Source organism: Chitinophaga niastensis (assembly GCF_003014755.1).
Classification (GTDB): Bacteria; Bacteroidota; Bacteroidia; order Chitinophagales; family Chitinophagaceae; genus Chitinophaga; species Chitinophaga niastensis.
Genome location: NZ_PYAW01000001.1, coordinates 634387 through 865072, shown reverse-complemented (window position 1 = coordinate 865072; position 230686 = coordinate 634387). Strand labels below are relative to the sequence as shown.

At 43.3% G+C, this 230686-nt stretch carries 200 protein-coding genes and 2 tRNA genes (2 of these 202 running past the window's edge); 128 read left to right on the top strand and 74 right to left on the bottom strand.

Annotated elements, in window-relative coordinates:
- A protein-coding gene (gene thiH / locus CLV51_RS03700) for a 2-iminoacetate synthase ThiH (RefSeq protein WP_106526649.1) crosses the window boundary here: on the top strand, positions 1 to 638 show its 3' portion. The gene continues 469 nt to the left of window position 1, outside the view; only the last 638 of its 1107 coding nucleotides appear in the window; its start codon lies off the left edge, out of view; the stop codon is at positions 636 to 638.
- A gap of 424 nt (positions 639 to 1062) precedes the next feature.
- On the opposite strand, the gene CLV51_RS03695 is transcribed toward thiH, so the two are convergent.
- Entirely contained in the window at positions 1063 to 1530 is a 468-nt protein-coding gene (locus CLV51_RS03695) for a ferritin-like domain-containing protein (protein WP_106526648.1), read from the bottom strand.
- Positions 1531 to 1790: 260 nt separating this feature from the next.
- Between CLV51_RS03695 and CLV51_RS03690 the strand changes: the two genes are divergently transcribed.
- The 7 genes from CLV51_RS03690 (at position 1791) to CLV51_RS03660 (ending at position 13054) form a co-directional block, all read left to right on the top strand.
- Entirely contained in the window at positions 1791 to 1943 is a 153-nt protein-coding gene (locus CLV51_RS03690) for a lmo0937 family membrane protein (RefSeq protein WP_106526647.1), read from the top strand.
- A gap of 192 nt (positions 1944 to 2135) precedes the next feature.
- On the top strand, positions 2136 to 3284 hold the full coding sequence (locus tag CLV51_RS03685; protein ID WP_106526646.1) for an esterase-like activity of phytase family protein: 1149 nt from the start codon (positions 2136 to 2138) through the stop codon (positions 3282 to 3284).
- 47 nt (positions 3285 to 3331) lie between these two features.
- Positions 3332 to 3799, top strand: a complete 468-nt coding sequence (locus CLV51_RS03680; RefSeq protein WP_106526645.1) for a copper resistance protein NlpE — start codon at positions 3332 to 3334, stop codon at positions 3797 to 3799.
- A gap of 127 nt (positions 3800 to 3926) precedes the next feature.
- Positions 3927 to 5531 (top strand): DUF6377 domain-containing protein, encoded by a 1605-nt coding sequence (locus tag CLV51_RS03675; RefSeq protein ID WP_106526644.1) that lies wholly within the window; start codon positions 3927 to 3929, stop codon positions 5529 to 5531.
- A 375-nt stretch (positions 5532 to 5906) separates the two neighbouring features.
- Positions 5907 to 8861 carry a SusC/RagA family TonB-linked outer membrane protein gene (locus CLV51_RS03670; RefSeq protein ID WP_106526643.1) on the top strand — a complete coding sequence of 985 codons (2955 nt, stop codon included), beginning with the start codon at positions 5907 to 5909 and terminating at the stop codon, positions 8859 to 8861.
- Between the two features lie 27 nt (positions 8862 to 8888).
- Complete coding sequence (locus tag CLV51_RS03665; protein ID WP_106526642.1) at positions 8889 to 10448, top strand: RagB/SusD family nutrient uptake outer membrane protein; 1560 nt, start codon at positions 8889 to 8891, stop codon at positions 10446 to 10448.
- Between the two features lie 146 nt (positions 10449 to 10594).
- Positions 10595 to 13054: a glycoside hydrolase family 31 protein gene (locus CLV51_RS03660; protein WP_106526641.1), complete on the top strand. Its 2460-nt coding sequence runs from the start codon at positions 10595 to 10597 to the stop codon at positions 13052 to 13054.
- 128 nt (positions 13055 to 13182) lie between these two features.
- On the opposite strand, the gene CLV51_RS03655 is transcribed toward CLV51_RS03660, so the two are convergent.
- Positions 13183 to 14316 carry a hypothetical protein gene (locus tag CLV51_RS03655; protein WP_106526640.1) on the bottom strand — a complete coding sequence of 378 codons (1134 nt, stop codon included), beginning with the start codon at positions 14314 to 14316 and terminating at the stop codon, positions 13183 to 13185.
- Positions 14317 to 15236: 920 nt separating this feature from the next.
- On the opposite strand from CLV51_RS03655, the gene CLV51_RS03650 reads away from it, so the two are divergent.
- The 4 genes from CLV51_RS03650 to CLV51_RS03635 all read left to right on the top strand — a co-directional run bounded on the left by CLV51_RS03650 (position 15237) and on the right by CLV51_RS03635 (position 20931).
- Positions 15237 to 16247, top strand: coding sequence for a sensor histidine kinase (locus tag CLV51_RS03650; protein WP_158266923.1), 1011 nt, complete (start codon positions 15237 to 15239; stop codon positions 16245 to 16247).
- Position 16248: 1 nt separating this feature from the next.
- Positions 16249 to 16980 carry a LytR/AlgR family response regulator transcription factor gene (locus CLV51_RS03645; RefSeq protein WP_106526638.1) on the top strand — a complete coding sequence of 244 codons (732 nt, stop codon included), beginning with the start codon at positions 16249 to 16251 and terminating at the stop codon, positions 16978 to 16980.
- 427 nt (positions 16981 to 17407) lie between these two features.
- Positions 17408 to 17773 (top strand): LytR/AlgR family response regulator transcription factor, encoded by a 366-nt coding sequence (locus CLV51_RS03640; RefSeq protein ID WP_106526637.1) that lies wholly within the window; start codon positions 17408 to 17410, stop codon positions 17771 to 17773.
- The gene (locus CLV51_RS03635) at positions 17773 to 20931 is read left to right on the top strand and encodes a lantibiotic dehydratase (RefSeq protein ID WP_106526636.1); all 3159 of its coding nucleotides are present in this window, start codon (positions 17773 to 17775) and stop codon (positions 20929 to 20931) included. The genes CLV51_RS03640 and CLV51_RS03635 overlap by 1 nt, the downstream gene beginning before the upstream one ends.
- Before the next feature lie 156 nt (positions 20932 to 21087).
- Here the strand turns inward: CLV51_RS03635 and CLV51_RS03630 are convergent, their stop codons facing one another.
- Positions 21088 to 21810, bottom strand: coding sequence for a hypothetical protein (locus CLV51_RS03630; RefSeq protein ID WP_106526635.1), 723 nt, complete (start codon positions 21808 to 21810; stop codon positions 21088 to 21090).
- A gap of 202 nt (positions 21811 to 22012) precedes the next feature.
- Between CLV51_RS03630 and CLV51_RS03625 the strand changes: the two genes are divergently transcribed.
- Positions 22013 to 22086 (top strand) — tRNA-Ile (locus CLV51_RS03625).
- A gap of 163 nt (positions 22087 to 22249) precedes the next feature.
- Here CLV51_RS03625 and CLV51_RS03620 read toward each other — a convergent pair.
- Positions 22250 to 23467: an erythromycin esterase family protein gene (locus tag CLV51_RS03620; protein WP_106526634.1), complete on the bottom strand. Its 1218-nt coding sequence runs from the start codon at positions 23465 to 23467 to the stop codon at positions 22250 to 22252.
- A gap of 426 nt (positions 23468 to 23893) precedes the next feature.
- Between CLV51_RS03620 and CLV51_RS03615 the strand changes: the two genes are divergently transcribed.
- Positions 23894 to 24523, top strand: a complete 630-nt coding sequence (locus CLV51_RS03615) for an HAD family hydrolase (protein ID WP_106526633.1) — start codon at positions 23894 to 23896, stop codon at positions 24521 to 24523.
- Between the two features lie 29 nt (positions 24524 to 24552).
- Here the strand turns inward: CLV51_RS03615 and CLV51_RS03610 are convergent, their stop codons facing one another.
- Positions 24553 to 24801, bottom strand: coding sequence for a hypothetical protein (locus CLV51_RS03610; RefSeq protein WP_106526632.1), 249 nt, complete (start codon positions 24799 to 24801; stop codon positions 24553 to 24555).
- A 307-nt stretch (positions 24802 to 25108) separates the two neighbouring features.
- Here CLV51_RS03610 and CLV51_RS03605 point away from each other — a divergent pair, with 307 nt between their 5' ends.
- From CLV51_RS03605 to CLV51_RS03580, 6 genes are all read left to right on the top strand, one after another.
- Entirely contained in the window at positions 25109 to 25573 is a 465-nt protein-coding gene (locus tag CLV51_RS03605) for a ribosome maturation factor RimP (RefSeq protein WP_245898611.1), read from the top strand.
- Positions 25574 to 25589: 16 nt separating this feature from the next.
- Complete coding sequence (gene nusA, locus CLV51_RS03600; protein WP_079471571.1) at positions 25590 to 26837, top strand: transcription termination factor NusA; 1248 nt, start codon at positions 25590 to 25592, stop codon at positions 26835 to 26837.
- On the top strand, positions 26824 to 30654 hold the full coding sequence (gene infB, locus CLV51_RS03595) for a translation initiation factor IF-2 (RefSeq protein ID WP_245898610.1): 3831 nt from the start codon (positions 26824 to 26826) through the stop codon (positions 30652 to 30654). The genes nusA and infB overlap by 14 nt, the downstream gene beginning before the upstream one ends.
- Positions 30655 to 30875: 221 nt before the next feature.
- The gene (locus tag CLV51_RS03590; protein ID WP_106526630.1) at positions 30876 to 32261 is read left to right on the top strand and encodes a peptidylprolyl isomerase; all 1386 of its coding nucleotides are present in this window, start codon (positions 30876 to 30878) and stop codon (positions 32259 to 32261) included.
- Between the two features lie 153 nt (positions 32262 to 32414).
- The gene (locus tag CLV51_RS03585; protein ID WP_106526629.1) at positions 32415 to 34262 is read left to right on the top strand and encodes an amidophosphoribosyltransferase; all 1848 of its coding nucleotides are present in this window, start codon (positions 32415 to 32417) and stop codon (positions 34260 to 34262) included.
- A gap of 215 nt (positions 34263 to 34477) precedes the next feature.
- Positions 34478 to 34972, top strand: coding sequence for a SixA phosphatase family protein (locus CLV51_RS03580; RefSeq protein ID WP_106526628.1), 495 nt, complete (start codon positions 34478 to 34480; stop codon positions 34970 to 34972).
- On the opposite strand, the gene proC is transcribed toward CLV51_RS03580, so the two are convergent.
- Positions 34969 to 35766, bottom strand: a complete 798-nt coding sequence (proC, locus tag CLV51_RS03575; protein ID WP_106526627.1) for a pyrroline-5-carboxylate reductase — start codon at positions 35764 to 35766, stop codon at positions 34969 to 34971. The genes CLV51_RS03580 and proC overlap by 4 nt on opposite strands.
- 89 nt (positions 35767 to 35855) lie before the next feature.
- On the opposite strand from proC, the gene CLV51_RS03570 reads away from it, so the two are divergent.
- Positions 35856 to 39146, top strand: a complete 3291-nt coding sequence (locus CLV51_RS03570) for an AAA domain-containing protein (protein WP_106526626.1) — start codon at positions 35856 to 35858, stop codon at positions 39144 to 39146.
- A 73-nt stretch (positions 39147 to 39219) separates the two neighbouring features.
- Here CLV51_RS03570 and CLV51_RS03565 read toward each other — a convergent pair whose 3' ends face one another.
- Together CLV51_RS03565 and dusB are read right to left on the bottom strand one after the other, a co-directional pair.
- Positions 39220 to 39789, bottom strand: a complete 570-nt coding sequence (locus tag CLV51_RS03565; protein WP_106526625.1) for an NUMOD4 domain-containing protein — start codon at positions 39787 to 39789, stop codon at positions 39220 to 39222.
- Positions 39790 to 39834: 45 nt separating this feature from the next.
- Positions 39835 to 40902 carry a tRNA dihydrouridine synthase DusB gene (gene dusB, locus CLV51_RS03560; protein ID WP_106526624.1) on the bottom strand — a complete coding sequence of 356 codons (1068 nt, stop codon included), beginning with the start codon at positions 40900 to 40902 and terminating at the stop codon, positions 39835 to 39837.
- A gap of 205 nt (positions 40903 to 41107) precedes the next feature.
- Here dusB and CLV51_RS03555 point away from each other — a divergent pair, with 205 nt between their 5' ends.
- The 5 genes from CLV51_RS03555 to CLV51_RS03535 all read left to right on the top strand — a co-directional run bounded on the left by CLV51_RS03555 (position 41108) and on the right by CLV51_RS03535 (position 44270).
- On the top strand, positions 41108 to 42046 hold the full coding sequence (locus tag CLV51_RS03555; protein WP_106526623.1) for a CPBP family intramembrane glutamic endopeptidase: 939 nt from the start codon (positions 41108 to 41110) through the stop codon (positions 42044 to 42046).
- Positions 42047 to 42071: 25 nt separating this feature from the next.
- A complete protein-coding gene (locus CLV51_RS03550; protein ID WP_106526622.1) occupies positions 42072 to 42320 on the top strand; it encodes a putative signal transducing protein in 249 nt (82 codons plus the stop codon).
- Positions 42321 to 42393: 73 nt separating this feature from the next.
- Complete coding sequence (locus tag CLV51_RS03545) at positions 42394 to 43278, top strand: phosphatidate cytidylyltransferase (RefSeq protein WP_106526621.1); 885 nt, start codon at positions 42394 to 42396, stop codon at positions 43276 to 43278.
- 84 nt (positions 43279 to 43362) lie between these two features.
- Positions 43363 to 44016, top strand: a complete 654-nt coding sequence (locus CLV51_RS03540) for a phosphatidylserine decarboxylase family protein (RefSeq protein WP_106526620.1) — start codon at positions 43363 to 43365, stop codon at positions 44014 to 44016.
- A 26-nt stretch (positions 44017 to 44042) separates the two neighbouring features.
- Entirely contained in the window at positions 44043 to 44270 is a 228-nt protein-coding gene (locus CLV51_RS03535) for a hypothetical protein (RefSeq protein ID WP_106526619.1), read from the top strand.
- Positions 44271 to 44343: 73 nt separating this feature from the next.
- Here CLV51_RS03535 and CLV51_RS03530 read toward each other — a convergent pair whose 3' ends face one another.
- Positions 44344 to 45039: a YjjG family noncanonical pyrimidine nucleotidase gene (locus CLV51_RS03530; RefSeq protein WP_106527572.1), complete on the bottom strand. Its 696-nt coding sequence runs from the start codon at positions 45037 to 45039 to the stop codon at positions 44344 to 44346.
- A 96-nt stretch (positions 45040 to 45135) separates the two neighbouring features.
- Between CLV51_RS03530 and CLV51_RS03525 the strand changes: the two genes are divergently transcribed.
- The 3 genes from CLV51_RS03525 (at position 45136) to CLV51_RS03515 (ending at position 48744) form a co-directional block, all read left to right on the top strand.
- The gene (locus CLV51_RS03525; protein ID WP_106526618.1) at positions 45136 to 45837 is read left to right on the top strand and encodes an SDR family oxidoreductase; all 702 of its coding nucleotides are present in this window, start codon (positions 45136 to 45138) and stop codon (positions 45835 to 45837) included.
- 145 nt (positions 45838 to 45982) lie between these two features.
- Entirely contained in the window at positions 45983 to 47938 is a 1956-nt protein-coding gene (locus CLV51_RS03520) for a BatD family protein (RefSeq protein WP_106526617.1), read from the top strand.
- Positions 47939 to 47958: 20 nt separating this feature from the next.
- Complete coding sequence (locus CLV51_RS03515; RefSeq protein WP_106526616.1) at positions 47959 to 48744, top strand: tetratricopeptide repeat protein; 786 nt, start codon at positions 47959 to 47961, stop codon at positions 48742 to 48744.
- Positions 48745 to 48748: 4 nt separating this feature from the next.
- Here CLV51_RS03515 and CLV51_RS03510 read toward each other — a convergent pair whose 3' ends face one another.
- The 7 genes from CLV51_RS03510 to CLV51_RS03480 form a co-directional block, all read right to left on the bottom strand.
- The gene (locus CLV51_RS03510) at positions 48749 to 49495 is read right to left on the bottom strand and encodes a LytR/AlgR family response regulator transcription factor (RefSeq protein ID WP_106526615.1); all 747 of its coding nucleotides are present in this window, start codon (positions 49493 to 49495) and stop codon (positions 48749 to 48751) included.
- Positions 49496 to 49625: 130 nt separating this feature from the next.
- A complete protein-coding gene (locus CLV51_RS03505) occupies positions 49626 to 50435 on the bottom strand; it encodes a sensor histidine kinase (protein WP_106526614.1) in 810 nt (269 codons plus the stop codon).
- Positions 50436 to 50655: 220 nt separating this feature from the next.
- Positions 50656 to 51366 (bottom strand): response regulator transcription factor, encoded by a 711-nt coding sequence (locus tag CLV51_RS03500; protein ID WP_106526613.1) that lies wholly within the window; start codon positions 51364 to 51366, stop codon positions 50656 to 50658.
- Between the two features lie 58 nt (positions 51367 to 51424).
- Positions 51425 to 52444, bottom strand: a complete 1020-nt coding sequence (locus CLV51_RS03495; protein ID WP_106526612.1) for a sensor histidine kinase — start codon at positions 52442 to 52444, stop codon at positions 51425 to 51427.
- The gene (locus tag CLV51_RS03490; RefSeq protein ID WP_106526611.1) at positions 52441 to 52929 is read right to left on the bottom strand and encodes a gliding motility lipoprotein GldH; all 489 of its coding nucleotides are present in this window, start codon (positions 52927 to 52929) and stop codon (positions 52441 to 52443) included. The genes CLV51_RS03495 and CLV51_RS03490 overlap by 4 nt, the downstream gene beginning before the upstream one ends.
- 15 nt (positions 52930 to 52944) lie before the next feature.
- Entirely contained in the window at positions 52945 to 53820 is an 876-nt protein-coding gene (locus tag CLV51_RS03485) for a YicC/YloC family endoribonuclease (RefSeq protein ID WP_106526610.1), read from the bottom strand.
- 149 nt (positions 53821 to 53969) lie between these two features.
- Complete coding sequence (locus CLV51_RS03480) at positions 53970 to 54617, bottom strand: pseudouridine synthase (protein WP_106526609.1); 648 nt, start codon at positions 54615 to 54617, stop codon at positions 53970 to 53972.
- Position 54618: 1 nt separating this feature from the next.
- Between CLV51_RS03480 and CLV51_RS03475 the strand changes: the two genes are divergently transcribed.
- The 10 genes from CLV51_RS03475 to CLV51_RS03435 all read left to right on the top strand — a co-directional run bounded on the left by CLV51_RS03475 (position 54619) and on the right by CLV51_RS03435 (position 64266).
- Complete coding sequence (locus CLV51_RS03475; protein ID WP_106526608.1) at positions 54619 to 55329, top strand: Crp/Fnr family transcriptional regulator; 711 nt, start codon at positions 54619 to 54621, stop codon at positions 55327 to 55329.
- Positions 55330 to 55554: 225 nt separating this feature from the next.
- Positions 55555 to 56484: a heavy metal translocating P-type ATPase metal-binding domain-containing protein gene (locus CLV51_RS03470; RefSeq protein ID WP_245898609.1), complete on the top strand. Its 930-nt coding sequence runs from the start codon at positions 55555 to 55557 to the stop codon at positions 56482 to 56484.
- Entirely contained in the window at positions 56451 to 56843 is a 393-nt protein-coding gene (locus CLV51_RS29575; RefSeq protein WP_342748457.1) for a hypothetical protein, read from the top strand. Before CLV51_RS03470 ends, CLV51_RS29575 begins: the two co-directional genes overlap by 34 nt.
- A gap of 2 nt (positions 56844 to 56845) precedes the next feature.
- Complete coding sequence (locus CLV51_RS03465; protein WP_106526607.1) at positions 56846 to 57805, top strand: cbb3-type cytochrome c oxidase N-terminal domain-containing protein; 960 nt, start codon at positions 56846 to 56848, stop codon at positions 57803 to 57805.
- Positions 57806 to 57808: 3 nt separating this feature from the next.
- On the top strand, positions 57809 to 59197 hold the full coding sequence (gene ccoG, locus CLV51_RS03460; RefSeq protein ID WP_106526606.1) for a cytochrome c oxidase accessory protein CcoG: 1389 nt from the start codon (positions 57809 to 57811) through the stop codon (positions 59195 to 59197).
- 36 nt (positions 59198 to 59233) lie between these two features.
- Positions 59234 to 59671: a FixH family protein gene (locus tag CLV51_RS03455; protein WP_106526605.1), complete on the top strand. Its 438-nt coding sequence runs from the start codon at positions 59234 to 59236 to the stop codon at positions 59669 to 59671.
- A 49-nt stretch (positions 59672 to 59720) separates the two neighbouring features.
- Positions 59721 to 60434 carry a sulfite exporter TauE/SafE family protein gene (locus CLV51_RS03450; protein WP_211301934.1) on the top strand — a complete coding sequence of 238 codons (714 nt, stop codon included), beginning with the start codon at positions 59721 to 59723 and terminating at the stop codon, positions 60432 to 60434.
- A gap of 6 nt (positions 60435 to 60440) precedes the next feature.
- The gene (gene hemN / locus CLV51_RS03445; protein WP_106526603.1) at positions 60441 to 61799 is read left to right on the top strand and encodes an oxygen-independent coproporphyrinogen III oxidase; all 1359 of its coding nucleotides are present in this window, start codon (positions 60441 to 60443) and stop codon (positions 61797 to 61799) included.
- A gap of 626 nt (positions 61800 to 62425) precedes the next feature.
- Positions 62426 to 63370: a UDP-3-O-(3-hydroxymyristoyl)glucosamine N-acyltransferase gene (locus CLV51_RS03440; RefSeq protein WP_106526602.1), complete on the top strand. Its 945-nt coding sequence runs from the start codon at positions 62426 to 62428 to the stop codon at positions 63368 to 63370.
- A 221-nt stretch (positions 63371 to 63591) separates the two neighbouring features.
- Positions 63592 to 64266 (top strand): hypothetical protein, encoded by a 675-nt coding sequence (locus CLV51_RS03435; RefSeq protein ID WP_106526601.1) that lies wholly within the window; start codon positions 63592 to 63594, stop codon positions 64264 to 64266.
- Here the strand turns inward: CLV51_RS03435 and CLV51_RS03430 are convergent.
- Genes CLV51_RS03430 through pheS form a run of 3 tightly spaced genes read right to left on the bottom strand, consistent with a single transcriptional unit; the run spans position 64252 to position 67190 of the window.
- Positions 64252 to 65238, bottom strand: a complete 987-nt coding sequence (locus tag CLV51_RS03430; RefSeq protein ID WP_106526600.1) for an NAD-dependent epimerase/dehydratase family protein — start codon at positions 65236 to 65238, stop codon at positions 64252 to 64254. The genes CLV51_RS03435 and CLV51_RS03430 overlap by 15 nt on opposite strands.
- Before the next feature lie 50 nt (positions 65239 to 65288).
- On the bottom strand, positions 65289 to 66143 hold the full coding sequence (locus CLV51_RS03425; RefSeq protein WP_106526599.1) for a 3-hydroxyacyl-CoA dehydrogenase NAD-binding domain-containing protein: 855 nt from the start codon (positions 66141 to 66143) through the stop codon (positions 65289 to 65291).
- 18 nt (positions 66144 to 66161) lie between these two features.
- A complete protein-coding gene (pheS, locus tag CLV51_RS03420) occupies positions 66162 to 67190 on the bottom strand; it encodes a phenylalanine--tRNA ligase subunit alpha (RefSeq protein WP_106526598.1) in 1029 nt (342 codons plus the stop codon).
- Positions 67191 to 67289: 99 nt separating this feature from the next.
- On the opposite strand from pheS, the gene CLV51_RS03415 reads away from it, so the two are divergent.
- On the top strand, positions 67290 to 68120 hold the full coding sequence (locus tag CLV51_RS03415; RefSeq protein WP_106526597.1) for a sensor histidine kinase: 831 nt from the start codon (positions 67290 to 67292) through the stop codon (positions 68118 to 68120).
- Between the two features lie 7 nt (positions 68121 to 68127).
- On the opposite strand, the gene CLV51_RS03410 is transcribed toward CLV51_RS03415, so the two are convergent.
- Both CLV51_RS03410 and CLV51_RS03405 read right to left on the bottom strand, forming a co-directional pair.
- Positions 68128 to 68814, bottom strand: coding sequence for a response regulator transcription factor (locus CLV51_RS03410; protein WP_106526596.1), 687 nt, complete (start codon positions 68812 to 68814; stop codon positions 68128 to 68130).
- Positions 68815 to 68834: 20 nt separating this feature from the next.
- A complete protein-coding gene (locus tag CLV51_RS03405; protein WP_158266922.1) occupies positions 68835 to 70277 on the bottom strand; it encodes a sensor histidine kinase in 1443 nt (480 codons plus the stop codon).
- A 192-nt stretch (positions 70278 to 70469) separates the two neighbouring features.
- Between CLV51_RS03405 and CLV51_RS03400 the strand changes: the two genes are divergently transcribed.
- Together CLV51_RS03400 and CLV51_RS03395 are read left to right on the top strand one after the other, a co-directional pair.
- Positions 70470 to 71225, top strand: coding sequence for a GLPGLI family protein (locus CLV51_RS03400; protein ID WP_106527571.1), 756 nt, complete (start codon positions 70470 to 70472; stop codon positions 71223 to 71225).
- A 45-nt stretch (positions 71226 to 71270) separates the two neighbouring features.
- Positions 71271 to 74120 carry a TonB-dependent receptor gene (locus tag CLV51_RS03395; RefSeq protein WP_106526594.1) on the top strand — a complete coding sequence of 950 codons (2850 nt, stop codon included), beginning with the start codon at positions 71271 to 71273 and terminating at the stop codon, positions 74118 to 74120.
- Positions 74121 to 74174: 54 nt separating this feature from the next.
- On the opposite strand, the gene CLV51_RS03390 is transcribed toward CLV51_RS03395, so the two are convergent.
- Entirely contained in the window at positions 74175 to 74456 is a 282-nt protein-coding gene (locus CLV51_RS03390; RefSeq protein ID WP_106526593.1) for a hypothetical protein, read from the bottom strand.
- Between the two features lie 209 nt (positions 74457 to 74665).
- On the opposite strand from CLV51_RS03390, the gene CLV51_RS03385 reads away from it, so the two are divergent.
- On the top strand, positions 74666 to 75559 hold the full coding sequence (locus CLV51_RS03385) for a hydroxypyruvate isomerase family protein (RefSeq protein ID WP_106526592.1): 894 nt from the start codon (positions 74666 to 74668) through the stop codon (positions 75557 to 75559).
- Between the two features lie 269 nt (positions 75560 to 75828).
- Entirely contained in the window at positions 75829 to 77292 is a 1464-nt protein-coding gene (locus CLV51_RS03380; protein WP_106526591.1) for an amino acid permease, read from the top strand.
- Here CLV51_RS03380 and CLV51_RS03375 read toward each other — a convergent pair.
- The 3 genes from CLV51_RS03375 to mqnC all read right to left on the bottom strand — a co-directional run bounded on the left by CLV51_RS03375 (position 77289) and on the right by mqnC (position 79905).
- Entirely contained in the window at positions 77289 to 77831 is a 543-nt protein-coding gene (locus CLV51_RS03375) for a GNAT family N-acetyltransferase (protein WP_106526590.1), read from the bottom strand. The genes CLV51_RS03380 and CLV51_RS03375 overlap by 4 nt on opposite strands.
- Before the next feature lie 144 nt (positions 77832 to 77975).
- Entirely contained in the window at positions 77976 to 78599 is a 624-nt protein-coding gene (locus CLV51_RS03370; RefSeq protein WP_106526589.1) for a hypothetical protein, read from the bottom strand.
- A 181-nt stretch (positions 78600 to 78780) separates the two neighbouring features.
- Positions 78781 to 79905 carry a cyclic dehypoxanthinyl futalosine synthase gene (mqnC, locus tag CLV51_RS03365; protein WP_106526588.1) on the bottom strand — a complete coding sequence of 375 codons (1125 nt, stop codon included), beginning with the start codon at positions 79903 to 79905 and terminating at the stop codon, positions 78781 to 78783.
- Positions 79906 to 80040: 135 nt separating this feature from the next.
- On the opposite strand from mqnC, the gene CLV51_RS03360 reads away from it, so the two are divergent.
- From CLV51_RS03360 to CLV51_RS03320, 10 genes are all read left to right on the top strand, one after another.
- The gene (locus CLV51_RS03360) at positions 80041 to 81273 is read left to right on the top strand and encodes an aspartyl protease family protein (RefSeq protein WP_245898608.1); all 1233 of its coding nucleotides are present in this window, start codon (positions 80041 to 80043) and stop codon (positions 81271 to 81273) included.
- A 13-nt stretch (positions 81274 to 81286) separates the two neighbouring features.
- Complete coding sequence (locus tag CLV51_RS03355; RefSeq protein WP_106526586.1) at positions 81287 to 82204, top strand: retropepsin-like aspartic protease; 918 nt, start codon at positions 81287 to 81289, stop codon at positions 82202 to 82204.
- 81 nt (positions 82205 to 82285) lie between these two features.
- Complete coding sequence (locus CLV51_RS03350) at positions 82286 to 83524, top strand: M16 family metallopeptidase (protein ID WP_106526585.1); 1239 nt, start codon at positions 82286 to 82288, stop codon at positions 83522 to 83524.
- 43 nt (positions 83525 to 83567) lie between these two features.
- Complete coding sequence (locus CLV51_RS03345; protein WP_106526584.1) at positions 83568 to 84848, top strand: M16 family metallopeptidase; 1281 nt, start codon at positions 83568 to 83570, stop codon at positions 84846 to 84848.
- A gap of 77 nt (positions 84849 to 84925) precedes the next feature.
- Positions 84926 to 85267, top strand: a complete 342-nt coding sequence (locus CLV51_RS03340) for a type II toxin-antitoxin system RelE/ParE family toxin (protein WP_106526583.1) — start codon at positions 84926 to 84928, stop codon at positions 85265 to 85267.
- A gap of 14 nt (positions 85268 to 85281) precedes the next feature.
- The gene (locus tag CLV51_RS03335) at positions 85282 to 85608 is read left to right on the top strand and encodes a helix-turn-helix domain-containing protein (RefSeq protein WP_106526582.1); all 327 of its coding nucleotides are present in this window, start codon (positions 85282 to 85284) and stop codon (positions 85606 to 85608) included.
- Positions 85609 to 85623: 15 nt separating this feature from the next.
- Positions 85624 to 85785 (top strand): hypothetical protein, encoded by a 162-nt coding sequence (locus CLV51_RS29415; RefSeq protein ID WP_211301933.1) that lies wholly within the window; start codon positions 85624 to 85626, stop codon positions 85783 to 85785.
- 6 nt (positions 85786 to 85791) lie between these two features.
- Entirely contained in the window at positions 85792 to 86430 is a 639-nt protein-coding gene (locus CLV51_RS03330) for a class I SAM-dependent methyltransferase (RefSeq protein ID WP_342748456.1), read from the top strand.
- 1 nt (position 86431) lies between these two features.
- Positions 86432 to 86827: a lysozyme inhibitor LprI family protein gene (locus CLV51_RS03325; RefSeq protein WP_106526581.1), complete on the top strand. Its 396-nt coding sequence runs from the start codon at positions 86432 to 86434 to the stop codon at positions 86825 to 86827.
- A 54-nt stretch (positions 86828 to 86881) separates the two neighbouring features.
- Entirely contained in the window at positions 86882 to 87289 is a 408-nt protein-coding gene (locus tag CLV51_RS03320; RefSeq protein ID WP_106526580.1) for a lysozyme inhibitor LprI family protein, read from the top strand.
- A 69-nt stretch (positions 87290 to 87358) separates the two neighbouring features.
- On the opposite strand, the gene CLV51_RS03315 is transcribed toward CLV51_RS03320, so the two are convergent.
- Together CLV51_RS03315 and CLV51_RS03310 are read right to left on the bottom strand one after the other, a co-directional pair.
- Positions 87359 to 88498, bottom strand: a complete 1140-nt coding sequence (locus CLV51_RS03315; protein ID WP_106526579.1) for a formimidoylglutamase — start codon at positions 88496 to 88498, stop codon at positions 87359 to 87361.
- 120 nt (positions 88499 to 88618) lie between these two features.
- On the bottom strand, positions 88619 to 88867 hold the full coding sequence (locus CLV51_RS03310; RefSeq protein ID WP_146151217.1) for a hypothetical protein: 249 nt from the start codon (positions 88865 to 88867) through the stop codon (positions 88619 to 88621).
- Between the two features lie 347 nt (positions 88868 to 89214).
- Between CLV51_RS03310 and CLV51_RS03305 the strand changes: the two genes are divergently transcribed.
- Positions 89215 to 90312, top strand: a complete 1098-nt coding sequence (locus CLV51_RS03305; protein ID WP_106526577.1) for a glycosyltransferase — start codon at positions 89215 to 89217, stop codon at positions 90310 to 90312.
- 92 nt (positions 90313 to 90404) lie between these two features.
- Here CLV51_RS03305 and CLV51_RS03300 read toward each other — a convergent pair whose 3' ends face one another.
- Entirely contained in the window at positions 90405 to 90734 is a 330-nt protein-coding gene (locus tag CLV51_RS03300; protein WP_106526576.1) for an arsenate reductase family protein, read from the bottom strand.
- A gap of 96 nt (positions 90735 to 90830) precedes the next feature.
- On the opposite strand from CLV51_RS03300, the gene polA reads away from it, so the two are divergent.
- The 3 genes from polA (at position 90831) to CLV51_RS03285 (ending at position 95541) form a co-directional block, all read left to right on the top strand.
- Positions 90831 to 93644: a DNA polymerase I gene (gene polA / locus CLV51_RS03295; protein ID WP_106526575.1), complete on the top strand. Its 2814-nt coding sequence runs from the start codon at positions 90831 to 90833 to the stop codon at positions 93642 to 93644.
- 116 nt (positions 93645 to 93760) lie between these two features.
- Positions 93761 to 94285 (top strand): GNAT family N-acetyltransferase, encoded by a 525-nt coding sequence (locus CLV51_RS03290; RefSeq protein ID WP_106526574.1) that lies wholly within the window; start codon positions 93761 to 93763, stop codon positions 94283 to 94285.
- A 110-nt stretch (positions 94286 to 94395) separates the two neighbouring features.
- Positions 94396 to 95541: a C1 family peptidase gene (locus CLV51_RS03285; protein WP_106526573.1), complete on the top strand. Its 1146-nt coding sequence runs from the start codon at positions 94396 to 94398 to the stop codon at positions 95539 to 95541.
- A 151-nt stretch (positions 95542 to 95692) separates the two neighbouring features.
- On the opposite strand, the gene CLV51_RS03280 is transcribed toward CLV51_RS03285, so the two are convergent.
- Both CLV51_RS03280 and CLV51_RS03275 read right to left on the bottom strand, forming a co-directional pair.
- Complete coding sequence (locus CLV51_RS03280) at positions 95693 to 95983, bottom strand: hypothetical protein (protein ID WP_146151216.1); 291 nt, start codon at positions 95981 to 95983, stop codon at positions 95693 to 95695.
- Positions 95984 to 95995: 12 nt separating this feature from the next.
- On the bottom strand, positions 95996 to 96613 hold the full coding sequence (locus CLV51_RS03275) for an L-threonylcarbamoyladenylate synthase (protein WP_106526571.1): 618 nt from the start codon (positions 96611 to 96613) through the stop codon (positions 95996 to 95998).
- A 98-nt stretch (positions 96614 to 96711) separates the two neighbouring features.
- On the opposite strand from CLV51_RS03275, the gene mtgA reads away from it, so the two are divergent.
- A complete protein-coding gene (gene mtgA, locus CLV51_RS03270; RefSeq protein WP_106526570.1) occupies positions 96712 to 97428 on the top strand; it encodes a monofunctional biosynthetic peptidoglycan transglycosylase in 717 nt (238 codons plus the stop codon).
- On the opposite strand, the gene CLV51_RS03265 is transcribed toward mtgA, so the two are convergent.
- The 4 genes from CLV51_RS03265 to CLV51_RS03250 form a co-directional block, all read right to left on the bottom strand.
- Positions 97429 to 97953 carry an AAA family ATPase gene (locus CLV51_RS03265; protein WP_106526569.1) on the bottom strand — a complete coding sequence of 175 codons (525 nt, stop codon included), beginning with the start codon at positions 97951 to 97953 and terminating at the stop codon, positions 97429 to 97431. It lies immediately after the preceding gene.
- Complete coding sequence (gene pnuC, locus CLV51_RS03260; RefSeq protein ID WP_106526568.1) at positions 97950 to 98573, bottom strand: nicotinamide riboside transporter PnuC; 624 nt, start codon at positions 98571 to 98573, stop codon at positions 97950 to 97952. The genes CLV51_RS03265 and pnuC overlap by 4 nt, the downstream gene beginning before the upstream one ends.
- A 98-nt stretch (positions 98574 to 98671) precedes the next feature.
- Positions 98672 to 100369: a PNGase F N-terminal domain-containing protein gene (locus CLV51_RS03255; RefSeq protein ID WP_106526567.1), complete on the bottom strand. Its 1698-nt coding sequence runs from the start codon at positions 100367 to 100369 to the stop codon at positions 98672 to 98674.
- Between the two features lie 160 nt (positions 100370 to 100529).
- The gene (locus CLV51_RS03250; RefSeq protein ID WP_106526566.1) at positions 100530 to 101126 is read right to left on the bottom strand and encodes a NifU family protein; all 597 of its coding nucleotides are present in this window, start codon (positions 101124 to 101126) and stop codon (positions 100530 to 100532) included.
- A gap of 156 nt (positions 101127 to 101282) precedes the next feature.
- Here CLV51_RS03250 and CLV51_RS03245 point away from each other — a divergent pair, with 156 nt between their 5' ends.
- From CLV51_RS03245 to corA, 16 genes are all read left to right on the top strand, one after another.
- On the top strand, positions 101283 to 101807 hold the full coding sequence (locus CLV51_RS03245) for a ferritin (RefSeq protein ID WP_106526565.1): 525 nt from the start codon (positions 101283 to 101285) through the stop codon (positions 101805 to 101807).
- A 51-nt stretch (positions 101808 to 101858) separates the two neighbouring features.
- A complete protein-coding gene (locus tag CLV51_RS03240) occupies positions 101859 to 102311 on the top strand; it encodes a methylglyoxal synthase (RefSeq protein ID WP_106527570.1) in 453 nt (150 codons plus the stop codon).
- 100 nt (positions 102312 to 102411) lie between these two features.
- Positions 102412 to 104280: a mechanosensitive ion channel family protein gene (locus tag CLV51_RS03235; RefSeq protein ID WP_106526564.1), complete on the top strand. Its 1869-nt coding sequence runs from the start codon at positions 102412 to 102414 to the stop codon at positions 104278 to 104280.
- A 39-nt stretch (positions 104281 to 104319) separates the two neighbouring features.
- Complete coding sequence (locus CLV51_RS03230; protein ID WP_106526563.1) at positions 104320 to 104565, top strand: hypothetical protein; 246 nt, start codon at positions 104320 to 104322, stop codon at positions 104563 to 104565.
- Entirely contained in the window at positions 104555 to 105313 is a 759-nt protein-coding gene (locus CLV51_RS03225) for an ATPase (RefSeq protein WP_106526562.1), read from the top strand. Before CLV51_RS03230 ends, CLV51_RS03225 begins: the two co-directional genes overlap by 11 nt.
- 107 nt (positions 105314 to 105420) lie before the next feature.
- A complete protein-coding gene (locus tag CLV51_RS03220) occupies positions 105421 to 106962 on the top strand; it encodes a glycoside hydrolase family 10-like protein (protein ID WP_106526561.1) in 1542 nt (513 codons plus the stop codon).
- 159 nt (positions 106963 to 107121) lie between these two features.
- Positions 107122 to 108768, top strand: coding sequence for a M57 family metalloprotease (locus tag CLV51_RS03215; protein ID WP_106526560.1), 1647 nt, complete (start codon positions 107122 to 107124; stop codon positions 108766 to 108768).
- 774 nt (positions 108769 to 109542) lie between these two features.
- Positions 109543 to 114072: a glutamate synthase large subunit gene (gene gltB / locus CLV51_RS03210; protein ID WP_106526559.1), complete on the top strand. Its 4530-nt coding sequence runs from the start codon at positions 109543 to 109545 to the stop codon at positions 114070 to 114072.
- Between the two features lie 66 nt (positions 114073 to 114138).
- A complete protein-coding gene (locus CLV51_RS03205; protein WP_106526558.1) occupies positions 114139 to 115614 on the top strand; it encodes a glutamate synthase subunit beta in 1476 nt (491 codons plus the stop codon).
- 214 nt (positions 115615 to 115828) lie between these two features.
- Positions 115829 to 116452 (top strand): hypothetical protein, encoded by a 624-nt coding sequence (locus tag CLV51_RS03200; protein ID WP_106526557.1) that lies wholly within the window; start codon positions 115829 to 115831, stop codon positions 116450 to 116452.
- 111 nt (positions 116453 to 116563) lie between these two features.
- Complete coding sequence (gene dinD, locus CLV51_RS03195; protein ID WP_106526556.1) at positions 116564 to 117409, top strand: DNA damage-inducible protein D; 846 nt, start codon at positions 116564 to 116566, stop codon at positions 117407 to 117409.
- A gap of 265 nt (positions 117410 to 117674) precedes the next feature.
- A complete protein-coding gene (locus tag CLV51_RS03190; protein ID WP_106526555.1) occupies positions 117675 to 122765 on the top strand; it encodes a translocation/assembly module TamB domain-containing protein in 5091 nt (1696 codons plus the stop codon).
- Entirely contained in the window at positions 122749 to 125214 is a 2466-nt protein-coding gene (gene tamL, locus CLV51_RS03185; RefSeq protein WP_158266921.1) for a translocation and assembly module lipoprotein TamL, read from the top strand. Before CLV51_RS03190 ends, tamL begins: the two co-directional genes overlap by 17 nt.
- 262 nt (positions 125215 to 125476) lie before the next feature.
- Positions 125477 to 125872, top strand: coding sequence for a septal ring lytic transglycosylase RlpA family protein (locus CLV51_RS03180; protein WP_106527569.1), 396 nt, complete (start codon positions 125477 to 125479; stop codon positions 125870 to 125872).
- 129 nt (positions 125873 to 126001) lie between these two features.
- Positions 126002 to 127261, top strand: a complete 1260-nt coding sequence (locus CLV51_RS03175) for a DUF3472 domain-containing protein (protein WP_106526553.1) — start codon at positions 126002 to 126004, stop codon at positions 127259 to 127261.
- Positions 127262 to 127607: 346 nt separating this feature from the next.
- Complete coding sequence (gene corA / locus CLV51_RS03170) at positions 127608 to 128714, top strand: magnesium/cobalt transporter CorA (RefSeq protein ID WP_106526552.1); 1107 nt, start codon at positions 127608 to 127610, stop codon at positions 128712 to 128714.
- Here corA and CLV51_RS03165 read toward each other — a convergent pair.
- Together CLV51_RS03165 and CLV51_RS03160 are read right to left on the bottom strand one after the other, a co-directional pair.
- On the bottom strand, positions 128711 to 129217 hold the full coding sequence (locus tag CLV51_RS03165; RefSeq protein ID WP_106527568.1) for a DUF2480 family protein: 507 nt from the start codon (positions 129215 to 129217) through the stop codon (positions 128711 to 128713). The two genes, corA and CLV51_RS03165, sit on opposite strands and share 4 nt — an antisense overlap.
- 143 nt (positions 129218 to 129360) lie before the next feature.
- Entirely contained in the window at positions 129361 to 131454 is a 2094-nt protein-coding gene (locus tag CLV51_RS03160) for a peptidylprolyl isomerase (RefSeq protein ID WP_106526551.1), read from the bottom strand.
- A gap of 772 nt (positions 131455 to 132226) precedes the next feature.
- Between CLV51_RS03160 and nadA the strand changes: the two genes are divergently transcribed.
- Entirely contained in the window at positions 132227 to 133228 is a 1002-nt protein-coding gene (gene nadA, locus CLV51_RS03150; RefSeq protein WP_106527567.1) for a quinolinate synthase NadA, read from the top strand.
- A gap of 987 nt (positions 133229 to 134215) precedes the next feature.
- Here the strand turns inward: nadA and CLV51_RS03145 are convergent.
- Positions 134216 to 134443: a hypothetical protein gene (locus CLV51_RS03145; RefSeq protein WP_106526549.1), complete on the bottom strand. Its 228-nt coding sequence runs from the start codon at positions 134441 to 134443 to the stop codon at positions 134216 to 134218.
- Between the two features lie 398 nt (positions 134444 to 134841).
- The gene (locus CLV51_RS03140) at positions 134842 to 135078 is read right to left on the bottom strand and encodes a FeoA family protein (protein WP_106526548.1); all 237 of its coding nucleotides are present in this window, start codon (positions 135076 to 135078) and stop codon (positions 134842 to 134844) included.
- 159 nt (positions 135079 to 135237) lie between these two features.
- On the opposite strand from CLV51_RS03140, the gene ybeY reads away from it, so the two are divergent.
- The 5 genes from ybeY to CLV51_RS03115 all read left to right on the top strand — a co-directional run bounded on the left by ybeY (position 135238) and on the right by CLV51_RS03115 (position 140788).
- Complete coding sequence (gene ybeY / locus CLV51_RS03135; protein WP_106526547.1) at positions 135238 to 135657, top strand: rRNA maturation RNase YbeY; 420 nt, start codon at positions 135238 to 135240, stop codon at positions 135655 to 135657.
- Between the two features lie 534 nt (positions 135658 to 136191).
- Positions 136192 to 138060, top strand: coding sequence for a tRNA uridine-5-carboxymethylaminomethyl(34) synthesis enzyme MnmG (gene mnmG / locus CLV51_RS03130; RefSeq protein WP_106526546.1), 1869 nt, complete (start codon positions 136192 to 136194; stop codon positions 138058 to 138060).
- Between the two features lie 363 nt (positions 138061 to 138423).
- Positions 138424 to 139014 carry an RNA polymerase sigma factor gene (locus tag CLV51_RS03125; RefSeq protein ID WP_106527566.1) on the top strand — a complete coding sequence of 197 codons (591 nt, stop codon included), beginning with the start codon at positions 138424 to 138426 and terminating at the stop codon, positions 139012 to 139014.
- Entirely contained in the window at positions 139007 to 140227 is a 1221-nt protein-coding gene (locus tag CLV51_RS03120; protein ID WP_158266920.1) for an outer membrane beta-barrel protein, read from the top strand. Before CLV51_RS03125 ends, CLV51_RS03120 begins: the two co-directional genes overlap by 8 nt.
- 135 nt (positions 140228 to 140362) lie before the next feature.
- Entirely contained in the window at positions 140363 to 140788 is a 426-nt protein-coding gene (locus CLV51_RS03115) for a hypothetical protein (protein ID WP_106526544.1), read from the top strand.
- 5 nt (positions 140789 to 140793) lie between these two features.
- On the opposite strand, the gene cls is transcribed toward CLV51_RS03115, so the two are convergent.
- From cls to CLV51_RS03100, 3 genes are all read right to left on the bottom strand, one after another.
- On the bottom strand, positions 140794 to 142272 hold the full coding sequence (cls, locus tag CLV51_RS03110) for a cardiolipin synthase (protein WP_158266919.1): 1479 nt from the start codon (positions 142270 to 142272) through the stop codon (positions 140794 to 140796).
- Between the two features lie 37 nt (positions 142273 to 142309).
- Positions 142310 to 143263, bottom strand: a complete 954-nt coding sequence (locus CLV51_RS03105) for a carotenoid biosynthesis protein (protein WP_106526542.1) — start codon at positions 143261 to 143263, stop codon at positions 142310 to 142312.
- Positions 143264 to 143410: 147 nt separating this feature from the next.
- Entirely contained in the window at positions 143411 to 145558 is a 2148-nt protein-coding gene (locus CLV51_RS03100) for an alpha-galactosidase (RefSeq protein ID WP_106526541.1), read from the bottom strand.
- A gap of 36 nt (positions 145559 to 145594) precedes the next feature.
- Between CLV51_RS03100 and CLV51_RS03095 the strand changes: the two genes are divergently transcribed.
- The 6 genes from CLV51_RS03095 to CLV51_RS03070 all read left to right on the top strand — a co-directional run bounded on the left by CLV51_RS03095 (position 145595) and on the right by CLV51_RS03070 (position 149951).
- Positions 145595 to 145909 (top strand): lipid II flippase family protein, encoded by a 315-nt coding sequence (locus tag CLV51_RS03095; RefSeq protein ID WP_106526540.1) that lies wholly within the window; start codon positions 145595 to 145597, stop codon positions 145907 to 145909.
- 80 nt (positions 145910 to 145989) lie between these two features.
- Positions 145990 to 146517, top strand: a complete 528-nt coding sequence (locus tag CLV51_RS03090; RefSeq protein WP_106526539.1) for a hypothetical protein — start codon at positions 145990 to 145992, stop codon at positions 146515 to 146517.
- Between the two features lie 195 nt (positions 146518 to 146712).
- Entirely contained in the window at positions 146713 to 147525 is an 813-nt protein-coding gene (locus tag CLV51_RS03085) for a helix-turn-helix domain-containing protein (protein ID WP_106526538.1), read from the top strand.
- A gap of 268 nt (positions 147526 to 147793) precedes the next feature.
- Positions 147794 to 148495: a hypothetical protein gene (locus tag CLV51_RS03080; protein WP_106526537.1), complete on the top strand. Its 702-nt coding sequence runs from the start codon at positions 147794 to 147796 to the stop codon at positions 148493 to 148495.
- Positions 148492 to 149487, top strand: coding sequence for a c-type cytochrome (locus CLV51_RS03075; protein ID WP_245898606.1), 996 nt, complete (start codon positions 148492 to 148494; stop codon positions 149485 to 149487). Before CLV51_RS03080 ends, CLV51_RS03075 begins: the two co-directional genes overlap by 4 nt.
- A 53-nt stretch (positions 149488 to 149540) precedes the next feature.
- Positions 149541 to 149951 (top strand): DsrE family protein, encoded by a 411-nt coding sequence (locus CLV51_RS03070; RefSeq protein ID WP_106526536.1) that lies wholly within the window; start codon positions 149541 to 149543, stop codon positions 149949 to 149951.
- Positions 149952 to 150061: 110 nt separating this feature from the next.
- Here CLV51_RS03070 and CLV51_RS03065 read toward each other — a convergent pair.
- The 3 genes from CLV51_RS03065 to recQ form a co-directional block, all read right to left on the bottom strand.
- Positions 150062 to 150134: transfer RNA gene (locus CLV51_RS03065), tRNA-Phe, on the bottom strand.
- A gap of 83 nt (positions 150135 to 150217) precedes the next feature.
- On the bottom strand, positions 150218 to 150985 hold the full coding sequence (locus CLV51_RS03060; protein WP_106526535.1) for a DUF3050 domain-containing protein: 768 nt from the start codon (positions 150983 to 150985) through the stop codon (positions 150218 to 150220).
- A gap of 31 nt (positions 150986 to 151016) precedes the next feature.
- A complete protein-coding gene (gene recQ, locus CLV51_RS03055) occupies positions 151017 to 153221 on the bottom strand; it encodes a DNA helicase RecQ (protein ID WP_106526534.1) in 2205 nt (734 codons plus the stop codon).
- 157 nt (positions 153222 to 153378) lie between these two features.
- Between recQ and CLV51_RS03050 the strand changes: the two genes are divergently transcribed.
- The 3 genes from CLV51_RS03050 (at position 153379) to CLV51_RS03040 (ending at position 156677) form a co-directional block, all read left to right on the top strand.
- Positions 153379 to 154353, top strand: coding sequence for a KpsF/GutQ family sugar-phosphate isomerase (locus CLV51_RS03050; protein ID WP_106526533.1), 975 nt, complete (start codon positions 153379 to 153381; stop codon positions 154351 to 154353).
- A gap of 2 nt (positions 154354 to 154355) precedes the next feature.
- Complete coding sequence (locus tag CLV51_RS03045; protein ID WP_106526532.1) at positions 154356 to 155447, top strand: mannose-1-phosphate guanylyltransferase; 1092 nt, start codon at positions 154356 to 154358, stop codon at positions 155445 to 155447.
- 93 nt (positions 155448 to 155540) lie between these two features.
- Positions 155541 to 156677, top strand: a complete 1137-nt coding sequence (locus CLV51_RS03040) for a methionine aminotransferase (protein WP_106526531.1) — start codon at positions 155541 to 155543, stop codon at positions 156675 to 156677.
- Between the two features lie 121 nt (positions 156678 to 156798).
- Here CLV51_RS03040 and CLV51_RS03035 read toward each other — a convergent pair whose 3' ends face one another.
- The 3 genes from CLV51_RS03035 to CLV51_RS03025 all read right to left on the bottom strand — a co-directional run bounded on the left by CLV51_RS03035 (position 156799) and on the right by CLV51_RS03025 (position 159720).
- Entirely contained in the window at positions 156799 to 157473 is a 675-nt protein-coding gene (locus tag CLV51_RS03035; RefSeq protein WP_106526530.1) for a carbonic anhydrase family protein, read from the bottom strand.
- Between the two features lie 94 nt (positions 157474 to 157567).
- Complete coding sequence (locus CLV51_RS03030; protein WP_106526529.1) at positions 157568 to 159217, bottom strand: SulP family inorganic anion transporter; 1650 nt, start codon at positions 159215 to 159217, stop codon at positions 157568 to 157570.
- Positions 159218 to 159423: 206 nt separating this feature from the next.
- Positions 159424 to 159720: a hypothetical protein gene (locus tag CLV51_RS03025; protein ID WP_106526528.1), complete on the bottom strand. Its 297-nt coding sequence runs from the start codon at positions 159718 to 159720 to the stop codon at positions 159424 to 159426.
- A gap of 376 nt (positions 159721 to 160096) precedes the next feature.
- On the opposite strand from CLV51_RS03025, the gene CLV51_RS03015 reads away from it, so the two are divergent.
- The 4 genes from CLV51_RS03015 (at position 160097) to CLV51_RS03000 (ending at position 165509) form a co-directional block, all read left to right on the top strand.
- A complete protein-coding gene (locus CLV51_RS03015; protein ID WP_106526526.1) occupies positions 160097 to 160435 on the top strand; it encodes a PadR family transcriptional regulator in 339 nt (112 codons plus the stop codon).
- A 36-nt stretch (positions 160436 to 160471) separates the two neighbouring features.
- Positions 160472 to 162238 carry a PspC domain-containing protein gene (locus tag CLV51_RS03010; RefSeq protein WP_106526525.1) on the top strand — a complete coding sequence of 589 codons (1767 nt, stop codon included), beginning with the start codon at positions 160472 to 160474 and terminating at the stop codon, positions 162236 to 162238.
- Between the two features lie 157 nt (positions 162239 to 162395).
- Positions 162396 to 164528, top strand: coding sequence for a ferrous iron transport protein B (gene feoB, locus CLV51_RS03005; protein ID WP_106526524.1), 2133 nt, complete (start codon positions 162396 to 162398; stop codon positions 164526 to 164528).
- Positions 164529 to 164573: 45 nt separating this feature from the next.
- The gene (locus CLV51_RS03000) at positions 164574 to 165509 is read left to right on the top strand and encodes a M28 family peptidase (protein WP_106526523.1); all 936 of its coding nucleotides are present in this window, start codon (positions 164574 to 164576) and stop codon (positions 165507 to 165509) included.
- A gap of 78 nt (positions 165510 to 165587) precedes the next feature.
- Here CLV51_RS03000 and CLV51_RS02995 read toward each other — a convergent pair whose 3' ends face one another.
- Both CLV51_RS02995 and CLV51_RS02990 read right to left on the bottom strand, forming a co-directional pair.
- The gene (locus CLV51_RS02995; RefSeq protein WP_106526522.1) at positions 165588 to 167018 is read right to left on the bottom strand and encodes a S41 family peptidase; all 1431 of its coding nucleotides are present in this window, start codon (positions 167016 to 167018) and stop codon (positions 165588 to 165590) included.
- A gap of 73 nt (positions 167019 to 167091) precedes the next feature.
- A complete protein-coding gene (locus tag CLV51_RS02990; protein WP_146151215.1) occupies positions 167092 to 167772 on the bottom strand; it encodes a hypothetical protein in 681 nt (226 codons plus the stop codon).
- A 135-nt stretch (positions 167773 to 167907) separates the two neighbouring features.
- Here CLV51_RS02990 and paaA point away from each other — a divergent pair, with 135 nt between their 5' ends.
- From paaA to nadD, 5 genes are all read left to right on the top strand, one after another.
- Positions 167908 to 168906 (top strand): 1,2-phenylacetyl-CoA epoxidase subunit PaaA, encoded by a 999-nt coding sequence (gene paaA / locus CLV51_RS02985; protein WP_106526520.1) that lies wholly within the window; start codon positions 167908 to 167910, stop codon positions 168904 to 168906.
- 111 nt (positions 168907 to 169017) lie between these two features.
- Positions 169018 to 169386: a 1,2-phenylacetyl-CoA epoxidase subunit B gene (locus CLV51_RS02980; protein WP_106526519.1), complete on the top strand. Its 369-nt coding sequence runs from the start codon at positions 169018 to 169020 to the stop codon at positions 169384 to 169386.
- Positions 169383 to 170147 (top strand): 1,2-phenylacetyl-CoA epoxidase subunit PaaC, encoded by a 765-nt coding sequence (paaC, locus tag CLV51_RS02975; protein WP_106526518.1) that lies wholly within the window; start codon positions 169383 to 169385, stop codon positions 170145 to 170147. The genes CLV51_RS02980 and paaC overlap by 4 nt, the downstream gene beginning before the upstream one ends.
- Positions 170148 to 170150: 3 nt before the next feature.
- Positions 170151 to 170642, top strand: coding sequence for a 1,2-phenylacetyl-CoA epoxidase subunit PaaD (gene paaD / locus CLV51_RS02970; protein WP_106526517.1), 492 nt, complete (start codon positions 170151 to 170153; stop codon positions 170640 to 170642).
- Positions 170643 to 170724: 82 nt separating this feature from the next.
- The gene (gene nadD, locus CLV51_RS02965; protein ID WP_106526516.1) at positions 170725 to 171294 is read left to right on the top strand and encodes a nicotinate (nicotinamide) nucleotide adenylyltransferase; all 570 of its coding nucleotides are present in this window, start codon (positions 170725 to 170727) and stop codon (positions 171292 to 171294) included.
- On the opposite strand, the gene CLV51_RS02960 is transcribed toward nadD, so the two are convergent.
- A complete protein-coding gene (locus tag CLV51_RS02960) occupies positions 171285 to 171473 on the bottom strand; it encodes a hypothetical protein (RefSeq protein WP_106526515.1) in 189 nt (62 codons plus the stop codon). The genes nadD and CLV51_RS02960 overlap by 10 nt on opposite strands.
- Positions 171474 to 171497: 24 nt before the next feature.
- Complete coding sequence (locus CLV51_RS02955) at positions 171498 to 171725, bottom strand: hypothetical protein (RefSeq protein ID WP_106526514.1); 228 nt, start codon at positions 171723 to 171725, stop codon at positions 171498 to 171500.
- Between the two features lie 216 nt (positions 171726 to 171941).
- On the opposite strand from CLV51_RS02955, the gene CLV51_RS02950 reads away from it, so the two are divergent.
- From CLV51_RS02950 to CLV51_RS02940, 3 genes are read left to right on the top strand one after another with little or no spacing between them, the layout of a single operon-like run.
- Positions 171942 to 172136 carry a YtxH domain-containing protein gene (locus CLV51_RS02950; RefSeq protein WP_106526513.1) on the top strand — a complete coding sequence of 65 codons (195 nt, stop codon included), beginning with the start codon at positions 171942 to 171944 and terminating at the stop codon, positions 172134 to 172136.
- Positions 172137 to 172163: 27 nt separating this feature from the next.
- A complete protein-coding gene (locus CLV51_RS02945) occupies positions 172164 to 172622 on the top strand; it encodes a hypothetical protein (RefSeq protein ID WP_106526512.1) in 459 nt (152 codons plus the stop codon).
- A 20-nt stretch (positions 172623 to 172642) separates the two neighbouring features.
- Positions 172643 to 172993 (top strand): hypothetical protein, encoded by a 351-nt coding sequence (locus CLV51_RS02940; protein ID WP_106526511.1) that lies wholly within the window; start codon positions 172643 to 172645, stop codon positions 172991 to 172993.
- On the opposite strand, the gene CLV51_RS02935 is transcribed toward CLV51_RS02940, so the two are convergent.
- From CLV51_RS02935 to CLV51_RS02925, 3 genes are all read right to left on the bottom strand, one after another.
- A complete protein-coding gene (locus tag CLV51_RS02935; protein WP_106526510.1) occupies positions 172994 to 174652 on the bottom strand; it encodes a M56 family metallopeptidase in 1659 nt (552 codons plus the stop codon). It abuts the gene before it with no gap.
- A gap of 5 nt (positions 174653 to 174657) precedes the next feature.
- A complete protein-coding gene (locus tag CLV51_RS02930) occupies positions 174658 to 175020 on the bottom strand; it encodes a BlaI/MecI/CopY family transcriptional regulator (RefSeq protein WP_106526509.1) in 363 nt (120 codons plus the stop codon).
- 109 nt (positions 175021 to 175129) lie between these two features.
- On the bottom strand, positions 175130 to 176155 hold the full coding sequence (locus CLV51_RS02925; protein WP_106526508.1) for an SPASM domain-containing protein: 1026 nt from the start codon (positions 176153 to 176155) through the stop codon (positions 175130 to 175132).
- Positions 176156 to 176275: 120 nt separating this feature from the next.
- On the opposite strand from CLV51_RS02925, the gene CLV51_RS02920 reads away from it, so the two are divergent.
- Positions 176276 to 177016, top strand: coding sequence for a glycoside hydrolase family 25 protein (locus tag CLV51_RS02920; RefSeq protein WP_106526507.1), 741 nt, complete (start codon positions 176276 to 176278; stop codon positions 177014 to 177016).
- A gap of 20 nt (positions 177017 to 177036) precedes the next feature.
- Entirely contained in the window at positions 177037 to 177306 is a 270-nt protein-coding gene (locus tag CLV51_RS02915; RefSeq protein ID WP_106526506.1) for a hypothetical protein, read from the top strand.
- On the opposite strand, the gene CLV51_RS02910 is transcribed toward CLV51_RS02915, so the two are convergent.
- The gene (locus CLV51_RS02910; protein WP_106526505.1) at positions 177307 to 177852 is read right to left on the bottom strand and encodes a CAP domain-containing protein; all 546 of its coding nucleotides are present in this window, start codon (positions 177850 to 177852) and stop codon (positions 177307 to 177309) included. It lies immediately after the preceding gene.
- A 269-nt stretch (positions 177853 to 178121) separates the two neighbouring features.
- Positions 178122 to 178559, bottom strand: coding sequence for a YybH family protein (locus tag CLV51_RS02905; RefSeq protein WP_106526504.1), 438 nt, complete (start codon positions 178557 to 178559; stop codon positions 178122 to 178124).
- Between the two features lie 118 nt (positions 178560 to 178677).
- Between CLV51_RS02905 and CLV51_RS02900 the strand changes: the two genes are divergently transcribed.
- The 4 genes from CLV51_RS02900 to CLV51_RS02885 all read left to right on the top strand — a co-directional run bounded on the left by CLV51_RS02900 (position 178678) and on the right by CLV51_RS02885 (position 183466).
- Complete coding sequence (locus tag CLV51_RS02900) at positions 178678 to 179868, top strand: DegT/DnrJ/EryC1/StrS family aminotransferase (RefSeq protein WP_106526503.1); 1191 nt, start codon at positions 178678 to 178680, stop codon at positions 179866 to 179868.
- A 53-nt stretch (positions 179869 to 179921) separates the two neighbouring features.
- Positions 179922 to 180647: a 3-deoxy-manno-octulosonate cytidylyltransferase gene (gene kdsB / locus CLV51_RS02895; protein ID WP_106526502.1), complete on the top strand. Its 726-nt coding sequence runs from the start codon at positions 179922 to 179924 to the stop codon at positions 180645 to 180647.
- A 20-nt stretch (positions 180648 to 180667) separates the two neighbouring features.
- Positions 180668 to 181744: an iron-containing alcohol dehydrogenase family protein gene (locus tag CLV51_RS02890; RefSeq protein WP_106526501.1), complete on the top strand. Its 1077-nt coding sequence runs from the start codon at positions 180668 to 180670 to the stop codon at positions 181742 to 181744.
- Between the two features lie 255 nt (positions 181745 to 181999).
- On the top strand, positions 182000 to 183466 hold the full coding sequence (locus CLV51_RS02885) for a DNA recombination protein RmuC (protein ID WP_106526500.1): 1467 nt from the start codon (positions 182000 to 182002) through the stop codon (positions 183464 to 183466).
- Here the strand turns inward: CLV51_RS02885 and CLV51_RS02880 are convergent.
- Positions 183463 to 184653, bottom strand: coding sequence for an MFS transporter (locus tag CLV51_RS02880; RefSeq protein WP_106526499.1), 1191 nt, complete (start codon positions 184651 to 184653; stop codon positions 183463 to 183465). The two genes, CLV51_RS02885 and CLV51_RS02880, sit on opposite strands and share 4 nt — an antisense overlap.
- A 176-nt stretch (positions 184654 to 184829) precedes the next feature.
- Here CLV51_RS02880 and CLV51_RS02875 point away from each other — a divergent pair, with 176 nt between their 5' ends.
- The 4 genes from CLV51_RS02875 (at position 184830) to CLV51_RS02860 (ending at position 188234) form a co-directional block, all read left to right on the top strand.
- Positions 184830 to 185300, top strand: a complete 471-nt coding sequence (locus tag CLV51_RS02875; RefSeq protein ID WP_106526498.1) for a Dps family protein — start codon at positions 184830 to 184832, stop codon at positions 185298 to 185300.
- 121 nt (positions 185301 to 185421) lie between these two features.
- Positions 185422 to 186171 (top strand): NYN domain-containing protein, encoded by a 750-nt coding sequence (locus CLV51_RS02870; protein ID WP_106526497.1) that lies wholly within the window; start codon positions 185422 to 185424, stop codon positions 186169 to 186171.
- A 3-nt stretch (positions 186172 to 186174) separates the two neighbouring features.
- The gene (locus CLV51_RS02865) at positions 186175 to 186714 is read left to right on the top strand and encodes an O-acetyl-ADP-ribose deacetylase (RefSeq protein ID WP_106526496.1); all 540 of its coding nucleotides are present in this window, start codon (positions 186175 to 186177) and stop codon (positions 186712 to 186714) included.
- A gap of 134 nt (positions 186715 to 186848) precedes the next feature.
- A complete protein-coding gene (locus CLV51_RS02860) occupies positions 186849 to 188234 on the top strand; it encodes a TlpA family protein disulfide reductase (RefSeq protein WP_106526495.1) in 1386 nt (461 codons plus the stop codon).
- 298 nt (positions 188235 to 188532) lie between these two features.
- Here CLV51_RS02860 and CLV51_RS02855 read toward each other — a convergent pair whose 3' ends face one another.
- The 3 genes from CLV51_RS02855 to CLV51_RS02845 form a co-directional block, all read right to left on the bottom strand.
- Positions 188533 to 190506: an alpha-ketoacid dehydrogenase subunit alpha/beta gene (locus CLV51_RS02855; RefSeq protein WP_106526494.1), complete on the bottom strand. Its 1974-nt coding sequence runs from the start codon at positions 190504 to 190506 to the stop codon at positions 188533 to 188535.
- A 35-nt stretch (positions 190507 to 190541) separates the two neighbouring features.
- Entirely contained in the window at positions 190542 to 190892 is a 351-nt protein-coding gene (locus CLV51_RS02850) for a phage holin family protein (protein WP_106526493.1), read from the bottom strand.
- Between the two features lie 135 nt (positions 190893 to 191027).
- Entirely contained in the window at positions 191028 to 191960 is a 933-nt protein-coding gene (locus CLV51_RS02845; RefSeq protein ID WP_106526492.1) for a hydroxypyruvate isomerase family protein, read from the bottom strand.
- Between the two features lie 178 nt (positions 191961 to 192138).
- Here CLV51_RS02845 and CLV51_RS02840 point away from each other — a divergent pair, with 178 nt between their 5' ends.
- The 3 genes from CLV51_RS02840 to CLV51_RS02830 all read left to right on the top strand — a co-directional run bounded on the left by CLV51_RS02840 (position 192139) and on the right by CLV51_RS02830 (position 195932).
- A complete protein-coding gene (locus tag CLV51_RS02840) occupies positions 192139 to 193104 on the top strand; it encodes a formylglycine-generating enzyme family protein (protein WP_106526491.1) in 966 nt (321 codons plus the stop codon).
- 39 nt (positions 193105 to 193143) lie between these two features.
- The gene (locus tag CLV51_RS02835) at positions 193144 to 194478 is read left to right on the top strand and encodes a Gfo/Idh/MocA family protein (protein WP_106526490.1); all 1335 of its coding nucleotides are present in this window, start codon (positions 193144 to 193146) and stop codon (positions 194476 to 194478) included.
- A 152-nt stretch (positions 194479 to 194630) separates the two neighbouring features.
- Positions 194631 to 195932 carry a D-alanyl-D-alanine carboxypeptidase gene (locus tag CLV51_RS02830; protein ID WP_106526489.1) on the top strand — a complete coding sequence of 434 codons (1302 nt, stop codon included), beginning with the start codon at positions 194631 to 194633 and terminating at the stop codon, positions 195930 to 195932.
- Here CLV51_RS02830 and CLV51_RS02825 read toward each other — a convergent pair whose 3' ends face one another.
- Positions 195933 to 196583 (bottom strand): hypothetical protein, encoded by a 651-nt coding sequence (locus CLV51_RS02825; RefSeq protein WP_106526488.1) that lies wholly within the window; start codon positions 196581 to 196583, stop codon positions 195933 to 195935. It lies immediately after the preceding gene.
- Between the two features lie 108 nt (positions 196584 to 196691).
- Positions 196692 to 196985 (bottom strand): hypothetical protein, encoded by a 294-nt coding sequence (locus CLV51_RS02820; protein ID WP_106526487.1) that lies wholly within the window; start codon positions 196983 to 196985, stop codon positions 196692 to 196694.
- A 207-nt stretch (positions 196986 to 197192) separates the two neighbouring features.
- On the opposite strand from CLV51_RS02820, the gene CLV51_RS02815 reads away from it, so the two are divergent.
- Positions 197193 to 200249 (top strand): SusC/RagA family TonB-linked outer membrane protein, encoded by a 3057-nt coding sequence (locus tag CLV51_RS02815; RefSeq protein ID WP_106526486.1) that lies wholly within the window; start codon positions 197193 to 197195, stop codon positions 200247 to 200249.
- A 10-nt stretch (positions 200250 to 200259) separates the two neighbouring features.
- The gene (locus CLV51_RS02810) at positions 200260 to 202014 is read left to right on the top strand and encodes a RagB/SusD family nutrient uptake outer membrane protein (protein ID WP_106526485.1); all 1755 of its coding nucleotides are present in this window, start codon (positions 200260 to 200262) and stop codon (positions 202012 to 202014) included.
- An 86-nt stretch (positions 202015 to 202100) separates the two neighbouring features.
- Here CLV51_RS02810 and CLV51_RS02805 read toward each other — a convergent pair whose 3' ends face one another.
- The 3 genes from CLV51_RS02805 to CLV51_RS02795 all read right to left on the bottom strand — a co-directional run bounded on the left by CLV51_RS02805 (position 202101) and on the right by CLV51_RS02795 (position 206210).
- Positions 202101 to 203555, bottom strand: a complete 1455-nt coding sequence (locus CLV51_RS02805; RefSeq protein WP_106526484.1) for a Gfo/Idh/MocA family protein — start codon at positions 203553 to 203555, stop codon at positions 202101 to 202103.
- Positions 203556 to 203671: 116 nt separating this feature from the next.
- Positions 203672 to 204367, bottom strand: a complete 696-nt coding sequence (locus tag CLV51_RS02800; protein WP_106526483.1) for a gluconate 2-dehydrogenase subunit 3 family protein — start codon at positions 204365 to 204367, stop codon at positions 203672 to 203674.
- A gap of 103 nt (positions 204368 to 204470) precedes the next feature.
- The gene (locus tag CLV51_RS02795) at positions 204471 to 206210 is read right to left on the bottom strand and encodes a GMC family oxidoreductase (RefSeq protein WP_106526482.1); all 1740 of its coding nucleotides are present in this window, start codon (positions 206208 to 206210) and stop codon (positions 204471 to 204473) included.
- Positions 206211 to 206292: 82 nt separating this feature from the next.
- Between CLV51_RS02795 and CLV51_RS02790 the strand changes: the two genes are divergently transcribed.
- Complete coding sequence (locus CLV51_RS02790) at positions 206293 to 207762, top strand: gluconokinase (RefSeq protein ID WP_106526481.1); 1470 nt, start codon at positions 206293 to 206295, stop codon at positions 207760 to 207762.
- A 163-nt stretch (positions 207763 to 207925) separates the two neighbouring features.
- Here the strand turns inward: CLV51_RS02790 and mutL are convergent, their stop codons facing one another.
- A complete protein-coding gene (gene mutL / locus CLV51_RS02785) occupies positions 207926 to 209824 on the bottom strand; it encodes a DNA mismatch repair endonuclease MutL (protein ID WP_106526480.1) in 1899 nt (632 codons plus the stop codon).
- A 326-nt stretch (positions 209825 to 210150) separates the two neighbouring features.
- Here mutL and msrB point away from each other — a divergent pair, with 326 nt between their 5' ends.
- Both msrB and CLV51_RS02775 read left to right on the top strand, forming a co-directional pair.
- Entirely contained in the window at positions 210151 to 210633 is a 483-nt protein-coding gene (gene msrB, locus CLV51_RS02780) for a peptide-methionine (R)-S-oxide reductase MsrB (RefSeq protein ID WP_106526479.1), read from the top strand.
- 87 nt (positions 210634 to 210720) lie between these two features.
- Positions 210721 to 211737: an SRPBCC family protein gene (locus tag CLV51_RS02775; RefSeq protein ID WP_106526478.1), complete on the top strand. Its 1017-nt coding sequence runs from the start codon at positions 210721 to 210723 to the stop codon at positions 211735 to 211737.
- Positions 211738 to 211792: 55 nt separating this feature from the next.
- On the opposite strand, the gene CLV51_RS02770 is transcribed toward CLV51_RS02775, so the two are convergent.
- Positions 211793 to 212059, bottom strand: a complete 267-nt coding sequence (locus tag CLV51_RS02770) for a YciI family protein (protein WP_245898605.1) — start codon at positions 212057 to 212059, stop codon at positions 211793 to 211795.
- A gap of 226 nt (positions 212060 to 212285) precedes the next feature.
- Between CLV51_RS02770 and CLV51_RS02765 the strand changes: the two genes are divergently transcribed.
- From CLV51_RS02765 to CLV51_RS02755, 3 genes are all read left to right on the top strand, one after another.
- Positions 212286 to 214076, top strand: coding sequence for a DUF4836 family protein (locus CLV51_RS02765; RefSeq protein ID WP_106526476.1), 1791 nt, complete (start codon positions 212286 to 212288; stop codon positions 214074 to 214076).
- Positions 214077 to 214180: 104 nt separating this feature from the next.
- A complete protein-coding gene (locus tag CLV51_RS02760; protein WP_106526475.1) occupies positions 214181 to 214831 on the top strand; it encodes an ATP-binding cassette domain-containing protein in 651 nt (216 codons plus the stop codon).
- A 9-nt stretch (positions 214832 to 214840) separates the two neighbouring features.
- Positions 214841 to 216037 (top strand): FtsX-like permease family protein, encoded by a 1197-nt coding sequence (locus CLV51_RS02755; protein ID WP_106526474.1) that lies wholly within the window; start codon positions 214841 to 214843, stop codon positions 216035 to 216037.
- A gap of 13 nt (positions 216038 to 216050) precedes the next feature.
- Here CLV51_RS02755 and CLV51_RS02750 read toward each other — a convergent pair whose 3' ends face one another.
- The 3 genes from CLV51_RS02750 to CLV51_RS02740 form a co-directional block, all read right to left on the bottom strand.
- Positions 216051 to 218612, bottom strand: coding sequence for a DUF3857 domain-containing protein (locus CLV51_RS02750; RefSeq protein WP_106526473.1), 2562 nt, complete (start codon positions 218610 to 218612; stop codon positions 216051 to 216053).
- Positions 218613 to 218696: 84 nt separating this feature from the next.
- Positions 218697 to 219806, bottom strand: coding sequence for a DUF2891 domain-containing protein (locus CLV51_RS02745; protein WP_245898604.1), 1110 nt, complete (start codon positions 219804 to 219806; stop codon positions 218697 to 218699).
- A 15-nt stretch (positions 219807 to 219821) separates the two neighbouring features.
- Entirely contained in the window at positions 219822 to 221057 is a 1236-nt protein-coding gene (locus CLV51_RS02740; RefSeq protein ID WP_245898603.1) for an NAD(P)/FAD-dependent oxidoreductase, read from the bottom strand.
- A gap of 345 nt (positions 221058 to 221402) precedes the next feature.
- Between CLV51_RS02740 and CLV51_RS02730 the strand changes: the two genes are divergently transcribed.
- The 4 genes from CLV51_RS02730 to CLV51_RS02715 all read left to right on the top strand — a co-directional run bounded on the left by CLV51_RS02730 (position 221403) and on the right by CLV51_RS02715 (position 224367).
- Positions 221403 to 221702: a YbaB/EbfC family nucleoid-associated protein gene (locus CLV51_RS02730; protein WP_106526470.1), complete on the top strand. Its 300-nt coding sequence runs from the start codon at positions 221403 to 221405 to the stop codon at positions 221700 to 221702.
- A gap of 167 nt (positions 221703 to 221869) precedes the next feature.
- Positions 221870 to 223105 (top strand): PepSY-associated TM helix domain-containing protein, encoded by a 1236-nt coding sequence (locus CLV51_RS02725; RefSeq protein ID WP_106526469.1) that lies wholly within the window; start codon positions 221870 to 221872, stop codon positions 223103 to 223105.
- Between the two features lie 355 nt (positions 223106 to 223460).
- Positions 223461 to 223826 carry a DUF7674 family protein gene (locus tag CLV51_RS02720; RefSeq protein WP_106526468.1) on the top strand — a complete coding sequence of 122 codons (366 nt, stop codon included), beginning with the start codon at positions 223461 to 223463 and terminating at the stop codon, positions 223824 to 223826.
- A complete protein-coding gene (locus CLV51_RS02715) occupies positions 223813 to 224367 on the top strand; it encodes an N-acetyltransferase (protein ID WP_106526467.1) in 555 nt (184 codons plus the stop codon). Before CLV51_RS02720 ends, CLV51_RS02715 begins: the two co-directional genes overlap by 14 nt.
- A gap of 103 nt (positions 224368 to 224470) precedes the next feature.
- Here CLV51_RS02715 and CLV51_RS02710 read toward each other — a convergent pair whose 3' ends face one another.
- The 3 genes from CLV51_RS02710 to CLV51_RS02700 all read right to left on the bottom strand — a co-directional run bounded on the left by CLV51_RS02710 (position 224471) and on the right by CLV51_RS02700 (position 227035).
- The gene (locus CLV51_RS02710; RefSeq protein ID WP_146151214.1) at positions 224471 to 225187 is read right to left on the bottom strand and encodes a hypothetical protein; all 717 of its coding nucleotides are present in this window, start codon (positions 225185 to 225187) and stop codon (positions 224471 to 224473) included.
- 61 nt (positions 225188 to 225248) lie between these two features.
- Positions 225249 to 226277 carry a GTPase ObgE gene (gene obgE, locus CLV51_RS02705; protein WP_211301930.1) on the bottom strand — a complete coding sequence of 343 codons (1029 nt, stop codon included), beginning with the start codon at positions 226275 to 226277 and terminating at the stop codon, positions 225249 to 225251.
- A 170-nt stretch (positions 226278 to 226447) separates the two neighbouring features.
- Complete coding sequence (locus CLV51_RS02700) at positions 226448 to 227035, bottom strand: adenylate kinase (protein WP_106526464.1); 588 nt, start codon at positions 227033 to 227035, stop codon at positions 226448 to 226450.
- 282 nt (positions 227036 to 227317) lie between these two features.
- Between CLV51_RS02700 and CLV51_RS02695 the strand changes: the two genes are divergently transcribed.
- The gene (locus CLV51_RS02695; protein WP_106526463.1) at positions 227318 to 230302 is read left to right on the top strand and encodes a serine hydrolase domain-containing protein; all 2985 of its coding nucleotides are present in this window, start codon (positions 227318 to 227320) and stop codon (positions 230300 to 230302) included.
- A 193-nt stretch (positions 230303 to 230495) separates the two neighbouring features.
- Here the strand turns inward: CLV51_RS02695 and CLV51_RS02690 are convergent, their stop codons facing one another.
- Positions 230496 to 230686, bottom strand: partial view of a hypothetical protein gene (locus CLV51_RS02690; RefSeq protein ID WP_106526462.1) — the 3' end only. 259 nt of this gene lie beyond the right edge of the window; only the last 191 of its 450 coding nucleotides appear in the window; the start codon falls outside the window, past its right edge — the gene reads right to left on this strand; its stop codon occupies positions 230496 to 230498.

Sequence of the window (230686 nt, the reverse complement as noted above, 5' to 3'; positions counted from 1 at the left end):
TACAACCCATGGACGAAGCCGATTACAGCGCATTGAGTGAGTTGGGGCTACATGCTGTGCTGGTATACCAGGAAACCTATCATCAGGAAGATTATAAAAAACATCACCCAAAGGGGCGTAAGTCCAGCTTTGATTATCGCCTGGAAACCCCGGACAGACTGGGCCGCGCAGGCATCCATAAAATGGGGCTGGGGGTATTAATTGGACTGGAGGATTGGAGAACAGATAGTTTCTTTACAGCACTGCATTTACAATATCTTGAAAAAAAATACTGGCAAACGAAATACAGCATTTCCTTTCCGCGTCTGCGGCCCTTTTCAGGTGGCCTTACCCCAAAGGTAGCCATGAACGACCGGGAGCTGGTGCAGCTCATATGCGCCTACCGGCTGTTTAACCAGGAAGTTGAGCTTAGTATTTCTACCCGTGAGCAGGAAAAATTCAGGGACCATATCGTTCATTTGGGTATTACTACCATGAGCGCGGGATCTAAAACCAATCCGGGTGGCTATGCAGTTGACCCACAGTCGTTGGAGCAGTTTGAAATATCAGACGACAGGAGTGCGGCGGCTATAGCAGCAATGCTAAGAAAACAGGGTTATGAGCCGGTATGGAAGGATTGGGATAAGGTATTATCTTAAAAAGAGAAGGTGGCTCATCGGCCACCTTGTAGTTTTTCATGGGGGAGGTCAAAATTATAACAAGAATTACTTCTCTCAATCATAATAAAGATAACACAGCCGTTGGAATAAAAAAGGGGCAAGAGCAAACTGAACAAAATGAACAGACGCCCCCTTAAGTGAACAGAATAAAGGTATTCTTCTTATTTTTCACCTGTTATTCCAGCTTTCTGATCCGGCCGGTACAATAAAAATGGGCTGCTTCAAACGATGAAGAAGCAGCCCTGTACCGAAAATCCCGTAGTTGCCATATTACTTATTAATATAAGTATGATTGGAATACCAGTAATTCAAAAGTAATATGGTAATACTGAACAACCGCTTTCCATCCCCATTTGAACAAAAAGAACAGCGTGGTATTAAATGCACAGGATTTTTTTTTAAATTAACGACTCACCTTAACTTTTTCCACATCCCTGTAACTCTTAATCGTGTCATGCGCATTTCTCAAACCAGCCTGCTGACCTGCAATAATTTCACGCACGATGTAAGGCATAGGCGTATCACTTCTTAAAGCATCCATATAGGCGCGCTGCGCTGCATCTTCGCCATATTCACACGAAGAAAGGATAGCATGCCGGTCGCTACCTGTGAAAGTAGTTTTCACATCCATCCAGGTGCGGTATAATTTGCCGAAAGTGGTTGTGCTGGTTTCTTTATCTCCTCCATGGGCTTTTAACTGTTGATTCAACGTAACAGCATATTTGTTGCTTTCATCTATCATACGCTGGAACAGTGCCTTCAGATCAACATCATCAGTAGCCGCAATCGCTTTCCTATAGCCCTCCACTCTGTCGTTATTGATTTTTACAAGGTCGCTTAAGATAGTAACAAGTTTTTCCTGTTGTAACATGATCAAAAAATTTTATGGTTATAAAGAGATCGCTTAGTTGTACTACATGAACATTTTCAAAAATGCGTCCATTTTACTAAACCCTGTATCATACAGCGTTTCAAGTCGCGGCAAAGAATTTTCCCGTCCTTTTTTTTCTCGTATGGTGGAGAAGCTTCTACAATATAACTACACATAGGGCGTACTAAAGGTTGTAAACAAGGAGATTACCATATTGGCACAAATTTTTAAGTACTCTTCCTGCATCAAATACTTACAACATGTCAAATCTTTTGTATCTAATCGCAGTAATTCTAATTATAGGATGGATACTTGGTTTCTTTGTTTACTCTGCAGGTGCGTTGATACATGCCTTGCTTGTGCTGGCTATTATTGCGATACTCATCAATATTATAAGAGGCCGCGCTTTATAACATTGTGCGCTGCCACTTACTTATTCCTTGTTTGATATGCTTTCAATTGCAGTATATCAGACAAGGAATTTCTTTATTTTCATATGCAAGAGATCACTATATAAATAAATAGTGCATCCGAAGCATTTGATGAACCACTGACTGGTGATCAGGGACTCGTTTCGTATGCGGGAGATTTCCTAACTTGCCGCCATGAAAAAATACTGGCTTTTTCTGATCGCTCCCTTGCTGCTATCTATCATCAGTTGCAGTACTACACACAAAATAACACCATCCGCAACCGGCATTGGCAAATTCCAATACATCGGACAATATGTTGTTCCGCATAACCTGTCTTTCAATGGTACGGTAGTAGGAGGATTATCAGGAATCGATTATGATGCCGGCAGACAACAGTATTATCTCATCAGCGATGACCGGTCTGCACTTAATCCTGCCCGTTTTTATACCGCTAAACTTTATTTCTCTGATAAATCGTTCGACAGTGTGCGATTCACTGCAGCAACTACTTTATTACAACCTAACGGTAACGCCTATCCGGACAGCAAAACAAATGCAGCACTCACACCCGACCCGGAAGCAATGCGCTATAATGCAAAAAAAGGGTGCCTTGTATGGAGTAGTGAAGGAGAGCGGATTGTAGAACCCAAAGATACCGTACTTACCAATCCTGCAGTATATGAAATCAGTACCACTGGTCAATATATAGATTCCTTTGCCCTGCCCACACAGTTCAGGATGCAGGCTACCAATAACGGACCACGGCGCAATGGCGTATTTGAAGGGCTAGGGTTTACCCCCGGCTATAAATACATGTATGTAAGCCTGGAAGAGCCCCGCTATGAAGATGGGCCCCGCGCCGATGTACGCGATACCACCGCTTACACCCGCATTATTAAGTACAATAACGATACCCGCCAACCCATTGCCCAGTATGCCTATAAGCTGGAACCGGTAGCACATGCAGCCATACCGGAAAATGCTTTTAAAGTCAATGGCATTTCCGATATCATGGTACTCTCTGACCACAAAATATTAACGATAGAGCGGTCTTTTTCTTCCGGTATAAAAGACTGTACTATCAAGGTTTTTATAGCGGATCTGAGCAATGCTACCAACGTAAATAATATTAATTCCTTACAGGCCGATACCCATTTTAAACCGGCAACTAAAACGCTGCTTATCGACTTTGCAAGTTTGGGTAAGTACATAGATAATATAGAAGGAGTTACCTATGGGCCGGTTTTACCTAATGGCCATCAAAGCCTGGTATTTGTAGCAGATAATAATTTTTCCGCGGCAGAAGAAAGTCAGTTTTTCCTGTTCGAGATTATTCCATAAAAAACAATCATCTGTAAACAACGTTATAGATAGGTAAATCGCTCATTATGAAATACTTTCTGCTATTATTCGGAAGTTTAACAATGGCGGCCTGTCAAAATATGGGGAAGCGCCTGGGTAATGCCGACAGCGCTTCCCTGAACTCCATCACTACTGATACTGCTGAATGGATTACCTATACCGGCAAATTGCCCTGCGCTGACTGCGAAGGAATTATAACCACACTGACCCTGCACCAGCAGCAAAAAAATCCGGATTTCCAATTCAAAATGAAGGAAACATACCAGGGAATGAAATCCGGTAAAGAGACCACATTCTCCAGTGAAGGCACTTATAGCATATTACGCGGAAATGCCATTGACCCCAATGCCACAGTTATACAGCTCAATCCTGATAAAGACAGGAATCTCCAGCGTTTCTTTGAACAGGTGGGGGAAAATGAGTTAAAAATGCTGGATAAAGATCAGCATACTATTGAAAGCAGTCTCAACTATAGCCTGAAAAGAGTACCATAGGCAGCCCCGGGCGGATCATACAATGTAGAAAGATCACCGGTGTAAATAAGCCGGTGGTAAACATTATGTCAAAAAAGTCGCTTAAATTTAGCGCTGACCAGCGAATCTTTTATCATCTAATTTTTCTATGAATCGCATTCTTGGCTGCCTGATTTTATTGATATCAATGTGTATGGGGGCGTATGGCAAAACACCTATGGACAGTTTGCTCCGGGAGTTGAACCGTACTATGGAAAAATCGGCCACCTACGATTCCATCAAACTGCGGGGTATTGATAGTATAAAACGCTCCCTCACAAGAGCGGCCAGCAATGATCTGCCGCTGCGCTTCCACATCTACCAGCAGTTATATGAGGCCTATAAAGTTTTTAGCTTCGATTCCGCCTTTGTATATGCCCGTCAGTTACAGCAGCTGGCAGAAGAAATGCACGACCCGGTTCGCATTACCTACGCTAAAGTGAAGCTGGGATATATTCTATTGTCTTCGGGCATGTTTACAGAAACATCCTCCTTTGTAAATACTATCGACGTTACAGGGATGCCCGATAGTATCCGGACAGAGTTTTACCTGATGAAAGGCCGCCTCTACTTTGACCTGGCGGATTATAACCAGGATAAGTATTATACGCCTTCCTATATTCACATGGGTAGTACGTATATCGATTCTGCCCTGCAACTGATACCCGTTAATTCATTTGAGTACAAATACAACAGGGGGCATCTTTACTTTAAAATGGGCGATATTCCTTCTGCCCTGGCCGTTTATCCCAACCTGGATCAGCCGGGTTTGAACTACCGGCAACTGGCTATATCTGCCTGTACATTGGGTGGTATTTATGAGGCTGCTCACAATCCGGATACCGCTATAGCACTTATGATAAGATCCGCTATTGCAGATATTAAATCTTCTACAAAAGAAACAATGGCCAGTTACAGTCTGGCTACCCTGCTATTTGAGCGGGGAGATGTGGCTACCGCTTCCCGTTGTATCGAAAAGGCTATTGCCGAAGCTGTATTTTATGGTGCCCGCCAGCGCAAAGTAATGGTAAGCAGCATTTTACCAATTATAGAACACGAAAGAATTAATACAGCTGAGGAAAGAAACAGGTCCTTATTAATATATGCCTCGTTTGTTACCTTATTGCTGATTGCTTTGGTGGTATTGGCTATTACGGTATTCAGACAGGTACAAAAACTCAAAGCAGCGCAACATATCATTACGGCGGCTCACCTTAAACAGCAGGAAATCAATAATCAGCTGGTGGAAGCCAATAAGATTAAAGAAGAATATGTAGGCTATTGCTTCAACATCAATGCTAACTATATCGGCAAAATTGAAAAAATCAAACATGCCCTTGAGCAAAAATTAGCCGATAATAAACCCAATGAGTTAAAATTCCTGGTCAATAATATCAATATCAGGCAGGAGCGGGAAGAGCTTTTCACCAACTTTGACCGGGTATTCCTTAAAATATTTCCACACTTCGTTGCAGAGTTCAATACCCTTTTTGATAAAGACAACCAGATCATCTTAAAAGAGAACGAATTACTGAATACTGACCTCCGGATTTTTGCCCTGATTCGTATAGGCATCTCCGATAACGAGAAAATTGCCAGTATCCTGGAATATTCCGTTAACACTATTTACGCCTATAAAACCAAAATCAAAAAGCGCTCTTTATTACCCAATGAGGCATTTGAAAATCGGATTATGAATATCAAAGCGCTATAAAACGGGCAGGAAACTACTTCATAGCATAAATATATAATTAAAGCATATACGTTTATAATAAATTGAATATCAATTTATTATAATGAAGTTTCATTAATATTCTCATTTATTTTCTATATTTCACTTGTAAAAGTTGTTGACCTGATGATTGATTTTTTACTTTGATTTAAAGTAAAAGAGTAAACCAAAATACGATCAGAGAATAAAGAACCATTTTAGAAGACCGCGACGCGAAGTCGGCCCACGAATGAAAAATTAAATCCACGTTGCTAAACTGTCGAGCAAGCCTCTGCATACAAGCGACTATTTCCGTTTACTGAAAAAACTAAATCCACGGTAACAGAACAGGCCTTAACTGCTCAAAAAATCCACTTTATGACCAAATCAAGACTCATCAAAAATCTTTTTCTGTGCATGCTGCTGTTTATGGTACAGGGCATCGTCAACGCCCAGAACAAGACCATTACAGGTAAGATCACGGACAACAGCGGCGTTGCTATCCCAGGCGCCTCCGTACAGGTCAAAGGCACCAAAAGCGGCACTACCGCAGATGCTGATGGCACCTTTAAAGTATCCGTAGCACCGGGAGCTACTGCCCTGCTAGTGACCTTTATAGGGTATACCCCTCAGGAAGTAAATATTGCAAACAAAACGACTGTCAACGTAAAACTGGTACAGGAAAACACCACCCTCACTGATGTTGTGGTAGTAGGTTATGGTACCTCTCGCAAAAAAGACCTTACCGGCGCGGTAGCTTCTGTAAAAGCGGCCGAATTTAACAGAGGTATCACCACTGCACCTGATCAGCTGATCCAGGGTAAAGTATCCGGCCTTATGATCCTCAATAATAGCGGTGCTCCGGGAGCTGCTGCTACCGTACGAATCAGGGGTGCATCTTCCGTTCGTTCCGGTAACCAGCCCTTGTATGTGATCGACGGTGTACCGTTAGATGGAAGAGTAGCCCGCCCGGATGTTAATGTAACCACCATTGGTCAGACACCGGATGCCAACCCACTCAACTTTATCAATTCCAGCGACATCGCTACAATGGATGTATTGAAAGATGCCTCTGCTACCGCCATTTATGGTTCCCGCGGTGCAAATGGCGTTATCATCATCACTACTAAAAAAGGCACGCCAGGCCCTACCAGGCTGGATGTAAGTTATTCTGCAGGTGCCAGCAATATCATGAAAAAATTGAAGGTCCTGAATGGTGATGAATACCGCTCAGCGCTTAAACAATATAATCTGCCTGCCGGCGACTTTGGCTCAAGTTCAGATGCAATGGGTGCTATTTTAAGAACCGGTATCACGCAAAACATTGGACTGGCTATGAGTGGTGGTACTGAAACCGGCCGCTACAGAGCATCTTTCGGCATGATGGACCAGCAGGGTATCGTTAAAAAATCCGGCCTGAAAAAATATACCGCTACCCTGAGTGGCCAGAATAAATTCCTGGACAGCAAACAACTGGGGATAGACTATAATATCATGGCAGCGCAAACTACTGAGCAACTGGCACCAATTACCAACAATGCTGGCTTTGAAGGAAACCTGATAGGCCAGGCTTTGCAGTGGAATCCAACGCAGCCAATTAAAAATGCTGATGGTACGGTAAATATACTGGCCGAAGGTCAGCCCGTTAATCCGTTGGGCATGTCTAATGCTTACGATGATAAAGCCAATATCAGCTACATCCTGGCCAGTATCTCTCCATATTATAAATTCAATGATAACTGGGAGTACAGAATGTTGTACAGCGTAAACCACCAGAACGGAGCGCGCAGATCACAGGTTGCTTCCTTCATTAATCTTGCAGGCGTTTCAAATCTGGGGCAGGCATATTACGGCACCTCTGAATTACTCACACAGTTGTTCAACAATACACTGAGTTTCAATAAACAGATTACTTCTTCCTTTAACCTGAATGCGGTAGTGGGATACGAGTATCAGAAATTTGATTACGCTGGTGTAAGCATCGGTGCAAAGGGATTTCCAACCTATGCTTTGAGTTATACAGATATTTTACAATCTCCTACCCAGGCAAATACCACCATCAGCTCTTTCCGTAATCCTAGTTCAGAATTACAATCTTATTTTGGCAGGGTTTCCCTCAACTTCAAAGACAAATACCTGCTTACCGGCACTTTGAGGGCAGATGGTTCCAGCAAATTTGGTTCAAATAACAAGTATGGTTATTTCCCATCTTTTGCCGGTAAATGGAATATCAGCAACGAAGAGTTCCTGAAACAAAGCTCCGTTTTTAATAATCTGGCAGTGAGAGTAGGCTACGGTGTTACTGGTAACCAGGAATTCCCTGCTGGTGCGGCACAGGAACAGTATGGACTGGGGCCCTCTGGTGGTGCAGGTTTGACCAATGTAGCCAATCCTAATCTGAAATGGGAAACATCCAAACAGTTTAATGCTGGTATAGACTTCTCCATTGTGAAGAACAGGATTTATGGTAGTGTTGATTACTTCGTTAAAAATACTTCTAATCTGCTGTTCAGTTTCCCTGCTATTCAACCAGCACCGGCATCCTCTTACTGGATAAATCTTCCTGGTAACGTAATCAATAACGGTGTGGAACTGCAATTGAAAGGGGAGATCATTAAGAACAGGGACTTCTCCTGGAGTGTTGGTGCAAATGCTACCTTCCTGCACAATAAACTGAAAGACTATTCAGGTCCTCCGGTGCTTACAGGATCTATCAGTGGTCAGGGTGTTTCCGGTGCTACTGCACAAAGACTGGCGAACGGATATCCTTTGAACACGTTCTATGTACGCAAATTTGAAGGCTTTGATGATAAAGGTCAGGGCATATATGCAGATAATGGTAATACCCTGTACTACCTTACCAACCCAAATCCTAAAACATTATTCGGTATAAATACGGAAGTGGCTTATAAGAAATGGGTATTAGGTGCGAGCGCTCACGGTGCGTTTGGTTTCCAGGTATACAACAATACCGCAAACACCATATTGCCAATAGGTAACCTCGGTTCCCGGAATATTGCAAAAGCTTTACTGGGTAGTAAAGAAGACCTTTCTAACCCAATTACCGTTTCTTCCAGGTACCTGGAAAATGGCAATTTCATGAAGCTGGATAATCTGACACTCACTTATAATATTGGTAATGTAGGTAAGGTGCTGAAAAATGCAGCGGTATATGTAACCGGCCAAAATCTCTTTGTAATCACCAGGTACAGCGGTTTTGATCCGGAAGTTAATACTGATAAAAGCGTGAATGGTGTTACTTCCTTTGGTATAGAGTACACGCCTTATCCCACTGCAAGAAGTGTAATGTTTGGCTTACTCTTCTCGTTATAATCTACCATTCACCAAAAAACTACTATCATGACTTATAATAAAATCCGATCTATTCTAATAATTGGTTGCAGTATAGGATTTGCAGCCTGTAATCTCAATGAAAAACTGGGGTCCACACTTACCAAATCTGATGCGGATTCCGTTATAAAAGCACCTGCTTTGCTGAAAACAGCCTATGATAATTTACAAATGCCCTACCAGGACTTTTCCAATACATGGGGCTTGTCTGAAATGTCTACAGATGAAGCAGTAGGGCCTACCCGCGCAGGTGACTGGGATGATAATGGTGTATGGCGCGCATTACACCAGCATATCTGGACATCAGATCACGCGCATATCCAGAATGCATTCAGCAGACTATTGCTGGAACAATTCAGCGCCACCAATGTATTAAACTTCAAACCTACCGCAGGGCAGGCTGCCGAAGCCCGCTTCCTCCGTGCATTCTCTATGTTTTCTGTATTGGATCTCTGGGGTCAGGTGCCTTTCAGAAACCCAACTGATACCCTCCTGAATGCTCCTAAAGTATTAAAAGCGCAGGAAGCATTGGATTACATTATAGCGGAACTGACGGCCATCACAAATGATCTTGGCGACAGACCTTCTACACCGGCCTACGTTGCAAATAAAGATGCAGCACGTTTTCTGCTGATGAAATGTTACCTCAATAAAGGCGCATTTCTAAACAGACAAAGTCCCACATTTGACGCCGGAGATATGGCACAGGTAATTAAACTGGCAGATCAGATCACCAATGGCACCGGTAGTTACAGTCTTGCTAATAACTACTATGATAACTTTGCCCGTGATAATGATGTGAAGTCTACCGAAAACATCTTTACACAGCAAAACGGACCAGGCATCAGTACTGCCCGCGGTGATAACGGTAACAACGTATTTGCCCGCTGGAAATCCACCCTGCATTATAATATGATACCAAGTGGCTGGAACGGCTTTACTACCTTATCTGATTTTTATGATAAGTATGAAGCCACAGATACCAGAAGAGGTGGCAGCTATTCCGGTGTTACAGATTCAACCGGCCTAAGGGTAGGATTCCTGGTAGGACAACAGTATAATGTAAATGGCGTTGCCTTAAAAGACAGAAAAGGTAATATGCTTGCTTTTACAAGAGATGTGCAGTTAAAAGAAACCGGCAATACCCTGGAAATAACAGGTATCAGGGTAGTTAAATATCCACCGGATCTTTCTACTTCCAAGAATTCAAGAGATGGTAATGAAGCCAGTAACGACTTTGTTTTCTTCCGCTACGCAGACGTTCTGCTCATGAAAGCAGAAGCATTGGTAAGAACCGGCAAAGCTGGTGACGGGTTAACCATCGTAAATCAACTCCGCACCAAACGTGGCGCATCTGCTTTTGGAGCACTCGATGTGAACAACCTCCTCGATGAAAGAGGCCGTGAATTATTCTGGGAAGGCTGGAGAAGACAGGATCTGATCCGCTTCGGTAAGTTCCTGCAGCCATGGCAGCTGAAACCAACAGATGATCCAAAGTACCTGTTATTCCCGATTCCAACCAGCGATCTGGCTGTAAATCCAAACCTGAAACAGAACCCAGGTTACTAATAATATCTTTTTTGTTGAGAGCAGGATCATGAAAGAGTGATCCTGCTCCCGGCAAAAGCCTCCACCACATTATGTTTTATAAGTATCACGCATTATGCAGATAATGCTGCAGGGAGATCTTTTTGCGTCGAAAATCAATCGTTCATATGTATACAAAAGCATTGCTAAGGCTCTCAGGATGGCTACTACTGCTCTCCTCCCTGTATGCCCAGGCTCAAAATCAGGTAAAAAAGATCGGCAAAATAAACACGGTCAACATTTCAGGACAACAAATTAAAATCAGCGCGGAAAATGCTTTTGCAGAAATAACGGTATATAGTCCGTCCGTTATCCGCGTGCGAATGGATAAACAACCATTGGCAGCAGATTTCTCTTATGCTGTTATTGCAAAACCAATAACTACCAAATTACAAACAACGCAAAACAACAGTGAGATCAATGTAACAACAGATTCCCTGCACCTGCGTATTACTAAAGATCCGTTTTCCATCCATTTTCTCACCCCTTCGGGAGAAGTGATCAACGAGGATGAAGCCGGATTAACAACCTCCTGGATAGGTGATGAAGTAACTACCTACAAAAAGATGCAGGATGGCGAAAGATTCATTGGCCTTGGAGAAAAAACCGGCAACCTGGATCGTAAAGGTGAAGCCTATACGAACTGGAACTCCGATAAATTTGGATACGCCACCAACACAGACCCTATCTATGCCACCATCCCTTTTTATGTGGGCATACACCATCATATTAACTACGGCATATTCTTCGACAATACTTTTCAAAGCGACTTCAACTTCGGCGCCAGCAACAATCGCTTTTCTTCCTTTGGCGCCAGGGGAGGAGAGATGAATTACTATTTCATCTATCACCCACAAATGACAGATATCATCACAGCATATACTAATCTCACCGGGCGTATGCCTATGCCCCCAATGTGGAGCCTGGGATATCAGCAAAACCGCTACAGCTACTACCCGGACACCGAAGTGATGCGCATTGCGCAAACATTGCGTGAAAAGAAAATCCCTGCCGATGGCATCACATTGGATATTCACTACATGGATGCCTATAAACTGTTTACCTGGAATAAAGATCGTTTTCCCAATCCCAAACAACTCAGCAACCAGCTCGCGGATATGGGCTTTAAACTAACTGTAATTGTAGATCCGGGTATTAAGGTAGAAGAAGGATACGCGGCATATGAAAGCGGTAAAAACGAAAATATCTTTATTAAATATAACGACGGTCAAAACTATACCGGCCAGGTATGGCCCGGCTGGTGCCACTTTCCGGACTTCACCAGCGTGAAAGGTCGTGATTGGTGGAAAGGACAGATAAAATCGTATATGCGTGACGGTGTGCGCGGCATATGGAACGACATGAATGAAATAGCCACCTGGGGACAGAAAATGCCTGATAACGTCATCTTTGATTATGAAGGACATCCGGTTACTCATCAACAGGCACACAATATTTACGGGCTGGAAATGGTGCGCGCCAGCTATGAAGGCGCCCGTGAAGAGTTAAAGAAACGCCCTTTCCTCTTAACCCGTGCAGCCTATGCCGGCTCACAACGTTATAGTGCCATATGGACAGGTGATAACCGCGCTGAAGAAGATCATATGCTCCTGGGTGTACGATTAATGAATAGTCTGGGCATAAGTGGCATGGCTTTCACCGGCATGGATATAGGCGGCTTCACCGGCAATCCAACCGTTAGTTTATATGCCCGCTGGATGCAAATAGGTGCATTTATTCCTTACTTCCGTAATCATACCGGTGTAAATACCAAATCATCTGAGCCATGGGCTTACGGAGAAGAGGTACTGGAGATCTCCCGTAATTATATCAATCTCCGCTATCACCTGCTGCCATATCTCTATAGCACAATGTATGAAGCAACACGTACAGGCGTTCCCGTTATGCGTACACTGGCACTCAACAACACCTTTGATCCAAACGTTTATGATACCCGTTATCAAAATCAATACGGCTACGGCAACGCCTTTATGGTAGCGCCTTTTGAGAGTACAAAAGAATTTGGACAGATCTACTTCCCTGAAGGAAAATGGTACAACCTTTATACTGATACCATCACTGCCGGCAAACAGGACGTGATCACACCGCTGAATATGAAAACGTTGCCGGTATTTGTAAAAGAAAGCAGCATTATTCCTATGCAGTCATTAATTCAAAATACTTCGGAAAAGCCGGTAGATACGCTTTTCCTGCACATTTACCATGGAGATAAACAAAATACATTTGTTTATTATGAAGATGATGGTGAAAGTTTTGACAATGAAAAAGGAAGCTTCTATCAACGCGTCATTACTTACAATCCGGCTGATAAAAAAATTATCCTGGAGGAAACAACCGGCAGTTATGCTTCTAAATTTCACTACATAAAATTATTACTCCACGGATTTGGTGAGCAAAAAAGTATAACCGTTAACGGTAGTCCGCTATCATTACAAACAAACGGGTATTCCTTCCTGTCACCTATATCACGCTTTGATCCGCAAGGGTCTTCTATTCCGGCAGCGCGTTGCATGGTGCAACAGGCAACCTTTGCGAATGGTAACCAGCTTATTAACGTGGGTTTATAAAAAGAACGGCCCCCTTGGTTTATCCGGGGGGTCTTTTTTTCACCACATGCAGCGATTGTTATTTCAGGTGGAATAATACTATAAGCACATACAGACAGTACTTCGCTGATAGCGGAAATGGCTATTTATTACAGGGCAAAGCCGGCAGACAGGAGCACCCTGGAAGAGATGTTCCTGATGAAGTCGGGGCAGTCTTCATTCCCCAAGAGCTTCTTGCTTTCTTTACCGCCGCAAACAGGGAGATAAACACACTGTACACATGGTAAATGATCCTTAATCATGCTTGCCGGTGGCCGGTGATAAATGCCCCCTCCCGCATGTTGCCTCATTTCCTGGTGAACATAATACGGCAGTTGCGGTAGCCAATGACAGCTGATTCCTTTCTCTACAATAAAACTAAACAAAGCAATTTCTGCTGCCTTTAGCTGCTGCATGGTTCCGGACGACTCCTGGTTAAACTCCAGGATTACCTGCCGGCTTCTTCCCAATGCCAACAGGGATGCTGTAAAAGCCGGTGGCCAGTTTTGCCAGCAGGTACCGGTAACAAAAAAGTTACAATGAATTTTCAGCGCCCCTTTCAGCGCAGCATGCTGCAAAAGCGCGGCTATAGCGTGAAGCGTAGTAATGGTATTGCCTACCACATTGGCCAGGTGTAGTTTGCTGAAGGTAAAATACAGTTTGGCCAGAGCCAGTTTTTGCAGGACAGGAAGCTGCACATGCCCGCCTCCGTCTTCAAACAAAATATTTGCTGTGAACTGTACCCGGAAAGGCATCTTAATTAATGTCAGGAGATCATCTAATTCTGAAAGCCAATGCAGTCCGGCTTCTGACCTGTGCATCACAATCAGTAACCTGATGGTAAATTTGAAGGACTGTATATTCGTAAAGGAAACAGTTGTTAAAACATATTGTATTTCCTGTACCAATCTGTTTAGCAGGTAACTATCGGGCGTAATGGTAACTGGTACTACCAAAGAAGCTGATTGTGTGCTTTCCTCCAGTTTATGTAACTGGCTGCGTGTAATTACAAATGCTGTTTCCGCTTCCTCCTCCGGTACCAGTACTTCCTGCATCAGCAATGATCTTAGCAACATATCCGGTAACAGCGCATATTCACCACGTTGGAGCACAGACAGGTAATCACCGGATAAGCGCAACGTTTGCCCGCTACGGGTGGAAAAAAGCAGTACATCTGAGCCTGGAATATCTTTATAGGCCGGGATAGGTATTACTTCAACATACCTTGAAAGCTTCAACTTCATAAGATAACATTATGCGATTACGAGGCGGCATACATGTATTTCAGGGATTTATTAAGCACTAATAAGTGGTGGCATCCCTGCCACCACTTTCCTCTTTCCGTTTATCTAACTTCTTTTTTAGTAAAATATTTCCCAGTGCTGTTTTCCGGTAATATTTACTATCTGACTGTACACTTCATAATCTGCCTGAAATACTTCCCTGCAAATTGTCCTGCGTTTTGGGCGTTAATGTTAAACATTCCGTTTTCTGCATCAATCGCCGGGGCCATAGGAGTAACTTCATTTTCCAGGGAAAACAAAACAACGTTGAAAAGCCGGCGGCACTACCTGATTAGGCAGGCAATTACAATTTTCAAATTGGGTTTTTCTATAGGATATCAGTTTCTTTTATGAATTGGTGTAATGATGAACTATAACTACAATTGCTAAATTCTTAATTATAATGGAAGGATTAAAACTTATTAGATCAAACGAATTGGATTCACGACCAAAGATCATACATGATAACTTTTGTTTATACAAATAGGCCGATCTCCGCCATACTTAGTGGTTTTTTGCAATATTTACCGGCAACTAACAGGCTGACAGGCTCGCATACTATCGTATCATATTGGCTAAAATGCGGAACGTTCATTAGTATAAGGCCGTATTTATACATGTTTCACCATGGAAATAACTAGATAAATAATTTCATGAAAACCAAAATATTATTATATTTTAGCTTAAAGCAAGAGGTAAATATCTGTGGCAGCAACTAAGTTCGACAAATGCTAACTTTTTTTCGACCAAAATCCGGAGAGGTGAGGTCCTTTGCCAGTATAAAAGTTGAAGGGTGGCTTTCAACATTAGAGTCCAACAAATTCTATACGCATAAGGTTCGCATATTTGCACATATTCTTCTTTGGACACTACATACATTCATGTACACGTGGATGTATAGTGTCATGTACCCGGATTCGCATTCCATCGAATTCTTTCTGGCATTAAGAAATACGTTGGGCGCCATATTCTTTCTTTATTTTATTTTCTATTTTGTAATGCCGCATTTATTCATGAAAGGGCGAATAATAGCAGGCATGCTGGGTTTGCTGCTTCCATTTATTGTGTGGAATTTTATTAATTATGGGATTTGCAGTTTTATTGCCCGGAATTTTGCGATTCATAACCAGGAAATACTACTGCCGGTGCACCGGCTGATGCAGGGGAACCTCATGGACGCATTATCCATTCGCCGGGCACTACAGCTGTCTCCTGGTACGCTGATGGTAATCGCACCAAGTATGTCAGTAAAATTACTGTTGAATACCTTCCGGGCCTATACGCGAACGTTGAGACTGGAACGTGATAATCTCAGGCTGGAAATTGATTTTCTGAAATCACAGCTAAATCCGCATTTTCTTTTTAATACACTTAATAATATCTATGCCCTTTCTATAAAAAATGACAGTCTGGCGGCAGATTTCATCCTGAATCTTTCCAACATGATGCGCTATACCCTGTATGAATCCAATATTGAAAAAGTATTCTTATCCAAAGAGGTAAATTTTCTGAAGAATTATGTTACACTGGAAAGTATCCGCTACGGTAAAAATGCCACTATCACATTTGAGTGTGATGATGAAAAGATCACCGATCAACGCGTGGCGCCACTGCTGATGTTTCCGTTCATAGAAAATGCTTTTAAGCATTGTCAGAGTGCAACAATAAAAAACTGCTGGATTAATATATCTCTTAAACTGGAGGATAATCGTTTGTTATTTGCGTCTGTAAACAGCAAGGAGCCAGGGTATTACAACAAAAAAGAAATTGGTGGCATCGGTATAGAAAATTCGCGCAGACGATTGGCGATACTATATCCTGAAAAACATCACCTGAAAATCGAGGACAAACACGACTATTACAAAATTGAAATGTGCTTAATACTTAACTGATATGGAACAGCGGATCAAGTGCCTGGTAGTGGATGACGAACCATTTGCCCGGGAAATAATGGAGACTTACATTGCCAGACTCCCGTATCTGGAGCTGGTTGCTTTTTGTGAAAATGCCTTTGATGCAACTGATATTTTGCAACAGCATACCGTTGACCTGTTATTTTCCGATATACAAATGCCCAGGATAAATGGGGTGGAAATGATCAGATCCTTACCCAATCCGCCGTTAGTTGTATTTGCCACCGCTTTTCCGGAATATGCCATAGAAGGATTTGAGCTGGATGTGGTAGACTATCTTGTGAAACCATTTCCATTTGATCGTTTCCTGAAAGCAGTAACCAAAGCCAAAAATATCCTGCATCAAAAAAAAGAGGAATCCGCCAAGCAGCAAGCAGCCGCACACTTATTTGTAAAAGATAATTTCAAACTCACCAAAGTATTATTTGATGATATCTATTATGTAGAAGGCATGAAAGATTATGTAAAGCTGGTAACAAAACAAAAAAACATTGTTACCTATATGCGGATGAAGAACCTGGAAGCTATTCTTCCTTCAGACAGATTCATCCGTATTCATAAGTCTTATATCGTACAGGCCAACGCTATCAAGGCTATTATGGGCAATTCGGCAGAGCTGGTAAACAATGAATCTATTATTATTGCCAAACAATACAAACAACAACTAAATAAAATACTGGGTATCGCCGGTGCGGGTGACGAGAGTAAATAAACATTTATTGCTTCGTCCACCCTTTTATGGTACCCATTTCGTTCTCCGGTATTGATAAAGATACCTGAATACCTATCTCCTATACCTCCATTCATTTTTTTGACGGACTCCAATCACACAAAAAGGTATTTTTTTGTCGTAAAAACATGCGCTTTGGTCTAAAACAAAATGAAATGAGGATTTCAAAGCGCATTTTTACATCGTAAAAATCATATTCTCTCAATCAAATTAGTACTCATGAAAAAGACAGATGTTCAACACAGTGCAATCAAAAAGCTTTCTCTTAACAAAGAAATTGTATCTAAAGCTGATTCCCGGACTATTGGGAATGTAAGCCCAAACCGCGATTCCTCCACCAGAACAGCAGGTCCTACATCTATAAGTTCTCCTACCACTAGTGTAATGATGTAAATTTAAGGAGCAACAAGTGCAGTACAAATGTACCATAATAGATGATGAGCCGCTGGCACAGGAAATCCTGGAAGGTTATATCAAAAGGATAGATTTTCTGGAACTGGTTACCAAAACTGACAGTCTGCAAAGGGTGGAAGATCTGGTAGCAGCCGGCGACGTAGATGTTGTATTCCTGGACATTAATATTAGAGGTACTCAAAGAAAAAGTATTAACCGGCTACTTGACAGAAAATGTCATTTTATCATTGTTACCGCGTACCCGTTGTCTTTTATTGAGGATATCCAGTTAAAAACTGCTCATGGGTATCTTAGTAAGCCTGCCAGCTTTAAGGACTTCCTCCGGGAAATTCAACGGGTGCTTAATGTGAGATTCCAATAATGAAACAGCTCCAGCCATTCGATTTTTATCTGCTCCGGATACCTTTGCTGCCTTACAGCAGGGTTATGCAGCTTCATGCAACCGGCAACAAGGATATGAAGTGTATGATAAACGAGATAAAACTCATCTTTAACAGTAACCTGTTACAGGAAGCTATTTATCTCGCCAGCCCGGAACTACATGCCGAAATGATGAAATGGCTGGCTGGCGAAATTCCCGACGGTAGCCTCAAAGAGCAGAAACTCTCCGTTTCCCTTTATAAGTATCTGCTGCGGATGAGCACCAGGTGCACACCATACGGACTATTCGCCGGCTGTGCAGTAGGAGATATAACAGACAACCCCACACAAATAGAATTTTCATCCGGCTCCTGCTGGGAAAAAGTATCCCGGCTGGATATGAACTATTTGGCTGCCCTGTCCGGCGAACTGATTAATGAGAACGAGATCCGCTCTGAGATGAAGTTCTTCACCAATAACAGTCTTTATACAATAGGACAAACTTACCGGTACTTCGAATACGAATTAAAAGATAACAGGCGACATTATTACCTCAGCACCTTCCCCCAAACAACTTATGTGCAGCTGGTAATAGAAGCAGCGCGTGCAGGCGCATATAAAAATGACCTGATAAAAATACTGGCAACAAAAGATATATCTGAAGAAGAAGCTGCCGGATTTATTGATACCCTCATTCATAACCAGGTACTCATTTCTACTCTTCACCCTGTAATTACCGGCGCAGACAGCCTTTCGCTCATTATAACCGAGTTGCAGCAAAAAGGTATCCCCGGCGATATCCCACAGGCCCTTCAATGCATACAGGAACTGCTGGCCGAACAAGCGGTTGGTGTGGAAAGATATATAGCTATCAAAGACATCATGAATGCCTACTTTCCGCAACTGAAGGGCAAAGACCTGATACAGGCAGATCAGTTTTTGCGGCCGCAGGCAAATACCCTGCACAAAAAAACACTGGATATCATCACCAACCGGCTACATCGCCTGCTGGCACTGAATTATACACCAGCAACAAACGACCTGCAATCATTCAAACTGCGATTTAACCAAAAGTATGAAGGCAGGGAAATACCATTAATGGTAGCACTTGATAGTGAAACCGGTATAGGCTACGGCATTATTTCCGGAGAAAGCAGCAGCTTTACACCACTGATAGACGACCTGGTGCTGCCCGGCAAAACAAAATATCCGCAAACAGTATGGAGCCCGTATAAAAAGCTGGTGCTGGAAAAATTCCTTGCAACAAAAGCAACAGGCGCATACAGTATTAACATCACCGACGAAGATCTGGACTCGCTAACAACAGCCCAACAGGATATTACGTTGCCTGCTACATTATTCCTGCTGGGTACAATGGTGGCGCCTTCTCCAAAAGAAATGGATGCCGGCAACTTTCAACTTATACTAAAGAGCTTCAGGGGCCCCGGCGCCATGCAGTTATTAGGTCGCTTTGCTGCCAGTAACACGGCATTGGCAGAAAAGCTGGCCGATTGCGCTATTTATGAAGAAAGCCGGCAGCCTGATAAAATACTGGCAGAAATTGTACATCTGCCCGAAGGGCGCATCGGTAATGTGTTACTAAGACCGGCAACATATAGCTATGAAATACCATTTTTAGGAAATGCAGGTGTTCCCGAAGCCTTCAGAATACCTGTGAGCGATTTGTATGTTTCTGTACGCAATGGTGCTATTGTATTACGTTCCAAACGCCTTAACAAAGAAATTATTCCCAGGCTAACCAGTGCCCATGATTTTACCGAGGGCTTACCTGTGTATAAATTCCTGTGTGATCTGCAAAACCAACATCATCCCTTTGCTATGCGTTGGGATTGGGACATACTGGAACAACAAACATTTCTGCCGAGAGTCACTTATGGTCAAATAATACTGCAGCGGGCCAGGTGGTATCTGACTGCCACCTCATTTGCAGCACTATGTGAATCTGCTACAGCAGATGACTGCCTGCAAACATTACAGAAAAATCGTGCTCTGCCCGATAAAGTTATTCTTGTGGAAGGAGATAATGAACTGTTGATAGATCTTACGAATACATTTGCCCGGCAAATTCTTGCAGATAAGCTGAAGAAAGACAACGTAATACTGTGCGAATACCTGTTTGATGATAGTACAAAACTGATATCCAATGGTAATGATATTTATGTAAACGAAGTGATCATTCCTTATCGCAACATTACTTTTCAGGATAAAACAACGCCCCTCAGGAACAGTGTGCCGGAGAAGGCAGTAAAACGGTCTTTTTATCCCGGTAGCGAATGGATGTACATTAAAATTTATACAGGCACAAAATGGGCCGACAAACTACTGAAGAATGAACTATTAAACCTGGTGACTTCCTTGCAACAGGATAATATTATCCGGCAATGGTTTTTTATCCGTTACCAGGACCCCGAAAATCATTTGCGTATTCGTTTTTACAATAACAGCGATCCGGATTTTACCCAAACAGTTACCCGCAAACTAAATGAGCTCTTCGCGTATCACCTGGAAAATGATATTATACAGAAGATACAATACGATACCTATATCCGGGAAATAGAAAGATATGGAGAGCAACTGATTGGCCTGACCGAAGAATTTTTTTATCACGACAGTAACGCCGTTGTCCAGCTGCTGGCCTTAATACGAAATGGAGATGAAGATTATTACAGGTGGCTGTTTGCCATAGCCGGTGTAAATCATTTGCTGAATGATTTTGGCTTCACCCCCTCCTCCAAACTACAGCTCCTTACACAGTTGCAGGGAATGTTTTTCCAGGAATTTAATGGCAACAACTCCCTGAATATTCAGCTAAACAATAAATATCGCGAAAACAGCAAGCTAATAACCGCTGTGTTGCAAACAGCACCGGATGAACTGCTGCTTCCTCCTGAAGCTATCCGTATTTTTAACAACAGGTCTGATGCTGTTAAAAAAATACATAGTGCTATCATACACCTGGTAAATGCAGGGGAGGTAGATGAGAATATCTACAACCAATTATTACCAGATTATATACACCTGTTTCTGAACAGGTTGTTTATTGCCAATAACCGCCTGCATGAACTGGTCATTTACCACTATCTGATGAAACATTATACATCTGCCATTGCCAGGAAAAAAATGAATACAACCATATAGTCAATAAACATTCCTGTCAACATTTTTTGCCTGTAGCTGTGATGTAATTTTACCCGGATATAGTTAAGCATCCTCACTGATTATCTGAAAATATTAACGAATATTCTTGTTTTATTGCAAACGATTACACTGTAGCTGCAGGATCACTCCTATTCATTATCCTTGCTTTATTGCATTGTATAACGCTGTGTCGTTCTCATCCAGCCAGCGATAACTATCCAGAATTTCCACATCAATAGCCCCCTGCATAACAGGCTCAAATGCTTTTGGCACCCAACAAAAGAGCACCTCATCGCAATGTTCATGGCCATGATAATACCATGATCTCAGGCAAATCCAGGTATCTATTGGAGGCACATCAGCGATATCAACATAGTTTTTACTCTCTGCTACCGGTGCACCATCGCAGGTAGTACAGCCTATTTGAAACGTAAGGATCCTTCCCAAATTATCAATAGCTGATAAATCTATCGTATCAGCTTCATCTCTTTCAGCAATGGCCTGCTTAAACAATGTGCGGTAACTATCTGCATCCCTGTCGTCAATGTTCCAGCTGGGATATTCAAAGTTTAAATCAAATGCAGGAAGGCCATTCACTTTGGGATTAGTTTGCCTGAATACTTTACGATAATCATTTGTGTTATAATCAAAATCAGCTGCTAATTTTTCTGTCCATTTAATCACCTGCTTTATGCGCCGGATTAAGATATCCATTTCTTCATTGGTCAAGGCTCTCTGCGCTACATTCTTTTCCGAAAATAGCGGATAGTTTGTTTTATCTGATATCGGGAATGATTTTTTTTTGGGAAAGAAATGCCGGATAAGTACTATCACAATCTTTACAATGAAATAGAAGAGAAGTACGATACTAAAGCTCATTTATATTGACATTTAAAACTGTATAGGGTAATTCTCGCAGATGAATACATAATAATAAATATACATGTGATGCGTTTTCCCGACCCATTCCCGTGTGTTCATTTCCGTTAGCTATGCAAAAGAAATAAAAAAAATTTAGGAAAATTCAGGAAAATAATTACTTTTGCCCTCCCTTGAAAAGGGGAATTAGTTCTTCGGAACAGGTCCTATAGCTCAGTTGGTTAGAGCACCTGACTCATAATCAGGGGGTCCCTGGATCATGCCCAGGTGGGACCACGCAATAGAAAAGGCTTTCAGCGGTTTGGCGCTGAAAGCCTTTTCTCGTTTGCATACAATTTGCATACAACAGGCTTCAAAAGCATTCAGCCCATTCCCCTTTTTATGGACTCTAAAAAAAGACAGACTCACCTGTTTTTTCCAAAACATTTTGATTTAACAACTAGTTGAATTGGCTGTTTGTTTTATCAATGAACACAATCAAATCGAAATTTTTTGAAATGGACAGATTTTTATTTGCTGGAATACTTAATGCTCCAATCATTCTCATATCCAGCGATTGATTAAAAAATCTGCTTAAAACAGGGTCCTTCATAGAAGGATCAATTTCTATTATGAAATTTTTAAATTTGCATTGTTTGAAATAAAACTCATAGGCTTTATTTGAGTTAACCTCAGGGTAATAATGAGGCTGAAAACCCAACAGCGGTTTATTTTTTGCAACAAATACATTAACGTATACACTTCCTTCATTGAAATCTGTAGCTATCACGAAGTATTTCGAACCATATTGTTTATTGAGGTAGGTTCCCATTGAAGGGTTTTTATATAATTCGGTTTTGGCAACATGACCATTATGCGCCCAGATAATTAATTTATTATTTTTAGCTCTTTCTTTGATCCAAATCGCATTTATAGCCATATGTTCGTCTCTTGAGCCTATCTTAGTTTCATAATAGTGATCTACCAGTTGACTTAGTAAAACCAGGTAATGCTTATGAAGATCATTGGTTGTAATTTTTTGCAGGTTGCTTATTGTTACATTTAGGTTACTTATATCCGTTTTTTGTATTTTACTATATTCTGCAGTTTTAACTTTTTCTAATAGCTTTTTATCAGCCTCCTCAATAGCTGGAATTACACTTAGAATTTTATTGATCACGTTAACAAAACCCCTGGCTTCTAAACCATAAATATGAACTTTATCCTGATTGATTCTTGTTTTGTTATATTTTCTGAGCCACTCAATCATCGAACGGTTGGTGGCTATTATTTGAGATCCAGGTGAAAATACCAGACTATCAGTCCTGGAATTTATATACTCGTCAATATTTTCAATTGCAATAAAATCACTTTCCAAACCTATTGCTTTATAGCCCAGATTTGTTATTAGAAGGCGCAATAATCTGTCTTTATAATCAAAAACCTCACTAGTGCCGTGAGTGACTTCGCCTAAAGATATAATTTCCTTGTCTGCTATTGTTTTAGTCAAAAAGTCTATGTCTTCAAAGTTGCTGTCTGGCTTTAACGTTTCGATCGGCCTGATAATATTGTTTAAACTATATATAATCCGTTCCATACTTTCTTGAGCGAGTAAGTTTAATGGAAATAGGAAAACTGAAAAAATTAGTACTGAGATGTTAATTTTAGAATACTTCATAGAGAATTTACAATAATGAAAAATAAGAAAACATCCTTATCATCCCTATGCCTTCAGGATGATCATCAAAGATAAAGTAGTAACGTAACAACTATTTTTCATACTGATACCATGATTTCAGGCATCCCTTTTACATTTACGCTGTTTTGTTTCATAATAATCCGGGATGTATATTTGATACATGTTTTCGAAAACCAAGCTGGGTTGACTAAATACGATTTTAAGTATGAATTTGGTTAAAATTAGCAGGGGCCTCTGTTTTAGACGCAATTAGCAATAACTGAAAATAACTGGAAATACCACTTTGGGGAACTCTTAATCAGGAGGACCTGGATCATACCCAGGTGGGACACAGAAAATTCGAGAAAGGCTTTTAGCGGTAAAAACGCTAAAAGCCTTTTTCTTTGTATTCAATTTACATCTCTTATGCAAGGCATTAAAAATATCATATTCGATCTTGGTGGTGTTATTCTCAACATCAATTACCAACTCACCAACGACGCATTCGTAAACCTGGGCGTTAAAAATTTCAGTGAGCTGTATACGCAGTTCCATGCCTCCAATCTGTTTAATGACCTGGAAACAGGGCATATCACAGCAGCAGATTTTCTGGCTGAAATGCATAAACATGCTCCCGAAAACATAACGGACGCTCAGTTAACAGCTGCCTGGAATGCCATGTTGCTGGACTTTCCACTACAACGACTGCAATTACTGCAGCAGTTACGTCAACACTATAATCTTTATTTACTCAGTAATACCAATGCTATCCACCTGGATGCGTTCAATAATATACTGCAGCAGAGTAGGGGAATACCGTCGCTGGCCACATTCTTTGACAAAGCTTACTATTCTCATTTGATGGGACACCGCAAGCCGGATAAGGAATCTTACCAGATGGTATTGGATGAAAATGGCCTGATAGCCGCAGAAACACTCTTTGTTGATGATCTCCTGCCTAATATAGAAGGTGCTAAGGCAGTAGGGTTGCATACTATTCATCTGCAATCACCTAAAACGATCCTGGATATTTTTCGTCCGCAAAGTGCGGTATAATAAAAATGCCGGTGTTGAACCGGCATTTTTTATTTTATTTCTTCAAAGTCAATATAATCTCCTTTATCAGCAGGCTTCTGCTGAACAGGTGGTGCCTGCTGCTGGGAATTCCCTGGCTGCCCCCCTTGTTGTTCTTCATATTGTTGGCGCATATGCTGTTGCATATCGCTCATCTGTCTGCGCACTTGTTTCGTCACTTTATAGCCCGGTATGATTAAATCAAATACCAGTTTGTAAAGCAACCATGCAAAGAATATAGAAAGCAAAAATTTCAACATAATAGCGCGAAGTTAGCGGAATATCTATTCCGGCACCTTTATAATGGCTTCATTTTAAGGTTTTTTTAACTTTCCGGGAAGATAAAAGCGCTGGTCATGCGATCAGCATCGGATTTATTTTCAACAGATAAAGGCAGGCGCATTAGATATTTAAAAACAATATATGAAAGATGGCAGTGCTTCTGAGATAAATATTTATGTACAGAATAAAGAAATAGTTTTTCAATCCAAATAAAATCCTAATTTTGTACGAGGAAAAATGATTCAAACGAAGGGGACGAGATATTGTCCCCTTCGCGCTTTTTGTATGGCAAACGAACACTTGATAAAGGCTATCCGGGAAATGGCAGAAGGACTGCTGGCTAACGATCCCGACAATTTTTTGGTAGACATCAGAATTAAGCCCACAAACAATATAAAGCTCTTTTTAGACGGAGATAAAGGTGTGCCGGTGGGTAAACTGGTGTCATTTAACCGTCAGTTATATCCTTTGCTGGAAACGGCTGAACTGTTCCCCGACAACGATTTCTCCCTGGAAGTTTCCTCCCCCGGACTGGATGAACCGCTGATATTGCACAGACAATACCTTAAAAATATTGGACGCAAAGTGGAAGTAACCCTGCTGGATGGCTCCAAAAAGGAAGGGACATTGTTGGCAGTAACCGAAGAGATGATTAACATCGAAGAGGTTATTGGCAAAAAGAAAGAAAAGAAATCAACCGATTTACAACTAAATGAAATTAAGCACACGAAGGTGTGCATCGTGTTTTAAAATATAACAACTAAACATGGCTAGTATTAACTTGATTGAGTCATTTACCGAGTTCAAGGAGGCGGAAAATATTGACCGTCCTACATTGATGAAGGTCTTGGAGGATGTGTTCAAAACACTACTGCGGAAAAAGTATGGCTCAGATGAGAATTTTGACGTGATTGTAAATACCGAAAAAGGTGACCTTGAAATATTACGCCGTCGAACCATCGTTACTGATGGGGAAGTAGAAGATGATAATGCACAGATCGCGTATTCCGAAGCTATTAAAGTAGAACCGGATTACCAGGTAGGTGAAGATTTATATGAAGAAGTAGAGATCATGGATTTCGGCCGTAGGGCTATCCTGGCGGCTAAACAAACTTTGTCCGCCCGTATCGGTGATCTGAAAAAGAACATTCTTGTAAAGAAATATGCTGATAAAGCTGGTGAAATCGTAAACGGTGAAGTTTACCAGGTTTGGAAAAAAGAAGTTTTATTGCTTGATGATGAAGGGAATGAGTTAATTTTGCCTAAATCTGAACAAATCCCCACAGATTATTTCAAAAAAGGGGAGAATGTTAGAGCGGTGGTGAAGAAAGTAGAAATGAAGAATAACGCACCACTCATCATTCTCTCCCGCACACATCCATCCTTCCTGGCTAAATTGCTGGAAATTGAGGTGCCTGAGATCTTTGACGGGCTTATTGTAATCAAGAAAATCGTTCGTGAACCAGGGGAAAGAGCTAAAGTCGCCGTAGAATCCTACGATGACCGTATCGATCCGGTTGGAGCTTGTGTGGGTATGAAAGGTAGCCGCATACATGGTATCGTTCGCGAACTCAGAAATGAAAATATCGATATTATCAACTTTACCACCAACATTCAACTGTTGATTCAGCGTTCCTTAACACCTGCCAGGATCAGCCGCATGGAAGTGGATAACGAAAATAAATACGCTTCTGTTTATCTCAACCCTGATCAGGTTTCCCTGGCCATCGGTAAAAAAGGAGTAAACATCAAGCTGGCCTGCGAATTGACCGGTTTCGAAATTGATGTATTCCGTGATGAAGCACAGGAACAATCTGAATTCGATATCGATCTGGAAGAATTCTCAGATGAAATCGAAGAATGGATCATAGATGAATTGAAACGAATAGGTTGTGACACTGCCCGCAGCGTATTAGAGCTAACCGTTGAAGAACTGGTTCGCCGTTCCGATCTGGAAGAAGAGACAGTGCAGGATGTAAGAAGAATATTACAGGAAGAGTTTGACAAAGAATAAAGCCGAGCCACAACCCTTCCCAGGTAAAGGCCTTATTAGAAAGGGAATTGATTTTTTCGAGTTATTGTTTAAACGTAAAAAAGCATCCGCCTCTGGCGGAAACAGGGGAGGCCCGAAATACGATATGCCTGAAACAACAAACAACACACCACGATTGCTGGCTGCAGCCAAGGAGTTTAATATTGGTAAGGAAACCCTCATTGACTTCCTTGGCAATAAAGGCTTTGACATGGGTGGCTTTGGTTCTCCCAATGCCCGCCTCACGGCTGTTATGTACTCAGCTCTGCAGTCGGAATTCCAGCAGGACAAGGCTAACAAACGCAAAAGCGACCAGATAGCCCTCCCTAAAGGAAGCGTGTTAGAAACGATGAAGAAGAAGGAGAAGGAGGAAGCGGAAGCGGCGGCTAAAAAGAATACCACTAAAGAAAAAGAAGAAGCAGCCACTGCTCCTGTAGCAGAAGCGCCTAAACAGGAACCTAAGGCTGAACCTAAACCGGAGCCCGTTAAGGAAGCTCCTAAACAGGAAGCCCCGGTAGCTGCTGCGCCAGCACCACCACCACCACCTCCCGCGAAAGAGAAAGTAGAACCGAAACCAGCACCAGCGCCTCCCGTTGTTACAGCTCCCCCTGTTGCGGAAGTGCCTAAAGCACCGGTTACACCTCCTCCCGCTGAGCCAGAAGTAGTAAAAGCAGAGACGCCGAAAATAAACGGCCCTAAAGTCATTACTACTATTGACCTGGACGCATTAAACCGCAATAAAAAAACAGTTGCTAAAAAAGCAGAACCGGAAGCCCCGGCTCCGCAACCAGAGGCAGTAAAACCACCAGTACAGGAAGTAAAACCTGAACCGGTAACTCCTGCTCCTCCTGTTGCTGAAAAACAACCGGAACCTAAACCGGTGGCTGCCCCTCCTGTAAAGGAAGCAACTACAGCACCAACTGAAAAACCAGTGGAAAAAGCTGATATAGCCGAAAAAGTGGAAAAAGCTCCCGTAGCCGAAACCGCTCCACAGGCAGAGAAAGTAGCGAAAACAGAAAAGACCGATACGACAGAAAAAACGGAAAAAGCCGCACCGGTTGAAGATAAACCTGTAGTTAAAAAAGTGGAAGAAGTATTACAAGAGGCAAAACCGGCTGCAATTAAAGAACCGGCGCATATTCCTGTTAAACATGTCGTAAAGACTGAACATCGCAAACCCACTACTGCTGATAATAAAAACATCAGCCAGCCAACACCTCCTCCTTCTCCCGTAGTACCTGCTCCACAGGCACAACAGGATGAACCATCAGGCGCTGCTGTTATCGAAAATATTCAGGCCGAAAAATTAACCGGCCCTAAAGTAATCGGTAAAATAGAGCTGCCAGTTCAATCTGACAGACGCGATAACAATAAGAATAACTTTAGCAGGGACGAAAAACGCAAACGCAAGCGTATTATCGTGGAAAAGAAACCTGAACCCGTTCAGCCTAAAGATTTCAAAGAAGGTGACCGTAAAGACGGCCCTCCGGGTGAACATCGCCCACCTCATCAACATGACAGACAAGGCGGCAATCGCCCTCATCATGGTGGTGATAACCGTGCCGGTGGTGGCCATCAGGGCGGCGGAAATCGTCCACAAGGCGATAACCGGAACAATAATAACCGCCCAGGAGGCGGCGCTAACACCGGAACAACAGGTGGTGGTGGTTACAACAGACCAGCCGGACAAGGCGGTGGCTATAACAGGCCAGCCGGAACAGGCGGTCCAGGTGGTAACAGACCAGCCGGACAAGGTGGTGGTGGTTACAACCGTCCAGGCGGCGGCCCAGGCGGAAACAGACCCGCAGGTGGTGGTTATAACAGACCAGCCGGAACAGGTGGCGGTTATAACAGACCAGGCCAAGGCGGTCGCGATGACAAACGCACTACTGAAGAGAAAGAAATCGATAAAAACGAGATCCAGAATAAGATCAAGGAAACAATGGCCAAACTCGGTGGCGGTCGCGGTAAAAACGTGAAATCCAAACACCGTAGGGAGAAACGTGAGGAAAGAGCTCACCAGAAAGCCAAAGAAGGTAACGAAAACAATAAGCTCCAGGTTACAGAATTCGTATCTGTGAGCGAATTGGCCAACCTGATGGATGTAAGCTTCGCAGAAGTAATCTCCAAATGTATGGGCCTCGGTATCATGGTTTCCATTAACCAACGTCTGGATGCGGAAGTAATAGAACTGGTAGCTGGTGAATTTGGCTTTGAAGTTGAATTTATCGGACTGGAAGATGCGGAAGAAACAGATGATGATGATGAAGTAGATGCTCCTGAAGATCAGGAACCACGTGCTCCGATCGTTACCATCATGGGTCACGTAGATCATGGTAAAACATCCTTACTGGATTATATCCGTAGTGCCAACGTAGTAGCCGGTGAAGCAGGTGGCATCACCCAGCACATTGGTGCCTACCAGGTAACTACTGTAAGTGGCAAAAAAATCACCTTCCTCGATACACCTGGTCACGAAGCGTTTACCGCGATGCGTGCCCGTGGTGCCAAAGCAGCAGATATCGCTGTAATCGTTGTAGCGGCGGATGATGCTATCATGCCACAAACAAAAGAAGCTATCTCCCACTCTCAGGCTGCTGGCCTGCCAATGGTATTCGCTATCAATAAAGTGGATAAAGAAGGCTCCAACCCTGAAAAAATCAAAGAACAACTAGCCGGCATGAACCTCCTCGTAGAAGATTGGGGCGGTAAATACCAAAGCCAGGAGATATCTGCGAAAAACGGGTTGAATATTGATATTCTCCTTGAGAAATTATTGCTGGAAGCGGAATTGCTGGAATTGAAAGCTAACCCTAACAGGGAAGCATCCGGTAGCATCGTGGAAGCAACACTGGATAAAGGCCGCGGTTACGTAGCCTCCCTGCTGGTACAAAACGGTACCCTACGTCAGGGCGATACCATTGTATCCGGTTCCTTCTTCGGTAAAATCAAAGCCATGTTCAATGAACGCGGTCAGAAAATGGAAGAAGCAGGACCATCCATGCCAGTACAGGTACTCGGCTTGAATGGTGCACCACAGGCAGGTGAGAAGTTCAAAATGTTTACAGACGAATCTGAAGCCAAAGAAGTGGCCAACCGCAGAGCCCAGATCGTTCGCGAACAAGGTATCCGTACCAAGAAACATATCACACTGGATGAAATCGGTCGCCGTCTGGCACTGGGTAACTTTAAACAGCTGAACCTGATCATCAAGGCTGACTTTGATGGTTCCGTAGAAGCATTGAGTGACTCCCTGCAGAAACTGTCTACCGAAGAAATTGTGATCAGTATCGTACATAAAGCAGTAGGTCAGATTACAGAATCAGACGTATTGCTGGCAACCGCTTCTGATGCGATCATCCTCGGATTCCAGGTACGTCCTTCTTCCCAGGCTGCTAAGCTGGCGGAAAAAGAAAATATCGAAATCCGTAACTACTCTATCATCTATGACGCGATCGATGAAATCAAGAGCGCCATGGAAGGTATGTTGGAACCAAAAATCGAGAAGAAAGTGGTGTGCAACGTTCAGGTGCGCGAAACTTACAAATTCGAAAAAGTTACCGTGGCAGGTTGCTTCGTTACAGATGGCAAGCTGACAAGAAACACCCGTATCAACGTGGTGCGCGACGGTATCGTGGTTCACACAGGCGAGCTCGGCTCTCTGAAACGTTATAAAGATGACGTGAAAGAAGTAGCAGCCAACATGGAGTGCGGTTTGAGTGTTCGTGGATACAGTGACCTGAGACCTAACGATAACATCGAAGGTTTCGAAGAAGTAGAAGTAAAAAGAACCTTATAATAGGAAGCCATTAGCTTTTAGCTACTAGCTTTTAGTAAAAATGCAGCGAAGAAAAGAGCGATTATAGACAATTCTGTTAATCGCGATTTTCTTCGCTGTATTTTTTTTGCTAAACGCTAATAGCTAAAAGCTGGCTGCTTATCTAAACTTTTGTTAAATCCATCGACTTTACCTACAGACCTGATCTTTAATTGGTTATTTTTGAATTTTACCGCTTTTGTATGAAGAAACTTTTGGCATTATCCGCAGGCGCTTTGCTATTTTGGCAAGCTTCTACGGCCCAGCAAAAACTGGTGGCAGACAAAATTATCGGGGTTGTAGGGGATAAGATTATCCTCAAATCCGATATGGATGGCGCGCTCGCCGATCAGCAGCGTAATTCGGTAGACGGCAACATCTCTCCCGAAGCTGCCTGCAAAACCATGGAAATGCTGATTTCCCAAAAGGTGATGGTGCTCCAGGCAGAACGCGATAGCTTACCCGTGAGTGATGGTGATGTGGAAGCACAGATGGAAAACCGTATCCGCTACTTCGAGCAGATGTACGGTACCAAAGAGAAAATGAAGGAAATCACCGGCTACTCTATCTATCAGCTCCGCGAACGTTTCCGTACACCTATCAAAGAAGGTTTGCTGGCACAAGCTATGCGGAACAAGATCATTGAACCGGTAAAAGTAACGCCATCAGAAGTAAAACGTTTCTTCGATGCTATCCCTAAAGATAGTCTCAAGTTCTACGAATCAGAACTGGAAATAGGTACCATCGTGATACAGCCTAAAGCGACCCGCGAAATGGACCAATACGCTATTGACCGCCTGCTCGATTTCAAAAAACGGGTACTGAATAAAGAATCAGACTTTGGTTCACTGGCAATCCTCTACTCCGAAGACCCGGGTGTAAAAGATAATAAAGGTGTTTACGTATTAAATCGTAATGATAAAAACACGTGGGATCCTGACTTTCTGGCCGCAGCTTTCCGTTTAAAAGAAGGCGAAATATCTTCCCCCGTAAAATCTCAACATGGCTATCACCTGATACAAATGCTGAAACGCGCAGGAGATAATGTAACGGTACAGCACATCCTCGTAAGAGCAGCGGTAACCAAATCAGATCTCGCGTCAGGTACTACTAAACTGGATTCTATCCGCGCCAACATTCTGGCCGGTAAAATGACCTTCTCAGAAGCAGTATCCAAATACAGTGATGCAACAACGTCTAAATTCGATGGCGGTATGATCCAATCCAAAACTGGCGACGGTGGTACATTAATCACCATAGACCAACTGGATGATCCTGGTCAAAGAGATATCGTGCTGATGCTGGATACCCTGAAACCAGGCAAAATATCCGCTCCCGCACAGTTTACAGACGAAAACGGTCGCACTGCTATCCGTATCGTTTACCTGAAAACACGCACACAGCCACACAGAGAAAATCTCACGGATGATTATTCCCGCGTTCAGCAACGGACCCTGGATATTAAACGTGCAGAAGCTATCAACAAATGGCTCATTGAAAAAATACCAACGTTCTACGTACATGTAGATGACGAATATAAAAACTGTAATCACATCAGCCAGTGGATGGCTACCCTTGCGAAGCAGTAAAAAAGAATTACGAATTGCGAATTACGAATTACGGACCAAGCAGGTTATAAGTGTATAATTTTCACTCATATAACTCGCTTGGTCCGTAATTCGTAATTCGCAATTCGTAATTCTTTTTTTATTAGCGTACCTTTGCGACTTCAATTTTCTGCCATGAGTGATGCGATCAAACATGAATGCGGTCTGGCATTTATAAGATTAAGAAAACCGTTTTCCTACTACCAACAACAATATGGGACTGTTTTCTATGGGCTAAACAAACTGTACCTGCTCATGGAAAAACAACACAACAGAGGCCAGGACGGCGCTGGTGTGGCTACCGTAAAACTGAACACTGAGCCGGGCGTACCTTTCATGCAACGTATCCGCAGTGCTGCTCCACAAGCTATCGGAGATATTTTCGGTAAAATAAGAGATGAAATACAGGAAATAGAAAAATATCAGCCGGAAATCACCAAATATCCGGGTCTGATGAAAGGACACGTAAGGTTTTTGGGAGAACTGCTGATGGGGCACATCCGTTACGCTACCCAGGGTAAAAACAACGTGGAACTCTGCCATCCTTTTGTACGCTACAATACAATTCCTGCACGTAACCTGGCTATGGCCGGTAACTTTAACCTGGTAAATGCGGATGAACTGTTTAAGTTCTCTAAAGCGGAACCGGGAGAGGTGCACAAAAACAGCGATCTCGCGGCGATGCTGGAAGTGATACACCATTTCCTCGCCCAGGAAGATAATGAAGGCAGCAAAGAACTGGATATCAAAAAGATCCTGCAGCAGGCCTTCTCCATGTTTGATGGTGGTTACCACGCCTGCGGCCTCATTGGCTCCGGTGATGCCTTTGTAATCCGTGATGCACACGGTATCCGTCCTTCTTACTACTACGTAAATGATGATGTGATTGTAGCCGCTTCTGAAAGAGCTGCTATCCGCACCACTTTTAACGTAGGAGAAAATGAAGTGCTGGAACTCATGCCCGGTTGTGCATTGATTGTTAAAAACAATGGCGACTACGCTATAGAACAAATATTGGAACCTAAGGAACGTAAAGCCTGCAGCTTTGAAAGGATTTACTTCTCCCGCGGTAACGATGAAAAAATATACAAAGAACGTACTGCCCTCGGTCGCAATTTATCCGGTACGGTCCTCAAGGCCATCGATAATGACCTGCGCAATACTATCTTCTCCTTCATTCCTAATACCGCTGAAGTAGCCTTCTATGGCATGCTGAAAGGGTTGGAAGATTATCTCAACAAAATAAAAGTAGAGCGTATTCTTTCCTGGGATAAAGATTTTGATGCGGAGAAGCTCAATGAAATGATCAATCGTCGCATCCGCATTGATAAAATAGCGATCAAAGATGTGAAGATGCGCACCTTCATCACCGAAGATTCCAGCCGTAATGAAATGGTACAACACGTGTACGATATCACTTATGGTACGGTAAGACCCGGTATAGACTCCCTGGTAGTAATAGATGATTCCATTGTACGCGGTACTACTTTGAAAGAAAGTATAGTGAAAATGCTGGATCGTTTAGGACCTAAAAAGATCATTGTTGTATCTTCTGCTCCGCAAATCCGCTATCCGGACTGCTACGGTATTGATATGAGCAAGATGGGCGATTTTGTGGCCTTCCAGGCAGCTATCGAACTCCTGAAGGACAATGGCAAGGAACATATACTCCAGGAAGCTTACGGCCTGTGTAAAGAACTGTCACGCACTAATACCCTGCATGCTCAGAATGTGGTGAAGAATATTTATAAACCATTTACACCGGAACAGATTTCTGCTAAGATTGCTGAAATCCTGACTCCTCCCAGCATCCGCGCAGAAGTAGAAGTGATCTATCAGTCTATTGAAAGTTTACATGATGCTTGTCCGAATAACCTGGGCGACTGGTACTTTACCGGTAATTACCCTACACCGGGTGGTAATCGTGTAGTAAATAAAGCGTTCATGAACTACATGGAAGGCAAGAACGAAAGAGGATATTAATCATTTTCAGATGTTATAAATTAGATAGATAGTTATCGAAAAAAATATTTTTCGGTAACTATCTATCTAAATCAAAAATTTCGAAGATCTGTAAATATTATTCCATGTTAATTTTATCTTAAATAATCCCTCCCCAACTGGCATTATAAGCCTAACAAGTTAACTTCCTTTAAAATCAGTATTTTCGTTTTCAGCAAACTATCGGTTTTCTACCCATGAAAACATTATTACTCATTCGTCATGCAAAATCCAGCTGGACTGATCCGGACATGGATGACTTTGACAGACCCCTCAACAAACGGGGAAAACAAAATGCTCCGGAAATGGCCCAAAGGCTTATTACCCGCGGCATGGTACCCGAATTGGTTATTGCCAGTCCTGCTAAACGCACACGATCCACCGCAAAAATAATGGCCAATGAATGGAAATACCCCAGACAGGCGATTTTGCTGGAAGAAGAACTTTATCTCTGCTACGCCGCTACCTTCCTGAAAGTAATCACAAAAATTGATGATGATTTCAATACCGTAGCCATGTTTGCACACAATCCGGGTATAACTGATTTCGCCAATTATCTGACAGAAGAAATCAGGATAGACAATGTACCTACCGCTGGTATCTTCGGCATTCAGGCAGATACAGACAGCTGGAAAGATTTTGATCTGGCAAAGAAAAAGTTCCTCTTCTTCGAATATCCACGCAAGGACTAACCTTTCACAATTTTATTATACGAAACAGTAATGCCTTTGATCAGTGAAGAACTGAATCCCTGGTGTTCCATCTCGTTCAAACCTGCTATAGTACAACCTTTGGGGGTTGTTACCTTATCTATCTCTTCTTCCGGATGACGGTTTTCCCGGATCAGTAATTCAGCAGCACCCTTTACCGTTTGCGCAGCAATAAGACTGGCAGTGCGCACATCAAAACCTATTTCAATACCTCCCTGGATATTAGCGCGGATGTAACGCAGTGCAAAGGCAATACCACAGGCTCCCAATACGGTAGCCGCATCCATGAGTTTCTCATCAATGCTTACAGTAGCTCCCAGCTGATCAAACATAGTTTTAACATAGCGGATCTGTTCTTCTGTAACGTGCTTGTGCGAAATACAGGTAATAGATTCCTGTATGGCAATAGCTGTATTGGGCATGGCACGTACCACCGGCATGCCTGGTACAATATGCTCCAGGTCATCAATGCTTACACCCGTAACAACACTGATCAGGATATGCTTTGCAGGATCAAAAACATCCTTGAACTCCTGCAATACTTCCCGCACATTGTAGGGCTTTAAGGCTACTACAATCACTTCCGCCTGACGGATAGCAACGGCATTGTCTGTTTCTATCTGCACACCTGCATCACGCAGGGCCGTGAGTGTACCTGTGTTACGCTTGGTAACGATGATATCACCGGCCTTTGAAAAACCGCTCTTCAGCAATCCCTGGGCAATGGCCGAGCCCAGATTTCCTCCACCTATAATGGCTATTTTTTTGGCTGACATAAAAAATTATGTTTACACTATAAATCCTACGGAAGGTATAACAAATGATGCATTGATGCAAACCGTAGCGTATTCCTTAACTTGCATATATGCAGGCATCACAAATAGCAGCTGCGTTCTACGCCAGGATAAAAGAAGCACACGGCATACAAAACACGGAAGAAAAAACCCGTCACTATAAACTGATACTGGAAAACCTTTTCCGGGAGCTGACCAGGAAAGAAAGCCGGTCTTTCGGGAACCTGTTTGCACGAATGCAATACTTCTTTGATAAACAGGTGGTACCACCAGATATTCATCAGCAGCTCACTGCATTACGCATACTAACGAATAAGGCTACACGTGGTTTGTTTCCATTGGATGAAACAGAACACCTGCTCTGCATAAAAGCCCTCACAGCAGCTGTTTCCTGGTGCTACCACGTACCGGTACCGGCTGTTCTGGAGGATATCTATACTGCTGCCGGCACCAATAAATTATCGCTGGCATACCAGCACCGGCCAGGTAGTTTAACCCTGCTCAAATGTATGATTACATCAGTAGGAGTGCTAACTACCGGTGCGCACGGGAAATATACTTTTCTGCTGGATGTAAAAAATGATGAGCAGGGCGATTTTCAGCTGCAACTGGAAAACATGGAATCCGTTACGGTGGTGTCTTTACATGGCCTGTTACGCCCATACGACACCATCCACGTACTGCATTGCCGGCAGGGAGTTGCCGGGCACGAATATGCCACTACCACGGAAAGCCAGGTGGTACTGGAACCTGACCTGTTAATCGACATCAGCGATCTGGCAGAATGTTTTACACATAAAGGCGCCAACCGCCTGTTATACCTTGTTAAAAAACTAACACCACAACAATCCAGTCCCGCAGCTTTTAAGGGAAACCTCGTAAACGCCCTCCTGGATGAAATGCTGCGTAATAAAGAAATAGATTTCAAGACTTCTTTTGTAGAAGCAGTAGCGGAAAACGTGCTCCAGGCAGCTGCCTATGGAAAAGAAAAGCTGAATGAAATGTTCCGCGATATCCGTCATCAGCACTGGGGCAACCTGCACAATACAGTAAAGGAGCTACAGGATAAACCGGTACGTATAGAGCCCACATTCTTTTCTGCACAATACGGCCTGCAAGGGCGTCTGGATCTGATGGCGGAAGATGATACCGATGATTATCGTAAAGAAATATTTGAGTTAAAAAGCGGCAAGGCACCGGATTTCAATACCTGGAAGAACCACGAGATGCAGGTGGTAGGCTATAACCTCCTGTTACGTTCTGCTTTTGGCCGGCAGCGAAAAGGTAGTTCTGCTATCCTATATTCCGCTGCTGCAGCTAATCCGCTACGAAATGTAAGCAGTACCCATCTCACAGAAAATGATTTATTGCTGTTACGCAATGAAGTAGTGGCCATGCTGTTAAGATTGGCTGGTGGAGAGTTTGAGGTGTTATCTACCATATCATCTGCTGCTGCATTGGGCCTACCCGGTTTCAGCGCGGTGCATTTCACCGCTTTTGAACAGGCATGGCAAACAGCATCACCGGTTGCAAAAGCTTACTATCAGCAGTTCCTGGCGTTTATGCTGCGGGAGTACCTGCAGGCAAAATGCGGCATGTTTTCCGAAATTAACCGGGAAGATGATACCGACGGATTTGCTGCACTCTGGCTGCAACACGAAGCTGATAAGCTGGCACGTTTCAACATTATTCCCGGTCTGCGTTTCCGCGAATTTGATACGGTGAACAGTTCGGTATTATTTGATATAGTCGTGCCCGTTAGTCATAATTTCCGCAAGAACGATACCGCCATTATTTATCCCCGCACCAGCACGGAATTGCAGCCCATGCAGCAACAGCTGCTGAAAGGCAGAATTGAGGAACTGGGGAAAGATAAACTCAGCTTCTCACTGAATAACCGGCAAATGACGCTGGATTTTTTCCGGCAGTATGATGAGTGGATTATTGAGCACGATATTTACGAATCCAATTACTGGACCGCAGCGGCTTCTTTGTTTCATGTTATCTCCCCGCAATACCAGGAGCGCACCAATATGTTGCTGGGACTTCAAACACCTCGCTGGCATCCACTACAACATGCTACTCCTGCTATGTTTAACAGCAACCAGGAACAAATTGTAAAACAAGCACTGGAGGCACAGGATTATTACCTGCTGCAGGGACCACCGGGTACCGGCAAAACATCTTCTCTGCTCACCACTATCGTAGGAGAGATGGTAAAGCAAAATAATTATGTCATCATTGTGGCCTTCACCAATAAAGCAGTAGAAGAAATCTGCATTAAGCTGGAGGCAAAAAATATCGCACACCTGCGTATGGGTGGCCGTAGCTCCGAAGCCTCACTGAAGCTACGGCAGTATTGCCTGGATGGCTCACTGGATGAAGCACGGAGCTACATTACCAGTCAGCATGTATTTGTTGCCACTGTTGCCACCATGGCTACCCGCCTGGATTTGCTAATGATGATGGGGATTCCTACTGATACACTGATTGTAGACGAAGCCTCTCAACTCACAGAGCCGCAGCTACTGGGCCTGTTGATGCCTTTCCGGAAGTTCATTCTGATAGGTGATCAGAACCAGTTACCACCAGTGGTAGCACAGGAGGAATATTTTTGCCGGGTAAAAGAACCTTACCTGCAGGAACTGGGTATCCACGACCTGCGCTCTTCTATTTTTGAGCGGTTGATGCAGCGGTGTAAAACCCAGCATTGGCGCCATGCATGGGGTATGTTAAACACACATTTCCGGATGCATGATAACATCGCCGAACTGGTGAACCATTATTATGCAGGACAGTTATCTTCCGGCAGAGATGTTCAAAAGGCCTCCTTTGATATACACCCTGATCATGAAAATATAGGGTGGGAGCGGGTGTTGTCGCTGGGTAGAAAAGTGTTTATTCCCAGTCCGTATGAGGCGACTTCCAAAATGAATAAAACCGAAGCCACCTGGGTGGTATCCTTATTACACCATCTGAAAAGCAGGTATGGCGCAGATTTCAGTAAAGACACGGTTGGTGTGGTTACACCATGGCGTACACAGATCAGCTTAATCCGTGAGTTGATTGCAGATGATGAAGTGTTGCAACAAATAAATATTGATACGGTAGAAAGATTCCAGGGCTCTGAAAACGATATTATCATTGTTTCCCTGGCGGTATATCATGCCGCCCAGGTACATACCCTGCAGTGTTTGGGGCAGTTTAAATGGGAAGAAGAGCAGATAGAGGTAGACCGTAAGTTGTTAGTAACGTTGTCGCGTGCACGAAAACAGGTGATCCTGATAGGGCATGAGCCGGTATTAAAGGAGAGTGCGCATTACCGGAAAGTGTTGGGGGAAATGATCAGGGGGCAGCTTTAAATAACTATGGCCACACCAGAAGTGCAGCCACAGTTTAGACAACATCATATGATCAGTCCTGGCAAGCCAGGCTTTAATCCAATGTTACATGCGCCCAGTTTTCACCGCTTTTGATACGGTATAGCTGCATTTCGCTGATATCAAACTGTTCAGCAATCTGCTTCATAGTTTTTTTACCGGGCTTTGTCAGCAGGCGTTTAATATTCTTCACTTTGCTCACATTCAGCTTCAGTCCTTTAATACGGTTGCGTTGCTTTTCTTTGTAGGCCAGCTTAGCAGGGCTTTTTTGCTGATGTTCTTCCATTTCCTCTTTGGTTGCCCATTGGAGGTTAGTTGCTTTATTATTTTTTTTATCGTAGTCCAGGTGAATCACATATTTGTGTGCCCGTCCTCCTTTTTTACTGAAAAGTTTGGCGACCTCGCGGTGCAAATAGAGTGACTGGTAGCTATCGGCCGGCTTTACATTTAAAACCGTATAGCCTTCTACGGTAGAACCCGTGAGCAGCTTACCATCTTCCGTACTTTCATGATAACTGATCACTCTCCCCATGTTGGAAACGGCGTATTTTTTACGCAGGGCAGATTTGTTTTTAATCTGTAAGTCTTTCCAGACTTCATTTTTCAGATTTTTAATTGTGGTCATGTGAAAGCAATTTTTATAATTTTTTATATTCTGGGGTTTTTCCGTTTATCCGTAAACGTTACAACCGGCCATTTCAGTATTAACCGGCAGAAAATCATGTGCAGCTAACTGGGGAGCAGCCCTTTCGAATATATGATCTTTGTATTGTAACACTACTGCGTCTAATACTTCTTCGATCTCTGCTAATGTATTGTAAGTTACTAATTGTTGTCTGAATTCCTTTATATGTGGTAGTCCTTTGAGGTAATTTGTATAATGGCGGCGCATTTCCAGTATGCCTACTATTTCACCTTTCCAGGAAACTGAGTGGTGCAGGTGCTTTTTACAAACTTCTACTCTTTCCAAAACAGTTGGAGGGGGCAAATGTTCGCCAGTCTTCATAAAATGCTTAATCTCTTTGAAAATCCAGGGATAGCCAATAGCAGCGCGGCCTATCATTACCCCATCTACGCCATATTTTTGTCTCGCAGCGATTACTTGTTCCGGCGTACATATGTCACCGTTACCAAAGATAGGAATTTGTATGCGGGGATTGTTTTTTACTTTTCCGATCAAAGTCCAGTCAGCACTCCCTTTGTACATCTGTGTACGGGTACGACCATGAATGGTTAGTGCCTTGATGCCCACGTCCTGCAGCCTTTCTGCCACTTCTTCAATATTTTTTGTTTCGTCATCCCAGCCCAGACGGGTTTTAACAGTTACCGGCAGCCGGGTAGCTTTTACTACGGCAGCAGTAAGTTTTATCATTTTAGGGATGTCTTTCAGGATGCCGGCACCGGCACCTTTACAAGCCACTTTCTTTACCGGGCAGCCAAAATTGATGTCCAGCAAATCAGGATTGGTAGCTTCCACAATTTGTGCAGCCAGGGACAGGGAGTCTTCATCTCCCCCAAAAATCTGGATACCTACCGGACGTTCGTAGTCGAAAATGTCCAGCTTTTTCCGGCTTTTGATGGCATCACGTATAAGCCCCTCCGAAGATATGAATTCAGTATACATGAGATCGGCCCCATTATCCTTGCACACCGCACGAAAAGGCGGATCGCTCACATCTTCCATGGGCGCCAGTAACAAAGGGAATTCTCCCAGTTCAATATTTCCTATCTTCACCATAATTTATATAACCACTGCCGGTTTAGCCGTAGTTATTATTTTAATGTTTTATATACTATTCGTTTACAAAGCAGGAGTTTGCAGTGACTGCCACTTATTTTCAGCAGCAAAAAACAAGGTGATGAGCATTAAGTAAATCTGCCATGTTACTGCAAAACTGGAATTCGCGCTGTAAATTTACGCAAATTTAATACAGTAATTCTTTATGACCGGTTATCTGAAGCAGTCTCCGACTTTCTTACAGTTTGTTACCTTTCTCGGTTTTTTCTTTGGGTTCTTCGCGGTGTACATCGCTGCGCTGGGCTATATAACTCCAATAATGACAGGCCGCGACCTGGCAGCACTTCAAAACGGGAACCTGACAGATCCTAACCTGATCGGCTATCTGAAAATAACACAATTCTTTTACACTATCGTCGCATACTTTGTACCAGCAGCCCTTTTTGCTTACCTGTGGCAGCCTTATCCCATGCGTTATATCGGGTTAAAGTCAGCCCCTAAGGGGTTACAGATCATCCTGGCCCTGCTGGCGATGTATGGCGCACTTCCGCTCGCCGGATGGCTGAGCGAATGGAACCAAACCTGGCCGGTGCCTCAGGCTGCACGTGATATGCAGGCCCAGGCAGAAAAGCTGATCGGGGTAATGCTGCAGATGCCAACATTAAAAGATCTTTTCATCAACCTTATACTGGTGGCCATTGTTCCGGCCATCGCAGAAGAGCTTTTTTTCAGAGGTATATTACAACGCCTCCTGATTAGAAGCACCCGTAAAGTTTGGCTGAGTGTATTCATCACAGCTATCTTATTCAGTGCTGTACACGGTGAGTTACTGGGCTTCCTGCCCCGTGTGGTACTGGGTTTTGCGCTGGGCGCCATTTATGTTATCAGTGGCAACTTATGGTTAAGCATCCTTGCACATATCATGAACAATGGTTTGCAAATTGTGTGGATGTACTTTTTTCAGCATGGCATGACAAAGGAAGATCCCTCAAAAGACACGCCGATAGCGTGGTATTTTGTGGCATTAAGTATTCCTGTAACCATTGGGCTGTTTTGGGCGTTAAGTAAAAAGTCGACACCCATGCCCATGATAGAGGTAGTAAAAGAAGAAGAGGAGGAGATAAACGAAGACGAAAATTTGTAATCTAAAAGATATTAAAGCTATTATTATGGAAAAAGGTTGGGTTAAAATATTTTCCAGTGACCGGCCCTTCGAGGCAGAAATAGTGAAAGGGATGCTCCTGGATAATGGAATTGATGCCATTTTACTAAACAGACAATCATCTTCTTACACTTTCCTGCTACCTGGCCAGGCAGAATTATATGTGCATGAAACCCAGGAGGAAACGGCTAAAAGCCTGGTGCATCATCACAACAATCTGCCTACCGGAGACGCCAACGAAGTGGATTCCAAATAGGTGATTTGCTCTATCGGGTAATTTTGTACACTTTTGCGGGTAGCATAGCATTTAATCAACAGATTTAAGCACAATGAAGACATTTTTTACCCGCACTGCCTCTGCGCTTGTGTTTGTGGCAGTGATGCTGGGAGGAATTTTATGGGCTGACTATACTTTTTTCCTGCTTTTTTTCCTGATAGGCTGTTTAGCCCTGCAGGAATATTTTAAGTTATTACGCTTAATAGACACCGATTACGCCGCCATATCTTCCTGGCACAAGTGGGGTATAACGATAGCCGGAGCGGCAATCATACTTACCTTCACCGGGAAAAATTTTGAAATCGGGCATATTGCTACCGGCCTGATAGGCTGGTGGATAACAGTAATTTTCCTGCTGATACTGCCTTTGGGAGATGTTTTACTAAGCAAGGACTTTTCTTTGAAAAACATTGGCTACTCCGCCATAGGCCTTCTATATGTGATCATTCCTTTTGGTTTGCTCATACATATCAGGCTGAATGCCATCAACATCCATTATACAGCCAATGATGTAGGCACGGCCCCCGGATGGCTGATACCTTTGCTGCTCCTCATTTTCATCTGGATTAATGATACCATGGCCTACATTGTTGGGTCGCTGATAGGCCGTACTCCTTTCTTTCCGGCTATTTCTCCTAAAAAAACGATGGAAGGTTCAGTAGGCGGTATGATCCTCGCTGTAGCCACTGCAGGGATTTACGGCTACTTTTGGGGACAACAGTACCTGGCCTTACAACACTGGCTGGCACTGGCTGGCATAGCTGCTATATTCGGTACCATAGGTGATTTGATAGAGTCTAAACTAAAAAGAATGGCGGGCGTAAAAGACTCCGGGCGTATCATGCCCGGCCACGGCGGCTTCCTGGATCGTTTTGACTCGCTGCTGCTGGCAGCACCCTTTGCCTGGATCTACGTTCAATTCTTTATGATGGCTTAACAGAATTTCGTATTCCACAAAAAATGAATTGAAGTAACTTCGCATTACGATAAAACACATAAACCAATAAACTAACAAAAAACAATGAAGATCCATCGTGAAGGATTTGCTACCATTTCCCTTGTATTCCTGGTACTGGCGTTAATTAACGGAGCAGTATTTTACTGGTTTGGCAATGCGCCTGCGCTGTGCTGGACCGTTTCCATCATATCCCTGGCCTTTTTTCTGTTCATCGTATCATTTTTCCGTATACCAGCCAGACAATACACCGTGGGCGATTCACTGGTTATTTCTCCTTGTGATGGTAAAGTAGTAGTGATTGAAGAAGTGTATGAACCTGAGTATTTCAAAGATAAACGCCTGCAGGTATCTATTTTCATGAGTCCTGCCAATGTACATGTAAACAGGAACCCTATCAGCGGTACCGTGAAACTGTCGCAATACCACGCCGGTAAGTACCTGGTGGCCTGGCATCCTAAATCATCTACTGAAAATGAAAGACATTCTATCGTTATCGGTAATGGTAAAGCAGATATCCTGGTAAGACAAATTGCCGGTGCCCTGGCCCGCAGAATTGTAAACTACCTGAAACCGGGTATGCAGGTAACACAGAATGAAGAGATGGGCTTTATTAAATTCGGCTCCCGTGTGGATTTGTATCTGCCTATCGGAACAGCAGTGGCTGTTCAGCTGGAACAGGTAGTACAGGGCGGTATTTCCGTTATCGCTAAAATCTAGTATCTTAGTAATTAAACTGCATTATTATGACTAAAGTTTTTACCGGCGTTGCAGCCTTCTTATTTATGGCAGGAGTAGCGTTTGCCCAGGAGAAAACCCAAAGCAAACCTGCTGCGGACAAATCAACAAAGAAAACTTGTACTGCTACTAATTGCAAAACTACTGCAAAAGGTAAAAGCTGCTGTCAGCAGCCATCCAAAACAGCCAGCCTGAGAACGGCCGCTGCAAATAAGCCAAAAGCCAAAGCGCAATAAAAAATTACAAATTGTCAATTACGGTTATGAGCGAAGATTGTTTTGTGCCGTAATTGACAATTCGTAATTTAATTTATAATATCTCCTTCAGTTCTCTCAAATGCCCGATAGTATAAGTAGGCTTAAAATCTACTGGTGGTTTGGCAGGATTGAAATATACCTGGTCCATTCCCGCTCCGTGTGCGCCCTTAATATCGAGCTCCATAGCATCCCCGATCATAATACTTTCTCTCGCACTGGTACTGGCTTTGGTGATAGCATAATCAAAAATTTCCCGATAAGGTTTTAAGCTTCCGGCTATTTCGGAGGTGATAATGTGTGTGAAATAATGCGCAATACCTGCATTTTTCATTTTCAACAACTGTGTTTCTTCAAACCCATTTGTGATCATGTGCATCGGGTAATCCTTTGCTGCCAGGTAATCCAGCGTTTCTTTAGTTTCCGGGAACAATGCTGTTTTGTAGGGCAGTATTTCCAGGAACCCTTCACTGATCTTTTTGTTCAGTGCTTCATCACCTATTTTGAAATCCAGTAAGGTAAGACGGAAGCGCTTGTCGCGCAATTCATTACGTGTGATAAACCCTTTGCGGAAGCGGTCCCACAAACGTTCATTATGACCTACATAGGAGGTGGAAAATGCCTCAAATGAAGGCACCCCTCTGCTCTCTAAAGCGTGGCTGTTATACAGCTCCAGCAATGTTTCCTGTTCATTTGTTTCGAAGTCCCAGAGTGTGTGGTCCAGATCAAAGAAAATATGTTTGTATTTCATGACTGCGCAAAGGTACAAAATACTACACAGATGGGCCGGCACCCGGCCATTCATTCAAACTAAATTCCTTACTTTACTGCTTTAATCAACGAAACTATGAATGCAGTTATAACAGGTGCCAGCAAGGGCATCGGAAAGGCTATTGCAGAGAAACTGGCTCAGGAAGGATTTAATGTAGCTATTTGCGCCAGACATGCAGACACGCTGGCAAGTGCAAAGGCTGCCATCCAGGCAAAGAACCCGGCAGTAACAGTACATGCAGAATTGGTGGATATGGGCGATAAAGCACAGGTACTGGCCTTTGCAGCTAAAATAAAAACCGTTTTTTCAAGTGTTGATATACTGGTGAATAATGCCGGCATTTTTATTCCGGGAGCTATACACCAGGAAGAAGATGGCTTACTGGAAAAGTTGATGGCGGTAAATGTATACAGCGCCTATCACCTTACCCGTGAATTATTGCCCCTGATGATACCGCATCGCAACGGACATATTTTTAACATGTGCTCTACTGCCAGCCACAAGGCTTACCCCAACGGCGGTTCCTACAGTATTACCAAATACGCTTTGCTAGGCTTCAGCAAAAATCTGCGAGAAGAGCTGCAGGCCCATAATATCCGTGTTACCGCTGTGAGCCCGGGCCCTACACTAACAGCCTCCTGGGAAGGTTTTGAAGCGGCCCCAGACAGAATGATGCCTCCCGAAGATATTGCCAGTGTTATCTGGTCGGCCTGGTCAATGGCCAAACAAACCGTAATTGAAGAAATCCTGCTCAGACCCATGCTGGGAGACATATAACAGAAAGAATTACGAATTGCGAATTATGAATTGCGGTTATAAGCGAAGATCGCGCCGATCCGTAATTCGTAATTCTTTTAACTAACTTTTAACGGGTGCTTACTGCGCTTCCGGAGCGGCTTTGGTTAAATTTGTTGACATAACTATGATGGACAGATATTGTATAAGGAAGTGTATTTTCTCCGTTTTGTTTTGCTTAGGGCTGGTAGCTTGTGCCTCCGCTCAGGAGTTTCGCTTTACCACCTCCGTGAGCAATAACAATGTGACACAGGATGAACCATTCCAGATCCAGTTCATGCTGGAAAATGGCGTGAACGTGGCCAGCTTTACACCACCCAGCTTCAAGGACTTTGACGTGTTGCAGGGACCTTCGCAAATGCAGGGACAATCTATCTTCAATGGTAAGCGGTCTGAATATATCGCACTGAGCTACCTGTTACAAGCCAAACATGTGGGTAGTTTCACTATTGCAGGTGCGCAGGCACGTGTGAATGGCAATATCGTAAAATCCAATCCTGTTTTAATTGAAGTTAAAAAAGGTAATGGGCAGGCTCAACAACAGCAGCAACAACAAACGCAGCAGCCATCTGCCGGATTACAGCCGCACCGTGGCCAACAGGGCAACGCAGATGATTTACCGGAAGGTGTACTGAAAAAGGGCGAAGACATAAATGAAAAGCTCCGCAAAAATATTTTCCTGAAAGTAGATGTAGATAAAACCAATTTATACGAAGGAGAACAACTAACGGCAACGTATAAACTTTTTACGCGCCTGCCAACTAATTCAAGCGTCACCAAAGTGCCCGCCTTCAAAGGTTTTTCTGCAAAAGACATTGAATTGCCCAATCCGCCACAAGCCACTGAAGAAAGAGTTAACGGCATTCCGTATAAAGTATTTACCATTCGTAAAACACTGCTGTTTCCATTTCAATCCGGCAAACTGGACCTTGATCCGGTTGAGGTAGACAACCAGGTGCGACTGGTAAAAATGGTCAGCAGCAAACATGGGGGAGGTAAAGCTAAAGATCCGTTCGATGATATCTTCAATGATCCTTCTTTTAAAGATCCATTCTTTGATGATTTCTTTAATCGCCCGGAAGTAGAATACCAGGATGTTCCGTATAAGATCCAAAGCAACCCGATAACAATAAACGTGAAGCCAGTGCCCATTGAAGGCCGGCCTACCAGCTATAACGGTGCTGTTGGTCGCTTTAACATGACTGCAACAGTAGATAAAAATAAACTTACCACGGATGATGCACTGACACTGAAAGTTACTATTGGCGGTCAGGGTAATGTAAACCTGCTCAACCCTCCTAAAATAGAGATCCCCAGCGGATTTGAAAAGTACGATCCAAAGGTAACAGACGACATAGAAAAGAATAGCAACCCGCTCTCCGGTAGCCGCACATTTGAATATGTGCTGATGCCACAGGAAGCAGGCGACCATACCATACCAGCCGTTGAATTCTCTTACTTTGATCCAGCCGCCAACAGCTATAAAACAATGCGCTCGCAACCATTTGTAATTCACATTACACAAGGCAAGCACATCAAACAAGACAAGCAGGATTTTGGGGTAGCTAAAAATGAACTCGTGAAAAATGACACCGGCATCCTGAACTGGACAAAAAACCATAGCTGGTTTATTCTCAGCCCATGGTTCTATGTATTGCTGCTACTGCCTTTACTCATAGCAGCAGGCATCATCGTATATAAACGCAGAAAAAATTACAACACCACCAATGCAGCCTTACTCAAACACCGCTATGCAAATAAAGTAGCACTGAAAAGGCTGGAACTGGCGGCACGTTACCTGAAAGACGGTAAGGAAAAAGCTTTTTATGAAGAAACTTCCCGTGCAGTATGGGGATATCTGAGTAACAAGCTAAAGATCCCCATGGCAGATCTCAGTAAACAATTAGTGCAGGACAAACTGGCGGCACGCCGCATCAACGGCAGCAATGCAAGTGAGCTGTTTGAGCTGATAGCCAATTGCGAAGTAGCACTCTATGCGCCTGCACAAAATCATAAGATGCAGGGTACTTACGAGCAGGCGGTACATATTATCAGCAACCTGGAAGATGCGTTGAAGAATTAATTATTTAACGAAAGGTCAAAATGCGGAATCACAGAAATATTATATCCATTTTTTTTGCCATCGCACTGTTCTTCCTGGCTAATACAGACAGTTATGCACAGGCGCCTCAAAACACCCATCAGCAAAGCTTTGAGGAAGCGAACAACCTCTTTAATCAAAGTAAGTTTACTGAATCAGCAAAGATCTATCAGCAACTGCTGGATGAAGGTGTGAATCATAAAGCCATCTACTTCAATGCCGGAAATGCTTATTACAAAGCAGGAAAAAACAGCCTGGCAATATATAATTACGAAAAAGCATTGCAGTTATCACCCAATGATGCTGCGGTAAAACATAATCTTGCCATTGCCAATCAGAAGGTGAACGGCTACGTAGAGGAGTTACCGTTAGTATTTTTTCAGCAGTGGTGGTTACAATTACAACACCTGCATAAGGCCAATGGGTGGGCAGTTGGGAGTATCCTGTTTTTCTGGTTGCTGATAACCGGCATTATGCTCAATACTTTTTTGCCGGGATGGAAGAACAAATTTTTGCGCTGGGGAAACTACGCTATCGGCGCCCTGTTTTTACTCTACCTTCTTATGGCTGTTGATACGTACCTGGCAGCTAATAATCATCAATCCGGTATTGTGATGAACAACAATATCAAAGTAAAGACGGCACCGGACGAAAACAGCAAAGATGCTTTTGAGATCCAGGAAGGTATGAAAGTACATGTATCAGATGCGACCAAGGATTTTTGTAAGATAGAGCTGGCAGATGGCAAGAGCGGTTGGATCAGCTGCGCTTACATTAAGCGGTTGTAACAGATTACAAATGTTCTATCCGCAACAGAAAATCCTGTTTTTTCTCACGGGATACCGGCACACTATAGCCATCACACATAATTATTTCTCCACCATCTCCTTTAATATATTTATCCATGAAAGATAAATTGATGAGGAAGCTGTTATGCACACGAAAAAAACCTTTATTACACAGCAACTCCTCCATCTCTTTCATGTTGCGACACACGAGTACCGGCTTTTCCTGCATTTGTAAATGAATGGTGGTTTTGGTAGCCGTAGATTCACAATAAATAATATCTTTTACAGACACCATCCGCAAGCCATCTATGGTAGGAAATGCCAGCCTTTCGTCCTGATGCAGTTGCAGATAAAGATACTGTAACAGGTCTTCCACTTTTGCTGCGGAATTGGATACTGATTGTGTGCCCGCTTTTTCCACAGCTTCCATCAGTTCTTTTCCATCAATGGGCTTGAGTAAATAATCCAGGGCGCTGTGGTGAATGGCCTTTAAGGCGTAGTGATCATAGGCTGTTGTAAATATAACGGCAAAGGAGTGATTGGTACATGCTTCCAATACCTGGAAACCATCCAAACCGGGCATTTCCACATCCAGGAAAAGCAGTTCCGGTTGCTGCTTAATAATGGCCTCCAGTGCAGAGGTACCATTGCTGCAGGCAGCCTGCACGGAAACATGAGGACAGTACTTCTCTAACATAATACGCAGCACGTCTCTGCTATGTTTCTCATCGTCCACGATAATGGCACGCATGTGATTAGATTAAGTGTTGAGTGCTTTAGATTTGCTGTAGGTTTTGTTATATGGTTAGTGCTATGTGGTCGTTAAGCCAGAAAATCCATGTAGAAATTAAGCTATTTACCAGAAATAACCAACTAAAGCCTTATCCGGCCAATGATTGCCGGGTACCAACGTGTTGCATACTGATAGTGAGCTGGTTACCGGATGGTTCGTGTTCCTCGTCAAATAGTTGCCTGGATTTAATGCTCGCCTGCATATGGTATTTTTCACTCATCATGTACAGCCGCTCTGAGGCAATGTCTATCCCTGACGCTTGCCGTTCACCGGTGCCATCCAGCAGTTCGGTAATCAGGATACCGTTATCTTCCAGGTGAATAAAAAGGCGATCGTTTTCCTGGCCAATGATGATCTTCAAACAACCGCCTGTTTTTTGCGGCCGGGGCAGCAGCCGGTGCCAGATAGCATATTGTACATACGGCTGAATAATCAGCGGAGGTATCAGTGTAAATTGTTGATTCACTTCCGGTAATACATGCAGCTGATAGTTGAATTGCTGGTCAAAACGTAGTTGTTCCAGTTGTATATATAGTTCCAGTGCTTCCAGTTCATCATACAGCGATATCCATTCCTTGTTGAAATTACCGATCATCAGCCGCATCAGCCGGGAAAAACGGGTAAGATACAGGGATGCCATATCCGTGCTGGTAGTAAGGATATAATGATGAATAGCATTGAGGCTATTAAAAATAAAATGCGGGTCCATCTGCGCCTGGAAAGCATGTAGCTCCAGGTTAATCAACGCATGGTGAATGGTTATTTCTTTCGCTGAAGCTCTCTTGATCCTTCTTTCCCGCAGGATAAAAAATACGATGAGGGTTATGAGACTTAACAAAAAAAACAGCCAGTAAGGCCATCCCGCAGCAAAAATTATTTCATTGTAAAAATGTGCCACACATAAGGTTTGCAAGAAGCCGAATCTTCTTCTGATAAGCTGCTTAAATATCGGCTAAATCATAACCAATAGAAAGGGGCATTTATTATGAGGTAGAATTTTACAGGAAACTGGGGAGAAAACGATGAAAAGTGGTAGAGCGGTTAGCTTTTAGCAATTAGCTTTTAGCAATCTTCGCTGCATTCTCTAACAGCTAATTGCTAAAAGCTAAAAGCTGTTGCTACGCTTCTGTAAATTTATACCCCACACCTCTTACAGAGTGGAAATACCGGGAGTTGCGGCTATCTTCCTCAAAGTATTTGCGGAAGTTGAGAATAAAGTTATCGATGGTCCTGGTAGTAGGATATACGTTATAACCCCAAACTACCTGCAATATTTTTTCACGTGTTACTACTTCACCTTTGTTTTCGATGAGCAGCTTCAACAGCATGGCTTCTTTCTTACTCAGCTCATAATGTTTACCATCTTTACCTACACATTCCTGTGCAGCAAAATCGATCATATTATCACCAAAACGATATACGTTTGGTACGCTGTCTTTATCCTGAATTTTTTTGTTCTTCACAATCAGTTTCTCCACACGCAGCAACAGTTCTTCCAGGTTAAAGGGCTTGGTCATATAGTCATCACCACCTTTTTTGAGGCCCAGTACGCGATCAGCGCTGCTGTTCTTGGCACTCAGGAAAAGGATAGGCACTTCATTGTTCTGAATCCGGATGTTTTCGCACACGGCGATACCATCCATTTCCGGTAACATAATGTCCAATATGATAAGGTCAAAATATTCGTTCTTTACTGCTTTCAGCGCAGTTGTGCCGTTATCGACTGCAGTTACTTCATATCCTTCCAGCTCCAGGTTCAGCTTCAGCGCTTCCTGGAGATTTTCTTCATCCTCCACCAGCAGTATTGATGCCTTTGTCGCTTCCTTCATGTGTTAATGTTTGATTTTACTTCAAATCCGGATCCGGGTGTTCATTCCTTCATCTAATTTACGCTGTTTGTACGGAATATTCAGGCCAGGTTATTTCAAAACAGGTACCAGCAGGTACGTTATCTTTTACTTCGATGTATCCACCATGCTGCTCCACTATTTTAGCCGTGAGGAATAAGCCTAGTCCGGAACCCTTTGCCTTGCGGGTATTTTCATTACCTACACGGTAGAATTTCAGGAAGATCTTCGTCTTTTCCTCTTCCGGTATTCCTGGTCCTTCATCAATCACCTGCAACTTCAGCTGTTTATTGGTTTCAAACAGTCTGATATTGATGGTGGTATTTTTAGGTGCATATTTGGCGGCATTTTCCACCAGGTTACTCAGTATAATCTGCAACGTTAGTTTATCTCCATCCAGCCATACATGCGGTAAAATGCCGGCTTCGATCAGGTGGGTACCAATGCGGCCTCCCAACTCTCTGATACAGCTTTCAACCAGTTCTGAAAAGTTCAGCGGCTCTTTATACAGCTGGTACTTATGCGTTTCCAGCTGCGCTGCCAGCAGGATGTTATTACAAAGCTGGTCCAGACGGTTGGTTTCCCGAATTGTATTATTAATGAGCTTCAGTTGCTTTTCTTCGTCCAGCCGGTGTTTGCGGATAGTTTCCAGGTTTAGTTTAGCCGCCGCAATAGGTGATTTCAATTCATGTGTAACGGCCATCATAAAATTCTGTTGCTGTCTGCTGAGCTTCATATATTTCCACACGGCCCTATATACAAAGAGTGCGCCGAGTAAGATAATTCCTAAAAAAATGAGTCCTTCCCCCAGGTATTTAAAAGAGCGCATATGCTCTTCTTTGTTGATACGTTGCAGTTCCAGCTGATGTTCAACCGGCTGGGCAAGGCTATCCACACGTAATGACAGGTTTTGCTGTTCAAAGCGACTGATTTGTTCGCTTTGTCTGAACAGAAGAATGCCCCACCATACCAGGGCTGCTATTGTATATGCCAGTACTAAAAAATAGACGAAGGAAACGGATTTACCTTCCTGCATTTTATTGAAAATCCTTTTCATCATGGCCTTTTGCCGGCTTTCTCAATCCGCAAGCCAATATTCATCACATGGGGGAGCGGATTTTGCCGCATATTTTGCTCAAAGGTAAACTTATAGGTGCCCGGTTTATTGAAGATGGCCTTTTGCTGAATGAAAATACGATGCTCATAAATATCATCCAGACCTGTTCCCGACCATTTGCCGGAAACATCTGCCAGGGGCAGTTCTACGCGTTGCTCTTTGGGTATACTATCACCGGGATACCGCGTACCCACCAGCACCCATATGTTGCTGTAAGGGTAGGCATCTGTATGCCTCACATTTACACAAATATTGTAAAGGAAGACAGTATCTTCCGGCTGTAAGGTTACTTCGAAAGACGGTTTATAATCATAAGTCCAATCATGGCCCGGTATCTCCAGGTTTTTCTCGTAGACATCCATTTTAGGCGGCTTGCAGGCTGCAGCCAATAATAGTAAGCCTGCTGTTGCCAGGAATAATTTGTTCATACGGTATGCGCCTTACTATAAAACGTTTAAAACTTGTTCTTTGGCTTTCTCCAGTTCATCTTTCATCAGCACAACCCATTGCTGGATGCCGGCATCATTGGCTTTGGAGCCGGTTGTATTTATTTCGCGTCCTATTTCCTGCAGCACAAAGCCCAGCTTCTTGCCTTTGGCAGCATCTCCATCTTTCAATATTTCTTTGAAATAGCGGAGGTGATTTTCCAGGCGGGACAACTCTTCCGAAATATCCAGTTTTTCCAAATAAAAGATCAGTTCCTGCTCCAGTCTGTTGCCATCAACATTTTCCTTACCCACATGTTCTGCCAGTAATCCTTCCAAACGCTGGCGGATACGATCTTTACGCAGTGGGTCCAGTTCACGTACCTTCTGCATAGAAGCATCAATGTTTTCTATACGTTGCATCAGATCAGCTTCCAGCATCTGGCCTTCATCGAGCCGGTGTGTATCGAGGTCGGTGAGTGCCTGGCGCAGTGTGCCTTCCACATCTTTCCATTCTTCTTCTGACATTTGTTCTGTAGCAGGACTCACTACTTCCGGCAGTTTCATCAGCACATTGAGCATATCACCCTGCGGCAGATCCAGCTGATTAGCCAGCGTGGTGATAGACTGGTAGTAGAACTTAGCAAGATCTGTATTGATTACAACCGGACGGGTAGCACCATTCTGGCGAATGTTGATAGTTGCATCCAATGTACCACGTTGCAATGTTTGTTGCATAAGTGCACGGATGTCGAACTCATAGGGTCGCAGCAACGGAGAAAATTTCAGGTTCACCTCAAACTGCTTACCATTAAGCGATTTGATCTCCACCACAATACTTGTTTCGCCTCTTGTGCTTTCTGCCCTTCCGAAGCCGGTCATTGATTTCAGCATAATAGAAATTTGTAGGTGACAAACCTAGTTAAAAAAGCTGAAAGCAGAAAGCTGAAGGCAAAAAGCCATCATGTAAAAGATAAAAGCGAAGATGGCAACGGATATAAGTTCCGCGCTTATCTTCGCTTTAATCACTTTATGTTGTTGTTTTATGCTTTCAGCCTGAGCTGCTTATAGATCTCTGCCTGGCTTAACTGCACCATTTCTCCGGATTGCATGCCTTCGATCGTAATATCTTCCATACGATAACGGACAAGCCTCAACGTAGGAAAACCAACAGCGGCTGTCATCCGTCTTACCTGCCTGTTCTTTCCTTCGTGTAATACCATCCTGATCCAGGGCGCAGGAATACTTTTGCGGAAACGAATAGGAGGGTTGCGTGGGGGTAGTAAAGGCTCTTCCGTAAATATGGACGCCTCACAACGCCGTGTGCGATACATCTTTCCATCTACATTAATCTGCACACCGTCTCGCAATTGCTTTACGGCAGCATCCGTTACAGCACCATCTACCTGCACCCAATATTCCCTTTCATGGGCATATTGCGGTAAGAGTAGTCGTTGATTGAGGGCCTTGTCATTTGTGAGAATGAGCAGCCCTTCGCTATCATAATCGAGGCGACCCACCGGATACACGTCCGAAGGCACTTTAAAATAATCCGCCAAACATGATTTGTTGTCTTCCGGGGTAAACCGGGTCAACACCTCATATGGCTTATAAATCACATAATAATTAAGTGCCACAACAGCTTTTACTTTGGTTAAGGAGCCGTAAATTAGTACTTTTGCACAATTCATTATGGCTACTTCGTTTCATAATCCTTCCTGCCAGCATTGCAAGGATCGCTTTTCTTCTATATTCTGCAAAGCGGAACAATGTAATCTTGATCAGATTACAGAAGCGAAAGTATGCTCCGTTTACAAAAAAGGTCAGGTGATTTTTCATGAAGGCGCCTACCCATTTGGTGTATACTGTATTAATGATGGAAAAATTAAGCTCTCACACAGCGGAGATGACGGCCGGGAACAAATTGTACGCCTCATTAAAGCCGGTGATATTATGGGCTATAAAGCTTTATTAAGCAACGAAAGATATACTGCTACAGCTACAGCACTGGAAGATTCTTCCATCTGCTTCGTCCCTAAAGACCTGTTCCTTAATATCCTGCAAAAAGATGCCTCCCTTTCATTTGAAATGATGCGCATCTTATCCAGTGAATTGCGTAAGGCAGAACTAAAGATCACTCACCTGGCGCAAAAGCCGGTCAGAGAACGCCTCGCAGAAACATTACTCTTTATCAAAGAAACATACGGACTGGAAGAAGATGGCCACACACTCAGTGTCCGCCTCTCCCGCGAAGAAATTGCCAACCTGGTAGGCACTGCCACAGAATCCGCTATACGCCTGCTTTCTGAGTTCAAGAAGGATGGCATGATAGAGCTGGAAGGCAAGAAGATCCGCCTGCTGGACATGCCCGAGATTATAAGAACAGCCAACCTGCAGGATTAGCGACGCTTTCCTGACAAATATCATATTCCTCCCTGACACATATCATTGCCCCTCGTTACTGCTATAGGTAGTTTTGTATCCACACAAAATACCAGCCATGTACCCGTATGCTATCATCAATTTTCATGAGTTAACACCCGCTGCTTTATGTGATGTTCCTCCCCTCATACCCGGTCGCACGATAGTGATAACGCAACACGACATTAACAATATAATCATCGGTTAATGGCTGCTGCTCCTCATATCAATACACAAACTACCTGCTATCATTGCGGGGAAGATTGTCCGGATAAGGATAATACGCTGCAGGAAAAAATATTTTGCTGTCAGGGGTGTAAAATGGTGTACGAAATCCTTAACCAGTACGGCCTCTGTGAATATTATGATCTCAACAGCAAACCTGGTATTAATCAACGCATTGCAGTGCGCCAGGATAAGTTTGCTTTCCTGGAAGAGGAGAAAATACAACAACAACTGATTCAATTCCGTGACGATACACAAACACATGTTTGTTTCTATATACCACATATCCATTGCAGCTCTTGTTTATGGCTGCTGGAAAACCTGCACCGGCTGGATAAAGGCATACAGCGTGTAACCGTTAACTTTAGTAAAAAGGAAACGCTGATTATTTTTTCGCAGCAACAAACATCTTTAAGGCATGTAGCTGAAATACTCACTGCTATTGGCTATGAACCATACATTAGTTTGCAGGACCTCCAACATAAAAAGCCCCGCACCAACCAGGCGCTTATCTACCAATTGGGAATAGCCGGTTTTTGTTTTGGTAATATTATGCTGCTTAGTTTTCCTGAATACTTTGCCAGCGCTGGCAGTTTAGATGAAAGCCTTAACAGCACATTCCGCTATATGACCCTGACATTGGCACTCCCTGTTTTCTTTTATAGCGCACAGGTATTTTTTAAATCTGCCTGGAGTGGTCTTAAACACGGTTTTCTGAACATTGATATGCCTATTGTACTGGCTATTATCGTCACTTTTGTGCGTAGTATAGCAGAGGTGATAAGCGACAATAACAATGCTGCAGATAATCTCCGTAAACTGATGGGAAGCAATGCCACTTTGCTTTTGAGCAACAGCCGGCAGACAAACTCGCTTATATCATCTCCCTACAAAAAAAAGGAAAAAAAGTAATGATGATAGGTGATGGATTAAATGATGCAGGTGCATTAAAACAAAGCGATATAGGCATCTCTTTAACAGAAGACAGTAATAACTTTACGCCTGCCAGTGATGGTATTTTAGATGCCAGGAAACTACCTTTACTATTGGATTTCATACAATTATGCAAGGCTAACAAGCGTATTATCCTCATAAGTTTTATTTTATCACTCCTCTATAATATTACCGGTTTATACTTTGCCGTACAAGGATTGCTATCTCCACTGGTAGCAGCTATATTAATGCCTGCCAGCTCCATAAGTATTGGACTGATTACTTTTGTTTTGCAGATGGCGGGCCACAACCTCCTTCAGAGTTATCTGATCCGGTAGCGATGGTATTACTGGTGGTGATAGGAGGACTCTTGCTCGCTATTGGTATCCTTGGCAACGCAGTAATGGGTGCGATGGATATTTTCAGAGAAAAGATGACAAAAGATGGCAGTAAAACATTGCTGACAGCCGGAATTGTCGTATTGACACTCATGAGCAACAGTGCTTTTGCGCAAGATGCTGTAGTTACTGCCAGTCCATATTTTACCCGGTTGTCTCAAACATCTTTTTATCTCCTGCTGTCAGTAATTGTGCTGGAACTGGCAGTGATCATCAGCTTACTATTCCTGCTGCGATACCTGGTTGGCATTAAGCGGAAATGTAAGCCTAAAAAGGTGGTGGCAGCAGGTAAGCCGCGTATCTCCTGGTGGGAAAAAGTAAACAATACCCAAACGCTGGATACGGCTGCAGAGGCGGGGCAGAACATGGGTCACAACTTCGACGGCATCCGTGAACTGAATAATCCTACACCACCCTGGTGGAAATGGGGTTTCATTTTCAGTATATGTTTTGGAATAGTATATTTCTGGCGTACAGAAATATCACATTCTGCACCCAGCCAGATAGAAGAGCTGGCCATGGCAGAAGAAAAAGCAGCTATTGCCAAAGAAGCCTACCTGAAAAATGCCGCCAACAACATTGATGAAAATAATGTAACGCTACTGGTAGATGCCGGCGATATCACTGCAGGACAAAAGATGTTCATCTCTAACTGTGCACCTTGCCACGGGCCGCAAGGGCAGGGCGTTGTAGGTCCTAATCTCACTGATGATTACTGGCTGCACGGCGGTAAAATCAATGAGGTATTCAAAACCATTAAGTATGGTGTAGCAGATAAGGGAATGAAATCCTGGCAAGAAGATTTCTCACCCAAACAACTGGCCCAGCTGGCCAGTTTTATCAAGTCTATTCATGGTAGTAACCCACCCAATGCAAAGGAACCACAAGGACAAAAAGAATAAGCCATGGCCGATAGTACCACTTTCAGAGACAGTATAGCCACCGTTGATAAACAAGGTAAACGCAACTGGATATTTGCGCAGCAGCCCAAAGGCCGCTGGTATAATATCCGCAGCATTGTGAGCGGGTGTTATTTTAGTGTTTTTTTCAGCCTGCCGTTTATTGCTATAAATGGCAGGCCTTTATTTATGCTGAATGTGGTAGAAGGAAAATTTATTTTGTTTGGCGCTATCTTCTGGCCCCAGGACTTCTTCATTTTCGGGTTGGCAATGCTGGCTTTCATTTTATTTATTGTTGTGTTTACCATGGCGTTTGGTCGCCTCTTTTGCGGGTGGATGTGCCCACAAACCATCTTCATGGAAATGTTGTTTCGCCGGCTGGAATATCGGATAGAAGGGGATGCGGCTGCACAACGTCTTTTACAGCAATCGCCCTGGAACACCAACAAAATTGTTCGCAAAACAGGCAAACACCTGGCTTTTTATGCCTTATCGTTCCTGATTGCCAATATATTCCTGGCTTATATCATTGGCGCCAAAGCGCTGGGACAAATCATTACCGGGCCATTATCGGCACATACCGGCGGGTTTATTGCCATCCTGGTTTTTTCAGGTGTTTTCTATGGCGTATTTGCCTTTATGCGGGAGCAGGTGTGTACGATTGTATGCCCTTATGGCCGTTTACAGGGCGTATTGCTCGATAAAAGCTCCATATTGATGGCTTACGACTACAAAAGGGGAGAGCCCCGCGGAAGGTTCCGTAAAGACGATTCCCGGGCTGTGGTCGATTGTATCGACTGTATGCAGTGTGTAAAGGTTTGTCCTACGGGCATAGATATACGGAATGGTACCCAGCTGGAGTGCGTTAACTGCACCGCATGCATAGATGCCTGCGATTTTATGATGGAAAAAACAGGCCGCCCCAAAGGTTTGATCCGCTATGCTGCTGAAAATGGCATTGCCCAAAAAGAACGGTTGCGTTTTACGCCTCGTCTGAAAGTATACACCCTTATCCTGATCGTCCTCCTGGGCGCTATCAGTTTTATGCTAACGGGTCGCCAGCCTGTTAGCGGCACTATTATGCGTACTGCGGGCATGTTGTATCAGGAGCGGGGAAACGATAGTCTTACTAATCTTTACCGCATTAAGCTGGTAAATAAAACAACACAGGATATCCCTCTGGAACTGAAACTGGAAAATGAGGCCGGTACCATTACCATGATAGGCAACCCCATCATTCACGTAAAAGCAGAAGGGCAGGGGGAAGGCACTTTTTTCATTGTCCTGCCAAGAACAGCAGTGCATAACCGTAAGGCTACCCTTTACATCGGGTTATATCAACAGAACAAAAAAATCACCCGCCTGCGTACCACCTTTTTAGGACCGGTACAATAGGCAGGCATCTTAATAAAATCTTTAAACGCATTTACCATGAACTGGGGACATAAAATCATCATAGTATTTGTAGTGTTTGCCGCTGGTCTTTTAACGCTGGTAACAAAAAGCATGCGTACCAGGATAGATATGGTAACGCCTGATTACTACAGCGAAGAATTAAAATACCAACAGGTGATAGATGGTAAACAAAATGCAGGTGCATTATCCACGCCGGTAATCATAGCCCAAGCCGACAATACCATCGCTGTCACCTTTCCCAGGGAGCTGCACCAACGGGAGCTTACCGGTAAAGTAACCTTTTACAGGCCTTCTGATTCCGGTAAAGATGTGGACTTGTCATTGCAACCTGATAACGATGGTCAACAATTGATAAGCAAACAGTTATTGACCAAAGGTCAGTACAAAATAAAAGTGCAATGGACCATGGACAACAAACCATTCTACCAGGAGCAATTAATAAATATTTATTGATTTTAACATTTGAATATTTTGTTTCAACAGACAGATAAATAATCGCATCATGTTCGTGTTCACCTCTTTTATGCTGGGCTTTGTGGGCAGTTTTCACTGCATAGGCATGTGTGGGCCCATTGCATTAACGTTGCCGGTACAGCACCTCAAAGACAGTAAAAAGCTGGCAGGCATACTGCTGTACAATGCCGGTCGTATCAGTACCTACGCATTGCTGGGAATGATCTTTGGCTGGCTGGGAAAACAGTTTTACCTGGGTGGCTTACAGCAAGGATTATCCATTGCGACAGGCAGCTTGTTATTGCTGATCGTATTACTAAAATACACCGGTATCAGGTGGACAAATGGCAGGCATCTCCCTAATGCATATACCAGAAAAATAAAATCCGCTCTTGGTACATTACTGCGTCAGCAGCGCTTCCATACGTTATACGCCATTGGTTTACTGAATGGCTTCCTGCCATGTGGATTAGTGTACCCCGGTATAGCCGGTGCCATTGCAACCGGCGGGGTAGGAAAGGGGATGTTGTTTATGGCTGCATTTGGCACAGGCACTCTTCCTGCTATGATAGGAGTTACCTGGTTCGGTCATCTCATCAGCATAAGTGTAAGAAACAAAATGCGCAACATGATACCGGTAGTAATCAGCATCATGGGCATATTGCTCATCCTGCGCGGCCTCAATCTGGGTATTCCTTATATCAGTCCCACGCTGATGCCGCAAAGCGAAAATGTAGTTGAAAATTGTTGTCATAAATCATAACTTATTATGAACCTTATACGAAAATATAATGTAGCCGCGCCGCGGTATACCAGTTATCCCACGGTTCCTTATTGGGAAGAAAACAGCTTTGATATCAACGACTGGAAAGCACTGTTGAAAAAAACTTTCCTGGCGTCTAACAGCAAGGACGGTATCAGTTTGTATATTCATCTCCCTTTCTGCGAAAAAATGTGTACCTACTGTGGTTGTAATAAACACATCACGGTAAATCATAAAGTGGAAGCACCTTATATGGCGGCCCTGTTAAAAGAATGGCAGCTGTATGTAAATACCTTCGGTGATAAGCCACGGATCCGTGAGATACATCTCGGAGGAGGTACACCTACTTTTTTCAGTGCGGAGCATTTAACCAATCTGCTGGAAGGTATTTACAGCACAGCAGCATTACTCCCCGATGCATGCCTGAGCTTTGAAGGACATCCCGGCAATACTACGCCGGAACATCTGCAAACATTATACAACCTGGGCTTCCGCAGGATCAGTTTAGGCATACAGGATTTTGACCCTCATGTGCAGGAGATCATTAACCGGCTACAACCTTTTGAAACAGTAGCAGCAGTGGTGGATAATGCCAGGCAAACAGGCTTCACCTCCATCAACTTTGATCTGATCTATGGCCTGCCATTGCAAACGATAGCAGGTATGCAGGATACGATTGATAAAGTAGTACAGCTACGTCCGGACAGGATATCTTTTTACAGCTATGCGCATGTACCCTGGATCAAAGGAACAGGACAACGACGATATACAGCAGATGACCTGCCAAAAGAAGCCGAAAAAAGGCACTTATACGAACTGGGTAAGTCGCTTTTCGACAATAACGGTTATACGGAGATAGGTATGGATCATTTTGCATTACCGGGAGATGAGCTGTATACAGCATACAAAGAAGGACAGCTACATCGCAACTTTATGGGTTACACCGTTTCGCATACAGCACTGTTAGTGGGACTGGGCGCGTCTTCCATCGGAGACAGCTGGTATGCATATGTACAAAATGAAAAGCAGATCACAGCTTACCAGGAGTTGGTAAACAAAGAAAGGTTTCCTATTGTTCGCGGGCATATACTAAATGAGGAAGATTTATTGTTGCGGGGACATATTCATAACCTGATGTGCACCTTTGAAACATCCTGGCATAAGGAAGATACACAATGCGATGCAGTAACAGACGGCTTACAAAGATTACAGGAACTGAAGAAAGACGGATTGGTGAATGTATATCCGCAAAAAGTAATAGTTACCGCCAAAGGAAGGCCTTTTATACGTAATATATGCATGGCCTTTGATGCCCGGCTATGGCGACAATTGCCACATTCACAACTCTTTAGCAAATCAATCTGAAAAATCTTTTGTTCGATTGTCTTTCTCCCGATTAAACTGATTATGCTGATTACCCCGATTTATTTTACGGATTAAAAAAGATTAGCGAAGATTAAAGCGGACATAATTGCTAAAGAAATAAAATCGGGGTAATCAGCATAATCAGTTTAATCGGGGAAAAGACAATTTTAAGGCAGGAAATTTTTCGATTTTTGACGCCTTCTCACCCAAAAAAGGGGAAAATGGAGGTCCGGCAGTTTTTACCGCCAACCATTAAAAAAGCGCAAAAGCAATTGTGTTATGTGTGTAATTTTTAGAGAGATAAAATAGCGATCGGCTGTAACGCTTTATTCATGCGGGTTTCAGAGGCAATAAAAAAAGTCTGACCGTTGGAACAATCAGACTTTCTTGTTATGTGAATGGGTTAGTAAGTACAGGGAAACAAAATTCCCTACACAATATTAAAAAGAATTTCATCACAAAAGAAAAATTTTACAAAAAAATTTATTCACACCACTAAAATAATTGTGGATAACAGCAGTCTGAAACTTTCAAATCATCGTCATCATACCGCCATATTTTGATTATTGCTATCGTTGATTTACTACCTTTGTCGCACTTTAACATTACTCAATAATTCAGATCATATGAAGTTCGAAGCACCTGTTGCGGTAACGGAAATAGCAGCATTCATAGGCGCAGAGCTGGTTGGCAATAGTCAACTGATGGCTGCCGGCATCAATGAAATACATAAAGTAACAGCGGGAGATATTTCGTTTGTTGACTTTGAAAAATACTACAACGCCAGTCTGCAATCAGCAGCAACGATTATCATCATTAATAAAAAAGTAGATTGTCCGGAAGGGAAGGCGCTGTTGGTGCTGGAAGATCCATTCAGTGCATATGTAAAACTGGTAAATAGATTCCGCCCTTTTGAACCGGCTACCAAAGCAATCAGCGACTCTGCATTGATAGGTGAAGGTACTGTTATACAACCTAACGTATTCATTGGCAATCATGTGCGTATTGGTCGTAACTGTCTGATACATCCTAACGTTACCATTTACGATCATTGTGTGATAGGAGATAACGTAATCATCCATGCCGGAACAGTGTTAGGTGCAGATGCTTTTTACTTCAAAAAAAGAGCTAACCGCGAAGTGATATACGATAAGATGGTAAGCTGTGGAAGGGTGATTATTGAAGACGATGTGGAATTAGGTGCAGGCTGTACTATCGACAAAGGTGTAAGCGGCGACACGATCATTGGTCGTGGTACCAAATTGGATAACATGATCCATGTTGGTCATGGTACCGTGATCGGCAGGAACTGTCTCATTGCTGCTCAGGTAGGTATAGCTGGTAAAGCAAAACTGGAAGATAACGTGATCCTGTGGGGACAGGTAGGTGTAAACAAAGATCTCGTTATCGGAAAAGGCGCCGTTGTGCTGGGACAAAGTGGTGTCGCTGGTGACCTTGAAGCTGGTAAAGTATATTTTGGCAGCCCGGTGCAGGATGCAAAAGATAGAATGAAAGAAATTAAATGGATGAAACGTATCCCTGAGATCTGGGAAAAAGTTAAAGGACTGTAGATTGTCTTTCTCATGATTAGGCTGATTATACTGATTGCCCCGATTTTATTTTTTTGATTATAAAAAGATTAGTGAAGATTAGAGCGGATATAATCGCTTTAATCTTCGCTAATCGGGTTTAAATCTTCTAAAATCAAAAGAATAAAATCGGGGCAATCAGTATAATCAGCCTAATCATGAGAAAGACAATTTTCGTAATTTCAATTTAAACACCCCGCTTCATGAAGCAACTGCTTACTGCCTTATTGCCACTACTGTTATTTGCGTGCAGCACTACCAATCACGCAAAAACCAAAGACATACTTTACAGCAATGACCTGGAATGGAACGTGAAGATCAATGATGGGTGGTTCTCTGCCAAAACCATCGCATTTGGTCCTTATTCCACCTCTTCCCGAAAAAACGGGGTGGCTGAGGCTACCTTTGTCAAAGACCCCAAAAATGCCTTTAATTTTTATGTAAACGGGAATGATGAACACCTGTTGGTACAAACCATGAATACCACTTCCATCGTCTTTTCCAACCGTGCTTTACCGGCCTATTTGAACGGTTTACAGGCGGATGCAGCCATCTATTACGTTTTAATCAACGGCACTAAAAATGACCCGTTAAAACGCTGGGAAATGGTATTAAAAGCCCCTCATTACCTGGAGCTAAACGATAATAAGCCAACAGGCATCCTGAGATCCACGGGAACAGATATACGCATTACCGCGCATAACCATTTTGGCAAGGTAAATTCCTACGAAAAGATATGTTATGAGTTTCAGTACCGCGGACAACCTGTTGCGGCCGTAATACCAGGCGATAAGCCCCGTGTATGGGTAAGTAAAGAGGCAGATGCCGAAACCACTAAAACTTTAGCGGCGGCCATTGCTGCCTTATTGTTGAAGTGACCGCTCTTTGAGGAAAGCAGCAGAAATTTCCTTAATAGTGTCTTCCAATGGCCTGAAACCAAAACCTGGCAGCGCACTTAATAGCTTGTTATTTTCGTAATACACTTTCAGTTGAGCTGAACGGGCAGTTTCTTTTGTTATCAATGGATGCCTACCCGTAAATAATCCTTTCACTTTTTCCATCCGCCATACTGCTTCTGCCATCCAGGGCTTTGCTGCTATATGTGGCGGCTTTTTACCGAGGGCATGTGCCATCTCCGTAAAAAGCTGGTGGTAGCCCCAGTTGCCGGCAGAGAGGATAAACCGCTCTCCGCTAATGTCGCTATCCATCAGTTGAATCATGGCTTTTATTACATCCTGTACATCTACAAAACCAGTCACTCCCTGTGTATAAAAAGGGAATTCCTTCCAGGCATTTTTCAGCAAGGTACCGGAACCTTCCTCCCAGAAGCCTGCGCCTAAAATAATGGAAGGGTTTACAATTACAGCATCCAGCCCTTCAGCAATGCCTCTCCAGACCTCCATTTCGCCCTGAAATTTGCTGATACTGTACTGAGAATTGTTTTTACTTTCTTCCCATTCACAATCTTCATTCACCGGTCTGTTCTCTTTAGCTCTGCCGATGGCAGCAACAGAACTTACATGCAACAGCTTTTTTACCCCTGCATCCAGCGCCATGTTCACCACATTAGCAGTTCCTTCTGCATTGACCTTCAGCAGGCTACTCTTATCGCCCGACTGAAACGATACCACTGCAGCACAATGATACACCTGTGTAATGCCCACCATGGCATCTTCCAGGGCACATACATCCAGGATGTCGCCGGGAACCCATTCTATTTTATCGGAAATATCCTGCAACCGGGGAGAAGGTTGTTTGCGGTACAAAGCCCTCACAGGTTTCCCCGCAGCAACTAAAGACCGAATTAAATAACTACCCAAAAAACCTGTACCACCGGTTACTAAAATCATGAAGACTAAATTCTTATTACGAAAGGAGGCCCAAAAATAACTAAAACAAATTACTGTTCGTACCTGTAAAAGCCCAATCCTGTTTTGCGTCCCAGCTTACCATCCTTGACTCTTTGCTCTTGCAGCACATTAGGTTTAAAGCGGGGCGCATGATCAAATGCATCGTACAGCGATTGTGTAACGGCCAGGTTCACATCATTGCCAATCAGGTCCATTAAAGCAAATGGTCCCATTTTAAAACCCACGCTTTCCAGCAACTGATCAATAGTGCTGAAATCTGCCTGGTCCTGCTCAGCGATATGCATGGCTTCCAGGTAATATTGTCTGGCTACACGGTTTACTATAAATCCGGGCGCATCTTTTACACGTACCGGCACCTTTCCCATTTTCACTGCCAGGTCATAAATAGCTGAAGCCACTTCCGGGGCGGTTGTTGTGCCACTAACCACTTCTACCAGTTTCATTAAATGAGCCGGATTAAAAAAGTGCATACCCACCACCCGTGACGGGTGATTGGTGATGGAAGCTGCTATTTCGGAAACAGACAGGGAGGAAGTATTGGTAGCGAAAATAGTGTCCACTGTATTGATCTCCGCCAGTTGATTAAATAAGGCTGTTTTAGCCGTTATTTTCTCTACAATAGCCTCAATCACCACATCCGCTATACAGTCTTCAATGGCTGTTGAAAACCGGATGCGCTGCAGGATATTTTCCTTTTCTGCCGCCGCCAGTTTACCCTTATCTATAGCCACCTGCAAACTTTTTTCAATTTGCGTTTTAGCTTTATCCAGTCCGGCCTGTTGTATGTCGTACAACACGGTACTAAAACCACTATAAGCCGCTATCTGTGCTATTCCGGCACCCATGGTACCTGCGCCGCATATGGCAATAGATTGAATCACCATTTTTTGATGTTGGGATTTTTATACGGCGCCTTCAAACTGTTCCAGGAAACGGGTATCGTTCTCTGAAAACAGGCGCAAATCTTTTATCTGGTATTTCAGCATGGTAATACGTTCTATTCCCATACCAAAAGCGAAGCCGGTATATTTTTCCGGATCGATGCCGCAATTAGCCAGTACTTTGGGGTGCACCATACCACAACCAAGTATTTCTACCCAGCCGGTTTGTTTACATACAGGGCAACCAGTACCACCGCAAATGAAACATACGATATCCATTTCTGCACTAGGCTCTGTAAAAGGAAAATAAGAAGGACGAAAACGGATACCCGTGTTCTCACCAAACATCTCTTTCACAAAGTGATACAGTGTTTGTTTCAGATCCGCGAATGATACATTTTCATCTATATACAATCCTTCCACCTGGTGGAAGAAACAGTGTGCACGGGCAGAAATAGTTTCATTACGATATACTCTTCCGGGGCTGATAATGCGAATAGGCAGCTTGCCTTCTTCCATCACCCTCACCTGGGCAGAAGAGGTTTGTGTACGCAATAACCAGTCAGGATTCTGGCTGATAAAAAACGTATCCTGCATATCACGGGCAGGATGGTTTTCCGGCAGATTCAGTGCTGTAAAGTTATGCCAGTCATCTTCAATTTCAGGTCCTTCGGCAATGGTAAAGCCCAGCCGCTCAAATATGCGGATGATCTTATTCCGCACCAGGCTGATAGGATGGCGTGTGCCAAGCCTGTGCGGCGCTGCCGGCAAAGTATAGTCTGTATCGCCGGTATCCGCGCCGGAAGCTTCTTTCAGTTCACTGAACTGCTCATAGCGGGACTCTGCGAGTTGCTTAAAATCGTTTAATATCTGCCCAAACTCTTTCTTACGGTCATTCGGTACCTGTTTCATTTCCCCGAAAAGGGCTTTCACGATACCCTTTGTACCCAGAAATTTTATGCGGTACTGTTCCAGATCGGCCGCGTTGGCAGGCGTAAAAGCCTCTATTTCCTGTTTGTAGGCTGCTATTTGCTGTACTAACTGTTCCATAAAGGACAAAGATAAGCGATTAGGTGCAAAACCGGAGCTTATCTCCACATCGCTTATTTCCAGGGAAATGACGTATATTTTCAGTAGCTAATAACACGTATGTCCATTACAATACACAACGTTTTACTGCTACTGGTAACCACCGCAGCAGTGCTATTTTTCCTCCTTTTCATCCGTTACAGATCCCGCTACCTCGCTGTAAAAAGCAACGACGAGGCGGTAGCACGCCATAAAACCAACCAGGAAAAAGAAACACAAACATTGCGCAAACAACTATCTGAACTAAAACTCACCACCCTGAAATCACAGGTGAACCCTCATTTCCTCTTCAATTGTCTCAATGGTATCTATAGCTCTTTAATGAACGGCGAAACCGCCAATGCAAAGGAATATCTTTCAGGGTTTGCCCGGCTGTTAAGACATGTATTAATGCTGGCAGATAAAAATTTTATCTCCCTCCAGGAAGAAACAGATATGCTGGAACAATACCTGAAACTGGAACAGCTACGCACTAACAACGGATTTGACTACACGCTGAAAATAGATCCGCAGATCTCTCCTGCGGCCTTACCGGTACCTTGTATGCTGATTCAGCCCTTCCTGGAAAATGCCATCTGGCATGGGTTAATGCACAAGGAAACAGACCGTCAGTTAGATATCCGCTGGGTACAGTTGCATAAAAACCTGTTTAGCTGTGAGGTAACAGATAATGGCATTGGCCGTATACAGGCCCTGCAGTACCACAACGACGGGCTCAAAACAGGCAGACATCAGTCCAGGGGAATGGAACTATGCATGGAAAGAGCAGAACTTTACCGCACCATGTACCATACACAGTTTAATATCGAAATTACAGACCTCCTTGGAGAAGAAAACATGCCACGCGGCACCCGCGTATGTATAACGTTTGAGATAGATCCCTCCTGGTAACAGCGGGTTAAAAAATCAGCTTATAACCTACACCACGAATATTCACAATCTGTACCCTGGAATCATCCTTCAGATACCGGCGAAGTTTGGTGATAAATACATCCATACTGCGGGCATTAAAAAAATTATCATCTCCCCAAAGGTCCAGCAGTACTTTTTTGCGCTCCATCACTTCATTTTTATTATCATATAGCCGGCGAAGAATAGCCGCCTCACGATGGGAGAGGAACTCTATGACGTTATTACGGGCAAGTGTTTGTTTGGTGTAATTAAAAATATACTGACCGATAGCCACTGCCCCTTCTTCCATTTCCCGTACGGCCGGATGATCACTAAAACGTTTTAACAAGGCTGTAATGCGCACTATCAGCTCATCCATACTGAAAGGCTTTTTCAGATAATCATTTCCTCCCAGTTCAAAACCCTTCACCACATCCGCAGTTTGCGATTTTGCTGTCAGGAAGATGATCGGCGTAAATTTATCCAGTTTACGGATTTCTGCAGTAACAGAAAATCCATCCATATTAGGCATCATAATATCCAACACTACCACATCCGGATGCTCCTGCTGATATAAGCGCAGCCCTTCTTTTCCGTCAGCTGCATACAACATTTCAAAACCCCTCATCTCAAGGCTTTCTTTCACTATCTGACCTAACTGCACTTCATCTTCTATCAGTAATACTTTAGCCATAACCTTGTTTTAAATTGATACTATGCTGATGGAATAATGATAATAAACTCGCTGCCCTTTTCCGGCTCACTATGCACACGGATAGTACCCCCGTGCATTTCCACAATCTTTTGCACATAACTTAATCCCAAACCAAAACCCTTCACATTATGCAGGTTACCGGTAGGTACCCTGAAAAATTTATCAAAGATATTCGTCTGGTAGATCTTAGGAATGCCGATGCCATTGTCTTTCACCCGGATCTTCAGTATACCGTTTTCAATACTCGTTTGCAGATATAACTGTACAGGCTCTTTGGAATACTTGATAGCATTATCCACCAGGTTGTTGATAGCGTTAGATAAATGTGTTTTATCCACATATACAGAATGCCCTGCCAGATTATTGTCATACCGCAACTGCAAGGGTTTATTGGCCTTCAGCTGATGATTGGAGAGAATATTATCTATCACTTCATTCAGATCAGTGGCTTCTCTGAACAGCTCAATATCTTCTTTTTCTTCCGCTGCAATATGTAATACTTTTTCTACCAGGTCTGATAAGCGCTGCAATTCATTTTTTGAAATATCCAGGTACGTTTGTGTTTTGCGCTGATCGTTTAACGCATTAAAATTCTGCAATGCCTCTACGGCCGCAGATACAGTAGCAATGGGCGTTTTCAGCTCATGCGTCATATTATTGATAAAGTCATTTTTTACCTCTGAGAGCTTTTTTTGCTTGAGGATGGTACGCAGCATATAAACGAAACACAAAGTAGTAAGTACCAGCAACACAACAGAGCTGAGCAGGGTCCATATCATTTTCTGCAGAATGAACTGCAACGGAGATTCAAAGCTGGCCCTTACAAAAAGGTTGCTGGCAGGGTTGAACGGAATTTTGGCTGTTTGCCTTGGCTCCCGCCGGCGAATGCTATCCCGGAAAGTTTCTCTTTCAAAACCACTATAACTAAGGTGAAAAGTATCCAGTTTATAAGGCGTGGCAATTTGACGATTGGCCAACTCCACACGAAATACAGAATCCAATTTTTTAAGATTGGTACTATCATTATGTAAGTTGCTGGTGATCAGGAACTCAGATATTTGTCGGGCTAGTGTATCTGCGTATATACGCGCTGGTGAATCTCCATGAAAAGCTTCCGGAGGAGGAGGTCCGGGGTATTTATCATATTCCCGGTGCCCTCTGAAGCGACCGCCCTTGGGCATTCCTATCTCTTCCAGTTGCTCTGCCAATCCTCTCATAGGGCGTTGCAGGGAATCTTTATCCTTTCCGAAATAACGGATATAACGACGTACATCAGAGAACTGTTTGTTGAAAACAGCCATACGCAACGATTCATTGATCTCTTTATTAAATTGTTCTTCTCTTATCCTATAAGAATTATATAACCAATACCCCTGGAACAGAAATATACCAAGGATACAAATACACATGAGGATAAGAATATTTCTGATTCGTTGTCGCATGAAAATTTTTGATATCCTTACAAAACTATCCATTCCGCACCTAAAACAGGCTACTTCCTTAACAGTAATTAACAGTAAATAAGGAAGATTAACGCTGGTCGATGCCTATTAACAGTAAATAACAGTAAATAAAGCTTTTTAACCCAAAATGCCCGCATGAATGGTGATTTTTGTAATATAAAACAACCAGGCATGAACCGAACTATCCATTTTCTATTTGCAGCTGCTACGCTGCTATCCTTCACGCATCCGCTGTTTGCACAGCAATCAGGTACAATAGAATACGAAGTAACTGCTAAAACAGATCCCGAGCGCATGCGGGGGTTTCAACGCAGCGGAGACGATGCCGCTGAAATACCAGATGTGATCACCTTTAAACAAACATTTACTTTCAATAATAACGTTGGCAAGATAACTACCGAACGACCAGATTTTGGCGGCAGAAGACAACAACCCGGCGGCGATACCACGCGTAATCCACGCAGACCTGGCATGGGCCCACGTGGCAACAACGCCCAGTATGTAGACCTCGCCAATAAAAAATATGAGCAGGTATTTACCACCTTCGGCGATGATAAGAAAACGTATTATACAGAAGAAGACTACATCTTTACCGCTAATAACAAATCATCCGATAAAACTAAAAAAATAGCGGGATACACCTGCAAAAAAGCCACCATACAGCTTAAAGAGGATACCTATACTGTTTGGTATACCACCGAACTACCCTTTAGTTTCTCTCCGGTAAATGGCTTGCTGCCTGATAGCAATGCCGTTGTTCTCGCTGCAGAAGGCAGTAAACGCGCATTCACCGCAAAAAATGTAAGCCTGAAAGCGGTAACAGAAACAGATCTTACCATCCCCGCTAACGCAGAAAAAATTAGCCAGGAACAGATGAGGGAGATCAGAAAACAGGAGATGGATAAATTACGTAAACGGCAACCATAAATGTGAAATTCATCCTTATCTTACCCTTTCCTGCTCAATTTAATTATGAATAAAATTATACAACTCTTGCTGGTATTGAGTTTGGGCATACTACCTGCCCAGGCGCAATCTCAACAAGGAAAGATCAAAGGCCAACTGACCGACCAGACGACCAAAGAAGCAATGCCCGCTGCTACCATCGTTTTGCTGCATGCAAAAGATTCTACTGTAGCCATCACTGCTGTCACAGATAACAAGGGAAACTTTGAAATTACAAGCCTAGCCGACGGCCCTTACCGCCTCTACATCAGCTTCCTGGGCTATAAACCTATCAACAAACCAGTTCAGATTACTCCTGATAATAAACAGATCGCTCTTGGTAACATTACCATGGAACACAAAGGTGTAAATCTCAATACCGTTGAAATACTGGATGAGAAACCACCCATTGTAGTAAAAAAAGATACCCTGGAATTTAATGCAGACGCTTTCAAAACAAGGGAGAATGCAGTGGTGGAAGACCTGCTGAAAAAATTACCTGGTGTTACCGTTGATAAAGACGGCGCTGTTACCGCACAAGGAGAAACCGTTACTAAAATACTGGTAGATGGTAAACCCTTTTTTGGCAACGATCCCAAACTCGCCACCAAAAACCTGCCTGCAGCCATCATTGATAAAGTACAAGTGATTGATAAAAAATCCGACCAGGCACAGTTCACACAAATCGACGATGGTCAGACAGAGAAAACGATCAACATCACCATCAAAAAAGATAAGAAAAAAGGGATGTTTGGCCGCGCTACCGCCGGCTACGGCACAGATGACCGCTTTGGTGGCTCCTTTAGCTTAAACCGTATGCGGGAAAATCAGCAGCTATCGTTGCTGGGCGGTGGTAACAATGTAAACGATATGGGCTACACACTGCAGGACCAGATGAGCTTCAGCTCCGCCGGTGGTGGTGGCAGTGGAAAAGGAGGAGGCGGTCGTGGTGGTGCAATGGCGATGCAACAAAACCTCGGCGGAGGTAACAACACCGGTATCACCCGTAACTGGAACGCAGGCTTGAGTTTCAACCAGGATTATGGCAAAAAACTGATTGTTAACGGGAGCTATTTCTTTAATGATACTAAAACAGATGTTATCCAAAAGAAAGCGCGGCAAACCTTTCAGGGAGATAGTACCATCTATAACAACAACAACTCATTGTCGCAAACCGACAATAGTAACAATCGTTTTAATGTGCGGATAGAATACCAGATTGATTCGCTGCACTCCCTGATTTTTTCACCTACCTATTCTTTAACAAACGGCAATAGTTTTAGTATTACAGATTATCAATCACTGAATTCCAGGAAGGATACGATGAACAAAGGTATTACCTATAACGACGGACAAGGCAACAACCAGAACGTTGGTGGCAGCCTGCTTTTCAGGAAAAGGTTCAAAAAGCCGGGACGTACGCTGAGTGCCAATTTCAGTTATAACAATGTCAACAATCAGCAACAGAATTACAATAAATCAAGCGTCGTTTATTTCAACCCGGATAGTATGGTAACGTTTAATCAACGCAATCAAATTAATACAGACAGTCGTAATGCAGGTGCAAACATTACTTACACGGAGCCGGTGGCAAAAGATCGCTACCTGGAAGCAAACTATGGTTTTACAAAATATAATAGCAACAGTACAAAATACACATACGATTATGATAACAGCAAAGGCGGTTATAATGTCATGAATGACTCGCTGAGCAACGCTTTTACAAATAATACACTGAACCAGCAAACGGGCATTTCCCTGCGTACCAATAAACTGAAATACGATTATTCTTTCGGCATTAATGTGTTGTTTAATGACCTGGATAATCTCACACATTCTTTCCTCACCGGGAAAGATAGCCTTATCCATCAAAGCACCGTTAATTTCGCGCCAAGTGCCTCTTTTAATTATACGTTTTCAAAAAATAAACGGTTACGCATCTACTATAATGGCAGCACGCAACAGCCTACTGTACAGCAATTGCAGCCAGTACCCGATAATAGTAACCCGTTGTATATACAGTTAGGTAATCCTGATTTGAAACCTTCTTTCAACAATACATTGAGAGTAAATTTTAACCAGTTTAATAATATCACTTTCCGTGGCATGTTCGCTTCGTTTACCGGTTCATTCGGTACTAATAAAATTGTAAATTCCACCACTCTGGATGATAAAGGAAAACAAACCAGCAAACCCGTCAACGTAAATGGATATTTCAATCTGCGTGGTATGTTACACAACTCCATCCCCTTGTCTAAAACACCCGGACAGAACCTGAATACAGGTACTACCATCATTTACGGCAGGGATGTAAATGTGGTGGACGGAAAAACAAACTACAGTAAATCATTGCAGCTGTCGCAATCCGCCAGTGTTAATTACATGTACAAAGAGTGGCTGGATGTTTCGCTTGGTGGTGGTGTAAATTATAATGCTACTGATAATACGTTATCGAAAACACAAAACACACATTACCTGAATTATAATATCAATACAAATTTCAACATCAATCTGCCTTATGGATTTATGATTGGCAGTGATGTTACCTGTACAATGAACAGAGGTCTGGCAGCGGGTTACAACCTCACATCCACAATGTGGAATGCCAATATAGCCAAATATGTGTTTCCTAAAAAACAGGGGATGATAAAGATACAAGGTTTTGATTTGTTGAAACAGTATATCAATATTTCCCGTACCGTAAGTGATAACTATATTGAAGATGTACAGAGTAATGTGCTGCAGCAATATTTCATGGTGAGCTTCACTTATTTCCTGAATAAATTTGGGGGAAATATGAATAAGGGAGAAAAAGGTTACCGTATGGGCTTTCCTCCTGGTGGTGGCAGAGGAGGATTCAGACCAGGAGGGTTTTAATATTTATTGATAAGGATATTAGTTTCAGAAAGATTCATTGCTGAAACTAATATCCTAAATAGACATAGCACGTCTGCTGGCCCATATACGCTTCAATATCCATGAAAGTGTAAAAGTAGGAATGAAATCTGTTCCCGGTAATAACTCTTCCAGAAAATTGAAAACACTGCCAAAAGTACCGAGAGTGCCACCAAACATGCGATAGAAAATAAATGCAGAAATAGGAGCCCAAATGATATCGCTTGCTTCTCCTAAAACCGGAACCGTGTAACTGGCGCAGCCTAACAGATCCATCAGGATGCAAACCCATAAATTGGGAATATATTTTTTCTCCATATCAACCTCTGCTTTTCGATACTTAAACAAATTACTTACCAAAAATAAATACTACTGCAAGTTACTTTATTAACGCAGTCTGACGGCAGTTGATTGTACTGAAAAAAAAAAATTGCATATTTCCCGTTTTTTTTGCTTCAATGGGGGCAGGGGCTTGCAACTACCCGTAATTTCACCTACATTGATCCCAGTTTAAAAGCAAACATTTTATGCACCAGGAAAACTCACGCCGCGATATGATTAAGAAGGTCGCCACGATGGCATTAGCATCCACCACGTTGTCGTCTCTTTCCTCCAGGGTTTCAGCACATGATCTGGCAGTAGGAGCGCACTTAAAAGGAAAAATTAACCACTCCGTATGTGCCTGGTGTTATAACATTCCACTGGATGATCTCTGCAAGGCCGCTAAAAAAATCGGTATTCCCTCAATTGACCTGGTGGATCCCAAAGACTTCGATATCCTGAAAAAAAATGATATGATTACCGCCATGGTGGCCAGTAATGGCCCGGAATGGGGTATCACCAAAGGCTTTAACAACGTAGCCCATCACGATAAACTGGAAGAATACTTTAAACACTATATAGATGAAACCGCCAAGGCAGGTTTCACTAACCTGATCTGCTTTTCCGGCAACCGCAATGGTATGGATGCACAACAGGGGATCGACAATTGTACCAAAGGACTGCAACGCATTATAGGCTATGCAGAAAAGAAAAAAGTAACCCTGGTAATGGAGCTGCTGAACAGCAAAGTAGACCACCACGATTACCAGTGCGACCACACCGCCTGGGGCGTAGCGCTTTGTAAATCATTGGATTCTCCTAATTTCAAGCTGCTGTACGATATCTACCACATGCAAATCATGGAAGGCGATGTAATCCGCACTATCCGCGACAATCACGAATATATTGCACACTACCACACCGGTGGCGTACCTGGCCGTCATGAAATAGATGAAACACAGGAACTTTATTATCCGGCCATCATGAAAGCTATTTATGAAACCGGCTTCAAAGGCCATGTAGCTCAGGAGTTTATCCCTGCACATGAAGATAAAATAGCTTCCCTTGCCGCAGCAATCGGTATCTGCGATATCGGGTAGATTGTCTTGCTCCCGATTAGGCTGATTATACTGATTACCCTGATTTTATTTTTAGATTTTATTTATATGATTAAAAAAGATTAGCGAAGATTAAGACGGATGTTATTCGCTTTTATCTTCGCTAATCTTTTTATAATCAAAGGAATAAAATCAGGGTAATCAGTATAATCAGCCTAATCGGGAGCAAGACAAACCTTCCATCTTTTTTATTGTTAATTCATTTTATCCTACTTTTGCGCACTAGTCCACTAAAACAGTAGGGTATTAAAATGAAGCAATATTACAAAAAGCCTTTATCATGGCTGCTTAACGAATCTGTTGACGAAAGCGGGAATACCCTGAAACGTACCCTCAACGGCTTTCAGCTGGTGATGCTGGGACTGGGTGTAATCATAGGCGCCGGCCTGTTTTCCTTAACAGGACCAGCGGCAGGTAACAATGCCGGACCGGCAGTTACGCTTTCGTTTATAGTAGCTGGTATTGGCTGCGCCTTTACAGGCCTCTGTTATGCCGAGTTTGCCTCCATGATCCCTGTGGCAGGCAGCGCATACACCTACGCCTATACTACAATGGGCGAAAAGCTCGCCTGGATCATTGGCTGGGACCTGGTACTGGAGTTTTCTGTGGGTGCTGCTACAGTAGCCATCAGCTGGTCTAACTACCTCGTGGAGTTTTTAGCTGGTTACGGTGTTTATATTCCTGCACAATTTGTACACTCTCCTTTTGAAACAGTGAAACTGGCCGGTGGTGTGGAAGCACACGGTTATTTTAATTTACCTGCAGCGCTGGTAGTGGTACTCATGTCATTCATATTAATCCGTGGTACAAAAGGCTCCGCCCTCTGGAATGCGGTAGTGGTATCGCTGAAAGTGGGTGTAGTACTAGTTTTTATTGCCCTTGGCTGGAAATATATACAGCCGGCCAACCTCACCCCTTATATTCCGCCCAACACCGGCAAATTCGGTGAATACGGCTGGTCCGGTATCCTGAGAGGGGCAGGCGTCATCTTCTTCGTGTACTTGGGCTTTGACATTGTAAGTACCGCCGCACAGGAAACCAAAAATCCCAAACGGAATATGCCTATCGGTATCCTGGGATCACTCGCTATCTGTACGGTACTCTTCATCCTGTTTTCTCATGTACTCACAGGACTGGCTCCTTATAAAGAATTTAAGAACAGCGCTGCACCAGTAGCCATCGCTATTGCGCACACGCCTTTCAAATGGCTGGGACAAATGATTATACTGGCTATCATCGTTGGTTACACATCGGTGATTATGGTGGATCTCTGGGGCCAATCGCGGGTATTCTATTCCATGTCTAAAGACGGGTTACTGCCTAAAATATTTTCAGATATCCATCCCCGTTACCGCACTCCCTGGAAATCAAATATCCTCTTCTGTATTTTCGTGAGCTTATTTGCGGCACTGGTACCCATCAGGGTGGTAGGAGAGATGACCAGCATAGGCACACTGCTGGCTTTTGTGATTGTATGTGCAGGCGTGTGGATGATGCGTCATTCTATGCCGGATGCGCCCCGCGCTTTTAAAACGCCATGGGTACCGTTTGTTCCTATCATGGGCATCCTTACCTGCGCTGTTATGATGGCATTTCTGCCATGGGATACCTGGTTGCGCTTAATCGTATGGATGGCCATAGGAATGGTCATCTATCATTTCTACGGAAAAAAGAACAGTAAAGTAAGGAAAAGCCTCAATGGCTTAAAAGGCTAGTATTTCCAGTCCTGGCGCAGGATACCCATTACTACCATATCTACATACTGCCCGTGCAGCTTGGCGCTATGACGTAATGTTCCTTCTTTGGCAAATCCCAGTTTAATCGGGATTTGCCCGCTGCGTTCATTCTGCAATACAAAGCGGATCTCTACCTTATTTAGATGTAGTTTTTTAAATGCAAAAGAGATAAGTCCTTTACAAGCAGCAGTGGCAATACCTTTGCGCTGAAATGATTCTCCTACCCAATAACCTATTTCAGCTTTCTGCAACAGATGGTCCCAGCCATGCAGATCCATTACCCCGCAAAACTCTTGCTGGTACCAGATCCCAAGAGCCACAGCTTCCTGCTCTTCTGCTTTGCGCAACATTAGCTGTATAAAACGGAGAGAGTGTTCTTCGTTGGTATTATAATCAACCCAGGGCAAAAACTTACGTAAACTTTTACGCGATGTATCCAGTTGTTTATACACCAGTGGAGCATCCTGCAATTGCAGTTGCCGCAGGTATATATTTTCATTGACGTTTATTTCGAACATAACCGGATTTAGAAGCGGGGTTTAAACATACATCGATTTCATGTAAAAACCAACCTGCTTTCAGCAATTAGCCGTTAGTTTTCAGCCTTCTATTATAAAGACTAAAAACTAACGGCTAATTGCTGAAAGCTAAATATTTCCTTCCTACTTGCGGGCCAGCAACTGTTGCTTAGCCATATCTTTCACCACCTGTTGAGCATATAAAACAGCCATTCTTTCTGTTGTTGGCGGATCAAAAGATTGTGATTGCACGGAATACAACAACTGTCCACTCTTTAAGTCGTACAGATTACCTTCCCATTGATATTTTGTGTTGTATGTATAGTATCCGGGAGCGTACATCCTGGAAGACCACATAGAGTAATAAGGCCAGAAACCATAATAGCCATACGGTTGATAGTTCGGAACAAAACTTCTTTCCCTTCCTTTATCCAGCATTACAATCGTCATGATCTGATTTGCATCACTACCCTGTAATTTCCTTAATACCTGATTTTCTCCCATCTTGCCAAACTCCTGCGGACCGTATTCCTGCAAAGCAGATACGGCATTGTAACCTTTCCGTTTAAGTTCTGCTACCGTATTGTTTTCCATCTGGCTGCGCAGTGTACGATCTTTTTGCGGTACAAGTGCCATTACCATTATTTTGTTATCCTTCTGCAGTTGCTGCACATTATTGGCGCGCCAGGAAGACGTAACCTTGGTGCTTGTACAAGCTGCCATGGCCATCATTGCTAATCCAGCCATTACTAAACCCAGCTTTTTCATATTCCCTCCTTTAGTTTGATTAGTTAGTACCTGTTAGACGTGCGAAGGAGGATTTTGTAACATGGGTGACCTAATTTTAACAATATTTTGAGAGATGTTAACGATTTACTAATGAACAGATTATAAAAAAAACAGGCGCCCTGAAAAATCAGGACGCCCGGATATTTTTATTACACGATGCTTAGTAATTAATCACCTGCTCTTCTATCGCAGCAGGAACTTCCCTGAATGCGTATAGCTGTGTACGTAGTTGTGGTTCAAAACCGGCTTCCCTGATCGCCTCCTGCATAGACAGGTAAGTAAAGCGATGTGGTGCACCAGCTGCACTCACTACATTTTCTTCAATCATAATAGAACCAAAATCATTGGCACCTGCATGCAAACAAAGCTGTGCTACCTGTTTACCTACCGTTAACCATGACGCCTGAATGTTTTTAATATTAGGCAGCATAATGCGGCTCATGGCAATCATGCGGATGTATTCTTCAGAGGTGGTCATGTTGTGCACACCACGGATCTTTGCCAGCAATGTATCTACATCCTGGAAGGTCCATGGAATAAAGGCAGTGAAGCCATAATGCCCTTCCGGCTTTTCGCTTTGTACCTGACGGATATCTACCAGGTGCTCAAAGCGCTCCAATACTGTTTCTACGTGACCAAACATCATCGTAGCAGAAGAGGCAATGTTCAGTTTATGTGCCGCACGCATAACGTCCAGCCATTCCTGCGCACCACATTTTCCTTTGGAAATTAATCTGCGTACACGATCATTCAGTATTTCCGCACCGGCGCCTGGTAAACTGTCCATGCCAGCTTCCTGCAGTGCACGTAATACTTCAATATGTGTACTCTTTTCCAGCTTGGTGATATGCGCTACTTCGGGAGGCCCGAGGGTGTGCAGTCGTAATGCAGGATATAATTGTTTCAGCTCTTTAAAAAGATCAACGTAAAAACTGAGTCCCAGCTCAGGATGGTGGCCGCCCTGTAACAACAGCTGGTCGCCGCCATATTTCAGGGTTTCCTCAATCTTGCGCTTATACTCATCTATTTGTGTGATGTAAGCATCCTTGTGACCAGGTATGCGGTAAAAATTACAAAACTTACAGTTAGCGGTGCACACGTTAGTCGTGTTCACGTTCCTGTCTATTTGCCAGGTTACCTTGCCATGTGGTACCTGCTGTTTACGTAACTCGTTGGCAATCTCCATTAATTCTGCCAGCGGTGCATGCTCAAATAAGTATACCCCTTCTGTTGCTGTCAGAAATTCAAAATTTTGCGCCTTTTTGTATAAGTCCTGAAGTTCCATGTGCTATGTTTCAATCCCTGAATAACTGGAACAAAGGTAGTATTTCAGTAATTAACTGCCCTTAATAAAAATATTTTATACGAATCGTTTTTAATGTTAAATTTATAGCAATACAACATCCCTGCATCCCCATGTATGCTTAGACCAATTCTGTTACACGTTATGCTGCTATTGGCAGCCGCCGGTATATCAAACCAGGCACTTGCCGGAAATACAACGTTATATAACGATAGTACGCGCGAAGCCGTGCTTATTACCCGTTTCCACTTCAAACAATACTATGGAGGAGTTGTGGTTATCCAGGCATTGGTAAGCGGTTATCCGGACACCCTGCAGTTTATCCTGGATACAGGTAGTGCAGGTATTTCACTGGATACTACTACCTGCCTGCGGTTAGGTATCCCTCATATTCCTACAGACAGGATCATCAAAGGTCTTGGCGGCTCCAAGCCCGTGTCGTTTGCCATGAATCATTCCTTGGAACTTCCCGGTCTTACAGTGGATAGCCTTAATTTTCACATCAATGATTATGAACTCATTAGTCAGGTGTATGGTATCCAGGTAGATGGCATCATCGGATACAGCCTCATAAGCCGTTATATAGTCACCATAGATTACGATACAGAAGAGATCCTGATCTATACTAAAGGAAAATTTAATTATCCCAGAGGAGGCCAGTTGATGAGACCTTCTCTTACCCAGATCCCGCTCATATCTGCCCCTCTAAGAAATGCCAAAAGAACGATCAATAACCGCTATTATTTTGATACCGGCGCAGGTATGTGTTTACTGCTCTCAACACAGTTTGTAACAGATAGCAGTGTCCTGGAAGAAAAAAAACGCCACCGAAGCAAAAAAGTAATACAAACAGAAGCCCAGGGCCTCGGAGGTAAAATGACCATGTCGCTTACCACGGTATCGGAATTTCATATAGGCAACTATGCTTTTCGGAATGTACCCACCTACATCTTTGATGATAAAAGCAATGTAACAGCATACCCTTTCCTCGGAGGCATGATAGGCAACGATTTACTGCGACGCTTCAATATCACGCTCAACTACGGAAAAAAAGAAATTTACATGATGCCCAACTCGCACTACCGCGATATGTTCGACTACTCCTACACTGGCCTGATCATCTACCTGATTAACGGAAGAGTAGAAGTAACGGATATTATCAAAGGTTCTCCGGCAGAAAAAGCCGGCTTCCGGAAAGGCGATATCGTTATGGCCATCAACAATAACCTGGGCGCCAACCTGCAACTATTCAGAGAGCTATTAAAGAACATCGGCACCAAAGCAACTATCCTGGTTAGCCGCGACAAAGATCTCATCATTAAAAAACTGCCAATAAAAAGTATTCTTTAGCGTTATTTGTGACATGTGGCGCTTTTCATGGATAGTAATTGTATTTCTCTGTAATGCCCTTATGCCTGCCTACGCGCAGCGTAAAAGCACACCAGCAGTAACAACAGATAATAAAAAACCGTTAGCGGTAATACCTTTTCAGCTGATAGATAAACATGTAGTAATACCTGTAATGCTTTCCGGCGGAACAGATACCCTGCATTTTATTTTCGACAGTGGGTCAGAGGTGACCATCCTGCATACCAAAACAGCCGAAAAGCTGCACCTGAAAGCACCCGGGCAAGCCTACATGAGCGGCACTAACAATGCCGTGATAAAGGCACCTGTAGCCACCATCAATGCCCTTTATCTGAAAGAATTACGGCTCCCTTATGTGAATGCCAACCTGGAAGACCTCTCCGATATAGGACCAATAGACGGCATTATTGGCGTGGCTTTACTGAAATCATATATTGTAAAAATCGATTACCGGCAGCAGCAACTGCTATTATATCGCGCTGGCAAAACGCCCATTGGTAATACCGGCCGTCTGCTGCACTTTCAGCTCAACTTCACGACGCCGGTGATTGACGCTTCCATCCAGTTACCTGATGGACGCAAATTGCCAGGACATTATCATATTACTACCGGTGGCGACTATGGCATTCTTTTTAACTGGCCTTATGTAGATAAAAACAAACTCAATACCCTGCTCACTACCATTAACACAGACAGGGTGCAGGATATGGTAAAGGTGCTTTACTATATCAACAGCTCGATTCCCCTGTTGGAGTTGGGCGGTCATAGCCTCAGAGATGTACCGGTCAGCTACAGCAAAGACATTGATGACCTGGGTGTGTTCACGGAAGTGGCCGGTGCCATTGGCTACGATATCTGGAAACAATTTACCCTTACTATCAATTACGATAAAAAAGAGCTTTACCTGGAATAGAAAGTGCCCGGCCCCACTATTGATAATTATCCTTTAACTTGCGTTTTCCGGTTTTTTACTTATTTTAACCAATAAAGGGATATGATTCATTATAATAAATTCACGCTGGCTAACGGACTGAGGGTAATCGTTCACGAAGACCATACCACCCCAATGGCGGTCATAAATGTGCTGTACGATGTAGGGGCGAGGGATGAAAATCCGGAACAGACGGGCTTTGCGCACTTATTTGAACACCTTATGTTTGGGGGTTCCATCAATATACCAGAATACGACGAACCATTACAAATGGCTGGTGGGGAGAACAATGCTTACACCACCAGTGATCTGACCAACTACTACATACAGCTTCCTGCAGAAAACATTGAAACTGGTTTCTGGCTGGAAAGCGATCGTATGTTGTCTTTGGCTTTTGAAGATAAAAGTCTGGATGTACAGCGGAAAGTGGTATCTGAGGAATTTAAAGAACATTATATCAACAAACCTTACGGCGATGTATGGCATAAGATGCGCGAGCTGGCCTATGCAAAACATCCCTACCGCTGGATGACCATCGGCAAAGAGTTGTCTCATATTGAAAACGCAAAGCTGGAAGATGTAAAAGCTTTCTTCTTTAAATATTATCGTCCGATAAATGCTATTCTTTCTGTTGGTGGCAACGTTACGGTAGAACAGGTAAAAACGCTCGCAGAGAAATGGTTTGGTGATATTCCTTCCGGCGAAAAATATAACCGTAACCTGCCGGTAGAACCACCACAAACAGCCGCACATAAACTGGAAGTGAAGGCCAATGTACCATTGGACGCATTGTATAAATGCTATCATATGTATGCCCGCACAGACAAACGTTATTATGCTGCAGACCTGATCTCCGATATTCTTGGTGGTGGCAGCTCTTCGCGCTTGCACCAGGTATTGGTAAAAGAGAAAAAGCTGTTCAGCAATATTGATTGTTACCATTTTGGTAGCCTCGATGCCGGCCTGCTTACCATTGAAGGCAAACTGGTAAAAGGGGTGAAAATGAAAGATGCTGAAAAGGCTGTGCAGCAGGAACTTGAAAAGCTGCAAGGCGAAATCATCACAGAAAGAGAATTGCAAAAAGTAAAAAACCGCGTAGAGAGCCTGCTGGCTTTTGAAGATATGAGTTTACTCAACCGTGCCAACAACCTCGCATTTTACGAACTTCTCGGCGATGCAGAATTGATGAACAAGGAATTTGAAAACTACGAAGTAGTAACTGCTGCAGAAATACATGAAGAAGCAAAATTGCTTTTTGATGAAAACAATTCCAACACCATTTACTATTACGCTGCGAACTAATTGCATGGCTGTTTTACGGCCGTCGCGATTTAAATAAGATACAATGAATAGAACAATTCCTCCTCCCATTAAAGATGCTGTGGAGTTCGACATAACGCTGAAACCGTACGAAAAATTCACGCTGGATAATGGTATTCCCGTTTATGTAATGAAGTCCGACGAACAGGAAACCGTACAGCTGGAACTGGTATTTCCTGCGGGCAGCTGGTATGAAAGCGAAAGCCTGGAAGCTGCTGCTACCAACTTCTTAATGAAGAATGGCACAGGAAAACATACCGCACAGGAAATAAATGAAAGCGTTGACTATTACGGCGCTTACCTGAACCGTAACGCCTATCACGAGAATGCTACCTATACCCTGCACTGTTTAACAAAACATACAGAAGTGCTGCTGCCTATCATGCAGGAGGTAGTACTCGATCCGGCATTTCCGGAAGATGAGCTGAGTCTCTATAAACAAAACCAGAAACAAAAACTGGCAGTAAATCTGTTGAAATGTGATTTCGTTGCCAATCGTTTTATCGATAAATATTTGTTCGGTGAATTCCATCCATATGGCCGTGTAAGCAGTATGGAGGCATATGACGCTTTACAAACAGAAGGGCTGCGTGCCTTTTACAAAAAACACTACAACTACAACAATTGCAAAATTTTTGTAGCCGGCAATCTGCCTCCCAATGTAATCCCGCTGCTTAATAAATATTTCGGCAGCACACAATGGAATGGCGAAAGTAACCTGATAAAACTGGACCTGCCAGTTCAATCGGCAGAAGAGAAAAAATTCAGGATCTTCAATGATGAAAACGGTGTACAGGGCGCAGTGCGTTTAGCACGTCAATTCCCTAACCGCTACCATCCCGACTTTCCAAAGATGCTCATATTAAACACCATTTTCGGTGGTTACTTCGGCTCCCGTTTAATGAGTAATATCAGGGAGGAAAAAGGATATACCTACGGCATCTATTCACAGATCTATAACTTCCGTCAAATCAGTGCTATCAACATCCAGACAGAAGCTGGCCGCGATGTTTGTGAAGCCACTATTGATGAAGTATACAAAGAGTTGCTGCGCTTGCAAAATGAACCCATTCCGAAGGAAGAGCTGGACCTCGTACGTAACTACATGATTGGTTCAATCCTGGGTGATCTGGACGGGGCATTCCAGCTGATCCAACGCTGGAAGAACCTGATCCTCAACGATCTGGATGAAAATTATTTCTACAATAATATCCAAACTATCAAAACCATTACCGCAGAAGAATTACAACGACTGGCGAAACAATATTATTCGCCGGGCGATTTTTATGAACTGGTAGTGATATAGACAGATGATAAATAAGCGTTTAAAAAAGTTTCCATAACTGGAAACTTTTTTTTATTTTTGGATAAACCATATCATCCATGTTGGAACCCAAATTTAATGTCCAGTTTTTGGCAAATGCTGCCAATTATCTGGATGAAATAGATAAAAGAGCAAGAGAAAAAATTTACGCTAATATTTACAAAGCCAGATATAATACTGATCCCGAACTACTAAAAAAATTACGGGATGACATATGGGAATTCAGAACACATTACGAGGGCATACAATACAGAATGTTGGCCTTTTGGGATAAAACATCTCCTGGCAACACGTTGGTTATTGCTACACATGGATTCATTAAAAAGCAAGACAAAATTCCGAACAAGGAAATCGATCGCGCAATAAAGATAAGACAACAGTATTTTGAGAATAAGTTCTAAACCGCAATTACAAAATGAAAAAGAAGCCCTTAAAAACGTTTACCCTGGACGAACAATTGGATAAGCACATAGGTCCAATAGGTTCCCCCAAAAGAGATAAGTTTGAATTCGACCTTCATATGGATCTGTTAGGCGATATAATCAAAAAAGCCCGGCAAACACAACATCTTACACAGGAAGAACTCGGGAGCCTCGTAGGCGTGCAAAAAGCACAAATATCAAAATTGGAAAACAATACCACCAGTGCCAGGTTAGATACTATTCTAAAAGTATTCAATGCACTCAAAGCAAAAGTTACCTTCAAAGTGCAATTGGAAAACGAGGAATACCTCCTCATTTAAAATAACATAACAACCATGGAGTCAACAAAAAACTATCTTATAGCCAACAAAGAACTTTGGAATAAACGTACAGCCGTTCACGTTGCTTCTGATTTTTATGATATGCCAGGGTTTCTCAGTGGTAATACTTCACTCAAAAGCATAGAACTGGCGTTATTGGATAATGTACAGGATTAAAGTGTTCTGCATCTGCAATGTCATTTCGGGCAGGATACCCTTTCACTGGCCAGAATGGGCGCTGATGTAACAGGAATAGACCTTTCAGATACTGCCATACAACAGGCCAATGACCTTACCAAACAATTACAGCTGGAAAATAAAGCCCGTTTTATTTGTTGTGATTTGTATAGTTTACCAGAACATTTGCAAGGTACATTTGACATGGTGTTCACTTCTTACGGCACTATTGGCTGGCTGCCGGATCTGGACAAATGGGCCCATGTAATCAATCACTTTCTGAAGCCTGGCGGACATTTCATCATGGCTGATTTTCATCCGGCAGTGTGGATGTTCGACGATAATTTTAAGGAGATAAAATATAATTATTTCAACACAACCACGATCATTGAGGAAACAACCGGCTCTTATACAGATCGTGGCGCCGATCTTAAAAGCCTTTCGTATTCCTGGAATCATCCCCTGAGCGAAATTATCACGGCCTTAACAGACAAGGGTTTGCAGCTACAGGTATTTCAGGAATTTGATTACTCCCCTTACAACTGTTTCAATAATACGATCGAAAAGGAAGGCCGTTTTTACATTAAAGGAATGGAAGAAAAACTACCAATGGTATACGCATTAAAATTTCTCAAACCTTACTAACATGAAATCATTTTTTATTTTTATTTTACTGATCACCGGCAGCATGGTGGCTTTCTCACAATCACAGTCTGAGATGAACAAACAGGCAGGAACAGAATATAAGGAAGCAGATAAAAAACTTAACGAAATCTATCAGCTGATATTAAAGGATTATGCCGCTAACAAAACCTTTATCAGCAACCTGAAAGAGGCGCAACGCCTGTGGATACAACTGCGGGATGCACAGGTGAAAGTGATGTATCCTGCATCTGCTAAAAGTTATGGTAGTGTGTTCCCTTCCTGTAAGGCTAATTACCTCACAGAACTAACGCATCAAAGAACAGATGCACTACGCGTGTGGCTAAACGGTCTTCCACAAGGCGATGTTTGCTCCGGCTCCGTTGGTGTGAAAGAATAACATTAACATTAATTAACATATAATGTTCGTATATTTGTCGCTCACACAGCGCCTATGCGAAACCTTATCCTTATACTGACGGTTTTCCTGTGTACCAATGCTTATTCCCAATCGCGACAAACGGCCCTGGACACACTTGAAACCCACTATCAGCAATGCCTTGGCAAAAGTCATAAAATGTATGACTGTGCCCTCACTTATTACAAACAGCTGGACAGCCTGCTGTATAGCACGCTACAACATCTTTATTCCAGTCTGAGTCCCAACCGGCAGCAGAAGCTGCAAGCAGAACAGGGGACCTGGGAAGAAAAGAAAGATGAATATTTTAAGAAGATAGATGGTCGGGTGGAAAAGATGCACAAACGCACCATGGATGGATTGGATGACGATATGATATCCACTGATAACAAGGCCGCCTACATAAAAGAGCGGGTGACCGAATTGCTGGAAGTCGCTATTTAATTGTCTTGCTATTTAGTTACGCTACTATTGAATTTCAAAATAGCAGCGTAATTAAATAGCAAAATATTTTTATAGTCTTTCCTGATGCCGTAACCAACGTTCCGGCATCTCATTGTTACTGGCCAGCAAGTAATCGTTGTAGGCACAGGGAACAAATTCTCTGTCCGGCAGCTGCATCCACCAGCGACCTGTTTTTTTACTCTTCAGAAATACGGTTTCTATATCGGAGAAGGCTATATGAAATTCCCAGAAAGCATCACGGTCTTCCAGCAAAGCTTCTTTATTTTTTACAGCACGTCCATCCATAAAATACCACAGCATCTGTGATATTTGCCGGGCGGTTAAGTGCTCTTTATCTTTCTCTGGTCTGTAGCCATAAATCCCAAAAGAAGAAAGACGGCTACTCATACCCGCGTAACGCGCCAGGGAACATGCTTCTTCGCCACTGAATCCGTTAGGGGAGAGGTGATTGGCAGGAGCATCTGTATGACGGATGATATTGATATCAAGACTAAATAAATCCGAATGACGCAGTACGGGTTCTGCTTCTTCCATGTTTTCGCGGATACGTCCCAACCGATAACAATCAAAGCGTAATTTATCCAGTGTTTCTAACATCCGCGGATGTACGAAATAACTTTGAAAACCGAGATGATTATAATGTCTCAGATAATTGGGTTGCTCCGTCAATATCTCCATCAAAAAGCGTTCACTGCGTATAGTAGAATCTTCTTTCAAATCTATCAGGGCATCAGCTACTGTTGCTTCAATAATTAATTGCTGCGACGCATAGGCTTTATATTGCGCGTAGGTAAGATCATGTGAACCACCTAAAATAATAACTGTTTTATTGGCTTGTAATAATTCTGCTACTACTGTTTTCATAGCAGCATAAGCGTCGGCCAGGAAAGCACCTGAACGAAGATTACCTACATCTGCGAGTTTAAGATCACGATGCCAGTTATAAAGACGAAAAAATTCGCGACGTATTGCATCAGGCCCACCGGTATTGGTTTTACCGGATGTGCTACCTCTTTCTTCTCCAACACCCAATAAAATAATATCGGCTGCATCAATATCCGGCTGGTGATCATCTTCATACACATCAATCACACCACCAACCTGGAATGGATCATACTCCTGGTCGTCGTTTAGCAATGTCTTTGAAACAGGGTTTAAGAAGTCCTGCAGGTGAGAAAAATCTGCCATCACTTAGTTGGATTTATTTGATGGCAAACGTACAACAAGAATTTAATAAATAAAGCACAGCACAACAGATAAAGCAGCGGGTTAAAGCTACAATAAAGAGAATCTGCAGATGTGAAGCTACTAGTTCTTGTGAATAATAAATTCGAACGGCTTATGCGTTTTACGTGAAATTGCTTTTTCCAGCACCGATCGTTTGCTGGTAGTCCTGCTTTTGTTACAATCCGCTACTTCCATCACTGCACACAGATAATCCATCGTTTCAATCAACGAAAGCATTTCACTGATCTGCCTTACCGCAGATTGAATCTGCTGCTCTGTGTACCGATCTTCATGTAGCAGGATTAATAAATCTCTATCTACAGGTTTCATGAATAAAAAATTTGACTGTTCCCCGAAATATTGTTTGGCCAGGTAATCAAGGATAATTTCAAAAGATACGGCAAAATTGTTTGTCAATGTTGTTGTTGATAGATAGTGCTCTTAGTGCATTCTTTTTTTATTCATAGTGGGACAACCGCAATCATTTTTCTTAAAAACTTTACACCCTTCCATCACTAAACATCCACAAAGAAAAAAGATCACAATCCATTTTATTCTTTTCATACTGCAGTTTAATATACTTAGCTGTTATTTAAAATCCATTCTAAAAGAGTTCACCTTTTCTTAACAATGCCCATTCGTAATTTAAGCTAAATTCGCAAAAAATATTAAATTATTTGTCCACAATCCTTACTGCCCGAAAAATTCTTATAGTTCCCCTGGATTGGGGCCTTGGACATGCCACCCGGGACATTCCCCTGATCCATGAAATGCTTAACGCAGGTTGTGAAGTTTTTATTGCGGCAGAAGGCAAACACGCGGCATTATTACAACAGGAATTCCCGCAACTCACCATCCTGCCCCTGCCAGGCTATCGCATTCAATATGCACAAAAAGGTAAATTCTTTGGGCTGAAAATCATGCAGCAAATACCTAAGATTTACAGGTCGGTGAAGCATGAACAACGATGGTTGAAAAAGATAGTCGTTGAGTATCAAATCAATGCAGTTATTTCAGATAACCGCTTTGGCTTATATCACAAAGATATTCCTACTGTTTTCATCACCCACCAGCTCCTGATAAAAACACCTTTTGGCGGCTGGATAGAGCGCACATTACAGAAAATAAATTACCGTTTCATTCGCAAATACAGCGCCTGCTGGATTCCGGACTTTACCGGCAACAACAATCTTTCCGGCGAACTGGCACATCCTGCTATACTACCACCTCATACCACTTACATTGGATGTCTCAGTCGTTTTGAGCCCAAATCTGATGTGGAAAAAAAATATGATTTATTGGTGCTGATCTCTGGTCCGGAGCCGCAACGCTCTAACCTGGAAAAACTGATCCTGGATCAGATCAAAGCCTTGCCCCTCACTGCACTTATTGTAAGTGGCAAACCAGGCACACCGCAACATGAGCAGGTTTCTCCCGGCGTTACACAGGTTAACCACCTGAATGCCAGTGAACTAAATGATGCGATGCTGGCATCCGACATGGTATTGAGCCGCTCCGGCTACACCACCCTGATGGATCTTGCCAAGCTGAATAAAAAAGCAATTCTTATCCCAACACCTGGACAATCAGAACAAGTTTACCTGGGGGAATACCTGATGGAAAAAGGATATTTTTATTCTCTGCCGCAGGAACAATTTAACCTGAAAACAGCCATGGATGCTGCAGCGAGCTTCCCATTCCGCTCGTTTCATCATGAACAGGACATGAACCAATATAAACAGGTGGTTCAAAAATTTATACAAAGCTTAAAATAACAGATATTTATTATTTAGCTATTTAGATATTCAGTGTCAGCGGGCAATCTTCTGCCGTAACAAAATATCTAAATAGCCAAATGATAAAATTTCTAAATATTTTTAACTTCCGCACCTATATAAATCCTGTCGCCCACCACCGCTACCGGGCGTTTCAAAAAAGAATATTCCTGTAAAATCAAATCGCGGTAATCAGCTTCTTTCAAATCTTTTTCATGTAACCCCATAGGCCGGTATTGCTGTGACCTGCGGCTAAACAGTGCTTCATAACTGCCTGCCAGCGCATGCATTTCATCCAGTTGCTCCGGAGTGATCTTTTCTTTCTTGATGTCCTGTAAAATATACCCGCGCTCCTTTGCCTTCGTTTCTTCCAATATTTTCTTGCAGGTGCTGCAGGTGGACAAATGATAAATCTTGTTCATAGTCATTCATTTTTCAATTTCAAAGTTACATGCTCACTGTATATGGAAGTACTATCTTAATTTTGTACATTCAAATTAATTCTTGTAGGTTTAGCGATGGAAAAGAAATTATTTTTACTGGACGCCATGGCACTGATTTACAGGGCTTATTACGCCCTGATCAGAAATCCCCGTATCACCAGTACGGGTCGAAATACCAATGCGCAGTTTGGCTTCACCACTACTTTACTGGATCTCATCAATAAAGAAAAGCCCACCCATATAGCCGTTGCGTTTGATACGCACGCGCCTACGGAGCGACACATCACTTTCACGGATTATAAAGCTAACCGCGAAGATGCCCCGGAAGACCTCCTGGATGCATTGCCGGATATTAAACGTATCATAGAAGGATTTAATATCCCGGTGGTGGAGCTGGATGGCTACGAAGCAGATGATGTGATCGGCACCCTCGCCTGGCAGGCCGCAGATGCGGGTTACACCGTTTACATGGTAACACCTGATAAAGACTACGGACAGCTGGTAAGAGATAATATCTTCATCTACAAGCCGCCGTACATGGGCAGCAAGGAAGAAATTATGGGGCCTAAAGAAGTATGTGAAAAATGGCAGATCAAAGATGTACACCAGGTAATTGATATTTTAGGATTGATGGGAGATGCGGTGGATAACATCCCAGGCATTGCTGGTGTTGGAGAAAAAACAGCCATGAAATTGCTGGCACAATACGAAACACTCGAAAACGTATTGGCCAATGCAGATGCCATAGGCGGAAAGATGGGAGAGAAGATCAAAGCGGGTCGTGATAATGCCATTCTTTCTAAAGAACTGGCAACAATTATCACCGACGTACCGGTAACTTTTCATGAGGAAAATTTCTGCATGTCAGATTGTGACAGAGAAAAGCTCACCGACATATTTACTGAATTAGAATTCAAAACACTCGGCAAAAGAATTTTGGGTGATGGCTTTGCTGCCAGCGCCTCTGCCGATGCCAAACCTAGGGTAGTACAAACAGATCTGTTTGGAACAGTTGTAGAAGAAGAAGTAACGGTAACCGTAGAAATTTCTGAATCAACAAATATCCTGCTGGCAGAAAAAAATATTCACAATACACCTCACAATTATCAACTGGTAGACACCCCGGAAAAACGGGCTGCCCTGCTGGCACAGTTACTTCAGCAACAGGAAGTTTCTTTTGATACAGAAACCACCGGTACCGATGCCAATGCAGTTGATATTGTAGGCATGAGCTTTTCCTTTGTAAAAGGAGATGCTTATTACATTCCGATGCCTGCCGCGCACGACGCTGCCCGCGCCATTCTACATGAATTCAAACCGCTGTTTGAAAATGATAAAATAAAGCTCATCGGGCAAAATATCAAGTATGATATGCTGATACTGAAATGGTACGGCATTGAAATTACCAATCCATTATTTGATACGATGCTGGCCCACTACCTGTTAGAGCCGGAAGGCCGTCGAAGTATGGATGTGTTAAGTGCCCAATACCTTGGATACGAGCCGGTTTCCATTGAAGCGCTCATTGGTAAAAAAGGTAAAGGCCAGGGCAATATGCGTGATGTGGAAGTGGAAAAGATCAAGGAATACGCTGCTGAAGATGCTGATATTACCCTGCAGCTGAAAGAAAAATTTGCGCCCATGCTGCCCGAAAAGCAGGTGGATAACGTATTTTATGACATAGAAAACCCACTCGTAAAAGTACTGGCAGATATGGAGTTTGAAGGTATCGCTATTGATACCCAGGCACTGGCAGATTATTCCCGCGAACTGGAAACAGAAATAAAACGCGCAGAAGAAAGTGTATATGAACAGGCAGGTGTACGTTTCAAACTCGCTTCTCCAAAACAACTGGGTGAAGTACTGTTTGAAAAACTACAGCTGGATCCTAAAGCTAAAAAAACACGCACCGGACAATACGCTACCGGCGAAGATGTACTACAGAAGCTGGCTAACAAGCATAAGATAGTAGAAGACATTCTCATCTTCCGTGAGCTGAGCAAATTAAAATCTACCTACGTAGATTCGTTACCGTTATTGCTGAATAAGCGCACCAATCGTATACACACTTCCTACAACCAGGCGGTAGCAGTGACGGGTCGCTTAAGCTCCAATAATCCTAACCTGCAGAACATTCCTATCCGCACAGAGAGAGGCCGCGAAATACGCAAGGCCTTTGTACCACGCAATGAAGAGTTTGTTTTATTATCAGCGGATTATTCACAGATAGAGCTGCGTATTATTGCAGCCATCAGTGAAGACAAAGAAATGATGGCCGCCTTCCAACAGGGAATAGATATTCACGCGGCTACTGCTGCCAAAGTATACAATGTACCGCTGGATGCAGTAACATCAGATATGCGCCGCAATGCCAAGAGTGTAAACTTTGGTATCATCTATGGCGTAAGCGCCTTTGGTTTATCAGAAAATCTCAGCATCCCCCGTTCAGAGGCTAAAATGCTGATCGATAACTACTTTGCGCAGTATCCATCTATTAAAAAATATATGGATGACCAGATAAAATTTGCACAGCATAACGGTTACGTGCAAACGATTCTGGGCAGAAAAAGATGGCTGAAAGATATTAACTCCTCCAATGCGGTGGTACGTGGCTTTGCCGAAAGGAATGCCATTAACATGCCTATTCAGGGCACCGCTGCAGACATGATTAAACTGGCCATGATTTCCATTCATAAAGCGTTCAAAGCACACCAATTCAAATCCCGCATGCTTTTGCAGGTGCATGATGAATTGGTTTTTGATGCGCATCGTTCCGAATTAGAAGTTATTAAACCCCTTATCATAGATTGTATGCGTAATGCACTGCCACTGGCCGTTCCTATAGAAGCAGAAATGGGCAGCGGCAATAACTGGCTGGAAGCGCATTAATTCTTTAGCTCTTTATTATTAACAATTAACGCTTAGAAAACCGATTTTCTAAGCGTTAATTGTTAACAATAAAGAACAGCTATTGTATTTCCCAAAACAGTTTACTAGTTTCAAATATGATCCAAACACCTCGACTACAATTGTTGCCGTGCTCCCTTGAGCATTTCGAATTGCTATTACAGGGCAACGATCATCTGGCCGACCTGCTTGGTATATCTATTGAGGACGGTTGGACAGATTATCCTGAAATGGTATTGGTAGCTTATGATAAATTACGCAATGATCCCAGTATGCTGGGATGGTTCTTCTATCTTGTTCTTCACCGCAATGATAAACGCCTCATAGGCGCCGGTGGCTTTAAAGGCAAGCCCGATGATCAGGGACTGGTAGAAATGGGCTATGAAATAGCAGCCGACTACCGGGAAAGAGGTCTCGGTACCGAAATGGCAAAGGCCCTTATCCGCTTTGCATTTGGCCACTCCTACGTACAACGTGTAATTGCGCATACAGAAGAAGAATACAATGCCTCTGTTAAAATATTACAAAAAGCAGGAATGCGTTTTGTCGGCACCATTAAGAATATAGAAAATGAAGATCTGTGGGAATGGGAAATTACCCGCGAACAGTACAATGAACTATAACTGCAATTAGTAAAGCTGTAGCAAGCTCCGTTCATCCATCTTTTCACAGGCGAAATACTTGCTTTCCCTTATTTTTGGTCCTTGTTTTTAAAACTTATCATTATACACTCATGAAGAAATGGATGATGTGTGCAGCCATGCTTTGCAGTTTTGCAGCATTTGCACAAAACAGTACCAATGTGGAGGGTAGTCGCTACCAGTTTACGGTTTTAAAAAACCTGGATGCCGGTGATGTACAGAACCAGGGCCGCACAGGCACTTGCTGGTCTTTTTCCGGCCTGTCTTTTTTTGAATCTGAAGTACTGCGTACCGGCAAAAACAAAGGCCTGAACCTGAGCGAAATGTATGTGGTGCGTAAAATGTATCCGCTGAAAGCTGCTAACTACGTACGTATGCACGGTAAAGCCAACTTCGGTGAAGGTGGTGGTTTCCCGGATGATCTGTTGTGCCTCCGCGAGTACGGACTGGTTCCTCAGAGCGTATACGATGGTAACAAAGGAAAAATGTACAATCACGCGGAAATGGAAAGTCTGCTGGAAGGCGTTGCTACCAAAATAGGTAATGCGCCAGGCACTATCAATCCGGATTGGTCAAAAGCTTTCGACGGTGTGCTGAATGCCTACATGGGCGATGCTCCTGAGAAATTCCAGTATAACGGCAAATCCTATACTCCACAGTCTTTTGCAAAAGAGCTTGGCCTCGATGCAGATGATTATGTACTCATCTCTTCTTTTACCCATCATCCTTACAACTCTAAATTTGTACTGGAAGTACCGGATAACTGGAATTGGGAAAAAGTATATAACGTAAACCTGAATGACTTTACCACTATCGCTGAAAACGCGGTAATGAGCGGCTACTCCGTTGCATGGGCTGCTGACGTAAGCGAAAAAGGTTTCAACTTCAAAGAAGGTCTGGCTATAGTTCCTGAAAAAGATTGGGCCGACATGTCTGCTGAAGAAAAAAAGAACGTTTTCCTGGAACCAGGTAAAGAAAAAACAATTACTCCAGAACTCCGCCAACAGGCTTTCGACAACTTCGAAACACAGGATGATCACGGTATGCACATTGTAGGCCTGGTTAAAGATCAGAACGGCAATAAATATTTCCGTGTGAAAAACTCCTGGGGTACTGATAATTTCGGTCAGGGTTACTTCTACGCTTCCGAGCCTTACTTTGCTTACAAAACCACCTGCTTCATGGTAAACAAAAAAGCTTTACCTGCAGATATCGCAAAGAAACTGGGTATTAAATAATTCTTTTTAAAGAGATGATTGAAAGGGATTGACCTACGGGTCAATCCCTTTTTCTTTCCAGATAAACAAAAAAACACATATTTGCCTTTGTCAACAAATATTAATTGACACAAGCAAATATTATCTTCCAAAACCAATACAGTAAATGTTATTAATGTTTCCCTTCCTGCTGCTGGGCATAAGAATAATTGCCTAAACGCAGTTTAACGGGTAGGTGAGTACGTTTTTGCCAGGTCCATTCCTGTTTGCAGAAAAACCCGAAATGCTGATTGTAGTAAGCATCAGGCGCCTGGGTATAAACCGGGTAAACAACCGGAGGTGGAGAGGGGATATAAGTGGTTTTAGTAACCGGGAACAACTTCACCGGCTTCCATGCAAAAGTTTGTGCCTGTGCACGCACCAGGCCCATACAACTCACTAATATCAACCATCTCATTTGCATAAAAATATTTTATCAGGATATTTCCTCAAAACTCCCGAGACCTTCACGGATCAATTCAGGTTCTGCTCCTGTGCAATCAATAACGGTAGAAAAAGCCATCCCGCCAGGGCCGCCATCTATCACGATATCCACCAGTTTACCAAACTTCTCGGAAATGATCTCCGGATCAGTATATTCTTCTACGTAATGCTCTATCGGAAGAGTAGTGCTCATTAAAGGGTTACCCAACTCTTTTACAATCGTTCTGCAAATATTATTATCCGGCACCCTGATACCCACAGTATCTTTCTTTGTTTTCAACAGTTTGGGTACCATTCTGCTGGCTGGTAAAATAAATGTATAAGGGCCGGGCAATGCTTTTTTAAGCATTCTAAACACAGGCGTATCCACGCTTTTGGCGTAATCCGACAGGTGGCTCAGATCATAACAGATAAAAGAAAAGTGCGCCTTCCTGGGATCAATCTGTTTAATTCGCGCAATACGTTCTATGGCTTTGTGTTGCGTAATATCGCAACCCAAACCGTATACCGTGTCAGTAGGGTAAATAATCACACCGCCATCCTTCAAACATTCAATGATCGTTTTTATGAGGCGTGGATTCGGGTTGTCAGGGTGTACGTTTAACAGCATACCTAAAGTTACGGATTTTGTTGGTAGAGATAGTTGAAAGCAATACACTTTCAGCTTTTTAGCCTACCTTTCGGCCCGATTTTTCTAAACCTACGCGGATGAATTTAAAAGGCATTATTCCCAGAACGTGGAGGAGATTAAAGAGAGTACTACTGGTTTTATTTGTTGCACAATTTGTATATATCATCCTGCTAAAATGGGTGAATCCACCTATTACCATTACAGAGATCTCCAGCTGGTTCAGCTTATGGGGAACAGATAAAAAATTGCATAAAACGTGGGTAAGCTACGATGCTATTTCCCAACACGCCAAACTGGCCGTGATAGCCAGTGAAGACCAACTCTTCACAGATCATAATGGTTTTGATTTCAAGTCTATTGAAAAGGCCATGAAACATAATCAGCAAAGTAAAAAAATAAAGGGCGCCAGCACCATCAGTCAGCAGGTGGCTAAAAACGTATTTCTTTGGCAGGGCCGTAGTTGGGTACGTAAAGGCCTGGAAGTCTATTTTACTTTTATGATTGAAAAGATCTGGGGTAAGCAACGCATTTTAGAAGTATACCTGAATGTAGCAGAAACCGGCGAAGGCATATTTGGTGTTGAAGCTGCCTCACTGGCTTATTACAACAAGGATGCAGCCAGCTTAAACCGTGAAGAAGCAGCCATGATAGCGGCTTGTTTACCTAATCCGATAAAGTATACCGTTAATCCACCGGCACGTATTACAGCTTATCGTCAGCGTAAAATACTGATCCAGATGCGCAATCTGGCGCCTGATCCGGATATAATGGAACTGGTAACCGGCAGAGAATAATTATTTATTTTCCAGCAACTGCTGTACGGCTTTAATAGCAAGCGTTTCACGGTCTTCATAGCTACCGCGGATATCTGTCCAGGCAGCACCGGATTGCATCACAATATCTCTGTAAATATTATAAAAATAGGTGCGCATTTCAGGATCAGGATATTCCCGTTGCGGATCTTCTTCCCAGGGCAAATCAATATAAGTAAGCAAATACAGATCACACTGCTGCTGCGCAATCTGGTTCAGGATGCGGGCATCACAATCGCCGTACTTATGTTCGCTCCACACCTTTACTACATACAAATCGGTATCACAAATAAGCACATTACCGGCTTTGGCAGCCTGTTGCCGTTCCAGGGCTAACTGTCCGGCAGCTATTTCCAACAGGTCGTGCTGTTCGTATAGCCGTGGCAGTTGGTCAATATATTCACGCGCATATTCCGGTGTCCACACCGTATTAAAATGTGCGGCCAGTTTTTCACTCAGCGTGCTTTTGCCTGTAGATTCAGGTCCTATAACAACTACTTTTTTCATTTGCGGGAAATTTCTTCTTGCTCCACAGTTTTCTTCCAGCTGAGATATCCGAATATAGCAATGATAAATAAAAAGATGGTAAGAAAGGCTGTCAGGTACAGATGCTTGTAAAATAGCAACGGCACCGCTACAAAGTTGGAGATATTCAGGAGAATCCAGTTTTCTACCTTACGCTTTGCAAGCAACCACATACCGGCGCAGGCGCTAGCAGAAACAAAGGCATCCATCACAGGTACATTAGAGTCAGAAAAATTATGCAATAGTGTGTAAAAGATGGCCCAACCGGTAATAGCAATAATAGTGGCGGTTGTTAATTCCTTCCGGCTACTGCGGGTGATCTTTACTGCCGGTTGTTCCGGCCTTTTCCTGGCCCAATATAGCCAGCCATATATACTCATCACCAAATAATATGCATTCAGCGTGGCATCTGCATACAGCTTAAAATGTTCGCGGGATAAGAGATAGGTGAAAATGCCTGTGCTGATAATACCGGTGGGATATACCAGGATATTATTTTTTTTCTGAAAGATGACAGATAATACTGCAAAAAATACAGCAATCGCTTCCAGCCAGCTCATATCGTGCATACCCTGTAAAAGACCCTGGTATATATCGTTCATGATGCAAAAGTATACATTGAAATTACGAATTGCGAATTACGAATTACGGATCGAAGCAAAGATCGCTTCGATCCGTAATTCGCAATTCGTAATTTTTTTTACTGTTTTACGCCCATCAAAGTGCCAGACACATTCCAGAAACTCTGGCTGTTGCCTTCCGGCTTCCCTTGCGGGATGGCCACTTTGATCGTATGCAGGCCGGGTGTAATGTCCGGCAACGAAATAAATACAGGCGAGGTAAGTGTGCCCGGACACCAGTTGGAGCGGCTCAGATCAGAAGAAGACAGCCCATTACCGAAATTGCCTGAAGCCGGATTGGATAAACGATAAGTAGCACAATCCGTACGCCATGGAATAAAATGATAGACGCGTTTGCCATCTACAAAAATTTCATTTTGTTTGGGATTAAATTCATCCCCACCGCCCCAGCCACCATGGCCGGTAGTGATATAACGTAACTGTATATTTTTAATACCTTCAGGAATATTCACCGTAACGCTCAGAGAGTCTTTGTCAAAAAGCGTTGCATATTCCTGTCCTGCCATTTCCATCAGGTTGGTAGTATTAAATGCAGGAGAGATCCAATCAGGAGAAGGGCGGTTTTCATCTTCTCCATCTCCGGGATAATATTTAAAACTGAGACTTACTTTATGCCCGCCTTTGTCATAGTTACCAATATATACACCTATCCACACTTCGCCCTGCAGGCGGTTTTGCAGCTCTGTGATATCTTGTTTATAGATCACGGAGTCGGCCCAGTTATAGCCTTGTATCTTTACCTGGTTATTAAAATGATGCACCCCAAAAGGTGTGAAGAAACGCAGTATTTCCAGTGCCGGTAAATAATTATCGGTGGCTACCATGCCCTGGTATTTCTTACCATTTGCAGCGGTAAATAACGGTAACGCACCTACGCCTTTTTGCAAGCCATCCAGAAAGGAAGTGGCTTTGTCTACCGGGATCATAAACACGGAGCCGGTTCTGTCGTAAGCATCTCCGTTAGAATATTGTGTGAGTTCTGCAAACAGTGTTTCACCTTTTTGAGGAGCCGGCAGTTTCACCTTTTTAAGAATCAGGGTGCCGCCGGCGTAATGATACGTTTGGTCCAATTGCTCTCCGGCAGGATTAATGGCATTGTTGCCCCAGCTAATCTGCTCCTGGCTAAAAACAGGCAGGGTAGTGTATCGGCTGTCTATCACCTGACGCATGTAGGCGGCATCATCTACCAGCTGACCGGTATTAGTGGGCCAGGCCAGTTCGGCAGACGTTATTTTACGGTATTCAATCTTTTTCGCTATTGTTTCGCTATTGCCGTTACGTACTATTTTGAGCACCAGTCCAAGGCCGGGCGCGATAGTAATACTGGGCGTACCTTTCAGCGCCAATTCATTGGTGTACCATACTTCTATCGTGTTGGAACGGATAAACAGTTTTGCCTTTTTACATACATACCCCAGAATAGTAGCAGTATCTGGTAACAGCTCCGGTTGTACGTATTCGCCGAACGGTTTTTTCAGCGTATATACGTTTCCGTTAGGAATATCAAGTACCTGCCAGCTTGACTTTTCATCCAGCTGCAGGTATTGTTGTTCTTTTTGTTTTTTGTCGCCGGGAAGGAGATGGGCACGGTTATGATCAATGATCAGTTGTAATCCGTTGCCGGGAGTAGCTTTACCGTTGCTGCTAAAGCCGTAGGTAATGATGGCTGCGGAGCTGTCCACGCTTTTCTTTCTTTGTGCCTGTATAGGTTGTATGGCAATAGCCAGACCTGTTAGTAGTACTAATAATCCTTTCATTAGTGATTAGCTGTTAGCGCTTAGCCTTTAGTGATCAGTTTTTATTATTTATTCATTTTATTTAACCCGACTAATAGCTAAAAGCTAAAAAAGGCTAAATAAAAAAGCACAGCCATAAGACTGTGCTTTTGTTTAACACTATCATTCACTCAACTATGGCTTATTCTGCTTCTGCCACAACTTCCTTCACTTCCGGGATCATACGCTTCATCATGCCTTCAATGCCGGCTTTGAGCGTAATCATGGAGGAGGGGCAGCCTGAACAGGAACCTTGTAACATCAGGGTTACCGTGCCGTCGTTATAATCTTTGAATTGAATGGCGCCGCCATCCATTTCCACAGCAGGTTTCACGTAGTTTTCAAGTAACTCCTTGATACGTTTTACCACATCCGTGTCATCAGCACTCACCTCATTGCTCGCAGTAGATTTAGTAATAACTACTTCATCTTCGTTGATAATAGGACGGGTATCTTCCAGATATTCTTTCAGGAAGGCTTTTACCGTAGGAATTATATCGTTCCAGTCAGTTTCGCTGGTTTTTGTAAGCGTAATAAAGTTAGCCATAATAAATACGCCCTTTATAAAAGGGAAGCTAAACAGCTCCATGGCTAAAGGAGACGGTTTGGCGCTGGCTTCATCCGGGAAATCAATACTCTTACCTGGGTACAGCAGTTTGTTTGCCACAAACTTCATGGTTTCCGGGTTGGGAGTCATTTCTGTATATATACTGATGATCGGATTTCCTGTTTTAATCATTTTATCCTAATTTACTTACGCAAAGGTAGCGTTTTTCAGGCAGAATTTCAGGACGCCTTTATGTGAATCCCCATTGAATTTTACAATCTCGTTATAGGCATAAATGATATCCCCTGCCCACTGCCATTTCACTTCACCCAGGCAAAATTATTTGTCATGTTATTGAAAGAACTTTCTTCAAAAATCGAAACAGCACTCAATCAACAGGTGGAAATGGAAGCAGCGTCTTCCCAGTATTATCTGGCAATGGCCTCCTGGTCTGAAGTCCAGGGATATAACGGCATTGCCCAATTTTTATACCGCCACTCCGATGAGGAAAGAGCACATATGCTCAAACTGCTGAAATTCATTAACGAACGGGGCGGTCATGGCCTGGTGCCGGCGCTGAAGCAGCCAACGGTGAAGTTTAAAAATATACATGCCATTTTTGAACATGTGTTTAGTCATGAGCTACTCGTGTCCAAAGAAATTAATAACCTGGTAGATATGTGCCTGGGTGAAAAGGATTATGCTACCCACAACTTTTTACAGTGGTATGTTACAGAACAGATCGAAGAAGAGCGACTGGCAAGGCTCATCCTGGATAAATTAAAGCTCATAGGGGAAGATAAAGGTGGCCTCTATATTTTTGACCGCGACCTCGCCACACTGGATATGAACGATAGACGCCCACAACATTAAATAAAATCTACATTTATTTATTGCGTGTCACTTGTTACTTTTGTAGCAGATATGCAAACAACTAAAGTTTTAAAAGCACGCAAACGGATTGCCCTGATCGCACATGACCATAAGAAAGCCGAACTGATAGAGTGGGCCATCTATAACAAAACTGTGCTGAGTCGCCATGAACTATATGCCACCGGCACTACCGGCAAACTCATAGAACAGGCGCTGGACGTATCTGTAAGAAAACTGCTGAGCGGCCCACTGGGCGGCGATCAGCAAATTGGTGCCCTGGTAGCTACAGGAGAACTGGATGTTATTATCTTCTTCTGGGACCCAATGGAAGCATTACCCCATGATCCGGATATCAAAGCCCTGCTTCGCCTGGGCGTAGTATGGAACATTCCGATGGCCAGCAACCGCGCATCCGCAGACTTTCTGCTCACTTCACCACTCATGCACCAGGAGTATGAAGCGATATTGCCCGATTACAGCCAATACACGAAAAGACAAGTGTAGGATAACTCCAACACGCCCGCTTTTATAAATTTTCACACATTTTGATATGCTGCCTGGCCCGCTACAGGAATTTTCCGTACTTTAAATAAAAGCTTCGGGAATGAGAGTTGTTTATACCCTTTTTTTAACCGGCATCCTGGTTACCTTCTTCTTATTTTGCACCGCGCAAACAGACAGCAGTAAAGCCTCCCGTGACTCTCTTACGGATACGCAACTGGTACTCACTACCCGCCTGCTCCGGGAAAGCGATTCCCTCCTCAAAGCAGATGCAGTGCAGAAACAGGCTTTGGAAGAACAACTGTTATCAATAAAAAACAACAACGACCAACGCAAACAAGAGCTGCAACAAAAACTGACGGCTTTTGAACAGGCCGACTCCCTTAAAAAAGTAGTCCGCCAACAAAATATTGATCGCCTGAAAGCCTTTCACGGCGGCTTTCCTGTAAGTCCCTTCGGTGATACACTCTTCTATGTTTATAACAGGCTGGGCCCACTGCGCCCCAGCGAAAGAGCACAGAATATTGTTGTAAAACTGGAACGGCTGGAAGCAGATCCTTTCTTTTCTCCCGATTCTGTAATTGTAGTGCCCAATGAAAACAATGTGGATGTGGCATACAATGACCTGATCCTGTTGACGATTACGGATGATGACGCCCTTTGGTTAAACCAGGATAAAATGCAGGTAGCCAAAGACTATGCAGCCACCATCCGTAAAAGCATTCTGCAACAGAAAAAGGAAAACAGCTTACAAAACATCCTGATACGCATTGCGTGGCTATTATTAATCCTGGTAATATTTGGCACCATCGTATATTGGATCAACCGTTTGTTTAAACGGGTACGGGCTAAAATAATAAGGGATAAAGACCGCTATTTTAAAGGCGTAAAAGTAAAAGACTATGCCTTGCTCAACCAGCAGAAGCAGATCGGGCTTGCCTTTAATGCATTGCGCGTTGCACGGATAGTCCTGATCCTGTTTATTTTTTATATCACGTTGCCTTTTGTTTTCAGCATTTTTCCCTGGACCAAAGGCATCGCCGACAAACTCATTGACTGGACACTGAGTCCTATCAAGTCCATATTTACAGGACTGCTGCATTATCTCCCTAAATTACTCACCATACTGGTGATATACTTTGTTACTCGGTACCTGATAAAACTGGTGAACTATCTCGCTGAAGAAGTAGCCACTGCCAATCTCACTATCAAAGGGTTTTATGCAGATTGGGCCAGACCCACCGCAAGTGGTATCAAATTTTTGCTGTATGCCTTTATGTTTGTAGTCATCTTCCCATATCTGCCGGGATCTGATTCAAAAATTTTTCAGGGAGTCTCTGTTTTTCTGGGTATCCTGTTTTCGCTCGGCTCATCATCCGCCATCTCCAATGTGATTGCCGGCTTCGTTATTACCTACATGCGCCCATTCAAGATAGGAGATGTAGTGAAGATAGGAGAGATCACCGGCAAGGTGATAGAGAAAAATTTATTGGTGACACGGTTACTGACTATCAAGAATGAAGAAATCACAGTACCTAATGCCAGTATACTCAGCGGGCATACTATCAATTTCACCTCTTCCAGTAAAGAGCTGGGACTGGTGTTGCACACCACTGTTACAATTGGCTATGATGCTCCGTGGAAACAGATCCATGAATTGCTGATCAACGCCGCCCTTGCCACAGATGGTATCCTTAAAGACCGCCCACCGTTTGTACTGCAAACCGGCCTGGATGATTTTTATGTTGCCTATGAAATCAATGCTTACACTGATCAGTCACACAAAATGGCACTTATCTATTCCTCTCTTCATCAGAATATTCAGGATCAGTTTAATGCTGCCGGTGTAGAAATTATGTCGCCGCATTACCGCGCCCAGAGAGATGGGAATACAACAACTATTCCGGCTGATTATTTACCGGAAGATTATACCCCGCCAACTTTTAACGTAAAGGTGAATAAGGAGGTATAAGTGTTTAATTCTACGTAACTTTAAGAAAGTTGTTTTTTTATGGAAGATATCAATAAAACACTGGAAGAAGACAGGGAAGAAGATGAACTGGTGAAAAGAGCAGCTGAAAAGGCCGGTAATAAAGCCGCAAGAGAATCCCTCGCTCTCGGTCTCCCTATAACAATCCTTAAAGGTACAAGTGTAATAAAGTTATATCCTGACGGAAAAGAAGAGCTGGTAGAAGAACTGGAAAACCCATTTGTTAAAATAACACAAAAAAAATTTATCATTAAACGTGTTAACTAAACGATTGAGAATCATTGGTGGGCCTAATGGTTCTGGCAAGTCTACCTTATTTACATCACTCCGGCAGGAAATCAATGAAATAACGGGAAAGCCTATACGGGTAGGTTATTTTATTAATGCAGATAATCTTGAAAAAGATTTGCAGGAAAAACGATTCCTGAACTTTGAAGATTATCAGCTCTCCATCGTTCCCAATCAGTGGGAGGCCTTTTTAAACAAAAGTTCCTTTTTCGCTAAAATAAACATGTCTCTCTTTAAGGATGCCGTAAGTGTGAAAAATAATTTATTACAGTTACTAACTCCTTATGATGTTCCCGGAGGCTATATCGGAGCGCTAATTGCAGATTTCCTGAGGAATCAACTTTTATTATCTGGCCAAACTTATTCTTTTGAAACTGTCATGTCCCATCCTTCGAAATTAGATGAGATAAAACATGCAAAGACATTGGGTTATAAAACATATTTATATTTTATTGCTACAACAACACCGGCAATAAACATATCACGGGTCAAAAACAGAATTTCAAAAGCAGGCCACGCTGTACCAGAAAAAAGTATTATTAGTCGTTACCCTAAATCTTTGGATAATCTCGCTGGAGCTACAGCCTTGGTCGATAAGGCCTACTTTTTTGATAACTCAAATGATTTAAAGATGATTGCAACTAAAGAAGGAGAAGACTTAAACATCTTACAGGAACAGCTCCCTCAATGGTTCATAGAAAACGTTATTCATAAATTCTTCCCTTGATTCTCTACCTGAAAAAATAACCCCTATCCACATAAGAATCACATATTTATAACGCAACAGACTTGCTTTTTGCTATTTTCGCATTTTACGGATTTAAAGTAAGGCAGATGTTGAAGCAATTTATAGCAGGCGCGATCCTATGGATAGTCTTTATGCAGCAGGCATGGGCACAGTTGCCGCCCAAACGGGAATTAAGAGCCGTGTGGATAGCCACCGTGGAAAATATTGACTGGCCATCAAAACGCAGCTTAAGTACAGAACAGCAAAAACAGGAGTTCATTGCTATACTTGACCAGCAACAGCACAATGGGATGAATGCCGTTGTGGTACAGGTTCGTCCGGCTACAGATGCATTTTATGCCTCTCCCTATGAACCATGGTCCGAATACCTCACCGGTGTACAGGGGCAGGCGCCAAATCCGTATTATGATCCCCTGCAGTTTATGGTGGAAGAAACGCATAAACGGGGCATGGAGTTTCATGCCTGGTTTAATCCCTACCGTGCTGTATTCAATGTCAGCCGCAGCAGCATCGCTCCTAATCATATCACCCGCCTTAAGCCACAATGGTTTTTGACGTACGATAACAAGAAATATTTTGATCCGGGCATTCCGGAAGTGCGCCAGTATGTGACGGCAGTGATCCGTGATGTGGTAAAGCGTTATGATATTGATGCCGTACACTTCGATGATTACTTCTACCCGTACCGCGCTCCCGGGAAGGAATTTCCAGACAATAATTCCTATCGTCAGTACGGCAATAACATGATGAAAGATGATTGGCGCCGTTCCAACGTAGATGCCATTATACAAATGCTGAGTGTAGCCATCAAAGCGGAAAAGCCCTGGGTTAAATTTGGTATCAGCCCATTTGGCGTTTGGCGTAATAAAGATAAAGATCCGGAAGGGTCTTACACCAAAGGTGGGCAAACCAATTATGACGATTTATATGCGGATATCCTCAAATGGTTAAAAAAAGGCTGGATAGATTATGTAGCGCCACAATTATATTGGGAACGCGGGCACCGGCTGGCCGATTACGAGGTACTCTTAAACTGGTGGGGACAACATGGCTATGGCCGGCAGGTATATATTGGACATGGGGTGTACCGCATTAACAGCAATGCCGCCTGGAAAAATCCCAATGAACTGCCGGCACAGATAGAAGAAGCCAGAACATTAAATACTATTCAGGGAAGCATTTTTTACAGTGCCGCCTCTTTCAGGGGAAATCCGCTCGGCATAGAAGATGCGCTGCGTAAAGGTGTTTATAAATTCCCTGCTCTCAGACCTGTTATGTCCTGGCTACCCCAACAAACACCGGAGGCCCCTTATTTTATTGATGCCTTTGAACGACCCGGCGGACTGGAGATACATTGGGCCGATGACGATACCAGCGGTCATACCAAACAATATGTACTATACCGTTTTGAGCAAAATGAACCGGTTAACGTCAGCGACCCTACGAAAATAATCAGTATACTGGAACAATCGTCCGATCCGGAATTTAAAGATGTGAATTATGTAAAGGGTAAAACATATACCTATCTTGTAACCGCACTGGACAGAATGCAAAACGAAAGCCTCCTGGGCGAGCCTTTACGCGTGCAGATAAAAAATGGTAAGACAGTTTTTCAGTTTGAGCCTTAATGAATGGGGACTCAAAGATGAACATATCATGATTTAAATAAATTTTAGAAATAAATAATTCTGTTTATTTTTGAATGTTAATACCCTTACGTGCCTATAACACATACATTAACGCTATATCACAACAAGTACTGATTATCTGAAAACACTTACTTAACTATGAATTTATTCATTAAATTTTTCACCTGCTTCGCAGCAGGTGCGGTCCTTTTATCTGCCTGTAAGAAAGATCCACCCACCCCGGAAGATGGCAACAAAATAACTGCCTCCACTATCGGGAAAATCAATGCACTGGGTTTTGATACGCTGAATGTGGCAAAGGTAACTGGTGGCTATATTGTGGAAGGAGATCTTTTTTTAACAGAGAAAGACCTGGAAACCAAACAGGGGTATACCACACTTTTCATCGCAGAAGCAGACCAGTACAAGTTATCATATACACTCACGGCATTGCCGCGTATTATCAATATTTCTGTAGCAGGTTTGCCAGCCGCTTATGTAAGTGCAGCAGATATTGTTATTGCCAGGTACAATGCGCTCAACCTGCGTATTACTTTTAAAAAAGTGGCCAACAGGTCGGATGCAGATATTGAAATCAAGGATAGTACGCTGGGTAACGGCGTATTGGCTTTAACGCCTGCCTATTCTGCTGCTTCCAGGACTCCTTCCAGCCCGGTACTGTTGGATATAACAACGTTGGGTAACAACCCGGACGAAAAACGGCTGGCTACACTGATGGCTCATGAAATTGGCCACGCCATTGGTTTAAGGCATACTACCTACGTTAATAATTCTTACAATTGTACTTATAAACAGGTAACTAAAACAGGTGATACACAAACAGACCTAATCAAAATTGACGGAACGCCCACCAGTGGAGCGGCTTTCAGCTGGCTGTCAGGTTGTTTGAATAACGAGGATCATCCGTTTAATCCGAATGATGTGGTGGCATTAAATTATTTCTACGGAAATACACCAGGCAATTTCTATGTTCCAACCGCCACCTATAGAAAAGGCACCAAAGAACTCCATTTGTTTTTAAGAAGTCAGACCAACACCTTGCTGGAGAAAGTATATACTCCTGGTACCGGTTGGTCAGCCTGGAATGATCTGGGTGGTAATCTTACTTCAGATCCTTCAGCTACCTCAAGAGATGGAAACAGTATAGCTGTTTTTGCGAGAGGAGCTTCCAATAACCTGATCTTCAAAACCTGGACGCTCAACGGGGGGTGGAGTCAATGGACAAATCTTGGCGGTTATCTCTATTCAGCGCCAAACGCTGAATCCAGAGCCGCTGACTTCATCAATGTTTTAGTGAGAGGCGCCAACGATGTTTTGCAAACCATTTATTACGTAGAGGGTGAAGGCTGGCATGAATGGCAGAGCTTCAATATAAACGTGTCTTCTGCCGCTTCCGGCACTTCCCGTTACCCCAATTCTATTGAGATGTATGCGCAGGATGCAGGCAACCATATGGTACAGGGAATCTGGACAAAAGAATCTGACAGAACGGTATGGGGCAATTTAGGGGGTACTATTTACTCTGCTCCGGCTGCCATTGCGAGAGGATACCTCAATGTAGATGTTTTCGCCTTAGGCGCCAACCATCAGCTCATCACTACCAATTGGTCTACAACTACCAATTGGAAAAACTGGGAAAGTATTGGCGCCAGTATCTATTCAGCGCCTGCTACAGCATCAACCGATTCGCTGTCGATAGATATCTTTGCTAAAGGTCCTAGTGATAATCTGATGCAGCGAACCTGGACAAAAGCCAATGGCTACGGTCCATGGATCAATCTGTAAGTCATTTGCAATAAAATATTAAAACACCAAGGGGCTAACCCAAAAGTGACTGTTGCACAACCTTCAATTAACAGGCTCAATAATCTACCAGATTAGGTAAGTGATTATTGAGCCTGTTTTTTTATACAGTAGCTAGTAAAAAAATACTCTTGCAAGTACTAAATTTTATTTTTGGGTCACCCCCTCAGCATTTATTCCTTTTTCTTCAGCCCCTTTACTTCGTCTTCCAGGATAGTTATCTTTTTACTTTGTTCAATCAGATACAACGTTAGCTCTTCTACTTTCTGCAACAGCCTGGTGTTCATCTCGCCTAAATCAATCCCATGCTGATCTACTTCCTTTTCCGTAGGAATGCCCGGAAGATGCCTGTTGGTTAAAATATTTTATATGATAACAGATATAGGTAATTACTTTGGCCAGGAAGCATAAATCAGACATATCGCTAAATTAAAGAAAAAGAGCATAAATCACCGGCAGATCCAATGTCATCAAGTATCCCTTGTAAAATTGTGCTAATCTTCAGCTAATAAAAAGCCCTGGTTACCAGCAAATCTGATTCAATTTTACCCTAATGAGCTTTCATTTTTTTAAAAATTCCAACAAATAGTCTTCTATTTTTATCTTTTTCTAAATTTTAGCCATCTAACAAAAGTTTATACAAAAAATACCGCATTCCTTTAGTATCTTTAAACCGTTCCCGAATTATATCGTACACCATCACCCTCGGCGCAAGTCTAAGGGGGAGAGTGTGCCAAAGCAAAAAATCTAAACCAAATGGATGAAGTGAAGCAAACGCAAGGTTTATACCGTCCGGAATTTGAACATGATGCCTGCGGAACAGGATTTACTGCCCATATTAAAGGCCGTAAATCTCACCATATTATTCGTGATGCTTTAACCATGCTGGAAAACATGGAACACCGCGGAGCTTGCGGTTGTGAGCAAAATACGGGTGATGGTGCAGGAATACTGTTTCAGATGCCACATGAGTTCTTGTATGATGAATGCCTGAAACTGGGTATCCGTCTGCCGGAATTTGGAAAATACGGTGTAGGCATGGTGTTCTTTCCGAAAGAGCCACGCTGGCGTGAAGAATGTCGTGAAATATTTCAACGTAGCGCAGAGAAACTGGGCCTGGAAATTCTTGGCTATCGTAAAGTACCGGTACGTCCGGACGGCATCGGCGAAACAGCCCTGTCTGTAGAACCGGAAATTGAACAGGTATTTATCGCCTGCCCTTATCATATCAGTGATCCGGAAATTTTTGAGCGCAAATTATTTGTACTCCGTAACTACATTTCTAAAACAGTGCGCAATACAGTGCCTAAAGAAAAGTCACTGTTCTATATTGCATCGCTCTCTTATAAAACAATAGTATATAAAGGACAGCTGACCACCTACCAGGTACGTCATTATTATACCGACCTCAGTGATGAAAAGATGGTTTCGGCCTTCGCCCTCATTCACTCCCGTTTTGCTACTAATACGTTCCCCAGCTGGAGACTGGCTCACCCTTACAGATATATTGCACATAACGGTGAAATCAATACACTCAAAGGAAACCTCAACTGGCTCCGTGCCAGTGAAAGAGACTTTGTGTCCAAATATTTCACCCCTGAAGAAATGGATATGCTGCTTCCTATTGTGGAAGAAGGCCAATCCGATTCTGCCAGCCTGGATAATGTAATTGAACTGCTCACCATGACAGGCCGCTCACTGCCGCATGTAATGATGATGCTCGTTCCGGAAGCATGGGACGGCAATGAAGACATGGGAGAAGAAAAGAAAGCATTCTATGAATATCATGCTTCGCTTATGGAGCCATGGGATGGACCAGCTTCCATTTCCTTCACCGATGGAAAAATCATTGGCGCTACCCTGGACCGTAACGGATTACGCCCCAGCCGCTTTGTTGTAACTAAAGACGATCGCGTAATCATGGCTTCTGAAGCCGGAGTATTGCCCATCGATCCTAAGAATATAAAAGAAAAAGGCCGTCTGCAACCTGGTAAAATGTTTATTGTAGACATGGAACAGGGCCGTATCATTGGTGATGAAGAACTGAAACAACAGATCTGCTCCCAGCAACCTTACGGAGAATGGCTGAATAAATATAAAATCCGTCTGGAAGAGCTGCCAGAGCCAAGAGTAACCTTTAGTCACCTCTTGCACGACCAGATCTTTAAATACCAGCGTGCATTCGGTTACAGCACGGAAGACCTGGATGCCATCATTGCCCCAATGGCTATTGATGGTAAAGAGCCCATCGGCTCCATGGGTACAGATGTGCCACTGGCGATACTGAGCAATCAGCCGCAACATCTCTGCAACTATTTCAAACAATTATTTGCACAGGTAACCAATCCTCCTATTGATCCTATCAGGGAAAGACTGGTAATGTCGCTCGCGACCTTTGTCGGTAACAATGGTAACCTGCTGGATGAAGATCCGCTGCACTGCCATGGTTTAGCGTTGCATCATCCGATTCTCAACAACCACGAACTGGAAAAAATACGCAGTATTGATACCGGTTTGTTCCAGGCCAAAACATTACATACCTATTTCAAGGCAGACGGTAAACCCGGCTCCATGGAAAAAGGACTGGCCCGCATTTGCCGTTACGCAGTAGATGCAGTAGAAGATGGTTTTGAAGTAATCATCCTCTCTGACCGTGCTATCGATTCTGAACACGCTGCTATTCCTTCTATACTGGTTGCTTCTGCTGTACACCACCATCTGATCCGTAAGGGTTACCGTGGACAGGTAGGACTGATCGTAGAAGCCGGTGATGTATGGGAAGTGCATCATTTCGCTTGTCTGTTGGGCTTTGGCGTTACTGCCATCAATCCATATCTGGCACTCAGCACTATCCGCGATATGAAGCTGAATAACAAACTGGATACAGCACTCGATGTAGATAAACTCAAGAAAAATTATATCAAAGCTATTTGCGATGGCCTGTTGAAAGTATTTTCAAAAATGGGCATCTCTACCCTGCAATCTTACCAGGGCGCACAGATCTTTGAAATACTGGGTATCAATCAGCAAACTGTTGATAAATATTTCACCGGTGCCGTTTCCCGCATTCAGGGCCTGGGCATTGATGATATTGCACGCGAAACACTGGCGAAACACTGGATGGGCTACGGTCGTAAAGAAACTCCTGTACAGCGTTTAACAGAAGGCGGCGTGTATCAGTGGAAGCGTAAAGGAGAATTCCATCTCTTTAATCCTACTACTATTCACTATCTGCAGTTATCTACCCGCATGGGTGATTACAGCGCTTTCAAAAAATATTCAAAAGCGGTAAACGAACAAAGCGAGAAAGCCTGCACATTACGTAGTCTGTTTTCGTTTAGGCGTAACCGTACTTCTATTTCAATAGATGAAGTAGAGCCAGCCAGCAGCATCTTCAAACGTTTTGCTACGGGTGCAATGAGCTTTGGATCTATTTCTCACGAGGCACACTCCACACTGGCCATTGCCATGAACCGCATTGGTGCAAAAAGCAATACCGGTGAGGGTGGAGAAGATGAGCTGCGTTATGAGCAACTGCCAAACGGCGACTCTATGCGCTCTGCCATCAAACAGGTAGCCAGCGCCCGTTTCGGGGTAACCAGCTATTACCTGACCAATGCCGACGAATTACAAATTAAAATGGCGCAGGGTGCTAAACCCGGCGAGGGCGGACAACTGCCCGGTCATAAAGTGGATGACTGGATTGCAAAAGTTAGACACTCCACACCCGGAGTAGGCCTGATTTCTCCGCCACCACACCATGATATATATTCTATTGAGGATCTGGCACAGCTCATTTATGATCTGAAAAATGCCAACCGCGCTGCACGTATCAGCGTAAAGCTGGTATCCAAAGCAGGTGTGGGTACTATCGCAGCCGGTGTGGCCAAAGCACATGCCGATGTGATACTGGTTTCTGGTCATGATGGCGGTACCGGTGCATCTCCCGTAAGTTCTATCAAACACGCAGGACTCCCATGGGAACTCGGTTTGGCAGAAACACACCAGACACTCGTAAAAAACAAACTCCGTAGCAGGGTAGTAGTACAAACAGATGGTCAGCTGAAAACCGGCCGTGACATTGCCATTGCCACTTTGTTAGGTGCAGAGGAATGGGGTGTGGCAACTGCTGCACTGGTGGTAGAAGGTTGTATCATGATGCGTAAATGCCATGTAAACACGTGCCCCGTAGGCGTAGCCACACAGGATGCTGATTTGCGCAAACGCTTTACCGGTGATCCGCAACACGTGGTAAATCTGTTCACCTACCTGGTGGAAGAACTCCGCGAAATCATGGCAGACCTGGGCTTCCGTACTATCAATGAAATGGTGGGACAAGTAGAATGTTTGCAGGTGCGTGAGAATATCAGCAACTGGAAAACACAAAAAATTGATCTGTCACCAATATTATATAAAGAAGCTGCTGCCGCTGAAACCGGCCTGTACAAACAGGAAGAACAGGATCATGGCATCAGTGAAGTGATAGACTGGCAACTGCTTAAAGCAGCACAGCCTGCGCTGGAAAAGAAGACCAGGGTGTATCAGCAATTCCCGGTTAAGAATACAGATCGTACTATCGGTACTATCTTGTCCAACGAAATATCCAAACGCTACAAGAGCGAAGGGTTGCCGGAAGATACACTGCACTTCAAATTCATCGGTTCTGCCGGTCAAAGCTTCGGCGCCTTTACAACTAAAGGATTAACGCTGGAACTGGAAGGAGAAGCAAATGATTATTTTGGTAAAGGATTATCTGGTTCCAAGCTGATACTGTACCCACAGGGTGAAGCAGGATTTAAGGCGGAAGAAAATATTATTGCGGGCAACGTTTGCTTCTATGGTGCAACATCCGGAGAAGCCTACATCCGCGGGAAAGCCGGCGAACGCTTCTGCGTACGTAACTCCGGCGCTACTGTGGTAGTAGAAGGAGTGGGCGATCACGGTTGCGAATACATGACCAATGGTAAAGCGGTGATCCTGGGTGAAACCGGTCGCAACTTCGGTGCAGGCATGAGCGGTGGTATTGCTTATGTATATGATGTGAAGGGGTCCTTCGCTAATCACTGTAACAGAGATATGATTGACCTGGACCCGCTGGATCAGGAAGATGTAACAATGCTGCAGGATCTGATTACTAAACATCACGCCTATACGAACAGTACAGTGGCTAAGTTTATCCTGAAAGACTGGGAAAATCAGCTACGCCACTTTGTGAAGGTATTCCCGAAAGAATACAAGGCTGTGCTGAAATCAGGAAAAGTGCTGGGACAAAAAGTAGGTCGCTAAGGAACAAACAATTAACATTCATCATCAAAATATCCCTTGCAGGTAAGGGACTTGTGGAGGAAAATTATGGGTAAACCTACAGGATTCCTGGAATTTACACGCGAGTTGCCCGGGAAAGCGGATCCCCGGGAAAGGGTAAGCCATTACAATGAGTTTGTAGAACGCTTCCCTGATAACAAACTGAATCAACAGGCAGCACGCTGTATGAATTGTGGTGTGCCTTTTTGCCACAGCGGATGCCCGCTCGGCAACGTGATACCGGAATTTAACGACGCTGTATACCGCCAGGATTGGCAAGATGCATATGATATTCTTACCGCTACCAATAACTTCCCGGAGTTCACCGGACGTATTTGCCCGGCACCCTGCGAAAGCGCTTGTGTATTGGGTATCAATCAACCGCCGGTAGCTATTGAAGAAATAGAAAAACATATCATAGAGGTTGCTTTTGATAAAGGCCTGGTACAGGCCAAAGCACCACGTATGCGCACCGGAAAAAAAGTAGCAGTGATAGGCTCCGGCCCGGCTGGGCTGGCAGCAGCAGCACAACTGAATTACGCCGGACATACTGTAACCGTATTTGAACGCGATGACGCACCAGGTGGGCTTTTACGCTATGGCATCCCTGATTTCAAATTGGAAAAATGGATCATTGACCGTCGCGTGAAACTGATGGAAGAAGAAGGAGTGGTGTTTCAATGCAATGCAAACGTAGGTGTGAACGTTAGTACTAATGATCTGTTGAGAGAATACAACGCTATCGTACTGGCCGGCGGTTCTACCATTCCACGCGACCTGACTATTCTTGGTCGTGAGCTGAAAGGTGTGCACTACGCGATGGATTTCCTGAAACAGCAAAATAAGAGAGTAAGCAATATTGCAGTAGAAGGCAGCGATATACTGGCTTCCGGCAAAAATGTAGTGGTAATAGGTGGTGGAGACACCGGCTCCGACTGTGTGGGCACCAGCAACCGTCATGGTGCAGTGAGCATCACACAACTGGAACTGTTGCCTAAGCCTCCGGGTGAACGTACATCATATATGCCATGGCCTACTTATCCGATGGTATTAAAAACATCTTCTTCTCACGAAGAAGGAGCTGACCGTCAGTGGGCAATTGCTACCAAAGCCTTTATCGGCGATGATAACGGCCACCTGAAAGCATTGCGCCTGGTAGACCTGCAATGGTCAGCCAGCGCAGATGGCAGACCGGCAAAGTTCACCGAAGTACCCGGATCTGAAAGAGATGTACCCTGCGAACTGGCTTTATTGGCTATGGGCTTTGTACATCCGCAACATACCGGATTACTCGATCAGCTGGAAGTAGAAAAAGATGAACGTGGCAATGTAAAAGCGACAGAAAAAGATTACCTCACTTCCATTCCTAAAGTGTTTACTGCCGGCGATATGCGCCGCGGACAATCACTGGTGGTGTGGGCAATAAGCGAAGGTCGTGAGTGTGCAAGAAAAGTGGACGAATTCCTGATGGGCAGCTCCCAACTGGAAAGTAAAGACCATTCACTTCAGGCAATGGCATTATAAGTAAATTGTACTAATCAAAATTTTTCTCATAAGCAGGTTTAGATTTTGTTGTAACCTTCAGCCGGGCCGGGTTTTTACCCGGCCTATATTTTTTTAAATTCTCCTGTGATGCTGACAGCATTTAAAGACATAAATCCAACATCAGTAGAAACAAAGCCCCCATTCAGCTATTTCCACCTGCCACCACCCCTAAAACCAGATACTTTTGTTCCTTATGAAACAACTGTTGTGTTTTTGGAGCTTTCTTATGATGGCCATACCCGTTATAGCGCAGAACAGGAACCAGGCAGACCTGATCACCAATGCGCGGACGCTGAAAAAAGGATTGTATAAATCCTTTGAAGAATTTCAAACTAACAGCCCTTCGGAAGAAGGTGACCTGATTATCAAAAACCGCAGCGCAGCCGCACAGATCTATCTCCTTGCCAGCAGAAACGAGCTCGTCATCCGCGATGCAGGAGGGCAGGAGCATAAAATAAAAAACTACTGGGGCTTCTGCGATGGTCAGTATATTTATATCAAAGACAATGGCCTGAACAAAATACAGGAACTCGGCTACTACTGCATGTATGAACTGCATGTTATGCAACCCTCACGTGGCATCGTTAACCAGGCCGACATGACGGTCAACAGCATCAATACTCCTGTTCAACTCAAAAAAGTCGTCAATATCGTTACCGGACAGATACTGGAATTATCTGCCTACAATCTTAAAAAATATATCCTGCCCCAGGATAGTTCACTGCTGGATGAATTCAGAGTAGATAAAGAAAAGAAAGATCAACTGGAGTATTATATATACCGGTTTAATCAAAGGAATAAACCAACATTGAAGTAAATGAATATTGATCAATATGAGACTATTAAGATGTAGTTAACCAATTACCTTTTACCCACCTTTATATTCGCGCTTCACAATTTTGTGAGATAAATTTTAAATCCTCTTTTCATGAAAAAGGAATTAATTGAAGCGCTGTTTGAACAATTTGAACAGGCCTGTTATGTACACCAAAACATTGAATGCTGGAGCGCCAGGGAACTGCAAGTAATTCTCGGCTACACACAATGGAGAAATTTTTCAAAGGTTATTGAAAAAGCAAAGATTTCCTGTGAAACAAGCGGGCTGGCCGTTTCAGACCATTTTGCTGATGTCAGCAAAATGGTTGATGTTGGTAGTGATGCTAAAAGAGAACTACAAGATCTTGCATTGACTCGTTATGCCTGCTATCTTATTGCACAAAGTGGCGATGCACAAAAAGCACCCATTGCTTTCGCACAAACCTATTTCGCAGTTCAAACACGCAAACAGGAAATCATCGAAAAAAGATTACTGGATATTGCCCGCGTAAATGCCCGGGAAAAATTATCTAGATCCGAAAAAACCTTATCTGGTATTATCTATGAAAGAGGTGTAGATGAAAAGGGCTTTGCCAATATTCGCTCAAAGGGTGATCAGGCCCTATTCGGAGGCTTTAATACCCGGGACATGAAGAAAAAATTGCAGGTGCCGAATGGCAGACCGTTGGCTGATTTCCTGCCAACATTAACAATAAAGGCAAAAGATTTCGCGACCGAACTTACCAGTCATAATGTAGTAGAAAAAAACCTGGAAGGCGAAACCCATATCTCAGAAGAACATGTAGATAACAATGCTGCTGTTAGAAAAATTCTGATAGAAAGAGGTGTAAAACCGGAAACCTTACCGCCAGCTGAAGATGTGGATAAAGTAAAACAAAGAATTAAGAAAGAAGATAAAAACGCGTTAAAACAAGGGGTGGATGATCCCGAAGTATAAACAATAATCATTCATTTTCACCCCATTTCCTCCCGCGTCCACCTTATTTTACGCTCCCCGTTTTTCTCCCGGCACCCAAAAAATAGTGTGTCCGTTACCGTATTTAATGTATCCTTGCAATACCTATTATTCCTCTGTACCACCAGGTATGGATTTTGTTATACGCCTGAGCAAGCGCACCGGTAACACAATCCTTTCGGTAAAGTAAACCATAAACGTGCTTTTACGTTTATATATCAGTAATTTACTATAGTAAGAAATCATAGTGACAGAACCAGCAGAAACCGGAGAAAAACACGGCCGCCCCTGGTGGCGATGGCTTATATGGATTATTGTTGCGGTGCTTCTTTTGCCCGTAATGGCTGTATTATTATTACAACTGAATGGTGTCCAGAATTATTTGCGGGAACAAGGCGAACTTTATCTGCAACAAAAATTACATACAAAAGTAAAGATCGGTTATCTGCGCGCACGCGGATGGCAATACCTGGAACTCCGCAATGTATATGTGGCCGATACTTCCAATCAGGCACTACTCTATACCGGTGCACTAAAAGTACATTACAACCTCTTATCATTTTTTAATAACGAATTAAGAATAGATAAACTGGAATGGGATACCCTGATCGTAAATGTCTACCGGCACGAAGGAGATAGTGCCTTCAACTACCAGTTTATTGCAGATGCGTTCAGCAGTAAAAAAACGACGCCCGATACCATTGCCCCGGCAACAGGTACAACACTTCAGTATCGGATAAAAGATATTTTGTTACATAAAACAAAAGTCAGCTATATCGATGTTCCCGGTGGTATGAGCGCAGTAGTCACCTGGGATAATCTTCATGTAAATCCGGATGATTTATTGATAGATGATGGTATTTACGCTTTCAGAGGGATTCAGTTAGATGGCCTGAAAGGCTTCTTCCGGCAAAAATATATTGCCCCGGCAACAACAGGAGCGGCGCCACCACCGCCTCCTGTAGATACCAATAGTACTACGTTTCATTTGCTGCTGAAGAAATTGCAGATCAAAAATAGTAGTTTCCTTTACTCAAATGATGGCATCGGTATTAGTACTGCCTGGCAGATTGGCGACCTCCTGTTGCGTAACAGCAACATCGATCAGGATTCTACCCGTATCCAGATAGGCGACCTCACCATCAGTAATTCCAATGGTATGCTGGCGATGTTACCAGGAAAAGATTCAACGCCGGCGCCCTTAGACACTACCCCCAATACCTGGCAGCTGTTTGCTACACAGGTAAACCTGGACCGCCTGGCCGTCCGCTATGATAACGGCGGACCCGCTCCCAAAGCGGCCGGACCAGACCCGGATTACAATCACCTGCTAATCACACACCTTTCCAGCAAAATCAAAAACATTAAGTATAAACCGGATAGCATCATTGTAGAGATGCAATCACTTACAGCGCAAGACTGGTCAGGGTTTGCTATTCGTAAAGCCAATATGGATGTGCTCTTTACACCTCATACCCTGGCACTTAAAAATTTCCTGCTCCAGACTAATAAAAGTATCCTGCGAAAACAAATAACCATCACCGCGCCTTCCTGGTCCGGCGTTTCAGATAAGCTGGATCAGCTGGGGCTGGATGCCAACCTCGATTCCGTGCACATCGCCCTTGGTGAATGGCTCCCCTTTGTTCCCGCTGCCCGCAAGAATAAATATTTTGCACCACTATGGAAAAAGGAACTAACGCTGGCGGCTATACTAAAAGGAAGCCTCGGTGAACTAAATATAAAAGAGCTCTACATCAATGATCATGAAGGCAACCTGATAAAAACAACAAACGGACAAATAACACATGTTACCGATGTAGATCATCTCAACGCAGACTTACCCAACCTGTTCATAGAGTCCGGCAACAAACCAATCCGGTCCTGGCTCTCTCCCGGCTCCCTCCCTGATACTCCCCGGATACCGCCCCACATGATCATTACCGGCATGTTCAAAGGTGGTATAAAAAACATGCTCACACAGCTACAGCTGAAAAGTGATTATGCTAATGCCACCATTAATACCCAGCTAACCAATATCACTGATAGTATCCATAGCAGCTATACGGTGAGTATACCTTACTTCCGCGCAAATCCCGGTATCATGTTGTATGATACTACCTATGGCTGGATGTCCGGACAATTGAGCGCTACCGGTCAGGGCTATACGTTAAAACAAATGATAGCCAGGGCAACGCTTCAGTTAAACGAGGCTACCTATAACGCCTATACGTACCAGGATGTAAATGTAAAAGCTGTTATTAATAAAGGGCTGTTTGAAGCACAGGGAGAAAGTGCAGATAGCAGCATCATCACAACTTTTGACCTCAGTGGCCAACTGGTAGATACCACTATTCAGGCGCTTAAAGTAAATATGGCATTTACAAAAGCAGATCTATATGCTACCCACTGGTACACCAAACCATTAACGCTAAAAGGTAATCTGGCTGCAGATTTCAATAGCATTGAGCCACAACGGATAGAAGGCACAGCATTCTTAACCGACTGGCAAATTGCTACCAAAGGAGATATATTTCCACTGGACAGCATCTCTCTGCTGGCACAGTATAACGATCAGCAATACCTCACATTAAAAAGTCCATTTGGCTTAATTACTGCCAATGGGCATATCGATTATACAAAAGTTGGTACTGCTTTCTCTCAAATTATCACAAAGCCATTGATGCCGGCAGATTCCGGCCGCATCGTAAAAATACCGGGAGGGCAACAACTACAATGGTATGGCTCTTTGGTATGGCCGCACAGCCTGAAACCACTCTTGCCCACATTACAGATGGACCAGCCGTTAATAATTAATGGTCGCCTGAATAGTGATAGCAGTCTGCTTATTGTAAACGCAGCCGTTCCTAAACTCAATTACGATTCTTTACAGATAGATAGTGTACAGCTATCAGCCCACATCATGGATACCTCCATGCAGGTATATGTTTCACTGGCACGCATGCAACATCCCAGCTTCCCGCTGTACCATACTTTCCTTACTGCACATGCCAATACAGGTGCGGTCAACTTCAATCTCCAACTGGATGATGTGAAAAGGCAACCTAAATATAAGATGGGTGGTATAGTCACTTTCCTCGCAGATAACGTCATGCAGTTATCTCTCAAGCCAGGACTGCTGCTGAACAAGCAGGAATGGACTGTAGCAGAAAATAATATCCTGCGTATCAAAAACGGCGCGCCGGATACCGCTAATATTAAATTATCACAGGGAAATCAATCCATACAGGTATCCACCAAAGCCGATACTGGTGCGGTTCCGGCGTTACAAGCCAATATTGCCAATTTCCAGCTATCCACCATCACCGGGCTGCTGGCTACAGATACATTGCTGGCTAGCGGTACGCTGAATGCGGAAGCAACTGTATACAACTGGAACAAATCTCCCCTGATACACGCTAAACTGAATGTGGATAGTCTAACGGTGAAGAATGCACGCTTTGGAACGCTGGAAGCTAATGTGGAAAACAATGGCCCGGATCAATACAAGCTAACGGCAGCACTGACCGGTAATGATAACGACATAAAAGTAGATGGCACCTATGACAGCACCATTAACGCCCATGTGAATATCAACAACCTGAACATGGCCATCATGGAGCCATTTACTATGGGTAGTGTGTCCCGTATGTCTGGTAATGCCGATGGTAAGTTTGATATTTCCAGCACTACAGCAGCCCCTCATGTACAAGGCAACCTGCATTTTAATAATGCCGCAGGTATGGTCAACTTTATTGGCAGCACATTCCATCTGCAGGATGAAAATATTCTGATAGACGACAAAGGTATGCTGTTCAATAATCTCGTCATTGCCGATAGCCTGAATAATGAATTGGTGGTGAATGGCCGTATCAACACAACTAATTTCACGAAGTATAGTTTTAGCCTGGATGTAAGTGCAGATAACTTCATGGCATTAGGCAAACAACAAAATCAGGACCAGTGGATTTACGGGCCCGCATTCATTGATAGTAAAGTAAAGATCCGCGGCTCCCTGGATCTTCCCAAAATAGACGCCACCGTGAAGCTGCGCGATAAATCAAGTGTAACCGTGATGCTGCCGGAAGATGCACCCGGATTGGCAGACAGGGAAGGAGTGGTGGAGTTTGTGGATAAATCAAAACCGGTAGACTCCGCACTGCTGGCAAAACGGGATAGTCTCAAATATCAGAATCCCAGGCTGAAGGGAATGATCTTCTCGGGTAATTTAGATATTACACCAGCATCCGTGATCAAGATTATTATTGATAAACAAAATGGTGATTACGTACAGGCCAAGGGTACAGCCAGCATCAACGCCACACTGGATCCCAGCAGTACGTTGAGTCTTACCGGCCGTTATGAAATATCTGAAGGCAAGTATGAAATGTCCCTGAACCAGCTTATCAAACGCTCTTTTGATATTGAAAAAGGCAGCTTCATTTCCTTTAACGGCGATGCTACCAACGCCGATATGGATATTACTGCCAAATACACGGTTAATGCACCGGCCTATGACCTGGTGCAGGATCAGCTGGGAAGCATGTCTGCTGAAGACCGTAACAAATACAAACAACGTCTTCCCTTTGAAGTATATCTGATGATAAAGGGAAGTCTGTCGAAACCAGATATCAGTTTCCGGCTGGATATGGCAGAGAAAGATCGCAATGCTTTCAATGGCGCACCATATAATCGCCTGAAACAAATTAACCAGGTCCCTTCCGAATTAAATAAACAGGTAATGGGCCTCCTGATTCTGAATACATTCATTCCGGATGACCCCATGAGCACCCTGGATGCCGGTAGTGGCGGCGGTGTAGGACAGGCAGCAAAAAATAGTGTGAGTAAAATTCTTTCTCAACAACTGAATAACCTGGCTGGCAATCTCATAAAAGGTGTAGATCTGAATTTTGACCTGCAAAACCAGCAGGACTACTCCACAGGCTCCGCACAGGAAACTACCAACCTTAACATTGGTGCATCAAAGAGCCTTTTCAGTGATCGTTTAACCGTATCCGTTGGTTCCAATATCATGTTGCAGGGTAATCAGCAAAACGCCAGCTCACTGGTAGGTGATATCTCCATAGAATATAAACTATCCAGAGACGGTCGATACAGGATCCGGGTATACCAGCGTAATGATAATCAAACAGTCATTGAAGGGCAAGTGGTAGAAACCGGTGTAGCATTTATGCTGATTATGGATTATGATGAATTCAGAGAAATTCTGCAACGCACTAAAAAAGACAAGTCAAGCCAGAAACTCCGCGATAAGAAAAACGCGAAACAGGATAAGAAAGACGACAAAAACACGACGACGCCCGATGCTAAAAGCAAATAGCCATATCATCTGCTGTATTATATTTTGCCTGGGATACCTGGCGATCAGCTCCTGTAGCACTACACGCACTGTGCCGGAAGGAGATCGCCTGTATACCGGTAGCGCTGTGAAATGGGAAAATGACACGATCACAAAGAAAAAACCCAATGACTATACAAATTTGGAAGACGGCATGAACAAAAGGATCCGTCCAAACAGGAACAGAAAATTCCTGGGCATGCCCTTCAAATTATGGCTCTATAATTTAGGTAAAGAACCCAAAGGGAAAGGGCTTAATTATTTACTGCGAAAAAAATGGGGAGAGCCACCCGTATTACTTAGCCAGGCCAAACCTGATTATACGTCCAAAGTACTGCAGGAATATCTTGTTGATCATGGCTTTTTCCAGGACGAAGTAGCTTCCGAAATTAAATATTCCGGCAAGAAAAAAGCATCCATCAATTATACCGTTACCCCCAATCACCGGTATACCATCAGGAGTGTAACCTACTTAACAGATAGCAGCGCCATTGGTAAAACAATGACTTATACAAAAGAAGAAAGCTCCCTGATAGTTGGTGCGCCTTATTCTCTCGACTCAATAAAGGAAGAACGGGAACGCATACACGCTGCATTAAAAGAACAGGGATACTACTATTTTACTCCGGATTATTTGCTGGTACAGGTGGATAGTACCAACCACGGAACAGTAGATCTGTTTGTAAAGATAAAAGATAACACGCCCTTGCTGGCACTACGCCCTTACCGGATGCACGATATTACATTATTCCCGGACTATTCCCTGGATAATGATTCGGCGTCCACCACTGGTACACCTATAAAATACAAGGGCATTTACATCGTGGATTCTGCCAAAAGATTCAGATCTACTGTATTTGATCGCTCTGTATTTTTACGACCAGATAGTTTGTACCAGCTCAGCTCACATAATATTACCCTGCAAAGGCTGATTAATCTGGGTGTATTTAAATTTGTAAAGGGCCAGTTTCGTCCCGTTCGTGATACCTCTGTACATAATATTCTGGGCGGGAGCCCAAATGTAGCAGGTACAAAGGATACTACTATAAAGCGTATCAGCGTCCGGAAAGATACTGCTTATACACGCGATACTACACTGGCAAAAACTTACAAGGCGATGGTAAACAACAGTGTTGCCCTTGATAGTGGCTGGCTTGACGCTAAATTTTATTTAACCCCTTATAAGCGCCGTTCGCTGCAAACGGAATTACGCGGCACCTCTAAATCAAATGGATTTGTAGGATCAGAAATAAGGATAACTGCCAAAAACCGTAACTGGCTTCATTCTGCAGCCCTGCTGGAGATTGGTCTTAATGCTGGTCTGGAATGGCAAACGGGCAATAAAAGCTCAGGAGCTTCTAATTCTTATGGGTTGGGAGCGGAAGTCGCTGTCACTTTTCCGCGATTTATTACCCCTATCAGGGGGCTAAACATCCGTACTCCTTATGTACCCAAAACGCGGATAAGTCTTGGTTACGAACTATACAGCCGTGCCGATCTGTATAACCTAAACGCATACACGCTGCAATTACAATACCTGTGGCAACGCACTGCTTATCTGAGTCATATTTTTGCACCTGTGGCTATTACTTACGTATTGCCCACAAAAACAACAGCGGCATATGATAGCATACTGGCCAATGATCCGAGTCAGCGTGCTGCTATTGAAAAACAATTTATACTCGGTGGCAATTACACCATCACATATAATAACCAGCAAGCCAATCGTATTCATAGCTGGTATCTGAGCGGGAATGCAGACATATCCGGAAACATTGCGGGATTGATTGTTCCAAAAGGAGATTCAACTAAAAACATATTAAGCAATCCATTTGCACAATACGAAAGATTAACCCTGGAAGGCCGTCACTACTGGAGTTTAGGCAAGGGAAAACAATGGATCAACCGTTTGCTCCTGGGCTACGGATTACCATACGGAAACTCTGCAACATTACCTTTTATTAAACAGTTCTTTACCGGTGGTAGCAGCAGTATCCGCGCCTTCAGGGCACGCACACTGGGCCCTGGATCATACCATAACAAAGCAGTAGATACCTCTGCATTGCTGGCCAATGAAGCCGGTGATATCAAACTGGAATTCAACTCTGAAATTCGCGTACACCTGGCGAGTGTATTTAATGTAGCCGCATTTGTGGATGCAGGTAATATCTGGCTGCAAAAAGATGTACCCGATAAGCCCGGAAGCAAGTTTGAGTTAAGTTCCTTCTACAAAGAAATTGCTGTAGGAGCCGGTATTGGCTTGCGTATAGACGCTTCCATTGTGGTAGTACGTTTTGATTTGGCGACCCCGTTGCGTATCCCTTATCTTCCGGAAAATGAACGCTGGGTAATCAATAAATTTAATTTCGGTGATCCGGAATGGCGCAAAAAGAACCTGATTCTAAACATTGCAATAGGATATCCTTTTTAGCATGTAGCGTTTAAGTATGGCTGAATATATCGCAACCCTCCCTGCCGGCTGATTGTCTGTTAAACGAGACAGGATCTGTTATCCACTACAAAGATTGTTTCGTTAGCCCTATCAAAGGAACTGATCCTTTTGTAAAACCTTTTCACCGGTTAATAGTACCTGCTATGATAAAAAGTACCATTCATCAACTGCAGGAGGTAGCTTGCTGAAAGCGTCAGAATTTTGGTTTATTTTTATATCACTGCCTAAACCAGTATCAACCATGATAACTATCCCAGCAAACGTTGAACGTAAATGGTTGTTATTCACCATTGCTGCGTTAATGGTGTGCACAACTGCCTGTAGCCGTAAAATTACCGAAAAGGGAAAAGCCTCCTATTACGCAAATTCGTTTGATGGAAAACGCACTGCCAGCGGTGAAACATTTCATCAACGCCATCTCACTGCAGCGCACAGAACATTACCTTTTGGTACACGCGTTACCGTTACAAATATATCGAATGGTAAAAGTGTAAAAGTTCGCATCAATGATCGCGGCCCTTTTGCACCAGGGCGCATTATAGACCTATCAAATAAAGCTGCTTCCAAAATAGGTATGCTGAATACCGGTGTGGCAAATGTGGAAATAAAATATAAAAAGAAAAAGAGTAAGACATAACCCAGGGCCGGAGATATGTTTCTCCAGAAGCATAAAATTATCGATTCTCATTCGTTTGTAATTTTTTTCAGATAGAATTGCATTTAGTGGCAGATGCTGCTTTATTTGTTGACATACAATAACTGAACAATGAAAAATAAAACATTTCTTACAGCACTGCTGGCTATTTGCTTTGCGGCAAATCATGCATTTGCGCAGGCTTCGCAGGTACTACTTCCTGGTTTCACCGCTTACGCCGATCCGGTAGAAGAAAATGTAGAGATTAACTATAACAATGGTGTAACCAACTGGACAGGCAACAATAATACCGTGAACTTTTATTTCCACGCGGCTACTACCGGAACCCTGAAAATAACGCTGCAAGCCAAAGCAGATGCCGAAAGTAAAATAACCGTATCTGTGAACGGTACAGAAAAAACAATTAGCATTCCTAACAATAACGACTATACGAACATCCCGGTATTACAAACTAATATTAAACAACCTGGTTTCTATTGTGTGTCTTTAAAAGGAGTGGAGAAGAAAGGTAAAGTATATGCGGATGTAAAAGGTGTTACACTGGATGGCCCGGCCACCAAAGATATTCAGTTCAATCCCAAGCCCTGGCGCCGCGCGGCCTCTGTGCATTTAAACTATCCTGTTCCTGAAGGTAAAAACGTAGAGTGGTTTTATGGAGAAATTAAAGTACCTGAAGGAGAAGATAAACTGGGTACATATTTCATGTCTTGCGGCTTCCATAGAGGTTACTTTGGTATGCAGGTAAATTCTCCCACTGAAAGAAGGATTATTTTTTCCGTATGGGACGCGGGTGGTGAGCCACAGGAGCGCAGCAAAGTAAAGTATGAAGACCAGGTGGCAATGTTGGCCAAAGGCGATAGTGTTGATGCCAGCGGATTTGGCGGCGAAGGTACCGGCGGACATAGTCACTGGATCTACAACTGGAAAGCAGGCGAAACCTATCGCTTCCTGATGCATAGTGTTCCTACCGGCAACACTACTACCTACACAGCTTACTTTTATGTACCGGAGCACCGCGAATGGAAGCTGATAGCCAGTTTCCGTGCACCTAAAGACGGCAAATACATGGGCCATCTGTATTCCTTCCTGGAAGATTTTTCTTTTGAAAATGGCCACCTCGGCCGGAAAGGGTATTTTGGTAACCATTGGATCAAAACCAATACCGGCGAATGGATAGAACTTACCAAAGCGAAATTCTCCAACGATGCTACCGCCAAAGCAAAAGACCGCATCGACTACGGTGGTGGTGCTGAAAATGGCTGGTTCTATTTATGGAACAGCGGATTTAAACCCGCCAATGCCCAATACGGTGATACGTTTGAACGCCCGGCCACCGGTAAACAACCGGAAATAGAGCTCCCTAAATTTTAATATACAAAATCCTTGTCCGGCTCATAACACCGGACAAGGATTTTCCTGATACCCCGCTGCGCCTCATTATTACCCGTCTTTTTTATATCGTATCCTATTTTCAGATAGTAATTACACCTCTTTAGCACGTTAATAGTCTCAAATAGCTATTTTATTCAGGATTTAATTAGTCTATATACCCCATAGGACTGATATAACGCATTTATTATTCACTCCTTCTCCCCCGATTGATGAGAAAAAGAAGCATATTATTGCTTACACAAGTCGGCTTGTACACCTCTATCAAAGCATACTTAAGAGAATTTTAATTTAAATTCGGCTTTCAATTAGATAACATCGATTGCATATGGCTGTAAAAAAAATGTTGCCTATTCCGGGCGTACTGGAAGTACTAAATCCATTCAAATTGAAGAAACAGCGCATCATGAATTTTAACCCGGCGGAAGGAATCTCTACCCGACAGCCGGCTGAGAACACAAAAATTACTGTATTCGATTATAACAGCAACCTCTGTAAGGCAATTGTATTAGAAAAAATAGAAGACACTTTCCCATATCTGGAATCCTCTCACCTGAGCTGGATTAATATTGATGGTATCCGCAAAGAAGAAGTACATGCCATCTGTGAGCAGTTCATGATCCATCAACTTATCGAAGAAGATATACTGAGTGTGGGTCAACGTGCAAAAACAGACGAAATCAACGATCGGCTCTTCTGCTTACTGCCGATGATATACTTTAATAACGAAACATCTGCAGTAGATCAGGAACAGGTAAGCATTGTACTTGGCAAAAACTTCGTTATCTCATTTCAGGAAGATCCCAGCAGAGATGTATTTGACCCGGTTAGAGCAAAACTGTTGCTGCAGGGTTCCCGCATACGCAACGGCAATGCGGACTACCTTTGTTATTCCCTGTTGGATATAATAGTAGATAATTATTTTATGGTACTGGATAATTTGGGAGAGCGGATTGAGCTGATGGAAGACCTGGTGCAGCACCGTCCTGATACCCGTGCCCTTGCACGCATTAACTTTCTGCGCCGCCAGATATTTTTATTCAAACGGGCTATTTCCCCGGTTCGGGAATTGGTGAATGGTTTCCTGAAAAGTGAAAGTGATCTGCTGGAAGATAACGTTACCAAATACTACAAGGATGTTTATGACCACATCATTCAGTGTAATGACCTGGCAGATAACTACCGCGATACGGTACTCAACCTCCAGGAAATGTACCACACACAACTTAATCTCAAACTAAATGAGGTGATGAAAGTGCTGGCGGTAGTAACTACCCTGATGGCTCCGCCAACACTCCTCGCAGGAATTTATGGGATGAACTTTCACAATATGCCGGAACTCGAATCCAGAAACGGTTATTTCTACACGCTGGGGGGAATGGGCATATTGCTGCTGTTGATGATTTTTGTTTTTAAGAAACGGGGCTGGTTCTAACCTTTCTTTTTATAGATAGGCACGGTAGAACATGGCTCTCCATACATGATACTTTTCACCACCGGACGCAGCAAGCGTGTGATTTCGGCATAGGCCACTTCACCCACACGCTTATCCCCACATCCTTTTATAACAATACGTTTATCAGTGAAAGAGGCTACATCTATTTTAGCAAGATTTTGCAGATACAGGGTTTTGTGGATAAACTCAGCATCACCGAAAGCGGCATAAACAGCTACCGGTTCCAGGTTGGTCATCACCAGCATATAGGCCCATAAAGGAATTACTGCATCAGCACTACATATCAGACCCACATTTTTTCCACGATATTGTTCCCAGTCCAGCGATTGCATGGCTGCACGAAAGTCTTTTTCTTTCAAAATCAAGCCCATAAACAGGTGATCTTTCATATCAAAGATCACAACATCTCCAGCGGGATAATAATTCTCCAGGTCTATGGTTTCCAGGCCGCTCTGCGCTACTTTATTTATTATTTCGTCCATCTCGTCCTTATTTAAGAATACAAATTTACGAATATCAAACAAGGAATATGAATAAGCTCCCGGCGGGTAGGGGAATACCATAAAATGAAAAAAGGGAAGCATTGCTGCTTCCCTTTAATTATGTCAGTAAAAAATGTAGTGGTCTAGAAAAATTTGCCACGGGTATCCTTTACATCACTCTTCTTTTTCAGTACTTCAAACAGTTGCTGATCCAGCATGGATTTAATACCCTGTTCGTAAGCAGCCTGTTGCGTAGCGATATCCTGAGCCGGCTGAGCAGCGGGTTGGTAACTATCAACTTTGATTACGTATACACCTGCATTACCTTCAACAGGAGCAGATACATTGGCAGTTCCCCATTTCTTATTGAAAGAAGCTCCGGCTACGCGAGGTTCAAAGCCCATAGAGGCAATAAAAGGAGTAGCAAAAGTTACACCCTCAGCCTTAAGTACCGGCTGATTAGTGGATTTGGCAGCTGCGTCCAGAGAAGCAGGTGTTTGTAGTTTAGCGATGATCTGTTCTGCTTTTTTATGCTTTTTCACTTCTGCTTCTACCTGAGGTCTTACATCTTCCAGCGGGGCAGTTCCTTCCTGACGAACACTGGTTAATATTGCTACCACATATTTATCATCAAAAGTAAATACGTTACTTACATCACCTTTCTTCGCTTCATACGCCCAACGAACAAGTTCGCGGGATTGTCCGATTCCTGGGATAACGAAGTCCATAGGACGTACATTATCAGCGATTCTCTTATTCAGCTTATCCTGTTGAATGTTTTTTTCAAACGCAGCAACAGTACGGCTCTTACCGGCGAAATCGCTGGCAGCACCGTAAGCGGTGTTGTTGGTTTCTTTACTGGCTTCTACAGATTTACCGAGGTAAGCTACTTTAATAGCGGGACCAATATTTTTCTGATCCATGATCTGTATAACGTGGTAACCAAACTGTGTTTTCACCACTTTGATCTCACCTTTTGCACCATCAAAAGCAAAATTCTTGAATTCAGGCACAAATTGAGTAGAAGGCGTTAACTCATATTCTCCGCCGGTTTCTTTACTACCTGGATCATCAGAATATTTGGTAACCAGCTCTTTAAAGTCTGCACCACCTTTAACGGCAACTTCGATGCTATCTGCGCGTTTTTTAGCGATTGCATCTGGCGCGCCGCCCTGTGCACCGGATGCAATCAGGATGTGACGCACTTTTACGCTGTCCGGCATGTTCTTACGATCCACCATTTTCGCATATACGATCAGGTTATTATCATAATAAGGACCGAATACACCGCCAACAGGCAAATTCACGATAGAATCTTTCTGCGGAACTTTTGCTTCGTTCTTGGAAATATAACCATCGTAATATTTAATATCTGAATTACGGTTAATAAAACCTGCAATATCTTTAGTCGTATCAAGTTCTTTCTTCAGAGAAATAATCTGTTGTATTGCTACAGAAGAATCTTTTGCAGAAGCAATAGCATCAAATGATACATATTCTACTTTACGGGATTCTGCTACTTTAAACAGTTGTTTATGATCCTGGATAAAACGATCCAGTTCAGCATCTGTAACCTTAACAGTAGAGTCAGCAATAGAAGCATAAGGAACGCTTACATAAGATACAGCAGCTGTCTGGCTGTTATCTTCCTGTTGTTGTTTTGCCAGCCATTTAGGATAATATACACCTTGTTTAACAAGGGTTACATATTTCTGTTGCTCCTGGGATTTCGCAATATAGCTTTCCAGTTGTTCCAGTGCTGCGCGGATCTGTGGATTGCTGCCAGCCTGCGAAATGGTTTGTTGCAGTGCAACATGGTCAAATACACCATTGCGGGTAAACTGCTGTACAACGATCGGATTCGGGTTTTTACCTTTAATCTGATCTACCACTTCTGCTTCAGTTACTACAATACCCAATTTCTTGTACTGGGCTTGCATAATTTGTTCATTCAGAAACTGGTTCCATACCTGTTCACGGATATATTGACGTGTTTGTTCATCAATATTGCCATTAGGCATTTGCTGACGGGCGCCATTTTCGGCATCCTGAATACGGCGCTGGTAATCTCCCAGATCCAGCTCTTCACCATTTACTTTACCCACGCTGGTATTGCGACGGGCTAAAGAACTTTTGCCAAAAAAGGCATCCTGCAACAGGAAACTAACAATAGCCAGGCAAATCACTACAACGATCATGACGGCGTACTTGTCCCTGATTTTCTGAATTACTGACATATATTATATAGTCTACATTTTTAAGGATAGCAAAAATAGAATAAAATAACTGTAACTGCAAAAGAGTATTTTAACCGCTGAAACCCAATACAGTAAAGGGTTCTATAGGTTTATAACACTTTCGTGGACTATATGTCATTCACAGGTTTTCCACATGAAGGCCAATTTGTCAACTCCTTTTTTTTCAACGCTTTATTTTTCTAAAATGCTCGCTACAGCTGGTAATTTCGTAAAATTATCTCAGTCAGCATCAAAAAGGTTTATTCACAAATGTTAAAAAGCCATTTTTCACAATCCACATAAAAATGTGAATAAAATACACCTAATTTCCACACACATGCCGTTTGACCATTTTTCATTCCCAACTGTTTTTTATTCACAATTGATGTGTAAAACCCCCTGTAAAACGTAAAATAAGTTGGGAAAAGGTGCCCCTCCCCGGAGGTAAAACTAATTTTGTTATTGTGGTTAAATTTACCCTTAAAAATGGGATCCTGATTTTGTGGATAGCAAATGCCTTCTTTTAACATTTTCCTAATACCCCCTTTATGAAAAAGATTTTCACTAACAACGATATCCACGTATGTGGATGAAAGTAAGAAAACCCAGTGTTGATGCGGAAACAGCATGTTAATTTAATGTGGAAAGTGTTGCAAAAAGGAATAACAACTACATTTGTATCTGAGCTGGAAATTAAATTTCCACATATTCACAGCCCTAATAGTAGTGGGCTTTTTCTTTTAATTATTTAAAGAAGTATATAGCTATGATTATGGAAATCGCTGACGCGAAAAAAAATTTGCAACACAACGGATTTTTGGATATATCAGTGGATCCCAGTTTGGATTTGTTTGCGGCGATCGAAAATTTGAAAAAGAAAAAAAACGCCATTGTGTTGGCGCACTATTACCAGGAGCCAGATATCCAGGATGTAGCAGATTACATCGGTGATAGTTTGGGACTTAGTCAGCAGGCCGCAAAAACTGATGCTGACATGATTGTTTTTGCCGGCGTGCATTTTATGGCAGAAACAGCAAAAATTCTGAGCCCTCAGAAAAAAGTACTCTTACCAGATCTTAAAGCAGGGTGTTCTTTGGCCGACAGTGCGCCACCAGAGCTGTTTAAGAAGTTCAGAGACAGGTATCCGGACCATATTGTGATTTCCTACATTAACTGTTCGGCGGGTATCAAAGCACTCAGCGATATCATTTGTACGTCCTCCAATGCCGAGAAAATCATCGAAAGCGTTCCTCACAACCAGCCCATCATATTTGCCCCCGACCGGAATTTAGGGGCCTATCTGATCAAAAAAACGGGTAGAGACATGGTTTTATGGAATGGCGCCTGCATGGTGCATGAAATTTTCTCCCTGGAGAAGATTACCAAACTGAAAGTGCGTCATCCAAAAGCTAAAGTTATTGCACATCCAGAATGTGAACCTGCAGTACTCGCGATCGCAGATTATATCGGATCCACAACAGGATTACTAAAGTTCAGCCACAAAGATGATGCGCAGGAATATATCGTGGTTACTGAAACCGGGATACTTCACCAGATGCAAAAAGAAAATCCTGAAAAAACTTTTATCCCGGCACCGCCCAATAATGCATGCGCTTGTAACGACTGCCCACACATGAAATTGAATACACTGGAAAAATTGTATTTGTGCATGGAATACGAACAGCCGGAAATTACAATGGAAGAAAACCTGAGAATCGCCGCTAAAAAGCCAATAGAGCGCATGTTAGCAATCAGTGAAGCAGCTGGGTTATAATATAACTATTTGATTTTCAGTTTTTTTTGAATTTACTTTTAATATAATAGATACAATTTATACAACGCCAGGCCGTGAGAATTTAATATTCTCACGGCCTTCGTATTTGTATACGAATCGATTAATTCTCAGCGTGTTACGAATGGCCTGAGAATCGGAAATTTCATATGTTTCTTCATCTTTCCCCGGAATATTGCAGCAGTATTTTCTCCCACATCATTTTTATGTTAAAAACTAACTGAAACTATTTTTTAGTGACCTGAGAATTGAAATTATTTTTCTTTCATTGGGTATACGCAGAAATTTTATTTTTATGGAATTCTCAGGCTACTGATAATATCCTGAGGATGTTGTATTTGTATTTTTCCTGCAACCATGTCCTGATTTTTAAACTACGCAGTTGTTAGCCATCAATTTTTAAAGGCGCTGAGCTTTTGATGTTTTTTTAAGTCTTGGGTTATGCCGGGAGCGTAATTTTCATCGCACTGTCAATGCTTTTGTTTTTTTGAAGCTGTGCTTTTTATTGCCTTTAATATCTCCTTTTTTCAAATGAACTGACTCCTGATATTGCCTTTCATCAACATGTTTTTGGCGTAACAGCAAGATTCTTAGAAGCTATAGGCATGATTTTAAAAAGGACCATGAGAATTGATTATTTTTCCTAACGCTGGGGTTACCCCGGCATTTTTTATTTTATCTCATTCTCGTAGCGCTTGTAGTTGGCTGAGAATGAAGCGCTTATTGGGGATACACAGCACCATGAATTTTCATTGAATTCTCGGCGCCTTCCTAGTGGCATGAGAATTCAATATTTATAAAATTTATTGACTATCTATGTTTTCTATAAATCGGCGCGAATGTCACGTCACTAGGAAGGCCCTGAGAATCAGATATTTAACAGGAGACTACATACTTACAGGAAACAAAATTATGGGTGTGATCCTCAGCGTACTATAAGCGTCTTGACAATCAGGAATTTGATTTTTATTAGTAGCCATAGGTGAAATAATCATAAATAAAAATCTCAGCGCCTTCCTTAGCTGCTGAGATTTGAAATTTTTTTTGTTTTCCTATGGGTGTTGCAGGGCGAGTAAATCTCAGCGCACAAGCAGCACTGTGAGATTTTATTTTATTGTTGAACCTTGATATCCGGAGATTGGAATAAATCTCAGCCGCCTCATCAGGCGCTGAGATTTGAATAAATATTTCTGCCATGAAGAGGTGTGCATATACGATGCATTCTCACGCAATATTGAGTAAGCTGAGAATTTAATATTTAGTTTTTGCTGTGGATACCCTGGGATATTTAGTTTTTTCGAAGCAGGAGTCACTCAGGAAGAGGCGGAGAAGTTGAAGGAGTATTTATTTTTTCGGTAAATTTTATTTTCAAAGGTCTGAGTAACCTTAATACTAAGGGGATCTATTGGTAATAGAAAAATTGAGCTTGAATTGTTAACAACAGAGGGTTTTAAAACAATTTTTTTTGTTTTGCTTTATATTTTTTTCTAAAAGAGAGAGAAATCAGCGAAAAATGTGGATAAAAAGAGAAATTTTTATCAAAAAAGAGTAAAAAAGCTAATTTTTTTTATTTTTTGATAAAAAGAAGAGGAAAATTATATTTCCTCTACCCAAATATGATCCGCTTCAGTTTTTCTAAGAGATAAATTATAACCAGCTACCATAATTGAGATGGGATCTCCCAGAGGTGCAATTTTTTCAATTTTCACTGTTTCACCAGGTACGCAACCCATTTCCATCAGCTTAATATGAAGATCATCTTTTTCAAATTCTATAATTACCGCGCTTTTACCTGTTGTCAGGGAGGATAATTTTATAATGCCTTTTTTCATTTCTACTTATTAATCTGTTTAAACCTTGTTCCGGCACTTGGGATGAATACTTATGAATGATAAGCAAAGGTACCCTTGTACAGCCAATATGCAAAAAAGAAAGGCCATCGATTCCATAATTTCACTTTACTTTTACATCCACATAATTTTTTAGCATCAATGGCAATTCAATTCACCTCACACGAGATAAAAGATAATTTAAAAGAAAAAAGGAAGCTGAAAGCATTTCTGGCGGATCTTTTTAAAGCGGAAGGTCAAGGTTTAAAGAGTTTGCATTATGTATTTTGTTCTGACACTTATTTGTTGGAAATAAACAAACAATTTTTGCAACACGATACGTACACAGACATTGTAACCTTTGAAATGGGGGAGGATTCCTCTATAACAGAAGGAGAAATATATATTAGCGTTGATAGGGTAGTGGATAATGCAGAAAAATTTAAAGTACCTGTAAACCAGGAGCTGCATAGGGTCATTTTTCATGGGGCACTTCATTTATGCGGGTTTAAAGACAAAAGTAAAGCAGATGCAGCATTAATGAGGAGCAAGGAAGATGAGTATTTGCAAAAGTATTTCTGAAAAGGTAAGATCTGATTTTAGCGGGAGGAGGTATTGGTTTGTAATGTTCCACGTGAAACATTGCATATTTCTTTCAACCGGATCCTGATGATAATGTTTAAAAATGTTCCACGTGGAACATTTTTAGTTTAAGGCCATTTGTACCTGGTTAAATATTTTCTTGTAGTTAAATTTATAAGAGATAAATGTTCCTGGTAGAATATCTTAGTTTGATTAAAAAGTTACCTGAACAGGCAAAAAATAGGATCTAAAAAAAATGAATTTATTAGAGGAATGTTCCACGTGAAACATTCCTTTTTCTGGGTTCAATGAATATATTATATGAGGAGGAAGAATAAGTTTATTTAAATGTTTCATTGGGAACATCTACCTTGAATAAGGAATTTGAAGTTTGAAGAACAGATATCTATTCAACAGCTTTCAAATATTGTAAAAGACCTCTTTTAGGAAGAAACTAATGTTTCACGTGGAACATTCTACTTTGTGAGGACAATATCCCTTCTTCTACGTAATTTTGCACTTTCTAAATTTATTATGTTTCCATCATACGATATAATTGTTGTAGGCGCAGGCCATGCCGGTTGTGAAGCTGCTGCTGCTGCTGCCAATATGGGCTCCAAGGTATTATTGGTGACCATGAATATGCAAACCATTGCCCAAATGAGCTGTAACCCAGCTATGGGTGGTATTGCAAAAGGACAAATTGTAAGAGAAATAGATGCCCTGGGAGGGTATTCAGGAATAGTAACGGATCAATCCATGATCCAGTTCCGCATGCTGAACCGTTCTAAAGGGCCCGCTATGTGGAGCCCCCGTACACAAAACGACCGCATGCTTTTCGCTGCAAAATGGCGTGAAGCATTGGAAAAAACTCCCAATGTGGACTTTTACCAGGATATGGTAAAGGGCCTATTGGTGAAAGACGGCCGTTGCCATGGAGTAGTTACAGGGCTTGGGCATGAAATTCAGGCGAAGTCAGTAGTGCTTACAAACGGCACCTTCCTTAATGGGGTAATACATATTGGAGATAAACAATTTGGTGGCGGAAGAGTGGCTGAAAAAGCAGCAACAGGCATTACGGAGCAACTTGTTTCCCTTGGTTTTGAAAGCGATCGCTTAAAAACAGGTACTCCTCCTCGCATCGATGGACGTAGTTTGGACTACTCCAAAATGGAGGAACAGAAGGGAGATGAGGAAATAGTAGGATTCTCTTACCTTGATATTGAAAGAATTAAACCAGCCCAACAAAGAAGTTGCTGGATTACTTATACCAGCGATGCCGTACATGAAATGTTACGCACCGGCTTCGATAGATCTCCTATGTTTCAGGGACGTATCCAGGGTACTGGGCCACGTTACTGCCCAAGCATTGAGGATAAGATAAACCGCTTTGCAGAAAGAGAACGTCACCAACTGTTTGTAGAACCGGAAGGCTGGGATACTGTTGAAATCTACGTTAATGGATTCTCCACTTCTCTGCCGGAAGATGTACAGATGAAAGCCCTTCGCCTGGTACCAGGATTTGAAAATTGCCGTATGTTCAGACCTGGTTATGCGATTGAATACGATTTCTTTCCACCTACACAGCTGCAGTTTTCACTGGAAACCAAGCATGTACAGAACCTTTTCTTTGCAGGACAAATAAATGGCACCACAGGTTACGAGGAAGCTGCCTGCCAGGGTTTGATGGCGGGTATTAATGCACACCTCAAGGCTAAGGAAGAGGCGCCATTTGTATTAAAAAGGAGTGAAGCATACATTGGTGTACTGATAGATGACCTCATTAATAAAGGCACGGAAGAGCCTTACCGTATGTTTACCTCCAGAGCAGAGTTCAGAACACTGCTAAGACAGGATAATGCGGATCTCCGTTTAACAGAAAGAAGCTATAACCTGGGACTGGCCTCTGCAGAAAGAATGCAGAAAGTACAGGCGAAAAAAGAAGGAGTAGCACAGATAAAGCGTATTCTAAAAGAATTATCTGTAGAACCGGAAGAGATCAGCGCACTATTGGAAGCCAAATCTTCAGCACCATTAACCCAAAAACAAAAGGCGCATCAAATCCTTCTTCGCCCCGGATTGGATATTTTTGCCATGAAAGAACACGTGGAAAAAATAGGACAGGCACTTTCGGGCTTCGATACAGCCATGTTGGAACAAGCAGAAATTCAGATTAAGTACGACGTATATATTGAAAAGGAAAATGAACTGGTGAAAAAAATGAGCCAATTGGAAGACCTGGTTATTCCGGATAGTTTCGATTATTCGAAGTTAGTTTCCTTATCAAATGAAGCAAGACAAAAATTCAATAAGATTCGTCCGCATACTTTAGGACAAGCAAGTCGAATAAGCGGAGTTAATCCAAGCGATGTGCAAATACTAATGGTGTACATGGGCAGATAAATTTTAAAAACATCTTTTGAAGAGGACAAGCTGATTTTTGCAGCTTGTCCTCTTTTTTTGTTTTAAGAGGCAAAATCAGCAAAAAAATGGGTAAAATCACTAAAAAGTGACCTTCAGAAAGCGGGTAAATTTCGTATATCTGTAAAGAGCCGGATATAAGTGTTAAAAACAGTTGTGAATCGAATAAAGAGGCTAAAAATGCGTTTTTTAAAAAGAAAAGCCTTTTTTTAAGGCAAAAGCAACCATTTTTGATCTTAATTCGTATTAGGTAATGAAACAAACTTTTTCTTAACCAAAATTAAGCAGTTGCTTTTATGCGGTGAGAATATTGCATTTTATATAAAAGCCAGGCAAGAAACTTTTGTGCAAGACACGAATAATATTAATGAACTGATTGCGGGCTGCTGCAAAAAAGAACGCAGCAGTCAGGAAGCACTGTACCGGAATTTTTTCGGGTACGGCATGAGCATTTGTTTAAGATATGCACAAAACAGAGAGGAAGCCGTTGAAATTATGAATGATGGATTCCTCAAAATATTCCAACACATCCAATCATTTGATACCAGCAGATCATTTAAAACCTGGTTGGCAAAAATCATGGTGAATACTTCTATCGATTTTCTGAGAGGCAAAAAAAAGATGGTATTTGTAGATGATATCAGCCATATTCCCGAGCCCGGGACAGACGATAAAATAGTAGACAAGCTATCCTATGAAGAGCTGCTGAAACAAGTACAAGCTTTACCACCGGCTTATCGTACCGTGTTTAATTTGTACGTGATAGAAGGTTATCAGCACCAGGAAATAGCCCTTATGTTGCGCATCTCAGAAGGCACTTCTAAATCAAATTTATTCAAGGCAAAGAAAATACTGAAGGAAAAAATTATTAATGCCTCCACAAATACATCGGTTGATGGTGTGGGGCAAAATATGTCTGTATATAAAAATGAGTGAAGCATTTGAAAATAGCGTCCGTAACAAGCTGATTGAAGCTGATATTCCTTTTGACCAGGATGCCTGGACAAAAATGGAATCGTTGCTGGATGCCGGAGAGAATGATAAACCACTGTTAGCCTGGTGGTGGTGGCTGCTTTTGCCCCTTTTACTGGGGACCGGCGGATGGTGGATGATGCAAAAATCAAGTGATCGGCCACCTAAAAATAATATCACAACAGATATAACACAACAGGTAGAACAAGTACAAAAAACAGATAATCATCTGCCTGAAAATATTATCACACCTGATAAACAACAGGCAGATCAAGTGCAAAAAACAGATAATCATCTGTCTGAAAATATTATCACACCTGGTAAACAACAACAGGAGGCAATACAAGTGCCCGTGATACCAGCTATTATTACACAAAATAAAAAGCCGGAAAATAACCAGGTTAACAGCTATGAATTACCTGAAAAAAGAGTTCCTGGTGTGGCAGAAAAAAACAATGATATAAACTTTCTGCCAACAAAAAATGTTAATAACCTTAACGCCTATACGAAAATAAGTGCGCCTACTGAAATACCTATAAATACTAGCTCTCCGGCGGATCAAACAACAACACATCCGCGTAGAAAGATAAATAGTAAAGGCTTATACGTTGGTATAACACTGGGGCCGGATATAAATGTAGCACCATCACTGAAATATGGTAACATTGGTTTTAATGCCGGTGTTTTATTGCATTATTATTTCAACAAACATTGGTTTGTAACTACTGGTGCAGTGTACAGTAAGAAAATATATGCCGCTACTCCTTCGGATTATAAAGTGCTGAATAATGGTACTTACCAATCTGATCTTGTAAGAGTAAACGCTAATTGTGATGTGTTGGATATACCTATCAATGCGAATTATACCTTCCTGCAAGTAAATAACAATACTTTGAGTGCCACACTGGGTATGTCCAATTATTTTATGCTGAAGGAAAAATATCAGTATAACTATAAATATACGCCTCCATCGGAACAGACGGTGAAAAATGAAAATCAGCATTACCTCGCTGTGTTGAATGTTGGAGCGCTGTATCAACATCCCGCAGGAAAACGCCTGATTATCGGCGTGCAACCTTATGCAAAGATTCCACTACGCGGGGTAGGATATGGACAGGTGAAACTGTACTCTGCCGGTGTTGCTTTGCAGATAAATCTTGTAGGTAAAAAGCATTAATAATCAGGCCGAAAACCGGCTCCTGTAGCAATTTTAAACAATCATCTTCCCACATTGTTATCAATGGTTACCTAATGCCAGCTGCATTATGTGGCGCGGCATTTTCATCTTTCTCAACACTAAAAAGAAGCCATTATGACAAATAAAAAAGATAAAACAGATAAGCCCGAAGATAAAAACACAGAGAAGAAAAAAGAGGAAGACGAACAGTTTCCGGGTTATCCGGTATATCCGGCCAGCGAAGATATTATGAATACCAAAAACCGGGAAAGGGAAGTAGACCTTGATATTGACCAGGTAACAGGTTCTTTCCGGCATAATAGCGAGTTACCAGCCGGTAAACAGAAAGGCCCTAAAAAAAGCGATGAACAGGAAGAGACATGGCGTCAGGATAAAACAGGGGATGACCTTGATGTGCCCGGTGCAGAGCTGGATGACGACGAAGAAGCGATAGGGAAAGAAGATGAAGAGAATAATCTTTATAGCATAGGAGGTGACAGGCACGAAGATCTGGAAGAAGACAATGGTGAGTTCCTCGATCCGGAAGCAGAGAAGATTTAAGGCCCTTATAACAACGGCGTTAAGAGCCGGCATACTGCATCCATAAAACGTTTGGCTACATTGCGTTTATTCCAGCGGGTTTCCTGTACAGGAACCGAGTACAGCAAATCTTCTTCAAATGCGCGATTCAGCCTGGTAGCTACTTCTTTATCGTATACCAATGCCGCAATTTCACAATTGAGGTAAAAGCTACGGTTATCAAAATTAACAGAGCTCACCCATGCCAGATTATCGTCTATCACCATCGTTTTTGCATGTACAAAGCCCCGTGTGTAAAAAAACACTTTTACTCCTGCCGCCAGCAAGGTTTTGATGTAAGAGAGCGCTGCATGTTGCACAATAAATGAGTCGCCCTTCCAGGGTAAAATTAATTGCACATCTTTACCCGCCAGTGCAGCCATTTGCAGGGCTGTAAGCAACTCCTCTGTAGGTATAAAATAGGGATTGGTAATACGTATCCTTCTTTTGGCGATGTTGATAGCCATGAGTATAGATTGCATGGCTATAGGCCACTCTGAATCAGGACCACTGGCAACAATATCTGTGAAACAGTTGCCTGTTAATGCGGACCTGACAAAGAAAGGCGTTTCAAAAGGGAATATTTCTTTACTGCAATAACGATAACTCATCAGAAACTGCAGCTGCAGCAGGTTTACAGCATCACCTTCAATTTTCAGGTGTGTATCCCGCCAAAACACTTCATGCTTGCCATTGTTGATATAACGATCATCCAGATTAATGCCTCCAACAAAACCAACAGTGCCGTCAATAACAATTATTTTACGGTGATTACGATAGTTGGCATTCAGGTAAAAATTTATCAGCACAGGAGCAAAAGAAAATACACTGGCACCGTGTTCCTTCAGCCGCTCTGGTATATCACCGATCTTATCGCTGCCCATATCATCGTATAAAAAGCGAACCTGTACGCCCTGGTTTAATTTTTCTATCAGAATTTCTGTGACTTCATTGCCAACATCGTCTGCCGTAATCATGTAGTACTCAATGTGTATATGATGTTTGGCAGCGCGTAGTGCACTAAAGACTGCCGGAAACTTTTCTTCTCCATTGATCAGTAGCTGTACCTTGTTATTTTTGCTAAGCACAGATTGACGCGTGTTTAACAGCATGGCAGAAAGCTCCTGTTTATTCCCTGCCAGCTGCCGCAATTCCAGCTGCATCTGTTCAATTTCTGCCCGTTGCGATTGCCAGTATTTTGCAAAAAGCACTTCATCTTTACTTCCTTTGAGTGTAAATCTTCTTTTTTTGCGAAGATCCCGGCCCAGATAATAGTACACGATGAGCCCTACAATAGGAATAAATACCAGCACCAGTATATAACCAATAGCTTTCACCGGGTTGCGGTTTTCCAGCAGGATGGTGGCAACCAAACCAATAAAGATGAGCACCAATAGTATGGAGCTGCCTATTTTTATATAAATATGCCAGTTTGTTCCTGTGAGATACCTGATGAGCGTTTGCAACGGGTTGATCGGATTTAATAGTAAGAAAGATATATTATTAACGCGTATCCGCTAAAATGGTTATAGGTGCCTTTTTCAGAAGCATGGGCGTATGGACGATAAAACCCAGTGCCACATTGAATATAGAAAAAGCAGTCATCCAGGTATTTTCTCCGGCAAAACCGCCCAGGAATAACCATCCTAAAAAATACACGTGGAACCATGCTGGTACAATCCATGCTGCCAGCGGAAAGTAATGTGTGGTGACTGTTCTTTTTTTATTAAAACCGATGATCACCAACGAAATGAGTATAATAAGCAATACAACAAGCCGCTGCATGCTGCTGATGCCGAAAAGTTGTTTGAGCACATTGGGCAATGGGAATAAAAATATCCACAATGCAACTTGTGATATTAGTATAGAAAGCAGTGGTAGTATGGCTTTCCATATTCGTGTGATGGATACTTTTTCCAGCAGGCGGCCAAAGAGGGAATAAAAAAATACAACCAGCAGCCACCCGTAAAAATTTGCATAAGGAACTCCAAACCATTGTCCGGTGAGCGCTTCGGTAGGGTACCCGCGCCCGATCCAGTCCCAGTGCCACATGTGAAGCCGATAGGCCACCACATCCATGCTCATATCAATATTGAGTGCAAGCAGGCTGTCCAGTGCAGCGGCTGCCCATAGGGGCAAACTGAAATTATCTGTGAATAACCGCGAAGAATAAATGATTACTGCCCAGCCACAACCAATGCAAATAGGGATATCCCGTGGTGGAGTGCCCAGCATTAACCAGAAGTGCCCGTAAACATAACCGCTGTTTGTAGCCACATTTACGTATTCCAGCAGTAAGCCGAAGCCAAGGCCACCCAGGAGCCAGGAAACGTGCCCTGTGCCCTTTTTAAACGCATGCAGGCCGCAAATAAGCAGCAATGCATACAGGCATAGCTCTGTAACCGGAAAGCAATAGCCAGGCGCATTGCCATATGGCATATTAGCAAATGGAAGCATTTTACGCGTTTTGAGGTATGAAAGATAATGAATCAACCATTATTTTATTGATGGTGCCACGCAATCCATCGTATTAAGATAGCTGGTAAAAGAAGATGTCCTGTTACGAATTAATCGCAACAGGACATCTATATTTATCTAAAAAAATTACTCAGCAGTAATTTCCAGTATGTTACTGGTTAATGGTTTTGCTTTATTAGGGATCAGATTAATACCTACATTCATCAGGAAGTCGCCACTGTACAATTGATTCAAATTGAGTGTGGATGCGGTTCCCGGAAACAGGTTAATTTCTTTGATCCGGTAATTCTTTTTAGGATCAAGGCCCTGTAGTTTCACAACATTGAACACATCATTCCTGCGGGTGTTCATGAGATAATTAAATACAATTGCTTTTTTCTGATCATCACTGGTGTATAAAAATACTGCCCTGTTTTGTTCATATGGTGAAACCAACCGATAAAGATTGCCATACCATACAATATCACTGATACGCCTATACGTTTCTACAGCATCATGGCTAAACAGTAATTCCTTTTCTGTAGAATCATCTACTTTAATATCATATCCCAGCTTGCCCATCATTGCTACGTCTGTACGGAATTTAAGGGATTGTTTTCCCCAATTGGTAACGTGTGCGGAAATAGTATTGGCAGGAAAAAAATGTGAATAACCATATTGAATATAAATTCTTTCCAGGCCATCTGTATTATCACTGGGCCAGAATTCAGTGAAGTATTTTAATGCACCATAATCTGTACGGCCACCACCACCGGAGCACAGCATTATGGGCAGGTGTGGATATTTGGCTCTTACCCTTTCCAATACTTTATACAAACTGCGTGTATACTCAATAAAGAGATGTGATTGTTTTTCTTTGAGATAAGGAGAATAGGTGTTGGTAAGCATACGGTTACAATCCCATTTGATATAAGCAATCCCCGGATTTTCCGACATGGTTTTATCCACAACACCATAAACAAAATCCTGGACGGCGGGGTTGGTAAGATCCAGCACCATCTGATTACGGTAATAATTTTCTGCACGATTAGGCAAACGCAGTACCCAGTCCGGATGTTGGGTATACAATTCACTTTTGGGATTCACCATCTCCGGTTCCAGCCAGATACCGAATTTAACGCCCTGTTTCTGTGCTTCCTGCACCAGGTAACCCAGTCCGTGTGGAAGTTTGGTGGTATTAGGTTCCCAGTCGCCTAAGCCGGCATTATCGCCATTACGGGGAAATTTATTGGCAAACCAGCCATCATCCAGCAGGAAGAGGTCTACGCCTAATTTTTTAGCACCGCCAAAAAGACTTGTCAGGCGCTGTTCATTGAAGTCCATGCCAGTAGCTTCCCAGTTATTGAGGAGTGTAAGACGGGGCGTGTGACCGTCCAGAATACCATAGTTAAGTGCCCAGTGCTGGATGTTGCGGGAGGCTTGTCCCTTTCCTTTGGCAGATAAGGTGAATATAAATGCCGGTGTAGTGAATACTTCATTGGGCTTCAGTGCGTAGTCGCTGGCGTACGGATTGATACCTGCATTAATGTGCAGGGCATTGTGCTCATCTACTTCAAATGCGAACTTGAAATTACCAGTCCAGGCAAGTGTGCCGGCCAGTACTTCTCCGTTGTTTTCATCGGCAGCATTATTCAGTGCCAGCAGGAACATAGGAGATTGCTGCATATTGGCGCGTACGCCGAGTTTGCTGTCCAGTATTTTCATGCCGGTGGTTAAGTATTGCTCTACCATGGTAACTTCTTTGGCCCAGTCACCATGAAATTGTGTGAGCCAATATTTTGCTGCGCTGAAATGCAGCATGGAAGAGGAGTAGGCCGTTAATAACACCGGTTGTTTTTCTGTATGTTTTATCTCTGTCCATGCTTTGATAACATCCTCCTTGTAATATGCCTCAAAGTGAAGGATAACGGTTACCGGATATACGGGATCTTTGAGTGTGATACTGGTGGCGGTAATATCGCTTTCTTTTTGTGCAGATTCATGCGTCACATATTTTAGTTCCAGGGAAGGATTACCGTCATTGTGTACGATGCGAATAGCAGGATCCAACAGACTTTCCATACCTGCAGTAATATATGCCTCCTGTGTTGATTTTGATAGGGTATCCGTGTTTCCCGGCTGTAATTGCTGTCCGAAATATCGTTGGATAAGTCGTCCATCCTTGTTGGTACCGTAGACCAAACTAACATTGCGGGTAGCGATGCGTATCAATTGGTTTTGTGCAGAAGCCCAGTGTGTCAGCAACAGCAAACCTATACCCAATAATCTTTTCATGCTAAAATATTTACTAACGAGGAATAAGCGTACAAAATACAAATAAAAAGAAAAGATGTACATGGTAATTTATCGGAGTCTTATACTTATGGGTTGTCCTTGGTTGCTACCATTATTTTTATGACGCGTAGCGTGGAGGTAGCTGGTTTGGCTACAGTGTTGATGGCGTTGTTTATTGATCCGCATTTATCTGTATTAACCGACGATGCGGTATTGGGAAAAGTTAGTGCGGGATCCTTCCGAAAGTATATTGTGTATATGGTGATAGCAAGGATTGGGGGTACATTGCTTGCACAATTGTTATTTCTGCCTTGTGCCCATTTAATTGCCATGCTGGCGGAGAGCGTTTAAATTATAATACTGTTATCGCTGTAATTATTTTGTTAAGAAACGATTAACATTTTTCTCCTTTTTTTTATGCTTTTTTGGAGATGAATATTAGTCCGAGAAAGTTATTTGTTATTGTTGGGTATCCGCATACGGGGAAAAAAGTTACGTTGCAAACGCTGTTTCGCAGGAAAGGCTTCTTTCCGTTTAAGCGACCAATAAAAGCAGCACAATTTGGCAATAAGGGATTTATTGTGATAAATATTTCTGACCACAATCATCGTACAGAAGATTATTTAGCACGAATTAAGGCGGTGATGGCGAGTCATACTGAAACGCCGGCTTCATTTATGGTTATTATCAGTCTCGTTCTTGACGGTAGTATACGCGATGTAAAGCCGGTGCTTCAATATTTTAATCAATCAGGATTTGATGTTCACTACCTGGTGTTGTGCAGCAGTATGTACGAGAAAAAGGTGATCAGTGAAGCCAATATTGAGCTGTTCCGGCAGCACGTGAGTAAAGGTCAGATTCACCTCTTTGATAAGCTGGTAACCCAATCAACGTTACGTTTCAGAGAAAGGGTAGAGGAAGTGACAAAGGTGATAGATGTGTTATTGGCGACGAGATAGCAGCGCTGTATTTTAGGGGAAACTAAATCAATAAGAAAGCATATTGCCAATAAAGCAGGCCGGGCAGGTCGGCCAATCCATTCAGTTATGAAAGGACCTGCCAGGGATTAATGACAAACCGCATAGCGTCGTGTTTTTTCGGATATTTGTGAACAATATAGTTAATATCAACGGGTACCTATAAAGAGCTTGAATATGTTCAAGGTGCAATCTTTCCTGCCACATAGGTTGTTACAGGATTATATACTTTCCTATCTGATCCTGGAGGCAGATTTCCAGGAAGAAGATAACCAGAAAATGATCATATTGCCGCATCTTGTCCAGAATCTTGCATTTAATCTTGGTCCCAATAACACCGTTTATGATGTTATTAATCGCGAATATGCTGCCTCAGATATTATTGTAGGGCCTAATGATAGTATTTGTGAGCTTTTTATTTCGTCAGGCATGAAGAATCTGGTTGTAAACCTTAAGCCAGGTGCGTGGTTTAAACTTTTCCGAATACCAGCACAACATTTCAGGAATAAAAGCAGCGATTTGTCAGATATTATTGGATATCGTATGCATGAAATCGGAGAGAGGATAAGGGAGTGTGATAATGGAAAACAACAGATCTCTATACTGGAGGCATTTCTTATTCGTCAGTTGTTGAGCGAGAGAAAATATTCAAGGAATTTAGATGAAGCTATCCACCTGATTTTTGCTGCAGATGGCAATATTGCTATCAGGGAATTAGAGTTGGGAGTTTATCTTACCAAGCGCACTTTGGAGAGGAATTTCCTGGAGCAAACGGGGCTTCATCTCAAAACATTTTGCCGCATAGTGCGCTTCAGAAGAACAATTGAGTACATAGAAAAAGAACAGTTCCTTCAATGGAGCTTGTTAGCCCCTAAGTTTGGTTATAGTGATCAGACCCATTTTATTAATGAATTCAGGCATTTTGCATGCTGTTTGCCTCATGAATACCCAGGTTTCAGGGGTGACCTGGAGCAAGTATTGGGGTTTTAAATTTTGTCACTTTTATACGATAGCCCCACTTTTTATTTTCCTACTTTTGTGTTTCCTGGTATATCTATGGGTTAATATTGATGAGCGACTTGATCACATCAATCATGTTAAAAATACATCCTCAGATATTTTTAACCATCTCCTCAAAAACTGTTGTATTTCTTTTAATGTAATTCTATTGACGGGTTTGTTATTTAATTACTTGCAGGCATAGCTGTCGGAAGCTGATGCTACAAGTAAATGCAGTATTCACCAAAATAGCAATTATATGAATCGTGCAAAAAACGAAGCAACCAACCGTCGTGATTTTCTTGGGAAAATCATTGCAGGAGCTACAATCCTTACCATACCGTCCTTTGCTCCTCTTGACCTCCAGGCGGCATTCAGCCCTGAAAAAATAAATATCAATAATGGGGACCCCGAGGCCTGGGTGGCCAAAATTAAGGGGAAACACAAGATGGTACTGGATGTAATCCGTCCGCATGACATCCTGCCTTTTGCCTGGCCCAAGATTTTTTTACTTACTAATGAGGCTACTGGCTCGCCCGAAAAAGAGTGTTGTGTAGTTGTTGTGTTACGACATGACGCAATTCCATATGCGCTGAAAAGTGACCTATGGGCAAAGTATAAATTCGGCGAAGTATTTAAAGCGGATGATCCTGTTACCAAAGCACCTGCAGTCAGAAATCCTTTCTGGCAACCTAAGCCGGGAGATTTTACTGTTCCCGGAATTGGCAATGTGGCCATTGGAATTAATGAACTGCAGGCAAGTGGGGTCCTGTTCTGTGTTTGTAATATGGCGATTACAGTCTATAGCGCAGTGGTAGCACAAAGCATGTCACTTGATCCTGTAGCTGTAAAAAATGAATGGATCGACGGTATTTTACCGGGTATACAATTGGTGCCTTCCGGTGTATGGGCCGTAGGACGTGCACAGGAACGGAATTGCGGCTATTGTTTTGCAGGATGAAACGGATTCCTCTGGATTCGGGCATACTCCGGCTATTGTGGATAATGCTGTTAGTGGGATTGCTGCTGATTGTTATAAAAATGCTCTTCAGCAACAGGAATCATATAAGGGAAAGAGAAAAAAAATCAGCGACGCTATGGATCGCTCCTGATACTGGTTCTATTCCACATACGGTAGATGGTGCAATGATCAGGTATGGCCGGGATCTTATTGTTCATACTTCCGTTTACCTGGGACCTAAAGGAAAAATTGTCGCCATCAGCAATGGTATGAACTGCCAGAATTGTCATCTGGATGCAGGTACTAAACTTTGGGGGAATAACTATAGCAGTACCGCATCTACTTATCCGAAATTCAGGGCAAGGAGCGGCACTGTTGAGTCAATCGGAAAAAAAGTGAACGATTGCCTGATCCGCAGTCTTAACGGCAATGCCCTCGATAGCAATAGCCTTGAATTGAGGGCCATTATAGCCTACATACACTGGTTGGGGAAAGGTGTACCTAAAGGATATAAGCCACCGGGAAGCGGAATAAAAGAAATGATATACCTGGAAAGGGCTGCGGATACTGCAAAGGGGAAACTGGTGTTTGAACAAAAATGTGGAAAATGTCATGGGGAGAATGGCGCCGGGAAATTAAAAGCAGGCAGTACTGAATACGAGTATCCTCCTTTGTGGGGAGAGAAAAGTTATAATACCGGAGCAGGTATTTACAGGATATCGAAACTTGCCGGGTATATAAAAAATAATATGCCGTTCGGCATAGATTTTAAAAGTACCCAATTAACAGATGATGAAGCATGGGATGTTGCTGCTTTTGTAAATTCACAGCCTCGTCCTTTTAAAGCATTCCCTGCGGATTGGCCTGATATAAACACGAAACCGGAGGATCTTCCCTTTGGACCTTTCAGCGATACATTCTCTGCACAACAGCATAAATACGGACCTTTTGGCCCTATTCTTCATCAAAGGGGTAAAGGGCAAATAAAATAGGTCACCGGATTTCAGGAGCTTAAAAATTCAATACATCAAATAAAAATATGATCATGAAAAAGCTGTTTACGCTTTTTGCATTTTTGCTAGGATATATTTTATCCTATGCCCAATCCGACTACAAAGTAATATTTGATATTACCAGTAAAAATATTGAGGATCATAATACCATTATGCGGCAAATTAATGGTATCCTGAAAGGTAGCCCGGATGCACAGCTGGAAGTAGCTGTTTATGGCGATGCACTGGATATGGTAATGAAGGATAAATCAACGATAACTTCTGCCATCAAGGATCTTATCAACAATAAAAAGGTGAGCATAAAAGTATGCGGTGCTACAATGAAGCGGAATAATAAGAACGCCAGTCAGTTGATACCAGGTGTTGAAATTGTACCGGATGCTATCTATGAAATAATCACTAAACAAAAAGAAGGATGGGGGTATATAAAAGTGGCGCATTGAGGTTATTGGATATGAGGGGGCGGGGTTTTCCGCGTGAATAAAGTCTGAAACCTTTGTCAACCGCCACTTACGGGCATAAAAAAAGGCCATCTTCCGATGACCTTTTTCTGTGGTGTGAGCCGGGATCGAACCGGCGACACAAGGATTTTCAGTCCTTTGCTCTACCGACTGAGCTACCGCACCATCCCGTTTTTATAGCCCTCTGTCGTGAGGGGATTGCAAAAGTAATACAATCTTTTGAATTGCAAAATTTTTTTCTAATTTTTTTATGAAATTACTTTTTCATTCAAAATACCAGTCCACAACTGATGCCGCCAATACAGCGACTGCTGGGCGTATTGCGCTGCCTCTTTCCATTTATCTTCTTCCGCTCCACATAATTCATTGACCATTTGCATCGCCAATTGACTATGATGATCGCCATCAACTTCTATGTGTCTTTCGAGATAATAAATGAATGTATTCAGCTTGCCGGGAAATTTTTGATCGAGGTCTTTTACCAACGCTAAAAACATATCCGGAATAAGATCTTCTCTGCCAAAAGTAAATACTGCCGCCATGATATGTGCCTTGCCGGTAGCAATCACATCAAATGTAAAGCCTAAAAAGCCTTTTACAGCGGTAGGGAGCGCCGATGTTGCCAGTACGCTTTGTATAGACTTTCCCGAAACAACGGCGGCTATAATTGCCTTTATTTCGCTGGAATCAGCACCTGCCTGTTGCATTGCACGTTCATACAGCTCAAAATGGCTGCAACGGTTGCCATCCATGTCTACATCACTTTCTTCACCCGTCACAATTTCATTGATCAGGTAACGTGTGGCTGCATTGCCGGTGGGCACCCAGGGCACATTTACACAGGTGAGCTGCTGCTGTAATCCTTTGAGCAGCGACATGAAATCCCACACCGCATACACATGATATTGCATAAAGGTGCGTACATCTTCCAGTGTTTGTAATTCTGCATATAATGGGTGAGATACTACCTGCTCCCTTGTGGAGGCAATGGTTTCCTGTATTTTCGAGATACTCATCGTTGTATTTTTATCGCTTACGGCCAAAAGTTTAGTTACCGTATACTACCAGAAATTTAATACGCATCAGCTTCAATTGTTCCAGCGTATAATCGTTTTCTATCAGCTCTTCACGCGCCAGTGCAAGACTGGATGTTTCGCAGCCTTTGAAGTATTCCATGATCTCATCCTGGGCATAGTCATCCAGTTCTTCATCCAGACAATAATCTATGTTCAGTTTGGTACCACTGGCAACAATAGTTTCCATTTCATCGAGCAGTTGAGAGAGGGAAAGTTCTTTGTTTTTGGCAATAGTTTCCAGCGGTATTTTCTTATCGATATTCTGAATAATAAATACTTTCATACCGCTTTTATTCACTACACTCTTCATTACAAAGTCGTCCGGTTTGGTGATATCATTTTCTTCCACAAACTTGGTAATGACATCCACAAACTGTTTACCGTAACGAACAGCTTTACCTTTGCTCACGCCTTGTATCTTTTCCAGTTCCTGCACAGTGGTAGGGTACTGGGTAGCCATATCTTCCAGGGATGTTTCCAGGAAAATAACGAAGGGGGGAAGGTTCTTTTCTTTCGCTACTTTTTTACGCAGCTCTTTCAGCATTTCAAATAATGCCGGATCTGCAGAAACCTGTGCTTCGGCAGCAGCTTCTTCTTCTTCCTCTATCGTATCTTCATGAAACTGATGGTTCAGCACCACCATGATAGAAAATGGTTTTTTGAGGAACTTCGTGCCTTTGTCAGTTACCTTCAGCAGTCCGTATTCTTCAATATCTTTTTCTATCAAACCTTCCAGCATCATCTGACGCATGAGGGAGTTCCAGAAATGGGCATCGAATTCTTTTCCTTCTCCAAACACCTCCAGCTTATCGTGACGATAAGTATTGATCTGCGGACTTGTTTTGCCGGTTATTACGTTGATGACATACTCGCTACCAAAACGCTCTTCAAGAGAACGAATCGCTTTCAGCATAATGATAACGCGGTTTTTTACTTCTATTTTTTCTTTAGGATTGCGGCAGTTATCACACTGACCACAGTTTTCTGTTTCATACTTTTCACCAAAGTAATGCAGGATCACTTTACGGCGGCAAACTGCACTTTCTGCATAGGCCACTGTTTCGTTAATGAGTTGTGCACCCATTTCACGTTCGCTGAGCGCCTTATCACGCATCAGGTGTTCCAGTTTCTGCACATCCTTGAGGGAATAGTAGCATACACAATTACCTTCCAGTCCATCACGGCCGGCACGGCCTGTTTCCTGGTAATAGTTTTCCAGGCTCTTGGGAATGTTGTAGTGTATAACAAAGCGCACATCCGGCTTGTCGATACCCATACCAAAAGCAATAGTCGCCACAATCACCTCTGTATCTTCATGTAGAAACATATCCTGACGCTGGGCCCTGGTAGTAGGGTCCAGGCCGGCATGATAGGCTACTGCCTTGATGCCATTTGCCATCAGCATATCTGCCAGCTCTTCCGTGGTTTTACGGTTGAGAGTGTAGATAATACCGCTTTTACCTTTATGTAGATGAATGTACTTTACAATATCCTTAATCGTTTGATCTTTTTTGCGCTTGGGCCTGATTTCATAATACAGGTTAGGGCGGTTAAAAGAAGAGATGTAGATATTAGCATTATCCAAAGCCAGGTTCTTCACAATATCGCTCTGTACTTTGGGTGTAGCAGTAGCGGTTAGTGCGATGATCGGCAAAGGGGTATCACTGATCTGATCGATCATCTCCTTCAGACGGCGGTATTCCGGTCTGAAATCATGTCCCCACTCGGAAATACAATGCGCCTCATCCACAGCAATAAAGGAAATTTCCAATTCCTTGAAAAAATCCAGGTTTTCCTGTTTGGTGAGCGTTTCCGGTGCCACATACAGCAGCTTGGTTTTACCCGTCTGCAGATCTGAGCGCACTTTTTTAATTTGCGCCTTTGATAGGGTGGAATTGAGGAAATGTGCCACATTATCCTTACTGCTGTAGCCTCTGACCAGGTCCACCTGGTTTTTCATCAGCGCAATAAGGGGTGAAACAATCAGTGCACAACCGGGGCTCATGAGAGCGGGTAATTGGTAGCATAGTGATTTACCTCCACCAGTTGGCATTATAACAAAAGTATCTTTACCTGACAGGATGCTATTTATAATTATTTCCTGATTTCCTTTAAAGGAATCGAACCCAAAATGTTCGCGTAATGCATCCATCAAACTTTCCTTAACAACAGCCATTGCATTCAAATTTAAGACTCTAAAGAACCAACAAATGACGAAATATTTTTATATGTTTTTTAGGGGACACGAAGTTACTTAAAAAAGCGCGGAGTATCAATATAAATTACGCGATCGTACCACTGCTGACTAAAAAATGATAAATTTGTAATTCGTCATGAAAAGGAATGAAACCATCAATATCGGACAAGTAGCCAGACGCACAATTGCGATGGAAGCATCAGCCATTAATGATTTGCAGCAGTTTATAGATGCAGATTTTGAGAAGGTTGTTGAACAGGTAGCCCAATGTCAGGGGCGCCTTGTGGTAACGGGCATTGGCAAAAGTGCCATTATTGCACAAAAAATCGTGGCCACATTAAATTCTACCGGAACGGCAGCAATATTCATGCATGCGGCAGATGCTATCCATGGAGACCTGGGTATGATCCGGGAGGAAGATATCGTGATGTGCATCTCCAAAAGCGGTACTTCTGCCGAAATAAAAGTGCTGGTTCCCTTAGTGAAGAATTTCGGCAACATATTAATTGCCATGGTGGGGAATATGAGCTCGTTTCTGGCACTGGAAGCAGATTATGTGCTCAACACTACCGTAAGTCAGGAAGCCTGTCCAAATAACCTCGCACCCACTACCAGCACCACTGCGCAGCTGGCTATGGGAGATGCACTGGCGGTTTGCCTCATTGAATGGCACGGATTTACGGCTGCCGACTTTGCTAAATTCCATCCCGGAGGAGCACTAGGAAAGAAACTCTACCTTAAAGTGGGGGATCTCAGCAAACAACACCAGGCTCCGCAGGTAGCTCTCAACAGCTCCCTACGGGAAGTGATCGTAGAAATATCATCCAAAATGCTCGGCGTAACCGCCGTATTGGATGAAAAAGGATTATTAAAAGGTATTATTACAGATGGTGACCTGCGCAGAATGCTGGAGAAAGATGTTCCCGCTGCAGCTGTAACGGCCCAGGATATAATGTCGCTGCACCCAAAATTAATTCAGCAGGATCAGCTGGCTATCAATGCATTAGAAATGATGCGCCAGCATGATATTACCCAACTGCTGGTGATGGACGGAGAGCGATATAAAGGTATTATTCACTTACATGATTTAATCAGAGAAGGAATTATTTAGAAATGACAAAGCTGAACAGCCATTTTTACGTGGCCATTATGGCAGGGGGTATAGGCAGCCGCTTTTGGCCCCACAGCCGCACAGACAATCCCAAGCAATTCCTGGATATCCTGAATACCGGGAAAACCCTGCTCCAATGGACCTATGAACGTTTTGCACAGTTCATTCCAAAGGAAAATATTTTTGTGGTAACGCACCAGCAGTATACTACCAAAGTAAGCGACCAATTGCCCGAATTGCCCACAGCTAACATTGTGAGCGAACCCTCGCGCAAAAATACCGCTCCCTGCGTAGCTTATATTTCCCACAAAATCCATAAACAAGACCCCCTGGCAAACATCATCTGCGCGCCGGCGGATCACCTGATTGTGGATGGGCCCGCTTTTACCAGCGCCTGTCTCAACGCGCTCCTGTTTGTTCAAAAACACAGCGCCCTGCTTACCCTCGGGATTAAACCTACCCGGCCCGATACCGGTTATGGCTACATTCAGTTTGAACCACAACAAGTGGCAGACAATGTATACCAGGTAAAAACTTTCACAGAAAAACCTAACCTGGAACTGGCTAAAACATTCCTGCAAAGCGGCGACTTCCTCTGGAATGCCGGGATCTTTGTTTGGAATGTGAAAACCATTCTCGCTGCATTCAAACAATATCTGCCGGAAATAGATGAACTGTTTGAACAAAGCACCTTTGCGCTGAATACACCACAAGAGAAAGAAGCGATTGAAAAAGTGTATCCGCAATGCACCAACATTTCTATCGACTATGGCATCATGGAAAAGGCCAGCAACGTATATGTAATTCCTTCCAACTTCGGATGGAGCGATCTCGGTACCTGGGCTTCTGCTTATGAAAATCTTGAAAAAGATTACCTGGGCAATGCCGTACAAGGCAAAAATGTAGTGGTAATAGATGCCACCAAATGTATGGTGAAAGTGCCCAATGATAAGCTGGTACTGCTACAGGGACTGGATGAATTTATTGTAATTGATACACAGGATGTGTTGCTTATCTGCAAAAAAGAAAATGAGCAACACGTTAAAGAATATGTATCGGAAATTAAACGCAACAAAGGCGAGAAGTTCCTTTAAATATTTCCTTATTTTGTTATTCAGATATTTTGTTGCTCCAATACCTTTTGCAGAGAGACAAAATATCTGAATAACGAAATAAAAAATAGCTAAATGATTTCTAAACTACCTAATGTAGGTACCACTATATTTTCTGTTATGTCAGCCCTGGCAGCAGAATACAAAGCCATCAACCTCTCTCAGGGATTTCCCGATTACGATTGCAGCAATGAACTTAAAGCCATGGTGAACGAAGCCATGCAGCAAGGACATAATCAATACGCGGTAATGCCCGGATTGATGTCGCTGAGATCCGCTATTGCCAGTAAGATCAGCAACCTTTATCAGCAAACAGTGAATCCGGAAATGGAAATAACGATTACTCCCGGCGGCACCTACGCCATCTTTACAGCTATTGCTACGTGTATACATCCGGGTGATGAAGTAATTATTTTTGAACCGGCATATGATAGTTATATCCCCAATGTGTTGGTAAATGGAGGAAAGCCGGTATTGATACCGCTTTCGTTTCCTGATTACCGCATTAACTGGACGGAAGTCCGCAGTAAAATAACGCCCCGCACCAAAATGATTATGCTCAATACACCGCATAATCCTACGGGAAGCATCTTACAGGAAAATGATCTGCAGGAACTGGAAAAGCTGGTGACAGAATTTAACCTGCTGGTATTATCTGATGAAGTATATGAACACCTCATATTTGATGGGGCACAACATCATAGTATCCTGCGTTATCCGGCTATTTACCGCAATAGCTTTGTTACGTTTTCTTTTGGTAAAGTGTTTCATAATACCGGTTGGAAAATGGGTTATTGTGTAGCGCCGGAGCACCTGATGAAGGAATACAGAAAGGTACATCAATACCTTTGTTTTTCAGTGAATACACCTATGCAATATGGCCTGGCAAAGTTCTTGGAAACGCCTGCACATTACCTGGAGCTGCCGGCCTTCTATCAACAAAAAAGGGATTATTTCCTGCAGTTAATGAAAGATACCCGGTTTACTCCGTTATCCAGCCAGGGTAGCTACTTTCAGCTGATGAAATACGATCGTATTTCTGATGAGGGAGATAGAGCATTTGCTACACGGCTTACCAAAGAATTTGGAGTAGCAGCTATTCCTGTATCTGCTTTTTACCAGGATGGAAAAGATGATCATGTGATCCGTTTCTGCTTTGCTAAAAAGCAGGAAACGCTGGAACTGGCCGCAGCAAGACTTGCGCAGATATAAAGAGAGAGAGGCAGTTAATAACCGTTTAACCAATCACCCCTAAAAAGATTGATCAAAATAGTTATTAATGCCTCCCTGCCATTCCTAAGCAAACATACTCTCCTCTATAAAAGGCTTTTTATCAAACGGCAATAGCCGTTTCAGTTGCTGTACTGTCTTCCAGGATGAGCGTATGTTTCATAAAGCTCACCACACCCGTTTCCACGTCGTAGATAGCTCCTATGATGCCCACTTCTCCTTTAAGGATCATTTCACGAAGGATATTACTTTGTTCCATAATAGCCTGTACAGAGCGTTCTACATGAATGTTATTAACGGCATCCACAAAAGCGTGGTTATGTGAAGTACGGTCATGCGTGAATGTTTTTTCTGCAAAAACAGCTGGTGCAATCTTATTTAGCAGGCCGGTGAGATTGCCCATTTCCACTGCATCGCAGGCGCCTTTGATAGCGCCGCATTTTGTATGACCTAGCACCACAATGAATTTAGAACCTGCAATTTTGCAGGCATATTCCAGGCTTCCCAGTACGTTATCAGATATAACGGCACCGGCTAAACGAATACTGAAAATGTCACCCAGCCCCTGATCAAATATCAGCTCAGCCGAGGTGCGGGAGTCCATGCAGCTTACAATAGCCGCCATAGGCCATTGACCATCTGAAGTGTCATTCACCATTTGCAACAGGTTGCGGTTGAAACGCAGGTTGTCTAAAAAGCGGTTGTTCCCGGATTTCAGTAGTTCCAAAGCTTGTTTGGGAGATATATTGGATTGAGATATTTTATTTAATGTTTTCATCTTTGCCATTTTTAAATAAGTTGAAAAATGAACGCTTTAAAAGCATGGTTTCCATTTTGCTTTCCGTAGCAATGTTTGTAATAATGTACTTCCCTTAATTTAACTGCAATTGCTTCAGCAACTCTTTATGATTACCAGTTGAAATCGTATGTACTTGTGCGGTAGTTAATTTGCTTTGTTCCTCTGGCGTCAGGTCCGGTGTATTTTGAATTTTATACACCTCCTTAAAGCCAGTCAGTATTACCTTGATATTATTTTGCGGTGCTTTGATCTCTTTAAATTCGCGGATAGTTTGCAGTACATCAAAGTCTATGTAAGCCGTTTTGTGCGCATCTATCACGAGGGTGATATTTTGCGGCATATGATCCAGCGTGAGCAGGATACTGGCTTTATTCAGGAAGGAAACTTCCTGTGCCAGCTCCAGACGGATGCTGTCGCCGGTATGATATTTTTCTTTACGGAAGAAGTAGGAACTCTTCATATTTCCGCGTAAAATAGCCAGTACACTAACGGCCATACCGAGTGCGATACCTATCAGCAGATCCGTAAATACGATAGCGATCACCGTTAGTACAAAAGGCACCCATTGGTATTTACCATTTTTGAACATCTCTTTGAAGATGGAAATTTTGCACAGTTTATAACCGGTTACCAACAGTACTGCTGCGAGGGTAGCCAGCGGAATTTTGTTTAATAAAACAGGAATCAGCGCTGCGCACACTAATAAGAGCGCACCATGTACCATCGATGCTAACTTCGTTTTGCCGCCGGCGTTGATGTTGGCGCTGGAGCGAACAATTACAGAAGTAATTGGTAATCCGCCAATTAATCCGCTTACTATATTGCCGATGCCTTGCGCTTTCAGCTCGCGGTTAGGAGAGGTGTAACGTTTCAGTGGGTCCAGTTTATCTGTTGCTTCCACATTGAGCAGCGTTTCCACAGAAGCCACGATGGCAATGGTGATACCGGTTATCCATACTTCTTTGTCACTAATGACACTGAAGCGTGGTAAAGTAAACTGTCCGATAAAATCGTTGAAACTATTGGGTACCGGCAAACTTACCAGGTGATTGGATCCCAGTGCCAGCAGCTCGCTGCCGGAGAATGCAGTATTCAATAAAATACCCACTACAACAGCTACGAGTGGCGCCGGCACTATATTTACCTTCGGGATCCTGCTCCAGTACAGAATAATAAAAATGGATATGATCGTAATAAGGGTGGCGCCAATACTGATATGATTAACAGCAGATAATAAAGAGCTGAATGTATTATTGCCATCTACCTGGATAAAAGTGAAATCACCTTCTGTATTGGCGTCATAGCCAAATGCATGTGGCAATTGTTTCAGGATGATAATAATACCAATAGCAGTAAGCATTCCTGTAATTACATTGGAAGGGAAATAGTTTGACACTGTACCGGCTTTGATCAAACCTAATATCAATTGCAGACCACCACCAATTACCACGCTCAATAAGAAGATATCGAAAGCGCCGAATTTTGTAATAGCTGTTAATACAACAGCAGTAAGACCTGCTGCAGGGCCACTCACGCTTAATTGTGAGCCGCTCAGGAAACCAATTACCAAGCCCCCGATGATACCGGAGATCATACCGGCAAAGAGGGGCGCGCCGGAGGCCAGGGCAATGCCCAGGCACAAGGGAACGGCTATGAGGAATACAACGAGACCTGCAGAGAAGTCGCCTTTTATATTGGAGAAAATAGATGTTTGCTTGTTCATAAAATAAGCTTTTCCGTTTCAGGATCACACTTCCGGATAGCAGCTATATGCTGCAACCGTGGAAGCTACATTGATAGAATAATACTACCGTTGTGGACTAAATACACGTATCACAGGAATGGATACACGAAGTCCGGGCAGTAATCGAAATAGTAATAAGTAAATGAAAATGAGATAGTGGCTGTATTAAATACAGCGGGTTGCAATTATGCTATGTGCAGGTTGGGAGGGGGAGCGTGTATTTCCTGAGCAGGGTTGCTGGGAATTTCTTCCATTAAATGGTACCGAAGGATACCAATGATGAAAAGCGGATTAAACTGGATTTCATCATCAAATTGTTTGCAGAATTTCAGCTCTTTAGCAATCTTTACATGATCAGCACCACAATCAACCGGATGCTCTTCCACAATCTGATTATTAAACAGCAGCTTCCCTACTTCCTTTATTGGAAGCAGTTGAGACACCATCAGTGCCAACAGGAATATGCCTATAATTTTCTTCATGTGTATTTACGCTTATACAAATGTAATTGAGGGAAAGCATATATGGTTATCTCTGCCGATTAAAAAAATGTTAAAGCATTTTAACAGTAAAAAGGGTATAAAACAAACAATTTGTCGTTTATCCCTGATTATAACCGTTTATCACTTTGTGTTACATTCCCTTTTTGTAATATTTATTTATGTAGATGCTTACGTACGCTATTTTTGACTGTATTTTTCTGGTAGCCTTCTAAACAAGTTATTTTGCTTTCTATGGTATTCGGTATTGCATAGTAGTAAATATTCCCTACTTTTGTATCGTACAATTGAAATAATAGCTATCGATAACTGATCAGAAACCACCATTAAGAAAATAAAAATTTAAAGCTCACTTGCCATGAATATTGATAACACACAATCGCAGATGAGGAAGGGCGTGCTGGAGTTTTGCATATTGTCCATCATTAAGCAAGGAGAAGCTTACCCTTCGGATATCATTGAAAAGATGAAAGAAGCGAAATTAGATATCCTGGAGGGCACACTTTATCCTTTATTAACAAGATTGAAAAATGCGGAATTACTTACCTATCGTTGGGTAGAAAGCAGCTCAGGCCCCCCACGGAAATATTTTTCCATGACCGACAAAGGAGAAGCCTTTTATTGCGAGCTGGAAAGCACCTGGAACGAACTGGCCAACGCGGTTCATCAATTAACACAAAACAGTACACTCCTTTAAGTACAGACTTACCTAAAACCTAAATGAAGCATTAAAATGAAAAAGATAATCAACATAAACCTGTCGAGTCGACTTATCCCCATCGAGGATAGTGCCTACGAGATACTTAGACAGTATCTGGACAGTCTGAAAAAATATTTTTCAAAAGAGGATGGTGGAGATGAAATTGTGTCTGATATTGAAAGCCGTATTGCTGAAGTGTTCCAGGATAAACTGAAAAAAGGAGCACATTGTATTACTGATGATGATGTTGTAGCACTGAAAGCCTCCATGGGTACGCCTGAGCAATTTGATGACGCTCCCAAAGAAAGCACAGAACAACAGCAGAAAGAGGCCGCTGATGCCGCCGATATGCCCCGTCCCCGCAAACGCCTGTACCGCGATCCGGAAAACAAGGTATTAAGTGGTGTATGTAGTGGTTTGGGAGCGTACTTTAATATCGATCCTGTTATCTTCCGTATCATATTTGCCTTACTCGCCATTGGCGGCTTTGGTTCTGGTATTCTCGTATACTTTATCCTGTGGATAGCCACTCCGTCTGCCGATACTGCAGCGGAAAAGCTGGAAATGAGAGGAGAAAGGGTAGACCTGGGCAACATCAAAGCAACCATTCAGGATGAACTGAATCATGTAAAAGGCCAGATGAAAAATGTAGGAAATGATTTCAAAAATTTTTCTCAGGGCCGTGGAAGGCAAGTAGGTAATGATCTGGAGCGCTTTTTTGTAAATCTCGCAAGTGGTTTGGGAAAAGTATTGGTATTTGTTACCAAAGGTTTCTTTTACTTCTTTGCTGTGGTAATGTTGATCGTTCTTATTGTGATAGGAATAGCTATCGCAGTATCTTCCGCGGCCCTGTATCCCGCAAAAGACCTTTTACTTACCTCTCCTGTGCAGAGCTTTCTGATATGGCCGGCCATCGGTTTGCTGATCGGTATTCCTTTAGTGGCTTTGCTGATATTCATCATCCGTAAACTTACGGGAGTAAAAGAATCGAACCGTTATGCAGGTTATACACTTACATTCCTGTGGTTATTGGGCTTTGTTTTAGCTGCCATAGTGGCGTCTTCTATCGTAAAAGATTTCAGAAGACCAGCTACAGAAACCCAGTTATTTGCTATTCAACAGCCATCACATGGCAAGCTTATTTTAAAGAGAACCCCCGGAATGCTGAGTGAAGATGATGGGATTAGCTTTGGTGATAGTCACCTGTTGGTGGCAGATGATACCGTAATCATTAATTATATCCGGGTACGGGTAGAGAAGAGTCTCAATGATAGCTTTGCTGTGGAAGTATCACGTTATTCCCGTGGCCGTACACTGCAGCAGGCAAAAGAACTGGCACACAACATAGAATTTCACCTGAATCAACAGGATTCAATATTGTATCTGCCGGAAGGATTCTCCCTGCCTACGCATTCAAAATATCGCGGACAACGTGTTACTATTACCATAAAAGTACCGGTAGGAAAGAATATAGAAATAGATAGAGAAGTATATCGTAACTATTCTTTTAGCAGAAATAACAGAGATGATGATTGGGATAGTGATTACGACAGCAATGAACCTGGTCCGCTTAACCTGAAAATGACGCCTGATGGAACAAACGATCTCAGTCCGCGTAAACCAGCTGCAGATCCGCAAACCAAAGATTCAACCGAAGAAAACTATCGTTATAAAGGCAACGACAGTAATAAATCAGCTGAAGGTGCGGTAAAGGTGTCTGCTGCTGTAAAAACAAAAGCACCTGCTTATAATGATGTTTCTTTTTTAGCCTACAGTATGTTAAAAATGTTTAACAGTTAAATACAACACGTTGATATATATAGAAAAGCCAGGGTTTATGCCCTGGCTTTTCTCGTTTATAAGCGCTCTTTTTTCCGGATACGATCATTTAGCAGCCTGATTAATGTTTAACTTTGCGATTCAGCACATAATATTAAATAATAGGATAAGATAAGGAATGCAGGCTCCCATAAACATCGCACTGGTAGGAAATCCGAATAGTGGAAAGAGTTCCCTTTTTAATGCACTCACTGGGTTAAACCAAAAAGTGGGCAACTTTCCAGGTGTAACAGTAGACAAAAAGACGGGAACGGCTCAAATAGTACCTGGCATTACCGCCAATATTATTGATCTGCCGGGTACCTATAGCCTGTATCCCAAAAGTGCAGATGAGTACGTAACCTATGATGTGCTGATCAATCCCAACAATACAGATATTCCCCGTATGGTGATAATTGTTGCGGATGCCTCCAACCTGAAACGCAATCTCCTCTTCTGTTCCCAGATCATAGATCTTAAAATACCCGTCATCATAGCACTAACGATGATGGACATTGCCCGCAGGAAAGGTGTGGAAATAGACCTGGATGGATTGGAAAGAGAATTAGGTGTACCGGTGGTGGCTATTAACCCACGGAAGAACAAGGGTGTTGGGGAATTAAAAAAGATCATTGACCTCTCCGCGCGTTCGCATTATAACGCACCGCCAAGAGATTTTATCAACAATAGCGCATTAGCCAATGAAGTTATTGAGGACATAAAGAAAGTAGTTCCCTGCAAAAGCGATTATGGTGCCCTGCATATAGCCGTAAATGCGGAAGAGCTGCCATTTGTGAACGGAGGGCAGAAACTGGCCATCAGAAACATTTTACAAACCCATCAGTTTAATAAAACCAAGACACAGGCAGAAGAAATTATGCAGCGATATGCGCGCATAAAGCATATCATGAAAGCATCGGTAGTAGAAAATGATCCGTTGCAGAAACAGCTGCGTTCTGAAAAAATTGATGACCTGCTGCTGCATCGTTTCTGGGGCTATGCTATTTTATTGGCTGTCATGTTCCTCCTGTTTCAAAGCATCTTTTGGCTGGCAAAGTATCCGATGGATTGGATTGAAGGCTCCTTTGGCGCGCTGAGCGGATGGTTAAGCAGCACATTGCCCGATAATAAGGTAACTGATTTTTTTATAAACGGAATATTGGCGGGTATTAGCGGCTTTGCTGTATTTATTCCGCAGATCATGATCCTGTTTGGGTTGATCACAATTCTGGAAGATACCGGCTACATGGCCCGCATCAGCTTTCTCACTGATCGCCTGATGCGACAGGTGGGACTGAACGGTAAATCCGTGATGCCGCTGATTAGTGGTGTTGCCTGCGCGGTACCGGCTATTATGGCTACCCGCACCATCGAAAATAAAAAAGAAAGACTTATCACCATCATGGTAACACCGCTCATGAGTTGTTCTGCGAGATTACCTATTTATACCATGATGATTGCCCTGGTAATTCCGGACAAGCGGGTATTGGGCATTCTTGGTTTACAAGGGTTGGTGATGATGGGACTTTATCTGTTGGGATTCTTCATGGCTATCTTCATAGCTGCTATCATGAAGTTGTTTATACGCATTAAAGAGAAGAGTTATTTTATCATGGAGCTACCTGTTTACCGCGCTCCGCGCTGGGCAAACGTGGGTACTACGATGGTGGAAAAGGCAAAAATATTTGTACGGGATGCCGGTAAAGTAATTGTGGTAATATCTGTGATCCTCTGGTTTTTGGCTTCTTATGGCCCGGTAAGCAAAATGCAACCGGTACACGCCAAATATGAGCAACTGTTGGCGCAGGTGCCCGCCGATTCTCCGGAAGCAGCTGTTCTCAATAAACAATTTCAATCTGCTAAATTATCTAATTCCTATGCAGGTGTACTTGGCCATACAATTGAGCCGGCCATCCGTCCGTTGGGCTTTGACTGGAAAATAGGAATTGCGTTGATCACTTCTTTTGCTGCCCGCGAAGTATTTGTTGGTACTATGGCTACACTCTATAGTGTAGGCGAAGACCCGCAAAATAACAACGCCACCCTGCGGGAGAAACTGTCTTCTGCCAAATGGCCCGACGGTGCGCCAGTGTATACTTTGGCCTCCGGATTATCACTTATGCTGTTTTATGCTTTTGCGATGCAGTGTATGAGCACCATGGCGATTGTAAAACGTGAAACTAAATCCTGGAAATTCCCGGTTATACAGCTGTTTTACATGACCGGACTGGCATATGTTTGCAGTTTTATCATCTTCCAGATCTTCAAATAATATCTTGTACATTGCAATAGTAGTTAACCATAAATGCATTGTTTTATGAAATTGCTTTGTTACAGCTTTTGCCTGCTATTTGCTTTACCTGTGCTGGCACAAACAACGGTGGATTCTTCTCTGCTGATGAAGGATATCCGTACCCTTTCTGCCGACAAGTTTGAAGGCCGTAAAGCAGGTACCCGCGGTAGCCGCATGGCGCAGTTTTACATCATTGACCGTTTTAAAAAGATAGGTTTGTCTGCTTACCACGACACCTACGAATATCCTTTTTACTTTCAGGAAGGAGATAAAAAAGTAATGGGTACTAACCTGTACGGCTATATCCCGGGCAAATTAAGTCAGGTTATCGTGATCTCTGCCCATTATGATCACTTAGGGACTACGCCCGCAACAGCCACCTCCCAGGACACGGTGTACAACGGCGCCGACGATAACGCTTCCGGCGTAGGCGGATTGCTGGCAATGGCACAATACTTCAAAAAACATCCTCCCCGTTACACACTTATTTTTGCAGCGCTGGATGGAGAAGAAGAAGGATTACAAGGTGCAAAAGCGTTTCTGTTACAGCCTCCGGTGCCTGTTACGCAAATCCGTCAAAACATTAACATGGATATGATTGCGCATAACGACAAAAATGAATTGTATGTATGTGGCACCTATCAATATCCTGACCTGAAAAAATATATTGATGAAGCTGCGGCCGGCAGTAGTGTAAAGCTGATTGCAGGACATGATAAACCGGATACCGGTACAGAAGACTGGACCAAACAAAGCGACCAGTACGAGTTCTATCAACAAAAAATTCCTTTCCTATATTTCGGGGTAGAAGATCATCCGGATTATCATCACCTAACGGATGAATATACACGCATTAATCATTCCTTTTACTACAGAGCGGTGCAGGCTATTTTGCAGATAGTGGAAAAAATGGATCGCGATATGCCGGAGAATAAATACAATGCGGTAAGAACAATGTAGAATACATAGAGATAAATAAAAAAGTCGGCATAGATCTGTTGAGGATCCATGCCGGCTTTTTTATTTATAAACAGATCGTTATTTCCTGATCGTTTGTATCATACCTTTAAACTTTGTTGACTGCAGGTTATTCACCGGAATTCTGCCCACTCTGTCTGTAGCCATTTTAGCAGATCTTCCCAGCTGATTTGCCGGAATGCCCATATCCAGTAAGGCCGAGCGAAGAATGGGATCATTCAAATTACCCCAATCAGTAGTATAATCATCTATTTGTTTGATGTCTGGTTTGATGCCTTTAAAATAATCTCCTTCACCTGCTGAGTTTTTAATCTGGAAAGAAACAGCATACATATCGTATTTACCGAAAGAAATGTTGATAAATCCAACAGGCTTGCCATAGGTGGTGTCGCCTACCAATGTGGTGGTCATGGTGGGTTTAAGTACGTTATATAACAATTCGCTGGCAGACACTGTATTTCTTGTTACCAGGAAACTCACCCTGGACAGATCAAGCGTACCTTGTTTTTGAAACTTAGCTGTTTTGTAGGTAGTTGCTTCACTGTGAAAGATATCTGTCCAGTTTTCAGTAGGAAAATACGGTACTGCTTTCATATTGGTGAAGTAGCTGCTGTAAGTATTGGTATTCACATTGTTATTAAAGTATTGTGAATACATTTCTGTGTTATTCCTTGCAGCGGGAACCATTTTATTAGCCAGGTATTCCGCTGTTTCGATGAGGCCCCCTCCATTATAGCGAAGATCTATTATCAGCTGTTTCACACCTGCTTTTGACCAGGCGTCATAGATGGAATCTATGCCGGTTTTTACATCCGATAGTGCCACAAAATTATTGAACACGAAGTAGCCTACTTTGGTACCATTGAAGTTAAACGTGTTCGCGTAAAGAATAGGATTCAGTTTATAATCTACTGCTGCCAGGGTGTTTTGTTGTGTACTTCCATCTGGTTTAACAAAGCCAAAGGTGGCGCTCTTGCCGCCTAAAGCATTGTTCAGTAATGTATTGGTGGCCTGGTCCTGTTGAAATTGGCTCACACCATTAACAGCGGCCAGTTTCCAGCCGCGTTTGATGCCCGCTTTATCTGCCGGAGAACCAGGATAAACATACACGACGTAAAGGGTGGTGGCTGTCTGGAAACCTACTTCAAAGCCAATATCTCCTACAACGCCTTGCTGCAGGGCTCTTGAAGTACTTCCATCATCCAGAAAGCTGTATCTGTCCATTACATTGCCGGCATCATCTTTTTTATACTGCTTGAGTGCATTGAACATGCTTGTGGTAGCCGCATAGCTGGAGGGCCGGAAAGTGGCAGAATCGGGAATAGCATCCGGCCACAGGTAAATATCTTTAAAGACAAAGAAAATGCTGTCGTTTACATTTTTACCTCCGGTGTCTGGTGTTGCTCCGTTGTCGTGCTTCCTGCAGGATGGCAATAGGAAAATAAGGAAGAGGCTTGTTATCAGCCATTTGTACGGGTAAATTGGTTGCATGAATACTGTTTTATACTATATAACTGGTATGGCTAAACGATAAGGATAATCTACGATTTTTAAATTATTTCAGCTAAAATTTTATACTCTCAATACCAAGTTCTTCGGGAAGTACACCGTTATTTTTCAGCCCTACATTTACCTTATCGCGCCAACGGGTTTGTGCGGCAGGATTCAGGCCATGATTGGTTTCCTGGTCAAATTTATATTGCAGGCGGTTCATTTCCCGGAAGGATTGAAGATACTGATATTGTATGATACTGTCGTAGTCGTCGCGGTTTAACGCCGTTTGCCGGAGTTTTTGTTTAAATCTTTCTACTACCAGCCGGGTGATATCAAAATGCAGTTGTTCGTGTGCCAGGGCATAGTTGTTTTTGGCGTCGGGTCTTACCCAGGAGGCACTTTTTATAAAAAATACCTGCAAGCGTAGTGTAATTTTCAGGGTGTCATGTGCCAGGCTGCTGTTGCCGTCATAGGAAAAGCTGGTGTAAGCCACGGCAGCACTGGGACCGGAAGGAGATGGTTTTGCCAGAAAGTCATCCCATTGCAACCGCCTTTGCGCTGAATAAAAAATAGTATCGGACAATGGGGATTCCGGTGCATGGTTTTCATCAAAAGTGAGTAGGATAACGGTTAGGTTTTTGGGAGATGGTACAGCGGAACGCGGCAGTTTATGCCCGGAAGGCAAATACAGGAGGCAAAATATGGTAACAGGTAAAAGCATGAGTGGAATAGCTACCACTAAATTTACCACAATGCCCGCCGATATGATTCATACCGGCAAAATTTGGCGATTCTATAACATTTCACTACCCGTGTTTTAACAATCATTTTCTGCCTTAAACGGGCTTTTTTCCGTAATTTACGTATCGACCAAAACAATCGCACTATGTACGGCGGTGGATATATTTTTGATGAGCCTAATGGCAAACAGTTGCGGGAAGAGCAACAACATGATGAGCCGGAAAAACTGGCTGCTTTCGAGGAACGTATTGCCAGAGGCGAAAAGATAGAACCCGGCGACTGGATGCCGGTAGAATATCGCAGGCAACTGATTCGCCTGATTGAGCAACATGCCCACTCTGAAGTTATCGGTGCATTACCGGAAGGTACCTGGATTACACGGGCGCCTGGTTTTAAACGGAAACTCGCATTAATTGCCAAGGTACAGGACGAAATAGGCCATGGACAACTACTCTACAATGCAGCTGAAACACTTGGTAAATCAAGGGAAGCCATGATCAATGACATGCTCAGCGGTAAGTCTAAATACTCCAATGTATTTAATTACCCCGCAGAAACATGGGCAGATGTGACGGTGATCGGATTCCTGATAGATGCAGCTGCCATTGTAAACCAGGTGGCCAATGCAAAGGGTTCTTATGGTCCTTACTGCAGGGCACTGGAGCGTATCTGTTATGAAGAAAGCTTTCACCTGAAACAGGGGCATGATGCATTTATTGAGCTGGCAGCCGGTACACCGGCACAGAGAGATATGGTGCAGGATGCGCTGAACCGTTGGTGGCAGCCTATTATGCACTTCTTTGGACCTCCGGACAAAAGCTCGCAACATAGCGAAAAGCTGATGCAGTGGAAAGTGAAAATGGCCAGCAATGATGAAATGCGCAATCAATTCCTGGAATCATATGTTCCTAAAATATGGGAGCTGGGATTAACACTTCCGGATCCAAATCTGCGTAAAAATGCAGATACCGGTCGTTGGGAATATTCAGATCCTGATTGGGATGAGTTTTTCCGGGTGATCAACGGCGGCGGCCCTTGTAATGAAGAGCGGCTCCGGGTGCGTAAATGGGCAGAAGAGCAGGGGCGCTGGGTACGCAAGGCACTGATGAATCCCGGACAAAAACGTGCTATGCCAGTGGCATAAAGCGTATATCCTTATACGTTAGCATGCCTGTAAAGCGGGATGATGCGGGAAAATACCGTGCGTAATCATCTCACAAAAAAAATAATACTAATAAAAACTATTCACTGATTCATGTCGAACGATTCTTTAGATCCGCGCGTAAACAGGCTAAAACTGGGTGCTGCCGGAGAAGTGATAAAAGTAGAAGAAGGGGAGAACTGGAATGTGTACGAAGTTTTTCATCAGGATAAAAGAGGCGCACACCATGAGCATGTAGGTTGTGTGCATGCGCCGGATCCTCTGCTGGCGCTGGTGTTTGCAAAAGAGCAATTTGCGCGTCGTAAAAAATGTGTGAACCTATGGGTGGTGAAGAGTGCAGATATCCTTGCTTTTGATGTAGAGGATGAGGATATGTTTGCCAACAACCTGGAAAAAACCTATCGCGATGCCAGCGGGTTTAAAGTGATGGAAAAGATCAACAAATTCAAACAATCCAAATGAGTAATAACGCAGCACTGAAAGACCTGATTATAAAAATGGCGGACGATGAACTGATACTGGGGCATCGCAATTCTGAGTGGACAGGTTTAGGCCCTGTGATGGAAGAAGATATTGCTTTTTCTTCTATGGCGCAGGACAAAATAGGCCATGCCTGGGCATTATACCGTATTTTGCACGAAGATCTTGGAGGTGAACATCCGGATAGATTTGCTTTTATACGTTCTGAAAAAGCATTCCAATCTTCTCATCTGGTGGAGCTGCCTAATGGTGAATATGATTTTAGCCTGATGCGGCATTTTTTGTTTGATCAGGCCGAAACGGTAAGATATGAAAGCCTGCAAAACAGCAGCTTCGCACCTTTTCAGCTACTCAGCAAAAAAGTGAAAGGAGAGCTAAAGTACCATACGTTGCATGCCGATGCCTGGATTATGCAGCTGAGCAATGCCGGAGAAGAAAGTTATGCCCGCATGCAAACAGCGTTGAATAATACCATTGCGCTGGCAGCCGGTATTTTTGAAGCATCTCCGGAACACGAAGCAACCCTGATTGCCGATAAGGTGTATCCTGGTGAAAAAGAACTGTATCATCGCTGGCAGGAGCGGATTTACCCGGTATTGGTAAAATCGTCATTGAATTTGCCGGATATGAGTACCATTACACCGGTATACGGTGGCCGGCAAGGATTTCATACGGAATATCTCCAGCCGTTGTTAAAAGAAATGGGAGAAGTGTTTAACCTGGATACGGAGGCCAGCTGGTAAAAAATGTCGCAAACAATTTCTATAGCAGCAGTATATGAATCCCTGGAACACGTGATGGACCCGGAAATACCGGTTTTAAGCGTGATAGACCTGGGGATGATCACCGGAGTGGACATGGTAGCAGATGGGGTGCATATCAAAATGATTCCCACATTTGCCGCCTGTCCGGCAGTGAGCTATATTCAGCACAATATAAAAACGGTTGTTGAAAATGAACTCGGTATAGCCGTTACCGTAGAAATAGACAAGCAGGTGCATTGGGAGAGCAACCGCATGACGGATGCAGCCAAAGAGAAATTAAAAAACTTTGGGATAGCACCACCACAGATACTGGAAGGAGAGGTGCGGGCAGAAATTATGTTACATACTCCATGTCCGCACTGTGGCAGTGAGCAAACTTATCTGCGTTCCCCGTTTGGCTCCACACTTTGCCGGGCTATTCATTTTTGTAAGTCCTGTGGGCAGGTGTTTGAGCAGTTCAAGCCGCTTGAATAAGCCTTATTTCCATGTTCCCGCATTAAATACCTATTTTTACACGCATTATTGATGTAGCCATTGGCAATTTATACGATGAAACATGAGAATAGGCTTGTATTTTGGGTCTTTTAATCCTATACACACGGGGCATTTGATCATTGCCAATTACGTAGCGTACAATACTGATCTTGATAAAGTATGGTTGGTTGTTTCTCCGCAGAATCCGCTGAAACCATCATCTGCATTGCTCAATGAGCATGATCGTTTTCACCTGGTGGAACTGGCTATCAAAGACGAAACGCGTTTGCGTGCCTCTAATATTGAGTTTTCTTTACCACGACCTTCTTATACAGTAGATACCCTTACCTATCTTGGTGAAAAGTTTCCCACACAGGAATTTGCCATCATTATGGGCAGCGATAGTTTTCAGAATTTGCCAAGATGGAAAAACTTTGAGCACATTGTGAAGAACTATCCGATTTATGTGTACCGCCGGCCGGGACATGAGATCACAGATACCTTTGGTGCGCAACTGGAAGTGCTGGATGCGCCTATGCTGGACATCTCTGCTACTAATATCCGCAAATGGGTAAAGGAGGGAAAGTCTGTACGTTTTATGGTGCCGGACAATGTAATCAGCTATATCTCGGAAAATAACTACTATCGCTGAGTGTTTTCGTTTGCACCGGGCATCATCTCTTTTTTATGCGTTTCAGGTGCTATCAGATCTCTTCTTTTTTTCACAAATTCGTTCCCGTAAATTTCCAGCAACGGGATAATAGCTATGAGGGGAATTCCCACGGCATTGGCGATTACCAAAGTGTTGAACTCTTTACCCAGTCTTTCCACATTTTCATCTTTCAGGGGAATGTATTAGTAGAGGTTTTCTTCCACCATCATTAGGGCAGCAGCCAGACTCTTATTCCATTTACGTTGCGCTGTTAACCTGAACATCCATTTACGGCAGATCACATACATGGTTACAGCGCTCAGGAATCCAGGGAAGAAGGTAAGCATCTCCATAAAAAGAAGTACCCCGATAAAGACAATAATAAGCAGGAAGCCTACTTGTTTAAGACGGTCGTGGTCAAGATAGCTCATAGTACAAAATGTGATGTAATCAACCGGTATTGTCAAAAAGCGGACCGGCGGGTCTGTTGCGGTTTATGAACAATAAACAAAAATGAATGGGGCTTGTTCTTTAAGCGTAAACTTAACTGGAAAGTTTTAGGTAACTTTCAATTATGGAATAATGTTTGTTAAACTTCAGGTACCGGAAAACGAAAACCTTAATTTTCTCATCTTAAAACCTTTTTTATGAGCACAAGTTCAAAAGCCGTGGTTTCATTTATTGTAGGTGCAGCCGTAGGCGTTGCTGTTGGGTATTTTCTGAATTCAGATAAAAAAGATGAACTGGTAGAAAAACTCAAAGATCAATCCGACAGACTGAAAGCAAAATGGAGGAAAAAGAAAGATCAGTTTCATGATGAGTTAGAGAATGAGTTGGCATAATACCTCCAGTTGATTAAATTGCTTTGCATGGAAGATAATTTTGGCAACTACTTTAACCAAACGGGAAAAGTAGCCAGGGAATACCTGGAAACCAGACTGGACCTGATTAAGCTCCAGGCAGCGGGAAAGTTATCGAAAGCGTTGGGATTGTTTTTCTCACTTACGATGGCTTTCCTGCTGTTCTTTTTTGTGATTGTGTTCCTGGGCATGGTAGTAGGCTTTTGGATCGGTGAAATGACAGGTAGCTTTACTATTGGCTTTAGTTGCGCCGCAGGTTTGTTTGTGTTGTTATTTCTTATCATTCTGTTGTTCCGTAAACAGCTGATTCAACGGCCGCTGGCCAGATTGCTGATAACAGAGCTGGTGGAAGAAATAGAAGATAACGAAGCACATTCTGATCATCTTCATAATCAACCAGGATATAAAACCGGTGAGCCCGGATATGTTCCTAATGAAGAAGCAACTGAAAACACAATGAAAGATTAAACTATGAAAAATGTTTACACATGCGTAAGGTAAAAGTAACCAGCTTCGAAACACTGGAGCTGGAAATTGCCCGCTTAAAAATGCGCTCCAGGCAGCTGGAAAATGAATTGGGTAACCGGGTGGATCATTTCAGGGACAACTATAAAAAGATGGCCCTGAATGCTGTAATCCCCGGTAGCGCAAAACATAGTGGTGTAATGAATGTCGCTTTTAATATGGCCAAGATGGCCTGGGGTAGCGGCAAATTTAAAAGCTTTGCTACCGGGGCATTGATGACAGCACTTGAATTTATTGGTGTACAACTGGGTATTAATATCTTCAACAAAGTAACCCACAGAAGGAAGAAGAAGAAAGAGCCAGTGGCAGAATAGCTATCTCGTATAACCTATTATTATGAGGTCTGCTTTTTTAGGATCAGGATTCTTTATCACTTCACCATTTTCTCCTTCCAATGCAAAGGCCGCAGTCAGGGAAATAGTTTCCGTTTCCGAATTTCCTTCAGTTGTTGTAGCAAAACGCGGCATTTTTCCGAGGGTGCGCATTATCTCTTCCGCCATATCTTCGCGTGGCGCGCTAAGTACCTTTATATCAGAGATATATCCTTCCATATTTAATTTGTACTGCACAGATACCAACCCGGTAATTTTTGCATCATGCGCTCCTTTTGGATAGCGAATATTTTTGGCCAGGAACCTTTTATATGCTTCCGTTCCACCGGGAAATCGCTGTGTAAAAAGAGTATCTGTTGTGAGTCCTGCAACAGGGCCACGGCTTTCCCTGGCAACGATATATAACAGGCTGTTAGGGAATGATTTATGCCCAGGAGGATTCGTGCCTATTCCCATGCCTTTTTTTTCACAGTAAAAGAAGATGACGTTACCGGCAGACTCATTCATGTGCGTAGAAACACTTCTCCCGGCTTTGGAATCCACCACCTCCAGTTGTACATCATCAATTTCTCCTTTTTCATTTCGCTTGAAATCCTTCAGGGTCAAGGTGAAATCTTTTGCAGCGAGCGTTCGCTTCATTTCATTCAGATCCGCTTCAGTAGTTTGAGGAGTTACGACACCATAGATCACATCTTTGTACGTGATCATGTATTTTTTTTCTGTTGAATCCGTATTGGTTGCGGGCTTTGCAGCGGATAAAAGGCCGGCAGCAATGGATAGCGCGGGAACTATCAACAAATATTTCCAGGCGCGTAAACGGGGGGATTGGGTTTTGTTTATCATAAGTATTCTGTTTTTAATGAACGACTTATTAAAATGATGAGCAATGGAGGCTGGGCGATAATGCGCCCCTACTTTCAGTAAACTGTATTGATAGGATGTTGCAGCGTCGGCCTTTTGCACTGCCGCCTGATCTGCGAGGTATTCCAGGTTCAGCTGCAACGCTTTCCTGGACAGCCATGCAAAAGGATTTATCCAGCACAGGCAACAGTAAATAGATGCCAGCAGATTATCTATTGAATGGTGTTGTTGCACATGAGCTTCTTCGTGTCGTAACACATGCTGTAACTCCGTGTGTTCGTAAGCGTTAGGATCAAAAAAGATAATGCGTAAAAAAGAAAAAGGAGTGGTCAGTCCCGGTACATGTACATATGTGATGTAATCTTCTTTATATATCTTTCCAAGTTGCATTAACCGCCTGATTTTCAGTAACGGTATTATATGCAGCAGTATCAGTATAAAGGCAACGCTTATATAGATGATCAGCAGAATGCTGCCCGCATTTTGTACCAGGCTATCCCACCAATGCTGACTTAATACTACATTGCTACTTTGCGTATGTGCCACAACGTTAGTATTGAATAAAACCTGTGTGTCGGAACCTTCCTTCGGCGCCTTTACAGACCAGGAGATGGCTGGAATTGGTAATAGTGGCAGGATGACGGAGAAAACGAAGGCGCTAAGTAACAAGATCCTGTTATACCGGTAAAAGGTTTCTTTCCGGAAGAATATAATATAGAGCAGATAAAAAATGGCCATACAGCCGGATGTTTGCAGGATATATAAAAACAGGGTAGGCATACACGTTAGTTTTTATCTTTTTCAATCATCTTTACGAGTTGCTTCATTTCATCCGGACTTATTTTCTCTTCTTTGGCGAAATAAGCCAGCATATTGAGGTAGGAGTTATCGAAAAAAGTGTTGAGCACTTTTTTCATAAATGTGTGTTTGTAACTTTCCTTGCCTACAATAGGGTAATACTCGTAAGAGCCACCATATTCATGATGGGCAAGAAACCCTTTGTCTTCCAGGCGCTTCATGAGCGTGGCAATGGTGTTGTAGTGCGGTTTGGGATCGGGGAGATGTTCTATCGCATCTTTTACAAATGCTTTTTCCAGGTCCCATATTACCTGCATCAACTCTTCTTCTTTGCGCGATAATTTTTTCATAACACCAAACTAATACTATTTTTGTAGTTTAAAAACTATTTTTGTAGTAATTAAACTATAAACGTAGTAATTGATTGATTGTCAATCAGAAAAAATATTTACGGCAGTATTATCCCCAAACCTTGGTTCCTTCACTACAATTTGCGCAGATATCGATGTTTTTGCGTGTTTCCAGGATCTGACTACGGAAACGGATATACTCTTTATTATGCCACAGCTCTTTGAAGGATTCTTTTTTCAGATCGCCAAGGCGGTGCTGTGCATCTTTATCAAAGCAGCAGGGAACTACCAGGCCATCCCAGGTAACAACAGGAGAGTGCCACAAGCGCCAGCAATGGTTGCTCAGCTTATTTTTGATAGCGTAGGTGCCGTCTTCATTGCGGTGATAGCGGGAGTATTTATCTATGGTAGGAATTAATTTGTTGCCTTCTTCATAATCATATACCTGCGCGGTTTTAAACCGTACCTGGTCTACACCTATTTCTTTGGCCAGTCTTTTAATATCTTCAATCTGGTGCTCATTGGGCTTTACCACGAGGAATTGAAAGAATACAAATGGTTTGGAAGAGTTAAGTTCCTTTTTCCATTTCACAATATTTTTAGCGCCCTGAATAACTTTATCCAGGTGGCCGCCTACGCGATACTGCGTGTATACGTCCTGGGTAGTGCCGTCAATAGAGATGATAAGTCTGTCAAGACCACTTTCCACGGTTTTTTTTGCATTGGCATCCGTGAGATAATGGGCATTGGTGGAGGTAGCAGTGTAAATACCTTTGGAGGCGGCGTATTTCACCATATCCAGGAAACCCGTATTCAGATAGGGTTCTCCCTGAAAATAAAAAATCAGGTATAATAATTCTTTTGAAATCTCGTCGATCGTCTTTCTGAAAAAATCCTGTTCCAGCATACCGGTTGGGCGGGTAAAAGCTCTTAGTCCGCTGGGGCATTCCGGGCAACGAAGGTTGCAGGATGTTGTTGGTTCAAAGGATATAGAAATGGGATATCCCCACTGCACGGGCTTGTTAGTCCACTTGCTCATAAAATAGCTTCCAAGCACTTTGCCCGCGTTTATACCGCGGCGCAGTGTGAATTTGGAAAACAAATTCAGGGTATCTTTCAGATTAAAATCGGGCATAAAAAATCACTTGACCAATGTAAAAGTAGCCCCTTTAAACAAATTATAGCCTATACTTGCTGTAAAAAATAAGGCTGTATAAGGCACTTACCCAATTACCCTGGAACTAACTGAAGCAAAGTGAAAAGCATCTGGATTAGATTATTATTAGTTATAGTAGCCATACTGGCTTATTTATGGTGGCGTTTGCATGATAAGCGCATAGAATTTGTGAGGTATGAAGAGTTCGGAATAGATATGCCTGTAAATTATGAGATCCATGGAATTGATGTATCCAAGTTTCAGAAAGATATCAACTGGCATGCGGTAAAACAGATGCAGGTAGATAATATTCGTATATCCTTTGCATTTATAAAAGCCACCGAAGGTATCACCCGGCAGGATGCTGCATTTAAACAGAACTGGGACAAAGCGGGCAAGGCTGGATTGATCCGGGGCGCCTATCATTTTTTTTACGCTACCCGCGACCCGCTGAAGCAGGCCATTAATTTTCAAAATGAGGTAGATCTGCAATCCGGGGATCTGCCGCCCGTATTGGATATAGAAACCAGTAATAACCAACCTGCAGCGGTGATTCGCGGTACCGCCAAGATCTGGCTGGAGGAAATGGAAAAGATCTATAAAGTAAAGCCGATCATCTACACCAATATACATTTCTATGAAACATATCTTGGCAGTGAGTTTGATCGATATCCGCTATGGATTGCACACTATTATCAGAAAGAGCGGCCGAGGTCGGACCGCACCTGGATGTTTTGGCAGCACAGCGATATTGGCAGGGTAAATGGCATTGGTACCACAGTAGATTTTAATGTATTTAAAGGAGATAGTACCGACCTTGCTAAACTGTGCATACCTTAGTATTGTTGATATAAATAACTATGGCAGAAGAACCGGAAATACCAGAACAAGACCCCAATAAAATGGATTATGAATTGTTTCATTTCCTTATAAAGATCATGCGCACCCTTTTTATTGGTCTTTTCTGGATGATGATCAATGTCTTCCTGGGCTTGTATCTTGGCTTTGCTGTGCCGGAGGAATCAACCCCCGGCAGGATGTTTTTTTTCTATTCCTGGTTTGGTATATCGCTCATCGCTTATCTGTATTTCGCCTGGCGTATGTTCCGCAAAAAGATGAGTGCACCCTGATTACTGCGCGGCGCTTCTGGTGCCGAGCTCCATGGTCCAGTCTTTATCATAGCGGCCAACGCCCAATTCACTATATTTCGCCGCCATCATGTTCTGGCAATGTTTAGGACTGTTTAACCAGCCCAGCACTACGGCTTGTTCATCCATATTGCCGGTGGCAATATTTTCTCCATATACATTCCAGCGATAACCGGAGGCATCCAGGCGGGTGCCGGGAGTCGATCCATCCAGGCCGGTATGATCAAAATACTTATTGAGAAACATGTCTTTACTATGATCATAAGCTGCTCTTTCCAGCAGTCCGTTCCAGGTGAGCGGACCTACGGCCGGCATTGGTACGCCACCGCAGTTACAACCACGACTCCGTAACCCATTTACTAATTGCAGGAGGGCGGCGCGGTCTACCTTGTTTTCCGGCACAGTGATAGTGTCTGCCGGAACAGGTTTAGCAGGTGCAATGGGGGTAACAGCTGATTCTTTTGTACAGCTGGTAAAAATAGAAAGGGCCAGCAACATGGCGGCAACACACATAATTTTCCCGGGCATAACCAGTTATAAGTTATTGGTGAATAGATACCGGGTTCTAAACAGGACAGGGATTAAAACTAAATGCTGGTTTTAGGAGGATTCGGATTAAAACTACTTTTGGTTGATCAGCGGTTATGGGTTAAAACAATTTTGCGGACCCGAAGATAGGATGTAGATATGAGAAATTGATTATAGTTTTTGTAAATCTAATGTTAATGACTACTGCTATATTACCGCACTTTGCCCGCAGTAGTCTTTTCCATTGTGAATGAAGTGTTTGAGGAGTATTAACTGCTATGGTCAGCAATAATTTTCCATTCTCCTTTTATTTTCCGCAGTACCAGGCTGAAATGTCCCTGAAGATCACCAATGCTCCGTTGCAGGTGCCATTTACCGATTACAAGATATACACCGGTAGCCAGTGGCTTGAATTCCAGCAGCTTAAAATCCAGTTTGCCCATGGATGCAGTATCCGGATAGGTTTTTTTGTAGCGGTCCAGTGAACCTTGCCAGCCGTAGGTAACACCGTTTTTGCCAACAAACAGCAGTGAATCTGAGTGCCAGTATGTTTGCATAAATGCCAGCAAATCACCTTTGTTCCAGGCGGCTGTTTGGGCACTCATAAGGGTTTCTATTTTTTGTTTGTCGCCCTGTTGTGCCCTGAGCGTGCGGGTTGGCAGTAACGCAAGTGATCCCAACAAGATAAAAAACAAGATAAAACGCATGGTAAATTTTTAGCAAAAGATAAACAGTTTTTCCGATGTAACGCAACATTGATTATAGTAACTTTGCAGCACTATTTAAAAAGATCTTTTTCAATTATATTTTAAAAATCAACAGCTTATGCCCGGATATGAACTATTTGGAGCCGAGGAAAGGAAGGAAGTAAATGACGTACTGGAAACAGGTATCATGATGCGTTACGGATTTGATGGTCCGCGCAAAGGCATCTGGAAAGCAAAGGAGCTGGAACAGGCTATTTGCGATAAGCTGAATGTACAGTATACACAACTTGCTTCCAGTGGCACAGCCGCATTAACTACTGCTATGGCCGCCCTTGGACTGGGTGCCGGTGATGAAATTATCATGCCGGTATTTACTTTTGTAGCCAGCTTTGAATCGGTATTTTCCGTAGGCGCTACACCAGTACTGGTTGATGTGGATGACACCCTTACCCTGGACCCTAAAGCTGTGGAAGCTGCTATCACCCCACGCACAAAGGCGGTGATGCCGGTGCATATGTGCGGTGCTATGGCGGATCTGGACGCTCTTCAGGCCATCTGTAAAAAACATAACCTGCTGCTGCTGGAAGATGCCTGCCAGTCTTTCGGTGCTTCCTACAAAGGAAAAGCCCTGGGGTCTATTGGTGATGCAGGTACCTTCTCCTTCGACTTTGTAAAAACAATTACCTGCGCAGAAGGCGGAGCTATTATCACAAATAACAAAGACGTATATACTAAATGTGACGGCTATACGGACCATGGTCACGATCACCTTGGTGTAGACCGCGGTGCTGATCTGCATCCGTTTGTTGGCTACAACTACCGTATTTCCGAACTGCACGCTGCAGTGGGTTTGGCCCAGATCCGCAAGCTGGACCACTTCCTGGAAGTACAACGTAAAACCAAGAAAATATTTAAAGATGCGCTGGCTACTGTGCCAGGCGTAACTTTCCGCCGTTTACCTGACGAGGCTGGTGACAGTGCTACTTTCCTGTCGTTCTTCCTGCCGGAAGCTGAACAGGCACGTAATGCAGCTGCTGCCATGAAGGCTGCCGGATTGCCCGCCTTCTATTATTATGATAACAACTGGCATTACATCCGCCAATGGGATCATTTTAAAGAAAGTGCTGTATTAACCCGCTTTGCGCCAGGTTTACAGCAGGCAATGGAGATTTACAAAACAAAAGAATTTCCTGCATCTGATGCTATCATCGGCAGAAATATCTCCACCCCAATAAACCTGGGCTGGAGTGATGCAGAAATTCAGGAGAGAGCTGAAAAACTGGTGAGAGCTGTAAAAAGCGCATTGTAAAATAATGATCCCGTTCCGCTCAAAGGGACGGGATTTTTTATAAAAAGGGAATCATGAAGAAAATAGCGTTGATACCTGCCCGTTATGGTGCCTCCCGTTTTCCCGGGAAGATGATGGCCAAACTGGGCGATAAAACAGTGATCCTGCGCACTTATGAATCTACAGTAAATACAGGTGTATTTGATGAGGTAATGGTAGTAACAGACAGTGATCTGATCTTTAACGAAATTGTGAATAACGGCGGCAAAGCCGTGATGAGCAAAAAAGAACATGAGTGTGGCACTGATCGTATAGCCGAAGCCGTTATTGACATGGATGTGGATATTGTAGTGAATGTACAGGGAGATGAACCCTTTACGCAACGGGCGCCACTGGAAAAACTGCTGAAAGTATTTGAAGGGGAAGAGGGAAAAAAAGTGCAGGTAGCTTCCCTGATGCAGGAGTTGAAAGATATGGTGTTGGTAGAAGATCCGAACTACGTGAAAGTGTGTGTAGATAAGAATTCCAACGCATTGTTCTTTTCCCGTTCAGTAATTCCTTATCCACGTAACAAAGATATTAAAACGGTGTATTACGAGCATATTGGTATTTATGCTTTCCGCAGGCAAACCTTGCTGGATTTTACCCAAATGCCAATGACGCCGCTGGAATCTGCTGAAAAGATTGAGTGTTTGCGTTACCTGGAAAATGGTATTCCCCTGAAAATGGTAGAAACATCCTATATGGGTGTGGAAATTGATACGCCAGAAGATCTTGAAAAAGCAGCAAAACTTTTATAACATCTAACCAATACGGATATATGAAATTCAGGAACTTTAAAATGGTGGACTACGTAGTTTACGGCAGCGGATGTTTTGATCAGCTGGGCGAAATACTGGCCCCAAGGCGTGTAGGTGATGCTCCCATGATATTTTTCGTGGATGAGTATTTTCGGGATAAGCAGGCATTTTTGTCGCGTGTGCCTTTACAGGGTAAGGACAAAATTGTAGTGATCGATGTAACGCACGAACCTAAAACAACTTATGTAGATAAGATCCGTGATGAGCTCCAGGCTGAGTTTGGAACGGTATCCGGTATCATTGGTATTGGCGGTGGTTCTGTTATGGATATGGCAAAGGCGGTAGCGCTGATGATGACCAATCCGGGTTCTTCTGCAGACTACCAGGGATGGGATCTGGTGAAAGTGCGCGGTGTGTATAAAGTGGGTGTTCCAACTATTTCCGGTACCGGTGCAGAGGTAAGTCGTACCTGCGTGTTAACAGGGCCTACCCGCAAACTGGGTATGAACTCTGATTTTACCACTTTTGATCAGATCGTATTAGATCCTTCCTTAACCAAAACGGTAGAGGTGAATCAGCGTTTTTATACTGCGATGGATTGTTTTATTCATTGTGTAGAATCGCTGCAGGGTACTTATCTGAATGCATTCAGTAAGTCTTATGGAGAGAAAGCACAGGATTTGTGTGAAGAAATTTTCCTGCAGAAAGAGAAATGGGACGATGATGCGGATGAGAAGCTGATGATGGCATCTTATGCCGGTGGTATGAGCATCGCTTATTCACAGGTGGGAGTGGCACATGCCGTGAGTTATGGTTTGGCTTACCTGTTGGGCACCAAACATGGCATTGGTAACTGTATTGTGTTTGATAAGCTCGAAGAGTTTTACCCTGATGGTGTAAAGAAATTTAAGGAGATGGTGAAGAAACACAACATCGAAATACCGCAGGGTATCACCAAAGGATTAACTGATGAGCAGTTTGATACCATGATCAATGTATCATTGGGTATGGCGCCGCTGTGGGAAAATGCCCTGGGCAAGGATTGGCAGCAGCAGATGACCCGTGAAAGGTTGCGGAAATTGTATGAGCAGCTATAAGCGGAAATTGTCTTATTCAGGATTAAACTGATTATGCTGATTACCCTGATTTTGTTTTTCAATTTTTGAAAGATTTTATAATTAGCGAAGATTAAAGCGGGTATATCTGCTTTGATTTTCGCTAATCTTTTTTAAATCAAAAAGTAAAATCAGGGTAATCAGCATAATCAGTTTAATCCTGAGCAAGACAATTTCCGCAGCACGCAGATTCAATGCGTAGAAAAACGTTATTATTGTCCACAGGGGAAGATTATCATGTTGATATTATTAATTGTTTCGGGAATTGTCATGTTGGTACTGGGGTACCTGTTGTTTGCTGCTAGGCAGCAGCAACAAGTGGTGAAAGCTGCTCATGAACAACAACTAAGTGCATTGCAGGCAGTTGCTGCGCAGCAGCAGGAAAAGTATCATCTGCTGGAAGCCAAACAGGAGTACCTGCAAAGTATGCTGGACGACAAGGGGTTGCTGGTAAAGGAAAAACAGCAGCAACTGGAACGGTTAAACGAAGAGTTTTCTGCGCTGATGTCCGATCAGGGGCGATTAATGGAACAGAATAAATACCTGCAGCTACAGTTGAACGGAGAAAAGGAACGGTTACAGCAGGTACAGCAGGATTTCAAAATACAGTTTGAGAATATTGCCCAGCAACTGCTGCATCGTATATCCGGTACGTTTATGGAGCAGAATCAGGCGAAGATGGATGATGTACTGAAGCCTTTATCTGAAAAGATTGACAATTTCCGGAGCAGTGTACAACAATCGCTGATGGCGGAAACCTCACAACGGGCAGAGCTGAAGAATGAGCTACAACGCCTGTTACTGCTGAATCAAACCTTATCAAAGGAAGCAAATAACCTGACCAACGCATTAAAAGGAGATTCTAAAAAACAAGGCAACTGGGGGGAGATGATCCTGGAAAAGGTGTTAGAGGCCTCCGGTCTGGAAAGGGGGATTCATTATTTTACACAAGACGCGCAACGGGATGAAACAGGGCAGTTACGGAAGCCCGACCTGGTTATACAGCTGCCTGAAAACAGGCAATTGGTTATTGATTCCAAGGTTTCACTGAAGGCATATGAACAATATTGCAGCGCTGTAAATGAAGAGGATAAACAGTATGCCATGAAAATGCATCTTCAATCCGTGAAGAATCATGTGAGTGAGCTAAGTCAGAAGGCATATCATACACTATACAACAATACCACCGACTTTGTGATCCTGTTCATTCCTATTGAACCGGCGTATGCATTGGCCATTATGCAGCAGGAGGAGGATTTGTACGACTTTGCTTTCCGTAAAAAAATTATCCTGGTAAGCGTACCGTCTCTACTCGCCACACTGCGGATTATTGATAATATGTGGCGTCTCGAAAAGCAGAATAAAAATGCGGAAGAAATTGTACGGCAGGGCAGTGCGTTGTATGATAAGTTTGTTGGTTTTGCAGAAGATATGGGATTGATAGGAGAGCACCTGAAACGGAGTCAGAATGTATATGAAAACGCCATGAACAAGCTTTCTACCGGCAATGGTAACCTTGTTGGCCGGGCAGAAAGAATGCGCCGGTTAGGACTGGATAATAAAAAAGTATTACCTAAAGAGATGACTGCAGATTTACTGTCACCTACCGATGAGTTGATAATACCGTATGTAAATGGATTAGGAGCGCCTGTTGCTGATGATCTAACTGATCCTGCAGAAGAGGGGCAGACAGAGATTAACTAGTCGCGGCACTGCACTACAGTTGGTTTCGGTTTGTTATAAAAGAAGGCCAGGTATATCGTTGCCATCAATGTAATAACAGCAAACGTATAAAATGTCATGGGGAAATTGTTGGATTTATTGTTATAAATAAACGCAGAAAAATAAGCCCCGAGTCCAATACCAGCCTCCATAGCAATATACATGCTGGCCAGCGCGCGGCCTCTGTGTTCTGGTCTGCCCAGATCTACAGTCCAGGCCGTAATAGCAGGAGAATTAAGGCCTACAGAAATACCGTAAACAACAGCTGCTGCCAATAGAAGCGTACTACTCGCAGCAAGGCCCATCATCAGCATAGAGCCGGCCATCAATATCGCAGAGATCTTTAACACCGGTACTCTTCCATATCTGTCGGATACTTTGCCCGCCAGTAAACGAATGCCAATAGAACTGGCTGTGAAGAAAGTAAAGAACAATCCTTTATTGGTAATGCCCAGAAAAGCACTGAAGTCTGGTATAATAGTAAGGATGGCGCCATAGCTGAAATAAGTAAGGAAGCAGATAAGTACCGGCGACCATACCAATGGCTCAAATATTTCATTGCGCGAGATCTTTAATAAAGAAAAACGGAACGGCTGTTTATTAGCCAGCGTTTCTTTCATACCAATCAATATCACCACCGATAACAATGCAAATACAGCAGACAGCTGGAACATGATGTTAATATTCCACCTCACTGCTACATAACCGCCAATAGCCGGCCCCATAGCCATGCCTATCGTACTGAACAATCCCACCATACCCATGGCCCCACCACGGCGATCAGTAGGTACCAGATCAGACACATAAGCAGAAGTGCCGGTGGGTTTAAAACCAGTAGAAAAGCCATGAAAGAACCGGAGTAGCAGGAAGGCCCCAACAGAACTAACAAGTGGGTACATTAAGCTACAAACCACACATACCAGTGACCCAAAGATCATTACCGGTACACGACCTACAGTATCTGTGAGTTTGCCGCTGAATGGTCTGGAAAGCCCGGCCATCAAGGTAAACAAGCCAATAATATATCCTTTGTAATCTGCTCCACCCATACGGGTAAGGTAGGCTGGCAGCTCAGGAATCATCATATTGAAGCTGGCAGAAAAGAGGGCATTGCTAAGACAGAGTAGGATAAAATGTAAACTATAGATTCTTCCTGTCGACTGATACATGCCCACAAAATTAAGAAGTATGGTACAATTTTCGCAAAGTAATCGGCACTTCCGGATAACCTGAACAAAACGAATGAGAATCCTGTTTATATTAACCGGTTGTTAAATCATGACAATCATCATAGTTATCTATCTCCTTAAGTTGTAAATTTATTAGAACCAAAAAATTCAATGATATGAAAATCGAAATTGGTGTTTCAGCAGAAAACACAAAACAAATAGCATTAGAATTGAATAAAGTATTGGCAGATGAGTTAGTGGTATATGCTAAAACACGTAATTCCCATTGGAATATTGAAGGAGCTAATTTCATGGAATTACATAAATTCTATGAAGGACAATATGAAGAGCTGGAAGAGTTCGGGGATGAGGTGGCAGAATACATCCGCTCCATTGGACACTACGCAGAAGGCCGCTATGCTGATGTGCTGAAGCTCACCCACCTGGTAGAGTCAGAATACAGCAACGATCAGAAAAAACAATTAAAGGAGCTGTTGGATGACCATGAAACCATCATCCGCAATCTCCGCAGGCTGATAGATGAATTTGATGAAAAATATAAAGATAAAGGCGCCGCAGATTTTGCTACACAATTGATGCAAAAACACCTGAAGCTGGCCTGGATGATCCGCTCCTATCTCAAATAAATCTGTTCAAAAAGATATTAAGCGTGTTAGTTGCAGCAAAAATGACTGTGACTAGCACGTTTTTAGTTTTCAGTAATTGGCTACATTTGTTTATGTCCCCTCATCCCAAAAAACAACTGCAATGGATAATACTACAAGTGACCTCCGGCTGGCTGTATTAATAGATGCCGATAACATTCCCTATCACAATATAAAAGGGATGTTGGAAGAAGTGGCAAAATACGGCAATCCTACTTTTAAAAGGATCTACGGCGATTGGACCAAACCTACAGTGGTAGGCTGGAAGGGCGTTCTGCTGGATTATGCCATTACACCCATTCAGCAATACAGTTATACCTCCGGTAAAAACGCTACTGACTCCGCCATGATCATTGATGCCATGGATATTTTATATACCGGTCGTGTAGACGGCTTTTGCCTGGTATCCAGCGACAGCGATTTCACCAGGTTAGCTACCCGCCTGCGTGAAGCGGGGATGCGCGTGTATGGGTTGGGAGAGCAAAAAACACCTAGCGCATTCAGAGCTGCCTGCGATAAATTCATCTACCTGGAAATATTACAGGTGAGAGAGAAGAAAACAGATACGGATAAACCGAGATCTACTAAAGAAAAACAAAAGAGTATCAGTAAGGCCGACAAGGAATTGGTAACGTTATTATCTACCAGCATCAATGATATTGCTGATGAAGATGGCTGGGCTTACCTGGGGGAATTAGGTAACCTGCTGCTGAAAAAACAACCAGACTTTGACTCCCGTAACTATGGCTTCAATAAGTTATTACTGCTCTTGAAAAGTTTCCCGAATTTTGAAATTGATATCAGGGAAAGCGGTAAGAAAACAGGTAAACTAGTGTACGTAAGAACTATATAACTGATGGCATATCGAAAGATTAAAATAATAAAAGGAGATATTACAAAGATGAATACGGACGCCATTGTAAATGCGGCCAATACATCTTTAATGGGCGGTGGTGGGGTGGATGGCGCTATTCACAGGGCCGGGGGACCAGCCATACTGGAAGACTGCAGGGCCATTGTAGCCCGGCAGGGAGGCTGCAAAACAGGAGAGGCAGTAATTACTACCGGAGGCCGCTTACCGGCCAGGTTTGTGATTCATACCGTTGGGCCGGTATGGAACGATGGTAACCATAACGAATCAACGTTGCTGGCCAATTGTTATCGACATTCGCTGGAACTTGCCAGCCGTCATCATCTTAAATCTGTGGCATTCCCAAATATCAGCACAGGGATCTATCATTTCCCTAAAGACCTGGCCGCCAACATTGCCATGGACACCATTGTAAAATACCTGGAACAGAACAATGCTATAGAAGAAGTGGTATTGGTATGTTTTGATGAAGAAAATCTGCGCTTTACCGAGCAATACTACAACCAGTATATACGCCCCGAATAATAGTTTAGTAACGGTTTTTCACCGTTAAACATAATGTAGAAATCATTTCTAACAGGCTTTTCTATATTTGAAATAACAACGATCAAAACCAAACCAACCAAACCAAATCACAACCACCATTAAAAAAAACAAAAATGAACTTACACCGTCTGTTGCCGGTAGTAGCCTCTATGGCTCTTACCAGCGCCCATGCTGTTGCAGGTCCAGCACCAGCACCATCTCTTTCTATCATTCAGGGGAAAGTTTCCGATGAAAAGGTCGGGAAAATCACCCTTTATGCCGTAGTAGAAGGCAGGAAAGAAGAAGTAGCCAACACTTTAGTAGATCAGCAGCATGCATTTGCTTTTGCCATGCCAGCTCCCCAAGAAGGGTTTTATTATTTGTCTGCCACCGGCAAAAGGGGCCATGACACGCGGGTATATGTGAAACCGGGAGATCAGTTGCAGATAACGCTTAATGATTACGGTTACACACTGCAGGCCGGGTCTGCCGAAAACAAAGCATTGCAGAAATGGGATGAACAGCTCAATGTAATCATGAAACCTGCTGTCACCATCGATTCTACCACTTACCTTTCCTACTTTCCCAAACTGGAGGCGTTTGTACCTAAAGTAGCGGGTTTGAAAACTGTGGTGAATACTCCCAACAAAAAGTTTAATGATCTGCTGAAATACATGATGGATATAGATGTAGAGCATGCCGCTATGTTATTTCTACTCACGCCGCGCACGGCACATCCGGATCATAGCCAGTATCCTGCTTTTTACAAACAGATCATCCAAAGTAAAAAATATTGCGATGCAAGGTTGTTGCAGGACGGCGATGGTGCGGCAGTCATCAGGCTTTATTCCACGTTCAATATGATTTTGGACACGGATAAAGAAAGACCCAAAAACACAGAGCGGTTGAGTAAAGAAGCAGCCCTGTTTTGTAATGATTCTATCAAAGCGGTAGCTATTACTGAGTCGCTGGGTAATTATAAAACATTTGATGCATTGACGGAAGCTTTTGAGCCGGTAAAACAATACCTGGTAACAGATGTACAGAAACAACGTTACCTCGCCTACGAAAAAACAGTACGTAAATTTGCAGCAGGAGAAGCAGCCATGAATTTCTCTGGTGAAGACCTGACAGGGAAAAAGATATCACTGAGTGATCTGAAGGGAAAAGTGGTGGTAGTAGATGTTTGGGCTACCTGGTGTGGTCCCTGCAAAGCAGAACTGCCTTATCTCAGTAAACTGGAAGAAGAAATGGAGGGAAAGAATGTAACTTTCCTGGGCTGTTCTGTAGATGAAGCAAAGGACAAAGAAAAGTGGATGGATTTTGTGAAAAAACAAGAGATGAAGGGAACGCAAATTTTTATGAGCGGCTGGAGTGATATCACCAAATTTTATGATATTAATGGGATTCCCCGTTTCATGGTATTTGATCAGAAGGGAAATATTGTGAATATTGATGCTCCCCGCCCGTCAACACCGGAATTGAAAGCGCTGATAGAAAAGCTGCTTGCTAAGGGGTAAAATAATAGGACATAAAACATAAAAGAGAAGGCTTCCCATTGGGAAGCCTTCTCTTTTATAATGCGATGTAAAAAAGCGTTATGATTAAGCTTTTGCGTATTTAAACCAAGCATATACAAACATAGCCGCAAAAACTATAACGGCTAAATAAGCCCCAACATGACCAATGCTATCGCCAACTTTGTAAAAGTTAGTGGTCTGTACTACTGTTAAAAGATGCATCAACATAGTATAATGATTTATTTATTTCTGAGTGCAAATTAAAACTTTCGGGGCATATTCCCAATGATAGAGTAGGTTACCATGCTATTAATTGTTGGATACACTTGTCCAGCCTTGATTTGGCGAGGAAATTTTTTTCCAGGGCCCCTGCAAAAGGAACCGGCGTATCCAGGCTGGCGCAACGGGTAACTGGTGCATCCAGCAAGTGAAAGCAGTGTTCCGCAATCCATGCGCTGATTTCTGCACCAAATCCGCCGGTGAGGGTATCTTCATGCAGGACAAGCACTTTGCCGGTGGCGGCAACTATATCCCGAATGGCCGTATAATCCAGTGGCAGCAAGGTGCGAAGATCCAGGATGCCAATAGATAATGCCGGGTGTTGTGTTGCATATTCCAGCGCCCAGTGTACACCACTGCCATAGGTGATGATACTCACATCGTCTCCCGGCTGTACCAGGCGGGCTTTCCCGATCTCAATGGTATAATATTCCTCCGGCACGGGGCCACTAATACTGCGATAGAGTGCTTTGTGCTCAAAATACATCACAGGGTTAGGATCCGCAATGGCGGCGGTAAGGAGGCCCTTGGCGTCTTCCGGCGTAGCGGGATATACCACTTTTAAGCCGGGGATGTGGGTAAACCAGGCCTCATTGCTTTGCGAGTGGAATGGTCCTGCGCCAACGCCGCCACCAGCTGGCATACGTATTACCACATCTGCGGGCTGTCCCCAGCGATAGTGTATTTTGGCCAGGTTGTTAACAATCTGGTTGAAGCCACAGGTTACAAAATCAGCAAACTGCATTTCCACCATGCTCTTGAAGCCGGCTATGGATAAGCCCAGCGCAGCACCAACGATGGCACTTTCGCAGAGAGGCGTGTTGCGTACCCGTTCCCGTCCGAATAGTTCCACAAAACCTTCTGTGATCTTGAAAGCCCCGCCATATTCAGCAATATCCTGCCCCATGAGAATAAGTTCAGGATGTTGTTCCATGGCTTGTTTGAGGCCTTCAGAAAGGGCGTTGATAAAACGTTTCTCTGTTTTGGGTCCTGAAGCCGCCACCGTGGCGGGTGCAGGGGCATATAGGTCGTTTATTTCTATGTGGGTATCTACCGTAATGGGTGTATCTACCAAACCTTTGGCCACATCTGCTTCTATACTATGTTTCAGTTCTTCCCGGATGGTTTTGATGTCATTTGCAGTGAGCAAATTATTTTCCAGCAGGAACGTTTCAAATTGTATGACGGGATCTTTTTTACCCCATTCTTCAAACAGCGCCGGTGGAACGTATTTAACCCCGCTGGCTTCTTCGTGGCCTCTCATACGAAAGGTCATGGCTTCTATCAATACCGGTTTTTGTTCCTGTATAGCGTAAGCTCTGGCGGTGCTGATGGTTTGATATACTTCGAGCAGGTTATTACCATCTATCTTAATTCCTTCCATGCCATAGCCAATAGCTTTATCTACCAGGCTGGCACAGTTATACTGCTCACTGACGGGTGTACTTAAACCATAGCCATTATTTTCTATCAGGAATATAACGGGCAAACCCCACACTGCGGCCACATTCAGGGCTTCGTGGAATTCTCCTTCGCTGGTGCCGCCTTCACCGGTAAAGGCCAGGGACACTTTATTTTCCTTTCTTAATTTATGTGCGAGAGCAATGCCATCAGCGATGGAGAGCTGCGGCCCAAGATGTGAAATCATCCCGCAGATGTGATGTGGCTGGCTGCCAAAGTGAAAGGATCGCTCCCGCCCTTTGCTGTAGCCGCTTTCGCTGCCTTGCCATTGGAGTAGTAATTTATCCAGGGGCATCTCCCGGGTAGTGAACACCCCCAGGTTACGATGCAGGGGCATTATCCATTCGTCTGTATCCAGCGCCAGTGTGGCGCCTACAGCAATTGCTTCCTGGCCTATGCCTGAAAACCATTTACTTATTTTACCCTGCCGCAATAAAAGCAGCATTTTTTCCTCTATGAGCCGTGGATAAACCAACGCGCGATAAAAAGACAGCAGTTGGGCATCACTCAGGTTAGAACGGTCAAAATACATTGTGTTGGCTTTTTAACTGGCTGTGAAGGTAGGGGCTAATCGTTGCTACCACCAGCAATACTGATCATGATACTATTGATGATGGTCATTACAATACTGAAGAGTAAAGCCCACCAGAAACCATCTACTTTAAAACCACTTACCAGCCTGGCTGCCAACAGGATGATCAATGCGTTAATAACAAATAGGAACAAACCAAGGGTAACAATGGTCACCGGAAAGGTGAGCAAAATAAGCAGCGGTTTTACCAGTGCATTTAATAAAGCCAGTACCAGCGCCAATATCAGCGCAGTCACAAAACTATCTACCTTCACGGCAGGCTTCAGTAAATATGCGGTTAACATAGCCGCCAATGCACTAACTAGTATACGGATCAGGAAACCCATGGATAATTGATTTACTAGTTAAGTTAAGGAAAAAAATTACGAATTACGAATTGTCAATTACGATTTTACGCAACGCGCTTCCGCTGCTATCTGTAATTGACAATTCGTAATTCGTAATTTTTTAAATAGCATCTACTACAGAAAACTATCTGCTTCTCTATAAGCCTTTATTAATGCGGCTTCACCTTCTTTTCCCTGACCAGTCATGCCATGCTCCATGCCCAATACACCTTTGTATCCTTTTTTATAGAGATGCTTAAAGATGTTTTTGTAGTTGACTTCTCCACTACCGGGTTCTTTGCGGCCAGGGTTATCACCTATCTGTACATACGCAATTTCTTCCCAGCACATATCAATAACAGGAATCAGGTTGCCTACATTACGTTGCATATGGTACATATCGTATAATATTTTGCAGGACGGGCTTTTTACCGCCTTGCATATTTCATAGGTCTGTTCTGCTGTGCGGAGGAATAGTTCAGGCGTATCGCTCAGTGGCTCCAGCACCATAATGAGGCCATGTGGTTCAAATATTTCAGCACCACTGCGCATGGCGTCTATTACATTGGCGGTTTGTATACCCATTGGCAAATTGCGGTCAAAGAAACCGGGAACAACTGTTGCCCATTTGGCGTTGCAGCGTTTGGCCACTTCTACACTCTCTTTACAGGTTTTGATGAAGGCATCTTTAAACTCCTGTTTGCCGGTGGTCAGGGATGTTTTCCAGTTGTTGCCGGTATCTACTACAAACACCCCCATTTGCATACCCAACTTATTCAGCAGGTTGCCTATTTTTTCCTGTTCTGCTGCGGGCCGTCCTAACATACCATTGTCTTCGATAGACCGGAAGCCCTGGTCATACATGTATTTTATCTGATCCAGGAAATCATCGCCCGCACTGTTTTTAAACGTACCATCGTGTGGGGCATAGTACATGTTAAACGGCTTATCTCCGGTGGCGGTAGTGCTGTTGGCTGTTGCTGCCTGTGCGCTGTTGGTAATGCCTCCCAGCGCAAGTGCAGAGATCCCGGCCAAAGTGCCGTTTTGCAGGAATTTTCTTCTTTCCATAACGTTAGAATTAAGTAATATAAATAACAGGAGGCTAAATTTAATCGGTTTTATAGGGAAATACTAGTAATGATAGAAAAATTTCAATTCATCAGCCATTTTTCGCATTCATAAAAAAATATTGCATTCCAGGTTTGTATTTTTTAAATTCACCCACTTATATTATCAATCACGTTAGATGACTAAACAGTATGTGACCTTATTGCTGAGCGGATTACTCAGCCAGGGTGTTGTTGCACAATCAACGCAGGCTTTCGGAGCCTACGACCAGAAGATCCCGGGAACAGATGTTAGCTTTAAAATGGTGCCTATTAAAGGTGGCAGCTTTATATTGGGAAGTCCGGAGAATGAAAAAGGAAGAAACAAAGACGAAGGACCTGCTAAAACCGTGCAGATAGCTGACTTCTGGATGGGAGCCACGGAAGTTACCTTTGATGAATATGATATTTATGCAGATGCGGAAAAGGACAAAACACCCGTACCTGATGGGATGACCCGCCCCAGTCCTCCTTATATTGATCTAACGTTGGGAATGGGCAAGGCCGGCGGATTTCCCGCCAATAGTATGAGCCAATACGGTGCATTGATGTACTGTAAATGGTTGTATGCCAAAACCGGTGTGTTTTACCGGTTACCTACTGCGGCAGAATGGGAATACGCCTGCAGGGCAGGATCAACCACGGCTTACCCGTTTGGTAACGATGCCGCTCAACTGAAAAATTACGCCTGGTATAAAGATAACAGTGAGCTGAAATACCATAAGGTAGGGCAACTGAAACCTAATGCATGGGGACTATACGATATGCTCGGTAATGTGGAAGAATGGACGATGGACCAATACGATGAAAACGGTGTGGCCAATGCGTCCGAAAAAGATCCGTGGACAGCGCCCACAGCTAAAACGCCCCGCGTGTTAAAAGGAGGAGATTACCAGGATGCAGCGCCACTACTGCGCAGTGCTGCCCGTCTGAAGTCAGATCCCATCTGGAATCGCCGCGATCCGCAGATCCCCAAAAGCTTTTGGTGGAACGCTGATGCGCCTTTTGTAGGTTTTAGAATAGTAAAACCTGCGAAACAGCCAACGCCGGAAGAAGCAGAAAAATTCTTTGAAGACATGATTACCAAATATAAAGGTGCACGCTAGATATCAACATCCTAAAATCTAAAAATTTTAATTCATTTTATGGACAACGAAAAGAAATTCCACGGTGAGAGCCGCCGCGACTTCGTAAAGCAAACATCATTGCTTGCTGGCGGACTCTTAGCAATGCCTATTTTATCCAAAGCAAATTTTTTCTCTGGATCTACAGATGTTATCAAAATTGCATTGATTGGCTGTGGCGGCCGCGGTACAGGTGCTGCCACGCAGGCACTCAGCACTAAAGAAAATGTGCAGCTCGTAGCTATGGCGGATGCATTCCCCGATAGGTTGAGCGATAGCTTTACTAATATTAAAGAAGCCCTGGGCGACAAAGCTAACCGGGTAAATGTTCCGGAGAGTAATAAATTCATCGGCTTCGATGCTTACAAACAAGCCATTGCACTGGCGGATGTTGTGATTCTTGCTACCCCTCCGGGTTTCAGACCGATTCATTTTGAAGAAGCTATCAGACAGGGTAAACATGTGTTTATGGAAAAACCTGTAGCCACTGATCCTGCCGGTATTAAAAAAGTGATGGAAGCAGCTGCAATAGCTAAAACCAAGAAACTGAACGTAGTAGTAGGTTTGCAACGTCGTTATCAGAACTCATATCGTGAGCTGTACAAACGCTTCCAGGATGGTATCATCGGTGATATGGTGTCTGCAAATGTTTGGTGGAACCAGGGTGCATTGTGGGTAAAACCACGCAAACCGGAATACTCTGAAATGGAGTATCAAATGCGTAACTGGTATTATTTCAACTGGCTGTGCGGTGATCATATCGTAGAACAACATATCCACAACATCGATGTAGGTAACTGGTATATGGGTGGCGAAACACCTGTAACAGCAAGTGGTATGGGCGGCCGTGCAGTGCGCACCGGCAAAGAATGTGGTGAAATATTTGACCACCATGCCGTAGAATACCGTTATGCTAATGGTGTGATAATGAACAGTCAGTGTCGTCACTGGAAAGATGTGCCCAGCAAAGTAGATGAAGAAATTATTGGAACAAAGGGACGCATTTTCTGTGATAGAGCACAAATTGTAAATCACAAAGGAAAGGTATTGTACCAGTATGATAAGAAAGGTGAAAACAATCCTTATCAGACAGAACACGATGAACTCTTTGCTGCTATTGCAAAAGGAGAATACAAATTTGCTGACGCTGAAAGAGGCGCGCAAACAACGCTCACCGCTATCATTGGTCGTTTGGCTACTTACTCCGGACAACTAATTGACTATAAGGTAGCCCTGAACTCCGGACTTGATATTCATCCTAAAACATATTCATTTGATGCTGCACCACCGGTAATGCCGGATGCATCAGGTAACTATGCTTATGCGAAACCAGGTGTTACCAAGTACTTCACCTGATAAGGTTGTCTGAACTGTGATTTTTATGATTAGTATGATGATCCTGATGAGCGAAGATTATAACAAAGATCTTCGCGAAAATCTTCACTCATCAGGATCATCATACTAATCATAAAAATCACAGTTCAGACTTTTTTTTCTACTTTTCCGGTATGAAGAAAAGTTTATTAACAGTTTTCTTTCTTTACACACTTCCTATGTTTATGCAGGCAGACGCTCAATCTGCCGCCATAAAAAAATGGGCAGATGCGGAATTGCTGCATCAGGCTCCCATGGAACAGGCACATGTAGGTATCTGTATTTATGAGCCAGCCAGCGGAAAGTACTGGTATCAGTACCAGGATGATAAATTTTTTACGCCAGCCTCCAATAATAAAATATTCGCATTGTATGCAGGTATGAAGCTGTTGGGAGATTCACTCCCCGGCGTTCGCTACTATGAAAATGATACTGCATTATTTGTGAAGGGCATGGGCGATCCATCTTTTCTGCATCCTGATTATACCTATCAGCCATTATTGCAATTGCTGCAGCAGACTTCAAAAAATATTTATTTAGTACCTGTTGTAAACAGCAACAAACGTTACGGTCCGGGCTGGGCCTGGGGCGATTATGCTGATGATTATCAGCCGGAATTGAATGAATGGCCGATGTACGGTAATGTAGCCAGAATATATCATCACAAGGATACCAGCACAATTGTACCAGATATTTATCACCTGAATGTTATATCCGATGATACGCTCAGCAGTGCTATAACGGACAGGGATGAACGAAATAATACCTTCTTCCTGAAGTATAATCCAAAGGATAAAGAGATCACTAAAGCAGAAGTTCCCTTTATTACCGGATCTGTACAGGATTTGCGGGAGCGGCTGGAAGATACTTTGCATAAACGTATAGGCTTTGCCGTTGCCCCTCCTACAGGCACCTATAAAGTATTGAATAGCATCCCTTCCGATTCATTGTTTACGGCTATGATGCAACGCAGCGACAATTTTTTTGCCGAGCAAACATTGATCATGAGCGCTGCCCGGTCATGGGATACTATCAGCAGCAAGCGTACCATTGATTACCTGCTGTCCAATGATTTGCAAAGTTTGCCTCATCCGCCGCAATGGGTAGATGGTTCAGGACTTTCCAGGTATAACCTGTTTACGCCGCGCGATTTTGTAACCGTGCTAACTTTACTTAAACAGCAATTTCCACAGGAGCGGTTATGGCATATTCTTGCAACAGGAGGAAGAGGAACTTTGCGGAATTACTATCAGCAACAGTTTGTACATGCTAAAACGGGCACACTAAATGGAGTAGTGGCACTGAGTGGTTATCTGGTTACAAAGAAAAATAAAATACTGGTATTCAGTGTATTGGTAAATAATCACCATGATACAGCTACCAGTGTGAGAAGGGCGGTAGAGCGGATGTTAACCATGATTTGGAAAGATTATTAATTATGGCTTGAGTATATAAGCCGTGATCGTTGTGGTATCCTGCAACTGATCTGCTTCTATTAAGCCAACACCTTTACCATAATAACTGGTGGAAATAGTACCCACCGAAACAGGGTTATTAAGCAGGAGGGCAAAGGCGTCCATTCTTACTGCAATCACCTGCGTATAGTCTTTCCCGTTAACTGTTTTCGTGATATCTTTTTGGGTGACAGTAAACTCCAGTATACCGGAAGAGGTAATGCCACCATTGGTAACGCTGATGGTGTCTGACCAGGTAGTACCGGCGGGGACATTATCTTTCAGATATGTTAATTGCAGATCATCAGCCCGGTATCCCTGAAAAGTAAGGATACTGGCTACCTGTGTGTAGATACCATCTTTGCAGTTGGAGCAGGTAAACACACTATCGTTTGTCACTTTTTTATACACATTGCCATTGATAGTGGTATCGCCCGAAACGGTGAGGGTATATTTCACCGTATCTTTTGAACGGTTTACATTCATGTAGGAGAAAGATGACCCTGTAGTATATGGGGCATAATCGCAGGTACTAACCGGCGGCGTATCACCAGCTCTGCTCATTTCCTTACTGCAGGAAAACAGCAGTGCGCTGACTGTCAGGATGGCTAAGAGAGCGTGGAGTTGTTTCATAAAATATATGGTATGTATTCTCTATAACGTTAATTAGTATGAATTTATGCAAAAAAGGCCATTAACAATTATGCTAATGGCCTTTTAATGTAAATAGTGTTTATCAATTTATTGCGTAATACGTATCCTGAAACTTCCGCTTACAGGAACCACTGTAGTGGTAGAGTCCAGTGTAGCCTGGCCGGTAAAGGTGCCAGCCAGGTATTGTCCCAGGTTACCTGTTTCTGTAATGGTATAGGAAACCTGCCGGGAATGGTAATAGGTAGCAGCACCGGTGTAAATGTTTAACGAGCGCGACACAAATGTTCCTTTGGCAATGGTATCTAATTGTATTTGGGTGGAATAGTAAGGATTTGATTTAGATGATCCGTTAATAAAATAGGAGTATTGGTATTTATTCATAGTGATGGAATCTGCATAAAAAATTTAAACTATTCTTTTTTCTCATGGGATTATTGAAAACAATTGTCCTAACTACACTTATTTTTAGAAAATAATTAATTATTTTCTGGATACCTTACAGAGACATGATTACCCGTTTCAGCGATATGAAAAACTAGTTAACAGACAAATTCCATCACCCAAAATCTTAAAGCATGAATCCACGTTATGCAAAGGCTATGCATATTGCTATGCCTGTTTGCAACCAGCACAGATGCCATCAGTGCGCGCGCGCCATTACCCAGCGCATGGCAGCAAGGCAACCTCACCGTTAAGGGAAAAGTTAAAGACATTAATGGTAATCCGTTACCGGGAGTTACGGTATTGGTGAAAGGCACTAAAAAAGGTGCTACCTCCGATGAAAAAGGCAACTATGTACTGAACGATGTAAACAAGGATGCGATAATCGTATTCCAATACATCGGCTTTGATGCCCAGGAAATAAAGCTGGATGGTCGGTCCGGCGTTAATGTGGTATTAAAGGAAAACCAGAAAACACTGGATGAATATGTAGTAGTAGGTTATGGTACACAAAAGAAAGTAACTAAAACCGGCGCCGTATCATCTGTAAAAGGTGCCGAATTACAGCAGTCACCCAACGTAAACGTTTCTAACTCGTTGGTGGGCCGTATTCCGGGTATCATTGCCGTGAACAACAGTGGCGAACCAGGTACCGATGGTTCCAGGATCTATATCCGGGGTCGTAGCACACTGGGCAATAGTAATCCACTGGTGGTTATAGATGGTTTTCCCCGCGATGGTTTTGAACGCATGAACCCCAATGATATCGAGAGCGTGTCTATTCTGAAAGATGCCGCTGCGGCCATTTACGGTTCACGTGCAGCCAATGGCGTTATTCTCGTTACGACCAAGCGGGGTAAAGGCGGCAAGCCAACATTGAGTTATGGCTTTAACCAATCTTTTGTAACGCCTACACGACTGCCTAAAATGGCCGATGCACCTACGTACGCTAAAGTTGTGAATGAAATTTTGCAGTATGGTGGCGATGTACCCCGTTATACAGATGACCAGATCAAAAAATTTGGTGATGGTTCTGATCCATGGCTCTATCCCAATACCAACTGGTATGATGCTACGATCAAGAAAATCTCTTTGCAAAACAGGCATGACCTGTCGCTGAGCGGCGGTACTGAAAAGATGTCTTATTATGTTTCCATGGGAACACTTTTCCAGGATGGTATTTATAAGAACAGTGCTACCAATTACAAACAGCAGAACGTGAGAGCCAACCTGGATGCTGCCGTGAGCGACAACATCCACTTGCGCTTTGACCTGGCAGGACGCCTGGAAAACAGAAGTTATCCACCGCGCAGTGCCGGTTCTATCTTCAGATCGCTGATGCGTGGCCGTCCTACTGAAAATGCTATCTGGCCCAATGGCATGCCTGGTCCGGATATTGAATATGGTGATAACCCGGTTGTAACAGGAACTAACGCCATCGGGTACACGAACAATAAAAACTATATCATCAACAGCACGTTTGCTGCAGTGATAAACATACCATGGGTTCAAGGGTTGTTTGTTGACGGTAGTTTTGCATACGATCAGAATTTTGAGTTTGATAAATCATTTATAAAACCATGGACTTTATACACATTATCGGATGTAAATGATCCTACCCATAAGCTGAACGCGGCCTCCAGAGGCGTAAGCGCACCCCAGCTGAATGAAGCGTATAATTCTGCCCGGCAGTCCACGGTTAACTTCAAACTAAACTATATCCGTTCTTTTGGTAAGCATAACCTCAGTACTTTCATTGCATTTGAGCAGGCAACAATAAAAGGGGATAACCTTGCTGCTAATCGTAAATATTTTATCAGCGATAAACTGGATCAGCTGTTTGCCGGTGGGGATAAAGAAAAAGATAACACCGGCTCTGGTTTTGAATATGCCCGCCGTAACTACTTCGGTCGTATTTCCTATAACTTTAAGGAAACCTACCTGTTCGATTTCAATGCCAGGTATGATGGTACGCAGAATTTCCCCAGCAATCGCCGCTTTGGTTTGTTCCCGGGCGTTTCTGCCGGATGGGTATTATCAAACGAAGGCTTCTGGAAGAAAAATATCCGCTTACTGGATTACCTGAAGGTTCGTGCTTCCTGGGGACAGATGGGCAACGACCAGATTGCTCCTTTCCAATACCTGAGCACTTACGGCTTTAGCAATGGTGGCGTGATGTTCGGTGGAGATCTCAATAAAGGTATTTATCAGCTGCGCTCTCCTAATGAGTTAATCACATGGGAAGTCGCTAATAACTATGATGTAGGAATAGAAGCAAAGATCCTGGGCGACAAACTGGCTTTTGAAGGAGATTACTTCCTTACCCGCCGCTCCAATATCCTTGTAAGCCGCAGCCTGTCAATGCCGGCATATACCGGGATGACACTGCCGCAGGAGAATATTGGAAGAATAGAAAACAAAGGTTTTGAAATGGTACTGAGCCATAAAAATGATATCAGAAAATTCCACTACGAAGTAATTGGTACCCTCACCCATGCGAAGAACAGAATTCTTTTCTGGGATGAAACACCCGGTGTGCCTTCCTGGCAGCAGTCTACAGGAAAACAGATAGATGCACCATTGTATTACCAGGCAATAGGGATCTACAAAAATGCAGACGAGGTAGCGAAATCAGCACATATGGATGGCGCAAGGGCAGGAGATGTAATTTTTGCAGATGTTAACGGTGATGGAAAGATCGATGATAAAGATCGTGTTCGCATGGACCGTACAGAAAACCCTACGTGGATATTTGGTTTAACCCTGACTGCCAAATTCAGAAATTTCGACTTTACTATGTTATGGCAGGGCGCTACAGGTGCCAGTCAATACCTGCAAACAGAATCAGGATTGATAGGCAACTTCCCGGAGGCTTATGTGAAAGATCGGTGGACAGTAGACAATCCCAATGCTTCCTGGCCAAGAGCGTATGACCGTGGCCGTGAGTACTGGGTGAACCAGGCAAACACTTTCTGGTTCTGGAATACCAACTATGTAAGGTTAAAAACACTGGATCTGGGCTATAATGTTCCTGCAGTATTGTGCAAAAGAATTGGATTACAGAATCTTCGTGTATACGTGAGTGGCCAGAACCTGCTCACTATCGACAGAGTGAAAATCTTTGATCCGGAAGCGCCAAGCGGAAGCGGCCAGTTCTATCCGCAAACCAAGATTTACAATGTGGGATTAAATGTCACCTTTTAATTAACGAGCCATGAAAAAGATAACTATCATAAAATATTTAGCAGGAGCGATGATATGGTGTGCTGTAACAACAGCCTGCAATAAGGACTTCCTGGAGAAAAAGCCACTCACCGAATACCAGGAAGATGATGTTTGGAAAGATGTGGGTCTGGTACAGGCTTTTGTGAATGATCTGTATGTACAGATGCGACCCGGATTTAATGAAGTAATGCTGGCCTCTATGACAGATGAAAGCCGCTTCATTCATGATTACAGTACTTCTAAGGTAGTACAGGGCAATGTATCGCCGGACGATTTCGGCGCACTGGGCGATTTTAGCAGATGGGATGCGCACTATAAAGAAATCCGCAAATGTAACATGTTCCTTGAAAAAGTAAGTAAAGTACCATTTACAGATGAAGGCCAACGTTCCCGCATGGTGGGAGAAGTTCATTTTATGCGCGCCTGGTATTACCAGATGCTCGTGAAATACTTTGGTGGCGTGCCTTTGATCACTAAAACATTTAATGTGAAAGGTGATGAACAGGAAATCCTGAGTATTAAAAGAGCCACTTTTGAAGCGTGTATTAATTTTATTGTAGCAGAATGTGACAGCGCTGCGGCAGCACTTCCAATAGCGTACGACGACGTTGCCAGCAAGGGAAGAGCTACCAAAGGCGCTGCACTGGCATTAAAATCAAGGATACTGTTATACGCAGCCAGTGATGTGTATAACCAGGGGGTATTAAGTCCTGTTATGGGCTACACTTCCGGTGATCAGAAGGCCCGGTTTGTGCTGGCACAAGCGGCCGCTAAAGCAGTGATGGATATGCCTGGAAGCACCTATGGCCTCTATCATCCAACAGATTCTGCTGCAGAAAACTATTCCCGCGTATTCCTGGATAAAGACAATTCCGAATTGATATTTGTAAAACAATACGATAAGGCATTGCTGGGTACTTCGCATGATTTGTACAATGGCCCTAATGGCTATCATAACTGGGGCGGTAATGTACCTATTGAAAACTTTGTATCCGGTTACCAGATGAAAGATGGTTCTGATTTTTCCTGGAGCAATCCGGCAGAAGCAAAAGCACCTTATGCGGGTCGTGACCCCCGCTTTTATGCTACTATTCTTTATGATGGTGCTAAATGGAAAAAAAGACCGGCAGATGGAGCAAAAATAGATTCTCTGGGTATTATACAAACCGGTAAATATGAAGCTGTTAATGGAAAGGATAGTGTATGGGGACTTGATACCCGCAACAGTGTTTTAGAAAACTGGAACGGTACTTTCTCTGGTTATTACCTACGTAAGTTCATGGATAAAAATCTGGATGCGCAATTTTTCCGTGGAGATCAGTCGTGGATATTTTTCCGCTATGCAGAGATTTTGCTGAATTATGCAGAAGCCAGTATCTGGGCAGGTGATGAAGCAGCCGGTATAAAGGAACTGAATAAAGTGCGTGTACGTGCTGGTATGCCTGCCACCAGCGCCAGTGGTGCTGCGTTGAAGGCGATATTAAAATATGAGAGACGTTATGAACTGGCATTTGAAGAACACCGCTTTTTTGATGCCCGCAGATGGAAAGATGCATTAACGGCTTTCAATGAAAGCGCGAAGGGTATTGAAATATTAGGTTCCCAGGTAGCCGGACATCCTTATATATACAGGGTGATCAACATCCAGGATCGTGCTTTCACAGAACGGAATTTCCTCTTACCAATTCCAATCAGTGAGATCAGGAAAAATGGAAACCTGGAGCAGCAGGTACCTTATAAATAGGAAATTGCGAATTACGAATTGCGAATTACGGACAACAGCGAATGATCTTCGCTGTTGTCCGTAATTCGCAATTCGTAATTCTTTCTTTATACGCCTAATGACCAGCCATCACGATAGGTTCGTTTCACAAACTGATTAGCAGCATCAAAATTGGTAATCTTCATATTGTTACCATCCCACAGCAGTTTGATATAACGTCCCGGGTAATTGTACGAATCAGGTTTATTCGCTTTCGGTGTACGGATATCAAAACTACGTATAGCGAGGTTGGCCATCAGGATGGTTTCCGTAAGCGGACCAGCAATATCAAAAGGAGAGCTCAGTGCTTTTGCTTTGCTGCTGCCGTAACCGGCAATAGCTGCATTTACCCACTGCACATAGTGGCCTTCCGGTACACGTGCAATAGTTTGTGGTACTTTGGCTTCATCGGTGCGGGAAACTGGTAACAGTTTTGGATACATACCATATGTACCACACATCATTTTACCTTTATCACCAATAAAGAGTGCGCCGTTGCCACCATCGCCCATTACTTCGTTAGGGCCCAGTTCTTCCGGACGTTCTGGCTGAATACCACCATCCATCCAATGTAGTGTAACTTCTTTCCCGTTTTTTCCAGGGAATTTCATGATTACATGCGAAGAAGGAGGACAACTTTCAGGGAAATAACCACGGGTAAATTCTCCTACATAAACACTACCTACGCTGCACTCAACAGAAGTAGGGTAGCCAAGTCCGAGTACACGGAAAGGTGGTTCAATAATATGACAACCCATATCACCGATAGCGCCGGTACCGTAATCCCACCAGCCGCGCCAGTTGAAAGGTACCAGGTTATCAACATAATCTTTTTTAGGAGCAGTGCCCAGCCAGAGATCCCAGTTGAGTTCTTTGGGAATGTCCTGTTTGGTAGTAGGCCATGGAACGCCCTGTGGCCATACGGGACGGTCTGTCCAGCAATAAACAGTATGTACATCTCCAACAAGTCCGGCGTTATACCATTCCATCAGCTGACGTACGCCATCGCCGGAAGAGCCCTGGTTTCCCATCTGGCTTACTATCTTGTGTTTGTTAGCGCCCTGCGTGAGCATACGCGCTTCGTAGATGTCGTGTGTTAAAGGTTTCTGTACATATACGTGCTTGTTCAGTTGCATTGCTCCCATTGCTGCTACAGCATGGGTGTGGTCTGGTGTAGACACGGAAACAGCATCAAAGTTTTTATGTTCCTTGTCGAACATCTCTCTGAAATCCGTATAGAATTTGGCTTTAGGAAATTTCTTAACGGCATCTGCTGCGCGGCGTGCATCAACATCACAGAGGAAATTGATATCAGCAGGGCCTTTTGCAAATTCAGAAATATCGCTGAAGCCTTTACCACCAACGCCGATACCTGCTACACGCAGGCGGTCGCTTGGTGCTACATAACCCCGGCCTAAAACATGACGTGGAACTATCATGAAACCGGCTGCTGCCAGTGCGCCGTTTCTAAGGAATGATCTGCGGGATACGTGGTCTCCCTCATTCTTTTTTTCTGGAACCATTGGTGTTAGTTTTCAAGATTTAAAGTATAAAATGAAAATTACGAATTACGAATTACAGATATCCGCGAAGATCATTCGCTGTTGTCCGTAATTCGCAATTCGTAATTCGTAATTTTTTAATCCCATGTCATAATCTTTCCTCTGTCTTCAATTTTAAGACAGGTGGCCAGTGTTTTTTCATCATAGGCATAGCCATATTGCTTCAATACATCGGCAGGTACACCATCCCACTCATTTGGTGTATTACCTTTGTAGTCCAGGTCTTTGATGCCTATTTTGCTCGTGAAAAATCCGGTGGCAGTAAGGTTGCGCATACGATTGAAAAAGGCAACGCCCTGGCTGTTTTGAGGAGCGGCTTTTTCAGGATAAGCAATGAGGTCTACCATTTCAATACGTTGCTGCTGGCTGCATTCAGCAAATGATTTATTGTAGCGTTTGGCGCATTGTAGATCCAGCCAGCGTAAGCCACCACGCATAGGTAGCTGGTGCTCTGGGATATCTTTTACAATAAACTCAATGAATTCAGGCACTTTTGCATCGGAAGCACTGCCGGAATGTTCATCTGCCGGAATGATAATATCAGCAAGGATGGTGATCGTTTTCATTTCTTCCGGTGAGAAGAATTTCTCCTCCAATAATGCCTTATCACGTTTCACTTCGTCGGGGGTACGACCATACCCTGGCGTGTTTCCGGCTACACCATCTTTTTTGTCGCCGGTAGCTTTTTTATCCTCACAACCGGTAGCAGCTAATATGGTGCTTACAGATAAAGTTCCCAGCGCAAGGGCTTTGAGGGATTCTCTTCTATCCATGATATTAAATTTGAATTACGAATTACGAATTGTGAATTACGGTTTATAGCAAAACATATCTGCCATAAGCCGTAATTCGCAATTCGTAATTCGTAATTGATTATCAAATATTCTGTTTTTTCAATTGATCAACGATGTATTCAGATGCCCGCATAGACAGCGCAAGAATAGTCCAGGTGGGGTTTTTATCCGCCTGCGATACAAATGCACCTCCATCTACCACGAAGAGGTTTTTCACTTCATGGGCCTGGTTGAATTTATTCAACACAGACGTCCTCGGATCATCCCCCATACGGGTAGTGCCTACTTCGTGAATGATACGGCCAGGATTTTCCAATCCGTATTTAGTATCTGCGCCGGGTTTGGTACCACTGGCAATACCGCCCATTTCATGGATGATCTGCTCAAATGTGTCCTGCATGTGTTTGGCCTGTTTGATTTCCTGATCGCTCCAGGTGTAGTGAAAGCGTAATACCGGAATACCAAATTTATCCACCACATTGGGGTCTATCTCACAGTAATTATCTTCCCGTGCAATACATTCGCCTCTTCCTGCAAACCCGATGTGGGCCCCATAAAAGCGACGGTAATCATCTTTCAGGGAAGCGCCGTAACCACCGGCAGCCTTAGGTTTGCCATCGCGACCGGGATATTTCCCGTTCATATGCTCCATTCCAAAGCCGTAACCATAGGAAGGCATATGCATGCCCCCACCAAACTCAATGTGATAGCCACGTGCAAAATCCAGTTTTTTATTATCTGCCCACCATGGCACATACATATGCATGCCGCCAACGCCATCTTCGTTATACCGTTTACGGTCCATCAGTTGTGGCATAAAGCCGCCCCTGGAGGCGCCGGTAGAATCATGCAAATATTTACCCACTACACCGCTGGAATTAGCAAGACCGTTGGGATGTTTGGCCGATTTTGAATTAAGGAGCAACCGTGCAGATTCGCAGGCACTGGCGGCTAATACCACTACTTTAGCATTTACAGCATATTCCTGCATATCTGCTTTATCCACATAAGCTACGCCCGTTGCTTTACCACTGCTGTCTGTAAGCACTTCGCGTACCATTGCGTTGGTGTAGAGATCAACATGACCACTTTTCATCGCAGGTTTTACCAATACGGAAGAAGCGGAAAAGTCGCCATACACCTTACAGCCGCGGTTACACTGACTGCAATAAAAGCAGGGGCTGCGGTCTTTATTTACAGAGCGGGTGAGAATAGACAAACGTGCCGGTATAACGGGAATGCCTAAACGATCGCCTGCTTTTTTCACCATTAGTTCATGGAGCCTGGGTTTTGGAGGAGGAAGAAAAAAACCATCCGGTTCATTGGGCAGGTTTTCTTTTGATCCGAATACACCAATCATCTTATCTACCCTGTCATAATAGGGGGCAACATCTTCATAGCTGAGTGGCCAGTCATCACCTAAGCCATCATAGCTTTTATGTTTAAAATCGCGTTGTCCGAAGCGTAGTGAAATACGGCCCCAGTGGTTAGTTCTGCCACCCAGCATGCGGGAGCGGAACCAGTCGAACTCTGTGCCGTCTTTTTTCGTGTATGGTTCACCGTTAATTTCCCATCCGCCGTAGGAGGCGTCGAAGTCGCCGAATGGACGGGTAGTGCTGGCGCCTCTTCTGGGCGATTCATAAGGCCATTTTAATTGAGTGGCCTGTTCCGGGTCTGCCGGATCATACTTCGGGCCCGCTTCCAGGAGCGCTACTTTCAGGCCGGCTTCTGACAGCATTTTGGCTGCCATGCCGCCACCGGCGCCGGAACCAACAATACAAACATCATAGACCTTAGCCTGTTTTTTAATTTCAAAAGCCATTTGCGTGGATATTTTAGACTTTATTGTAAGAACACCGGTTTTAAATCTATAAATTAAATGCGGAAAAAGGAAGGTTTTTTATATGAGTGATCGTACATCTTTTATGATTGGTGTGGATATTGGCACCAGCAGTGCTAAAACGATTGGGCTGGGCATGAATGGAGTAGTGCTTGCCAGCTTTCAGCAGGCATATCCTACACAATACCCGCAACCTGGTTATAGCGAACAGGACCAGGATGTTATCCTGGCAGCAGTAAAAGCAGGTATCCGGGCGGTGGTAGCAGAGGTGGGAACACCACCCATTGCTATTTCCTTTAGCAGTGCTATGCACAGCATCATGGCCATAGATGCAGCAGGAACTGCCATCACGCCACTTATCATCTGGGCGGATAACCGCAGCGAGTCCTGTGCACAGGCCCTGCGCGATACAGAGGAAGGCAAAACTATTTACCGGCAAACCGGTACACCCGTACATGCCATGTCGCCCTTGTGCAAGATCATATGGTTGCGGGAACAACAGCCGGAATTGTTTGCGCGCACTGCTATGTTTACCGGCATTAAAGCGTACATCTTTCACCATTTCTTCGGTCTTTATCTCACTGATCATTCCATTGCCTCGGCAACAGGATTGTTCGATATCCATACTTTGCAGTGGAATCCTGTGGCCATGACTGTTGCCGGCATTACGGCGGGACAGCTGCCGCAACCCGTTCCGGCAGATCATATTGTTACCGGCCTCAAACCGGCTATAGCAAAGGAATTAGGCATACCCGTCGCTACGCCTTTTGTAATGGGCGGTAGCGATGGTTGTTTGGCGCAACTAGGTAGCCAGGCGATGGATACCAGGCATGCTACACTTACCATTGGCACCAGCAGTGCCATGCGCATGGCGGGTTCGCAACCACTCACAGATGCCCGCAGCCGGCTCTTTACCTATCTGTTAACGGATGATGTGTATATCACTGGAGGCGCTTCCAATAACGGTGGCGTAGTATTACAATGGCTGGTGCGTGACTTCCTGCAGCAACCACTTACCGCACTCAATGATTTGGTAGCAGCGGCATTGGAGGTGGACCCGGGCAAACTTTTATGTTTGCCTTACCTGCTGGGGGAAAGGGCACCTATATGGAACAGCCATGCCAGCGCAGCTTTCATAGGTATTCAGGCACAACACACGCCTGCACATTTTACCAGGGCCGTGTTGGAAGGTATTTGTTATGCATTGTTAAGTATTAAAAAAGCACTGGAAGAAACAGCAGGGCCGGTGCGTAAAATATCGGTCAGTGGTGGCTTTACCAATGCGCCGGGCTGGATTCAGCTGTTGGCAGACGTTTTTGGCCAGCAGATGCACCTGCAACAGCAAAGCGATGCTTCTGCCCTTGGCGCCATTATCCTGGCCGTCAGTGCACTGGGAATGCCCGCTATCGATGCTTTGGAAAATACAGAAGGAGTTGTTTTTGAGCCGGATATGGCAAAATATGAGATATACCAGGAAAGATACCGGCGGTTTATATTATTATATGATAGGTTGTCTTTCCCAGGATTAGACTGATTATGCTGATTACCCTGATTTTATTTTTTGATTTTAAAAAGATGAGCGAAGATTAAAGCGATATTCCCGCTTCGATCTTCGCTCATCTTTTTAAATCTTTCAAAATCAAAATAAAATCAGGGTAATCAGCATAATCAGTCTAATCCCGGGAAAGACAAAAATACTAGTTACCGCGTTCGAACATCCGCGCCAGATCTGTGAGTTTGAATGATATAAAAGTAAACTTGCCTCCTGGTGCCACATTGGGCATACTACAGGCAAACAGTTCATCGATCATATTTTGCATTTCGCGGGCAGATAATATTTTACCGACAGGAATGGCATTGTTACGTGCCATAGAGCGGATCAGCTGTTCACGTCTATTTACTTTCAGCTCATGGCTGAAGTGTTTGAATTGTTCCAGCAGATTTTCGATGGTAGCCTGATCATTACCGTTTTGGATATCCGCAGGTGTACCGCGCACAACAAAAGTGTTGCTACCAAATGGTTCCAGGTCATAACCCAATGTTTGCAGGTCGGGCAGCATTTCGCTTACCAGTGCTGCATCTGCCGGAAGCAATTGCAGCGTTTGCGGGAAAAGGCTTTGCTGCGTGGCCATAGGCGTTTCCAGTAAGGCGCGCTGGTAGCGCTCATACAGGATCCTCTCATGTGCTGCATGTTGATCTATTAATATAAACCCCGACTTTATTTGTGACAGAATGTATTGCTGGTGCACCTGTACCGGTACTTTCTGATCGGTGGCGGTATCCTGCCAGCGTTCATCAATAACGGATGCAGTAGCATGGGGTTGACTTTCATACGTAACAGCAGGGCGTGTTTCCTGTTCCGGCTCGGCAGTATAGGCGCCGGCGGCATACCGATCGTTGCTGTTGGTTTCGTACAGGTCTTTCCAGTGTTTAAGATTGCTGCTGTTGCTGCTTTTATCAATCATGTGCGCCTGGTTTGCCTGCGTAAATGATTTATATAAAGGGCTCAGCGTAGACTCGTCCTGTTGCTGTGCGGTAAATGGTTTGCTTACTGCATCCAGTGCCTGAATGCTGGGGTCCAGATCAAAGTCCAGTGTAGCAGTGATGCTGAACTGGGCGAGGGAATGTTTCACAGCAGATTGCACAAAGGCATACATCAGCTTTTCATCATCAAACTTAATCTCCTGTTTGGTAGGATGTACGTTGATGTCAATATGTTCCGGGTTCACATCAATAAACAAAACATACAGCGGGAAGCTGTCTGCCGGAATAATATCTGCAAAAGCGTTCATCACTGCATGATGCAGGTATGGGCTTTTGATAAAACGGTTATTAACGAAGAAGAACTGATCGCCCCTGGTTTTTTTAGCGGTTTCAGGTTTTCCTACAAAGCCGTACACATTCATGTAGTCGGTAGTTTCCTTTACACTAACGAGGCGGGCATTGTAATGTTGTCCTAAAATGGCCACGATACGCTGTTTGAGCGATCCTTTGTCCAGATGGAACAGTTGCTGGTTATTGCTGGTAAGAGAGAATTGCAGTTGCGGGAAGGCCATGGCTACGCGGATGAACTCATCTACGATGTGTCTCATTTCCGCTGCGTTGCTTTTCAGAAAGTTTCTGCGGGCCGGCACGTTGAAAAACAGGTTCTTCATGGCAATGCTGGTGCCTTCTGCTGTCTGGCAGGGCTCCTGCTTTTTTACGAAGCTGTTATCAATTTCAATATATGACCCGATTTCGGTTCCTTTTTTGCGTGTTTTGAGTTCCACCTGGGATACGGCTGCTATGGAGGCAAGGGCTTCGCCCCTGAATCCCATGGTGGTGATTTGAAAGAGATCGTCTATGGACTGTATTTTAGAAGTAGCATGGCGTTCAAAGCACATCCGGGCGTCTGTTTCGCTCATACCGCCGCCGTTATCAATTACCTGTACTAACTCTTTGCCCGCATCTTTTATGATCAGCTGAATCTCGGTTGCACCAGCATCCACTGCATTTTCCAGTAATTCTTTTACCGCCGATGCCGGTCTTTGTATCACTTCTCCTGCAGCTATCTGGTTCGCTATATTGTCTGGTAATAAATTGATGATATCCGCCACTTACTAGCCTTTTGCTGTAAAGTTAACAATTTAAACGCAGTTGCTCAACGGTGATTATCAGACTGTTTTAAACAAAAAAGCATCCGTTTTGTTAAATACGCCTCTGATTTGCAGGAAATAACAATCCATAGCGCTTGTTCATACGTAGTTTTATAAGAGATATTTTAAATACAACAAATAGAGAAAAAAAGCCACTATAGTGTTAATGAGAAGTTAACGAATCAAATCTTCACATATGTACCTGCGGAATCTAATAATTTTGGATATCTCTATTTTGGTGACCAACAAACTGTACTTACTCCCAAAACGGAGAAAAAAAGAAATCAATGGAAGAAGGAAAAACGAAGGGAGAGATGTACTCCCGTACCGATGTTAACAAAGTGAATTTGTCGGACGAGGAGTGGAAGAAGGTATTGCCACAGGACGTCTATAACATTGCCAGGGAAAAAGGTACGGAATGGGCTTTCACCGGGAAATACTGGAACAGCAAGGAAGAAGGCACTTATTATTGTGCTGCCTGCGGTAATCCTTTATTTGTTTCTGATGCTAAGTTTGAAAGCAGCTGTGGATGGCCCAGCTTTTTCCAGCCGCTCACCAAAACAAGTGTTATTTACGTACCGGACAACACCCACGGTATGCATCGCACGGAAGTGCTTTGCGGACGCTGTAAAGGCCATCTGGGTCATGTTTTTGATGACGGACCACCGCCAACTGGTTTACGTTATTGTATTAACTCCGTGATCCTGGATTTTGAACAGGCTAAAGAGGCGGACAAACATTTTCAGGAAACCGACAAAGAAAAAGAGTAGCCAACATCTTATGCCTGACTGACAACACTTCGCGTGGGTTGCACGATAAAAAAACGTATTTTTATTATCATCAACCCCCCGACAGTCATGAAAGTACTTAAAACACTCGCCTGGATCATAGGTATCATCCTGCTGGTAGTAATTGTATTGGTTTTTGCTGCACCCACCCGGATGCATGTGGAGCGTACTGTGGAAATCAATGCGCCCGCTACTATCGTATGGAATGATATCGTGAAATTTGAAAGATTTAATGAATGGAGTACCTGGAAGAAGATGGATTCTGCCGCTAAATACACTATTAGCGGGGATGATGGCACTGTTGGCGCAATAGACGCCTGGCAGGGCGACAAGATAGGAAAAGGCCAGCTGCAACATCTCTCGCTGGAGCCCTATAAAACCGTGCAACAAAAGCTGACTTTCATCACACCGTTTTCATCTGAATCAGATGTGTTTTTTCATTTATCAGAAGCAGCAGGAAAAACAAAAGTTACCTGGAGCTTTGATGCGCACTATAAACGTCCGCAAAATGTGATGTCCTTTTTTATGAAAGGGTCGCTGGAAAACGATTTTGAACAGGGCCTCAGTAATCTGAAAAGCATGGCAGAGGCAGAAATGAAAGGCCCCGGAACCCCCAACGGTATTGATGTAACGGTTAAAGAGATGGATTTCCCGGCTACCACCTACGTGGCCGTACGGAAAACTATTCCTATGAGCAAAATCTCCGATTATTACCACAAAAACCTACGCACAATCTATCAGGCCGCCACAGCAGCTAAATTGCAGCCAGGCGTGCCTTGTGGCATATTTTTTACCTGGGATAAAAACCTGCAGCAAACAGATATGGCTGCCGCTATTCCGGTGCCGGAAGGCAGCAAACCCGCTCCGGGGTATGAAATAATTACCCTACCTGCGGCCCAGGCGGCATACGCAGACTATTACGGTCCTTATGATAAAATAGCGAACGCACACGTAGCGATACACAAATTCATTGCTAAGAAAGGAAAGAAGATTATTCCGCCCACAATAGAGATGTATTTGACTGATCCGGGCACAGAAAAGGACAGTAGCAAATGGCTGACGAAGGTCATTTACTTTATCAAGTAGTCATCAGAAGTGAAAAAAGTGTAAGCTGTTGGCACGGCACTACAGAACGGAAAAACTATTTTTCCAGCGTGTTTGCATACTTAGTTGGCTCAAATTCAATGATCTCGTAAAGGGCCAGCTGGTATTTCTCCAGCGGATCTTCACTCATGATCTGCTCTACCTCTTTACGACTCGATACGTTGCAAAGGATAACAGAACCGGATTTAGGCTTTCTCCGGCCAGATAATATAAACTGGCCACTATCGTAATGCTTTTGCAGGAACGCGGTATGCGCCTCCATGAAATGCTCAACAGCCGCAACAGGCCGGATGTACTGTAACATGATTAGAAACATAATGGTTTTTCTATGGTATTTAATGATAGTTTCATAGTTAGTAGCAAAGGTATAAACTTAATCAGTATTGAATTATTGTATCTGGTCGGGAAAAATGAGACATATGCGCTACAAAAATATACGTACTTTTGCAGGAATGAAATACCACGATAGTGGGAATGTGTTTGTGATCTCGTGTGTTTGCTCCATTTAATTCTTAATTTTTATATCATATATGAAAAGTACAATTTCCAAAGTTTTGTTAGCCGCTGTGACCGCAGCGGTGGTGTTGTCAGCCTGCTCCAAGGTTTCTGACGAAAGTAAGCATATTCCTAAGACAGCCGGCCTGGTTGTGGATCTTAATGCTAAACAGCTCACGCAAAAGCTGGTTACTAACGGCGTAACCATGGATAAACTATTTTCCGCTGTTCAAAGCAAAGACACTGCCAATGATGTGATGAAGGCCTGGAAAGATGCTGAAAATTCCGGTATCGACCTGCAAAGCCACTTCTTTGCATCTTTCGTTTTCCAGGGTCAGCCCACAGAGCATAAGTCCTACGTAAGTCTGACTGCCAGCCTGAAAGATGCTACCAAATTTGAAGCCTATCTGAAAAAGAATGTGTCTGACTTCTCCCTTAAAACACAAAATGATTTTAAATATATATGGGAAGAGAAAAACCATGCAGTCATCGGCTGGAATAAGGAAACCGTTATCTACATCAGCGCGGTAGATGCCAACGACCTTAATAAATATGCCCCTGGTAACGCGATGCCTTCTCCTAATGATAATGAGGATACCAACCAGGCGATAGATTCTGCGGCAAAAGCCACACCAGCTGCACTGGTAACCGCTGAAGATAATGCAGAAGCAAAAACCTGGGTAGCAGAAGTAGACCATCTGTTTCACCTGAAAAAGGATGAATCAGCGGGGACTATCGAACCTTTTGCCAAATTGCTGAAAGAAAACGCAGATGTGAGCGTATTTGTAAATCCTGAAGCCATCTATAACAGCGGCCAGTTCACCATGATCCCGGCCAATGTGAAAAAATTGATGGAAGGTACTTACTACACCGGTACTGCTAACTTTGAAAAAGGTAAGGTAATCCTGGATGGTTCTACCTACATGGGTAAAGAAATCGCTGCTATCTATAAAAAATATGGTAAAAAAGAAATTGACCTGGATATGCTGAAGAAATATCCTTCAGATAATATTACCGGTTTCATTTCTTATGCCTTTGATTTCCGTATGATTGGTGATATCATCAAAGCTACAGGAATGGACGGTATGGCTAATATGTTCCTCTCCGGCAAATCCGGATTGTCAATGGATGATATCCTGAACGCCTTTGAAGGTCAGCTGACATACGTTGCCTCTGATTTCGCGATTACTAAAAAAGAATCCGAATACTTCCCCGGTGAATTCTCTGACAAGCCTAGCGCTAAATGGATCTTCAGCCTGAAAGTAGGTAACAAGGATGCTTTCAATAAAGTGATGACGTCTCCAATGCTGAAAGATGTATTTGCGAAAGAAGGTGATCATTATGTGATCACCAATCCAATGATGATGGGCGCAGGCGCACCGCCAATGTCTATCACAGAAAAATACATCACCCTGGGCTCAGACAGTGCATTGCTGCAACTGTACCTGTCTGGTAAAGGCAACATCAAACTGCCTGAAGGCATTGAAGATAAGGTGAAAGGAAACATGGTGGGAGGTTATATTGATATCGAAAAGATCAGTAAAAATATCCCTGAAGATAAACTCGATGCAGACGAAAAACCAATTGTGCTGAGCCTGAAAACGCTGTTCAAAGATTTCACGCTGGTAGGTCACGCTGTAAGCGGAGATATACAACACACAGAAGCAGTGCTCAACTTCAAAAATAAGGATGAGAACAGCCTGGTGCAGCTGATCAACTTTGGTACAGAAGCCGCTAAAGTAATGCAGGCTAAACAAGCAAAGAATAAAGCTTACGAAGACAGTTTATTTGCCGCACCGGTAGATAGTGCTGTAGCTGCTCATTAATACATGATATAATTAGCAAAAGAGGTTGTACCGGGTAGTCCGTTACAACCTCTTTGCTTTAGGGAAATAGGCTATATTAGCTTTTGTTAACAGCAAGTGCCACTATGCAGATTCAGATAGATCACCTGATGCCCATACCATTGCAGGACAAGTTCCGGCAGCGGCCATCGGACATCTGGAACCAGGAAATAACTTTTAAGCCGGGTAATTTTGTGAAAATAAAAGCGCCTTCCGGCACGGGCAAAACTACGCTGGTTCATTACCTGTATCATATCCGTTACGACTACACAGGAAAAGTACAGGTCAACGGAAAGCCCTGGCAAGCATACAGTAAAAATGAAATAGCAGCCATGCGGCAGCAGGAGGTGAGCATTGTGTTCCAGGACCTGCGCCTTTTTGAACAACTTTCTGCACAGGAAAATATAGAACTGAAAAGAGTGATGTTGCCAAATCCATATTGTACACCAGAGAGGATTCAGGAAATGGCTACCCGGTTGAATGTAACCCATGTGTTGCAGCAAAGTAGCAAAACGCTTTCGTACGGAGAGCGGCAGCGCATTGCTATTATCCGTGCACTGGTACAGCCTTTCCAGTGGCTGCTGATGGATGAACCATTCAGCCATCTGGACCAGGAAAACGCACAGCGCGCCGCCGCACTGATTGCCGATGAATGTAAGGCCCGCAATGCCGGGTTTATTTTAACAGATCTGGATAATGACCAGCACTTTCAATATGATGTGCATTATCATCTTTAATGTTGTTTCATGCGTCCTTTTTTCGACTTACTTAAAAAAATAATTCAAACCGGTGTTGGCAAAAGCCGCTTTTTTATGGCTTCCATTGGCCTGGGTATTGCTATGCTGCTGATATTGATAGCCATACAGGCACATATTAATTTCAGTCAGTTGCTGTACAGCTCCAAAAACCAGAATGAAACGGCAGACTTTCTCGTGCTCAATAAAAAGATCACCAATGCAATGATGGGCCAGCCAGCAAAAAGCACGTTCACCCCGGAAGAAATTATCAACATAAAAAAGCAACCATTCGTACAGGCATTCGGGTTAGTTACCTCCAGTCAGTACAAAGTGGTGATACAAGCCCCCGGCGACCTGCATTTTGCAACAGATATGTTTTTTGAATCGGTGCCGGATAGTTTTTTAGATGTAAAAGATGCAGATTGGAAATGGCAGGAGGGAGACCGTACCATCCCCATCATTTTACCCAGCGATTTCCTGAACCTGTATAATTTCGGATTTTCACTCAGCCAGGATCTGCCACAGATCTCGCAGGAAACAGTAAAAGCACTGCCGCTGCAGGTGAGTATTTCCAACAACATAGTAGCTGAGCAATACCTCGGGCATGTGGTAGGCTTTTCAGATCGTATCTCTTCTTTCCTTGTACCCGCCTCCTTTATGACATGGGCTAACGGGAAATATGGTACTGCCGTTACCACTGGCACATCGAGGGTAATCATTAAAACACCGGACCCTTCTAATCCTACACTGGTAAAGTTCCTGGATGATAATGGTTATACCACCAACCAGGACAAGCTTAAATTCAGCAAAACCAGGATGATTGTACAAACCATCGTATCTGTGGTAGGATTTTTTGGCTTTATCCTGTTATTTTTTGCGTTGCTGGTGTTCAGCATGTTCATACAGCTGGTGATTACCTCCTGCAAACATGAAATTCAACTACTGGTGATGCTGGGCACCGCCCCCAAACAACTACAGCGATATTTGCTGAAACAGTTTGTGCCACTTTATATCATTATCGGTATCATTTCGCTGTTAATATTAGCTGCGCTGCAGTATTGGGCAGCCTCTGTATTGGCCAAACACGAAATGGTAGTAACACCATGGCCGGGCGTACTTGTATTTGCAGGTATTGGGCTGATACTGGCATTGGTGTATGCCGTAAACTTGTTTACTGTGAATAAATATGTGAACCGCGAGGCGTAAGGAAGGCCTTCGGCTATCCCTGCAATGTTGGATGTGGCATAATAAAAGTTGCTTTTGCCCGCTCTGATGTTAACAAATAAGGCACCCAAATAGCCATGCGCAAAAGTGGCGACAGCACAGAGTTTAAACTGATGATACTTTCAGGCGTACTGGGCTTGAAATAATACGTGTTAAGGGAATTATCTGCATAAATAAAAACAGTACAGATAAAATAATAAGTAGCCAGCGCAAATGGAAAAGTATCCCGTTTATTAAAAAATAACACTGCCAGCAAAACAGAGTAAGCCAGTAAAAACACATGGATCAAAACTTCGGAAATCAGGAAGAGCTGCACTACAGTGATGTTTCCGAGATCTTTCCTGGCAGAAATAGTTGTCCACACCTGGTAATTAAACACCTCCATTTTGAATAGCCTCACCACATCGCCCATGGGTGAAAAAGTTAAGCCTATTGCCAGCAATACAAGTCCCCCAGCGATAGGAAGTGGCTCCAGTGGATGTTTTACCGGCAGCACCGAATAGTTATAATACAATACAGCCAGGTGCGCAAAAATAGCGGCTGCCAACAATGCCAGTATAATTGCCAGCCAGTTACCCTTAAATTCCGGATGGCTGACAGGCGTGAAATCCGGTTTCCAGGTAAGGTCCAGTGAAGTAACTTCAATCATCTTTTTCAGTTCTTTCACATACTGCGGTATATATTTTACCGGTATGTGATCACTGAATGTTTTGAACTGATAGGATAACGTAATAAAGTGGCCATCTTTTTCTGCCGTATAATCAAATTGATAATACTCATTTTTGATGCGAAGCGGCGTTTGATCGAGTGACCATTCAATAGGCGTATTGATAATTATTTTATAATCAAGATCATAAGGATAGCGCAGGGTTACCGGCACTTTCCGTTGCTCATCTGTTACATATGACAACAGGTCGTAGAACGACTGTGCGTTAGCGGTAAACTGTAGTTTGTGGGTACTGCTGTCTTTTTTCCAGAGATGATGAATCACGTAACTTTCATTTACCCGCAAAATATTAGCAGCGATAGAATCCTGTATGCTGATAGCATCTTTAATCGTTACTTCTCCATATAATTTTTTATAATAACTGAGATAGGATTTTTCTTTGTCCTTCATACTGGTAGCCGCCAGTTCCGCACGTTGCCCATCGGCGTCATCACGGTGGTAGGAGGTTGTTACCTCCAGACTTCCGTCTTTTCCTTCGTCGTCAGGGAGTGTAAAAGACTCGCGGGCAGTGATAAGACCACGGGTTGTTTGTACAATGGGAGTTAGTTGCGTAGTGGTATCAGTAACCACCAGGGCCTGTTGATAATCCGGCTCGCAGAAGTCCTGCAATTGCCCGCGTTGGTACGACATCGTGGCATCCAGCCAATATGTTTTATTGTTGAAACGGGTACACACAATAGCATGGGTAAAAGCATTAGGCGACGGCAACATATTGCTGATCGTGCCTTTCAGGTCAGTGTTTACATAAGCCATACTGGCATTGATATCATTGGCATGGAGAAGCGTGCAAAGCAGGAGGGCCTTATCTTTACAATCCCCGAAACGTTGCGCCAGCACTTTATCCGGTGTATTGGGCCGGTGAGAATATTCGCCCATTTCAATACCCATATACCTGATATCATCCTGTACAAAACGAAGCGCCTGTTGCAGGTATACTGCTTTATCGCCGTTGGCGGATTTTTTGAGTGCCGCAATTTTACGTTGTAACTCAGGGCCGGGAGCAGTTGTGGCGTTTACTCTCATGCCCCATGCTGCCACATCCTTCCAGGTATTATATTCACTAATCTGTAAACGTGTAAAGGAGTTGTACCAGGAAGGAGTATAATTGATATTATCTGATTCTCTTAACTCTATGCTGTTCCATTCATAAACAGTAAGTCCGTTCCACGCTTTGGGTGGTGGCAACACCGCATTATTAAATGATTTGAAATTAAGATGCCTTGCAGGGCTGACAATGATATTCCTGTAGTAGTTAACAATGGGTTCGTAGGCAACAAAATATACTTTGCTGTCAAGCTTTCCTTCAAAGATAGGGTTGTCGCCGGTTATAGAGTAAGCGTATTCTATCTGATCGCCTTTTCTCACATCTTCCAGAATGAGGAAGGCCGTATAAGTGCCGCTGTAAATAAATCGGGAGAGGTCTTGTTCCTGTTGCAGCAATTTGAATTTAGCACCAGCGAGCCTGTTTATTTCTTTGCCATCGCGATGGATAATGATTTTATGGAAAACCAGCTTTTCATATTGAGGGTCGTAGTCCACAGATACTTCAGATCCGTTCTGGATACCAGCTTCAGACAGTATCTTCCGGATGAAGTGATGATAGGTACTTTTTAATTCTACCTGCCGTTGTTCTTCCGATAACAGGATATAATAGCCATCACTGATGTTTTTAACATTTGGTTTTTTAGTAAGATCAGGGAGATAAGGCACCAGCCAGGCAGGCGTGGGACTGGTATTCACTTTCTTTTGTTGGGCGCGCAATGTAACAGGGGCCATTACCAACAGTAACAACCATATTAATTTCGATACGCTGGTTCGGTCAGGGAGCATAGAGCGTTGTTGATATTCCTTATTGACAGACTGTGTGCTACAGTCATTGCCTGGTACAGGGATAATTACTTTACGCCAATGAATTTACGGTTGTTTTCCGATAGTTAGCATATACACTGCAAACGATGCCAGCCAGTGCTCGCCGGCATAACTGCCACTGAAAACCTGTTTTAGCCCTGCTTCCATATGTTGATGGGCCAGCGCCTGAATGGCTGCTTTGTTTTTGCCTCCGTGTTCAGCAATGGCTTCCAGGCACCAGGTACGGCTTAGGTTAAGGCCATCCAGGTGTACGAGTTTTCCATCTGTACGGTCTTTTACTTTGGCCACTTGCAGGATACTTATCTTGTTCTCAAACAAACCGGGTAAAAACGCGTATAGCCATGTACGGTAGGTATTTACCGGCATGATACGACGCATCAGATCCGCTTCTTCCAGGCAGGGAGACAGGAAATCATATCCGCCGGGCTCCCAGCTGACAGGTGCATTTTTGTCGGCTGCGTAAAAGCGCATGGCAGCATTATGGATGGCTGTCTGAAGGGCTGTATCTTTTGTAGTGGTGGCGTAATCCCATGCCAGGCATAACCCGAAAGCCAGGTTAGTGTGCTCACCTACACGGATAGGATACATGATTTTGTCCAGGAAATTGATGTATGCTACTGAAAACTGGGTTGCCAGTGGTTGCAGATTTTTGCTTAACTCCTTGCCCATAGGATCGTTCCAGGTGAGCAGCTCATTTTGTAATTGCAATAGCCAGCTCCAGCCGTAGATGCGTTCGAAACTTTTATTTTCCTGGTTATGGAAGAGTTGTTGTTCAATTTTTATGTTGTCTGCGGAAAGATGTGCTGCCAGCTTTGTACGTATGGTAGCGGCTTTTGCCAGATCAGGATATGTTTTTAACAAACGCACCAGCATCCAGTGACCATGCACACTGCTGTGCCAGTCGAAGCAGCCATAAAATGCAGGGTGATAATTTTTAGGTGCCGTCAGCATCGTGCTGTCAGAAAACACGATGCCGGTTTTATACGGGAATTCCAGATCCAGGCATTTCAGCGGTAGCTCGGCCAGTTTATTAGCGATATCACGTGTTAAACGTGTTGCCGGCTGTTGATGCCCGGCAGCTGAAAAGTCCTGTGCCTGCATGCTCATGGTAAAAGACAAAAATGTAATGATGGATAAGTGGCTTAAAAACTTCACGGCAGTAACATGCTTTTATCTGTTAAATAACAATTTTACATAGAACATAGGTTTGCCCAGCTTTTTACGCAGATCAACCTCATGGAACATGCAGGACATCAGGTCTTTAAGCTGTTTGTTGCGCGAACCCACTTTCATTAACAGGTTAAACAACCACGGATATTTAATGAGTTTCTGCAGCTTGGTACTTACCTGTAGTTCCGGTCCAAGGATGCGGTATACATTTTCATCGTAGGCATTAAAAAACTCAGCGGAGAAGTTGTTGGCTGCAATGGCTGCTGCTGCCTGTTGCGCGGCTATTCTGCCGGAGTACAGGGCGTTGCCGATACCTTCGCCGGTGAATGGATCGATGAGGTAGCCGGCATCTCCCACGAGCATGTAGCGGTCGCCATGTAGTTTCCTTTTTTTGCTGCCCAGCGGAAGACCGTAGCCGTCAATGGTTCCTGCCAGTTCTGCATTTTTAAAGCGATCCTTCATCGTAGGGTCTGTAGCCAGTGTATCCAGCATCAGCTTTTTCAGGTTCACCTTTTTGTTGCGGGCACTGTTACTGAGCATACCTACGCCCACATTGGCTTCGCCATTGGGAAGAGGGAATATCCAGAGGTAACCGGGGAGCATATTTTTCAGAAAATGCAGCTCTATGAAATTGTCAGGATGCAGGTCACTGATGCCTTTGTAGTAGGCGCGGATGCCGGCTACATAATGTTCCGGTTCCATTTTAATGCCTGCTACATCTTTGGTAAAGGCGGATTGCGCACCGTTGGCCACAATGATAATATCTGCTTTTACCTGGAAGGTTTCATCTTTATTAGATAAATAATAACCATCTGCTTTCAGCTCGTATTTATCAATGCTAACGCCTTCGAATAAACGAATTTCTTTGCGGCGCTTCAATTCATCTACCAGGAAATTATCAAAATCGATGCGTTTGCACACGAATCCGCGTGGATCGCTTCTGTTGTTCTGGTAATCTGGTTTGTAGGGAATATCCATGCCAATACGGTTTGGCGCAACAAAAGTGACACCCCAGCTATCCATTTTAAACATGGCTTTTTGCAGCCGTTCCCCAATGCCTTTATCTATGCGTTCCAGTAATGTCAGTACTTTCCCGCTCAGGCCATCTCCACATACTTTATCTCTCGGAAATACGGCTTTATCCACAACGATACATTCGATTCCCAGCTGAGCTAATTGTAAGGCTGCAGTAGCTCCGCCGGGACCTGCACCTATAATACAAACTTTAGTTTCCATTATTATTGATACGATTACGTGTGGGTAAGATACGGAATTGTTTGTTGCGCAGTTCCGTATGTAGATAAATAATAATGTAATAGCGGGTGCTGCCTCCGGCAGCTTTTGTCTTTTTCAGGATTAGACTGATTAAGATGATTATGCTGATTTTGTTTTTGCTATTTAATATTTGCCTCCAACCTACAAACGCGCAGCTGAGGGCAGCTTTGTATCTTTTTAAGTAAAAAAATAAAATCAGCATAATCATCTTAATCAGTCTAATCCTGAAAAAGACAAAATTCTCCGCCGAAGGCGGAGAGGCGTAACGAATCACTTATCTTTGCAGCTCTTAAAAACACACGAAACATGTTTGGTGATTTATTTGGAAAGCTGACGCAGATCAAGCAAAAAATGCAGGAAGGCAAGGAGCGTTTGGCTACAGTAACTTTATCCGGTGAAGCCGGCGATGGTGCAGTAAAAGTAACCGTAGATGGTAACCGTCAGGTGAAGAGTATCGATATTGCTGCGCATCTCTTTACTCCGGAGCATAAGGAAGAAATGGAAGACCTGCTGCTCACCGCATTGAATCGTGCGTTGAAAGATGCAGAAAACTCATGGGAAGCAGAAATGAAGAATGCTGCCGGTATGCTCGGTGGATTGCTGTAATATATTTCACGCAAAGCAACAAAGGAGCAAAGGCGCAGGGATTTCCTTGCGCCTTTGCTCCTTTGTTGCTTTGCGTGAAATAATTCCGTTTTGCGTAAATTATTTTCCTGTTTCGTGGGTATATTACCCCGTGCGCGTTGTTTCTTTGCAGCTTCGACTAACGGGATATGAAAGTTTTTTTTCGACGCATTCACTTATATCTGGGCCTCGCTGCAGGTCTGGTAATTACTATCAGCTGTTTAACCGGCTCATTGCTGGTATTTGAAAAGGAGTTAACGGAAGCGTTTAACCATTCCCGTTACTATGTACAACCCGCCGGAGAACGAATGCCACTGGACCAGGTAGCCGCTTTGGTAAAGCAACAGGTGCCAGGTGCAGGTATTTCCCGCATTCAGATATATGCAGATCCTTCCCGGACCCTCCAGATTTCCCTGGAAGAAGGTAAAAAAGCAGGGAAAAAAGAAACAAAAGGTGAGGAGCGTGCCGGCGAAAAGAAAGGCAGGAAAGAAGGTGGTCCCAAAGAGGCGGCTCCCAAAAAAGAAAAAGGTGGTCGCACTGTATTTGTAAATCCATACACCGGAAAAGTGGTGGAGCTTTACAGTTATCAACAAACATTTTATTACCAGATATTTTCTCTGCATCGGTGGCTGCTGGCAGGAGCCACCGGCAAAATGATCACGGGTATCAGCACCTTGATTTTTTTGTTTATCCTGATCACCGGTATCGTGCTGTGGTGGCCTAAAACACGTAACATATTCAGACAGCGGTTAAAGGTGAAGTGGGATGGAGGCTGGAAACGGCTTAACCACGATATGCACATTGTGCTGGGATTTTATGCTGCTATCTTTTTATTTGTGGCTGCTTTCACGGGCTTAATCTGGTCATTTGAATGGTTTAGTAAAGGAATGTATGCCGCACTCGGCACTTCTCCCAAGGCCACAGAAGCACCGGTGTCTGCACCGGCACCCGTAGAAAATAATAAAACCATTTCATATGAAGTGGCGCTGGCACAGGTGAAACAACAGGTGCCGGATGCTGTTTATTATTCATTGATGGCACCAAAAGATACTGCCGCCTCCTTTATGGTGAGTTTACTGCCGGCAAATGCCCTGCACGAAGGCGCCACCAGCAGCTATTACCTGGATCAGTTTAGTGGTAAAGTGTTGTGGTCGCAAACTTTTGCGCAAAGGAACCTTGGACAACAAATCCGTGGTACTATTAAACCATTGCATACCGGGGCCATTTTTGGTACACCCACTAAAATATTTGCACTGATCATTGCGCTGCTGGGGGGTACGTTCCCAATTACGGGCACTATCATGTGGATTAACAGAACAATGAAAAAGAAAAAGAAAAAATCGCCACCTGTTCCCAGGGAAGCATCGGCGGAGCAACTTGCATAATCAATTATACAGGCTATAAATAAGAAGAGAGACGTTTCCGCCTCTCTTCTTATTTATAGCCTGTTTCCATTTTTGAAAATACCATGCAGAAACGGAAGGTTTTTGCGGGTATTTTATACCCGTTATTCTCCCCATTTTCTTTGCACTCCTTGCTCCGGTTAAGTTTTAACATTTTGTAGCTGTTTATGGAACACCATTTGGCATATATAGGGAAATGAAACAATTATGCGAGCCTATCCAAAGCCGCCGGTGCCTAATCATAAAGCCATGTATTATATAGCAATAGGAGCGATTACTATTTCTATCCTGGCAGAGATACTACACGGTTGAAACGGGCCTTTAAATCAGCTTAGCCATGATAAATCAATATGAAGTGCCGGCCTACATAGAAGATAATATACCCGCACTTAAAAAAGCCTTACACCAGTTTCCTGCCGTATTTCATATATACGACACCGTTACTTGTCTGAGTGAGTATACAGACAAGCAGTTGCGGGAGCAAAATTTCCAGGTAGCAGACAAGTGTTTGCGACTGGCTGCAAAGCTCTATGAACGCGGTAATGACGTAGTGAAAGGCGCTATTACACGTATTTTTTTACCCGCCGTATGCAGCATTCCTTTGGCTGATGCGGTAAGCAGGATCCGGATGTACTCACTGATCCCGGACGTGCTCTATAATCTTTATATACAACAACAATTAATAAGCAATGGAAACAGATGATGATATTGTCGTCCGTGTGGCTACTGCCATGGATGTTGACTTTGCGCTGCCAATCGTAGCCGAAATGGAAGCATCCGCAAAAGCGAGAGGTACTGGTATTTCCAAAAGAGATCCTGCCGCTATCAAAGAAAAAATACTGAGCGGGAAAGCCGTGATTGCATTTACCTCAGATGGTGTATGGGCAGGGTTTTCGTATATCCAGGCCTGGGAGGAAAACCATTTTGTATCTAACAGTGGTTTGATCGTAGCACCCGCCTTTCGCGGATTGAAAGTAGCGGCTGCCATCAAGAAAAAAATATTCGAATTAAGCCGGGAAATGTATCCCGCTGCAAAAATATTTAGTATCACTACCGGCTTGCCTGTAATGAAACTAAACAGCCGTCTTGGTTTTGAGCCAGTTACCTATGCTGAGATAACAAAGGACACCCACTTTTGGGAGGGCTGTAAAAGCTGTGTAAACCATGATATCCTGGTAGACAAAAACTATAAGAACTGTTTATGTACTGCCATGTTGTTCAGCCCGCAAATAGTAGCGGAATAATGAAGCCTCTGTTCTCTTAATTACAGCCAATGATTTCAAACCGGCGATGCTTTTGCATTGCCGGTTTTCATTTGCAGGACAATGTTTCTTCTGTATGGAGTGGCTATGATTTGCCTTTGAAAGGCACATCTATGACAAGCAGTTTGTTGATTTTATCGGGTGAGTCCTTATGGATACCACTGAGTTTTATATAATACCGGCTGATCGCAATTTTAACGGGCAGGGTTGGAAAGCTGTCCAGTTGTGCTACACGGGCATACATTCCGGCAGGGTAGTGGCGTTTAACAAACTGTTGCAACACATCTATACTGGTGGCAGGAAACCGGCTTCTCTCTTCTGCAGTATAAGTTTTACAGATAAAGAAATTGTTGGCTTCTGCATGTAATGTCTCCCAGGCAGCGCGATAGTGTTTCCAGTTATGCAATGCCTGTTCTTCAATAACAGCACTGGTTTCATAGCTCTGGAATACTTTTATTTTTTCTGCTTCCCCGGCAGTAACGGCCAGCATTTGCCCTTCAATAGTATGGTTGTTTTCGAGCCGGAAAAAAAGGGTATCGGGATGCAGTTCAAAATCATTCCGTTGTTCTTCCGGTTTTATCCAATCCAGTGAAAAATAACAATCATTGAAACGGATATAGGTAGTGGAGTCGTGGCGTACCACGTTCACCTCGTTGGAAGCTACTTTTACAGCCGATGCTGCCGGAGGGGCAATCAGCTGCATCGTATCTATTTGTACGGGCCTTTCTTTTTTAGGTTTCGCAGTTTGTTGGCAACCTAACAGCGCCAGTGAAGGCGCTGCAAGTAGTAAAAATATTTTCATGGTATACGGGATCCTATAAAACGAACATTGGCTTTGGTGTCCCCGGCAAGTCAGGAACCAGTTATTCTGCATCCACAGTACCTGGTGTATCTACTCTTTTGTTGTTAAGGGCTTCCCACAAAATATCTTTCAGTTCACTCAAACCCTGGTTTGTTACAGAGGAGATAAATACATGCGGCACATCTTCCGGTAACTCCGCTGATATGGCAGCTTTAAGCTCATCATCCAGCATATCGCTTTTACTGATGGCCAGCAGAAACTGTTTATCCAGCAGTTCGGGATTATATTGTTCCAGCTCATTCACCAGCACTTCAAAATCTTTTTTATGATCGGCACTATCAGCTGGAATCAGGAATAATAATACGGCGTTTCTTTCAATATGTCGTAAAAATCGGTGACCCAGTCCTTTACCTTCATGTGCACCTTCAATGATACCGGGCAAATCCGCAATACAGAATGATCTGTCGTCGCGGTATTCTACCATACCCAGCTGGGGGGTGAGGGTAGTGAAGGCGTAGTCTGCTACTTTTGGTCTGGCTGCGGTGATGGTAGATAGTAAAGTAGATTTACCTGCATTAGGGAAGCCTACCAATCCTACATCTGCCAGCACTTTTAATTCCACTACTTTCCAGCCTTCGGTTCCTGGCATACCAGGTTGTGCATATTCCGGCGTTTGGTTGGTAGCAGATTTAAAATAGGCATTTCCTTTTCCACCTTGTCCACCCGGAATCCAGATCAGTTCCTGGCCGTCATGGAGGATTTCAGCTTCTACTCTGCCTGTTTCTTCATCTTTAGCTTGTGTACCCAGCGGTACTTCAATGATGATATCCTTGCCGAAGCGTCCGGTGCAGTTGTCGCCGCTACCATTTTCTCCATCTTCTGCCAACAGGTTTTTGTGCCAGCGCAAATGCAGGAGGGTCCACAACTGTGAGTTACCTCTTAAAATAACGTGTCCGCCTCTGCCGCCGTCGCCGCCGTCAGGGCCTGCCTGCGCATTAAATTTGGTACGCATAAAATGCATACTGCCTGCTCCACCTTTCCCGGATTTACAAAATACACGGATATAATCTACGAAGTTCGCTTTTTCCACTATTCTCGAATTTTAGGTTCCATTGTCTGAATTACAACAGAAAAACAAAACGCAAAGATCGTTAAGTTTAAGCTAATTAGTACAAACGTATACTATGAGCCGTCAACTTACAATCTTTGCGTTATATAATAAGATGTTGAAAGTCTTTGTGATGGCGGTTTTGCCGCCAGCTATACTCTTTCTCCTACCAGTTCATCCATTTCTTTGGACAACAGGTCGAAAACTCCCTCTTCTGTTCCATCTCCCTTCACCTTCTTGAATTTGCCGAATTTGGCATAATGGTCCGCAACGGGAGCGGTTTTATTGTGATATTCCACAATACGTGCTTTAACTACATCTTCGGTAGCGTCGTCACTACGGCCAGAGGTTAAACCACGGTTCAGCAAACGCTTAATCAGCTCATCTTCCGGAACTTCCAGTGATAATACAACTGATATAGCCGTTTTCTTCAGCGCCAGCAATTTGTCCAGTGCTTCTGCCTGTGCTGTAGTACGCGGGAACCCATCGAAAATGAATCCGCGTGCTTCAGGATTGGCTTCCAGCTTGGAGCTGATCATGCCTATCACCACTTCATCCGGTACCAGTAATCCCTGATCCATGAACTTTTTGGCTTCCAGACCCAGTGGGGTTTTGTCACCAATCTCACTGCGAAGCAAATCGCCGGTTGACAGGTGAATAAGTCCGTACTTCTGAATAATGTTAGCACTTTGTGTACCCTTGCCGCTACCGGGAGGGCCAAATAAAATGAGATTGACCATGTTTTATTAAAATCTACTTTACTCGCAAGGCTGCAAATATAATAAACAGTTGAATGTATTGCTAATTAAAATTACGATTGATTAAACTAATTGTAATTATTCTCTCCAAATAATAAAGATATTTTAATATTTGGAGAGAATCTCTAAATTATCTTCAATAACCTATATGAATTTAGCAAAATTGTTTCTATCTAACAAAATCATATAATTAATATTAGTAATTAGTTGATATTCAGGTTTAGGCCGCTACATTTACTCCATGAATATTTGTAAGTTTATGATATGAGGAAACAATTACTGGTTGCAGGACTAACAGGCTTGATGTTGACAGGGAGCGCCATTTCTATGCCCCCGGGATTTATCAGCAAAAAGAAACATAAAAAAATTATTACACAACAAACCCCACAACAACAGGATAAAGCATCACAGTGGGCCGATAGCGTGTTCCAATCCCTTAACCAGGATGAACGCATTGCGCAGCTCATCATGATCCGGGCACATTCTAACCTCGGACAGGATCATATCGACGCTGTGGTAAAAGATATACAGGATAACAAAGTAGGCGGCATTATCTTTTTTCAGGGTGGCCCGGTACGACAGGCTAACCTCACCAACTACTATCAATCTATTTCCAAAGTGCCACTGCTGGTGGCTATCGACGGAGAATGGGGGCTGGGCATGCGCCTGGACAGCGTGATCGCTTTACCCCGTAACATGATGATAGGAGCAGTGGAGGATACTTCCCTGGCCTACGATGCTGGTCGTATTATGGGAGAACAATGCAAGCGCATAGGCATCCATATAGACTTTGCACCGGATATGGATGTAAATAATAATCCCAATAATCCGGTGATCAACGATCGGTCGTTCGGAGAAAATAAATACCAGGTAGCCCGCATGGGAGTGTCTACCATCAAAGGTATGCAGGAAGTTGGCGTGATGGCCTGCGCTAAACATTTTCCCGGTCATGGAGATACTAATGTAGATTCCCACCTGGATCTGCCTACGATCAACAAAACCCGTGAGCAACTGGATTCATTGGAGCTGTATCCATTCCGCGAAGCTATTGCGGCCGGCGTTGGCTCTATCATGATTGCACATCTGTATATTCCGGCGATCGATAAAAAGCCCAATACACCTACCTCCATCTCTTATAATGCAGTTACTAAACTGTTGAAAAACGAATTGGGCTATAAAGGGCTTGTTGTAACAGATGCGCTGGAAATGAAAGGCATCGCCAAATTCTATACAAAAGGACAGGAATCCTTACAGTCATTGCTGGCAGGCAACGACCTGATGATATTGCCTTCTACAGCTGCCGGCAGTGTGGCAGCCATTAAAAAAGCCATCAAAAACGGCAAAATTGATCAGGATGAAGTAGATGAACGCGTGAAAAAAGTATTGCGCGCCAAATACAACCTGGGACTGTGGAAACCACAACATATAGATACCAACAACCTGGCGAACGATCTCAACGCAAAAACTGATTCTCTGCGCAGACGTATTGCGGAAAATGCTATCACGCTCATGCGGAATGATAAAAAACTGATCCCGTTTTCTCCGGCCATGACCCAGCAAAAGCTGGCTGTTATTGCTGTTGGAGCAGATGCCAGCAATACTTTCCTGCAAGCCGTGAAAACATACAAACCCGGCACAGATGCTTTCATATTTACCTCCCGCCAGTCGGTAGAGCAGATAGCCTCCATTGTATCCCGTATCCAACGTGACTATAAGGCGGTTATTATTAGTCTGCATGACTACAGCCGCCGGCCGGCAAACAATTTCGGATTGTCTATGGCTGAGCGTTTGATCATCCGTCAGTTGCAAAAGGAGATGCCTTCTGCTACCGTTTTATTTGGTAATCCTTATGCTGCCCAGTATTTCTGCGATGCTCCCAATATCATAGCTGCCTATGAAGATGATAGTACTACACAAAGAGTGGCTGCGGATCTGCTGTTTGGCAAACTGGGACCCAAAGGAAAGCTGCCGGTAACCGTTTGTCCGACGCTGCCTTCAGGTACCGGCATCACATATACTGTTGATCAGTTTGCCGCTTTGCCCGCCATCACTCCGCAGGAGGCAGGATTAAACGAACAGGCGCTATTAAAAATAGATGGTCTGGCCAATGATATGATAGCCCGTGGTGCTGCTCCTGGCTGTGAAGTGCTGGCCATGAAAGACGGAAAGGTTATATACAACCGGTGTTTCGGTCATTACGAGTATAACAAACAGGAACCGGTATCACCACAATCTATTTATGATCTGGCGTCTGTAACAAAGATCTGTGCCACCACTTTAGCGGTGATGCGTCTTTATGATGAAGGAAAACTTAACCTGGATGCTACGCTGGGAGTTTATCTTCCACTGGTACTGGGCACAGATAAAGCGGGTCTCCGCATTCGTGATGTACTGTTGCACCAGGCCGGGTTGACACCTTTTATTCCTTTTTATAAAGAAACCCTTTATCCGGATGGCTATCCGGATACTATGCTGTATCATAAAGAGCCGGATGCTACACACAGCGTCCGCGTGGCAGATCATATGTACATGGGTAACAATTATATAGACACGCTCTGGAAAAAAATCCTTGACAGTAAATTATCACCACGTCAGGGCTACGTTTACAGTGATTGTGATTATATTTTTTTAGGTAAGATAGTAGAGCAGCTCACCGGTAAAAAGCTGAATGAATATGTGAAGGAAACTTTTTACAATCCGATGGGACTGGCTACTACCGGCTTTTTACCGCGGGAACGATTTCCTTTATCGGAGATTGTACCCACAGAACATGAACAGAGTTTTAGGGTACAGCAACTCCGGGGAGATGTACATGATCCCGGAGCGGCCATGTTTGGTGGTGTTGCCGGTCATGCCGGATTATTCTCAAATGCGCACGACCTTGGTATAATTATGCAGATGTTGTTGAATAATGGAACATTCAATGGCGTACAATACATTAAGCCGGAAACAGTGAAACTATTTACTGCTTATAACAGCAATATTAGCCGCCGTGGTTTGGGTTTTGATAAACCTGAAAAAGACAATGTAACCAGACGAGAGCCTTATCCGGCTAAAAACGCTTCTGCTGCTACATTCGGGCATACCGGTTATACCGGCACCTGTGTATGGGTAGATCCTTCCAGCAACCTGGTATTTATATTTCTGAGCAACCGGGTGTATCCTAACGGTGGCGCCAATACGAAATTATCTGTGCTGCGAACAAGAGAGAAAATGATGGATGCGGTGTATGAGTCGTTGCTGAAATAGAGATTGTCTTTCTCCCGATTAGGCTGATTATACTGATTACCCTGATTATATTTTTTGATTATTTTAAGATTAAAAAAAGATTAGCGAAGATAAGAGCGGGTATTAATCGCTTTAATCTTCGCTAATCTTTTTAAATCAAAAAATATAATCAGGGTAATCAGTATAATCAGCCTAATCGGGAGAAAGACAATCCTTACTCTACAGAAACATTTCTGTTAACCATCGTTTGTGTCTTTATAGCAATTGCTTTCTCTGCAATTTTATTTTTTCCGCATCTGATTTCAAAAATATATTCACCATCTTCCAATGACTGCAGGTTGTAACGCGCTTCAAATCTGGCGGTAGCTGGCAGTGTTTCGCGGTGCAGTGTGTTGTTGAAATTGT

Excerpts from the sequence above, each read along its gene's own strand:
- CLV51_RS03355 (WP_106526586.1), top strand. The coding sequence starts at position 81,287 with ATGTGGCGCTTTTCATGGATAGTAATTGTATTTCTCTGTAATGCCCTT.
- CLV51_RS03565 (WP_106526625.1), bottom strand. The coding sequence starts at position 39,789 with ATGACCACAATTAAAAATCTGAAAAATGAAGTCTGGAAAGACTTACAG.
- CLV51_RS03545 (WP_106526621.1), top strand. The coding sequence starts at position 42,394 with ATGAAGACATTTTTTACCCGCACTGCCTCTGCGCTTGTGTTTGTGGCA.
- CLV51_RS03315 (WP_106526579.1), bottom strand. The coding sequence starts at position 88,498 with ATGGCAGATTTTTCTCACCTGCAGGACTTCTTAAACCCTGTTTCAAAG.
- CLV51_RS03465 (WP_106526607.1), top strand. The coding sequence starts at position 56,846 with ATGGTATTACTGGTGGTGATAGGAGGACTCTTGCTCGCTATTGGTATC.
- CLV51_RS03555 (WP_106526623.1), top strand. The coding sequence starts at position 41,108 with ATGACCGGTTATCTGAAGCAGTCTCCGACTTTCTTACAGTTTGTTACC.
- CLV51_RS02840 (WP_106526491.1), top strand. The coding sequence starts at position 192,139 with ATGACTAAACAGTATGTGACCTTATTGCTGAGCGGATTACTCAGCCAG.
- CLV51_RS03430 (WP_106526600.1), bottom strand. The coding sequence starts at position 65,238 with ATGATTTTAGTAACCGGTGGTACAGGTTTTTTGGGTAGTTATTTAATT.
- CLV51_RS03105 (WP_106526542.1), bottom strand. The coding sequence starts at position 143,263 with ATGCTTCCATTTGCTAATATGCCATATGGCAATGCGCCTGGCTATTGC.
- CLV51_RS03475 (WP_106526608.1), top strand. The coding sequence starts at position 54,619 with ATGGCTACTTCGTTTCATAATCCTTCCTGCCAGCATTGCAAGGATCGC.
- CLV51_RS03610 (WP_106526632.1), bottom strand. The coding sequence starts at position 24,801 with ATGTTGAAATTTTTGCTTTCTATATTCTTTGCATGGTTGCTTTACAAA.
- gltB (WP_106526559.1), top strand. The coding sequence starts at position 109,543 with ATGGATGAAGTGAAGCAAACGCAAGGTTTATACCGTCCGGAATTTGAA.
- CLV51_RS03585 (WP_106526629.1), top strand. The coding sequence starts at position 32,415 with ATGAGTGATGCGATCAAACATGAATGCGGTCTGGCATTTATAAGATTA.
- CLV51_RS02700 (WP_106526464.1), bottom strand. The coding sequence starts at position 227,035 with ATGGTCAATCTCATTTTATTTGGCCCTCCCGGTAGCGGCAAGGGTACA.
- CLV51_RS03440 (WP_106526602.1), top strand. The coding sequence starts at position 62,426 with ATGAAGTTCGAAGCACCTGTTGCGGTAACGGAAATAGCAGCATTCATA.
- kdsB (WP_106526502.1), top strand. The coding sequence starts at position 179,922 with ATGAAGAAAATAGCGTTGATACCTGCCCGTTATGGTGCCTCCCGTTTT.
- CLV51_RS02790 (WP_106526481.1), top strand. The coding sequence starts at position 206,293 with ATGAGTGATCGTACATCTTTTATGATTGGTGTGGATATTGGCACCAGC.
- CLV51_RS03085 (WP_106526538.1), top strand. The coding sequence starts at position 146,713 with ATGTTCAAGGTGCAATCTTTCCTGCCACATAGGTTGTTACAGGATTAT.
- CLV51_RS03265 (WP_106526569.1), bottom strand. The coding sequence starts at position 97,953 with ATGAAAAAAGTAGTTGTTATAGGACCTGAATCTACAGGCAAAAGCACG.
- CLV51_RS03620 (WP_106526634.1), bottom strand. The coding sequence starts at position 23,467 with ATGAAGTATTCTAAAATTAACATCTCAGTACTAATTTTTTCAGTTTTC.
- mtgA (WP_106526570.1), top strand. The coding sequence starts at position 96,712 with ATGAATTTAAAAGGCATTATTCCCAGAACGTGGAGGAGATTAAAGAGA.
- pheS (WP_106526598.1), bottom strand. The coding sequence starts at position 67,190 with ATGGAACAGTTAGTACAGCAAATAGCAGCCTACAAACAGGAAATAGAG.
- CLV51_RS03690 (WP_106526647.1), top strand. The coding sequence starts at position 1,791 with ATGTCAAATCTTTTGTATCTAATCGCAGTAATTCTAATTATAGGATGG.
- CLV51_RS03255 (WP_106526567.1), bottom strand. The coding sequence starts at position 100,369 with ATGAAAGGATTATTAGTACTACTAACAGGTCTGGCTATTGCCATACAA.
- CLV51_RS03675 (WP_106526644.1), top strand. The coding sequence starts at position 3,927 with ATGAATCGCATTCTTGGCTGCCTGATTTTATTGATATCAATGTGTATG.
- CLV51_RS02830 (WP_106526489.1), top strand. The coding sequence starts at position 194,631 with ATGAAGAAAAGTTTATTAACAGTTTTCTTTCTTTACACACTTCCTATG.
- CLV51_RS03015 (WP_106526526.1), top strand. The coding sequence starts at position 160,097 with ATGAATATTGATAACACACAATCGCAGATGAGGAAGGGCGTGCTGGAG.
- CLV51_RS02725 (WP_106526469.1), top strand. The coding sequence starts at position 221,870 with ATGAAAGTTTTTTTTCGACGCATTCACTTATATCTGGGCCTCGCTGCA.
- CLV51_RS29415 (WP_211301933.1), top strand. The coding sequence starts at position 85,624 with ATGGAGTCAACAAAAAACTATCTTATAGCCAACAAAGAACTTTGGAAT.
- CLV51_RS03670 (WP_106526643.1), top strand. The coding sequence starts at position 5,907 with ATGACCAAATCAAGACTCATCAAAAATCTTTTTCTGTGCATGCTGCTG.
- CLV51_RS03165 (WP_106527568.1), bottom strand. The coding sequence starts at position 129,217 with ATGGACGAAATAATAAATAAAGTAGCGCAGAGCGGCCTGGAAACCATA.
- CLV51_RS03530 (WP_106527572.1), bottom strand. The coding sequence starts at position 45,039 with ATGAAATACAAACATATTTTCTTTGATCTGGACCACACACTCTGGGAC.
- CLV51_RS02805 (WP_106526484.1), bottom strand. The coding sequence starts at position 203,555 with ATGGTTCCAGAAAAAAAGAATGAGGGAGACCACGTATCCCGCAGATCA.
- CLV51_RS03535 (WP_106526619.1), top strand. The coding sequence starts at position 44,043 with ATGACTAAAGTTTTTACCGGCGTTGCAGCCTTCTTATTTATGGCAGGA.
- CLV51_RS03070 (WP_106526536.1), top strand. The coding sequence starts at position 149,541 with ATGAAAAAGCTGTTTACGCTTTTTGCATTTTTGCTAGGATATATTTTA.
- dusB (WP_106526624.1), bottom strand. The coding sequence starts at position 40,902 with ATGGTGAAGATAGGAAATATTGAACTGGGAGAATTCCCTTTGTTACTG.
- CLV51_RS03175 (WP_106526553.1), top strand. The coding sequence starts at position 126,002 with ATGAAAAATAAAACATTTCTTACAGCACTGCTGGCTATTTGCTTTGCG.
- CLV51_RS03340 (WP_106526583.1), top strand. The coding sequence starts at position 84,926 with ATGTTGGAACCCAAATTTAATGTCCAGTTTTTGGCAAATGCTGCCAAT.
- CLV51_RS02850 (WP_106526493.1), bottom strand. The coding sequence starts at position 190,892 with ATGGGTTTCCTGATCCGTATACTAGTTAGTGCATTGGCGGCTATGTTA.
- polA (WP_106526575.1), top strand. The coding sequence starts at position 90,831 with ATGGAAAAGAAATTATTTTTACTGGACGCCATGGCACTGATTTACAGG.
- CLV51_RS02765 (WP_106526476.1), top strand. The coding sequence starts at position 212,286 with ATGAAAAGTACAATTTCCAAAGTTTTGTTAGCCGCTGTGACCGCAGCG.
- proC (WP_106526627.1), bottom strand. The coding sequence starts at position 35,766 with ATGTCAGCCAAAAAAATAGCCATTATAGGTGGAGGAAATCTGGGCTCG.
- CLV51_RS03035 (WP_106526530.1), bottom strand. The coding sequence starts at position 157,473 with ATGAAAACATTAAATAAAATATCTCAATCCAATATATCTCCCAAACAA.
- CLV51_RS03680 (WP_106526645.1), top strand. The coding sequence starts at position 3,332 with ATGAAATACTTTCTGCTATTATTCGGAAGTTTAACAATGGCGGCCTGT.
- CLV51_RS03325 (WP_106526581.1), top strand. The coding sequence starts at position 86,432 with ATGAAATCATTTTTTATTTTTATTTTACTGATCACCGGCAGCATGGTG.
- tamL (WP_158266921.1), top strand. The coding sequence starts at position 122,749 with ATGCTAAAAGCAAATAGCCATATCATCTGCTGTATTATATTTTGCCTG.
- CLV51_RS03140 (WP_106526548.1), bottom strand. The coding sequence starts at position 135,078 with ATGAAAAAAGGCATTATAAAATTATCCTCCCTGACAACAGGTAAAAGC.
- CLV51_RS03520 (WP_106526617.1), top strand. The coding sequence starts at position 45,983 with ATGATGGACAGATATTGTATAAGGAAGTGTATTTTCTCCGTTTTGTTT.
- CLV51_RS03025 (WP_106526528.1), bottom strand. The coding sequence starts at position 159,720 with ATGAAGAAAATTATAGGCATATTCCTGTTGGCACTGATGGTGTCTCAA.
- CLV51_RS02925 (WP_106526508.1), bottom strand. The coding sequence starts at position 176,155 with ATGCCCGATTTTAATCTGAAAGATACCCTGAATTTGTTTTCCAAATTC.
- CLV51_RS03655 (WP_106526640.1), bottom strand. The coding sequence starts at position 14,316 with ATGAAGTTGAAGCTTTCAAGGTATGTTGAAGTAATACCTATCCCGGCC.
- CLV51_RS03455 (WP_106526605.1), top strand. The coding sequence starts at position 59,234 with ATGAACTGGGGACATAAAATCATCATAGTATTTGTAGTGTTTGCCGCT.
- CLV51_RS02730 (WP_106526470.1), top strand. The coding sequence starts at position 221,403 with ATGTTTGGTGATTTATTTGGAAAGCTGACGCAGATCAAGCAAAAAATG.
- CLV51_RS03000 (WP_106526523.1), top strand. The coding sequence starts at position 164,574 with ATGAAATTGCTTTGTTACAGCTTTTGCCTGCTATTTGCTTTACCTGTG.
- CLV51_RS03205 (WP_106526558.1), top strand. The coding sequence starts at position 114,139 with ATGGGTAAACCTACAGGATTCCTGGAATTTACACGCGAGTTGCCCGGG.
- CLV51_RS03335 (WP_106526582.1), top strand. The coding sequence starts at position 85,282 with ATGAAAAAGAAGCCCTTAAAAACGTTTACCCTGGACGAACAATTGGAT.
- CLV51_RS03250 (WP_106526566.1), bottom strand. The coding sequence starts at position 101,126 with ATGATTAAAACAGGAAATCCGATCATCAGTATATATACAGAAATGACT.
- CLV51_RS03405 (WP_158266922.1), bottom strand. The coding sequence starts at position 70,277 with ATGCGACAACGAATCAGAAATATTCTTATCCTCATGTGTATTTGTATC.
- CLV51_RS03390 (WP_106526593.1), bottom strand. The coding sequence starts at position 74,456 with ATGGAGAAAAAATATATTCCCAATTTATGGGTTTGCATCCTGATGGAT.
- CLV51_RS03290 (WP_106526574.1), top strand. The coding sequence starts at position 93,761 with ATGATCCAAACACCTCGACTACAATTGTTGCCGTGCTCCCTTGAGCAT.
- CLV51_RS03480 (WP_106526609.1), bottom strand. The coding sequence starts at position 54,617 with ATGAATTGTGCAAAAGTACTAATTTACGGCTCCTTAACCAAAGTAAAA.
- CLV51_RS03495 (WP_106526612.1), bottom strand. The coding sequence starts at position 52,444 with ATGATGAAAAGGATTTTCAATAAAATGCAGGAAGGTAAATCCGTTTCC.
- CLV51_RS03030 (WP_106526529.1), bottom strand. The coding sequence starts at position 159,217 with ATGAACAAGCAAACATCTATTTTCTCCAATATAAAAGGCGACTTCTCT.
- CLV51_RS03515 (WP_106526616.1), top strand. The coding sequence starts at position 47,959 with ATGCGGAATCACAGAAATATTATATCCATTTTTTTTGCCATCGCACTG.
- CLV51_RS03410 (WP_106526596.1), bottom strand. The coding sequence starts at position 68,814 with ATGGCTAAAGTATTACTGATAGAAGATGAAGTGCAGTTAGGTCAGATA.
- CLV51_RS03075 (WP_245898606.1), top strand. The coding sequence starts at position 148,492 with ATGAAACGGATTCCTCTGGATTCGGGCATACTCCGGCTATTGTGGATA.
- CLV51_RS02995 (WP_106526522.1), bottom strand. The coding sequence starts at position 167,018 with ATGCAACCAATTTACCCGTACAAATGGCTGATAACAAGCCTCTTCCTT.
- CLV51_RS03200 (WP_106526557.1), top strand. The coding sequence starts at position 115,829 with ATGAAACAACTGTTGTGTTTTTGGAGCTTTCTTATGATGGCCATACCC.
- CLV51_RS02890 (WP_106526501.1), top strand. The coding sequence starts at position 180,668 with ATGAAATTCAGGAACTTTAAAATGGTGGACTACGTAGTTTACGGCAGC.
- paaD (WP_106526517.1), top strand. The coding sequence starts at position 170,151 with ATGTCGCAAACAATTTCTATAGCAGCAGTATATGAATCCCTGGAACAC.
- CLV51_RS02940 (WP_106526511.1), top strand. The coding sequence starts at position 172,643 with ATGCGTAAGGTAAAAGTAACCAGCTTCGAAACACTGGAGCTGGAAATT.
- CLV51_RS03650 (WP_158266923.1), top strand. The coding sequence starts at position 15,237 with ATGTACACGTGGATGTATAGTGTCATGTACCCGGATTCGCATTCCATC.
- nadD (WP_106526516.1), top strand. The coding sequence starts at position 170,725 with ATGAGAATAGGCTTGTATTTTGGGTCTTTTAATCCTATACACACGGGG.
- CLV51_RS03370 (WP_106526589.1), bottom strand. The coding sequence starts at position 78,599 with ATGAAAAAGCTGGGTTTAGTAATGGCTGGATTAGCAATGATGGCCATG.
- CLV51_RS03665 (WP_106526642.1), top strand. The coding sequence starts at position 8,889 with ATGACTTATAATAAAATCCGATCTATTCTAATAATTGGTTGCAGTATA.
- CLV51_RS03050 (WP_106526533.1), top strand. The coding sequence starts at position 153,379 with ATGAAAAGGAATGAAACCATCAATATCGGACAAGTAGCCAGACGCACA.
- CLV51_RS03215 (WP_106526560.1), top strand. The coding sequence starts at position 107,122 with ATGAATTTATTCATTAAATTTTTCACCTGCTTCGCAGCAGGTGCGGTC.
- CLV51_RS02875 (WP_106526498.1), top strand. The coding sequence starts at position 184,830 with ATGAAAATCGAAATTGGTGTTTCAGCAGAAAACACAAAACAAATAGCA.
- CLV51_RS03415 (WP_106526597.1), top strand. The coding sequence starts at position 67,290 with ATGTCCATTACAATACACAACGTTTTACTGCTACTGGTAACCACCGCA.
- CLV51_RS02820 (WP_106526487.1), bottom strand. The coding sequence starts at position 196,985 with ATGAATAAATACCAATACTCCTATTTTATTAACGGATCATCTAAATCA.
- CLV51_RS02860 (WP_106526495.1), top strand. The coding sequence starts at position 186,849 with ATGAACTTACACCGTCTGTTGCCGGTAGTAGCCTCTATGGCTCTTACC.
- CLV51_RS03425 (WP_106526599.1), bottom strand. The coding sequence starts at position 66,143 with ATGGTGATTCAATCTATTGCCATATGCGGCGCAGGTACCATGGGTGCC.
- CLV51_RS02935 (WP_106526510.1), bottom strand. The coding sequence starts at position 174,652 with ATGCCTACCCTGTTTTTATATATCCTGCAAACATCCGGCTGTATGGCC.
- dinD (WP_106526556.1), top strand. The coding sequence starts at position 116,564 with ATGAAAAAGGAATTAATTGAAGCGCTGTTTGAACAATTTGAACAGGCC.
- CLV51_RS02815 (WP_106526486.1), top strand. The coding sequence starts at position 197,193 with ATGCAAAGGCTATGCATATTGCTATGCCTGTTTGCAACCAGCACAGAT.
- CLV51_RS03010 (WP_106526525.1), top strand. The coding sequence starts at position 160,472 with ATGAAAAAGATAATCAACATAAACCTGTCGAGTCGACTTATCCCCATC.
- CLV51_RS03570 (WP_106526626.1), top strand. The coding sequence starts at position 35,856 with ATGCAGGCATCACAAATAGCAGCTGCGTTCTACGCCAGGATAAAAGAA.
- CLV51_RS03180 (WP_106527569.1), top strand. The coding sequence starts at position 125,477 with ATGATAACTATCCCAGCAAACGTTGAACGTAAATGGTTGTTATTCACC.
- CLV51_RS03320 (WP_106526580.1), top strand. The coding sequence starts at position 86,882 with ATGCGAAACCTTATCCTTATACTGACGGTTTTCCTGTGTACCAATGCT.
- nadA (WP_106527567.1), top strand. The coding sequence starts at position 132,227 with ATGGAAATCGCTGACGCGAAAAAAAATTTGCAACACAACGGATTTTTG.
- CLV51_RS02825 (WP_106526488.1), bottom strand. The coding sequence starts at position 196,583 with ATGAAACAACTCCACGCTCTCTTAGCCATCCTGACAGTCAGCGCACTG.
- CLV51_RS03550 (WP_106526622.1), top strand. The coding sequence starts at position 42,072 with ATGGAAAAAGGTTGGGTTAAAATATTTTCCAGTGACCGGCCCTTCGAG.
- CLV51_RS02845 (WP_106526492.1), bottom strand. The coding sequence starts at position 191,960 with ATGGAAAGAAGAAAATTCCTGCAAAACGGCACTTTGGCCGGGATCTCT.
- recQ (WP_106526534.1), bottom strand. The coding sequence starts at position 153,221 with ATGGCTGTTGTTAAGGAAAGTTTGATGGATGCATTACGCGAACATTTT.
- CLV51_RS03635 (WP_106526636.1), top strand. The coding sequence starts at position 17,773 with ATGAAACAGCTCCAGCCATTCGATTTTTATCTGCTCCGGATACCTTTG.
- CLV51_RS03590 (WP_106526630.1), top strand. The coding sequence starts at position 30,876 with ATGAAGAAACTTTTGGCATTATCCGCAGGCGCTTTGCTATTTTGGCAA.
- nusA (WP_079471571.1), top strand. The coding sequence starts at position 25,590 with ATGGCTAGTATTAACTTGATTGAGTCATTTACCGAGTTCAAGGAGGCG.
- msrB (WP_106526479.1), top strand. The coding sequence starts at position 210,151 with ATGGAAGAAGGAAAAACGAAGGGAGAGATGTACTCCCGTACCGATGTT.
- CLV51_RS03120 (WP_158266920.1), top strand. The coding sequence starts at position 139,007 with ATGAGTGAAGCATTTGAAAATAGCGTCCGTAACAAGCTGATTGAAGCT.
- CLV51_RS02750 (WP_106526473.1), bottom strand. The coding sequence starts at position 218,612 with ATGCTCCCTGACCGAACCAGCGTATCGAAATTAATATGGTTGTTACTG.
- CLV51_RS03660 (WP_106526641.1), top strand. The coding sequence starts at position 10,595 with ATGTATACAAAAGCATTGCTAAGGCTCTCAGGATGGCTACTACTGCTC.
- CLV51_RS02740 (WP_245898603.1), bottom strand. The coding sequence starts at position 221,057 with ATGGAAACTAAAGTTTGTATTATAGGTGCAGGTCCCGGCGGAGCTACT.
- CLV51_RS03280 (WP_146151216.1), bottom strand. The coding sequence starts at position 95,983 with ATGCAAATGAGATGGTTGATATTAGTGAGTTGTATGGGCCTGGTGCGT.
- CLV51_RS02715 (WP_106526467.1), top strand. The coding sequence starts at position 223,813 with ATGGAAACAGATGATGATATTGTCGTCCGTGTGGCTACTGCCATGGAT.
- CLV51_RS03100 (WP_106526541.1), bottom strand. The coding sequence starts at position 145,558 with ATGAAAAGATTATTGGGTATAGGTTTGCTGTTGCTGACACACTGGGCT.
- CLV51_RS02865 (WP_106526496.1), top strand. The coding sequence starts at position 186,175 with ATGGCATATCGAAAGATTAAAATAATAAAAGGAGATATTACAAAGATG.
- CLV51_RS02760 (WP_106526475.1), top strand. The coding sequence starts at position 214,181 with ATGCAGATTCAGATAGATCACCTGATGCCCATACCATTGCAGGACAAG.
- CLV51_RS02795 (WP_106526482.1), bottom strand. The coding sequence starts at position 206,210 with ATGGCTTTTGAAATTAAAAAACAGGCTAAGGTCTATGATGTTTGTATT.
- CLV51_RS03490 (WP_106526611.1), bottom strand. The coding sequence starts at position 52,929 with ATGAACAAATTATTCCTGGCAACAGCAGGCTTACTATTATTGGCTGCA.
- CLV51_RS03310 (WP_146151217.1), bottom strand. The coding sequence starts at position 88,867 with ATGAAACCTGTAGATAGAGATTTATTAATCCTGCTACATGAAGATCGG.
- CLV51_RS03240 (WP_106527570.1), top strand. The coding sequence starts at position 101,859 with ATGCAAACAACTAAAGTTTTAAAAGCACGCAAACGGATTGCCCTGATC.
- CLV51_RS03400 (WP_106527571.1), top strand. The coding sequence starts at position 70,470 with ATGAACCGAACTATCCATTTTCTATTTGCAGCTGCTACGCTGCTATCC.
- CLV51_RS03510 (WP_106526615.1), bottom strand. The coding sequence starts at position 49,495 with ATGCGTGCCATTATCGTGGACGATGAGAAACATAGCAGAGACGTGCTG.
- CLV51_RS03435 (WP_106526601.1), top strand. The coding sequence starts at position 63,592 with ATGAAGCAACTGCTTACTGCCTTATTGCCACTACTGTTATTTGCGTGC.
- pnuC (WP_106526568.1), bottom strand. The coding sequence starts at position 98,573 with ATGAACGATATATACCAGGGTCTTTTACAGGGTATGCACGATATGAGC.
- CLV51_RS03695 (WP_106526648.1), bottom strand. The coding sequence starts at position 1,530 with ATGTTACAACAGGAAAAACTTGTTACTATCTTAAGCGACCTTGTAAAA.
- CLV51_RS03380 (WP_106526591.1), top strand. The coding sequence starts at position 75,829 with ATGAAGCAATATTACAAAAAGCCTTTATCATGGCTGCTTAACGAATCT.
- paaC (WP_106526518.1), top strand. The coding sequence starts at position 169,383 with ATGAGTAATAACGCAGCACTGAAAGACCTGATTATAAAAATGGCGGAC.
- CLV51_RS03235 (WP_106526564.1), top strand. The coding sequence starts at position 102,412 with ATGAGAGTTGTTTATACCCTTTTTTTAACCGGCATCCTGGTTACCTTC.
- mqnC (WP_106526588.1), bottom strand. The coding sequence starts at position 79,905 with ATGGAACTTCAGGACTTATACAAAAAGGCGCAAAATTTTGAATTTCTG.
- CLV51_RS03060 (WP_106526535.1), bottom strand. The coding sequence starts at position 150,985 with ATGAGTATCTCGAAAATACAGGAAACCATTGCCTCCACAAGGGAGCAG.
- CLV51_RS02810 (WP_106526485.1), top strand. The coding sequence starts at position 200,260 with ATGAAAAAGATAACTATCATAAAATATTTAGCAGGAGCGATGATATGG.
- CLV51_RS03525 (WP_106526618.1), top strand. The coding sequence starts at position 45,136 with ATGAATGCAGTTATAACAGGTGCCAGCAAGGGCATCGGAAAGGCTATT.
- CLV51_RS03375 (WP_106526590.1), bottom strand. The coding sequence starts at position 77,831 with ATGTTCGAAATAAACGTCAATGAAAATATATACCTGCGGCAACTGCAA.
- CLV51_RS02955 (WP_106526514.1), bottom strand. The coding sequence starts at position 171,725 with ATGAGCTATCTTGACCACGACCGTCTTAAACAAGTAGGCTTCCTGCTT.
- CLV51_RS03040 (WP_106526531.1), top strand. The coding sequence starts at position 155,541 with ATGATTTCTAAACTACCTAATGTAGGTACCACTATATTTTCTGTTATG.
- CLV51_RS02930 (WP_106526509.1), bottom strand. The coding sequence starts at position 175,020 with ATGAAAAAATTATCGCGCAAAGAAGAAGAGTTGATGCAGGTAATATGG.
- CLV51_RS03485 (WP_106526610.1), bottom strand. The coding sequence starts at position 53,820 with ATGCTGAAATCAATGACCGGCTTCGGAAGGGCAGAAAGCACAAGAGGC.
- CLV51_RS03345 (WP_106526584.1), top strand. The coding sequence starts at position 83,568 with ATGAATAGAACAATTCCTCCTCCCATTAAAGATGCTGTGGAGTTCGAC.
- CLV51_RS02695 (WP_106526463.1), top strand. The coding sequence starts at position 227,318 with ATGAGGAAACAATTACTGGTTGCAGGACTAACAGGCTTGATGTTGACA.
- CLV51_RS03285 (WP_106526573.1), top strand. The coding sequence starts at position 94,396 with ATGAAGAAATGGATGATGTGTGCAGCCATGCTTTGCAGTTTTGCAGCA.
- CLV51_RS02720 (WP_106526468.1), top strand. The coding sequence starts at position 223,461 with ATGATAAATCAATATGAAGTGCCGGCCTACATAGAAGATAATATACCC.
- CLV51_RS03045 (WP_106526532.1), top strand. The coding sequence starts at position 154,356 with ATGACAAAGCTGAACAGCCATTTTTACGTGGCCATTATGGCAGGGGGT.
- CLV51_RS02950 (WP_106526513.1), top strand. The coding sequence starts at position 171,942 with ATGAGCACAAGTTCAAAAGCCGTGGTTTCATTTATTGTAGGTGCAGCC.
- CLV51_RS02855 (WP_106526494.1), bottom strand. The coding sequence starts at position 190,506 with ATGTATTTTGACCGTTCTAACCTGAGTGATGCCCAACTGCTGTCTTTT.
- CLV51_RS02835 (WP_106526490.1), top strand. The coding sequence starts at position 193,144 with ATGGACAACGAAAAGAAATTCCACGGTGAGAGCCGCCGCGACTTCGTA.
- CLV51_RS03220 (WP_106526561.1), top strand. The coding sequence starts at position 105,421 with ATGTTGAAGCAATTTATAGCAGGCGCGATCCTATGGATAGTCTTTATG.
- CLV51_RS02880 (WP_106526499.1), bottom strand. The coding sequence starts at position 184,653 with ATGTATCAGTCGACAGGAAGAATCTATAGTTTACATTTTATCCTACTC.
- CLV51_RS03090 (WP_106526539.1), top strand. The coding sequence starts at position 145,990 with ATGAATATTAGTCCGAGAAAGTTATTTGTTATTGTTGGGTATCCGCAT.
- CLV51_RS03145 (WP_106526549.1), bottom strand. The coding sequence starts at position 134,443 with ATGGCAGAAATATTTATTCAAATCTCAGCGCCTGATGAGGCGGCTGAG.
- CLV51_RS02905 (WP_106526504.1), bottom strand. The coding sequence starts at position 178,559 with ATGCGTTTTATCTTGTTTTTTATCTTGTTGGGATCACTTGCGTTACTG.
- CLV51_RS03300 (WP_106526576.1), bottom strand. The coding sequence starts at position 90,734 with ATGAACAAGATTTATCATTTGTCCACCTGCAGCACCTGCAAGAAAATA.
- CLV51_RS02885 (WP_106526500.1), top strand. The coding sequence starts at position 182,000 with ATGTTGATATTATTAATTGTTTCGGGAATTGTCATGTTGGTACTGGGG.
- CLV51_RS03115 (WP_106526544.1), top strand. The coding sequence starts at position 140,363 with ATGACAAATAAAAAAGATAAAACAGATAAGCCCGAAGATAAAAACACA.
- CLV51_RS02775 (WP_106526478.1), top strand. The coding sequence starts at position 210,721 with ATGAAAGTACTTAAAACACTCGCCTGGATCATAGGTATCATCCTGCTG.
- CLV51_RS03360 (WP_245898608.1), top strand. The coding sequence starts at position 80,041 with ATGCTTAGACCAATTCTGTTACACGTTATGCTGCTATTGGCAGCCGCC.
- CLV51_RS03450 (WP_211301934.1), top strand. The coding sequence starts at position 59,721 with ATGTTCGTGTTCACCTCTTTTATGCTGGGCTTTGTGGGCAGTTTTCAC.
- CLV51_RS02910 (WP_106526505.1), bottom strand. The coding sequence starts at position 177,852 with ATGCCCGGGAAAATTATGTGTGTTGCCGCCATGTTGCTGGCCCTTTCT.
- CLV51_RS03630 (WP_106526635.1), bottom strand. The coding sequence starts at position 21,810 with ATGAGCTTTAGTATCGTACTTCTCTTCTATTTCATTGTAAAGATTGTG.
- ccoG (WP_106526606.1), top strand. The coding sequence starts at position 57,809 with ATGGCCGATAGTACCACTTTCAGAGACAGTATAGCCACCGTTGATAAA.
- CLV51_RS02945 (WP_106526512.1), top strand. The coding sequence starts at position 172,164 with ATGGAAGATAATTTTGGCAACTACTTTAACCAAACGGGAAAAGTAGCC.
- mnmG (WP_106526546.1), top strand. The coding sequence starts at position 136,192 with ATGTTTCCATCATACGATATAATTGTTGTAGGCGCAGGCCATGCCGGT.
- CLV51_RS03605 (WP_245898611.1), top strand. The coding sequence starts at position 25,109 with ATGGCAAACGAACACTTGATAAAGGCTATCCGGGAAATGGCAGAAGGA.
- CLV51_RS02800 (WP_106526483.1), bottom strand. The coding sequence starts at position 204,367 with ATGGATAGAAGAGAATCCCTCAAAGCCCTTGCGCTGGGAACTTTATCT.
- hemN (WP_106526603.1), top strand. The coding sequence starts at position 60,441 with ATGAACCTTATACGAAAATATAATGTAGCCGCGCCGCGGTATACCAGT.
- CLV51_RS03230 (WP_106526563.1), top strand. The coding sequence starts at position 104,320 with ATGGAAGATATCAATAAAACACTGGAAGAAGACAGGGAAGAAGATGAA.
- corA (WP_106526552.1), top strand. The coding sequence starts at position 127,608 with ATGGCTGTAAAAAAAATGTTGCCTATTCCGGGCGTACTGGAAGTACTA.
- CLV51_RS03275 (WP_106526571.1), bottom strand. The coding sequence starts at position 96,613 with ATGCTGTTAAACGTACACCCTGACAACCCGAATCCACGCCTCATAAAA.
- CLV51_RS03385 (WP_106526592.1), top strand. The coding sequence starts at position 74,666 with ATGCACCAGGAAAACTCACGCCGCGATATGATTAAGAAGGTCGCCACG.
- CLV51_RS02755 (WP_106526474.1), top strand. The coding sequence starts at position 214,841 with ATGCGTCCTTTTTTCGACTTACTTAAAAAAATAATTCAAACCGGTGTT.
- CLV51_RS03580 (WP_106526628.1), top strand. The coding sequence starts at position 34,478 with ATGAAAACATTATTACTCATTCGTCATGCAAAATCCAGCTGGACTGAT.
- CLV51_RS03160 (WP_106526551.1), bottom strand. The coding sequence starts at position 131,454 with ATGTCAGTAATTCAGAAAATCAGGGACAAGTACGCCGTCATGATCGTT.
- CLV51_RS02980 (WP_106526519.1), top strand. The coding sequence starts at position 169,018 with ATGTCGAACGATTCTTTAGATCCGCGCGTAAACAGGCTAAAACTGGGT.
- paaA (WP_106526520.1), top strand. The coding sequence starts at position 167,908 with ATGTACGGCGGTGGATATATTTTTGATGAGCCTAATGGCAAACAGTTG.
- CLV51_RS03540 (WP_106526620.1), top strand. The coding sequence starts at position 43,363 with ATGAAGATCCATCGTGAAGGATTTGCTACCATTTCCCTTGTATTCCTG.
- CLV51_RS03685 (WP_106526646.1), top strand. The coding sequence starts at position 2,136 with ATGAAAAAATACTGGCTTTTTCTGATCGCTCCCTTGCTGCTATCTATC.
- ybeY (WP_106526547.1), top strand. The coding sequence starts at position 135,238 with ATGGCAATTCAATTCACCTCACACGAGATAAAAGATAATTTAAAAGAA.
- CLV51_RS03080 (WP_106526537.1), top strand. The coding sequence starts at position 147,794 with ATGAATCGTGCAAAAAACGAAGCAACCAACCGTCGTGATTTTCTTGGG.
- CLV51_RS02770 (WP_245898605.1), bottom strand. The coding sequence starts at position 212,059 with ATGTTACAGTACATCCGGCCTGTTGCGGCTGTTGAGCATTTCATGGAG.
- CLV51_RS03395 (WP_106526594.1), top strand. The coding sequence starts at position 71,271 with ATGAATAAAATTATACAACTCTTGCTGGTATTGAGTTTGGGCATACTA.
- CLV51_RS03645 (WP_106526638.1), top strand. The coding sequence starts at position 16,249 with ATGGAACAGCGGATCAAGTGCCTGGTAGTGGATGACGAACCATTTGCC.
- CLV51_RS02915 (WP_106526506.1), top strand. The coding sequence starts at position 177,037 with ATGGCAGAAGAACCGGAAATACCAGAACAAGACCCCAATAAAATGGAT.
- CLV51_RS03500 (WP_106526613.1), bottom strand. The coding sequence starts at position 51,366 with ATGAAGGAAGCGACAAAGGCATCAATACTGCTGGTGGAGGATGAAGAA.
- CLV51_RS03350 (WP_106526585.1), top strand. The coding sequence starts at position 82,286 with ATGATTCATTATAATAAATTCACGCTGGCTAACGGACTGAGGGTAATC.
- CLV51_RS03245 (WP_106526565.1), top strand. The coding sequence starts at position 101,283 with ATGTTATTGAAAGAACTTTCTTCAAAAATCGAAACAGCACTCAATCAA.
- CLV51_RS03470 (WP_245898609.1), top strand. The coding sequence starts at position 55,555 with ATGGCTGCTGCTCCTCATATCAATACACAAACTACCTGCTATCATTGC.
- CLV51_RS02900 (WP_106526503.1), top strand. The coding sequence starts at position 178,678 with ATGCCCGGATATGAACTATTTGGAGCCGAGGAAAGGAAGGAAGTAAAT.
- CLV51_RS02870 (WP_106526497.1), top strand. The coding sequence starts at position 185,422 with ATGGATAATACTACAAGTGACCTCCGGCTGGCTGTATTAATAGATGCC.
- CLV51_RS02710 (WP_146151214.1), bottom strand. The coding sequence starts at position 225,187 with ATGAAAATATTTTTACTACTTGCAGCGCCTTCACTGGCGCTGTTAGGT.
- feoB (WP_106526524.1), top strand. The coding sequence starts at position 162,396 with ATGCAGGCTCCCATAAACATCGCACTGGTAGGAAATCCGAATAGTGGA.
- CLV51_RS03615 (WP_106526633.1), top strand. The coding sequence starts at position 23,894 with ATGCAAGGCATTAAAAATATCATATTCGATCTTGGTGGTGTTATTCTC.